This is a genomic window from Pseudomonas sp. TE50-2, assembly GCF_040813665.1.
GTDB lineage: Bacteria > Pseudomonadota > Gammaproteobacteria > Pseudomonadales > Pseudomonadaceae > Aquipseudomonas > Aquipseudomonas soli.
Map to the genome: position 1 here is coordinate 1829856 of NZ_JBFNXN010000001.1, position 230686 is coordinate 2060541.

At 64.1% G+C, this 230686-nt stretch carries 206 protein-coding genes, 1 other RNA gene and 1 pseudogene (2 of these 208 only partly in view); 74 read left to right on the plus strand and 134 right to left on the minus strand.

Annotated features, from left to right (window positions below; translation table 11 throughout):
• On the minus strand, positions 1–418 hold the beginning of the coding sequence (gene purU, locus AAHK21_RS08335; RefSeq protein WP_046856933.1) for a formyltetrahydrofolate deformylase. It extends 434 nt beyond the left edge of the window; only the first 418 of its 852 coding nucleotides appear in the window; its start codon is at positions 416–418; its stop codon lies beyond the left edge, outside the window.
• 301 nt (positions 419–719) lie between these two features.
• Here purU and mvaT point away from each other — a divergent pair, with 301 nt between their 5' ends.
• A complete protein-coding gene (gene mvaT, locus AAHK21_RS08340; RefSeq protein WP_028690229.1) occupies positions 720–1097 on the plus strand; it encodes a histone-like nucleoid-structuring protein MvaT in 378 nt (125 codons plus the stop codon).
• 75 nt (positions 1098–1172) lie between these two features.
• Here mvaT and sbcB read toward each other — a convergent pair whose 3' ends face one another.
• The 3 genes from sbcB to AAHK21_RS08355 all read right to left on the minus strand — a co-directional run bounded on the left by sbcB (position 1173) and on the right by AAHK21_RS08355 (position 3534).
• Complete coding sequence (gene sbcB, locus AAHK21_RS08345; RefSeq protein ID WP_367856981.1) at positions 1173–2603, minus strand: exodeoxyribonuclease I; 1431 nt, start codon at positions 2601–2603, stop codon at positions 1173–1175.
• 61 nt (positions 2604–2664) lie between these two features.
• Positions 2665–3024, minus strand: a complete 360-nt coding sequence (locus AAHK21_RS08350) for a PilZ domain-containing protein (protein ID WP_046856935.1) — start codon at positions 3022–3024, stop codon at positions 2665–2667.
• Between the two features lie 123 nt (positions 3025–3147).
• On the minus strand, positions 3148–3534 hold the full coding sequence (locus AAHK21_RS08355) for a tol-pal system YbgF family protein (protein WP_023631127.1): 387 nt from the start codon (positions 3532–3534) through the stop codon (positions 3148–3150).
• Between the two features lie 181 nt (positions 3535–3715).
• Between AAHK21_RS08355 and pyk the strand changes: the two genes are divergently transcribed.
• The gene (gene pyk, locus AAHK21_RS08360) at positions 3716–5170 is read left to right on the plus strand and encodes a pyruvate kinase (protein ID WP_023631128.1); all 1455 of its coding nucleotides are present in this window, start codon (positions 3716–3718) and stop codon (positions 5168–5170) included.
• A 93-nt stretch (positions 5171–5263) separates the two neighbouring features.
• On the opposite strand, the gene AAHK21_RS08365 is transcribed toward pyk, so the two are convergent.
• The gene (locus AAHK21_RS08365; RefSeq protein WP_367856982.1) at positions 5264–6184 is read right to left on the minus strand and encodes an iron-sulfur-binding ferredoxin reductase; all 921 of its coding nucleotides are present in this window, start codon (positions 6182–6184) and stop codon (positions 5264–5266) included.
• Between the two features lie 326 nt (positions 6185–6510).
• Between AAHK21_RS08365 and AAHK21_RS08370 the strand changes: the two genes are divergently transcribed.
• Positions 6511–8034 (plus strand): fumarate hydratase, encoded by a 1524-nt coding sequence (locus tag AAHK21_RS08370; RefSeq protein WP_046856937.1) that lies wholly within the window; start codon positions 6511–6513, stop codon positions 8032–8034.
• Positions 8035–8116: 82 nt separating this feature from the next.
• Here the strand turns inward: AAHK21_RS08370 and AAHK21_RS08375 are convergent, their stop codons facing one another.
• The 7 genes and pseudogenes from AAHK21_RS08375 to AAHK21_RS08405 form a co-directional block, all read right to left on the minus strand.
• Positions 8117–8707, minus strand: a complete 591-nt coding sequence (locus AAHK21_RS08375; RefSeq protein WP_367856983.1) for a GNAT family acetyltransferase — start codon at positions 8705–8707, stop codon at positions 8117–8119.
• Between the two features lie 156 nt (positions 8708–8863).
• Positions 8864–9438, minus strand: a pseudogene (locus tag AAHK21_RS08380) (DJ-1/PfpI family protein).
• Between the two features lie 74 nt (positions 9439–9512).
• Positions 9513–10670: a phosphatidylserine/phosphatidylglycerophosphate/cardiolipin synthase family protein gene (locus tag AAHK21_RS08385; protein WP_367856984.1), complete on the minus strand. Its 1158-nt coding sequence runs from the start codon at positions 10668–10670 to the stop codon at positions 9513–9515.
• A gap of 1 nt (position 10671) precedes the next feature.
• Positions 10672–11253, minus strand: coding sequence for a YceI family protein (locus AAHK21_RS08390; protein WP_023632820.1), 582 nt, complete (start codon positions 11251–11253; stop codon positions 10672–10674).
• Between the two features lie 44 nt (positions 11254–11297).
• Positions 11298–11594 carry an amidase gene (locus AAHK21_RS08395; protein WP_367856985.1) on the minus strand — a complete coding sequence of 99 codons (297 nt, stop codon included), beginning with the start codon at positions 11592–11594 and terminating at the stop codon, positions 11298–11300.
• The gene (locus AAHK21_RS08400) at positions 11591–12667 is read right to left on the minus strand and encodes a serine hydrolase domain-containing protein (RefSeq protein ID WP_367856986.1); all 1077 of its coding nucleotides are present in this window, start codon (positions 12665–12667) and stop codon (positions 11591–11593) included. The genes AAHK21_RS08395 and AAHK21_RS08400 overlap by 4 nt, the downstream gene beginning before the upstream one ends.
• 124 nt (positions 12668–12791) lie before the next feature.
• Entirely contained in the window at positions 12792–13679 is an 888-nt protein-coding gene (locus AAHK21_RS08405) for an acyl-CoA dehydrogenase (protein ID WP_367856987.1), read from the minus strand.
• Between the two features lie 133 nt (positions 13680–13812).
• Here AAHK21_RS08405 and olsB point away from each other — a divergent pair, with 133 nt between their 5' ends.
• On the plus strand, positions 13813–14568 hold the full coding sequence (olsB, locus tag AAHK21_RS08410; RefSeq protein ID WP_038705508.1) for an L-ornithine N(alpha)-acyltransferase: 756 nt from the start codon (positions 13813–13815) through the stop codon (positions 14566–14568).
• Complete coding sequence (locus AAHK21_RS08415) at positions 14568–15356, plus strand: lysophospholipid acyltransferase family protein (RefSeq protein WP_367856988.1); 789 nt, start codon at positions 14568–14570, stop codon at positions 15354–15356. The genes olsB and AAHK21_RS08415 overlap by 1 nt, the downstream gene beginning before the upstream one ends.
• A 16-nt stretch (positions 15357–15372) precedes the next feature.
• Here AAHK21_RS08415 and AAHK21_RS08420 read toward each other — a convergent pair whose 3' ends face one another.
• Positions 15373–15951 carry an ACP phosphodiesterase gene (locus AAHK21_RS08420; protein ID WP_367856989.1) on the minus strand — a complete coding sequence of 193 codons (579 nt, stop codon included), beginning with the start codon at positions 15949–15951 and terminating at the stop codon, positions 15373–15375.
• A 152-nt stretch (positions 15952–16103) separates the two neighbouring features.
• On the opposite strand from AAHK21_RS08420, the gene AAHK21_RS08425 reads away from it, so the two are divergent.
• Entirely contained in the window at positions 16104–16406 is a 303-nt protein-coding gene (locus AAHK21_RS08425; protein ID WP_367856990.1) for an ArsR/SmtB family transcription factor, read from the plus strand.
• A 24-nt stretch (positions 16407–16430) separates the two neighbouring features.
• Positions 16431–17480, plus strand: a complete 1050-nt coding sequence (locus tag AAHK21_RS08430) for an alkene reductase (protein ID WP_367856991.1) — start codon at positions 16431–16433, stop codon at positions 17478–17480.
• Between the two features lie 61 nt (positions 17481–17541).
• Here AAHK21_RS08430 and AAHK21_RS08435 read toward each other — a convergent pair whose 3' ends face one another.
• The 6 genes from AAHK21_RS08435 to AAHK21_RS08460 all read right to left on the minus strand — a co-directional run bounded on the left by AAHK21_RS08435 (position 17542) and on the right by AAHK21_RS08460 (position 27268).
• Positions 17542–19689, minus strand: coding sequence for an autotransporter outer membrane beta-barrel domain-containing protein (locus AAHK21_RS08435; protein WP_367856992.1), 2148 nt, complete (start codon positions 19687–19689; stop codon positions 17542–17544).
• A 123-nt stretch (positions 19690–19812) separates the two neighbouring features.
• On the minus strand, positions 19813–21951 hold the full coding sequence (locus tag AAHK21_RS08440) for a hypothetical protein (RefSeq protein WP_367856993.1): 2139 nt from the start codon (positions 21949–21951) through the stop codon (positions 19813–19815).
• Positions 21952–22086: 135 nt separating this feature from the next.
• Positions 22087–24135, minus strand: a complete 2049-nt coding sequence (locus AAHK21_RS08445; protein ID WP_367856994.1) for a hypothetical protein — start codon at positions 24133–24135, stop codon at positions 22087–22089.
• Between the two features lie 288 nt (positions 24136–24423).
• Positions 24424–25245, minus strand: coding sequence for an ATPase (locus AAHK21_RS08450; RefSeq protein WP_367856995.1), 822 nt, complete (start codon positions 25243–25245; stop codon positions 24424–24426).
• 87 nt (positions 25246–25332) lie between these two features.
• The gene (locus tag AAHK21_RS08455; RefSeq protein ID WP_367856996.1) at positions 25333–26328 is read right to left on the minus strand and encodes an NAD-dependent epimerase/dehydratase family protein; all 996 of its coding nucleotides are present in this window, start codon (positions 26326–26328) and stop codon (positions 25333–25335) included.
• A 49-nt stretch (positions 26329–26377) separates the two neighbouring features.
• The gene (locus AAHK21_RS08460; RefSeq protein WP_367856997.1) at positions 26378–27268 is read right to left on the minus strand and encodes a LysR family transcriptional regulator ArgP; all 891 of its coding nucleotides are present in this window, start codon (positions 27266–27268) and stop codon (positions 26378–26380) included.
• A gap of 124 nt (positions 27269–27392) precedes the next feature.
• On the opposite strand from AAHK21_RS08460, the gene AAHK21_RS08465 reads away from it, so the two are divergent.
• From AAHK21_RS08465 to AAHK21_RS08505, 9 genes are all read left to right on the plus strand, one after another.
• The gene (locus AAHK21_RS08465; protein ID WP_038705505.1) at positions 27393–27992 is read left to right on the plus strand and encodes a LysE/ArgO family amino acid transporter; all 600 of its coding nucleotides are present in this window, start codon (positions 27393–27395) and stop codon (positions 27990–27992) included.
• 237 nt (positions 27993–28229) lie between these two features.
• On the plus strand, positions 28230–28826 hold the full coding sequence (locus tag AAHK21_RS08470) for a superoxide dismutase (RefSeq protein WP_046856954.1): 597 nt from the start codon (positions 28230–28232) through the stop codon (positions 28824–28826).
• A gap of 333 nt (positions 28827–29159) precedes the next feature.
• Entirely contained in the window at positions 29160–31211 is a 2052-nt protein-coding gene (locus AAHK21_RS08475; RefSeq protein ID WP_046856955.1) for a bifunctional diguanylate cyclase/phosphodiesterase, read from the plus strand.
• 159 nt (positions 31212–31370) lie between these two features.
• The gene (locus AAHK21_RS08480; RefSeq protein WP_046856956.1) at positions 31371–32705 is read left to right on the plus strand and encodes an imelysin family protein; all 1335 of its coding nucleotides are present in this window, start codon (positions 31371–31373) and stop codon (positions 32703–32705) included.
• A 194-nt stretch (positions 32706–32899) separates the two neighbouring features.
• Positions 32900–34327 carry a di-heme oxidoredictase family protein gene (locus AAHK21_RS08485; protein ID WP_367856998.1) on the plus strand — a complete coding sequence of 476 codons (1428 nt, stop codon included), beginning with the start codon at positions 32900–32902 and terminating at the stop codon, positions 34325–34327.
• Between the two features lie 18 nt (positions 34328–34345).
• Positions 34346–35410: an imelysin family protein gene (locus AAHK21_RS08490; protein ID WP_198755793.1), complete on the plus strand. Its 1065-nt coding sequence runs from the start codon at positions 34346–34348 to the stop codon at positions 35408–35410.
• A 2-nt stretch (positions 35411–35412) separates the two neighbouring features.
• A complete protein-coding gene (locus AAHK21_RS08495) occupies positions 35413–36510 on the plus strand; it encodes a DUF1513 domain-containing protein (protein ID WP_367856999.1) in 1098 nt (365 codons plus the stop codon).
• Between the two features lie 222 nt (positions 36511–36732).
• Positions 36733–37875: an efflux RND transporter periplasmic adaptor subunit gene (locus tag AAHK21_RS08500; protein WP_367857000.1), complete on the plus strand. Its 1143-nt coding sequence runs from the start codon at positions 36733–36735 to the stop codon at positions 37873–37875.
• 13 nt (positions 37876–37888) lie between these two features.
• Complete coding sequence (locus tag AAHK21_RS08505; protein WP_367857001.1) at positions 37889–40927, plus strand: multidrug efflux RND transporter permease subunit; 3039 nt, start codon at positions 37889–37891, stop codon at positions 40925–40927.
• An 884-nt stretch (positions 40928–41811) separates the two neighbouring features.
• Here the strand turns inward: AAHK21_RS08505 and hisC are convergent.
• The 10 genes from hisC to AAHK21_RS08555 form a co-directional block, all read right to left on the minus strand.
• The gene (hisC, locus tag AAHK21_RS08510) at positions 41812–42861 is read right to left on the minus strand and encodes a histidinol-phosphate transaminase (protein ID WP_023630429.1); all 1050 of its coding nucleotides are present in this window, start codon (positions 42859–42861) and stop codon (positions 41812–41814) included.
• Between the two features lie 2 nt (positions 42862–42863).
• A complete protein-coding gene (gene hisD / locus AAHK21_RS08515; RefSeq protein ID WP_367857002.1) occupies positions 42864–44186 on the minus strand; it encodes a histidinol dehydrogenase in 1323 nt (440 codons plus the stop codon).
• Positions 44187–44312: 126 nt separating this feature from the next.
• Positions 44313–44948, minus strand: a complete 636-nt coding sequence (gene hisG / locus AAHK21_RS08520; protein ID WP_023630427.1) for an ATP phosphoribosyltransferase — start codon at positions 44946–44948, stop codon at positions 44313–44315.
• 93 nt (positions 44949–45041) lie between these two features.
• Positions 45042–46307, minus strand: coding sequence for a UDP-N-acetylglucosamine 1-carboxyvinyltransferase (gene murA / locus AAHK21_RS08525; protein ID WP_046856963.1), 1266 nt, complete (start codon positions 46305–46307; stop codon positions 45042–45044).
• Positions 46308–46330: 23 nt separating this feature from the next.
• Positions 46331–46570, minus strand: coding sequence for a BolA family protein (locus AAHK21_RS08530; protein WP_023630425.1), 240 nt, complete (start codon positions 46568–46570; stop codon positions 46331–46333).
• Positions 46571–46688: 118 nt separating this feature from the next.
• Positions 46689–46991, minus strand: a complete 303-nt coding sequence (locus AAHK21_RS08535; protein ID WP_367857003.1) for a lipid asymmetry maintenance protein MlaB — start codon at positions 46989–46991, stop codon at positions 46689–46691.
• On the minus strand, positions 46988–47641 hold the full coding sequence (locus AAHK21_RS08540; protein ID WP_046856965.1) for a phospholipid-binding protein MlaC: 654 nt from the start codon (positions 47639–47641) through the stop codon (positions 46988–46990). Before AAHK21_RS08540 ends, AAHK21_RS08535 begins: the two co-directional genes overlap by 4 nt.
• A 9-nt stretch (positions 47642–47650) precedes the next feature.
• Positions 47651–48136 (minus strand): outer membrane lipid asymmetry maintenance protein MlaD, encoded by a 486-nt coding sequence (gene mlaD / locus AAHK21_RS08545; RefSeq protein WP_046856966.1) that lies wholly within the window; start codon positions 48134–48136, stop codon positions 47651–47653.
• Complete coding sequence (gene mlaE, locus AAHK21_RS08550) at positions 48136–48933, minus strand: lipid asymmetry maintenance ABC transporter permease subunit MlaE (RefSeq protein WP_031315029.1); 798 nt, start codon at positions 48931–48933, stop codon at positions 48136–48138. The genes mlaD and mlaE overlap by 1 nt, the downstream gene beginning before the upstream one ends.
• Positions 48933–49742: an ATP-binding cassette domain-containing protein gene (locus AAHK21_RS08555; RefSeq protein ID WP_023630420.1), complete on the minus strand. Its 810-nt coding sequence runs from the start codon at positions 49740–49742 to the stop codon at positions 48933–48935. The genes mlaE and AAHK21_RS08555 overlap by 1 nt, the downstream gene beginning before the upstream one ends.
• A gap of 245 nt (positions 49743–49987) precedes the next feature.
• Between AAHK21_RS08555 and AAHK21_RS08560 the strand changes: the two genes are divergently transcribed.
• The 12 genes from AAHK21_RS08560 (at position 49988) to AAHK21_RS08615 (ending at position 57773) form a co-directional block, all read left to right on the plus strand.
• Positions 49988–50962: a KpsF/GutQ family sugar-phosphate isomerase gene (locus AAHK21_RS08560; RefSeq protein WP_217868486.1), complete on the plus strand. Its 975-nt coding sequence runs from the start codon at positions 49988–49990 to the stop codon at positions 50960–50962.
• On the plus strand, positions 50963–51487 hold the full coding sequence (locus tag AAHK21_RS08565; RefSeq protein WP_160291260.1) for an HAD family hydrolase: 525 nt from the start codon (positions 50963–50965) through the stop codon (positions 51485–51487). It abuts the gene before it with no gap.
• Between the two features lie 8 nt (positions 51488–51495).
• On the plus strand, positions 51496–52068 hold the full coding sequence (gene lptC / locus AAHK21_RS08570; protein ID WP_046856968.1) for an LPS export ABC transporter periplasmic protein LptC: 573 nt from the start codon (positions 51496–51498) through the stop codon (positions 52066–52068).
• Positions 52055–52579 carry a lipopolysaccharide transport periplasmic protein LptA gene (gene lptA, locus AAHK21_RS08575; RefSeq protein ID WP_023629083.1) on the plus strand — a complete coding sequence of 175 codons (525 nt, stop codon included), beginning with the start codon at positions 52055–52057 and terminating at the stop codon, positions 52577–52579. Before lptC ends, lptA begins: the two co-directional genes overlap by 14 nt.
• The gene (gene lptB / locus AAHK21_RS08580) at positions 52580–53305 is read left to right on the plus strand and encodes an LPS export ABC transporter ATP-binding protein (protein WP_023629084.1); all 726 of its coding nucleotides are present in this window, start codon (positions 52580–52582) and stop codon (positions 53303–53305) included.
• A gap of 174 nt (positions 53306–53479) precedes the next feature.
• Positions 53480–54976 carry an RNA polymerase factor sigma-54 gene (locus tag AAHK21_RS08585; RefSeq protein ID WP_367857004.1) on the plus strand — a complete coding sequence of 499 codons (1497 nt, stop codon included), beginning with the start codon at positions 53480–53482 and terminating at the stop codon, positions 54974–54976.
• 78 nt (positions 54977–55054) lie between these two features.
• Positions 55055–55363, plus strand: a complete 309-nt coding sequence (raiA, locus tag AAHK21_RS08590; protein WP_023629086.1) for a ribosome-associated translation inhibitor RaiA — start codon at positions 55055–55057, stop codon at positions 55361–55363.
• Between the two features lie 12 nt (positions 55364–55375).
• Positions 55376–55840: a PTS IIA-like nitrogen regulatory protein PtsN gene (gene ptsN, locus AAHK21_RS08595; protein WP_046856969.1), complete on the plus strand. Its 465-nt coding sequence runs from the start codon at positions 55376–55378 to the stop codon at positions 55838–55840.
• Positions 55841–55842: 2 nt separating this feature from the next.
• On the plus strand, positions 55843–56697 hold the full coding sequence (gene rapZ / locus AAHK21_RS08600; RefSeq protein ID WP_023629088.1) for an RNase adapter RapZ: 855 nt from the start codon (positions 55843–55845) through the stop codon (positions 56695–56697).
• A gap of 19 nt (positions 56698–56716) precedes the next feature.
• A complete protein-coding gene (locus tag AAHK21_RS08605; protein WP_102682716.1) occupies positions 56717–56989 on the plus strand; it encodes an HPr family phosphocarrier protein in 273 nt (90 codons plus the stop codon).
• Between the two features lie 98 nt (positions 56990–57087).
• The gene (locus AAHK21_RS08610) at positions 57088–57456 is read left to right on the plus strand and encodes a type II toxin-antitoxin system RelE/ParE family toxin (protein ID WP_102682715.1); all 369 of its coding nucleotides are present in this window, start codon (positions 57088–57090) and stop codon (positions 57454–57456) included.
• A complete protein-coding gene (locus tag AAHK21_RS08615; RefSeq protein WP_050704093.1) occupies positions 57453–57773 on the plus strand; it encodes a helix-turn-helix domain-containing protein in 321 nt (106 codons plus the stop codon). Before AAHK21_RS08610 ends, AAHK21_RS08615 begins: the two co-directional genes overlap by 4 nt.
• Before the next feature lie 48 nt (positions 57774–57821).
• Here the strand turns inward: AAHK21_RS08615 and AAHK21_RS08620 are convergent, their stop codons facing one another.
• From AAHK21_RS08620 to pmbA, 6 genes are all read right to left on the minus strand, one after another.
• Positions 57822–58715, minus strand: a complete 894-nt coding sequence (locus AAHK21_RS08620) for a ZIP family metal transporter (protein ID WP_367858971.1) — start codon at positions 58713–58715, stop codon at positions 57822–57824.
• 11 nt (positions 58716–58726) lie between these two features.
• Complete coding sequence (locus AAHK21_RS08625; protein ID WP_367857006.1) at positions 58727–59338, minus strand: superoxide dismutase; 612 nt, start codon at positions 59336–59338, stop codon at positions 58727–58729.
• A gap of 1 nt (position 59339) precedes the next feature.
• Complete coding sequence (locus AAHK21_RS08630; protein WP_046856972.1) at positions 59340–59801, minus strand: DUF2753 family protein; 462 nt, start codon at positions 59799–59801, stop codon at positions 59340–59342.
• Positions 59802–59826: 25 nt separating this feature from the next.
• Complete coding sequence (locus tag AAHK21_RS08635; protein ID WP_046856973.1) at positions 59827–61203, minus strand: lyase family protein; 1377 nt, start codon at positions 61201–61203, stop codon at positions 59827–59829.
• Positions 61196–61597 (minus strand): hypothetical protein, encoded by a 402-nt coding sequence (locus AAHK21_RS08640; RefSeq protein WP_046856974.1) that lies wholly within the window; start codon positions 61595–61597, stop codon positions 61196–61198. Before AAHK21_RS08640 ends, AAHK21_RS08635 begins: the two co-directional genes overlap by 8 nt.
• Positions 61598–61804: 207 nt before the next feature.
• A complete protein-coding gene (gene pmbA / locus AAHK21_RS08645) occupies positions 61805–63151 on the minus strand; it encodes a metalloprotease PmbA (protein WP_367857008.1) in 1347 nt (448 codons plus the stop codon).
• Between the two features lie 109 nt (positions 63152–63260).
• On the opposite strand from pmbA, the gene yjgA reads away from it, so the two are divergent.
• On the plus strand, positions 63261–63782 hold the full coding sequence (gene yjgA, locus AAHK21_RS08650; RefSeq protein ID WP_023632090.1) for a ribosome biogenesis factor YjgA: 522 nt from the start codon (positions 63261–63263) through the stop codon (positions 63780–63782).
• 80 nt (positions 63783–63862) lie between these two features.
• On the opposite strand, the gene tldD is transcribed toward yjgA, so the two are convergent.
• From tldD to mreB, 8 genes are all read right to left on the minus strand, one after another.
• The gene (tldD, locus tag AAHK21_RS08655) at positions 63863–65302 is read right to left on the minus strand and encodes a metalloprotease TldD (RefSeq protein ID WP_367857009.1); all 1440 of its coding nucleotides are present in this window, start codon (positions 65300–65302) and stop codon (positions 63863–63865) included.
• A 2-nt stretch (positions 65303–65304) separates the two neighbouring features.
• Entirely contained in the window at positions 65305–66156 is an 852-nt protein-coding gene (locus AAHK21_RS08660; RefSeq protein WP_367857010.1) for a carbon-nitrogen hydrolase family protein, read from the minus strand.
• A 13-nt stretch (positions 66157–66169) separates the two neighbouring features.
• Positions 66170–69979 carry a YhdP family protein gene (locus tag AAHK21_RS08665; protein WP_367857011.1) on the minus strand — a complete coding sequence of 1270 codons (3810 nt, stop codon included), beginning with the start codon at positions 69977–69979 and terminating at the stop codon, positions 66170–66172.
• An 88-nt stretch (positions 69980–70067) separates the two neighbouring features.
• Positions 70068–71525 carry a ribonuclease G gene (rng, locus tag AAHK21_RS08670; protein WP_046856978.1) on the minus strand — a complete coding sequence of 486 codons (1458 nt, stop codon included), beginning with the start codon at positions 71523–71525 and terminating at the stop codon, positions 70068–70070.
• 54 nt (positions 71526–71579) lie between these two features.
• On the minus strand, positions 71580–72179 hold the full coding sequence (locus AAHK21_RS08675; protein ID WP_367857012.1) for a nucleoside triphosphate pyrophosphatase: 600 nt from the start codon (positions 72177–72179) through the stop codon (positions 71580–71582).
• A gap of 29 nt (positions 72180–72208) precedes the next feature.
• Entirely contained in the window at positions 72209–72697 is a 489-nt protein-coding gene (gene mreD / locus AAHK21_RS08680; RefSeq protein WP_046856980.1) for a rod shape-determining protein MreD, read from the minus strand.
• On the minus strand, positions 72697–73734 hold the full coding sequence (gene mreC / locus AAHK21_RS08685) for a rod shape-determining protein MreC (RefSeq protein ID WP_367858972.1): 1038 nt from the start codon (positions 73732–73734) through the stop codon (positions 72697–72699). The genes mreD and mreC overlap by 1 nt, the downstream gene beginning before the upstream one ends.
• Before the next feature lie 164 nt (positions 73735–73898).
• Positions 73899–74936 (minus strand): rod shape-determining protein MreB, encoded by a 1038-nt coding sequence (gene mreB, locus AAHK21_RS08690; RefSeq protein ID WP_003255163.1) that lies wholly within the window; start codon positions 74934–74936, stop codon positions 73899–73901.
• Between the two features lie 203 nt (positions 74937–75139).
• On the opposite strand from mreB, the gene gatC reads away from it, so the two are divergent.
• The 6 genes from gatC (at position 75140) to AAHK21_RS08720 (ending at position 80317) form a co-directional block, all read left to right on the plus strand.
• Complete coding sequence (gene gatC / locus AAHK21_RS08695; protein ID WP_023631156.1) at positions 75140–75427, plus strand: Asp-tRNA(Asn)/Glu-tRNA(Gln) amidotransferase subunit GatC; 288 nt, start codon at positions 75140–75142, stop codon at positions 75425–75427.
• Positions 75428–75442: 15 nt separating this feature from the next.
• On the plus strand, positions 75443–76894 hold the full coding sequence (gene gatA, locus AAHK21_RS08700; protein WP_367857013.1) for an Asp-tRNA(Asn)/Glu-tRNA(Gln) amidotransferase subunit GatA: 1452 nt from the start codon (positions 75443–75445) through the stop codon (positions 76892–76894).
• Between the two features lie 11 nt (positions 76895–76905).
• Positions 76906–78351: an Asp-tRNA(Asn)/Glu-tRNA(Gln) amidotransferase subunit GatB gene (gene gatB, locus AAHK21_RS08705; protein ID WP_023631154.1), complete on the plus strand. Its 1446-nt coding sequence runs from the start codon at positions 76906–76908 to the stop codon at positions 78349–78351.
• A gap of 89 nt (positions 78352–78440) precedes the next feature.
• Positions 78441–78815 (plus strand): septal ring lytic transglycosylase RlpA family protein, encoded by a 375-nt coding sequence (locus AAHK21_RS08710; RefSeq protein WP_110993455.1) that lies wholly within the window; start codon positions 78441–78443, stop codon positions 78813–78815.
• 61 nt (positions 78816–78876) lie between these two features.
• Positions 78877–79920 carry a calcium/sodium antiporter gene (locus tag AAHK21_RS08715; RefSeq protein WP_082120478.1) on the plus strand — a complete coding sequence of 348 codons (1044 nt, stop codon included), beginning with the start codon at positions 78877–78879 and terminating at the stop codon, positions 79918–79920.
• 10 nt (positions 79921–79930) lie between these two features.
• Entirely contained in the window at positions 79931–80317 is a 387-nt protein-coding gene (locus tag AAHK21_RS08720; RefSeq protein ID WP_046856983.1) for a carboxymuconolactone decarboxylase family protein, read from the plus strand.
• A 57-nt stretch (positions 80318–80374) separates the two neighbouring features.
• Here AAHK21_RS08720 and AAHK21_RS08725 read toward each other — a convergent pair whose 3' ends face one another.
• The 5 genes from AAHK21_RS08725 to colR form a co-directional block, all read right to left on the minus strand.
• Positions 80375–80605 (minus strand): hypothetical protein, encoded by a 231-nt coding sequence (locus AAHK21_RS08725; RefSeq protein ID WP_367857014.1) that lies wholly within the window; start codon positions 80603–80605, stop codon positions 80375–80377.
• Positions 80602–81303, minus strand: a complete 702-nt coding sequence (locus AAHK21_RS08730) for a lipopolysaccharide kinase InaA family protein (RefSeq protein WP_046856984.1) — start codon at positions 81301–81303, stop codon at positions 80602–80604. Before AAHK21_RS08730 ends, AAHK21_RS08725 begins: the two co-directional genes overlap by 4 nt.
• A 6-nt stretch (positions 81304–81309) precedes the next feature.
• On the minus strand, positions 81310–81990 hold the full coding sequence (locus AAHK21_RS08735; protein ID WP_046856985.1) for a class I SAM-dependent methyltransferase: 681 nt from the start codon (positions 81988–81990) through the stop codon (positions 81310–81312).
• 107 nt (positions 81991–82097) lie between these two features.
• A complete protein-coding gene (locus AAHK21_RS08740; RefSeq protein WP_367857015.1) occupies positions 82098–83426 on the minus strand; it encodes a sensor histidine kinase in 1329 nt (442 codons plus the stop codon).
• Positions 83416–84099 carry a two-component system response regulator ColR gene (colR, locus tag AAHK21_RS08745; protein ID WP_367857016.1) on the minus strand — a complete coding sequence of 228 codons (684 nt, stop codon included), beginning with the start codon at positions 84097–84099 and terminating at the stop codon, positions 83416–83418. The genes AAHK21_RS08740 and colR overlap by 11 nt, the downstream gene beginning before the upstream one ends.
• Positions 84100–84279: 180 nt before the next feature.
• Here colR and AAHK21_RS08750 point away from each other — a divergent pair, with 180 nt between their 5' ends.
• Positions 84280–85008 (plus strand): phosphatase PAP2 family protein, encoded by a 729-nt coding sequence (locus tag AAHK21_RS08750; protein ID WP_046856988.1) that lies wholly within the window; start codon positions 84280–84282, stop codon positions 85006–85008.
• A gap of 81 nt (positions 85009–85089) precedes the next feature.
• Here AAHK21_RS08750 and groL read toward each other — a convergent pair whose 3' ends face one another.
• The 5 genes from groL to AAHK21_RS08775 all read right to left on the minus strand — a co-directional run bounded on the left by groL (position 85090) and on the right by AAHK21_RS08775 (position 89796).
• Entirely contained in the window at positions 85090–86730 is a 1641-nt protein-coding gene (groL, locus tag AAHK21_RS08755) for a chaperonin GroEL (RefSeq protein WP_367857017.1), read from the minus strand.
• A gap of 48 nt (positions 86731–86778) precedes the next feature.
• The gene (locus tag AAHK21_RS08760) at positions 86779–87072 is read right to left on the minus strand and encodes a co-chaperone GroES (protein WP_003260750.1); all 294 of its coding nucleotides are present in this window, start codon (positions 87070–87072) and stop codon (positions 86779–86781) included.
• A 294-nt stretch (positions 87073–87366) separates the two neighbouring features.
• Positions 87367–87828 (minus strand): FxsA family protein, encoded by a 462-nt coding sequence (locus AAHK21_RS08765; protein ID WP_367857018.1) that lies wholly within the window; start codon positions 87826–87828, stop codon positions 87367–87369.
• 66 nt (positions 87829–87894) lie between these two features.
• Positions 87895–88626 carry a HugZ family protein gene (locus AAHK21_RS08770; RefSeq protein ID WP_046856991.1) on the minus strand — a complete coding sequence of 244 codons (732 nt, stop codon included), beginning with the start codon at positions 88624–88626 and terminating at the stop codon, positions 87895–87897.
• A 162-nt stretch (positions 88627–88788) separates the two neighbouring features.
• Complete coding sequence (locus tag AAHK21_RS08775) at positions 88789–89796, minus strand: DUF481 domain-containing protein (protein ID WP_046856992.1); 1008 nt, start codon at positions 89794–89796, stop codon at positions 88789–88791.
• A gap of 152 nt (positions 89797–89948) precedes the next feature.
• Between AAHK21_RS08775 and AAHK21_RS08780 the strand changes: the two genes are divergently transcribed.
• Together AAHK21_RS08780 and AAHK21_RS08785 are read left to right on the plus strand one after the other, a co-directional pair.
• On the plus strand, positions 89949–90302 hold the full coding sequence (locus AAHK21_RS08780; protein WP_367857019.1) for an MGMT family protein: 354 nt from the start codon (positions 89949–89951) through the stop codon (positions 90300–90302).
• A 44-nt stretch (positions 90303–90346) separates the two neighbouring features.
• Positions 90347–91894 carry an AmpG family muropeptide MFS transporter gene (locus AAHK21_RS08785; RefSeq protein WP_367857020.1) on the plus strand — a complete coding sequence of 516 codons (1548 nt, stop codon included), beginning with the start codon at positions 90347–90349 and terminating at the stop codon, positions 91892–91894.
• Between the two features lie 70 nt (positions 91895–91964).
• On the opposite strand, the gene AAHK21_RS08790 is transcribed toward AAHK21_RS08785, so the two are convergent.
• The 3 genes from AAHK21_RS08790 to AAHK21_RS08800 all read right to left on the minus strand — a co-directional run bounded on the left by AAHK21_RS08790 (position 91965) and on the right by AAHK21_RS08800 (position 94822).
• Positions 91965–93209, minus strand: coding sequence for an MFS transporter (locus AAHK21_RS08790; protein ID WP_367857021.1), 1245 nt, complete (start codon positions 93207–93209; stop codon positions 91965–91967).
• 174 nt (positions 93210–93383) lie between these two features.
• Positions 93384–94223: a mechanosensitive ion channel family protein gene (locus tag AAHK21_RS08795; protein WP_110700437.1), complete on the minus strand. Its 840-nt coding sequence runs from the start codon at positions 94221–94223 to the stop codon at positions 93384–93386.
• Between the two features lie 113 nt (positions 94224–94336).
• Positions 94337–94822, minus strand: a complete 486-nt coding sequence (locus AAHK21_RS08800) for a YajQ family cyclic di-GMP-binding protein (protein WP_011535522.1) — start codon at positions 94820–94822, stop codon at positions 94337–94339.
• Between the two features lie 100 nt (positions 94823–94922).
• Here AAHK21_RS08800 and AAHK21_RS08805 point away from each other — a divergent pair, with 100 nt between their 5' ends.
• The 3 genes from AAHK21_RS08805 to AAHK21_RS08815 are packed head-to-tail and all read left to right on the plus strand — an operon-like array spanning position 94923 to position 98470.
• Positions 94923–95840 carry a putative 2-dehydropantoate 2-reductase gene (locus AAHK21_RS08805; RefSeq protein ID WP_367857022.1) on the plus strand — a complete coding sequence of 306 codons (918 nt, stop codon included), beginning with the start codon at positions 94923–94925 and terminating at the stop codon, positions 95838–95840.
• Positions 95841–95877: 37 nt separating this feature from the next.
• Positions 95878–97905, plus strand: a complete 2028-nt coding sequence (locus tag AAHK21_RS08810) for an ATP-binding protein (protein WP_046856996.1) — start codon at positions 95878–95880, stop codon at positions 97903–97905.
• Position 97906: 1 nt separating this feature from the next.
• A complete protein-coding gene (locus tag AAHK21_RS08815) occupies positions 97907–98470 on the plus strand; it encodes a cob(I)yrinic acid a,c-diamide adenosyltransferase (RefSeq protein WP_367857023.1) in 564 nt (187 codons plus the stop codon).
• A gap of 66 nt (positions 98471–98536) precedes the next feature.
• Here the strand turns inward: AAHK21_RS08815 and AAHK21_RS08820 are convergent, their stop codons facing one another.
• From AAHK21_RS08820 to secA, 4 genes are all read right to left on the minus strand, one after another.
• Complete coding sequence (locus AAHK21_RS08820) at positions 98537–99481, minus strand: Nudix family hydrolase (RefSeq protein ID WP_367857024.1); 945 nt, start codon at positions 99479–99481, stop codon at positions 98537–98539.
• Positions 99478–100110: a glutathione S-transferase family protein gene (locus tag AAHK21_RS08825; protein WP_367857025.1), complete on the minus strand. Its 633-nt coding sequence runs from the start codon at positions 100108–100110 to the stop codon at positions 99478–99480. Before AAHK21_RS08825 ends, AAHK21_RS08820 begins: the two co-directional genes overlap by 4 nt.
• Positions 100111–100164: 54 nt before the next feature.
• Positions 100165–101382 carry a bifunctional glutamate N-acetyltransferase/amino-acid acetyltransferase ArgJ gene (argJ, locus tag AAHK21_RS08830; RefSeq protein WP_367857026.1) on the minus strand — a complete coding sequence of 406 codons (1218 nt, stop codon included), beginning with the start codon at positions 101380–101382 and terminating at the stop codon, positions 100165–100167.
• Between the two features lie 88 nt (positions 101383–101470).
• Positions 101471–104206: a preprotein translocase subunit SecA gene (secA, locus tag AAHK21_RS08835; protein WP_046857002.1), complete on the minus strand. Its 2736-nt coding sequence runs from the start codon at positions 104204–104206 to the stop codon at positions 101471–101473.
• Positions 104207–104539: 333 nt separating this feature from the next.
• On the opposite strand from secA, the gene AAHK21_RS08840 reads away from it, so the two are divergent.
• A complete protein-coding gene (locus AAHK21_RS08840; RefSeq protein ID WP_046857003.1) occupies positions 104540–104995 on the plus strand; it encodes a DUF721 domain-containing protein in 456 nt (151 codons plus the stop codon).
• Positions 104996–105083: 88 nt separating this feature from the next.
• On the opposite strand, the gene lpxC is transcribed toward AAHK21_RS08840, so the two are convergent.
• The 18 genes from lpxC to rsmI all read right to left on the minus strand — a co-directional run bounded on the left by lpxC (position 105084) and on the right by rsmI (position 124477).
• Positions 105084–105995 (minus strand): UDP-3-O-acyl-N-acetylglucosamine deacetylase, encoded by a 912-nt coding sequence (lpxC, locus tag AAHK21_RS08845; RefSeq protein ID WP_046857004.1) that lies wholly within the window; start codon positions 105993–105995, stop codon positions 105084–105086.
• A 112-nt stretch (positions 105996–106107) separates the two neighbouring features.
• The gene (gene ftsZ, locus AAHK21_RS08850) at positions 106108–107304 is read right to left on the minus strand and encodes a cell division protein FtsZ (protein WP_003251871.1); all 1197 of its coding nucleotides are present in this window, start codon (positions 107302–107304) and stop codon (positions 106108–106110) included.
• 55 nt (positions 107305–107359) lie between these two features.
• Complete coding sequence (ftsA, locus tag AAHK21_RS08855) at positions 107360–108628, minus strand: cell division protein FtsA (protein ID WP_028689735.1); 1269 nt, start codon at positions 108626–108628, stop codon at positions 107360–107362.
• 14 nt (positions 108629–108642) lie between these two features.
• Positions 108643–109512 carry a cell division protein FtsQ/DivIB gene (locus AAHK21_RS08860; protein ID WP_367857027.1) on the minus strand — a complete coding sequence of 290 codons (870 nt, stop codon included), beginning with the start codon at positions 109510–109512 and terminating at the stop codon, positions 108643–108645.
• A 5-nt stretch (positions 109513–109517) separates the two neighbouring features.
• A complete protein-coding gene (locus AAHK21_RS08865; protein WP_367857028.1) occupies positions 109518–110474 on the minus strand; it encodes a D-alanine--D-alanine ligase in 957 nt (318 codons plus the stop codon).
• Positions 110471–111919 (minus strand): UDP-N-acetylmuramate--L-alanine ligase, encoded by a 1449-nt coding sequence (murC, locus tag AAHK21_RS08870; protein ID WP_038707416.1) that lies wholly within the window; start codon positions 111917–111919, stop codon positions 110471–110473. Before murC ends, AAHK21_RS08865 begins: the two co-directional genes overlap by 4 nt.
• Positions 111912–112991: an undecaprenyldiphospho-muramoylpentapeptide beta-N-acetylglucosaminyltransferase gene (gene murG / locus AAHK21_RS08875; RefSeq protein ID WP_367857029.1), complete on the minus strand. Its 1080-nt coding sequence runs from the start codon at positions 112989–112991 to the stop codon at positions 111912–111914. The genes murC and murG overlap by 8 nt, the downstream gene beginning before the upstream one ends.
• Positions 112981–114192, minus strand: coding sequence for a putative lipid II flippase FtsW (gene ftsW, locus AAHK21_RS08880; RefSeq protein WP_172670936.1), 1212 nt, complete (start codon positions 114190–114192; stop codon positions 112981–112983). Before ftsW ends, murG begins: the two co-directional genes overlap by 11 nt.
• On the minus strand, positions 114192–115538 hold the full coding sequence (murD, locus tag AAHK21_RS08885; protein WP_046857009.1) for a UDP-N-acetylmuramoyl-L-alanine--D-glutamate ligase: 1347 nt from the start codon (positions 115536–115538) through the stop codon (positions 114192–114194). Before murD ends, ftsW begins: the two co-directional genes overlap by 1 nt.
• Before the next feature lie 6 nt (positions 115539–115544).
• Complete coding sequence (gene mraY / locus AAHK21_RS08890; protein WP_011535540.1) at positions 115545–116627, minus strand: phospho-N-acetylmuramoyl-pentapeptide-transferase; 1083 nt, start codon at positions 116625–116627, stop codon at positions 115545–115547.
• Positions 116627–117994: a UDP-N-acetylmuramoyl-tripeptide--D-alanyl-D-alanine ligase gene (murF, locus tag AAHK21_RS08895; RefSeq protein ID WP_367857030.1), complete on the minus strand. Its 1368-nt coding sequence runs from the start codon at positions 117992–117994 to the stop codon at positions 116627–116629. Before murF ends, mraY begins: the two co-directional genes overlap by 1 nt.
• Entirely contained in the window at positions 117987–119450 is a 1464-nt protein-coding gene (locus AAHK21_RS08900) for a UDP-N-acetylmuramoyl-L-alanyl-D-glutamate--2,6-diaminopimelate ligase (protein WP_367857031.1), read from the minus strand. The genes murF and AAHK21_RS08900 overlap by 8 nt, the downstream gene beginning before the upstream one ends.
• The gene (locus AAHK21_RS08905) at positions 119450–121177 is read right to left on the minus strand and encodes a peptidoglycan D,D-transpeptidase FtsI family protein (protein ID WP_367858973.1); all 1728 of its coding nucleotides are present in this window, start codon (positions 121175–121177) and stop codon (positions 119450–119452) included. The genes AAHK21_RS08900 and AAHK21_RS08905 overlap by 1 nt, the downstream gene beginning before the upstream one ends.
• Positions 121177–121470 (minus strand): cell division protein FtsL, encoded by a 294-nt coding sequence (gene ftsL / locus AAHK21_RS08910; protein WP_046857013.1) that lies wholly within the window; start codon positions 121468–121470, stop codon positions 121177–121179. Before ftsL ends, AAHK21_RS08905 begins: the two co-directional genes overlap by 1 nt.
• Positions 121467–122408: a 16S rRNA (cytosine(1402)-N(4))-methyltransferase RsmH gene (rsmH, locus tag AAHK21_RS08915; RefSeq protein ID WP_172670938.1), complete on the minus strand. Its 942-nt coding sequence runs from the start codon at positions 122406–122408 to the stop codon at positions 121467–121469. Before rsmH ends, ftsL begins: the two co-directional genes overlap by 4 nt.
• A 2-nt stretch (positions 122409–122410) precedes the next feature.
• On the minus strand, positions 122411–122866 hold the full coding sequence (gene mraZ, locus AAHK21_RS08920) for a division/cell wall cluster transcriptional repressor MraZ (protein WP_011535546.1): 456 nt from the start codon (positions 122864–122866) through the stop codon (positions 122411–122413).
• A 308-nt stretch (positions 122867–123174) separates the two neighbouring features.
• Positions 123175–123534: RNase P RNA component class A (gene rnpB / locus AAHK21_RS08925), an RNA gene on the minus strand.
• A 67-nt stretch (positions 123535–123601) separates the two neighbouring features.
• A complete protein-coding gene (rsmI, locus tag AAHK21_RS08930) occupies positions 123602–124477 on the minus strand; it encodes a 16S rRNA (cytidine(1402)-2'-O)-methyltransferase (protein ID WP_038707411.1) in 876 nt (291 codons plus the stop codon).
• 188 nt (positions 124478–124665) lie between these two features.
• Between rsmI and AAHK21_RS08935 the strand changes: the two genes are divergently transcribed.
• The 5 genes from AAHK21_RS08935 to AAHK21_RS08955 all read left to right on the plus strand — a co-directional run bounded on the left by AAHK21_RS08935 (position 124666) and on the right by AAHK21_RS08955 (position 128388).
• A complete protein-coding gene (locus AAHK21_RS08935; RefSeq protein ID WP_367857032.1) occupies positions 124666–126483 on the plus strand; it encodes a penicillin-binding protein activator in 1818 nt (605 codons plus the stop codon).
• A complete protein-coding gene (locus tag AAHK21_RS08940) occupies positions 126483–126854 on the plus strand; it encodes a YraN family protein (protein ID WP_094010222.1) in 372 nt (123 codons plus the stop codon). Before AAHK21_RS08935 ends, AAHK21_RS08940 begins: the two co-directional genes overlap by 1 nt.
• Before the next feature lie 87 nt (positions 126855–126941).
• Positions 126942–127535, plus strand: coding sequence for a phosphoheptose isomerase (locus AAHK21_RS08945; RefSeq protein WP_046857018.1), 594 nt, complete (start codon positions 126942–126944; stop codon positions 127533–127535).
• On the plus strand, positions 127532–128110 hold the full coding sequence (locus AAHK21_RS08950) for a BON domain-containing protein (RefSeq protein ID WP_023630217.1): 579 nt from the start codon (positions 127532–127534) through the stop codon (positions 128108–128110). Before AAHK21_RS08945 ends, AAHK21_RS08950 begins: the two co-directional genes overlap by 4 nt.
• Positions 128111–128169: 59 nt before the next feature.
• The gene (locus AAHK21_RS08955; protein ID WP_023630218.1) at positions 128170–128388 is read left to right on the plus strand and encodes a YgdI/YgdR family lipoprotein; all 219 of its coding nucleotides are present in this window, start codon (positions 128170–128172) and stop codon (positions 128386–128388) included.
• Positions 128389–128444: 56 nt separating this feature from the next.
• On the opposite strand, the gene AAHK21_RS08960 is transcribed toward AAHK21_RS08955, so the two are convergent.
• From AAHK21_RS08960 to rplM, 7 genes are all read right to left on the minus strand, one after another.
• On the minus strand, positions 128445–128864 hold the full coding sequence (locus AAHK21_RS08960) for a ClpXP protease specificity-enhancing factor (RefSeq protein WP_046857019.1): 420 nt from the start codon (positions 128862–128864) through the stop codon (positions 128445–128447).
• 13 nt (positions 128865–128877) lie between these two features.
• Positions 128878–129501, minus strand: coding sequence for a glutathione S-transferase N-terminal domain-containing protein (locus AAHK21_RS08965; RefSeq protein ID WP_023630220.1), 624 nt, complete (start codon positions 129499–129501; stop codon positions 128878–128880).
• A 117-nt stretch (positions 129502–129618) separates the two neighbouring features.
• A complete protein-coding gene (locus tag AAHK21_RS08970; protein ID WP_046857020.1) occupies positions 129619–130398 on the minus strand; it encodes a cytochrome c1 in 780 nt (259 codons plus the stop codon).
• Positions 130398–131609, minus strand: a complete 1212-nt coding sequence (locus AAHK21_RS08975; protein ID WP_046857021.1) for a cytochrome bc complex cytochrome b subunit — start codon at positions 131607–131609, stop codon at positions 130398–130400. Before AAHK21_RS08975 ends, AAHK21_RS08970 begins: the two co-directional genes overlap by 1 nt.
• Positions 131609–132202 carry a ubiquinol-cytochrome c reductase iron-sulfur subunit gene (gene petA, locus AAHK21_RS08980; protein WP_023628711.1) on the minus strand — a complete coding sequence of 198 codons (594 nt, stop codon included), beginning with the start codon at positions 132200–132202 and terminating at the stop codon, positions 131609–131611. The genes AAHK21_RS08975 and petA overlap by 1 nt, the downstream gene beginning before the upstream one ends.
• A gap of 265 nt (positions 132203–132467) precedes the next feature.
• Positions 132468–132860: a 30S ribosomal protein S9 gene (gene rpsI / locus AAHK21_RS08985; protein ID WP_003260797.1), complete on the minus strand. Its 393-nt coding sequence runs from the start codon at positions 132858–132860 to the stop codon at positions 132468–132470.
• Positions 132861–132874: 14 nt separating this feature from the next.
• Positions 132875–133303, minus strand: a complete 429-nt coding sequence (rplM, locus tag AAHK21_RS08990; protein ID WP_008097538.1) for a 50S ribosomal protein L13 — start codon at positions 133301–133303, stop codon at positions 132875–132877.
• 256 nt (positions 133304–133559) lie between these two features.
• On the opposite strand from rplM, the gene AAHK21_RS08995 reads away from it, so the two are divergent.
• Entirely contained in the window at positions 133560–134600 is a 1041-nt protein-coding gene (locus tag AAHK21_RS08995; protein ID WP_094010224.1) for an NADP(H)-dependent aldo-keto reductase, read from the plus strand.
• A 207-nt stretch (positions 134601–134807) separates the two neighbouring features.
• Positions 134808–135704 (plus strand): GlxA family transcriptional regulator, encoded by an 897-nt coding sequence (locus AAHK21_RS09000; protein WP_167335949.1) that lies wholly within the window; start codon positions 134808–134810, stop codon positions 135702–135704.
• Between the two features lie 112 nt (positions 135705–135816).
• Here AAHK21_RS09000 and zapE read toward each other — a convergent pair whose 3' ends face one another.
• The 3 genes from zapE to AAHK21_RS09015 all read right to left on the minus strand — a co-directional run bounded on the left by zapE (position 135817) and on the right by AAHK21_RS09015 (position 139007).
• Entirely contained in the window at positions 135817–136911 is a 1095-nt protein-coding gene (zapE, locus tag AAHK21_RS09005; RefSeq protein WP_023630138.1) for a cell division protein ZapE, read from the minus strand.
• An 85-nt stretch (positions 136912–136996) separates the two neighbouring features.
• Positions 136997–138346, minus strand: coding sequence for a tryptophan--tRNA ligase (locus AAHK21_RS09010; protein WP_046857023.1), 1350 nt, complete (start codon positions 138344–138346; stop codon positions 136997–136999).
• Positions 138347–138371: 25 nt separating this feature from the next.
• A complete protein-coding gene (locus tag AAHK21_RS09015; RefSeq protein ID WP_046857024.1) occupies positions 138372–139007 on the minus strand; it encodes an alpha/beta hydrolase in 636 nt (211 codons plus the stop codon).
• Positions 139008–139142: 135 nt separating this feature from the next.
• On the opposite strand from AAHK21_RS09015, the gene AAHK21_RS09020 reads away from it, so the two are divergent.
• Entirely contained in the window at positions 139143–139580 is a 438-nt protein-coding gene (locus AAHK21_RS09020; protein WP_023630140.1) for a YhcB family protein, read from the plus strand.
• 90 nt (positions 139581–139670) lie between these two features.
• On the opposite strand, the gene mdeB is transcribed toward AAHK21_RS09020, so the two are convergent.
• Positions 139671–142352, minus strand: coding sequence for an alpha-ketoglutarate dehydrogenase (mdeB, locus tag AAHK21_RS09025; protein WP_367857033.1), 2682 nt, complete (start codon positions 142350–142352; stop codon positions 139671–139673).
• A 33-nt stretch (positions 142353–142385) separates the two neighbouring features.
• On the minus strand, positions 142386–143582 hold the full coding sequence (locus tag AAHK21_RS09030) for a methionine gamma-lyase (RefSeq protein ID WP_367857034.1): 1197 nt from the start codon (positions 143580–143582) through the stop codon (positions 142386–142388).
• Between the two features lie 127 nt (positions 143583–143709).
• Between AAHK21_RS09030 and AAHK21_RS09035 the strand changes: the two genes are divergently transcribed.
• Positions 143710–144189 (plus strand): Lrp/AsnC family transcriptional regulator, encoded by a 480-nt coding sequence (locus tag AAHK21_RS09035; RefSeq protein ID WP_094010228.1) that lies wholly within the window; start codon positions 143710–143712, stop codon positions 144187–144189.
• Between the two features lie 88 nt (positions 144190–144277).
• Here AAHK21_RS09035 and cysN read toward each other — a convergent pair whose 3' ends face one another.
• From cysN to AAHK21_RS09050, 3 genes are all read right to left on the minus strand, one after another.
• Positions 144278–146179 carry a sulfate adenylyltransferase subunit CysN gene (cysN, locus tag AAHK21_RS09040; protein WP_367857035.1) on the minus strand — a complete coding sequence of 634 codons (1902 nt, stop codon included), beginning with the start codon at positions 146177–146179 and terminating at the stop codon, positions 144278–144280.
• Between the two features lie 15 nt (positions 146180–146194).
• Positions 146195–147112, minus strand: a complete 918-nt coding sequence (gene cysD, locus AAHK21_RS09045; RefSeq protein WP_038707406.1) for a sulfate adenylyltransferase subunit CysD — start codon at positions 147110–147112, stop codon at positions 146195–146197.
• Positions 147113–147282: 170 nt separating this feature from the next.
• Positions 147283–148041 (minus strand): Nif3-like dinuclear metal center hexameric protein, encoded by a 759-nt coding sequence (locus tag AAHK21_RS09050; RefSeq protein ID WP_367857036.1) that lies wholly within the window; start codon positions 148039–148041, stop codon positions 147283–147285.
• A 206-nt stretch (positions 148042–148247) separates the two neighbouring features.
• Here AAHK21_RS09050 and algW point away from each other — a divergent pair, with 206 nt between their 5' ends.
• On the plus strand, positions 148248–149408 hold the full coding sequence (gene algW / locus AAHK21_RS09055) for a Do family serine endopeptidase AlgW (RefSeq protein WP_046857030.1): 1161 nt from the start codon (positions 148248–148250) through the stop codon (positions 149406–149408).
• A 170-nt stretch (positions 149409–149578) separates the two neighbouring features.
• On the opposite strand, the gene AAHK21_RS09060 is transcribed toward algW, so the two are convergent.
• From AAHK21_RS09060 to AAHK21_RS09075, 4 genes are all read right to left on the minus strand, one after another.
• Positions 149579–150343, minus strand: coding sequence for an amino acid ABC transporter ATP-binding protein (locus tag AAHK21_RS09060; protein ID WP_023629378.1), 765 nt, complete (start codon positions 150341–150343; stop codon positions 149579–149581).
• A gap of 10 nt (positions 150344–150353) precedes the next feature.
• Positions 150354–151451 carry an amino acid ABC transporter permease gene (locus AAHK21_RS09065; protein ID WP_046857031.1) on the minus strand — a complete coding sequence of 366 codons (1098 nt, stop codon included), beginning with the start codon at positions 151449–151451 and terminating at the stop codon, positions 150354–150356.
• A 10-nt stretch (positions 151452–151461) separates the two neighbouring features.
• A complete protein-coding gene (locus tag AAHK21_RS09070; protein ID WP_367857037.1) occupies positions 151462–152640 on the minus strand; it encodes an amino acid ABC transporter permease in 1179 nt (392 codons plus the stop codon).
• Positions 152641–152707: 67 nt separating this feature from the next.
• Positions 152708–153736: an amino acid ABC transporter substrate-binding protein gene (locus tag AAHK21_RS09075; RefSeq protein ID WP_023629381.1), complete on the minus strand. Its 1029-nt coding sequence runs from the start codon at positions 153734–153736 to the stop codon at positions 152708–152710.
• Between the two features lie 336 nt (positions 153737–154072).
• Here AAHK21_RS09075 and AAHK21_RS09080 point away from each other — a divergent pair, with 336 nt between their 5' ends.
• Positions 154073–154729 carry an alpha/beta hydrolase gene (locus tag AAHK21_RS09080; protein ID WP_367857038.1) on the plus strand — a complete coding sequence of 219 codons (657 nt, stop codon included), beginning with the start codon at positions 154073–154075 and terminating at the stop codon, positions 154727–154729.
• Positions 154730–154821: 92 nt separating this feature from the next.
• Positions 154822–156294, plus strand: coding sequence for an ATP-dependent RNA helicase RhlB (gene rhlB / locus AAHK21_RS09085; RefSeq protein ID WP_367857039.1), 1473 nt, complete (start codon positions 154822–154824; stop codon positions 156292–156294).
• 124 nt (positions 156295–156418) lie between these two features.
• Here the strand turns inward: rhlB and moaE are convergent, their stop codons facing one another.
• The 8 genes from moaE to AAHK21_RS09125 all read right to left on the minus strand — a co-directional run bounded on the left by moaE (position 156419) and on the right by AAHK21_RS09125 (position 162624).
• Complete coding sequence (moaE, locus tag AAHK21_RS09090) at positions 156419–156865, minus strand: molybdopterin synthase catalytic subunit MoaE (protein ID WP_139668757.1); 447 nt, start codon at positions 156863–156865, stop codon at positions 156419–156421.
• 2 nt (positions 156866–156867) lie between these two features.
• Entirely contained in the window at positions 156868–157113 is a 246-nt protein-coding gene (gene moaD, locus AAHK21_RS09095) for a molybdopterin converting factor subunit 1 (RefSeq protein ID WP_367857040.1), read from the minus strand.
• Positions 157113–157583, minus strand: a complete 471-nt coding sequence (moaC, locus tag AAHK21_RS09100; RefSeq protein WP_046857035.1) for a cyclic pyranopterin monophosphate synthase MoaC — start codon at positions 157581–157583, stop codon at positions 157113–157115. Before moaC ends, moaD begins: the two co-directional genes overlap by 1 nt.
• A 123-nt stretch (positions 157584–157706) precedes the next feature.
• Positions 157707–159101 carry a PhoH family protein gene (locus AAHK21_RS09105; RefSeq protein WP_023629387.1) on the minus strand — a complete coding sequence of 465 codons (1395 nt, stop codon included), beginning with the start codon at positions 159099–159101 and terminating at the stop codon, positions 157707–157709.
• Positions 159102–159393: 292 nt separating this feature from the next.
• Complete coding sequence (gene phnE / locus AAHK21_RS09110; protein WP_367857041.1) at positions 159394–160161, minus strand: phosphonate ABC transporter, permease protein PhnE; 768 nt, start codon at positions 160159–160161, stop codon at positions 159394–159396.
• On the minus strand, positions 160158–160985 hold the full coding sequence (locus AAHK21_RS09115) for a PhnE/PtxC family ABC transporter permease (RefSeq protein WP_367857042.1): 828 nt from the start codon (positions 160983–160985) through the stop codon (positions 160158–160160). The genes phnE and AAHK21_RS09115 overlap by 4 nt, the downstream gene beginning before the upstream one ends.
• Positions 160979–161773, minus strand: coding sequence for a phosphonate ABC transporter ATP-binding protein (locus AAHK21_RS09120; RefSeq protein WP_367857043.1), 795 nt, complete (start codon positions 161771–161773; stop codon positions 160979–160981). Before AAHK21_RS09120 ends, AAHK21_RS09115 begins: the two co-directional genes overlap by 7 nt.
• Positions 161770–162624 (minus strand): putative selenate ABC transporter substrate-binding protein, encoded by an 855-nt coding sequence (locus tag AAHK21_RS09125; protein ID WP_367857044.1) that lies wholly within the window; start codon positions 162622–162624, stop codon positions 161770–161772. Before AAHK21_RS09125 ends, AAHK21_RS09120 begins: the two co-directional genes overlap by 4 nt.
• A gap of 130 nt (positions 162625–162754) precedes the next feature.
• Between AAHK21_RS09125 and selD the strand changes: the two genes are divergently transcribed.
• Positions 162755–163789, plus strand: a complete 1035-nt coding sequence (gene selD / locus AAHK21_RS09130; RefSeq protein WP_367857045.1) for a selenide, water dikinase SelD — start codon at positions 162755–162757, stop codon at positions 163787–163789.
• Positions 163789–164901 carry a tRNA 2-selenouridine(34) synthase MnmH gene (gene mnmH / locus AAHK21_RS09135; RefSeq protein ID WP_367857046.1) on the plus strand — a complete coding sequence of 371 codons (1113 nt, stop codon included), beginning with the start codon at positions 163789–163791 and terminating at the stop codon, positions 164899–164901. Before selD ends, mnmH begins: the two co-directional genes overlap by 1 nt.
• 15 nt (positions 164902–164916) lie before the next feature.
• On the opposite strand, the gene AAHK21_RS09140 is transcribed toward mnmH, so the two are convergent.
• Together AAHK21_RS09140 and AAHK21_RS09145 are read right to left on the minus strand one after the other, a co-directional pair.
• Complete coding sequence (locus AAHK21_RS09140) at positions 164917–165303, minus strand: lysozyme inhibitor LprI family protein (RefSeq protein ID WP_094010239.1); 387 nt, start codon at positions 165301–165303, stop codon at positions 164917–164919.
• Between the two features lie 34 nt (positions 165304–165337).
• Positions 165338–166258 carry a LysR family transcriptional regulator gene (locus AAHK21_RS09145; RefSeq protein ID WP_367857047.1) on the minus strand — a complete coding sequence of 307 codons (921 nt, stop codon included), beginning with the start codon at positions 166256–166258 and terminating at the stop codon, positions 165338–165340.
• Positions 166259–166349: 91 nt separating this feature from the next.
• Here AAHK21_RS09145 and AAHK21_RS09150 point away from each other — a divergent pair, with 91 nt between their 5' ends.
• Positions 166350–166817, plus strand: a complete 468-nt coding sequence (locus AAHK21_RS09150; protein ID WP_110736788.1) for a DMT family transporter — start codon at positions 166350–166352, stop codon at positions 166815–166817.
• Between the two features lie 5 nt (positions 166818–166822).
• On the opposite strand, the gene AAHK21_RS09155 is transcribed toward AAHK21_RS09150, so the two are convergent.
• From AAHK21_RS09155 to AAHK21_RS09165, 3 genes are all read right to left on the minus strand, one after another.
• Positions 166823–167362, minus strand: coding sequence for a hypothetical protein (locus AAHK21_RS09155; protein WP_367857048.1), 540 nt, complete (start codon positions 167360–167362; stop codon positions 166823–166825).
• A gap of 115 nt (positions 167363–167477) precedes the next feature.
• Positions 167478–168017, minus strand: a complete 540-nt coding sequence (locus AAHK21_RS09160) for a hypothetical protein (protein WP_367857049.1) — start codon at positions 168015–168017, stop codon at positions 167478–167480.
• A gap of 50 nt (positions 168018–168067) precedes the next feature.
• On the minus strand, positions 168068–168631 hold the full coding sequence (locus tag AAHK21_RS09165; RefSeq protein WP_052062241.1) for a GNAT family N-acetyltransferase: 564 nt from the start codon (positions 168629–168631) through the stop codon (positions 168068–168070).
• Between the two features lie 93 nt (positions 168632–168724).
• Here AAHK21_RS09165 and AAHK21_RS09170 point away from each other — a divergent pair, with 93 nt between their 5' ends.
• From AAHK21_RS09170 to AAHK21_RS09180, 3 genes are read left to right on the plus strand one after another with little or no spacing between them, the layout of a single operon-like run.
• Positions 168725–170188, plus strand: coding sequence for a DUF262 domain-containing protein (locus AAHK21_RS09170; RefSeq protein ID WP_367857050.1), 1464 nt, complete (start codon positions 168725–168727; stop codon positions 170186–170188).
• Entirely contained in the window at positions 170185–171300 is a 1116-nt protein-coding gene (locus tag AAHK21_RS09175; protein ID WP_367857051.1) for a DUF3696 domain-containing protein, read from the plus strand. Before AAHK21_RS09170 ends, AAHK21_RS09175 begins: the two co-directional genes overlap by 4 nt.
• Positions 171301–171302: 2 nt before the next feature.
• On the plus strand, positions 171303–172202 hold the full coding sequence (locus AAHK21_RS09180; protein WP_367857052.1) for a hypothetical protein: 900 nt from the start codon (positions 171303–171305) through the stop codon (positions 172200–172202).
• Positions 172203–172388: 186 nt separating this feature from the next.
• On the opposite strand, the gene AAHK21_RS09185 is transcribed toward AAHK21_RS09180, so the two are convergent.
• The 15 genes from AAHK21_RS09185 to hmpA all read right to left on the minus strand — a co-directional run bounded on the left by AAHK21_RS09185 (position 172389) and on the right by hmpA (position 202222).
• Positions 172389–172637, minus strand: coding sequence for a DUF3077 domain-containing protein (locus AAHK21_RS09185; RefSeq protein WP_367857053.1), 249 nt, complete (start codon positions 172635–172637; stop codon positions 172389–172391).
• Positions 172634–172879: a hypothetical protein gene (locus AAHK21_RS09190; RefSeq protein WP_046857050.1), complete on the minus strand. Its 246-nt coding sequence runs from the start codon at positions 172877–172879 to the stop codon at positions 172634–172636. Before AAHK21_RS09190 ends, AAHK21_RS09185 begins: the two co-directional genes overlap by 4 nt.
• Before the next feature lie 427 nt (positions 172880–173306).
• On the minus strand, positions 173307–188591 hold the full coding sequence (locus AAHK21_RS09195) for an autotransporter-associated beta strand repeat-containing protein (protein WP_367857054.1): 15285 nt from the start codon (positions 188589–188591) through the stop codon (positions 173307–173309).
• Between the two features lie 291 nt (positions 188592–188882).
• Positions 188883–189266: a YkgJ family cysteine cluster protein gene (locus tag AAHK21_RS09200; RefSeq protein ID WP_367857055.1), complete on the minus strand. Its 384-nt coding sequence runs from the start codon at positions 189264–189266 to the stop codon at positions 188883–188885.
• A 232-nt stretch (positions 189267–189498) separates the two neighbouring features.
• Entirely contained in the window at positions 189499–190707 is a 1209-nt protein-coding gene (gene alaC / locus AAHK21_RS09205; protein ID WP_367857056.1) for an alanine transaminase, read from the minus strand.
• Between the two features lie 219 nt (positions 190708–190926).
• A complete protein-coding gene (locus AAHK21_RS09210) occupies positions 190927–192687 on the minus strand; it encodes an L-tyrosine/L-tryptophan isonitrile synthase family protein (protein WP_367857057.1) in 1761 nt (586 codons plus the stop codon).
• 22 nt (positions 192688–192709) lie between these two features.
• On the minus strand, positions 192710–193411 hold the full coding sequence (locus AAHK21_RS09215) for an HAD family hydrolase (RefSeq protein WP_367857058.1): 702 nt from the start codon (positions 193409–193411) through the stop codon (positions 192710–192712).
• An 11-nt stretch (positions 193412–193422) separates the two neighbouring features.
• Positions 193423–194415, minus strand: coding sequence for an isocyanide synthase family protein (locus AAHK21_RS09220; protein ID WP_102682484.1), 993 nt, complete (start codon positions 194413–194415; stop codon positions 193423–193425).
• Between the two features lie 187 nt (positions 194416–194602).
• The gene (gene cyoE / locus AAHK21_RS09225) at positions 194603–195490 is read right to left on the minus strand and encodes a heme o synthase (RefSeq protein ID WP_023629877.1); all 888 of its coding nucleotides are present in this window, start codon (positions 195488–195490) and stop codon (positions 194603–194605) included.
• A gap of 11 nt (positions 195491–195501) precedes the next feature.
• Positions 195502–195834: a cytochrome o ubiquinol oxidase subunit IV gene (gene cyoD, locus AAHK21_RS09230; RefSeq protein WP_023629876.1), complete on the minus strand. Its 333-nt coding sequence runs from the start codon at positions 195832–195834 to the stop codon at positions 195502–195504.
• On the minus strand, positions 195834–196457 hold the full coding sequence (locus AAHK21_RS09235; protein ID WP_023629875.1) for a cytochrome o ubiquinol oxidase subunit III: 624 nt from the start codon (positions 196455–196457) through the stop codon (positions 195834–195836). The genes cyoD and AAHK21_RS09235 overlap by 1 nt, the downstream gene beginning before the upstream one ends.
• 3 nt (positions 196458–196460) lie before the next feature.
• Positions 196461–198482, minus strand: a complete 2022-nt coding sequence (gene cyoB, locus AAHK21_RS09240; protein ID WP_102682485.1) for a cytochrome o ubiquinol oxidase subunit I — start codon at positions 198480–198482, stop codon at positions 196461–196463.
• A 3-nt stretch (positions 198483–198485) separates the two neighbouring features.
• Positions 198486–199430: a ubiquinol oxidase subunit II gene (gene cyoA, locus AAHK21_RS09245; protein WP_038707394.1), complete on the minus strand. Its 945-nt coding sequence runs from the start codon at positions 199428–199430 to the stop codon at positions 198486–198488.
• A 560-nt stretch (positions 199431–199990) separates the two neighbouring features.
• Positions 199991–200497: a disulfide bond formation protein B gene (locus AAHK21_RS09250; protein ID WP_023629873.1), complete on the minus strand. Its 507-nt coding sequence runs from the start codon at positions 200495–200497 to the stop codon at positions 199991–199993.
• Positions 200498–201043: 546 nt separating this feature from the next.
• A complete protein-coding gene (hmpA, locus tag AAHK21_RS09255; protein ID WP_367857059.1) occupies positions 201044–202222 on the minus strand; it encodes an NO-inducible flavohemoprotein in 1179 nt (392 codons plus the stop codon).
• A gap of 154 nt (positions 202223–202376) precedes the next feature.
• Between hmpA and norR the strand changes: the two genes are divergently transcribed.
• Together norR and AAHK21_RS09265 are read left to right on the plus strand one after the other, a co-directional pair.
• Positions 202377–203927, plus strand: a complete 1551-nt coding sequence (gene norR, locus AAHK21_RS09260; RefSeq protein ID WP_367857060.1) for a nitric oxide reductase transcriptional regulator NorR — start codon at positions 202377–202379, stop codon at positions 203925–203927.
• Positions 203928–204037: 110 nt separating this feature from the next.
• Positions 204038–204937, plus strand: a complete 900-nt coding sequence (locus AAHK21_RS09265) for a chemotaxis protein (protein WP_367857061.1) — start codon at positions 204038–204040, stop codon at positions 204935–204937.
• Positions 204938–205295: 358 nt separating this feature from the next.
• Here the strand turns inward: AAHK21_RS09265 and AAHK21_RS09270 are convergent, their stop codons facing one another.
• On the minus strand, positions 205296–207047 hold the full coding sequence (locus AAHK21_RS09270) for an anti-phage dCTP deaminase (protein WP_367857062.1): 1752 nt from the start codon (positions 207045–207047) through the stop codon (positions 205296–205298).
• A 186-nt stretch (positions 207048–207233) separates the two neighbouring features.
• Between AAHK21_RS09270 and AAHK21_RS09275 the strand changes: the two genes are divergently transcribed.
• Positions 207234–207539: a hypothetical protein gene (locus AAHK21_RS09275; protein ID WP_367857063.1), complete on the plus strand. Its 306-nt coding sequence runs from the start codon at positions 207234–207236 to the stop codon at positions 207537–207539.
• On the plus strand, positions 207536–208270 hold the full coding sequence (locus tag AAHK21_RS09280; protein ID WP_367857064.1) for a YkgJ family cysteine cluster protein: 735 nt from the start codon (positions 207536–207538) through the stop codon (positions 208268–208270). The genes AAHK21_RS09275 and AAHK21_RS09280 overlap by 4 nt, the downstream gene beginning before the upstream one ends.
• Before the next feature lie 116 nt (positions 208271–208386).
• On the opposite strand, the gene AAHK21_RS09285 is transcribed toward AAHK21_RS09280, so the two are convergent.
• Positions 208387–209970 carry a PAS domain-containing methyl-accepting chemotaxis protein gene (locus AAHK21_RS09285; protein ID WP_367857065.1) on the minus strand — a complete coding sequence of 528 codons (1584 nt, stop codon included), beginning with the start codon at positions 209968–209970 and terminating at the stop codon, positions 208387–208389.
• Between the two features lie 222 nt (positions 209971–210192).
• Here AAHK21_RS09285 and AAHK21_RS09290 point away from each other — a divergent pair, with 222 nt between their 5' ends.
• From AAHK21_RS09290 to AAHK21_RS09315, 6 genes are all read left to right on the plus strand, one after another.
• Positions 210193–211356: an efflux RND transporter periplasmic adaptor subunit gene (locus AAHK21_RS09290; RefSeq protein ID WP_367857066.1), complete on the plus strand. Its 1164-nt coding sequence runs from the start codon at positions 210193–210195 to the stop codon at positions 211354–211356.
• On the plus strand, positions 211353–214445 hold the full coding sequence (locus tag AAHK21_RS09295; protein ID WP_367857067.1) for a multidrug efflux RND transporter permease subunit: 3093 nt from the start codon (positions 211353–211355) through the stop codon (positions 214443–214445). Before AAHK21_RS09290 ends, AAHK21_RS09295 begins: the two co-directional genes overlap by 4 nt.
• Positions 214446–214454: 9 nt before the next feature.
• On the plus strand, positions 214455–215126 hold the full coding sequence (locus tag AAHK21_RS09300) for a heavy metal response regulator transcription factor (RefSeq protein WP_046857063.1): 672 nt from the start codon (positions 214455–214457) through the stop codon (positions 215124–215126).
• Between the two features lie 45 nt (positions 215127–215171).
• Positions 215172–216575 carry a heavy metal sensor histidine kinase gene (locus AAHK21_RS09305; protein WP_367857068.1) on the plus strand — a complete coding sequence of 468 codons (1404 nt, stop codon included), beginning with the start codon at positions 215172–215174 and terminating at the stop codon, positions 216573–216575.
• Between the two features lie 130 nt (positions 216576–216705).
• Positions 216706–216930, plus strand: coding sequence for a hypothetical protein (locus AAHK21_RS09310; RefSeq protein WP_367857069.1), 225 nt, complete (start codon positions 216706–216708; stop codon positions 216928–216930).
• 205 nt (positions 216931–217135) lie between these two features.
• Complete coding sequence (locus tag AAHK21_RS09315) at positions 217136–218446, plus strand: OprD family porin (RefSeq protein ID WP_367857070.1); 1311 nt, start codon at positions 217136–217138, stop codon at positions 218444–218446.
• Positions 218447–218551: 105 nt separating this feature from the next.
• Here AAHK21_RS09315 and AAHK21_RS09320 read toward each other — a convergent pair whose 3' ends face one another.
• Both AAHK21_RS09320 and AAHK21_RS09325 read right to left on the minus strand, forming a co-directional pair.
• Positions 218552–218803 (minus strand): DUF3077 domain-containing protein, encoded by a 252-nt coding sequence (locus tag AAHK21_RS09320; protein WP_102682501.1) that lies wholly within the window; start codon positions 218801–218803, stop codon positions 218552–218554.
• Positions 218800–219039, minus strand: coding sequence for a hypothetical protein (locus AAHK21_RS09325; RefSeq protein WP_367857071.1), 240 nt, complete (start codon positions 219037–219039; stop codon positions 218800–218802). The genes AAHK21_RS09320 and AAHK21_RS09325 overlap by 4 nt, the downstream gene beginning before the upstream one ends.
• Before the next feature lie 464 nt (positions 219040–219503).
• Here AAHK21_RS09325 and AAHK21_RS09330 point away from each other — a divergent pair, with 464 nt between their 5' ends.
• Positions 219504–221000: a diguanylate cyclase gene (locus tag AAHK21_RS09330; RefSeq protein ID WP_367858974.1), complete on the plus strand. Its 1497-nt coding sequence runs from the start codon at positions 219504–219506 to the stop codon at positions 220998–221000.
• Positions 221001–221031: 31 nt separating this feature from the next.
• Here AAHK21_RS09330 and AAHK21_RS09335 read toward each other — a convergent pair whose 3' ends face one another.
• A complete protein-coding gene (locus tag AAHK21_RS09335; protein WP_367857072.1) occupies positions 221032–221508 on the minus strand; it encodes a PA2169 family four-helix-bundle protein in 477 nt (158 codons plus the stop codon).
• Between the two features lie 202 nt (positions 221509–221710).
• Here AAHK21_RS09335 and AAHK21_RS09340 point away from each other — a divergent pair, with 202 nt between their 5' ends.
• On the plus strand, positions 221711–221932 hold the full coding sequence (locus AAHK21_RS09340) for a DUF3820 family protein (RefSeq protein ID WP_031315465.1): 222 nt from the start codon (positions 221711–221713) through the stop codon (positions 221930–221932).
• 25 nt (positions 221933–221957) lie between these two features.
• Here AAHK21_RS09340 and AAHK21_RS09345 read toward each other — a convergent pair whose 3' ends face one another.
• The 3 genes from AAHK21_RS09345 to ptsP are packed head-to-tail and all read right to left on the minus strand — an operon-like array spanning position 221958 to position 227469.
• Positions 221958–223673 carry a PTS fructose-like transporter subunit IIB gene (locus AAHK21_RS09345; RefSeq protein ID WP_367857073.1) on the minus strand — a complete coding sequence of 572 codons (1716 nt, stop codon included), beginning with the start codon at positions 223671–223673 and terminating at the stop codon, positions 221958–221960.
• Complete coding sequence (gene pfkB / locus AAHK21_RS09350; protein ID WP_367857074.1) at positions 223673–224620, minus strand: 1-phosphofructokinase; 948 nt, start codon at positions 224618–224620, stop codon at positions 223673–223675. The genes AAHK21_RS09345 and pfkB overlap by 1 nt, the downstream gene beginning before the upstream one ends.
• Positions 224620–227469, minus strand: a complete 2850-nt coding sequence (ptsP, locus tag AAHK21_RS09355; RefSeq protein WP_367857075.1) for a phosphoenolpyruvate--protein phosphotransferase — start codon at positions 227467–227469, stop codon at positions 224620–224622. Before ptsP ends, pfkB begins: the two co-directional genes overlap by 1 nt.
• Positions 227470–227765: 296 nt before the next feature.
• On the opposite strand from ptsP, the gene cra reads away from it, so the two are divergent.
• Complete coding sequence (gene cra / locus AAHK21_RS09360) at positions 227766–228761, plus strand: catabolite repressor/activator (RefSeq protein ID WP_104444502.1); 996 nt, start codon at positions 227766–227768, stop codon at positions 228759–228761.
• Between the two features lie 2 nt (positions 228762–228763).
• A complete protein-coding gene (locus AAHK21_RS09365; RefSeq protein ID WP_367857076.1) occupies positions 228764–229579 on the plus strand; it encodes a TatD family hydrolase in 816 nt (271 codons plus the stop codon).
• Here the strand turns inward: AAHK21_RS09365 and AAHK21_RS09370 are convergent.
• Positions 229569–230686, minus strand: the 3' portion of a protein-coding gene (locus tag AAHK21_RS09370) for a methyl-accepting chemotaxis protein (RefSeq protein ID WP_367857077.1). 895 nt of this gene lie beyond the right edge of the window; 1118 of the gene's 2013 nt are visible here — the last part of the coding sequence; its start codon lies beyond the right edge, outside the window; the stop codon is at positions 229569–229571. The two genes, AAHK21_RS09365 and AAHK21_RS09370, sit on opposite strands and share 11 nt — an antisense overlap.

Here is a 230686-nt window from a genome sequence, read left to right on the forward strand (position 1 = left end):
CATGGTGGAACGGAATACCGTGCCATTCGACCATGCTGCGCAGGTCGTTGTGGTTGGAGATCACGCATGGGATCTCGCAGTCCAGCTCGTCGGTGTGCCAACGGTGCAGCAGGTCTGCCAGGCAGTGCGACTCGCGGCTGGCCATCAACACCACGCGCTTCTTCTGTGCCGAATCGGTGATGCGCCAGGTCATGGAGAACTCTTCGGCGATCGGCGCGAACGCCTCGCGGAAAGCCTCGATACCGAACGGCAGGGACTCGGCACGGATCTCATGACGCATGAAGAACCAACCGCTCTGCTCGTCGGAATGATGGCTGGCTTCGTTGATCCAGCCATTGTAGAGGGCCAGGAAATTACTGACTTTCGCCACGATGCCGACGCGGTCGGGGCAGGCAATCACCAGTCGATAGGTGCGCATGAGAGAGACTCCAGAACTTCGCAAAGGCGCATATTCTAGCGGCCTGCCGGGGAAAACGCAGTAATCATCTTTACCAGAACCCCTAGCCTGGAGGGCTTGATCGCACAGGGCCATTCCCTTTTTCTCAAGGGGGTAATCGGCATTGCCCCAGGAAATTTGTAAATTTTTCTTAACCTAATGACCGTGAAGTCATGCCCTACTATTAATTGAGTCTTCAATTTTAAATTGTTTACTTGAGAGTATCGTCTGTCTATTATTGCCCCACTGTCTCTCTCTCTGAACATGTACTAAGGAACACACCATGTCCCTGATCAACGAGTACCGCGCCACCGAAGAAGCTATCAAGGAACTTCAGGCCCGTCTGGCCAACCTGTCGCAAGACGGCAAACTGCAAAAAGAGCTGGAGTTCGAAAAGAAGCTGCGCGAGCTGATGGCCGAAAACGGCAAGTCGCTGCGTGACGTGATCGCCCTGCTCGATCCGGAAAGCAAACTGAGCAAAGCCCCGCGCGGCGCAGTCAAGACCACCGGCACCAAGCGTGCACGCAAGGTCAAGCAATACAAGAACCCGCACAACGGCGAGGTTATTGAAACCAAGGGTGGCAACCACAAGACCCTGAAAGAGTGGAAAGCCAAGTGGGGCGGCGACGTCGTCGAAAGCTGGGCCACCCTGCTGGACTGATACGCTTAACAGGCGTGTATTGGTTTCAACATGAAAACGCCGGCACTTGCCGGCGTTTTTGTTTATCTGCACATTTCAAAGCTGGTATTGCACTTTCAGTTGTCGGATATGACCCTGCCAGGCTTCCAGTACCTGGCGCCCCGCCTCGCTGGCGTCTGCCAGGCTGGCTTGGCATGCCTGCTCGAAATTGGCCAGGGTGTTCGGCGCACCAAAGGCAGCGTCTGTAAGGCGTTGCTGACAGAACGCATACCAACGTGCGCGCTCTTGTTCATCAAGGGTGTCGGAAAAGTTTCGCGCCCGATAGCGGAACAACAATTCCGGCATGCGCGGATCATCGAACATCCACTGCCCCTTGGCCAATTGCGCCGGATCGGTACACCGCACTTGCTCGCTCAGGCGTTTGTCCCGCTCACCGAGGAAACCGTCATACAACTGTTGTTCCGGGTCTTCGCTGGCTGCAAAACCCTCTTCCTGATAGATAATGTCCAGCTTGTCTCGCCAGGTCATCTGCTGATTGGCCAACTGCTCCGCCTGTGCCTGCAACACCGACAACTCGAGCCCCAACCGTTGTTGATCGGCTGGGCGCAGTACCGATAGCGGCGCCAGCACCGGGCAGCGATTGATATGTACCAACTTCAGCGGTACCGGTAGTTCGCCCTGGGCCATGTCTTCATGCCGCGTGTACAAACGCTGACGCAATGCTTGCGCACTCTCCTGGAGCAGAGGCGAATTATCCTGTTGCAAGTCGCAGACTATCAGCGCGTTGCGATTACGCGGGTGCCAGGCCAATGGCAACACCACACCGATGTAGTTGCGCTGCGCCGAGAAACGTCCGGATACATGTACCAGGGGCTGCAATAGGCGGATCTGCTCCATGACCTTGTGCTTGCTGCGCAACTGGAACAACCAGTCATACAACCTGGGCTGCCGGTCACGAATCAACCGGGCCAGGGCAATGGTCGCCCGCACGTCGGAAAGCGCTTCGTGGGCATGGCCATGGTCGATGCCATTGGCCTTGCTCAACAGCTCCAGGCGCAAGCTGGTGCGCCCATCCTGCTGTGGCCAGACGATGCCCTCCGGGCGCAGCGCATAGGCCGTACGGACCACATCGATCAAGTCCCAGCGGCTGTTGCCACCCTGCCATTCACGGGCATAGGGGTCGAAGAAGTTGCGGTAGAGGCTGTAGCGGGTGACCTCATCGTCGAAGCGCAACGTGTTGTAGCCGGCGCCACAAGTGCCGGGCCGGGCCAGCTGCTCATGGATCCGTGTCATGAATTCGGCCTCGCACAGCCCCTGGCTGGCCAGCTGCTGCGGAGTGATGCCGGTCACCAGGCAGGCCGCCGGGTGCGGCAGGATATCGTCGGAGGGGCGGCAATAGAGGCTGATAGGCGCCTCGATCTCGTTGAGGTCGAGGTCGGTGCGCACGCCGGCCACCTGCAGGGGGCGGTCGCAGCGTGGATTGATGCCGGTGGTTTCGTAGTCGTGCCAGAAGATGCTGGAGCTCACGGGGTCGTCCTGTAACAAGGTCGACCAGAGTCTAACGGCACGCGTGAGGGCTGGGCCAGCCTCACGCAGAGGCGTTCATGGGCCGGAAGCTGAAGAAATCGCGCAGCGAGCGAACAAAGCCGTCGTATTCCTGCGGCGCCTGCAACAACATGAAACCGGCATCGAAATGCCCGGGCGTCTCATCTTCGCGGCACCACAGGCAACTGGCGGTCAGGTTGATGAACTGCAGGCCACCGCCGGCAAGGGGGACACGCAGTTGCAGCTCGAAGTCCGGCCCCACCAGCACCGGCAACTGGCTGATCAGCATCAGGCCGTCTTCGGAAGCGTTGCCCAGGTAGCCGATCTGCTGGTCGGTGCAGCGGTTGAAGACCTTGAGCACGCAAGGCAGTTGATGACGTTCTATATGTCGCTCGATAAACATGATCGAAGTGAAGTCCTGTACCTGGAGCCAGGAAGACAAGGTACTGGCGATGATCGTTACAACTCTCCAACAGATTAGCCCAGTCCGACGGACGGACTACATGAAATCATCGACACCTTGGGATTAACGCCAAGGTGTAGTGTTCACCGGGCTGGCCACCGCCGCTTCGCTGCCGCGCAGGTGACCGAGCTTCTCCAGTGTCTGCAGACGTGCCTGGGCGCGGTAGGCGTATTCGTTGCGCGGATACTGCTGGATCAGGTACTGGTAGGTCTGCGCCGCATCGACGTAGAGCTTCTGGCGCTCCAGGCACTGGCCACGCAGCAGCGACACTTCCGGGTGGATGAACGGCCGGGCACGGCTGGTGCGGTCGACCTGCGACAGCTCGAGCATCACCTTGGCGCAGTCGCCACGGTCATAGGCGCGGTAGGCATTGTTCAGGTGGTGGTCCATGGACCAGCGGGTGCAGCCGACGACACTGGCCGCCATGGTCAAAACGATCAGGGTGCGCATGGGAATTCTCCTTTGATGGGCACTGTATCGGCCTTTCACGACAAATCTTCACAGGCTTTTGCAAGCATACCGCGACCGTTCAAACGCCACCCTCGCAACCGTACAGGTAGTGCAACGGAACAATGACTACAGCGCAATTGAGGAGTAGCCTTTCGCTGCGCTTCACTATAGGAGTCTGTGCATGACCATCCGCCGTACCAAAATCGTCGCCACCCTTGGCCCCGCCAGCAATTCGCCGGAAGTGATCGAACAGCTGATCCTCGCCGGCCTGGACGTGGCACGCCTGAACTTCTCCCACGGCACCCCGGACGAGCACAAGGCCCGCGCCCGCCTGATCCGTGACATCGCCGCCAAGAACGGCCGCCATGTCGCGCTGCTGGGCGACCTGCAGGGTCCGAAGATCCGCATCGCCAAATTCGCCAACAAGCGCATCGAACTGAAAGTCGGTGACAAGTTCACCTTCTCCACCGCTCACCCGCTGACCGAAGGCAACCAGGATATCGTCGGCATCGACTACCCCGACCTGGTCAAGGACTGCGGCGTCGGTGACGAACTCCTGCTCGACGACGGCCGCGTGGTCATGCGCGTCGAAACGGCCACCGCAGACGCCCTGCACTGCGTGGTGATCATCGGCGGCCCGCTGTCGGACCACAAAGGCATCAACCGCAAAGGTGGCGGCCTGACCGCACCGGCCCTGACCGAGAAGGACAAGGCCGACATCAAGCTTGCCGCGGAAATGGACCTGGACTACCTGGCCGTGTCGTTCCCGCGCGACGCCAGCGACATGGAATACGCCCGCAAGCTGCGTGACGAAGCCGGCGGCAGCGCCTGGCTGGTGGCCAAGATCGAACGCGCCGAAGCAGTGGCCGACGACGAGACCCTCGACCAGCTGATTCTCGCCTCCGACGCTGTCATGGTGGCCCGTGGCGACCTGGGCGTGGAAATCGGCGACGCCGAACTGATCGCGATCCAGAAGAAGATCATCCAGCACGCCCGCCGCAACAACAAGGCGGTGATCGTGGCGACCCAGATGATGGAGTCGATGATCCAGAACCCGATGCCGACTCGCGCCGAAGTGTCCGACGTGGCCAACGCCGTGCTCGACAACACCGACGCGGTGATGCTTTCAGCCGAGAGTGCCGCCGGCAGCTACCCGATCGAGGCGGTCCAGGCCATGGCCCGCATCTGCTCGGGCGCCGAGAAGCACCCGACCAGCCAGAAGTCCAGCCACCGCCTGCACACCACCTTCGAACGCTGCGACGAGAGCATCGCCCTGGCGGCCATGTACACCGCCAACCACTTCCCCGGCGTCAAGGCGATCATCGCCCTCACCGAAAGTGGCTATACGCCGCTGATCATGTCGCGCCTGCGTTCGCACGTGCCGATCTTCGCCCTGTCGCCACACCGCGCCACCCAGGCCCGTGCCAACATGTTCCGCGGCGTCTACCCGATCGCCTTCGACCCGGCTTCGCTGCCGGCCGACAAGGTCAGTCAGGCGGCCGTCGACGAGCTGCTCAAACGCGGCCTGGTGGAGCAAGGCGACTGGGTCATCCTGACCAAGGGTGACAGCTACCACACCATCGGTGGCACCAACGGCATGAAGATCCTGCATGTCGGTGATCCGCTGGTCGGCTGATCTGGCGTTAAAACGCTATCGCGGGGCAAGCCCGCTCCCACGCATCAGGTATCACCTGCGTGGGAGCGGGCTTGCCCCGCGATTTTTCAATGCCTAGGCATGCTCGGTGAAAACATCCGCCAATACCTGGTTGCGCGGTACCCCGGCAATGAACAGCCGCCGGGCGAACCGTTCGACACTTGTCGGCGCCCCGCACAGCAATGCCATGGTCTGGCGCGACGCCAGACGCAAGCCGGCCAGCGCCTCATCCAACTGTTCGGCCAGCACCAACTCCACGCTCACCCCTTCCAGCGCCTGCAGCGCCTCGGCCAGGTAGTGCCCGGCTGGGGTGCGCGCCACATGCAGCAGCCGAATCTCGCCCTGATGCCCCTGGCGCAGCGCCTCGCGCAGGATGCCCCACAAAGGTGCCAGCCCGGTGCCCGCCGCCAGCAGCCACAAAGGCCGCGCCTGCCAGTCAGGGTCGTAGTGCAGCGCCCCGCCGCGCAGCTCGCCCAGCCTCAATGCATCGCCTACGTGCAACTGCCGGGCCCTGTCGCAAAACGCGCCGGGGCGGCTGCAATCCAGGTGAAACTCCAGCGTCTCATCCTCTCCCGGCAGGCTCGCCAGCGAGTAGGGGCGGGCCACGTCGCCGCACCACAGCACCAGGTGCTGGCCAGCCTGGTAGCGCAGCGTCCGGCCTGGGCGCAGGCGTAGGCGCAGCACGTCGCCGAACCAATCCAGTGCAACCACCGTGGCCGGCAGGCCATCCTGCAGCGGGTCGAACAGCGCCACCCGCAGGTCGCCGGCCACCGAGCACTGGCAGGCCAGGCGCCAGCCCTCGTCGCGCTGGGCCGTACTCAGGGCCTCGGGCCTGGCATCCACGGGCAGGCCATCGAGGCAACGCACCAGGCAGGCGTGGCAGCTGCCGGCGCGGCAGCTGTAGGGCACATTCAGGCCTGCCTCGTTGAGGGCATCGAGCAGATTGCTGCCACTTGGCACTACCCATTGGCGCTCGCCCACGCAAAGTTCGGGCATGGTCAGGTTTCTCATTCGATTCAAGGTTTTCCAGAGGCGCTTTGCGCCCCATCGCCGGCAAGCCGGCTCCCACAGGGGCTGTGCATTGCCGGCGAAACGCTCCCGATACAACAGCATCGCATGTCATCAGCAAAAAGGATGCCCCTTCCCTGCCGACCTTGGTCCAGACCACGTGCAGGTGTTTCCGCAGGCGGGGCACGGTATACTGCCGCGCCTTTTTTGTGCCGGCCCGACCAGCCGGCGCCTTGCCAGGCGTTCCTGACATACAGGTGTGCACTGTCGGAATGCCTTTTCGAATGTTCCCGTCTTTAAGAGGAGCGCGCTGCATGACCGTGATCAAGCAAGACGACCTGATTCAGAGCGTCGCCGACGCCCTGCAATTCATCTCGTACTACCACCCCGTCGACTTCATCCAGGCGATGCACGAGGCCTACCTGCGTGAAGAGTCGCCTGCCGCGCGTGACTCGATCGCCCAGATCCTGATCAACTCGCGCATGTGCGCCACCGGCCACCGCCCGATCTGCCAGGACACCGGCATCGTCACCGTGTTCATCCGCGTCGGCATGGACGTGCGCTGGGACGGCGCCACCCTGAGCGTCGACGACATGATCAACGAAGGTGTGCGCCGCGCCTACAACCTGCCCGAGAACGTCCTGCGCGCCTCGATCCTGGCCGACCCGGCCGGTGCCCGCAAGAACACCAAGGACAACACCCCGGCCGTCATCCACTACTCGATCGTCCCAGGCGACAAGGTCGAGGTGGATGTCGCGGCCAAGGGCGGTGGTTCGGAAAACAAGTCGAAGATGGCCATGCTCAACCCGTCCGACTCGATTGTCGACTGGGTGCTCAAGACCGTCCCGACCATGGGCGCTGGCTGGTGCCCGCCTGGCATGCTCGGCATCGGCATCGGCGGTACCGCCGAGAAGGCCGCGGTGATGGCCAAGGAAGTGTTGATGGAATCCATCGACATCCATGAGCTGAAAGCCCGTGGCCCGCAGAACCGCCTCGAAGAGATCCGCCTGGAGCTGTTCGACAAGGTCAACCAGCTGGGCATCGGCGCCCAGGGCCTGGGCGGCCTGACCACCGTGCTCGACGTCAAGATCATGGACTACCCGACCCACGCCGCCTCCTTGCCGGTGTGCATGATCCCCAACTGCGCCGCCACCCGTCACGCCCACTTCGTGCTCGACGGCTCCGGCCCGGCCGAGCTGGAAGCGCCGTCGCTGGACGCCTACCCGGAAATCGTCTGGGAAGCCGGCCCAAGCGCTCGCCGCGTGAACCTGGACGCGATCACCCCGGAAGAAGTCGCCAGCTGGCAGCCGGGCGAGACCATCCTGCTCAACGGCAAGATGCTCACCGGCCGCGACGCCGCGCACAAGCGCATGGTCGAGATGCTCAACCGTGGCGAAGAGCTGCCGGTGGACCTCAAAGGCCGCTTCATCTACTACGTCGGCCCGGTCGACCCGGTCGGTGACGAAGTAGTCGGCCCGGCCGGCCCGACCACCGCCACGCGGATGGACAAGTTCACCCGCCAGATCCTCGAGCAGACCGGCCTGCTGGGCATGATCGGCAAGTCCGAACGTGGCCCGACCGCCATCGAAGCGATCAAGGACAACAAGGCCGTGTACCTGATGGCCGTCGGCGGCGCTGCCTACCTGGTGGCCCAGGCCATCCGCAAGTCGAAGGTCCTGGCCTTCGCCGAGCTGGGCATGGAAGCGATCTACGAGTTCGAAGTGAAGGACATGCCGGTCACCGTCGCGGTGGACAGCAAGGGTGAATCGGTACACATCACCGGCCCTGCGCTGTGGCAGAGCAAGATCGCCGAAAGCCTGGCGGTGGAAGTGAAGTAAAGCACCGCTCACTGTCAACGGAACGCCCGGCCCACGCCGGGCGTTTTCGTTTACGGCGCTCGCTTGAGCGACTCAGCACAGATCATGCAGGCAGCGCCTTGAGCCAGAACGACATGATCTTGGCCGACTGCGCCTGCTCGTCGAGATCCCGCCAACGGTAGGCAGTACGCAACGACGGTTCATGCAGAAAGCCACGGTTGCGCCAGAAACCTTGCAACGGCTTGTAGTCCGCCGGGCGCCGCGGGTGCCCGGAGGGGCGCTCCACCGCACAAAACGCACAGGCATCGAACTCGGCCAGCTTGTGCGCATAGGACTCGCGCTCGATGAAAAAACGCACGCCCAGCCCCCGCCCACGGTAAGCCGGCAGCAGCACCGATTCACCGAAGTAATAGATCGAGGCCGGATCGCGCCCCTGGGCAAGGAAGGGTTGCTGCAACTCGAGATCGGCGTCCACCAACGGCAAGCCGGTGGCGGCGCCGACCACCTGACTGCCGTCGAGTGCCAGCACCACCAGACTGCGCCCGGATTCGGCGTAGCTGGCCAGGTAATCCGCCTGGTGGCTCAAGGAGCTGTCCAGCAGATAGGGAAACTCACGAAACAGCGTCAGGCGTAGGCACGCGAGGTCATCGATGTAAGGCGCTATGGCAGCGCCATGGAGCAAACGTATTTCCATGCGGGGCGGTCCTCCTGTCGATGGCCATGACTGAGACCCACCCTAGCATCCCCCCTGCCCTGCGGCCTTTCCCCTGCGCGACAGGTATTTCTCCATGACCGCTGCCGAGTGGCCGTGCGCCCGCCACCTGACCGCTCGCACAGCGTTACGTCCGTCTTACTGAATCCGCGTTCCCAACACCTTGAGAAATGCCGCCAGCCACGCCGGATGCGCAGGCCAGGCCGGCGCTGTCACCAGGTTGCCGTCCACATGCACCTGGTCCACCGCGATATCGATGAACTGCCCACCCGCCAGACGCACTTCAGGTGCGCACGCCGGGTAGGCACTGCACTCGCGCCCTTCCAGTACCCCGGCCGCAGCCAGCAACTGCGCGCCATGACACACCGCGGCAATAGGCTTGCCCGCATGATCGAACGCCCTGACCAGTTCCAGCACCTTGTCGTTCAGGCGCAAGTATTCCGGCGCCCGCCCGGGATCAGCAAGGCGTCGTAGCTCTCGGCGCGCACCTGGACGAAGTCGTAGTTCAGGGCAAAGTTGTGTCCGGGCTTCTCGCTGTAGGTCTGCTCGCCCTCGAAATCGTGGATCGCCGTGCGCACCGTCTGCCCGGCGATCTTCTCCGGGCACACGGCATGGACGGTATGGCCGACCATGGCCAGGGCCTGGAACGGCACCATCACTTCGTAGTCCTCCACATAGTCGCCCACCAGCATGAGAATCTTCTTCGCCGTCATCGCATCCACTCCATCGGTTGTCTGGGAACAGTTCCAGCACGATAGTCTGCTTTGCGTGACGGCGATATACGTCACTAGTCGCGACGATCCAGCAGATTGGCCACCAACCGGTCCAGCCAGCCCCACAGGCGCTGTTGCACCCGACGCCACAGTGGACGGGCATGCCAGCGCGCCAGGTCGACCTCCAGGCTCTGGGCGAAATCGCGCTCGAAGCTGGCGGCGACAGCAGCACTGAGCGGCGGATCGATGGCTTCTACGTTGGCCTCGAGGTTGAAGCGCAGGTTCCAGTGATCGAAGTTGCACGAGCCGACACTGACCCAGTCGTCCACCAGCACCATCTTCAGATGCAGGAAGCATGGCTGGTATTCGAAGATCCGCACCCCGGCACGCAGCAGCCTTGGGTAATAGCGGTGCCCGGCATAGCGCACCGCCGGGTGGTCGGTGCGTGGGCCGGTGAGCAGCAGGCGCACGTCGATGCCCTTCTGCGCGGCCCGCCGCAGCGAGCGCCGCACGCTGAAGGTCGGCAGGAAGTACGGCGTGGCCAGCCAGATGCGCCGCTGGCCGCTGTTCAGGGCGCGCACCAGCGCATGCAGGATGTCCTTGTGCTGGCGGGCGTCGGCATAGGCTACCCGGCCCATGCCCTGGCCCTGCGCCGGCACCTGGGGCAGGCGGGGCAGGCCGAAGCCCTCGGGCGGGCGCCAGGCGGTGCGGCGCTGGTTGGCGTGCCACTGGCGGTCGAACAAGAGTTGCCAGTCGGTGACGACCGGCCCCTCCATGCGCACCATCACTTCGTGCCACTCGCTGGTGTCGGCTTCGGGTGTCCAGAACTCGTCGGTAACCCCGGTACCGCCGACCACCGCCCAGCGCTCGTCCACCAGCAACAGCTTGCGATGATCGCGATAGAGGTTGCGCAGGCCGCGGCGCCAGCGCAGGCGGTTGTACCAGCGCAGCTGGACACCCGCCGCCAACAGGCGCTCACGCAAGGAGGAGGTGAAGGCCAGCGAGCCATAGTCGTCGAACAGGCAACGCACCCGCACGCCACGCTGCGCGGCCTGCTCCAGGGCCTCGACCACCGCCTCGGCGCACGCCCCGGCCTCGACCAGGTAAAGCTCCAGGTCGACCTGATACTCGGCACGCACGATCGCCAGGAGCATGCGCGGGAAGAACTCGGGGCCGTCGATCAGCAGTTCGAACTGGTTGCCATCCCGCCAGGGGAAGACCGGCCCCGGCATGTCAGCGGGCGGTGAAGATCAGCACCGCGCTCACCGGCACCGAGGGGTTGATCGACTTGAGCCCGGCCAGCTTGCGCAGGTTCTCCAGGCCCGGCAGCAGGCCGAACTCCGAGGCGCGCAGGATCAGCGGCTCCAGGGTCACCACCTGGAAACGCCGTTCGTCCAGGCGCGTGGCCAGCAGCAGGGTGTTGTAGCTGCGGGTCTGGCCGTGCAGGGTCACGCTCACCGGCAGGCGCAGCTCCAGCTGCGCGCCGTTGGCCAGGTCGTTGATCGGGCGCAGGTCGATCTGTGCCTGCACCGTGGCCTCGGGGAACTGCTCGAAGGCGAACAGGCCATCGCGCATGCGCTCGTCACGCAGCGGGATGCCGCTGCTGATCGAGTCCATCTCGATGCTGACCTCGGCCGCGCCCTTGCGGTCGACCTTGCCATGCAGCACCAGGAAACGGTTGACCTCGGCGATATTGCCATTCTTGCCGGTGACGAAGGACAGGCGCGAGGATTCGCCATCCAGGTGCCAGTTGGCATGGGCGGGCAAGCACAGGGCGAGCAGGAGGGCGGGCAGCAGACGGGACGGCTTGAACATGTGAAATCCTGTGAATCAAGGCCGTCAACCTTACCCGCACGGTTTCACGGCAGCAAGCGGCAGCCTTCGCGGTGACCCTGCCAGGCCGCCTGGTTGCGCCGGCCAAGGCCCTCGGCGGTGACCAGACGCCCGGGGCTGTCCTCTTCCAGCAGGCCCAATGGCAGGTACTGGCGCACATAGCCCCGGCAATAGGCCTCAGGGAAACCCATCACGAACCGACACGAGCAGTACTCTTTCGCCGAGTAGGCAGAAAGGATACCCGGGAAGTCCGCCAACGCCTGGCGCTCGTGCCAGGCCCAGGCCGACACGGCCAGTAGCAGCAGGACCACCACCCGCTTCATGCGCCCTCCCCGGCCACGACGGCCAGCACCCGCTTGAGCAGTTCGTTGTGGCTGAAGCTGCCGTCGCGGTCATCGGCGTAGCGCACGATCACCAGCTTTTGCGTGGGCAGTACATAGAGCGCCTGCCCCCAGTGGCCGAGTGCGGCGAACGTGTTGCTCGGCGCATCCGGCCACGGCACCGGCTGGCCGGGCAATGTCTGGTTGAGCCACCAGTGCCCGCCGGGGTTGGCTTCGCCCGGTACAGGCTGCGCGGCGCTGAACAAGGTGCGGTTGAACGCTACCCACTCGGCCGGCAGCAACTGTTGTTCGCGCCAGCGCCCGTCACGCTGCATCAGCAGGCCGATGCGCGCCAGATCGCGAGCACTGAGATAGAGGTACGAGGAGCCCACATAAGTGCCCGCGCCATCACGCTCCCAGACAGCGCTGTCGATCCCCAGCGGGGTGAACAGGGCTTGCCAGGGATAGTCGGCATAGCGCTCAGGCGCGAGCATGCCGCGCAGGCTGGCGGCCAGCAGGTTGCTGTCGCCGCTGGAGTAGACGAACTGCGTGCCGGGCGCACGGGCGGCGGGCCTGGCCGCCGTGTAGGCAGCCATGTCGGTGCGGCCACGGGTGTAGAGCATGGCCACCACCGACGACTTCAATGGCGCGTATTCGTAATCTTCCTGCCAGGCCAAGCCGCTGGCCCAATGCAGCAGGTCGGCCAGGCGCAGCGTTGGGTGCGCCTGCAAGGCCGGGTAATAGCGGGAAGCCGGATCTTCGAGCTGGAAGCGCCCTTCGCCGTAGGCAACGCCCATGACCGTGGCCAGCACGCTCTTGCTCACCGACCAGGTTAGGTGTGGTGTGTCGGCACGGGTCGGCTCGGCGTAGCGTTCATGGAGGATGCGCCCGTCGCGGATGATCAACAGCGCATCGGTGCGAATGCCGCCGCGCTCGGTCTCGCGTGGTGCAAAGGCGTAGGTGTCTACGGCTTGCCAGTCGATGAGCATGTTGTCGACCGGCCACTGCGCCGCAGGCCAGTCTTCGGCCCAGGCTGGGGCGGTGGTCATGGCCAGGGCAAGCATCACTGCCTTCATGGAGAGTCCTGCAAGGGGCTGACGCCGCTCCTACAAAGGTTGCGCATGGCCTGTAGGAGCGGCTTCAGCCGCGATGGGACGCACAGCGGCCCAGGTTCAAAGGTGCCCCCAGCCTCTCAGGCTTTCATGACAGTCCGGCGGCACTCCAGGCCTTGGCCAGGCGTTTGTCACGGGCCGCGCCGGCCAGCGCCAGCAGGCCCTGGTCGCGTTGCCACAATTGCGCCCAGTGCTCCGGCCCTGAGGCCAACGCCTGGTCGATCTCGCCCCGCACGTCCTGGAACTGGGCAAACAGGCCACCCAGCAGCAGGTGGCAGGCTACGCTGTCCGGGCATTGCCGACTGCCCTCGGCGCACCCGGCGAGCAGGCCGATCAGCTTCAGGCGCAGGGCCTGCGGCCAGGCGCACTCCTGGGCAACGCCATGCAGCCAGGCCACCAGCGCGGCCAGCACATACAGGTCCTCGAGGGAGCGGAACGGCTTGACGTACGCATCCCAGCCATCACCGGCCAGCAACTCGCACGCGGCGTCCTTGAGCAGCAGGCGGCCATGCCCCACTTCGGGCATCAACGGCAGGGTCGGCAAGGCCTCGAGGCTTACACCGGGCTCACCCGGATAGACTACCGCCAGTTGCAAGCGCGGCGCCTCGCCCGGTCCTTCGTGGCGCGCCGCCACCAACAGCCATTCAGCATCCAGCCCAGCGGTGACGAAGTCCTTGTTGCCGGTCAGGCGCAGGCCGTCCAGGCGGGTGTGCATATCCGCCGGGCGCACGCTGCGCCGCTCGGTGGCACACAACGCGCCCAGGCTGGCCGGCGCGCTGGGCCACAGCACCCGCAGTGCCGCCTGGTAGCCGAGCAGGAACGCCAGCCCGGGAGTGGCCATGGCGCGCCCGCCCAGCACCGCCAGCTCGAACGGCATCACCGCGCCCAAGCGCTCGAGCACCGCCGCATAGGTTTCCCCCAGGGTCGCCGCCAGCGGGTGGCGCAAGGGGTCGTTGAGTCGTTGCAACCAGGCCATCGCAAGCTCCTTTCAAGGGTGTCACGCAAGCATCACCAAAGATTCACGGGGGTGACACCGGGCGTACCTAGGCTGACTTTGCACAACAAAGCCGACCGGCCGCAACCCTTTGGCTGGCTTATGGAGACTCACGATGACCCGGATCGCTCGCTCTGGCGACACCAGCACTGAACGCCGTCTGCAAGCCGAACGCCTGGTCGGCGCCGCGGCCCTGCAGGAAGCACAGGCCCTGCGTTTCAAGGTGTTCAGCGCCGAATTCAAGGCCAAGCTCAAGGGCGCCGAACACGGCCTGGACATGGACGACTACGACATCCACTGCCGCCACATCGGCGTGCGCGACCTGGCCACCGGCCAACTGGTCGCCACCACCCGCCTGCTCGATCACCAGGCCGCCAGTAGCCTCGGCCGCTTCTACAGTGAAGAGGAGTTCAGCCTGCACGGTCTGTTGCAGTTGCAGGGCCCGATCCTCGAACTGGGCCGTACCTGCGTCGACCCGGCCTACCGCAACGGCGGCACCATCGCCGTGCTCTGGAGCGAACTGGCCGAAGTGCTCAATGAGGGCCGCTACAGCTACCTGATGGGCTGCGCCAGCATCCCCATGCAGGACGGCGGCGTGCAGGCCCACGCAATCATGCAGCGCCTGCGCGAACGCTACCTGTGCACCGAGCACCTGCGTGCCGAACCGAAGAACCCGCTGCCCAGCCTGCCGCTGCCGAACAACGTCATCGCCGAGATGCCGCCGTTGCTCAAGGCCTACATGCGCCTGGGCGCGAAGATCTGCGGCGAGCCGTGCTGGGACGAGGACTTCCAGGTCGCCGACGTGTTCATCCTGCTCAAGCGCGACGACCTCTGCCCGCGCTACGCCCGTCACTTCAAGGCGGCGGTCTGATGCCGCGCCTGCGGGCCGCTGCCCGCCTGCTGCGGCTGTTCCTGGTGCTGACCCTGGGACTGGCCATGGCCAGTGTCATCGCACTGGGCGAGCGTCTTGGGCTGAACGCCTCGATAGAACAGCGCCAACGCTGGACTCGGATGTTCATGGGGCGCCTGGTCGCCGCCCTGCCCTTCGAAGTCCAGGTCAAGGGCGAGCTGCCGCAACAGCCAATGCTGTGGGTCTGCAACCATGTGTCGTGGACCGACATCCCACTGCTCGGCATGCTCACCCCGCTGTCGTTCCTGTCCAAGGCCGAGGTGCGCCACTGGCCGCTGGCCGGCTGGCTGGCCGAGAAGGCCGGTACCCTGTTCATTCGTCGCGGCGGCGGCGATGCACAGCGCCTGCGCGAGCAGATCAGCGAACAACTGGGCGAACAACGCCCCCTGTTGATCTTCCCCGAAGGCACCACCACGGACGGTCGCAGCCTGCGCACCTTCCATGGGCGCCTGCTGGCCGGGGCTATCGACCAGGCCACGCCAGTGCAGCCGGTGGCAATCCAGTACCTGCGCGCGGGCCAGACCGATCCGATCGCGCCGTTCATTGGCGAGGACGACCTGGTTTCCCATTTGATGCGGCTGTTCGCGCAGGACCGCGGACAAGTGCTGATCCACCTGTTGCCGTCAATCGACAGCGCGGGCAAGGAACGCGCGGTACTGGCTTTCGAAGCGCAACAGGCGGTCAATCTGGCGCTGTTCGGCGCCGAGAACGTCGAAGTGGCACCGAGGCGACAGGCTCGGGCAGCCTGAGTCCGCGATTGCGGACTCAAGCCGATTGCTGTGCCTGGGCAAATGCCTGCAATTGCGGATAGAACTCGCGAAAGTCCGCCAGCAACGGCTCGTACAACCGCTCCAGTTCCACCATCACCCCTGCCATCCCCTCAGGTCGCGACAGGCGCCGGGCAATCCCGGCAAACACCCGCTCCAGGGTGGCGAAATCGCCATACGCTCCCAGCCAGTCGTCGGCCGCCATCAAGGGCGCGATGCGCGCCAACCGCCCCGGCAACTCCGGTTCGGCGAGCAATACCTTGTAGAAATCATCGGTGAATTGCGCCAGCGGTTGCTCGGCATACGCCGTCCAGTGCCGCGCCAGACAGTGGTCGAAGAACACATCCAGGACGATCCCGGCGAACCGCCGCCGCTCGCGCGGGAAACGCGCCAACGCCGTCAGCACCAGTGGGTGGCTGTCGGTGTAGCGGTCGATGTGTCGGTGCAGCCGAATAGAAGCCTCCAGCGCAGGCGGGAAGCGCCCCGCAAGCTCGCCCTTGACGAAATCGCCATACAGGCTGCCAAGCAGTTGCTGCGGCGCGGGGCCGCCCAGATGAAGGTGTGCGAGATAATTCATGGCGCCAGTCTAGCACCGCTGGCAGCTATATCGTCACAAGACGATATAGCTATCAAGACCTGCCTTATGACCACTTCATATTTGTATATCGCGATGCAGCGATTTATATTTCGCCTAATCGCGATATACCGCTACACACCACGAGCCCAACCATGCCTATCGATCTCGACGAAATAATAAAAGCCCTGGCCCACCCGGTCCGGCGAGACATCCTCAACTGGCTGAAAGACCCGGCCGCGCAGTTCCCCGAGCAGCACCACAGCACCGAACACGGTGTGTGTGCAGGGCAGATCGACCAACGCTGCGGCCTGTCGCAGTCGACCGTGTCCGCTCACCTGGCCACCCTGCAGCGCGCCGGCCTGATCAGCAGCCAGAAGATCGGCCAGTGGCATTTCTTCAAACGCAACGAGGCGACCATCAAGGCGTTTCTCGAGCAAATGAGCCAAGAGCTCTGACCTGATCCAAGCGAGGCTTCGCACATGACTACGTTGTTCGACCCGATCACCCTGGGCGACCTGGAACTGCCCAACCGCATCATCATGGCCCCGCTGACCCGTTGCCGCGCCGACGAAGGCCGCGTGCCCAACGCGCTGATGGCCGAATACTACGTGCAGCGCGCCAGCGCCGGGCTGATCCTCAGCGAAGCGACCTCGGTCACGCCAATGGGCGTCGGCTATCCGGATACCCCCGGCATCTGGAACGACCAGCAGGTGCGCGGCTGGCACAACGTGACCAAGGCCATCCACGGCGCGGGCGGGCGCATCTTCCTGCAACTGTGGCACGTCGGGCGCATCTCCCACCCGTCGTACCTCAACGGCGAACTACCGGTGGCCCCCAGCGCGATCCAGCCCAAGGGTCATGTCAGCCTGGTGCGCCCGCTCAGTGACTACCCGACCCCGCGCGCGCTTGAAACCGAAGAGATCGCCGACATCGTCGAGGCCTACCGCAGCGGCGCCGAGAACGCCAAGGCCGCCGGCTTCGACGGCGTGGAGATCCACGGCGCCAACGGCTACCTGCTCGACCAGTTCCTGCAAAGCAGCACCAACCAGCGCACCGACCGTTATGGCGGCTCGCTGGAAAATCGCGCACGATTGCTGCTGGAAGTGACCGATGCCGCCATCGAGGTATGGGGCCCGGGCCGTGTGGGCGTGCACCTGGCGCCACGGGCCGATGCCCACGACATGGGCGACGCCGACCGTGCCGAGACCTTCACCTATGTGGCACGGGAGCTGGGCAAGCGCGGCATCGCCTTCATCTGCTCGCGGGAGAAAGAGGCTGACGACAGCATCGGTCCACTGATCAAGGCAGCGTTCGGCGGCCCGTACATCGTCAACGAGCGCTTCGACAAGGCCGGCGCCAACGCTGCCCTGGCCAGCGGTAAAGCCGATGCGGTGGCCTTCGGCATCCCCTTCATCGCCAACCCCGACCTGCCGGCGCGCCTGGCCGCGGATGCGCCGCTCAATGCGCCGCATCCGGAGACGTTCTATGGCAAAGGACCGGTTGGGTATATCGACTACCCGCGGATGTAGGGAAGTACAAGAGTTGTGGAAGTGGGCTTGCCCGCTTCCACAAGTGGATACCTGCGAACGATCAGAAGTTGTAGCGCAAGCCCAGGTTGACCCCGTACGGCTGCTCGATATGCTCGCCATTGCTGTACTGGAACTCACCGTGCAGCTGCAACACTTCCGATACCTGCGCCACCAGGCCCACCGCCACCTCGCCACGAGTGCCGGAGAGATCGTTGGTGAAGTGGTTATCGTTGATCTTCACCTTGTTGCTGTTGATGAACTCGTGGGCCGCCGCGACCTTCAGGTACGGTTGCAGGATGCTGCCGTTGTCCAGCACCAAGCTGCGCCCGACCTGCGCACCGACCTTGCCGAGCACCGAGTTGGCGCCATCGCTCTGGGCGCGCATGCCATTGTCCAGGGTGTAGCTGTCATCATCGACCCACAACGTGGACAGCTGGGTGAACGGCTCGACATACCAGCCATCGCCCATTTTGAAGTGCCGCCCGACCTCCACCGAGGCCCCGAGGCCGTCATTGTGATACTCACCCTTGGTCTTGCGACCATCGCTCATCACCACATCGTTGCGATTACGGAAACGGTTGTACTTGAGCACGGCGTCAATGTAGTACCCATTGTCGGCCATCCAGGTGCTGTAGGCACCGACGTAGTAGCTCTTGACCTTGCCGGATGAACCGAGGCTGAAGTCCAGGTCGGACTCGCTGTAACCGCCCATCACCCCGAGCAGCCAGCGGCCATCGTAGCCGGGCAAAGCGCCGTCGGCACCAAAACTCACCCCATTCTGGTCCTGTTGATAGGCCACGGCGTTGCCGGCCGACAGGTTGTAGCGATTGCCATAGCTGCGCATCCACAGACCTTGCCCCTGCCCCAGGCGCAATTCGCCCATGCGGCTGCGTAACGACGACAGCTCGCCGTACCAGACGGTCGGCGCGGCACTGAACATGCCCAGCACCGCACGGGCGCCCGGCGTCACGATCGGCTTGCCGTCGTCGTCGAGTTTCTGCACCAGATACCAGTTGTCCTCGCCTTCGCCCTTTTCCAGGGTGTAGGTGAAGGTACCGAAATCGATAGCGTGCAGCAGGCCGAAGGTCGCATCGCCACCGCCGGTCTCGACAACACGGTGCGGAGCCTGCCCCTCGATCGGATCGGCGCCGGTACTGGCGATGCTCAGTTGATGATCGCCTGCGGCGGCGCCAGTAACCTTGAGCAGGTCGCCGGAGCCATTGGCCAGGTCGACATCCATCACGAACACGCCGGAGCCGCTGAGGCTGTCGACCGTCAGGGTCTTGAAGCCAGCAACGGTATCCCTGTCAGTGAAATCGACCCTGCCATTGTCGAGCGTCAGGTCGCCGACCTCGCCATCCTGCGTCAGGATCCAGCGGCCACCACTGTTCAGATCCAGGCTCTGCACATTGACCAGGTTGCCCCGCAACGAGGCATTGTTCTGCAGCAGCAGGTTCGCGGTACTGCCGGCTTCCACCACTACGTCGCCGCTCAGTTGACTGTTGTCCGCGGTGAAGTCGGCGGTCATGCCGACTATGACCTCGAGGATATTGCCATTGCCACCGATAAGCTGGCTGCCGTTGGCCACCAGGATGGTTGCCGTGCCCTTCGACCCGCCGCTACCCGCACTCACCAGAAGGGCACTCCGGGTTTTCCCCTCGACGATCGCACCATCCAAGGTCACCTGCGAACCGCCACCGCCATTGGCCACCGACTCCTGACGCAGTTGCAGGCCATTGGTCTCGCCAGTGATCCTGACACCACCGGAGGCATTGAGGGTGGAACCGGTGACGAAAGCGCCCGCCCGGGTATGGCCTGTGAGGCTACCGCCCACGATGTCGAGGCGCCCCCCTTGGGAAAGCGACGCGCCTGTCTGGCCGGTAATCGAACTACCCTCAGCGCTCAGGGTCGAGTTGCCGAGGCTCGAAACCCCGAACCCCGCGCCCAGGCTGGTCACGGTCGCCCCTTTGAGCGTGGCATGGGTGCCATCCTCCACGACTATACCTGTCTGATTCCCCAGAGCATTCACTTGACCGCCATCGACCACGACTGTCGAACCACTGCGAGCGATGATTCCGTAGGTGCTGCCACCTGCGGTGACCTCCAGGGTCGAACCATTTCTCAGCTCGTAATTGTCCGCCACCGGAGTACTGACCGTCTCGCTCTCGTTATCCAGCACCTTGGCCTCGGCCAGATCGATACCGGACATGGCGGCAACCATGCCCAGTGCAACACTCAAAGGGACACTAGAAATCGGGGGGTTCACATTGCTCTCCTACTCGTCGTTATCAACTTGAACGCTGCTCGGGTACCTCGGCACCGAGAAAACAGGTCACAGTCTCGACAGAAAGCTCGAAATCTTATGTAGGAATTGTCCGTAGACACCTCGGATAACACCGCCAAATGAGCGTTGCCGGTAAGCTCCAGGCTCGAAGCGCAATACGGGAGAGAACTGCCTCTGCCCCTTCTCTCCCATGATGGAGTAATTGGTGTAAACAGTTTTGCCCTTGTCGTCTTTAATCCAGCCTTGGTCGAGAAGCACAAGGCGATATTGACCGTCCGGGTACACGGTCTGACTGTCTTCCCGCAATTCACCCTGATCGACCTGCCAGTAGATCTCGACGACATCCCCGGCCTCGATACCGTCGTAACGGAGCGAGAACTTCGGCTCCTCCCCGCCAAACGACATGTAGACTGGCGCCTGCATCTCCAGCTGTTGAGGCAGGACTGTCAATTCGAGAACATCCGACGTTTCCTCTTCCTCACGCTTGACGATGTAGCTGATGAACACAGTCTTGCCGATCGAGTCCATCAGTACCGCCCGGGGTACTTCAAACACCAGGTCACCCGGCGCGGATACCGGCAGCCAAGGCGATTGATAGGTGAATGTGCCCACCCAAAGGACCGCGACCTCGTCCCCAGTCATATCGAGGTACGTGGCCACGGTGACTTTCACATGGGTGGCGTCGATAAAGTCACGCTGGAAGTCCAACTGGTCGAGATCGTCACCAAAGGCCTTTTCGACCTCGGGCCGACGCAAAAGGTTAGGTATGCGCCAGTCCCTGGATGGGGACGGGGAGGCAGCCCCGCCCACGGAAGTCACGGTATAGGACAATTCGAGCGTCCCGCCCCGCAGCGCCAGCACATGACCCTTGTCGACCAGGTGCTCGACATCCGCCAGTGCCGTAACCTCGATAGTCCATTCATAGTCACTGGGATCCCCACCGCCAGTGGTCCCCTTCCACTTCAGCAGTACCCGATCCCCCAACGCCATGTGCTCATAGGCGGCAATGCGTACCGTGACGCCCTCCTCTGGCAGCGCCTCAGGGTCCAGCCAGGATCCATCCACTCCATCCAGGCTCGGGCCCTCGAGCTCAAGGGTGCCGAGGACGGAAATCGTAACGGGTTTCGAGTGACGCCATGGCGTGCTGGCCAGTCGATAGACCAGCGTGGCACTGCCCTGCAGTACTGCGGCGGCATGGACGTTTTCCAACTCGAACCTGACCCCCTTCTCGAGGTCGATCGGTTCCAGATCATGGCGCTTGACGACGGGCAGCAACTCATCGCCGTTGGCGGCCATGCCTGTCCACAGCAAAAACAGTACGATTCCGGCCTGCCAGCTGTCGTCGGGATCGATAACGACACCGACCACCCCACCGTCCAGGGCATTGAAGTCCAGTTCATTGTCGTCATTGACGTCCTCAACCCGAGGAGGATCCAGAAACGGAGTGAGCTGCAGCTTGAGAGTGTTGTGGGGCAGAGACACTTCGGAGACGTTGCCTGCCCTGTCCGTCACCTGGTAGGTAAACGTGATCCGTACCCCTTCAAACAGTTTTTGCAACGCGTCCAGGTGCAGGTCCACGGGGGTGGACTCACTGGCACTGGCGACCGTGGTTTGGCCAGCGCTCGCCGTTACCACGCCGTCCGTCACGGTCACCTCGATCCGGTCACCGAGCTGCTTGCCGTCGTAACCGCTGACCTCCACCTGCAGCACGCCTTCAGTGAAGTCGGATTCGAGGATATGCCCCCTCTCCTCCAGCGCCTCGGGGAAAACCAGCCTGCCCAGCGCCCCAGGTGCCCCTCCCGGTGCCTGCTTGTCGATGCGAACCCACCGGCGCGGCCCTTGTTCCCACTGGTCGCTGAATTCCGGTTTGACATCGTAGCCCAGGCTGAACCGAGCCTCTTCGCCGTCATCCACCGAACCCCAGCTGCTGGCGGGTAGATACAACAGGAACCGTTGATCAGGGCGCTCGGCTTCCTCCTCCGTGACGTCATGAAAAGCACCCGGCGTAGCGTCAAGACGCTCGGTCCCCCAAGTCAAGGCAATCGTGTCGTAGGGGAGAATGCCCGACCATGCGGGGACACTGACCTCAAGCGTATCGGCTTGCCTGTCGACAGGAAGCAACTCCGGCACCTCGTCATAACCATCATCCAGCAAGGCGCAGACATCGAAATCCTTCAGACCTGACATTGGCTTACTCTCTCTGGCTTTGCATCAGTGATGCGCGCGTTCACATTCCTGGCGCATCAGGTTTGCCCCGATAACCGCCTGCCACCCTCACGCATTTGCAACACGCGCCCGGGCGACAGGCGATCAACCAGAACGTCAAGACAACGGGCAGGTAGGTTCGCTAGGCAACTTCACGGCCACCGGGACAGGAATGTGGCCGGACCTTTTATCGCCGTGTTTGTTCGTCGCCGTGTACTCGACCGTCGCCGAACCGGTGCAGACGATGAAAGCCCACCGCCGCTCGATCGACAGCTCGACAAAACCGAAGCCGGGGTCGTCTGGGTCCTTAGAATCGCGGGCGTCGAGGTGATGCTGTTCGATCCTGATGAGCGGCAAGTCCCATTGCGCTTCAGGAATCGGGTTTCCTGGCGGCGGCCGCTGACGGTCGTTGGCGGCGAGATGGACCACCAACTGGTCGTCCTTCTGTGCATTGCTGTAAAGCCAGATGCGTATTGGCAAGTCACGCTCCGCAATATCCTTGTCAATCGCGTCGGAACTGTTCAGATAGGTGAACTTGAGCGGGATCAGAGCACCGTCCTGACCCGGCAGGTCCAACCCACGCACGACCTTGACCGATTCGGATGGCGAAAGCGCTGTGTTTGCCTCACCACCTGCACCAAACTCCCGGGTGACGGCGTAGGCCATCTGCACGTCACCGCTGGGTTCTGTCGCCAACCATGCGGGAAGTACCTTGCGGGTGACAGGGACTGCGGCCGCCGCTTCGACATCGGTCACGGGATCAAGAACGAAGGATCTCGTCCCCCATACCAACTGAAGCTCGTCGCCTTCGGCCAACACATCATTAGTGCCATCGGCGGCCTTCCAGGGGATGGTCAAGGTTGCACCGGCTGCCACATCCTCTGGCGTCAGGTTGTTGGCCTGGCCCGAGTCATCACCGACGATGCTCGCCTTCACCAGGTTGCCGTGCCACGGGAGCTCTGGATCAGGGTCGGGCCCACCCGGCAAGCGCAGATCGACCTTGACCGTCGCGCTGCCAGCCGATGTACCAATCCTGCTACCGCTACGCCACAATTCGTAGCTGACCGATACATTTCCTTGCACCGATCCCTGACTGGTGAGCGGATAAAGCAGCATGATCTCCATCAGTGGATTCGGAGGTGTTGGCACCACGTCCACTTCATGCTCTTCAGACCGCTGCGCGCCCCACAGCACGACAATCCTGTCGCCAGGGCGGACACCGGTGACGGGAGGAATTACGACTTTGATGCCGGCACGGGCATCTTCGTCGAGCACCAAAGGATCCGTATCCTGATCGAACCCCGGCACCATAGGTGTATCCAAGACAGGAGGAATATCCCGTAACAGCAAGGAGAGAGAATTGTGGGCCACGGAAACGATCGAAACGTTGCTGGCTCGGTCGGTAGACTGGTAAGTGAAGGTGATTGGCTTCTCGTCCACCAGCGCCTGCAGTTTGGCCAGAGGCAAAGGCAGGATGGTCGAGTCCTTGCTGCTGAGCACTTCGAACGGGCCCGCCGTTTCCGTAGTGGTGCCATCGCTCATGGTCACCACGATCTTGTCACCACGCTCCTGCGCGACGTAACCCTTGGCCTCGATTCTTAGTTCACCGCTCGCATCGAAATCTGTTACCAGGATACGCCCTCTGGCCTCAATCTCGGCTGGGAACTCAAGCTTGGCCATGCTGCCCGCGTTACCGCCTGGGGAAAGTTTGTCGACACGAATTCTACGGGTGGCGCTGTAGTCCCAGTTGTCCCCGAACCCCTGCCTTACGGCAAACCCCAGCTCGAACGTTTGATCGGTACCTTCTACAACCTGATCCAGATATCTCACTGGCACTTCGAGCGGACATTCGAAGTCGGGGTTCAATTCATCATCAAGCTCCACCTCGTAGGAAACACCATCCGCATCAAGCAGGTTGATTCCATTCCAGATCAGTGTGATGACGAAATATTCTTCGATCTCATCCCACCAAGGCACCCTCGTTTGCAAAGGCTGTCCTGACTGTGCCACCAACTCAGGAGGCGTGTCGTATCCATCGTCGACCAAGCCGTCAACAATCAATTCATTGAACCCATGCACACCGCCCCGAGGTGAAATCAAGACGGACCGCTTACCTGCCGACCGGCGTAGTTGACCGCCCTGCAGAGGGGAAACAGGTTTGTTCATGACACGCTCCCAAACTGGTTTACTTGCATGAATAAACGGATCCGGACAGACGTATACCCTGATCCTGAACAGGCGATGGCTGGCACTGTTGGTCATTAGAATTAACAAACTCCAGCAACTACGACACCTGACAAAAATGCCAGGTGACTACGCGCTCGGGGCTTGTCATAAAGGATGTCGCGTGTTTTCAGAGGCAACAACAAAGGCGCCTGATACTAAGTACCCGGCGCCTTAACACTCTCTAAACATCAATAACAGACTTCAGCCATGTCCTCGCAGAAAAGCGAATCAAGGCCGTGCGTTGATCTGCTGCTGCAAGTTCTGGATCTGGCTTTGCAAGGTGCTGATGTTGCGGGTCACCTGACCGCGGAAGGCATCGAACTCCTGCACCGAGGCTCCGCCGGCCGCCGCCGGTCGGTTGTCCACCTGACTTTTCAGCACCAGCACATCCTGCTCGAGGCTCTCGATCGCCGCGCTCGGGTTGCCCTGCTTCTTCAGCGTCGCCACTTCAGTGCTCAGGCTCTTGAGCTGACCATCCAGCTTGCCGCCATCCACCTGGCCCGACTTCAGCGCCGCCAGCTCGGCATTGACCGCCTTGAGCTGCGCCTGCAGCTGGCCCTGCAATTCGGTCACCGCCTTCTGCTGCTCGCGGGTGTCGGCCAGCACCTGCTCCAGGCGCTTGCCCAGATCCCCTGCCTGCCCGGCGACACCCTGCTGCTGCTTGTCCTGCTCGGCCAGCGAGGCCTGCAACTGACGGATCTGCAGCTTCAACGCTTCGCTGCCGGTGCTGTTGCTGGACTCGCTGGCATCGACCTTGCCGCTGATCGCCTGCAGGCGTCCGGCCGCTTCCTCGCTGATGCGGGCGAAGCTTTCCTGGGTCGCGACCAGTTGCTGCTCCATCAGGGTGATCTGCTGGAAGCTCCACCAGCCAAGCCCGCCCAAGGCGATGAACGAGGCGCCCAGCAATGTCCACAGCGGGCCATTGCTACGCGGCCGCACCGCCTTCTGGCGGCTACGGGCCACATGGGCAGGCAGCAATTCATCGTCATCAGGGGTGCCGGCACGAAGGGTCGGCACATCATCGAAATCATCGTGGGCGTCGTTACGCATGGGTGCATTCAACCGCGGTAGTAGCAAAGAGGCATGAGTATAAACCGCCTGGGCGGCGCACTGATGACCATCATCCCACGCACAGGTTCAGCGTTGCCCAGGTTGCGCCTGCCACCAGCTGCAGAATTGATCCAGCGCCGCCCACACATCGGTGCCGGGCCGGTAGTCCAGATATTGGCGCGCGCGGCTGATATCGAGGGTGAAATCCGTGCTCATCACCTGCACCGCGGTGCGGCTCAGGGTCGGCTGCGGGCGCCCGGGCCAGAGCAGGCAGGCGCCTTCATTGAGGGCCGCCAGGCTGTAGGCCAGGCCGGGTGAGCGATAGCGGGTGACCTGGGGCAGTTGCATGCGGCGCATCACGTAGTTGACCACATCCCACAGCGGCAGTGGCTGGCCGTTGCTGATGTTGTAGGCCTGGCCCAAGGCCTGGTCCTCGACGAACAGCGCGCTGAGCAGGGCCTCGTTGAGGTTGTGCACACTGGTGAAATCGACCTTGTTCAGGCCATTGCCGATGATCGCCACACGCCCCTTGGCCTGCATGCGCATCAGCCGTGGGAAGATGCTCGCGTCGCCGGCACCGGTGACGAAGCGCGGGCGCAGCGCCAGCACCTCCAGGCCGAATTCCTGGGCGCCGAACACCTTCTGCTCGGCCAGGTGTTTGGTCAGCGCGTAATGGTCGTGGAAGCGGCGTGGGACCTGGTCTTCGCGGATGTCCAGGCGCGAGCGACCGGTGAAGTAGATCGACGGCGACGACAGGTGTACCAGGCGCCGCACATGCTCCTTGATACAGCCTTCGACCACGTTCTCGGTGAGCACCACGTTGCCTTGGTGGAAGTCCTGATAGCGGCCCCAGGTGCCCACGGCGCCGGCACAGTGCACCACCGCGTCCATGCCCTGACACAGGCGCCGGGCCAGTTCAGCGTCGCCCAGGTCGCCGGGGATGAACTGCGCCCCACGCTTGACCAGATGCTCCACACCCTCTGCCCGCCGGCCATTGACCCGCACATCCAGGCCCTGCTCCAGGGCGAAACGCGCAAAGCGCCCGCCGATGAAGCCGCTCGCGCCGGTGACCAGAATTCGCATGTAAGACTCCGCCTTGCTCTATTTCGGATGCAGCTGACGCTTGAAGTGCCTACAAGGGCACCAGCCAGTCCTGCGCCGAATGGCGCAGGTGGTCGGTCAACTGGGCGAGCAACTGCCCGCCGTTGCGCCAATGATGCCAGTACAACGGCACGTCGATGGGTGTATCGGCACAGATTTCCACCAGCTCGCCACGTGCCAGCTGCTTGGCCACCTGCCGCTCCGGCACCAGCCCCCAGCCGAGGCCGGCCTCGGTCATGCGCATGAAACCTTCGGACGAGGGGCACAGGTGATGCAGGAAACCCTCCTGTACCCCTAACGACGCCAGGTAGCGATGCTGCAGGAAATCGTCCGGCCCGAACACGATTGCCGGGGCACGGGCCAGGCGCTCGACCGCGAACCCCTTGGCAAAGTAACGCGCCATGAACATGGGGCTGGCCAGCGCCCGATAGCGCATCGAGCCCAACGGCAGGCTGCGCGCTCCGGCCACCGGCCGTTCACTGCCACACAGGCAGGCCGCGACTTCACCGGCGCGCATGCGTTTCAGGCCGACGTCCTGGTCCTCGACCACCAGATCGAGCAGCACCTGCTGCTCGGCACAGAACGGCCCCACCGCACCGGCCCACCAGGTTGCCAGGCTGTCGGCGTTGAGGGCGATGCGCAGGCGCTCGGGCATGCCGTCCTCGTCCAGTGCCGGCACCTGGCGTTGCAGGTCGCGCTCGAGCAGGCGCACCTGCTGCACATGGTTGAGCAACTGGCGCCCGACTTCCGTCGGGCTCGGTGGCGTGGCGCGCACCAGCACCGGCTGGCCAACCCGTGCCTCGAGCAGCTTTATGCGTTGCGAGATGGCCGATTGCGACAACCCCAGCACCTGGGCCGCGCGCTCGAAACCACCTTGCTCGATCACCGCGGCGAGGGCAGCGAGCAGTTTGTAATCGAACATCGATTTCTCTAATGACTGATCAGCTCTATTTGTTTTTCTTATAGCGCCACAGCCGCCACAATAGCCACATCTTTCTTGGCAACCCGCGCCGATCTCGCATCGGCGCCAGTGGAGTGTTCCCGCTATGTGGCAAAGCTATCTCAACGGCATGCTGGTGGCCTTCGGCCTGATCATGGCCATCGGCGCGCAGAACGCCTTCGTCCTGGCGCAAAGTCTGCGCCGTGAACACCACCTGCCAGTGGCGGCACTGTGCATCGTCTGCGATGCGCTGCTGGTCGCCGCCGGGGTGTTCGGCCTGGCCACGGTGCTGGCGCACAACCCGACACTGCTGGCCGTGGCCCGCTGGGGCGGCGCGCTGTTCCTGATCTGGTACGGCGCCAAGGCCCTGCGCAGCGCCTGCTCGAAACAGAGCCTGCAGCATCAGGAAGGCCAGGGCATGCGTTCGCGCCGCGCGGTTTTGCTCAGCGCCCTGGCGGTGACCCTGCTCAATCCGCACGTCTACCTCGATACCGTGTTGCTGATCGGCTCCCTCGGCGCCCAGCAGACCGTGCCCGGCGCCTACGTGGCCGGCGCCGCCAGTGCCTCGCTGGTATGGTTCTCGACCTTGGCGATCGGCGCCGCCTGGCTGGCCCCATGGCTGGCACGTCCGGCGACCTGGCGCATGCTGGACCTGATGGTGGCGGTGATGATGTTCGCGGTGGCGGCGCAGTTGATCTTCAACTGACGCCGCGAAAAAACCGGGTATCCCACACTGACCGCGACAATTACGCAGCCCACCTGTCGGCCCCAGCCAACCGCTCTGGAACCTCTATTCCCTATAGATGTTGCGTGGTTAAGCGCCAAGGCCGGTGCTATGATCCAGCCCTTGCGTCGCAAAGAGTACAAACTCGCCGACGCTCACCGGGCCGCCCGTGATCGGCCTTGCGCATACCGCGAACAGACCTGAATCAGGAGATCCACCATGGCTTTTGAATTGCCGCCGCTGCCATACGCCCACGATGCCCTGCAGCCGCACATCTCCAAGGAAACCCTGGAGTATCACCACGACAAGCACCACAACACCTATGTCGTGAACCTGAACAACCTGGTCCCAGGCACCGAATTCGAAGGCAAGACCCTGGAAGAGATCGTCAAGAGCTCTTCGGGCGGCATCTTCAACAACGCCGCTCAGATCTGGAACCACTCCTTCTACTGGGAATGCCTGTCGCCAAACGGCGGCGGCCAGCCGACCGGTGCCCTGGCTGACGCCATCACCGCTGCTTTCGGCTCCTTCGACAAGTTCAAGGAAGAGTTCACCAAGACTTCGGTCGGCACCTTCGGTTCCGGCTGGGGCTGGCTGGTGAAGAAGGCTGACGGTTCCCTGGCCCTGGCCAGCACCATCGGCGCCGGCTGCCCGCTGACCAGCGGCGACACCCCGCTGCTGACCTGCGACGTCTGGGAACACGCCTACTACATCGACTACCGCAACCTGCGTCCGAAGTACGTCGAGGCGTTCTGGAACCTGGTCAACTGGAAGTTCGTTGCCGAGCAGTTCGAAGGCAAGGTCTTCACGGCCTGATTGTTCGCCAAGCCTGCAAAAAGACCCGGCCTCGTGCCGGGTTTTTTGTTGCCTGGCATGACGCTAGCGCCAAGCAAGCTCGCTGCCACCAGGGCCAACCTGACAGAATTGCCTGCAACCCATCCGCGCGCTCTTGCTCAGCCCGCATAGCGCGCTAACATCAACCTTCTGGAAAGTTGACGCAGCGCACTCAAGTCGCATGACCGCTCAACCGATATAGAGCCAAGGGCAGATCCGTCGACGGACGTGTTGCCTGCCGGGGCATTCGGTCGATAGTCTGTCGCCATGGTTGATGGCAAAATAATGGCATGCGCATGGATTAAGGAAACCCCATTGAAGCTGGAATTCCGAAACAGCTTATCGGTCAAGTTGCTGCGGGTCGTACTGCTCTCGGCATTGGCTGTCGGCGTCGTACTCAGCTGTGCGCAGATCGTCTATGACGCCTACAAGACCCGCCAGTCGGTGAACAACGACGCCCAGCGCATCCTCGACATGTTCCGCGACCCCTCGACGCAGGCGGTGTACAGCCTCGACCGGGAAATGGGCATGCAGGTGATGGAAGGCCTGTTCCAGGACGGCTCGGTGCGCATGGCCTCCATCGGCCACCCCAACGAAACCATGCTCGCGGAAAAATCCCGGCCACTGCAGGACATGTCCATGCGCTGGCTGACCGACCTGATCCTCGGCCAGGAGCGCACCTACACCACGCAACTGGTTGGCCGCGGCCCCTACAGTGAATACTACGGCGACCTGAGCATCACCCTCGACACCTCCGCCTATGGCGAGGGTTTCCTGGTCAACGCGGTGATCATCTTCATCTCCGGCGTGCTGCGCGCCCTGGCCATGGGCCTGGTGCTGTACCTGGTGTACCACTGGCTGCTGACCAAGCCGCTGTCGAAGATCATCGAGCACCTGACGCAAATCAACCCCGACCGCCCCAGCCAGCACCAGATCCCCCTGCTCAAGGGGCACGAGCGCAACGAACTGGGCATCTGGGTCAACACCGCCAACCAGTTGCTGGCCTCGATCGAGCGCAACACCCACCTGCGCCACGAGGCCGAGAACAGCCTGCAACGCATGGCCCAGTACGACTTCCTCACCGGCCTGCCCAATCGCCAGCAACTGCAGCAGCAACTGGACAAGATCCTCGTCGACGGTGGCCGCCTGCAACGCCGCGTCGCCGTGCTGTGCGTGGGCCTGGACGACTTCAAGGGCATCAACGAGCAGTTCAGCTACCAGGTCGGCGACCAGCTGCTGCTGGCCCTGGCCGACCGCCTGCGCGCCCACAGCGGCCGCCTCGGCGCCCTGGCCCGCTTGGGCGGCGACCAGTTCGCCCTGGTCCAGGCCAATATCGAACAGCCCTACGAAGCCGCCGAGTTGGCCCAGAGCATCCTCGACGACCTCGAGGCGCCCTTCGACCTCGACCACCAGCAGATCCGCCTGCGCGCCACCATCGGCATCACCCTGTTCCCCGAGGACGGCGACAGCACCGAGAAGCTGCTGCAAAAGGCCGAGCAGACCATGACCCTGGCCAAGGCCCGCTCGCGCAACCGCTACCAGTTCTACATCGCCAGCGTCGACAGCGAGATGCGCCGCCGCCGCGAACTGGAAAAGGACCTGCGCGAAGCCCTGCCGCGCAACCAGCTGTACCTGGTGTACCAGCCGCAGATCAGCTACCGCGACCACCGCGTGGTCGGCGTCGAAGCCTTGCTGCGCTGGCAGCACCCGGAGCTGGGCATGGTCCCGCCCGACCAGTTCATCCCCCTAGCCGAGCAGAACGGCAGCATCATCAGCATCGGCGAGTGGGTGCTTGACCAGGCCTGCCGGCAATTGCGCGAATGGCACGACCAGGGCTTCAGCGAGCTGCGCATGGCGGTCAACCTGTCCACCGTGCAACTGCACCACAACGAGCTGCCACGGGTGGTCAACAACCTGCTGCAGGCCTACCGCCTGCCACCGCGCAGCCTGGAGCTGGAAGTCACCGAGACCGGCCTGATGGAAGACATCAGCACCGCCGCCCAGCACTTGCTGAGCCTGCGCCGCTCAGGGGCCTTGATCGCCATCGACGACTTCGGCACCGGTTACTCCTCGCTCAGCTACCTGAAGTCGCTGCCGCTGGACAAGATCAAGATCGACAAGAGCTTCGTCCAGGACCTGCTCGACGACGATGACGACGCCACCATCGTTCGCGCCATCATCCAGCTGGGCAAGAGCCTGGGCATGCAGGTGATCGCCGAAGGCGTGGAAACCGCCGAACAGGAGACCTACATCATCGCCCAGGGCTGCCATGAGGGTCAGGGCTACCACTACAGCAAACCGTTGTCCGCGCGCGAACTGACCAACTTCCTCAAGCAGGCGCAACGCAACCAGGTTTCCGCGCTGTAACCCCACGCCAACCTGGCCAAGCAGCGCAAACGGGCGTTTGCATGAAATGCGCGCCCGCCCCTTTACAGCAAATGCAAATCTTTCGCATGATGTTGCGGTTTCGCGTGCCACGGCGCACGGTCCACCCATGGTCCAACCACACGACGCAGGAAACCAACAATGATTCGAATGCCTCTGGCCTCCGCCAGTCTGCTGGCCATCGCCATCGCCCTCGCCGGTTGCGGCGAAGGCAAGGACGACAAGGCCGCCGCACCGCAAGCCCAGGCACCTGCCGCTGCCACCACCACCGCGGCACCAGGGGCTGTCGATGAAGCCGCCGCCAAGGCCGTGGTCAAGCACTACGCCGAGATGGTCCATGCCGTGTACAGCGACTCGCTGAGCACCGCCAAGCAGTTGCAGACCGCCGTCGACGCCTTCCTCGCCAAGCCCGACGACCAGACGCTCAAAGCCGCCCGGGACGCCTGGGTCGCCTCGCGCGTACCGTACCTGCAGAGCGAAGTCTTCCGCTTCGGCAACACCATCATCGACGACTGGGAAGGCCAGGTGAACGCCTGGCCCCTGGACGAAGGCCTGATCGACTACGTCGACAAGAGCTACGAGCACGCCCTGGGCAACCCGGCGGCCAACGCCAACATCATCGCCAACACCGAGATCCAGGTGGGCGAAGACAAGATCGACGTCAAGGACATCACCCCCGAGAAGCTGGCCAGCCTGAACGAGCTGGGCGGTTCCGAAGCCAACGTCGCCACCGGCTACCACGCCATCGAATTCCTGCTCTGGGGCCAGGACCTCAACGGCACCGGCCCAGGCGCGGGCAACCGCCCGGCCTCCGACTACCTCGAAGGCAAAGGTGCCACCGGCGGGCACAACGACCGTCGCCGTGCCTACCTGAAGGCGGCCACCGACCTGCTGGTCAAGGACCTCGAGGAAATGGTCGGCAACTGGGCGCCGAACGTCGCCGACAACTACCGCGCCAGCCTGGAAAAAGAGCCGGCCAACGATGGCCTGCGCAAGATGCTGTTCGGCATGGGCAGCCTGTCGCTGGGAGAACTGGCGGGCGAGCGCATGAAGGTCTCGCTGGAGGCCAACTCGCCGGAAGACGAACACGACTGCTTCAGCGACAACACCCACTACTCGCACTTCTACGACGCCAAGGGCATCCGCAACGTCTACCTGGGCGAGTACACCCGTGTCGACGGCAGCAAGCTGAGCGGCCCGAGCCTGTCGTCGCTGGTGGCCAAGGCCGACCCAGCCACCGACGCCACCCTCAAGGCCGACCTGGAAGCCACCGAAGCCAAGATCCAGGTGATCGTCGACCACGCCCTCAAGGGCGAGCACTACGACCAGCTGATCGCCGCCGACAACGCCGCCGGCAACCAGATCGTGCGTGACGCCATCGCCTCCCTGGTCAAGCAGACCGGCGCGATCGAGCAGGCCGCGGGCAAGCTGGGCATCGACAACCTGAACCCGGACACCGCCGATCACGAATTCTGATCAGCGTTGCGGTTCAGCAGAGGCGGCCTTCGGGCCGCCTTTTTCATTTCCGTGTCATGCGCCTCCGGGAGCGAAATGGACGGGTGCGGACATTTCCAGGTAAAGCCAATTTCATCTGGCAATTGCAAATTGCTCTTATTCAATCACCCCCGGCCTGATAAGCTTGCACGCCGGTTTTTCGCCCATGCCCAGGATTGTCGATGTCCTTGCTCCGCCTAAGCCCCCTGCTGCTGGCCTTCACCCTCGCCGCCTGTGACGACGCCCCGCGTTTCACCCAGGCCGAGCCCGGCGAGGCGCTCTCCGGCGGCAAGGCGACGGTGCAGCGCAGCGATCGCAACGCCTACTCGCTGCCCTCGGCCAATCTCACGCCCGAACGACGCCTGGACTTCGCCGTGGGCAACAGCTTCTTCCGCAACCCCTGGGTGATCGCCCCTTCCACCACCACTGCGCGCGATGGCCTCGGCCCGTTGTTCAACACCAACGCCTGCCAGAACTGCCACGTGCGCGACGGTCGCGGCCATCCACCGGAGCCAGACGACAGCAACGCGGTGTCGATGCTGGTGCGCCTGTCGATCCCCGACCAGCCGTACTACGCCCAGGTGATCGAGCGCCTGGGCGTGGTCCCCGAACCGGTCTACGGCACCCAGCTGCAGGACATGGCCATCCCCGGCGTGGCCCCGGAAGGCAAGGTCCGCGTGACCTACGACAGCCACAGCGTCGCCTTCGCGGACGGCCACCAGGTCGAGCTGCGCCGCCCGACCCTGCAGATCAGCCAGCTCGGCTACGGTCCGCTGCACCCGGACACCCGCTTTTCCGCCCGGGTCGCCCCGCCGATGATTGGCCTGGGCCTGCTCGAGGCCATCCCCGAAGCCGACCTGCTGGCCAACGAGGACCCGGACGACCACAATCGCGACGGCATCCGTGGCCGCGCCAACCGAGTGTGGGACGATGCCCAGGGCAAGACCGTGGTCGGCCGCTTCGGCTGGAAGGCAGGGCAGCCCAACGTCAACCAGCAGAACGTGCACGCCTTCGCCGGCGACATGGGCCTGACCACCACCCTGTTGCCCAAGGACGACTGCACCGCAGCGCAGGTCGATTGCCTGGCCGCGCCCAATGGCGATGGCCAGGGCGGCGAAAAGGAGGTCAGTGACAATATCCTGCGCCTGGTCACCTTCTACACCCGCAACCTTGCCGTGCCGGCACGGCGCAACGTCGATGCGCCGCAGGTACTGGCCGGCAAGAACCTGTTCTACCAAGCCGGTTGCCAGGGCTGCCACACCCCGCAATTCACCACCGCCGCCAATGCGGCCGAGCCGGAACTGGCCAACCAGGTGATCCGCCCCTACAGCGACCTGTTGCTGCACGACATGGGCCCGGGCTTGAGTGACGAGCGCACCGAATTTGCCGCCAACGGCCAGGACTGGCGCACCCCACCGCTGTGGGGTATCGGCCTGAGCGAAACCGTCAGCGGCCACACCCAGTTCCTGCATGACGGCCGCGCCCGCAACCTGCTCGAGGCCGTGCTCTGGCACGGCGGCGAAGCCCAGGCGGCGCGCGACCATGTACTGACCTTCAATGCCGAGCAGCGCGCCGCGCTGCTGGCGTTCCTGAACTCACTTTAAACGCACAAGGAGCCGGGCATGTTCCGACCCAAACTGTTGTTCACCAGCCTCGCCGCACTCGCCTTGGGCGCCTGCTCGCCGCAGGACCCACAGGCAGTGACCTCCGCGGCCATCGCCAAGCAAGTGATCCTGCCGACCTACAGCCGCTGGGTCGAGGCTGACCGGCAACTGGCCGCCAGCGCCCTGGCCTACTGTGAGGGCAAGCAGGACCTCGAGACCGCCCGCGCCGACTTCCTCAACGCGCAAAAAGCCTGGGCCGAATTGCAGCCATTGCTGGTCGGCCCGCTGGCCGAAGGCAACCGTGCCTGGCAGGTGCAGTTCTGGCCAGACAAGAAGAACCTGGTCGGCCGCCAGGTCGAGCAACTGGTCAACGGCGAGCAGGCAGTCACCGTCGAATCGCTGGGCAAGGCCAGCGTCGTGGTCCGTGGCCTGTCCGCCTACGAATACATCCTGTTCGACAGCAAGCCAGACATCGCCAGCGCCGAACAGAAAGCCCGCTACTGCCCGCTGCTGGTCGCCATCGGCGAACACCAGAAGGCCTTGGCCGAAGAGATCCTCAAAGGCTGGAACAGCACCGACGGCATGCTGTCGCAGATGACCAAGTTCCCCAACCAGCGCTACGCTGACTCCCACGAGGCGATCGCCGACGTGCTGCGTGCCCAGGTCACCGCCCTGGACAGCCTGAAGAAAAAGCTCGGCGCGCCGATGGGCCGGCAGAGCAAGGGCATTGCCCAACCGCTGCAAGCCGAGGCCTGGCGCAGCCACTCCTCGATCAAGAGCCTGGAAGCCTCGCTCAAGGCCGCCCAGACCGTCTGGGTCGGGGTCGACAACCAAGGCCTGCGCGGACTGCTGGGCAAGGACCAGGCGGCACTGGCACAGAAGATAGACGACGCCTATGCTGCTGCGCTCAAGCTGCTGGCCGACAACCAGAAGACCCTCGGCGAACTGCTGGCCGATGACGCTGGCAAACAGACCCTCAACCAGATCTACGATGCCCTCAACGTCGTCCACCGCCTGCACGAAGGCGAGCTGGCCAAGGCGCTGAACATCCAGCTGGGCTTCAACGCCAACGACGGTGACTGATCATGCTGCGACGCCAGGCCCTGAAACTCGGTAGCGTTCTGCTCAGCGCCCTCACCCTGGGTGGCTGGAGCCTGTTCCGCGGCAAAGGCAGCGAACCCTTGCTGCTTTCGGCCCGCGACGACGGCGACGGCAAGCACTACGCCGTCGGCTTTCGCCTGGACGGCACCCAGGTGTTCAGCACCCAGGTGGCCCAGCGTTGCCATGCGATCATCAACCACCCGACGCTGCCGATCGCGCTGTTCGTCGCCCGCCGGCCCGGCACCGAGAGCTATCTGGTCGACCTGCGTGACGGGCGCCTGCTGCAGATCCTCGCCTCACAGCCCAGCCGGCACTTCTATGGCCACGCGGTGATCCACAAGGGTGGCGAGTGGCTGTATGCGACCGAGAACGACACCAGCGACCCGGGCCGTGGCGTATTGGGCGTCTACCGCTTCGAGGGCGAGCGCCTGGTGCACAGCGGCGAACTCTCCACCCACGGCATCGGGCCCCATGAAGTGGCCTGGCTGCCCGACGGCGAGACCCTGGTGGTGGCCAACGGCGGCATCCGCACCGAGGCCGAGAGCCGGGTGGAGATGAACCTCGACGCCATGGAACCGAGCCTGGTGCTGATGCAGCGTGACGGCACGCTGCTGAGCAAGGAGACCCTGGCCCAGCAGATGAACAGCGTGCGTCACCTGGCAGTTGGCGAAGATGGCACCATCGCCGCCTGCCAGCAGTTCATGGGGGGCTCGGAAGAAACCGCCGAACTGCTGGCGATCAAGCGCCCGGGCGAGCCGTTCCAGGCCTTCCCGGTGCCGGAGCGTCAGCTGCAATCGATGGCCCAGTACACCGCCAGCGTCGCCATTCACAGCGACCTGCGCCTGGTGGCGCTGACCGCGCCGCGGGCCAACCGCCTGTTCATCTGGGACCTGGACAGCGGCGCAGTCAAACTTGATGCGCCGATGCCCGATTGCGCCGGGGTCGGAGCGGTGAAGGATGGTTTCGTCGTCACCTCCGGGCAAGGCCGCTGCCGCTTCTATGATTGCCGCCAGGCGCAGTTGATCGGGCAACCCATGGACCTGCCGTCCGGGCTCTGGGACAACCACCTGCATCTGGTCTGATTTTTCTGCCAGGACCTACCGGCCTCATCGCGGGACAAGCCCGCTCCCACAGCTGATACGCAATACCTGTGAGAGCGGGCTTATCTTGCGATAGCGCCGACACAAGCCAACTCCCCCTCCCCTTTTCCAGAAAACCGACAATACTTGCCCCATCGCACGTGGGCCGGATCGCCCGTGGTCGTGCCCGACGAACAACAAAATCCACCTCCAGGGAACCGGACCATGTTGCGCCGCCGCATGCTGATCATGTTGGCCGTCGTCCTGCTGATCGTGTTGATCCTGGGGGGCATCAAGGCCTTTTCCATCTACCGGCAAGTGCAGATGTTCTCGCAGCCCAGGCCCCCGGTCAGCGTTGCCGCGGCCCAGGCCGAGCTACGCCAGTGGCAGGAGCGCCTGCCGGCGGTCGGTAGCCTCAAGGCCTACCAGGGCGTTGAGTTGAGCCTGGAAGTGGCCGGCACGGTGAAGTCACTGCATTTCGAGTCCGGGCAGCAGGTCAAGGCTGGTCAGTTGCTGCTGCAGCTGGACAGCGACCAGGAAACCGCCCTGCTCGGTACCGCCCAGGCTGACCTGGGACTGGCCAAGGTCGACTTCGGCCGTGGCAGCCAACTGGTCGGCGACTCGGCGATCTCCCGTGGCGAGTACGACCGCCTGACCAGCCAGTACCGGCGCAACCAGGCCGTGGTCGACCAGCTCAAGGCATCGCTGGCGAAAAAAAGCATCAGCGCTCCGTTCAGCGGCACCATCGGCATCCGCCAGGTGGACGTCGGCGCCTACCTGCCCAGCGGCACGGTAATCGCCACCCTGCAGGATCTGTCCAGCCTCTACGTCGATTTCAATGTGCCCGAGCAGGCCCTACCGCACCTGAGCCTCGGCCAGCGGGTGCTGGCCCAGGTGGCCGCCTACCCTGACCAGACCTTCCCCGCCAGCCTCAGCGCGATCAACCCCAAGGTCGAGGAAAGCACGCGTAACCTGCTGGTCCGCGCCACCCTGGCCAACCCCGAGGGCAAGCTGCTGCCGGGCATGTTCGCCAGCCTGCAACTGCTGCTGCCCGACCCGCAACCGCAGGTCGTGGTGCCGGAAAATGCCATCACCTACACCCTCTACGGCAACTCGGTGTATCGCGTCAGCCCGAAAAAGGGCGAGGACGGCCAGCCGCTGCGCGATGCCAACGATCAGCCGCAACTGATCGCCGAACAACTCACCGTGCAGACCGGCGAGCGCCGCGAGGGTTGGGTCGTGGTGCTCAAGGGCCTGCAGGCCGGCGACCAGGTCGTCACCGCCGGTCAGCTCAAGCTGAGCCCGGGCGCGGCGATCCGCATCAGCGCCGATTCGGCCCTGAAGCCCGCCGCGTCTGGCGCGCAGTGAACGGGAGGCGGCCATGGCGTTCACCGACCCGTTCATCCGCCGCCCAGTGCTGGCCTGCGTGGTCAGCCTGTTGATCCTGCTGCTGGGTCTGCAGGCCTGGAGCAAGCTGCAGATCCGCCAGTACCCGCAGATGGAAAACGCCCTGATCACGGTGACCACCGCCTACCCCGGGGCCAACGCCGAGACCATCCAGGGCTACATCACCCAGCCGCTGCAGCAGAGCCTGGCCAGCGCCGACGGCATCGACTACATGACCTCGGTGAGCCGGCAGAACTTCTCGATCATTTCGGTCTACGCGCGGATCGGCGCCGACACCGACCGCCTGTTCACCCAGTTGCTGGCCAAGGCCAACGAGGTGCGCAACAAGCTGCCCCAGGACTCCGAGGATCCGGTACTGAGCAAGGAGGCCGCCGACGCCTCGGCACTGATGTACATCAGCTTCTACAGCAAGGAAATGAGCAACCCGCAGATCACCGACTACCTGTCACGGGTCATCCAGCCCAAGCTGGCCACGTTGCCGGGCATGGCCGAGGCCGAGATCCTCGGCAACCAGGTGTTCGCCATGCGTATCTGGATCGACCCGGTGAAGCTGGCCGGCTTCGGCCTGTCGGCGGTGGACGTGACCAACGCCGTGCGCCGCTACAACTTCCTCTCCGCGGCCGGCGAAGTGAAGGGCGAGTACGTGGTCACCAGCATCAACGCCACCACCGAACTCAAGTCTGCCGAGGCCTTCGCAGCCCTGCCGGTGAAGACCAGCGGTGACAGCCGGGTGCTGCTGGGTGACGTGGCCCGAGTGGAAATGGGTGCGGAAAACTACGACACGGTCAGTTCGTTCGACGGCACGCCCTCGGTTTACATCGGCATCAAGGCCACGCCGGCGGCCAACCCGCTGGAGGTGATCAAGGAAGTGCGGCGGATCATGCCGCAGCTCGAAGAAGAACTGCCCTCCAGCCTGAAGGTGTCCATTGCCTACGACGCCACCCTGTTCATCCAGGCCTCCATCGACGAAGTGATCAAGACCCTCGGCGAAGCGGTGCTGATCGTCATCGTCGTGGTGTTCCTGTTCCTCGGCGCCCTGCGGTCAGTGGTGATCCCGGTGGTGACCATCCCGCTGTCGATGATCGGCGTGCTGTTCTTCATGCAGATGATGGGCTATTCGCTGAATCTGCTGACCCTGCTGGCGATGGTACTGGCCATCGGCCTGGTGGTGGATGACGCCATCGTCGTGGTGGAAAACATCCACCGTCATATCGAAGAAGGCAAGACGCCCTTCGAAGCGGCCCTGGAGGGTGCCCGCGAGATCGCCCTGCCGGTCGTGTCGATGACTATCACCTTGGCTGCTGTGTACGCTCCCATTGGTTTTCTTACCGGGCTGACCGGCGCCCTGTTCAAGGAGTTTGCCCTGACCTTGGCCGGTGCCGTGGTCATCTCCGGGGTCGTCGCCCTCACCCTCTCGCCCATGATGTGCGCCGTGCTGCTGCGCCATGAACAAAACCCCAGCGGCCTGGCCCACCGCCTGGACCTGATCTTCGAATCGCTCAAGGTCCGCTACCAGCGTCTGCTGCACGGCACGCTGAACAGCCGCCCGGTGGTGCTGGTGTTCGCCGTGCTCATCCTGTGCCTGATCCCGGTGCTGCTGATGTTCACCCGCAACGAGCTGGCCCCGGAGGAGGACCAGGGGGTGATCTTCATGATGAGCAGTTCGCCGCAGACCGCGAACCTCGACTACCTCAACGCCTATACCGACCAGTTCACGCCGATCTTCAAGGGCTTCCCCGAGTACTACTCGTCATTCCAGATCAATGGTTTCAACGGTGTGCAGAGCGGTATCGGCGGCTTCCTGCTCAAACCCTGGAACGAACGCGAGCGCACGCAGATGCAGCTGCTGCCACTGGTGCAGGCCGAACTAGAACAGATCGGCGGCCTGCAGATCTTCGGCTTCAACCTGCCATCGCTGCCCGGCACCGGCGAGGGCCTGCCGTTCCAGCTGGTGATCAACACCGCCGGTGACTACCCGGCGCTACTGGAGGTGGCGCAACGGGTCAAGGAGCGCGCCCAGGCCTCGGGCAAATTCGCCTTCCTCGACATCGACCTGGCCTTCGACAAACCCGAGGTGGTGATCGACATCGACCGCGCCAAGGCGGCGCAGATGGGCGTGTCGATGGACACACTGGGGAGCACCCTGGCGACCTTGCTGGGCGAGGCCGAGATCAACCGCTTCACGCTGGAGGGCCGCAGCTACAAGGTCATCGCCCAGGTCGAACGGCCCTACCGCGCCAACCCCGGTTGGCTGAACAACTATTACGTGAAGAACGAGCAAGGCCAGCTGTTGCCATTATCGACCTTGATCACCCTGAGCGACCGGGCCCGGCCGCGACAGCTCAACCAGTTCCAGCAGCTGAACTCGGCGATCATCCAGGGCGTTCCGCTGGTGAGCATGGGTGAAGCACTGGAAACCGTGCGCGCCATTGCCCGCGAAGAGGCGCCGGAAGGCTTTTCGCTGGACTATGCCGGGACAGCGCGGCAGTTCGTCCAGGAGGGGAGCGCGTTGTGGGTGACCTTCGGCCTGGCGCTGGCGATCATCTTCCTGGTGCTGGCGGCGCAGTTCGAGAGCTTCCGCGATCCGCTGGTGATTCTGGTGACCGTGCCGTTGTCCATCTGCGGGGCGCTCTTGCCGCTGTTCCTTGGGGTCTCGAGCATGAACATCTATACCCAGGTGGGGTTGGTGACACTGATCGGGCTGATTACCAAGCATGGGATTCTGATTGTCGAGTTTGCCAATCAGCTACGGGACGAGCGGGGGCTTGGGGTACGTGAGGCGATCGAAGAAGCCGCTGCGATTCGCCTGCGACCGGTGCTGATGACCACGGCGGCCATGGTGTTTGGCATGGTGCCCTTGATTCTGGCTACCGGGGCCGGGGCGGTCAGCCGGTTTGATATCGGGATGGTGATTGCTACCGGGATGTCGGTGGGGACTTTGTTTACGTTGTTTGTTTTACCGTGCATTTATAGTGTTTTGGCGCATAAGGAAGGGATTGGTATTCGTAGGTGATTGTTTTTGGTTTTGTAGGCGTATTCGTAGACGATATCGACATTTAGTCACCTTTCCGCCCTTACGGCGGCCGACTTTTGTCGTGGCAAAAGTCGGCAAAACCGTTCGGCTCCGTTCATACGGCCCCTACGCTTCGCTCCGGGGTTCCCTCGCTCCGTTCTTGCTCCCGTGGGTACCGCGCTGTACGCCCCATCCTGGGGCGCAGCGCTCGACGGCCATCCATGGCCGTCGCCCCACTACGCAAGAACTCCACTCGGCCTCCTGAAGTCGCAACTTGTGTCGCCTGAACTATCGCGCACTTAGAAGCAAGATCAAGAGCAGATATGTTGGTTTTGTTAGTGGCTGTTATGTTGTTCTTCATTACGCTATCGCGGGGCAAGCCTGCTCCCACGTTGAATCACGTAGTCAAACTATGATGGGAGCGGGCTTGCCCCGCGATGTTGATCTAGAGTTCCCACGATGGCAACTAGCGACTAGCTGCGTTAGTCCAGGCGCCGCCCGTAACTTCGCGACTTCAGGAGGCCGAACGCAGGTCTTGCGGAGGGAGGTGACGGGCATGGATGCCCGTCAAGCGCTGCGCCCCAGGATGGGGCGTTCAGCGCGGTCCTCCCGGGAGCAAGGCCGGAGTGAGGGAACCCGGAGCGAAGCGGAGGGCCGGATGAATGGAGCGCAACGGCTTTGCTTACTTTGGCCAAGACCAAAGTAAGCCGCCGTAAGGGCGGAAAGGTGAATAAGCGTCGACATCACAAATGAATGCGCATACAACTCCCAAAACCACCAAACAACAACAACAACAACAACAACAACAACAACAACAACAACAAGGGGCGAATCAGAAGTCAGAACAACCACCCCCAATCCGCCCCCCTGTCAAACCCCTGATATCAATTCAAAGCATCAAGCAAAGCCTGGTTCATCTCCGGCGTCCCAATCGTAATCCGCAGGAACTGAGCAATCCGCTCCTGCTTGAAATGCCGAACAATCACCCCCTGCTCACGAAGCCGCGCCGCGATCCCGGCAGCATCCTGCCCGGGATGCCGGGCAAAGATAAAGTTCGCCGCCGAAGGCAGCACTTCGAACCCACGCGCCACCAACTCAGAAACCAGCACATCCCGGCTGTCGATAACCTTGCGGCAGGTCTCATCGAAATACTCCCGGTCGTCGAACGCCGCCGCGGCCCCGACTATCGCCATGCGATCCAACGGATAGGAGTTGAAGCTGTTCTTGATCCGCTCCAACGCCTCGATCAGGTCAGGATGCCCCACCGCCAGCCCGACTCGTAGCCCAGCGAGCGACCGCGACTTGGACAAGGTCTGGGTCACTAGCAGGTTGTCATAGCGATCAACCAGGCTGATGGCCGTTTCGCCACCGAAATCGATGTAGGCCTCATCGACCACCACCACCGAATCCCGGTTGGCCTGCAGCAGTTGCTCGACCGCCTCAAGCGGCAACAGGCAGCCGGTCGGCGCATTGGGGTTGGGGAAGATGACCCCGGCATTGGGCTTGCTATAGTCCGAAACCCGGATCTGGAACTGCTCATCCAGTGCTACCTGCTCGAACGCGATACCGTACAGACCGCAATACACCGGATAGAAGCTATAGCTGACGTCCGGGAACAGCAGCGGCCCACGATCGTGCTGGAACAGGCCGTGGAAAATGTGCGCCAGCACCTCATCCGAGCCGTTACCGACGAACACCTGGGCCGGCGTCACACCGTAGTATTCGGCCACCGCCTGCTTGAGCCGGTCACCATTCGGGTCCGGATACAGCCGCAGGTTATCGTTGAGCTCACCGCGCATGGCTTCCAGCGCCTTGGGCGACGGGCCATAGGGGTTCTCGTTGGTGTTCAGCTTAACCAGCCGCGCCAGCTTTGGCTGCTCGCCCGGCACGTAAGGCACCAGGTCCTTGACGAAGGGACTCCAGAATCGACTCATGCTCAGTTCCCCTTCTCGTTGAGGATGCGGTATTCGGCGCTGCGCGCGTGGGCGGTCAGCGATTCGCCCCGAGCCAGCACGGAAGCGGTATGACCCAGCTCGGACGCGCCCTGCTCGGAGCAGAAGATGATCGACGAACGCTTCTGGAAGTCATACACGCCCAGTGGCGAAGAGAAGCGCGCGGTGCCGGAAGTCGGCAGCACGTGGTTGGGGCCGGCGCAGTAGTCGCCCAGCGCCTCGCTGGTGTGACGGCCCATGAAGATCGCGCCGGCATGGCGGATCTGCGGCAACCAGGCCTGCGGATCGGCCACCGACAGCTCCAGGTGCTCGGGGGCAATGCGGTTGGCCACCTCGATGGCCTGCTGCATGTCACGCACCTGGATCAGCGCGCCACGGCCATTGATCGACTTCTCGATGATATCGGCACGCTCCATGGTCGGCAGCAGCTTGTCGATGCTGGCAGCGACGCGATCGAGGAAAGCGGCGTCCGGGCTGACCAGAATCGCCTGGGCATCCTCGTCGTGCTCGGCCTGGGAGAACAGGTCCATGGCGATCCAGTCCGGGTCGGTCTGGCCGTCGCAGACCACCAGGATCTCCGAAGGGCCGGCGATCATATCGATGCCTACCTGGCCGAACACATGGCGCTTGGCGGTCGCCACATAGATGTTGCCCGGGCCAACGATCTTGTCCACCTGCGGCACGCTCTCGGTCCCGTAGGCCAGGGCTGCCACGGCCTGGGCGCCACCGACGGTGAACACACGGTCGACCCCGGCGATGCAGGCCGCGGCAAGTACCAGTTCGTTGACCTCGCCACGCGGGGTCGGCACTACCATCACCACTTCGCTGACGCCCGCGACCTTGGCCGGAATGGCATTCATCAGTACCGACGACGGGTACGACGCCTTGCCACCAGGCACATACAGCCCGGCACGGTCCAGCGGCGTGACCTTCTGGCCGAGGACAGTGCCGTCAGCCTCGGTGTACTGCCACGAGTCCTGCTTCTGCCGCTCATGGTAGATCCGCACGCGGTTGGCGGCCTTTTCCAGGGCCTCGCGCTGTACCGGGGTAATGCGCGTCAGCGCCAGCTCCAGGCGCTCGCGATCGAGGATCAGGTCGTCGATCGTCTTGGCATCAACACCATCGAAACGCTGGGTGAACTCCACCAGTGCCTGGTCACCGCGCTCACGCACGGCCTTGATGATGTCGAGCACGCGCTGGTTGACCGCGTCATCGGACACACTTTCCCAGCTCAGCAGATGATCCAGATGTCGGGCGAAATCCTGGTCAGCGGCGTTGAGACGGGCAATTGCAGTGGACACGGTCATGGCGAGGGCCTCGTTATTAGCGGATGTTCAGGCGCCCTAAAGCTACCACTCCATCCGCGCGGGCACCTGAGAAAAAAGGCTATGACGCGGATAGACGGGCGCGACAGCGGAGGTCGCGCGCAGAGGTCAGCCGCGGTGTCGCGATTCGACGGCGTTGCGCAGGGTGTCGATCAGGCTCTGGATACGGGCGTGCTGCATCTTCATGGAGGCCTTGTTGACCACCAGGCGCGAGCTGATCGTGGCGATCAGGTCCTGGGGCTCGAGGCCGTTGGCGCGCAGGGTATTGCCGGTGTCGACCACGTCGATGATCTTGTCGGCAAGGTTGATCAGTGGCGCCAGCTCCATGGAGCCGTACAGCTTGATGATGTCGACCTGGCGGCCCTGTTCGGCATAGTAGCGCTTGGCTACATTGACGAACTTGGTAGCCACGCGCAGGCGGCCTTTGGGCTCTGGTGCGCCGGTTACGCCAGCGGTCATCAGCTTGCACTGGGCGATCTGCAGGTCCAGGGGTTCGTACAGGCCCTGGCCACCGTATTCCATCAGCACGTCCTTGCCGGCCACACCGAGGTCGGCGGCGCCATGCTCGACATAGGTCGGCACATCGGTGGCACGCACGATGAGCAGGCGCACATCATCCTGCGTGGTGGGGATGATCAGCTTGCGGCTCTTGTCCGGATTCTCGGTCGGCACGATACCAGCCTCGGCCAGCAGTGGCAGGGTATCGTCGAGAATACGGCCTTTGGATAGCGCGATGGTCAACATTGGAACGTCGGTCCTTAAGCGTCTACTGCCGGCCGGGCTCAGCAGCCCGACCGCATACGATTCGGCTGGCGCGTCCCTGCGCCACGATGACTGCTAGCCCGGTACGCGACGGATTTTCGCGCCCAGCATCTGCAGTTTCTCCTCGATGCACTCGTAGCCACGGTCGATGTGGTAGATGCGATCGATCAGGGTGTCGCCTTCGGCGACCAGCGCCGACAGCACCAGGCTGGCGGAAGCACGCAGGTCGGTGGCCATTACCGGCGCACCTTTGAGCGCCTTGACGCCAGTGACGATGGCGGTGTTGCCCTCGACCTGGATCTGCGCGCCCATGCGGTGCATTTCATACACGTGCATGAAGCGGTTTTCGAAGATGGTCTCGATCACCGCGCCAGTGCCTTCGGCGATGGCGTTGAGCGAAATGAACTGCGCCTGCATGTCGGTCGGGAATGCCGGGTACGGAGCGGTACGCAGGTTAACGGCCTTCGGCCGCTTGCCGTGCATGTCCAGCTCGATCCAGTCTTCGCCGGTGGTGATGTCGGCGCCGGCTTCCTTGAGCTTCTCGAGGACAGCTTCGAGGATGGTCGGGTCGGTATCCTTGACCTTGACGCGGCCACCGGTCACGGCAGCGGCGACCAGGTAGGTGCCGGTCTCGATACGGTCGGGCATGACACGGTAGTTGGCCGAGTGCAGGCGCTCGACGCCATCGATGGTGATGGTGTCGGTACCGGCGCCCTGGATCTTCGCACCCATGGCGATCAGGAAGTTGGCCAGGTCGACCACCTCCGGCTCACGGGCGGCGTTCTGCAGCACGCTGCGGCCCTTGGCCAGGGCGGCGGCCATCATGATGTTCTCGGTGCCGGTGACGCTGACGGTATCGAAGAAGAAATGCGCGCCGCGCAGGCCGCCTTCGGGGGCCTTGGCCTTGATGTAGCCGCCTTCGACGTCGATCTTCGCGCCCATGGCCTCGAGGCCGCGAATGTGCAGGTCGACCGGACGCGAACCGATGGCGCAGCCACCCGGCAGGGCCACTTCGGCCTCACCGAAGCGGGCTACCATGGGGCCGAGCACCAGGATCGAGGCGCGCATGGTCTTGACCAGCTCGTAGGGGGCGACCAGGGTCTTGATGGTACGCGGGTCGATCTCCACCGAGAGCTTTTCGTCGATCACAGGCTCGATGCCCATGCGGCCGAACAGCTCGATCATGGTGGTGATGTCGTGCAGGTGCGGCAGGTTGCCGACCGTGACCGGGCCATCGCACAGCAGGGTGGCCGAAAGGATCGGCAGGGCGGAGTTCTTTGCGCCGGAAATGCGGATCTCGCCATCGAGACGCGCGCCACCAGTGATAATCAGTTTGTCCATACGTATCTCGCCGCCAAGTAGGCTCAGGTGCGCTCAGCCCAGGCTGCGCTGCTGAAGAATTTCATGGTTACCGCGTGAATGCTGCCGTTGGCGATCCACGGATTGAGGTGAGCATAGATCGCCTGCTGACGCTTGACCGGGCTCTGGCCGGCCAGCTCGTCGCTGATCACGTTCAACTGGAAGTTGCAGCCTTCGCCTTCAACTTCGACCTGGGTTCCCGGCAATTTCTCTTCCAGAAAGCTTTTAACTTCTACGGCCTGCATGCTCAACCTCGATCGGCGCCCAACGCGCGCGGGTCGGCCATCATACAAAAAAGCCCCTCGCCTGCGAAGCCCATGAAGGGGCGCACTGACCGAGGGGCCTTTCCCGAACGGCAGGGCATCAGCCCGCCAATACCTCATCGAGGTCGTAGACCCCGGCAATTTCCTGCATGTTCTCGGGGATACCGCGCAACTCCCAGGTTTTTCCTGCCGCCTGGGCATCGCGCATGAACCCCAGCAGCAACGACAGGCCAACGCTGCTCGATTTGACCACCGCGGTGCAATCGAACACCAGGCGCGACTCGCCACTGGCGGCGATCAACGCCTTGCCCTGTTTGCGCAGGGCCGGGCCGCTGCGGTAATCCAGCACGCCGGCCAGGGCAAGAACGCCCGGCGCGGCCATGCTCACGGCGGCGTCGCTCATTTGACTTCCTTATCCGGCGAGCTGTCGGCTGTTTCCTTGGCCTTGGCCACTTCACCGGCCCAACCGTCGATGGTCTTGTCCAGGTTGTTGCCGTTACGCTGCATGGCATCCTGGAACTGGTCGCGGAACAGCTTGCCGATGTTGATGCCGTTGACGATGACGTTACGCACCTTCCACTCGCCGTCCAGCTTGACCATGGTGTACTGCACCGGATAGACCGCGCCGTTGGTGCCGGTGATCTTCATGCCGACGCTGGTGCGATCGTCACCCTCGGCCTTGGCCGGATCGACGGTGATCCCCTGGTTGTTGTACTCCAGCAAGGCGTTGCCATAGAACTGCATCAGGCTGCGCTTGAAGTTCTCCTGGAAGCGCTGCATCTGCTCGGGCGAGGCCTTGCGCGAATACTTGACCGTCATGATGCTCTTGGAGATGCCGTCGGCATCGACCACCGGGCCAAGGTTGGCGTTGAGCGCGTTGTAGAACGCATTGGGGTCGGCCTTGTACTGCTCCTTGTTGCTCTTCAGGTCGCTGAGCAACTGGGTGGTGGTGCCCTGGATCACATCACGGGCAGACTGCCCAGGCGCTGCCAGGGCCAGCAGGGGGAAGGCCGCCAGCAGGACCAGCAGGCCACGTCGCAGGATCGAAATCATGGAAACTCCTTAATTAGCCGGTTGAGCTTCTTTCGGTTCCTTGCCCACCGAGTTGAGCAGGAACTTGCCGATCAGATCTTCCAGCACCAGCGCCGACTGCGTGTCGTGGATGGTGCCGCCATCCTTGAGAACCACGTCCTCGCCGCCCACGCTGATGCCGATGTACTTCTCGCCCAGCAGGCCGGCGGTCAGGATCGAGGCAGTGGAGTCGGTCGGCAGGTTGTCGACATGCTTGTCCAGCTGCAGCGTCACCCGACCGGTATACGAGTCGCGGTCCAGATCGATGGCCGTGACCTTGCCGATGGTCACACCGGCCATGGTCACTTTAGCTCTGACCGTCAAACCGGCGATATTGTCGAAGTACGCATAAACTTTATATGTGTCGCTGCTCGGGCTGGCCGACAGCCCGCTGACACGCAGGGCCAGCAGCAGCAGCGCCAGGATCCCGGCCAGGAGGAACAGGCCGACACCGATTTCCAGGGTGCGGTTTTGCATCAGAAATCTCCAAACATCAAGGCGGTCAGAATAAAGTCCAGACCCAGGACTGCCAACGAGGCATAGACCACGGTCTTGGTGGTGGCACGGCTGATCCCTTCTGAAGTGGGCTCACAGTCGTACCCCTGGAATACGGCGATCCAGGTGACGACGAAGGCGAACACCAGGCTCTTGATCAGCCCGTTGAGCACGTCGTCGCTGAAAGAGACGCTGTTCTGCATGTTGCCCCAGAACGAGCCTTCGTAGACGCCCAGCCAGTCCACGGCAACCCACGAGCCGCCCCAGATGCCCACCACACTGAAGATCAGCGCCAGCAGCGGCAGCGAAATGAAGCCGGCCCACAGGCGTGGCGCCACGATGTACTTGAGCGGGTCGACGCCGATCATTTCCAGGCTCGACAGTTGCTCGGTGGATTTCATGTTGCCGATTTCGGCGGTCAGCGCAGAACCCGCGCGACCGGCGAACAGCAAGGCAGTGACCACCGGCCCAAGCTCGCGCAGCAGGGTCAGGGCGACCATCTGCCCCACCGCCTGTTCCGAGCCGTACTTGTTGAGAATGCTGTAGCCCTGCAGGGCCAGCACCATGCCGATGAACACGCCGGACACGACGATGATCGCCAGCGACAGCACGCCCACCGAATACAGTTGCTTGACCAGCAGCTGGAAACCGCCGCCGATACCACTGCGCCCGCCCAGCGAATGGCCGAGGAACAGGCACGAGCGTCCCAGCACGGCCAGCACATCGATGGCCGAACGGCCGAACAGACGGATACGTTCGAGTAAGGATTTTCTGCGCATCAACGCGTCCCCAGCAGATCGGCGCGGTAGTCAGGCGCAGGGAAGTGGAAGGGTACCGGGCCATCTGGGTCGCCTTTCATGAACTGGCGGATGCGCGGGTTGTCCGAGCCCATCAGTTCGTCCGGCGTGCCCTGCCCCAGCACCTGGCCATCGCCGACCACATAGATGTAGTCGGCAATGCTCGCGGTTTCCGCCAGGTCATGGGACACCACGATGCTGGTGATGCCCAGGGCATCGTTGAGCAAGCGGATCAGGCGCACCAGCACGCCCATGGCGATCGGGTCCTGGCCGACGAACGGCTCGTCGTACATGAGGATCTGCGGGTCCAGGGCGATCGCACGGGCCAGCGCCACACGGCGCTTCATGCCACCGGACAGCTCGTCGGGCATCAGGTCGATGGCGCCGCGCAGACCCACGGCCTGCAGTTTCATCAGCACGATGTCGCGGATCATCTCATCCGACAGCTGCGTATGCACCCGCAGCGGGAAGGCCACGTTCTCGAACACATCCAGGTCGGTGAACAGCGCACCGCTCTGGAACAGCACGCCCATCTGCTTGCGCGCATCGAACAGGTCGCCCCGCGACAGCGCGGGCAGGTTCTGCCCATTGACCCAGACTTCGCCGCCGGCCGGGCGCAACTGTGCGCCCATCAGGCGCAGCAAGGTGGTCTTGCCGCACCCCGAAGGCCCCATGATGCCGGTGACCTTGCCGCGGGGAATGCGTATGTCCACGTTGCTGAAAATGCTGCGCGAACCGCGCTTGAAGGTGACGCCCTTCAACTCGACCGCGTAGGCGCTATCCACACTCATCTAGACTCCTTGCTAGTGCAGCCTCGTCATAGTGGACGCCTGCCTTCATCTTGAAGGCACACAGGTCCCCGGCGGGCCGAATAGCGGCGAACTATAGCACCGCTGATAGGCCCGCCCCAAGGCCGTCACCCCACTCGTTCAGGGCGCAGACAGGCAGGCGCGGCATCCATATGACATTCGAAGGATGAGCCTTTCACACATTGCGGCTATAATCGCCGCCTTTTCATCAGGCATTGCGTTTCGACATGACCCAATCCAGCGAGCTGATCCAATCCGCCCAGCGCACCCTGCGCCTCGAACTCGAGGCCGTGGAGGCCCTGCTGGCCCGCATCGACGGGGACTTCGTCAAGGCCTGCGAACTGATCCTGGCCAGCAAGGGACGGGTCGTGGTGGTAGGCATGGGCAAGTCGGGGCACATCGGCAACAAGATCGCCGCCACCCTGGCCAGCACCGGCACCCCGGCGTTCTTCGTGCACCCGGCCGAGGCCAGCCATGGCGACATGGGCATGATCACCCGTGACGATGTCATTCTTGCCCTGTCCAACTCCGGCAGCACCGCCGAGATCGTCACCCTGCTGCCTTTGATCAAGCGCCTGGGCATCCAGATGATCAGCCTCACCGGCAAACCAGACTCGCCCCTGGCCCAGGCCGCCGAGGTCAACCTCGACGCCAGCGTCGCCCAGGAAGCCTGCCCGCTCAACCTGGCACCGACCTCTTCCACCACCGCGGCGCTGGCGCTGGGCGACGCCCTGGCCATTGCCCTGCTGGAGGCTCGTGGCTTCACCGCCGAAGACTTCGCCTTCTCCCACCCGGGCGGCGCGCTGGGCCGTCGCCTGCTGCTGAAGGTCGAGAACGTCATGCATGCCGGCGAAGAGCTGCCCGTGGTAAAGAGCGGCACTCTGCTCAAGGACGCGCTGCTTGAAATGTCTCGCAAAGGTTTGGGCATGACCGTTGTGCTGGGTAACGACGGCAAGCTGGCCGGAGTCTTCACCGACGGTGACCTGCGCCGCAGCCTGGACCGCAACATCGACGTGCACAAGACGCTCATCGACGAAGTCATGACCGTGCACGGCAAGACCGCCCGCGCCGAGATGCTCGCCGCCGAGGCACTGAAAATCATGGAAGACCACAAGATCAGCGCGCTGGTGGTTGTCGACCAGGACGACCGCCCGACCGGCGCCCTGAACATGCACGACCTGCTGCGCGCCGGAGTGATGTAAATGAACCAGGACCTGATGCAACGCGCCAAGGCCATCAAGCTGGCGGTGTTCGACGTCGACGGTGTGCTCACCGATGGCCGCCTGTACTTCCTCGAGGACGGCAGCGAGTTCAAGACCTTCAACACCCTCGACGGCCACGGCATCAAGATGCTCATGGCCTCGGGCGTGACCACCGCAATCATCAGCGGGCGCAAGACCCCCGTGGTCGAGCGCCGGGCCAAGAACCTAGGTATCCCGCACCTGTTCCAGGGCCGCGAGGACAAACTGGTGGTGCTGGACGGCCTGCTCGCCGAACTCAATCTAAGCTATGAACAGGTCGCCTACCTCGGCGACGATCTGCCCGACCTGCCGGTGATCCGCCGTGTCGGCCTGGGCATGGCGGTGCAGAATGCCGCGGCCTTCGTTCGCCAGCACGCCCACGGCGTTACCCAGGCCCGCGGCGGCGAAGGCGCCGCCCGCGAATTCTGTGAACTGATCATGCAGGCCCAGGGCACCCTGGACGCTGCCAACGCCCATTACCTGTAAGGCTGCCCATGCTCAGCAAGAAGATCAGAAATGTCGCGCTGCTAGGCGGGATCGCCGCCGTGCTGGTTGCGGTAGGCTATTGGAACATCAGCCCGGAAAGCTTCCTCGAGCAACCCCAGGCCCAGGTCGACCAGAGCGCCATCGACTACTACGCGATCAACGCCCACAGCCTGCAGTTCCTGCCCGACGGCAAGCTGCAGTACGAGATGACCGCCGCCAAGGTCGAGCACCTCAAGGCCAGCGAGGTCACCCTGGTGACCACCCCCGACCTGCACATGTACCGTGGCACCGAGTACCCCTGGCATGTGCAGAGCAAGCGCGCCGAGGTCAACCCGGACGGCACCGAGGTGGAGCTGATCGACGAAGTGCGCGTGGCGCGCACCGACGAGAAGCAACGCGAAACCATCATCACCAGCACACGCATGACCGTGTTCCCGCAGAAGCAATATGCGCAGACCGAGCAAGCCGTTAGAATCGACGGCGCCGGTGGCACGACTACGGGCAAAGGAATGAAAGCGTATTTGAAAGAAGGCAGGATGGACCTGCTCTCTAACGTAAGAGGACAGTATGAGGCTCGTTAAAACCATCCCCCTTCTGCTCAGCCTGGGCGTAGCACTGGGAAGCGCGAGCGCCTTCGCCCTGCCGAACGACCGTGACCAGCCGATCCGCATCCAGGCGGACAACGCCCACCTGGACGACAAGCAGGGCGTCGCCACCTACACAGGCGATGTGATCATCACCCAGGGTTCGATGATGATCAAAGGCAACACCGTGACCATGACCCGCGCCGCCAACGGCGATATCGACGTGGTCACCTCGGTGGGCAACCTGGCCTACTTCGAGCAGCAGCAGAGCGCCGCCAAGCCCGACAAGATGAAAGGCTGGGCCGTGACCATCCAGTACCAGGCGCAGAAAGACGTGGTGATCCTCACCGACCGCGCCAAGGTCGAGAACGAAGGCAACACCACCGAAGGCGAGAAGATCGTCTACAACACCAAGACCCAGGTGGCTACCGCCGGGCGTGGTGGCAACGTGACTGCACCGCGTCAGCGTATCGACATGGTCATTCAACCGAAGAAAAAGGCCGAGTAAATGGCAACCCTCAAAGCCCAGCACCTGGCCAAGAGCTACAAGGGCAGGCAAGTCGTGCGCGACGTCAGCCTGTCCATCGACAGCGGCCAGATCGTCGGCCTGCTCGGCCCCAACGGCGCCGGCAAGACCACCTGTTTCTACATGATCGTCGGCCTGGTCCAGGCCGACCAGGGCCGTGTGCTGATCGACAGCCTCGACGTCAGCCACCAGCCGATGCACGGGCGCGCCCAGGCCGGTATCGGCTACCTGCCGCAGGAAGCCTCGATCTTCCGCAAGCTGTCGGTGGCCGACAACATCATGGCCATCCTCGAGACCCGCAAGGACCTCGACCGCGAAGGCCGGCGCAAGGAGCTGGAAAGCCTGCTGCAGGAATTCCACATCAGCCACATCCGCGACAACCTGGGCATGAGCCTGTCCGGTGGTGAGCGTCGCCGGGTCGAGATCGCCCGCGCCCTGGCCACCGCACCCAAGTTCATCCTGCTGGACGAACCGTTCGCCGGTGTCGACCCGATTTCCGTCGGCGACATCAAGCAGATCATCCACCACCTCAAGAACAAGGGCATCGGCGTACTGATCACCGACCACAACGTTCGCGAGACCCTGGACATCTGCGAGACGGCCTACATCGTCAACGATGGCCAGCTGATCGCCGAAGGCGATGCCGAGACCATCCTGGCCAACCAGCTGGTCAAGGAAGTTTACCTGGGGCACGAGTTCCGACTCTGACCGCAGGCCTGCCCGGAGCACTGGCGAATGCGCCTGATCGGGGCTTAAGTTGTTACAGTGCTCTAGGCAAACGCTGCAATTTCAGGCATATAACTTGCTTAAAGTCGGCGCCCAAGCGCCCTACGTGTAGTGGATGGCGCATGCGCGCCGGCAACAAGGTATTAAGCCCCAGCCATGAAACCATCGCTCGTCCTAAAAATGGGCCAGCAACTGACGATGACACCTCAGTTGCAACAGGCCATCCGCCTGCTTCAGCTCTCCACCCTGGACCTCCAGCAGGAAATCCAGGAAGCGCTGGAGTCCAACCCGATGCTCGAACGTCAGGAAGACGGCGAGGACTTCGACAACAGCGACCCGATGGCGGACAACGCCGAGAACAAGCCGGTCGCCGAAGCCCAGGACAACAGTTTCCAGGAAACCTCCAGCAGCACCACGGAAAACCTCGAGGACGGCGAGTGGGCCGAGCGGATCCCCAACGAATTGCCGGTCGACACCGCCTGGGAAGACATCTACCAGACCAGCGCCAGCAGCCTGCCCAGCAACGATGACGACGAATGGGACTTCACCACTCGCACATCGGTGGGCGAGAGCCTGCAAAGCCACCTGCTGTGGCAGCTCAACCTGGCGCCGATGTCCGACACCGACCGCGTGATCGCCGTCACCCTGATCGACAGCATCAACGCCCAGGGCTACCTCGAAGACACCCTCGAAGAAATCTGCGCCGGTTTTGACCCGGAGCTGGACATCGAACTGGACGAGGTCGAGGCGGTACTGCACCGCATCCAGCAGTTCGAGCCTGCCGGCATTGGCGCCCGCACCCTCGGCGAATGCCTGCTGCTGCAACTGCGCCAGCTGCCGGCCTCGACACCCTGGATGAGCGAGGCACAGCGCCTGGTCACCGACTTCATCGACCTGCTCGGCAGCCGCGACTACAGCCAGCTGATGCGTCGGATGAAGCTCAAGGAAGACGAGCTGCGCCAGATCATCGAACTGGTGCAGAGCCTCAACCCGCGCCCAGGCTCGCAGATCGAGTCCAGTGAACCCGAGTACGTCGTGCCCGACGTCATCGTGCGCAAGGACAGCGAGCGCTGGCTGGTCGAGCTCAACCAGGAAGCAGTGCCGAAGCTGCGCGTCAATCCGCAGTACGCCGGCTTCGTCCGGCGCGCCGACACCAGCGCCGACAACACCTTCATGCGCAACCAGTTGCAGGAAGCGCGCTGGTTCATCAAGAGCCTGCAGAGCCGCAACGAGACGCTGATGAAAGTGGCGACGCAGATCGTCGAACACCAGCGTGGCTTCCTCGACCATGGCGACGAGGCCATGAAGCCGCTGGTCCTGCATGACATCGCCGAGGCGGTGGGCATGCACGAATCGACCATTTCCCGGGTGACCACGCAGAAATACATGCACACCCCGCGCGGCATCTACGAACTGAAATACTTTTTCTCGAGCCACGTGAGCACCGCCGAAGGCGGCGAATGCTCGTCCACGGCAATCCGCGCGATCATCAAGAAACTGGTGGCTGCGGAAAATCAGAAAAAGCCATTGAGTGACAGCAAGATCGCTGGTTTACTGGAGGCACAAGGCATCCAGGTAGCCCGTCGCACCGTCGCCAAGTATCGCGAGTCGTTGGGGATTGCCCCCTCGAGCGAGCGCAAGCGGCTGATGTAGCCCCCGGATGTGCCACAGCGTTTCAGTGGCAGGTGCAACACCTGCCTCTTTATGCACGGGCAACAAAGGAGAAGCTGTATGCAAGTCAACATCAGTGGACAGCATGTAGAAGTCACCCAACCACTGCGCGATTACGTGCTCGAGAAGCTCGCCCGGGTGGAGGGTCATTTCGACAAGATCACCAACGTGACGGTGATCATGAAAGTCGAGAAGCTTCAGCAGAAGATCGAAGCCACGCTCCAGATTCCCGGCGGTGAGGTGGTTGCCAACGCCGAACACCAAGACATGTATGCAGCCATCGATGCCCTGGCCGACAAGCTCGACCGCCAACTGAAAAAACACAAGGAAAAACAGCAAAGCCTGCTGCAAGGCGCAGCCGCCCGCTGATCCCCCTCATCCATGATCCGACTTGAAACCATCCTGACCCCCGGCCGTTCCCTCGTGAACGTGCCGGGCGGCAGTAAGAAGCGCGCCCTGGAAAAGGTCGCCAACCTGATCGCCGAGCAAGTACCCGAGCTGGAGATGCAAGACGTCTTCGACAGCCTGTGGGCTCGCGAAAAACTGGGCTCCACCGGTTTTGGCAATGGCATCGCCATTCCCCACTGCCGCCTGGCAGGTTGCAGCGCGCCTGTCAGCGCCCTGCTGCACCTGGATGCCCCCATCGATTACGATGCCATCGATGGCGCACCGGTCGACCTGCTGTTTGTCCTGCTGGTCCCGGAGGCCGCCACCGACGCCCACCTTGAACTGCTGCGCCAGATCGCCAGCATGCTCGATCGCAAGGAGGTCCGCGATCGCCTGCGTGCCGCCGACAGCAGCGAGACCCTCTACCAGGTCGTCCTGGACGTACAGAACGAGCACTGAACATGCGCCTGATCATCGTCAGCGGTCGCTCCGGCTCCGGTAAGAGCACCGCCCTCGACGTGCTGGAAGACAACGGCTACTACTGCATCGACAACCTGCCCGCCGGGCTGTTGCCGCAGCTGGCTGAAAACGCCTTGATCAATACCGAGCTGCTGCAGCCCAAGGTTGCGGTTTCGATCGATGCACGCAACCTGCCCAGCCATCTGTCACGCTTCCCGCAGTTGCTGGAGGAGGCACGTTCCCGGCATATCCAGTGCGACGTGCTGTATCTGGATGCCGACGAAGACACGCTGCTCAAGCGCTTCTCGGAAACCCGCCGCCGCCACCCGCTGACCAACGACAGCCGTTCGCTGGCTGAGGCAATCCGGGTGGAGAGCGAGCTGCTGGGGCCGATTGCCGACCTTGCCGACCTGAAGATCGACACCACCAACCTGAACCTGTACCAGTTGCGTGACTCGATCAAGCTGCGCCTGCTCAACCAGCCCGAGCCCGGCACTGCGTTTCTCGTCGAGTCATTCGGTTTCAAGCGTGGCATGCCGGTGGACGCCGACCTGGTGTTCGACGTGCGCTGCCTGCCCAATCCGTACTGGAAGCCGGAACTTCGCGAACATTCCGGCCTCGAACAGCCGGTGATCGACTACCTGGCCGCGCAGCCGGACGTCGAAGAGATGTTCCAGGACATTTCCAGCTACCTGCTCAAATGGCTGCCGCGCTTCGCCGCCAGCAACCGTGCCTACGTCACCATCGCCATCGGCTGTACCGGCGGCCACCACCGCTCGGTGTACATTACCGAACGGCTTGGCCAACTGCTCCAGCAATCCCTGAAAAACGTCCAGGTCCGCCACCGCGACCTCTAGCCACAGGATCCGCCCCACGATGCCCGCCCGCGAAATCACCATCATCAACAAGCTGGGCCTGCATGCGCGGGCGGCCGCCAAGTTCGTCGGCGTGGCCGGGCGTTTCCCCTGCCAGGTACGGGTCGGGCGCGCGCCGGACAAGCTGGTGGACGGCAAGAGCATCATGGCGGTGATGATGCTCGCCGCCGGCAAGGGCACTCAGGTGCACCTGCTCACCGAGGGCGAGCAGGACGGTGAAGCCATGGATGCGCTGGTCGGCTTGATCAACAACTTCTTCGACGAAGGCGAGTAACGCTTTCCCCTTCCGCAACATCCTCTTCCAATTGTCAGGATGCAGACTCACCACATTGCGTTTATACCCATATAGGTATAGATTCGACAGGTGAATTCATGGAGCAGGACAGGCAACCCAAACCGCTGTACTGGGTCGGAAGCAGCAAAAAGGACCTGCAGTGCCTACCCGAGGGCGTCCAGCAAACCGTCGGCTTCGCTCTGCATCTGGCTCAAACAGGAGGCAGGCACCTACAGTCGAAAGTCCTCCGAGGCTTTTCAGGCGCTGGCGTTCTTGAGGTCGTGGAAGACCATGACGGCAACACCTATCGTGCGGTCTACACCGTACGTCTCGGCGTTGCGGTGTATGTCTTGCACTGCTTCCAGAAGAAGTCCACGGCGGGCATCAAGACGCCCCAAACAGACATCGCACTGGTGCGCAATCGATTGAAGCTTGCACAGGCCCACTCAGAAGGAATCCAGACATGAGCGAAATCGAACAAGGCAGCGGCAATGTCTACGCGGACCTCAACTACCCTGATGCGGACGAGATGCTGGTCAAGGCACGCCTGGCGAGCAAGATCTGCAGCATCATCAAGGCCCGTCATCTGACCCAGATGCAAGCCGCACAGATCCTTGGCCTGCCCCAACCTAAAGTCTCGGAAATGATTCGCGGCAAATTCCGTGGTATCAGCGAAAGCAAGATGATCGATTGTCTTGCACGCCTTGGCCGTGACGTGCAGATCGTAGTCAAGGCCGCGCCGCGGTCACGACCTCAAGGACGGGTTGAAGTCATTTTCGCCTGAACAGCACTCAAAGCCGGCAAACGAGAAACTCGGCTCATCCTGCGCTTTTCACGACATCGCCGTGTCCATCACCATCATCAGACAGAACCCGACACACAACCCCAGGCTCGCCAGGCGGTGATGCCCGTTGCTGCGTGACTCCGGAATGATCTCCTGGGTCACCACCAGCAGCATCGCTCCCGCCGCGCAGGCCAGGCCCAGCGGCAGCAACAGTTCGGCGATGTTCACCAGCCAGGCACAGATCACCGCGGCCAGCGGCTCGACCAGCCCCGATGCCGCACCGATCAGGAACGCCTTGAAACGCGGCATGCCCGCCCCTGCCAGCACCAGCGCGATCACCAAGCCCTCCGGCACATCCTGCAGCGCAATGCCCATGGCCAGGCTATCGGCATCAGCCATCCCGCCACCGGCGGAAACCCCGATGGCCATGCCCTCGGGGATGTTGTGGGCAATGATGGCAATGACGAACAGCCAGATCCGCGCAGCGATTACCGGTTGCTGCTCACTGCCGACCAGAGCCTCCGGCGAAGCGCCGGAGACCTTGAGGTCGACCAAGAACAGGCACAACGCGCCGAACAACAGGCCGCTGCTGATCACACCACCGGCGCCCCATGGGCTGAAGCCGATGGCCTGGGCCGCATCCAGCCCGGGAATGATCAGCGAGAACGCGGTGGCCGCCAACATCACCCCGGCACCAAAACCGAGCAAGGTGTCGGCCACGGCCACTGGCATGTTGCGGATTACCAGCACCGGCACTGCGCCCAAGGCCGTCCCCAATGCGCACAGTGCTCCGCCCTCCAGGGCTCGCAACATGCGCGGTTCCAGGTCCAGCCAGGCGATGCCACGCGACACCAGCAATGCGGTGCCAACCAGCAACAGCACGGTCCCAAGCGCCAGGCGGAACAGGCGCACACTGCTGACAGACATCACCTCGGAGCGCATACCGGTCAGACTCACTTCAGGACTTCAAGGTAGCGGCGTTCCACTTCGGTCCAGTCGACCACGTTGTAGAAGGCGCCAATGTACTCAGGACGGCGGTTCTGGTACTTCAGGTAATAGGCGTGCTCCCAGACATCCAAGCCGAGGATCGGCGTGTTGCCGTGCATCAGCGGGCTGTCCTGGTTACCGCTGCTCTCCACCACCAGCGTTTTCTGCGGGGTCACGCTGAGCCAGGCCCAGCCACTGCCGAACCGGGTCAGCGCGGCCTTGGTAAAGGCCTCCTTGAACGCCTCGAACCCACCGAGCTGCTGGTCAATGGCCTTGGCTACCTGACCCTCGGGTTGGCCACCGCCCTTGGGCGACATGACGGTCCAGAACAACGTGTGGTTGGCATGGCCGCCGCCCTGGTTGACCACCGCCCCTTGCAGTTTCTCGGGCAGTTGCTTGACCGCGCCCACCAGTCGCTCCACCGGCCATTCGGCCCATTCGGTGCCCTCGATGGCGGCGTTGAGGTTGTTGATGTAGGCCTGATGGTGCTTGCTGTGGTGGATCTCCATGGTCTGGGTGTCGATGTGCGGTTCCAGCGCATCGTAGGCGTAGGGCAACGCAGGCAAGGTATGTGGCATATCAATGGATTCCGTAGGCAGGTTTGCGATCCGTGATGTCCGCGTGCGCGACCAGTTCGCTGGCTGCGGGCGCCTGGCGGTTCAGCAGGCGCTCGGTACGCGGGTATTGGCCGTACTCGGCGATGAAACTCAGCAGTTCGGTGTAGGTGCGCCCGCTGTGGCGCAAGGCCGCGTCGCGCAGGGCCTGGGGCAGGCGCGGATCCTGGCTGGCCTGGAGCAGCCGCTGGTGCGCCGCGCACAGGTAGTCGGCGCTTTCGTGCGGCTGGTTCAGGCGCAGGTGCAGGTCGGCCAGGTTGTGGTGGGCGATGACCAGTGCGGCCACCGCCTCGTCGACGTCATGCCAGCGCTCGAACAGCACCTGGGCCAAGGCCAGTGCTTGCAGGTAGTGCTCCCGGGCGTCGACCAGCTCGCCCTGCTCGAACAGGCGGTTTGCATCTTGGGTGGTGCGTTTCCAATGCTGCATGACGTGCCTCCTGGGCGGCCCGGGTTCAGATGCCGCCAGCGGTGAGTTTTTCCGGGTCCAGCAACGCTTCGAGCTGATCACGCGACAGGTCGGTGTGCTCCAGCGCCACATCGATGATCGGACGCCCTTGCTTGTAGGCGGTCTTGGCGATCTCGGCGGCCTTCAGGTAGCCGATGATCGGATTCAGCGCGGTGACCAGGATCGGGTTGCGCGACAGCGCCTCCTTGAGCTTGGCCTCGTTGACCTTGAAGCTGGCAATCGCCTTGTCGGCCAGCAAACGGCTGACGTTGGCCATCAGCTCGATGCTCTCCAGCAGGTTGCGGGCAATTACCGGCAACATCACGTTGAGCTCGAAGTTGCCCGACTGGCCGGCCACGGCGATGGTCGCGTCGTTGCCGATCACCTGGGCGGCGACCATCGCGGTGGCCTCCGGGATCACCGGGTTGACCTTGCCCGGCATGATCGAAGAGCCTGGTTGCAGGCCTTGCAGCTCGATTTCACCAAGGCCGGCGAGCGGGCCGGAGTTCATCCAGCGCAGGTCGTTGGCGATCTTCATCAGCGCCACGGCAGCCGTCTTGAGCTGGCCCGACAGCGCCACCGCGGTGTCCTGGGAGCCGATCAGGGCAAACAGGTTCTCGCCGGGGGTGAACTCGACCTGGGTCAGGCCACTCAACTGGCGGGCAAAGCCTGCGGCGAACTGTGGGTGGGCATTGATCCCGGTGCCCACGGCCGTGCCGCCCTGGGCCAGCGCTTGCAGGCTCGGCAACGTGGCTTCGATATGCGCCTGGGCACCCTTGATCTGGGCTGCCCAGCCACCGAGCACCTGGCTCATGCGTACTGGCATCGCGTCCATCAAATGGGTACGGCCAGTCTTCACATGCTTGTGCACCTCGACTGCCTTGGCCTCGATCACCTGGGTGAGGTGGCGCAAGGCCGGCAGCAGCTGTTCGTGCAGGGCCAGGGCGGCGCTGACGTGAATGGTGGTGGGGATGATGTCGTTGCTGCTCTGGCCACAGTTGACGTGGTCATTGGCATTGACCGGCTCGCCCAGCACATGGCTGGCCAGGGTCGCGATGACCTCGTTGGCGTTCATGTTCGAGCTGGTGCCGGAGCCGGTCTGGAACACGTCCACCGGGAAGTGCTGGATGAAATCCTCGGCCAGCAGCTGTTCCACCGCCTTGACGATGGCCGCGCCCTGCCCTGCGCTGAGCTGTTCCAGCTCGACGTTGGCCTTGGCCGCAGCGGCTTTGGCCAGCAGCAAGGCACGGATGAACTGGGCCGGCATCGGCTTGCCGCTGACCGGGAAGTTGTCGACCGCGCGCTGGGTCTGGGCACCGTACAGGGCCTGGGCCGGCACCTGCAGTTCACCCATGCTGTCGCGCTCGATACGGGTATCACTCATCTTCAAGTCCTTGCATCAGTTCTTCGGGAGAAATCGACGGCAGCAGCACGCAATTGGCGAGCTGCATCGCGTAGGGCTGCCAACGCTGGTTCTGTTCGAGGCGGTCGAGATTGCGCAGGTCGAGCAGCGGGCGCCAGGCCTGGTCCAGGCACAGGCAGCGCCAGTGCCAGGGCAACATACGATCGTTGGCGGTATCGAGCAGCAGACGCAAGGCGGTCAAGGCCACCGTCCACGGCGAGGTCTCGGTGCAGCACACCAGATAGCGGCCTTCGGCGAGGTAGTGCTCGATCAGGCGTGGTTCGTCGGGTTCCAGCGCGCAACGGATGCGCCGGCTGAGCCAGCGCCAGTTTTCCAGGTAGGGCAGTTCGTGGAGGACGGTTTTCATGAACATCATCGCCGGGTTACTGGATAATGATATTCATTATTAAGTGATAAATAGAATCAGTTCAAGCTAGACGATAGGCAAAATAAACCCGGCGCGATGGCCGGGTTGTTCGTCACCAAAAATACTGATGCGTGGGAGCGGGCTTGCCCCGCGATAGCTGCAATGGCCAATCGCGGGGCAAACCCGCTCCCACGCTCTATCCCTACAGAGCGCCGATCAGCTGCCCGCCACCGTCATGCGCTCGATCAGCACCGAGCCGCTGTGGATATTGCTACGCGTCTCGATATCGCTGCCAATTGCGACGATCTGCTGGAACATGTCCTTCATGTTGCTGGCAATGGTCACTTCTTGCACGGCGTGCTGGATCTCGCCGTTTTCCACCCAGAAGCCCGCCGCACCCCGCGAGTAGTCGCCGGTCACCATGTTCAGCCCATGGCCCATCAGCTCGGTTACCAGCAGGCCACGGCCCATGCGCCGGATCAGTGCGGCCTGGTCCTCGACGCCGTGGGTGACGAACAGATTGTGCACGCCACCTGAGTTGGCGGTGCTCGGCAAACCCAGCTTGCGCCCCGAATAGGTGCCCAGGATGTACGACACCAGCTCGCCTTTGTCGACGAACGGCTTGGCGTAGGTGGCCAGGCCATCGCCATCGAACGCCGCACTGCCCAGCGCACGCGGGATGTGTGGCCGCTCGTCGAGGGTCAGCCAGGTGGGGAACAGGCGCTGACCAAGGGTACCCTCGAGGAACGACGACTTGCGGTACAGGTTGCCGCCGGAAATGGCCGACAGGAAGCTGCCGAACAGGCCGCCGGCGAGCTCGGCCGAGAACAGCACCGGCACCTCGCAGGTGGGTACCGGACGGGCACCCAGGCGGCTTGCCGCGCGCTGCGCGGCACGCAGGCCGATGCTACGCGGGTCGGCCAGCAGCTGGCCCTGGCGATTGACATCGTACCAGTAGTCACGCTGCATCTGCCCATCGGCTTCGGCGATCATCACGCAGCTCAGGCTGTGGCGAGTGGATGCATAACCACCGATAAAACCATGGCTGTTGCCGTACACCCGCACACCCTGATGGGTATTGAGCGTGGTGCCGTCGGCGTTGCTGATGCGCTTGTCGGCATCGAACGCCGCCGCCTCGCAGGCCAGCGCCATCTCGATGGCTTTCTCCGGCTCGATGTCCCAATCATGGTAGAGGTCCAGGTCGGGGATCTCACGGGCCATCAACGCGGCATCGGCCAGCCCCGAGCAGGTGTCCTCGGAGGTATGTTTCGCGATTGCCAGCGCGGCGGCGACCGTCTCGCGGATCGCCTCAGGGCCGCTGGCCGAAGTGCTGGCCGAACCCTTGCGCTGACCTACGTAAAGAGTGATGCCGAACCCCTGGTCGCGATTGAACTCGACCGTCTCGACTTCGCGCTGGCGCACCGTGGTGGACAGGCCTTGCTCCAACGACACCGCCACTTCGCAGGCGCTGGCGCCCTGGCGGCGCGCCTCGGCGACGATCGCCTCGACCTGCTCCTGCAACGCCGGCAGGTCCTTGGGGCCTACGCTCTGGACTGCACTCATGGTTTTCTCCACTGAAAATTCTGCGTACGGCTTGGGTCATTCTACGACCGGGCCGGACAAGCGGCCCCCGACTGGTTATCATGGCGGCGATTTCTTGCGGACGGCCCCCATGGTTGATTCTTACGACGACGCCTTCGATGGCGAAAAAAGCAAAACCCAGATCAAGCGCGAGCTGCATGCGCTGGTCGAACTCGGTGAACGCCTCACCACCCTCAAGGCCGACACCCTGGCCCGCCTGCCGCTGACCGACGAGCTGCGCAAGGCGCTGGACGAAGCCAGCAAGCACACTGCCCACGGCGCCCGCAAACGCCACATGTCGTTCGTCGGCAAGCTGATGCGCGTGCAGGACCTGGACGCCATCCATGCCGTGCTCGAGCAGATCGACAGCTCCAGCCGCCAGTACAACGAGCGCTTCCACGGCCTCGAGCGCTGGCGCGATCGCCTGATCGACGGTAACGACGAAGACCTCGAGCGCTTCGTCAACGAGTTCCCCGACACCGATCGCCAGCACCTGCGCTCGCTGATCCGTCATGCCCAGCATGAAAAGGCACGGAACAAGCCGCCTGCCGCTGCGCGTAAAGTGTTCAAGTACATCCGCGACCTCGACGAAACCCAGCGCGGGTTGCGTTAACGTCCTCGCGGGGCAAGCTCGCTCCCACGACCTGCGTGGGAGCGGCGGTGCGCCGATGCGACTTGCCCCGCGATCTGTCATCAAGCGCCGGTACCGCCCACGGTAATCGCGTCCAGCTTCAGGGTCGGCTGCCCTACCCCGACCGGCACCGACTGCCCATCCTTGCCGCATGTCCCCACGCCGCTGTCCAGCGCCAGGTCGTTACCGACCATCGACACACCGCGCATCGCTTCCGGACCATTGCCGATCAAGGTCGCGCCTTTTACTGGCGCGGTGATCTTGCCGTCCTCGATCAGATAGGCCTCGCTGGTGGAGAACACGAACTTGCCGCTGGTGATGTCCACCTGGCCACCGCCAAGGTTGGCGCAGTAGATGCCCTTCTTCACCGACCGGATGATTTCCTCGGGATCGCTGTCGCCAGCACGCATGTAGGTGTTGGTCATGCGCGGCATCGGCAGGTGCGCGTAGGATTCGCGCCGGCCGTTGCCAGTCACCGCCATGCCCATCAGGCGAGCATTGAGCTTGTCCTGCATGTAGCCCTTGAGGATGCCGTTCTCGATCAGCGTGGTGCACTCGGTCGGCGTGCCTTCGTCATCGACGCTGAGCGAGCCGCGACGGCCTTCGAGGGTACCGTCGTCGACAATGGTGCACAGGCTCGAAGCCACCTTTTCACCGATACGACCACTGAACGCCGAGCTGCCCTTGCGGTTGAAGTCGCCTTCCAGGCCGTGGCCGACCGCCTCGTGCAGCAGCACGCCGGACCAACCCGGGCCGAGCACCACCGGCAGCGTGCCGGCCGGAGCGGGAATCGCCTCGAGGTTGACCAGCGCCTGGCGCAGCGCCTCACGGGCGTAGCCCATCACCCGCTCTTCACTGAAATAGCGATAGTCGGTGCGCCCACCGCCGCCCTGCCCACCACGTTCGCGACGTCCGTTGTGCTCGACGATCACGCTGACGTTGAAGCGCACCAGCGGACGCACGTCGGCGGCCAGGCTGCCATCGGCGGCGGCCACCAGGATGCGCTCCCACACCCCGGCCATGCTCACGCTGACCTGCTGGATGCGCGGATCGAGGGCACGGGTGGCGGCATCGACGCGCTTGAGCAGCTCGACCTTCTCGGCGCGGGTCAGTACATCCAGGGGGTTGTCAGGCGCGTACAGGGCGGTCACGTCCTGACTGCGGAAGGCTTGCACAGTGCCGTTCTGCCCGGCGCGGGAGATCGAGCGGGCGGCGCGCGCCGCCGACGTCAGGGCTTCGAGGTTGATCGCATTGCTGTAGGCAAAGCCAGTCTTCTCGCCGGACTGGGCACGCACGCCCACGCCCTGGTCGAGGTTGAAGCTGCCCTCTTTGACGATGCCGTCCTCCAGTGCCCAGGTTTCCGAGATCTGGCCCTGGAAATACAGGTCGGCGGCATCGATGCCGGGACCGGCCAACTCGCCCAGCACCGTCTGCAGGCTGTCGAGGGTCAACCCGCCCGGGGCCAGGAGCTGCTCACTGACGGTGGATAACATCTGGCTCATAGTCACTCCGAGGTATGCGCAGGCCGCAAGGCGTCCTGCGAGAAAAAGCGCCGGTGCGTTGTTACCGGCATGCGCGCCCGGATGGACGCCTGTTCTTCGATATCGCGCGTGGCGAGCAACACCGCCTCGCCCCGCGCCTGTTGTGCGACGATCCGCCCCCAGGGGTCGACGATCGCCGCCTGGCCGTGGGTTTCCCGCGGCCCCGGATGCAGGCCGCCCTGGGCGGCCGCCAGTACATAGCACTGGGTCTCGATGGCCCGTGCGCGAATCAGCACTTCCCAGTGCGCAGCGCCGGTCACCGCGGTGAACGCCGCTGGCGCGCTGATCAATTCGGCCCCGGCGGCGCGCAAGGCGCTGTACAGCTCGGGGAAGCGCAGGTCGTAGCACACCGACAGGCCCAGGCGGCCCACCGGTGTGTCGGCCACCACCACCCGGCTGCCGTGGGCATAATCGTCCGACTCGCGGTAGCGGCCACGGTTGTCGGCCACGTCCACATCGAACAGGTGCAGCTTGTCGTAGCGAGCGGCGAGCTCGCCGTGCTCGTCGACCAGCAACGAGCAGGCATGGGCCTTGGCCTCCGGCTGGCCGACCGGCGGCAGCGGCAGGGTACCTGCGACTATCCATAACCTGAGGTCGCGGGCGGTGCGTTTCAACCATGGCAGGATCGGCCCCTCGCCCAGCGCCTCTGCCCTGCCGATGGCGGCGGCGTCGCGACGGCCCATGGCAGCGAAGTTTTCCGGCAGCACCGCCAGGCGCGCGCCTCCGGCGGCGGCCTGCTCGAGCAGCGCCGTGGCACGTTGCAGGTTGGCCAGCACATCGTCCTGGCTGACCATCTGGATCACTGCTGACGTCATGACCACCCCGGGATTATTTGTCGAAAGGTTTCACAAAGGTGATTTTAGGCTCTTTGACCGGACCTTCGACGCGATAGTGCACACTGGCGAACCGCGCCACCCGGTCACCGATCAGGCGATCGACGAGGAACAGCGCGCCCCCGACCGCCGGCGCGCCGACAATCAAGGCGGCCAATGGCAGGTTGTTGGTGACCGGCAACGTCACCAGCAGCTTGGCGTCGACCCGATCACGGACGAAGTCCATGGTGCCGTCGAGTTCGAAATTGCTCGACGGGCCGGTGACGGTGATCGGCTCTCGCGTCACATAGACCCCTTCGCTGGCCACCAGCAAGCCTTTGACCCGATCGTAGGCCAGGCCCTTGCTGAACAGGTCGGAGAAGTCCAGGCGCAGGCGCCGGCCAATGGAGTTGAAGTTGAGCAGCCCGAACACCCGCAAGGCCTGGGCGCTGCCCTCGACCTCGACAAACTGGCCACTGCGCAGCGCCGCGTCGAGGCTGCCGGAGTACCGGTTGAGGCTGACCCAGGCCGGCGAGCCCGGCCAGCGGCCATCCACGTCCATGCGGAAGTCGCGGCTGGTGACGGTGGGGGCAAAACCCCAGGCCTTGAGCACATTCCCCAGGTCCTTGCCGTCCACGCGGCCTTTGTACCAGCTGGACGTGCTGCCGGGCTCGCCTTCCCAGCCACCGCTGCCGTCGATATGCAGCCCCTTGAGGTCCAGGTCGATATCGCTCATGGCCATGCCCCGGGGGGTCTGGCGCAGCTTCAGGGTGGCGCTGCCGAACAGGTCGTCGCCGCGGTACAGCTTGTCGATGGTCAGGTCCAGCGGCGGCGCCTTGCGCGGGTCGAACCCGGCCAATGGATCCGGCGCGTTCTCGACCTGGGCCTCATTCGGATCGGCTGGCGGCAGGCGCAGGCTCTGCAGGCGGACGGTCATGGGCGTGGCCTTGGCATCGGGAATGCGCGCATTGCCGATGACTTCCTGGCTGTCCAGGCGCAGGTCCCAGGCCGGACCACCACGCATCAGGCGGATCACCGCCTGGTTGAGGTCCAGGCCGAACGCCTTGAGCTGGCCGATGCTGAGGTCAACGCTCTGCAGGTTCTGCCGGGCACTGCCGCCCGGATCCTTGCCGGCCAGGCGCTCCATCTGTTGCTGCCAGGGGGCCAGGTCCAGCGTCTCCAGCCGGCCACGCACCCGCAGGCCCTGGCCAGACGGCAAGCTGGCCTCGCCCGTGCCCAGCAACAGCTCGCCACGCCCTTGGCCCAGCTTGTCGGCCGGCGCGGCATAAGCGAAGCGGGCCAGGTCCGCATAGCTGCCATCGATGCGCCGTTCCGGGCCCTGCAGGGTCAGGCCGAAGCGGCTATCACGGGTCTCTGCGGCGGCCTTGCCAAAAGGCGCCGGCAGATCGATGGCCAGGCCCTTGAGCGACGAATTGACGGTCAAGCGGTTGTCGCGGCTGCCCAGTGTCACTTGCAACTGATAGGGCAGCTCACCTGAGGCTGGCAGCGGCTGCGTGAACTGCAACCAGTCGGTCAGGGCCTTGAGGCCGACCTGGCCATTGGCATTGATCCGGGTCTGGATCTGCCCACCCTGCCCTTCGGCGCTGATCTGCGCGCTGACCGGCTTGCCAAAGGCGTGCAGGCTGATGTCCTTGCCGCTCAGGCCCTTGTCGAGGTCGAAGCTGAAGTCGCCCTTCAGCTGGCTCAGTTCCAGGGCCGGTGGCGCCACTTTCAAGGTAGCGTCCGCGGTCGCGAAGTTCACCAGCACCTTGGGCCGCTGCCCGTGGGCCAGGGGTACGTCGAGCTTGACCTTGCCCTTGAGCGGCCCCTCGCCTTCCCAACCGGCGAAGATCTCCCCCGTGCCGATGGGCGCTTCCTTGAGGATCTTCAGGCCATCGCCGAGGCTGCCGTCGAAATCACCGTCGAGGATCAGGTGGCTGTGCTGGTCGCCTTCGACATGGGGAATGTCGACGCTGACATCACTGACCTTGGTGTCCAGCAGCAGCCCATGATGGGCCTGGATGCGCACACCAGTGTCTTCGATATACACATTGCCATCGACCTGCTGCACCTGCGGCCAGCCTGGCTGGAAATCCAGCGCGGCGTCATGCACCTTGAAGAACAGGCTGATATCGCGGGCATGGGGCGGCGCATTGTGATGCAGCGACCCCTGGTACTGGAAGTAGCCCTCGTCGACATTGCCCTTGACGATGGCGCTGCGCAGCCATTCGTCCAGGGCGGGGCTGAGCACCTCGGGCAGGTACTTGGCGGTGTAGCGCCCGTCGCCTTCGGTAAGGCCGACGCGCAGGTCCATGTAGTCTTCATGGCCCGGCTGCAGGTGGATGCGAATAAGGAAGTCCGCCGCGATCTTGCCTTCGTCGCCCAGTACCTTGATGTAGGGGGCGACCAGGGTGAAGGCCTCTTTGTCCAGGGTCCAGGTCAGGCGGGCATTGGCTTTCGGGTAATGCCAGGGTTTGCCGAAGATCGGGTACAGGTGCAGCATGAACGCCTGGGTATCCAGGCGCAGCTCGCCGTGCCCAAGGTCACCGCTGATCGCCCCGGAGACATTGCCCGCCGCCGGCGCGCCGTGATAGGCATCGAAGCCGACCTTCTCCAGGTTGGCGGCGAACTGCAGCCGTTGGTCGCCTTCGGCCTTGGGTCGGATGTCCAGGCGCACGTTGCGCAGGGCGCCGGTGACCTTGAGCGCATCGACCACGATCATCAGCTTGTCCGGCAATGGCGCCAGGGCGTCGATCAAGGGCGTCAGCGGGGTCAGGTCGAGGCGGTCCGCCTGCACCTGCCAGCTTTCCTCGGCCGGGTTCTGGCCCGGACGCTGTGCCAATTGCAGGTGCGACTCCCAACGGTTCTTGCCAAGGCTCATGGCCAGCGAGTCGACGGCGACGTCGAAGCCCTGGTCCCGGCGCTGGAACCAGGCCGACAGGGCCAGATTGTCCACGGTGATGGCCTTGCGCCCGGTGTAGGCGCCCTTGAGCTGCGGGGCATTGAGGCGAACCATCGCCTGCTGCAACTGCCCTTGCTGCCAGTCGATCCACAGCTCACCACCAGCGCGCAGCGCGCCGGCCTGCCACTGGCCCAGCAACTGCGGCGGCAGCCAGCGTGCCCAGTCGCTTTGCGGCAGGCTCAGGTAAGCCTGCACGCGCCCGTCGCGCCAGGCCTTGGCCGTGGCGCGGCTGTTCAGGCTCAAGGCCAGGGGCTGGCCGTCGGGCAGCGTGGCACGCAGGTCGAGGCTCTGGCGCGAGGCGCCTGCCTGCAAGCCAAGGCTTACGTAGGTGAGGGTCAGGGGGTCTCGTTGCCAGGGATGCAAGGTGACCTGGCTGTCGAAGGCATCGATTCGACCGAGTTGGCGCAGACGCTTGAGCGCATCCGCAGGATCCAGCGGCGCATCATCCTTGTGCGGCAGGCCTTCCAGAGCCCAGTCGCCCTGCTCGTTCTCGCGCAGGATCAATTGCAGCCCACTGAGCTGGATGCGCGCCAGGCGCACTTCGCGCGCCTTGAGACTGGCCCACAGGTCAGGCACCAGCTTGACGTCGTCCAGGCGCAGCGCCGAGGCGCCTTCGCCCAGTTGCAGGTCACGTACACGCAGTACCGGCGCCAAGCCACTCCAGCGCCCCTCGAGCGCCCCGACGTGCACGGGCATGCCCAAGGCCTGTTCGGCCTTGAGTTCGGCGTCTGCACGGTATTCGGCGACCAGAGGCACCAGTTGCCGACCGAGGCTGACATACAGCGCCACCAGCACCGCCAGCAGGGCGCAGATAACCAGCCCCCAGCGGGTCAAGGCGCTCAGAACGCGGGTCAGACGTTCCATGGCCGAGGCCCTCCAAGTCGTCCCTTAACTATGGCCGGTGTATAGCGCTTTGCCAGCCCGTCCATGGGGCGACCGCTGTTAGAACGGGTCAGAGCAGCACCACATCGTATTGTTCCTGGGAATACATGGACTCCACCTGAAAGCGGATGGTTCGCCCGATGAACGCTTCAAGTTCGGCGACGTTGCCCGATTCTTCATCGAGCAACCGATCCACCACCTTCTGGTTGGCCAGCACGCGATAGCCCTCGGCCTGGTAAGCACGGGCTTCACGAAGGATCTCGCGGAAAATTTCGTAACAGATCGTCTCGGGGGTCTTCAGCTTGCCGCGGCCCTGGCACGCCGCACAGGGCTCACAGAGCACCTGCTCGAGGCTTTCGCGGGTACGCTTGCGGGTCATCTGCACCAGGCCCAGCTCGGTGATGCCGATGATGTTGGTCTTGGCATGATCACGCTCGAGCTGCTTCTCCAGGGTACGCAGGACCTGGCGCTGGTGCTCCTCGTCCTCCATGTCGATGAAGTCGATGATGATGATCCCGCCGATGTTGCGCAGGCGCAGTTGCCGGGCAATCGCGGTGGCCGCCTCGAGGTTGGTCTTGAAGATGGTCTCTTCGAGGTTGCGATGGCCGACGAACGCACCGGTGTTGACGTCGATGGTGGTCATTGCCTCCGCCGGGTCAACCACCAGGTAGCCGCCGGACTTGAGCGGCACCTTGCGCTCCAGGGCGCGCTGGATTTCGTCCTCCACCCCATACAGGTCGAAGATCGGCCGCTCGCCAGGGTAGTGCTCCAGGCGATCGGCGATCTCCGGCATCAATTCGGCCACGAACTGGGTGGTCTTCTGGAAGGTTTCCCGCGAGTCGATGCGGATCTTCTCGATCTTGGGGTTGACCAGGTCGCGCAAGGTCCGCAGCGCCAGGCCGAGGTCCTCGTAGATCACCACGGGCGCTCCGCAGGTCTTGATCTGCGAGCCGATCTGCTCCCACAGGCGGCGCAGGTAGCGGATGTCCTGGAGGATATCCTCTGCGCGAGCGCCCTCTGCGGCGGTGCGCAGGATGAACCCCCCGGCATCCTTCATGTCTTCCTGGGCCATGCAGTCGGTGACCACCTGCTTGAGGCGATCGCGCTCGGCTTCTTCCTCGATCTTGAGCGAGATGCCGACATGGCTGCTGCGCGGCATGTACACCAGGTAACGCGACGGAATCGACAGCTGGGTAGTCAGGCGTGCGCCCTTGCTGCCGATGGGATCCTTGGTGACCTGGACCACCAGTGCCTGGCCTTCGTGGACCAGCGCGGTGATGGTCTCCACGGCCGAGCCTTCGCGCTGGGAGATCTCCGAGGCATGGATGAACGCCGCCCGCTCCAGGCCGATATCGACGAATGCCGCCTGCATGCCCGGCAATACCCGCACTACCTTGCCTTTGTAGATGTTGCCGACGATGCCACGGCGCTGGGTGCGCTCTACATGTACCTCCTGCAGGACTCCGTTCTCCACCACCGCCACGCGTGATTCCATCGGGGTGATGTTGATCAGGATCTCTTCACTCATGGCGCGCTCTCGTCAGTGGTCTGGGGTAATGATGGATTGCTGCGGCGTGGCTGGCTAGCGCTGTGCGGAACCCTCTTGCAGTTGCCAACATGGCACGCCGAATTGCTCGAGCAGTTCGGCGGTTTCACTCAGGGGCAGCCCGACCACGGCCGAGTAGCTGCCCTCGATGCCGCTGACGAACACCGCGCCCAGGCCCTGGATGGCATAGCCACCGGCCTTGTCGACAGGTTCGCCGCTGTCCCAGTAGCGCAGCGCTTCCTCGAAGGAGATGGTGCGAAAACGCACGGTAGTGCTGACGCAGCGGCTGATACTGCGCTGGCCATCGGTCAGCGCCACGGCGGTAAGCACCTGGTGTTCGCGCTTTGACAGGTCGCCGAGCATGGCCAACGCCTGCTCGCGATTCTCTGGCTTGCCAAGGATCTGACCATCGAGCACCACAGTGGTATCGGCGCCCAGTACCACCCCTGCGCCATCGGTGTGGGCGAAGCCCGCAACCGCCTTGGCCTGGGCCAGGCGCTCGACGTAGGCCGCCGGCGCTTCGCCCGGCAACGGGGCTTCATCGATGGGTGCGCTGACGACTGTGAACGGCACCCCGATCTGGGTCAGCAGTTCACGGCGGCGTGGCGAGCCGGAGGCCAGGTACAGCTGAGTCATGTGGACATCTCCCTGTCAGTGGCGGCGCGTCAGTGGATATGCAGGCGACGGCGCAGGCCGCGCAGGGCAAAGCTGACCCACGGCCAGAGCAAGGCGCTGATCACCGCCGACCAGACCAGGGCCAGGGTCGGCAGTCGATTGCCGGTCAGCGCGCTGAGCCACAGCTGGATCAGCTGGGCGATACCGAAGATCACCAGGATCACCAGGCTCTGCTGCCACATGGGGAACATGCGCAGGCGCTGCTGCAACGAAAGCACCAGGAAGGTGATCAGGGTAAGGATCAGGGCGTTCTGGCCAAGCAGCGTGCCGTACAGCACATCCTCGGCCAGGCCAAGCAGGAACGCGGTGGTCATGCCGACCTTGCCCGGCACCGCAAGGGTCCAGAAGGCCAGCAGCAGGGCCAGCCACATGGGCCGGAACACTTCCATGAACTGCGGCATGGGCGAGACGCTGAGCAACAGGCCGATGGCGAAGGTCAGCCAGATGGCCCAGCCGTTTCTGCTACGGGTGCTGGCCATTATTGTCTCCGGGGTTGGGCGGCCGCAGGCGCCGGGGGCACCGCTGCCGGGCTTGGCGCAGGCGCCGCAGCCGCTGGGGCTGCGCCGGGCGCAGGCTGAACCGCGCTACCCGCCGCAGATGCAGCCGGCGTGGCCGGTGCATGGCCGTGGCCAGCGCCTTGACGGTCGGCCTCTTCCTGGGCGATCGCCGCCTCGGTGGCGCGTTCCTCGGGCGTGCGCCGGTCGCTGAACACCAGCAGCATGTAGCGGCTGCGGTTGAGCGCGGCAGTCGGGATGGCACGGACGATGGCGAACGGCTGGCCGGAGTCATGGATCACTTCGTTGACCGTGGCCACCGGGTAGCCCGCCGGGAAACGCTGGCCCATGCCCGAACTGACCAACAGGTCGCCTTCCTTGATGTCGGCGGTGTCGGCCACGTGGCGCAGCTCCAGGCGCTCCGGGTTGCCAGTGCCGCTGGCAATGGCGCGCAGGCCGTTGCGATTGACCTGCACCGGAATGCTGTGGGTGGTGTCGGTAAGCAGCAGTACCCGCGCGGTGTACGGCATCAGCTCGACCACCTGGCCCATCAGGCCACGGGCATCGAGCACAGGCTGGCCGAGGAACACACCATCGCGCTCGCCCTTGTTGATCAGGATACGGTGGGTGAACGGATTGGGGTCGACACCGATGAGCTCGGCGACCTCGACCTTCTCGTTGACCAGCGCCGAAGAGTTGAGCAGCTCACGCAGGCGCACGTTCTGCTCGGTCAGGGCGGCCAGCTTCTGCAGGCGCCCCTGCAGCAGCAGGGCCTCGGTCTTGAGCTTCTCGTTCTCGGCGATCAGTTCGGTGCGGCTGCCGAACTGGCCAGCCACGCCCTGCCACGTGCGCTGCGGCAGGTCGGTGATCCAGTAGGATTCCATCAGCACCAGACCCATCTGGCTGCGCACCGGCTTGAGCAGGTCGAAGCGCGAGTCGACCACCATCAGCGCGACCGACAGCACGACCAGCACGAGCAGGCGAACGCCCAGCGAGGGGCCCTTGGAGAAAAGCGGTTTAATGGGCCGTTCCTCGTGGACGACTCAGGAGGTCATTGGACATGGGGCAATGCACCGGCCTGCTGCGGATTGACGGAAAAGGCGCCCGGGCGGGCGCCAGCACAGCGCTTACAGGTAGCACTGTGCGTGCCACCTGTAAACCTGGACATACACTACTGCATCAGCGATCACTCGCTGGAGAGCAGGTCCATGGCGTGCTTGTCCATCATCTCCAGGGCACGGCCACCGCCGCGGGCGACGCAGGTCAGCGGGTCTTCGGCGACGATCACCGGCAGGCCGGTTTCCTGGGCCAGCAGCTTGTCCAGATCGCGCAGCAGCGCGCCACCACCGGTCAGCACCAGGCCGCGCTCGGCGATGTCCGAGGCCAGCTCCGGCGGCGACTGCTCCAGGGCGCTCTTGACCGCCTGGACGATGGTTGCCAGCGATTCCTGCAGCGCCTCGAGCACTTCGTTGGAATTCAGGGTGAAGGCACGCGGCACGCCCTCGGCCAGGTTGCGGCCACGGACGTCGACTTCGCGCACTTCGCCGCCCGGGTAGGCGGTACCGATTTCCTGCTTGATGCGCTCGGCGGTGGATTCGCCGATCAGGCTGCCGTAGTTGCGGCGCACGTAGGTGACAATGGCTTCGTCGAAGCGGTCGCCGCCGACGCGCACGGATTCGGCGTAGACCACGCCGTTGAGCGAGATCAGGGCGATTTCGGTGGTACCGCCACCGATATCGACGACCATCGAGCCGCGGGCCTCTTCGACCGGCAGGCCGGCACCGATGGCGGCGGCCATGGGCTCTTCGATCAGGAATACTTCACGGGCACCGGCACCGAGGGCCGATTCACGGATGGCGCGGCGCTCGACCTGGGTCGACTTGCACGGCACGCAGATCAGCACGCGTGGGCTGGGCTGCAGGAAGCTGTTCTCATGCACCTTGTTGATGAAGTACTGCAGCATTTTTTCGCAAACGCTGAAGTCGGCGATCACGCCGTCCTTCATCGGACGAATGGCAGCAATGTTGCCGGGGGTGCGGCCCAGCATGCGCTTGGCTTCGGTACCGACTGCGACGACGCTTTTCTGGTTGCCGTGGGTACGGATGGCAACAACCGAGGGCTCATTCAGGACGATACCGCGCTCACGCACGTAGATAAGGGTGTTGGCAGTACCCAGGTCGATGGACAGATCGCTGGAAAACATGCCACGCAGTTTCTTGAACATGGGAAAGTGACCCTGGGGAAAGCGTGGGTAAAAAAGTGCGGCAAACTCTAACAATGGCAGGGATTTTGGGCAAGGAGCCAATATGTTAAATTGGTTGTTTTTCCGAGCATGCCTGCCGATGTTCGCGGCCCTTTGACCGCCAGAATGCCGGCATGTTCCTCATCTGCGGACCCATTCCGTTTTTCGTTTCCCTGGAGATCCCCATGGCGCTTCAACGCTCCGACGTGGAAAAGATCGCCCATCTGGCCCGTCTGGGCCTGAATGAAGGCGAATTGCCACGCATCACCGATGCCTTGAACAGTATTCTCGGGCTGGTCGACCAGATGCAAGCCGTCGACACCTCTGGCATCGAGCCCCTCGCCCACCCGCTGGAAGCCACCCAGCGCCTGCGCCCCGACCAGGTCACCGAAAGCAACCAGCGCGACCGCTACCAGGCCGTCGCCCCGTCGACCGAGAACGGTCTGTACCTGGTTCCGAAAGTCATCGATTAAGGGATAGCGCCTGCCATGCATCAACTCACTCTGGCCGAAATCGCCCGCGGCCTCGCCGACAAGTCGTTCTCCTCGGAAGAACTGACCGGCGTCCTGCTGTCGCGCATCAAGCAGCTCGACCCGCAGCTCAACAGCTTCATCACCGTCACCGAAGCACAGGCCCTGGACCAGGCGCGCGCCGCCGACGCGCGCCGTGCCTCTGGTGAGACCGGCGCGCTGCTGGGTGCGCCGATCGCCCACAAGGACCTGTTCTGCACCAACGGCGTGCGCACCAGCTGCGGCTCGAAGATGCTCGACAACTTCACCGCCCCGTACGACGCCACCGTGGTCGCCAAGCTGGCCGAAGCCGGCATGGTCACCCTGGGCAAGACCAACATGGACGAATTCGCCATGGGCTCGGCCAACGAGTCCAGCCACTACGGCGCGGTGAAGAACCCGTGGAACCTCGAGCACGTGCCCGGCGGTTCGTCCGGCGGCTCGGCCGCCGCCGTGGCCGCGCGCCTGCTGCCGGCCACCACCGGCACCGACACCGGCGGCTCGATCCGCCAGCCGGCAGCCTTCACCAACCTGACCGGCCTCAAGCCGACCTATGGCCGCGTATCGCGCTGGGGCATGATTGCCTACGCCTCGAGCCTCGACCAGGGCGGCCCGCTGGCCCGTACCGCCGAAGACTGCGCCCTGCTGCTGCAAGGCATGGCCGGCTTCGACGCCAAGGACTCGACCTCGGTCGACGAGCCAGTACCGGACTTCAGCGCCAACCTGAACGCCTCGCTGCAAGGCCTGCGCATCGGCCTGCCGAAGGAATACTTCGGCGCCGGCCTCGACCCGCGCATCGCCGACCTGGTCCAGGCCAGCGTCAAGGAGCTGGAAAAGCTCGGCGCGGTGGTCAAGGAAATCAGCCTGCCGAACATGCAGCATGCCATCCCGGCGTACTACGTGATCGCCCCGGCGGAAGCGTCCTCCAACCTGTCGCGCTTCGACGGCGTGCGCTTTGGTCATCGCTGTGAAGATCCGAAAGATCTGACCGACCTGTACAAGCGTTCCCGTGGCGAAGGCTTCGGCGCGGAAGTGCAGCGGCGCATCATGGTCGGTACCTACGCCCTGTCGGCCGGCTACTACGACGCTTACTACGTCAAGGCGCAACAGATCCGCCGCCTGATCAAGAACGACTTCATGGCCGCGTTCGCCGACGTCGACGTGATTCTCGGCCCGACCACGCCGAACCCGGCCTGGAAACTTGGCGCCAAGAGCAGCGATCCGGTCGCCGCCTACCTGGAAGACGTCTACACCATCACCGCCAACCTGGCCGGCCTGCCGGGCCTGTCGATGCCGGCCGGCTTCGTCGACGGCCTGCCGGTGGGCGTGCAACTGCTGGCCCCGTACTTCCAGGAAGGCCGCCTGCTCAACATCGCGCACCGTTACCAGCAAGTCACCGACTGGCACACCCGCGCCCCCAACGGCTTCTGAGGAGTTCACACATGCAATGGGAAGTTGTGATCGGGCTGGAGATTCATACCCAGCTCGCCACCCAGTCGAAGATCTTCTCCGGCAGCGCCACCACCTTCGGCTCCGAGCCGAACACCCAGGCCAGCCTGGTCGACCTGGGGATGCCCGGCGTGCTGCCGGTGCTCAACCAGGAGGCCGTGCGCATGGCGTGCATGTTCGGCCTGGCGATCGATGCCGAGATCGGGCCGCGCAACGTGTTCGCGCGCAAGAACTACTTCTACCCCGACCTGCCCAAGGGCTACCAGATCAGCCAGATGGACCTGCCGATCGTCGGCAAGGGCCACCTGGACATCGCCCTGGAAGACGGCACCATCAAGCGCATCGGCGTGACCCGCGCGCACCTTGAAGAAGATGCCGGCAAGAGCCTGCATGAAGACTTCAACGGCGCCACCGGCATCGACCTGAACCGCGCCGGCACCCCGCTGCTGGAGATCGTCTCCGAGCCGGACATGCGCAGCGCCAAGGAAGCCGTGGCCTACGTCAAGGCCATCCATGCCCTGGTGCGCTACCTGGGCATCTGCGACGGCAACATGGCCGAAGGTTCGCTGCGCTGCGACTGCAACGTGTCGATCCGCCCGAAGGGCCAGACCGAGTTCGGCACCCGCTGCGAGATCAAGAACGTCAACTCGTTCCGTTTCATCGAGCGTGCGATCAACAGCGAGATCCAGCGCCAGATCGACCTGATCGAGGACGGCGGCAAGGTGGTGCAGGAAACCCGCCTGTACGACCCGAACAAGGACGAGACCCGCTCCATGCGCAGCAAGGAGGAAGCCAACGACTACCGTTACTTCCCCGACCCGGACCTGCTGCCGGTGGTCATCGAGCCAGGCTTCCTCGACAGCGTGCGCGCCGCCCTGCCGGAGCTGCCACCACAGAAGGTCGAGCGCTTCCAGAGCCAGTACGGCCTGTCGGCCTATGACGCCAACGTGTTGGCCTCCAGCCGCGAGCAGGCCGACTACTTCGAACAGGTGGTGAAGATCGGCGGCGATGCCAAGCTGGCCGCCAACTGGGTGATGGTGGAACTGGGCAGCCTGCTGAACAAGCTCGGCGTCGAGATCGACCAGTCGCCGGTCAGTGCCGAACACCTCGGCGGCATGCTGCTGCGCATCCGCGACAACACCATCAGCGGCAAGATCGCCAAGACCGTGTTCGAGGCCATGGCCGCTGGCGAAGGCGATGCCGACAGCATCATCGAAAGCCGCGGCCTCAAGCAGGTCACCGATACCGGCGCGATCGACAAGATGCTCGACGAGATGCTCGCCGCCAACGCCGAACAGGTCGAACAGTACCGCGCCGCCGATGAAGCCAAGCGCGGCAAGATGTTCGGCTTCTTCGTCGGCCAGGCGATGAAGGCGTCGAAAGGCAAGGCCAACCCAGGGCAAGTGAACCAATTGCTCAAGGCCAAGCTCGAAGGGTGACCCCAATCGCGGGGCAAGCCCGCTCCCACGCTCTGTCGTGGGAGCGGGCTTGCCCCGCGATCGTCTGCGGCAACACCGGAGTGTCCGACTTGCTAAAACGATCCCTCACCACCCTCACCCTCTTCTCCGTCCTGGCCGGCTGCGCCAGCCACGACATCGACCCCCGCGGTTACAACGAAACCGGCACCGCCTCCTATTACGGCAGCCGCCACCACGGCAAACGCACTGCCAGCGGCGAGCCCTTCAACCAGCATGGCCTCACCGCCGCCCACCGCAGCCTGCCCTTTGGCAGCCGTGTGCTGGTCACCAACCTGGCCAACCAGCGCAGCGTGGTGGTACGCATCAACGATCGTGGCCCACACACCCGCGGCCGGCTGATCGACCTGTCACGCGCCGCCGCAGAAAAAATCGGCATGCTCCGTAGCGGAACCGCGCGAGTCCGGGTACAAGGTCTGAGCGATTGACCTGACTGGAGCCCTCGCCATTTTCGACCTGGCCACCCTCCCCGCCTTCAGCCTGCTGCAACTGGGCCTGGGCCTGCTGCTGATGATCTTCGGTGCCGAGCTGCTGGTACGCGCCGCCCTGCGCCTGGCCAGCCGCCTGCACGTGCGCCCGCTGATCATCGGCCTGAGCCTGGTCGCCTTCGGCAGCACCGCGCCACAGCTGACCGTGAGCCTGCAAGCCGCCTACCAGGGCGCGCCGGATGTCGCGGTGGGCAGCGTCGTGGGCAGCAACATCTTCAACGTGCTGGTGATCCTGGGCCTTGCCGCACTGATCATTCCGTTGCGTGTGTCACGCCAGCTGGTGCGCCTGGATATCCCCCTGATGATCCTCGCCAGCGCCCTGGTCTACCTGCTTGCGCTCAACGGCGAACTGGGGCGGCTGGAAGGCGGCCTGCTGCTGCTCGGCCTGGCCGGTTACCTGGCCATGCTCTGGCATCAGTCGCGCCACTATGCCCGCACCTACCCGGCGCCACGCACCGAGCACGCCAGCCCGCTGCGCTTCTGGAGCGGGGCGCTGCTGCAGATTCTCATGGGCCTGGGGCTGCTGAGCCTGGCGGGTCACCTGGTACTGGAGGCAGCCGTCGAGGTGGCGACTGACCTGGGCCTGTCCGAACGCATCATCGGCCTGACCGTGGTCGCGGTGTGCACTTCGCTGCCGGAACTGGCCGCCGCGCTGATCGCGGCCCTGCGCGGCGAACGGGAGATCGCCGTGGGTACGGTGATCGGCAGCAACCTGTTCAACCTGCTGGCGGTGCTGGGGCTGACGGCAGTGACCACCCCCGCCCCCTTGTCGATTTCACCCAATGCACTGGACTTCGACCTGCCGGTGATGCTCGGCGTCGCCGCGCTGTGCCTGCCAGTGTTCTATTCCGGCTACCGGGTCACCCGCGCCGAAGGCCTGGTGTTCCTGTGTCTTTACCTGGCCTACGGACTGCACGTGGTGACCTTCACCACCGGCCTGCCATTGGCCGGACGCCTCGAACAACTGATGCTGTTCTATGTAATGCCAGTGCTCGGGGTCGTGCTGCTGTACACGACAGTGCGCGCCTGGCGCCGCCAACACTAAGGAAAACAACATGGCTGACAACAAACAGACCGGTGAAAGCATTCGTCGCCAGGTAATGGGCGATGCCTTCGTCGATCGAGCCCTGGGCAATGCAACGGCGTTCACCCAACCGCTGCAGGACTTCGTCAACGAACATGCATGGGGCAGCGTCTGGGCTCGCGACGGGTTGCCGCTGAAGACCCGCAGCCTGATCACCCTGGCCACGCTGACCGCGCTCAAGTGCCCGCAGGAACTCAAGGGCCACGTGCGTGGGGCGTTGAACAATGGCTGCACGGTCGAGGAGATTCGCGAGGCGTTGCTGCATTGCGCGGTGTATGCCGGGGTGCCGGCGGCGATCGATGCGTTTCGCGCGGCGCAGGAAGTGATCGACAGCTATCAGGCGAGTACCGCGGATTAAACGGTAAAACGCCAGAGGCTCATGGAGATCCCCTGGCGCCCGTCAAGACGACCTGCCTCAACCAACCGGCCGCAGGCCCTGGCTCATCCCGAACAGAAACAGTAAAAGATCATGATCCGGCTGAGCCTGCGCCTGGTCAGCCTTCACCACACGAGGCAACGGGCACTGCCCACCCTCCCCGGCCTTGCTGAACACCATGGGCCGCGGCTGGTCCCAGGCTGCCGCCGCAGCGGTGGTCACCGCCAACGCCGCAACCAGGAACAAAGCTCGAGCGATTTCTAGTTTCATTGCTCTAAACCTTTGACAGCGCTGCCAAACGCCATTTGGTAAAAGTAGAGCAAGGTCTGCCACTCCGCCTCGTTGAACGACGAGTGGCGGCGCAATTGACGCAGGTCGTTGTACGCCGCTCGCTGGCAACTGATCCGTCGCCGACATTTCTCCAGATCCAGCAACGCGACTTCCACCCGCGCCTGCTCCCCCTCGCCAAGCACCTTGACGAACACATGCTTGCCGTACAGGCAACCATGCTGCCAATGCCCCAGGTGCATGCGCGCCAGGTTGTCGGCCAGATCCTTGAGCATGCGCTCGTGCACCGCCTGCGGATAATGCTCGCGAGCTCCCGAGGCATGCCAGGCATCGAGATCGACAAAGCCATCGAGTGCCTCGCTGACCAGCAACGCACGCCACTGGTGATCGGCGTCACGCTCGGCACCGGCATAGACGATACGCGGCACCCGCACGCCCAACTGCTCGAAACTGTGCAATGCGTCGAGTTCGCGCAACACCGTGGGGCGCCCGAAAGGATGCAGGAGGCTGCGGTAGATATGCCCGACCTGGCGTTTGGCATACAGCATATGGCCATGGTCATCGCTCAGCCGCTGCACGCCACTTTCGCCGCCACGCCGCTGGTTGGGTTCCTCGACCCATTCCCCTTGCTGCTGCCAGTAATAGTCGAACTGCCTGGAATGATGCTGGGCTACCGCCATGACTCTTTACCCCTTGCGCAATACGTACACTCGCCACATGGCATAGAACGGCAGAAAGTCGAGACGTTCCTGAATTCTGAAGCCTGCTGAGGAAAACTCTTCTTCCACTGTAGCCGCAGGTAACACAAATCGGTTCTGGTAGCTGTCCTGCGTGGCTTTGGCACTGCGCCGCGCTTCGAGCTTGCGCCGGCGCCAGGCCTTGAAATTGCCATCCACCCACAGCGACAGGATCACGCTGTCGCGGCTAACCCTTTGGAATTCCGAGAGAATTGTCTTGCGATGCGCAGGGTCGCCAATGTGATGGAACAAGCGCATGCAGAAAATGCTGTCCACCGAGTTGTCCGGCAGGTCAATGGCAAAGGCGGAAGTCTGCAAGGGCCGTACCCGTGCGACGACTTCTGGCGGTTGTGCCGCACAGGCTGTCTCGATCATCGCGGCGGAGTTGTCTGCACCGATGATCACCCGGTTGGCCTTTTCCGCCAGCAGCGGCCAGAAACGCCCGGCGCCACAAGGCAGGTCGAGCACCAGCCCTGGCTCGCCAGCCAACGCCAGGGCGCGCCGGGCCAGTTGCTCGTCGCGCTGGTGGGAAAGGCGTCGAGCCAGGCCATCCTGATGCTTGAGGAAGTACTGGCGGGCATGATCCCGATCGTACTTGTCCGAGAATTCGAGTTTGATGGGGCTACGCATTGAGCATCTCCTGACTCCAGTGCGCCCACCTTAGGCAGGTGGGCGTTAGCGTCAGGTCATGCCGATGTGAAAAATCTGTAGGAAAGTTCCGCAGGTGTTACCGGAAGTTAACCCGGATCCAATATCCCGCCACGCCCTTCGCCGTGCTGCGCCGTCGGATTGCCCTGGCTCAGATCGACCTGGAAACGACAGCCGTGGGGCAGCGTCGCCGTCAGGGTCACGCGCCAGCCCTGGTCGTCGCAGATGCGCTGGACCAGCGACAGGCCCAACCCCAACCCCTCGCCGCGACGCTCATCACCGCGCACGAATGGCCGGAACATCGCCTCGCGCTGTTCTTCGGGAATCCCCACGCCACTGTCTTCCACACTGAAGCCATTGGCCTCCAGGCTGAGGCGGATGTATCCACTGTCGGTGTAGTGGGCGGCATTGCGTAGCAGGTTGCCCATCACCGATTGCAGGAAGGTGGCGTTGTACAGCACCGGGCTGGCACTGACCTGGCCATCGTAGTAAAGCGCCAGGCCTTTCTGCTCGATGGTATCGCGCCATACCCCGATCAAGTCGTCGCCCACCTCGCGCAGGGGCGCCCGCGAAGCGATTGCACCTTCATCGCGCTGGGCCCGGGCAAGCATCAGGAAGGTTTTCACCAACTCACGCATCTCCTCGGTCGCCCGGGCGATACGTTCGACCTGGCTGCGAGCGCGGCTCTCGAGGTTGGGGTTTTCCATCAGCAGCTCGCATGAGGTGGCGAGGACCATCAGCGGCGTACGCAGCTCGTGGCTGACATCGCTGGTGAACAAGCGCTCACGGGTCAAGGCATCACGCAGGCGCCCCAAGGTATCGTCGAAGGCGACGGCCAACTGGCCGACCTCATCCGCGGCATAATCCGGTGCCAATGGCGGTGCCAATCCCAACAGCTGGTCACGGTGACGGACCTGGCGCGCCAGGCGGATCACCGGCGCCATCACCCGTCGCGCCAGCAACCAGCCGAGAATCACCGCAAGGGCCAGGCTGAGCACGAAGCCGACCACGACAACGGCGAACAACACCCGCTCGCGCTCCTCGAAATCGCTCTGGTCCTGCAACAGCACATAACGTCGGCCGTCGACGATCTCGACCATGGCGTGGTACGAGAGCTGGTCGCGAAACACTTCGTGGAAGCCGGCGTCCAGGTGGCGCAGGTCCTTGGGCAGCTCGAAATCGTCTCGCCCGCCACTGAAGTAGAACAACTGGTCGGGGCGTGGCCGGTGGCTCCAGTCGCTGACGCTGTCCATGCGCAACAGGCGCTGCAGGTCGCCGCCGAGTACCGAAGAGATCAACCGCTCTTCGACCAGGTGCACCGTGGCGACAATGCCAAAGGCAAAGGCCCCGGCCACCAGCGCGCTCATCAGCGCAAAGGCGATGATGATGCGCTGGGCAAGGCTCTGCTTAAACTCCATCGCGGCCCTCGGCGAGGCGATAGCCGACGCCATGGACGGTATGCAACAGCGGTCTGTCGAAGGGTTTGTCGATGACCTGGCGCAACTGGTGGACATGGCTGCGCAGGCTGTCGCTGTCCGGGCAGTCGTCGCCCCACAGCGCCTCTTCCAGCACCTCGCGACGCAGGACGTGGGGGCTCTTCTGCATCAGCACGGCCAGCAGCTTGAGGCCGACGGGGTTGAGCTTGAGCAGGCGGCCCTGGCGGGTCACCTCCAGGGTGTCGAGGTCGTAGCTCAGGTCGGCGACCTGCAACGAGCGCCGGCCGCCCCCTTGCGCACGCCGCAGCACCGCCTCGATACGCGCGGCCAGCTCCGACAGCGCGAACGGCTTGAGCAGGTAATCGTCGGCCCCCGAGCGGAAGCCTTGCAGGCGGTCGTCCAGCTGGTCGCGGGCGGTAAGCATGATCACCGGCGTGTCGCGGCGGGCATCCTCGCGCAGGCGCTTGCACAGCGTGTAGCCGTCGATGCCCGGCAACATGATGTCGAGCACGATCAGGTCGTAGTGTTCGGTCGCGGCCAGGTGCAGGCCGGACAGGCCATCCTGGGCACAATCGACGGTGTAGCCCTTCATGCCGAGGTAGTCGGCCAGGTTGGCCAGAATATCGCGGTTGTCTTCAACCAAAAGAATGCGCATCGAGATCTCCTGTGCGGCGCTTCGCCGGGCGCGGCAGGCGCAGCTTACGGCCATTTGCCCGCATGGTGCCATGCCCTGGGTCGAAATCACCGGACTTGACAGTTTTTTCACCGATCATTCACGAACACAGGATAGCGGCCCAACGACAATGCCTCGTCTCTTACACCTTCTGGAGTCACCATGCAGGCTAGCGTCCCCCCTCGCCCGATCAATTTGTGGCTGTACCTGGGCATCCCCTTCATCACTGTCGTGACCCTGGTCCTGCTGGAATGGACCTCGCTGGACATGGACCTGGCCAACCTGTTCTACGACCCGGCCGCCGGCGGGTTCATCGGCCGCCATAGCTATGTGCTGGAAAATATCCTGCATGACCGCGTCAAGCAGGGTGTGATCCTGTTCGGTCTACTGGCAGTGGCCGGGTTCGCCCTGAGCTTCTTCTGGAGCCGGCTGCTGGGCTGGCGCCGCGAGTTGGGTTGCCTGGTACTGGCGCTGGCGCTGTCGACGGCCTTCGTCACGCCGCTGAAGAAGGTGACCCAGGTGCAATGCCCGTGGAGCCTGACGCAGTTCGGCGGCAAGGAGACCTACAGCAAGTTGCTCGAAGCCCGCCCGGCTACCGACAAGCCTGGCCTGTGCTGGCCCGGTGGGCATGCGGCGACCGGGTTCTGCCTGTTCGGCCTGTTCTTCATGCTGCGTGACCGCAAGCCACGCCTGGCCCGGGTCGCGCTGGCAGTGGCCTTCGTCGCCGGCTCGGTGCTGTCGATCGGGCGGATGATGCAGGGGGCGCACTTCCTGTCGCACAACATATGGACGGCGGTGTTCTGCTGGCTGATCGGGCTGGGATCGTACTACCTGATTCTGTATCGCCACGCGACGGCCAAGCTACCTGCCGTCGAGCGCAGCGCAGCCTGATCCCTGGCAGGCACAGGAAAACGAAGAAGCCCCGGTTCTCACGAACCGGGGCTTCTTCTTGGTACCGGGGGTAAGGCTGGCTTACATCATGCCGCCCATGCCACCCATGCCGCCCATGTCAGGCATGCCAGCAGCTGGCTTGTCTTCCGGCAGGTCGGCAACCATGGCTTCGGTGGTGATCATCAGACCACCGATCGAAGCTGCGGCTTGCAGGGCCGAACGGGTGACCTTGGCTGGGTCCAGGATGCCCATCTCGATCATGTCGCCGTACTCGCCGGTAGCGGCGTTGTAACCGAAGTTACCCGAACCTTGCTTGACCTTGTCAGCAACAACGCTTGGCTCGTCGCCGGCGTTGGCAGTGATCTGGCGCAGCGGCGCTTCGACAGCGCGACGCAGCAGGGCGATACCGACGTTCTGGTCTTCGTTGTCGCCTTTCAGGGCAACGATCGCGTTCAGGGCGCGAACCAGGGCAACACCACCGCCAGGCACCACGCCTTCTTCAACGGCTGCACGGGTAGCGTGCAGGGCGTCTTCGACGCGGGCTTTCTTCTCTTTCATCTCGACTTCGGTGCCTGCACCGACCTTGATCACGGCAACACCGCCAGCCAGCTTGGCCAGGCGCTCTTGCAGCTTCTCACGGTCGTAGTCCGAAGTGGTGTCGGCAACCTGGGCGCGGATCTGGGTGACGCGAGCCTGGATGTCGGACTCTTCGCCAGCACCGTCGATGATGGTGGTGTTTTCCTTGGACAGGATGACGCGCTTGGCGTTACCCAGGTGCTCCAGGGTGGCGGTTTCCAGGGACAGGCCGATCTCTTCGGAGATCACGGTGCCGCCGGTCAGGACAGCGATGTCCTGCAGCATGGCCTTGCGGCGATCGCCGAAGCCTGGCGCCTTGACTGCGGCGACCTTGACGATGCCGCGCATGTTGTTGACCACCAGGGTAGCCAGGGCTTCGCCTTCGACGTCCTCGGCAACGATCAGCAGCGGACGGCCGGCCTTGGCAACGGCTTCCAGAACTGGCAGCAGCTCACGGATGTTGGAGATCTTCTTGTCGACCAGCAGCAGCAGGGCGCCTTCCAGCTCGGCAACCATGGTGTCCGGCTTGTTGACGAAGTACGGCGACAGGTAGCCGCGGTCGAACTGCATACCTTCGACGACGGACAGTTCGTTTTCCAGGCCCGAGCCTTCTTCAACGGTGATCACGCCTTCCTTGCCGACTTTTTCCATAGCTTCGGCGATGATTTCACCGATGGAGTTGTCGGAGTTGGCGGAGATGGTGCCTACCTGGGCGATGGCCTTGGAGTCGGCGCATGGCTTGGACAGGTTCTTCAGCTCGGCGACGACGGCGGCGGTGGCCTTGTCGATGCCGCGCTTGAGGTCCATCGGGTTCATGCCGGCAGCGACGGCTTTCAGGCCTTCGTTGACGATGGCCTGGGCCAGAACGGTAGCGGTGGTGGTGCCGTCACCGGCAGCGTCGTTGGCCTTGGAAGCGACTTCCTTGACCAACTGGGCGCCCATGTTCTCGAAAGCGTCTTTCAGCTCGATTTCTTTGGCGACGGAAACGCCGTCCTTGGTGATGGTCGGCGCGCCGAAGCTCTTGGCCAGGACCACGTTGCGGCCTTTCGGGCCGAGGGTCGCTTTTACCGCGTCAGCCAGAACGTTGACACCAACCAGCATTTTCTTACGGGCGGAATCGCCGAATTTTACGTCTTTAGCAGCCATGATCGTTTAATCCTTGGAATTCTTTGGAATAACGGGAAGTCGGGGAAATCAGCCTTCGATAACGGCCAGGATTTCGTTCTCGGCCATGACCAGCAGGTCTTCGCCGTCGACTTTCACGGTGTTGCTGCCCGAGTAAGGGCCGAAAACCACTTTGTCACCCACTTTCACGGCCAGCGCACGTACTTCGCCGTTGTCCAGGATACGACCGGTACCGACGGCAACGACTTCACCGCGGTTTGGTTTTTCAGCGGCCGAACCCGGCAGGACGATACCGCCAGCGGTTTTCGATTCTTCTTCGCTGCGACGGATGACGACGCGGTCATGCAGAGGACGAAGCTTCATTGTCGATCTCTCCCAAATTGTGGTTTTCATCGGCCGGTGTCAGCACCGGCGGGTTGATTCGATCCGGCGTTGCCGGGGGGTGGCCCGCAATGGGCGAACCACCTGTGTCATGTCTGGTGTCGCCACCAGAAACCTTGCGGTGACCACATACATGAGGCCGGGATATTCGATTACAAGGCTTGCTACAGAAAAATTTTCATAAGGTGTGAGAGTCATCGTGGGAACGGGCTTGCCCTGCGATCAGGGCGACTGGCCCCATCGCGGGGCAAGCCCGCTCCCACGCATGAACACGCCTTACTTGTCGCGACGCTCGTACTCGCCCTCGATCACGTTCGGGCGGTGCCCGGCGTCACGCGGCTGGGCCTGGAACGGATCATCCTGGAACGCCCGCTGACGCAGGGCCTGCTCTTCGGCGCGGCGGCGCAGGCGGCCGGCCACCAGGCGGCGGGTGAACGGCAGCAGGCACAGCAGGCCCAGCACGTCACTGATGAAGCCCGGCAGCAGCAACAGGCCGCCACCGACGGTGAGCATCAAGCCCTGGAACATGTCCTCGGCCGGCAGTTCGCCGCGCTGCAGGCTCTCCCGGGCACGCAGGGCGGTGGCAAGGCCTGCCACGCGCATCACCAGCACACCCAGGGCAGAACCGGCGATGATCAACAGCAGCGCCGGAAAGAAACCGATGGCCGCGCTGACCTTGACGAAGACGAACAGCTCCAGCACGGGGAAAAGCAGAAACAACAATAGAAAAGCACGCATCAAGGGTTCCTCGACGGAAGAGAATCTTCCTGTAAGACCATCAGATGGATGCCTCTACGCCGGTTTTCAACCCTCGACGCTTTCCACAACCGGCCACTGGTCAGCGCGAGCCAGTAATACCAAGGCTTCGCGGACTTGTGTCGGCGTATTGCAAATGCTCGGGAAAGCCAGCCAGTACACCCCCTGGCCAATACGCAGGTGCATGCCTTCGCTGTCGATGCCGACCAGCTCGGCGGGCGCGCCGCGCGGCAGCCCGGTCAGCTCGACGTAGTGGGCGATGGCGTTGGCATGGTCGCTGTTCATGTGCTCGATCATGCTGGTCTCGGCCTTGCCCGCAAAGGGGTTGGCCAGCGTGACCTGGTCGAGCCAGTGGATCGCGCCGAAGCCGCCGATGTAGCGGTGGCGTACCGGCTCGAGTACCCAGAAGTCGAAATCGTGAGCCTTGTGGTAGTTGGCCGACTCGGGGAAGTACCGGTAATAACGGCTCGCTGCGGCTTCGATGGCCGCTTCGTCGGTAAGCTTGCGGGCCTCGGCCATTACCGTCAGCCGCCCCACCGCCTGGACATCCTCGGCCTCGCGCTCGCCAACCAGCATCGAGCACTTGGGATCCTTCTGCAGGTTATGGGTGTGCTGGGCGATGCGGCTGATGAGGATCAGCGGATGGCCATCGGCGTCGAGGCAGTACGGCACCACCGAACCGAAGGGGAACCCGGGCATCGATTTGGAATGGGTGGAGAGGACGCCGCGGTACTCTTTGAGCAGCAGTTCCCGGGCGGGGCGAAGGGCGTTGGTACTCACTGTAGGGCTCCTGGCGGCGGACTGGATGGGTGACAAGATAAGCATTATCACCCACCACTGCCACTGGGTCTGCTGCGCAGACCATCGCCGGCTCCCACAGGAGTCGAAGTGCCCCCGTGGGAGCCGGCTTGCCGGCGATGGGGCGCGGAGCGCCCCTGCGATCTACCAGGTAACGCCGAACCCGGCGGTATAGCGGGTCTTGTCCAGGTCGCTGTCGCGGGTGCCCTTGATCAGGTCCTTCTCCGCCTTGAGGTTGAGCGAGGCCCACTCGGTCACCTTGTAGCGCAGGCCCATCTCGGCATCCAGCGAGTAGTCGGCCACGCCGCCCAGCGGCTTGCCGAATTCGCCATTGGTGAAGAACTCGACCTTCTTGCCGATCAGGTAACGGTTGTAGTCCCACTTCACCGCGGCGGAATAGAAGTTGTCCTTGCCACCGTCGCGGTATTCGAAGTCGGTGCGGTTGATCAGCGAACCCAGCGAGAACGCGCCGAGCTCGTCATCCCAGAACTGATAGCCCGGGCCGGTACCGACGGTACGCTGGCGGGCCAGATCCTCGATATGGTCGCGCTTGTATTCCACGCGCCCCTGCCAGAACCACTTCTCGGTGATGAAGCGGTCCAGCGCGTACTCGGCGCTCCAGTTGTTGGTGGTGGTGACGTCGTCCTTGGTCTCGCGGTTGTATTCGCCCTCGGCGTTGTGCCGCCAGCGGCCATGGCGGGCGGTGGTCTTGAAGCTGACGTCATAGTCGTCGGTGTTGTTCTCGGCGCGCTTGTAGTCCATTGCCACATCGACGTTGCCCTTCCACAGGAAGTCCTCGAGCACCGGACGCGGCTTCATGATCTGCTCGATGCTGGCCAGCTCGACGGTCTTCGGCGCGTCGCCGTTGGCCAGGGTCACCTTGCCAGGTTCGGCGGCCTTCAGCGCCTTGGCCTTCTCGCCGCTGTAGGCATCTTGCTTGACCAGCAGTTCCTGATCGCTTTCCAGCGTCTTTACCTGCTTCCAGTCGAGGGCGATCGAACCGCCATAGGGAGTCTCCAGCAGCAGCTTGCCGCCGTCGAAGACCTTGATCTTGCCGCTCAGGCGGTCACCGTTCTTCATCCACACGGTGTCGGCGAGCACGGGCGTGCAAAGGGACGCAGCGATGAGGCACAGCAGGGTTCTAGAAGACATAAGCGCAATATGGGTTCGATTCGACGAAAAAGCCGGGCATTATCCAGATACCGACAACCTGAGCAAGGACAGACCCAGCCCATGCCGATGAGTTCCACTCGCATTTGCCGCAGCCTTCTGTCCGGTTTCATCTGCAGCACAGGAATCCTCTGATGTCCGCCCTCGATCCGCCCGCGGAGCAAAATGCACAAGCCCGACGAATGGCACTGTATTCCGTCCTCGGCCAGGTACCACCGGGAAAGGTCGTCAGCTACGGCCAATTGGCCGAGCTTGCAGGCCTTGGCCGCGCGGCGCGGTGGGTCGGGCGCACACTTTCGCAGCTACCCCAGGACACCCGCCTGCCCTGGCACCGGGTATTGGGCGCGGGTGGCAGGCTGAGCCTGGCCCTGGGCACGCCGTCGGGCGACGAACAACGCGCCCGGCTGCGCGCAGAAGGCGTGAATGTGGCCAATAATCGTGTGGATATGGCGCGCCATGGCTGGCGTCCGATGGAGCACAGCGGTTAGAGTGCGCGCTTTGTTTTCGCAAACCTTGAGGCAGATGTTGGCCCATGCCCCGTAAAACCTGGCGCGCTGCGCTCGCTGCCTATGCCAGCCCGTCAACTCTGGTGCTTTTGCTGCTCGGATTCGCCGCCGGCCTGCCGTACATGCTGGTGTTCTCGACGCTGTCGGTGTGGCTGCGCGAAGCCGGCGTGGCTCGCGAGACCATCGGCTATGCCAGCCTGATCGGCCTCGCCTACGCGTTCAAATGGGTCTGGTCGCCGCTGCTCGACCAGTGGCGCCTGCCGCTGCTCGGCGGCATGGGCCGGCGCCGTTCGTGGCTGCTGCTGTCGCAACTGCTGGTGGTGCTCGGGCTGGTCGGCATGGGCTTCTGCGACCCGCAGAAACACCTGTCGTGGCTGGTCGCCCTGGCGGTACTGGTGGCCTTCGCCTCGGCGACCCAGGACATCGCCGTCGACGCCTACCGCCTGGAAATCGCCGATGACCAGCGCCAGGCTGCCCTGGCTGCCAGCTACATGGCCGGCTACCGGGTCGCCGCCCTGCTTGCCACCGCCGGTGCGCTGTTCTTCGCCGAGTGGTTCGGCTCCACCGGTTTCAGCTACCTGCACGAAGCCTGGACCGGCACCTACGTACTGTTCGGCGTGCTGATGCTGCCTGCGGTGTTCACCACCCTGGTGATGCGTGAGCCACCGGTACCACTGCGCACCCAGCTGTCGGCCGCGCGCTATGGCTTGATGCACCAGCTGGCGTCGGTGTTCGTGCTGATCATCCTGCTGGTCTCGGTGCCGGCCAGTTTCACCCAGATGTTCAACACCGACTGGGGCAGCGTGGCGTTCGGCGACGCGACCATGCTCGACCTGCTGCTCGAAGACCGCGCCTTCCTGCGCCTGATCCTCTATGTGCTGCTGACCTGGGCGTGCCTGTCGTCCCTCGGTCGTCGCGGCCTCGCGCCGGTGCTCACGCCGGTCAACGACTTCATCGTGCGCTATCGCTGGCAGGCCCTGCTGTTGCTCGGGCTGATCGCCACCTACCGCATGTCCGATACGGTGATGGGCGTGATGGCCAACGTGTTCTACATCGACATGGGCTTCACCAAGGACCAGATCGCCAGCGTCAGCAAGATCTTCGGTTTGATCATGACCCTGGTTGGCGCCGGCGCCGGCGGCCTGCTGATCGTGCGCTTCGGCATCCTGCCGATCCTGTTCATCGGCGGCGCGGCCTCGGCAGCCACCAACATCCTGTTCCTGATGCTGGCCGACATGGGCCCGAACCTGGAAATGCTGGTGGTCACCATCTCGCTGGACAACTTCAGTTCGGGGCTCGCCACCTCGGCCTTCGTCGCCTACCTGTCGAGTCTGACCAACCTGAAGTTCTCGGCCACCCAGTACGCCCTGCTCAGCTCGATCATGCTGTTGCTGCCACGCCTGATCGGCGGCTATTCCGGGGTCATGGTGGAGAAGTTCGGTTATCACGACTTCTTCCTGATCACCGCACTGCTGGGCGTGCCGACGCTGGTACTGATCGCGCTGCACTGGCGCCAGGAAGTCGGTCGGGGAAAGCCGGCGCCGGTGGAGAGCCCGGCGGCTGAACAACACTAGGCCGTCATCGGCCTTATCGCGGGGCAAGTCGGATCGGCGCATCGCCGCTCCGACTTGCCCCGCGATGTTTCTACTGCGTCACAGCGCCTTCCCCGGAGCGCCCGCCCACCACGAACCATAACGGCCACAGCGCCAACGCACCCGCCACGCCCGCGGCCAGGGCAAAATGCATCAGGCTGGCCCCGGCACCCAGCATCGCCAACACCGCACCGCCCAGGCCCAGCAAGGCGATGGTGATCATCCCCAGCATCGCCGACACCAGGCCCTTGCTCTGCTCGCTGGAGAACAGCGTCATGCGGTACAGCACCGCGTTGGCCACGCCGAGGCCCAGCGCGTACAGCGACATGCCGGCCACCACACTGGTCACCGTCGGCCAGAGCCAGGTGGCCACGGCCATCAGCGACAAGCCCGCCAGGTAAGGCCACAGGGCGCCACGCACCAAGGCCGGCAGCGGGTAGCGATCGGCGATGCGGTTGATGATCAGGTTGCCCAGGATCAGCCCGCCGAACACCGGCAATTGCCACAACGCGTATTCCATCGTGCTCAGGCCTTCATCATGGATCAGCAGCACAGGTGACAGGCCGATCCAGCCGATAAGAGGCAACCCCACCAGCCCCAGCGCCGCGCTACCGGCCACGAAACGACGGTTGCCCAGCAACTGCCCGTAGCCCGCCAGCAATGGCAGCAGGTGAATGGGCGTGAACGGCAGGCGCGAACCGTCGCGACGCTCCACGCCCAGGGTTTCCGGCATCAGCCGGTAGAGCAGCAACCAGCACAGCACCGCGCCCACGGCGAAGGCCACGAACAGCCAGCGCCAGTCCAGCCACTGCAGCATCAGGGTGCCCACCAGTGGTCCAAGCAACGGCGACAGCAGCGCGATGTTGGCCAGCAGCGCCATCATGCGCACCGCATCAGCTTCGCTGAATGCCTCGTTGAGCGCCGGGTAGCTGACCGTGACCACGAAACCCAGGCCGATGCCCTGCAACAGCCGCAGCAGGTTGAACACACCGATATCCTGGGCCCAGAAGGTCGCCAGGCACGCCAGCCCGAAGAACACACAGCCCCCCAGCAACAGCGGGCGCCGCCCATAGCGGTCGGCCAACGGGCCGATCAGCCATTGCAACAGCACGCCACCCAGCAGGTAGAGGTTGAGGGCATGGGGAATGTATTCGGGGCTGGCCTGGAGATCGCCGACCACGACCGGCATGGCGGGCATGACCGCGTCGCTGGCCAGATAGGTCAACAGTTCGAACAGCGCCAGAGTCAGGCCGAACAGCAAGGCGCGCAGGGGAGTGATGTACAGCAATGGTTTCATGATCGGTATCGGGTGGGAACAGATGGGGGTCAGGCTGTATGCCAGAAATCATCTGCTGCGGCTGTGAACAAGTGTAAGGCGCTGCAAAGCAGCGCGGGGCAAGCCCGCTCCCACAAGCGCGCTGGCGGCCTTGTGAGAGCGGGCTTGCCCCGCGATGGGAGTTTTGACGCAGTGTTACTGTACCGCCGCTTCCTGCACCACGCGAATCACTCGCTGCGGAAACGGAATGTCGATCCCTTCGGCCTTGAGCCGGTCGCGGGCATGCTCGTTGAGCATGAACATCACGTCCCAGTAGTCAGCGGTCTTGGTCCAGATGCGCAGCGACACGGTGATCGAGCTGTCACCCAGGGTCGAAATCACCGCCTGCGGCGCCGGGTCCTGCAGTACACGCGGATCCTGGGCCAGCTCCAGCAGCACATTGCGCGCCTTCTGCAGGTCGGCGTCGTAGTCCACGCCCACATCGAACACCACCTTGCGGGTCGGCTGGCGGTTGGTGTTGGTGATGATGCCGTTGGACAGGCTGCCGTTAGGCATGATCACGGTCTTGTTGTCGCCGGTGCGCAGCACGGTGTGGAAGATCTGGATGCTGTCCACGGTGCCACTGACACCTTGGGCCTCGATCCAGTCACCGATACGGAACGGGCGGAACATCAGGATCAGCACACCGCCGGCGAAGTTCGCCAGGCTGCCTTGCAAGGCCAGGCCGATGGCCAGGCCGGCGGCACCGATGGCGGCGACGAACGAGGTGGTCTCGATACCGATCATCGACGCCACGCTGACCATCAGCAGCACCTTCAGCACGATGTTGGCCAGGGTGCTGATGAAGCCCTGCAGCGCGGCGTCGGCACGCAGGCCCACCAGCTTGCCAAGACGGGCACTGAGCTTGTTGATGATCCACCAGCCGATGGCCAGTGTCAGCAGCGCCAGCAACAGGCGGCTGCCGTACTCCATGATCAAGGGAACCCAGGTCTGCGATTGGCGAACCAGCTGATCGACTTCAGCGTTCAAATCCATGTTTATCTCCTGATGCCGAACGGCAAGTACACAGTGAAGCGGGCAGCGCAAAGCCAGCGGCCCGGACCCCGATGGACATCAATGCGCCATCAAGGTTCCGGGCCGCCGTGTGATCAGTCGCGGAAGTTGTTGAACTGCAGCGGCATGTCGAATTCCTTGGTGCGCAGCAAGGCAATGGCCTCCTGCAGGTCATCGCGCTTCTTGCCGGTGACGCGAACCTGCTCGCCCTGGATGGCCGCCTGGACCTTGAGCTTGCCGTCCTTGATGGTGGCGACGATCTTCTTGGCCAGGTCCTTGTCGATGCCTTCGCGGAACTTGGCTTCCTGCTTCTTCTCCTTGCCCGAAGCGTAGGGATCCTTGGTTTCCAGGCATTTGACGTCGATCTTGCGCTTGACCAGCGCCAGGCGCAGGATTTCCAGCATGGCCTCGAGCTGGAACTCCTCCTCGGCGGTCAGCAGCACGGTCTGCTCCTTGTCCTTGAACTCGAAGGTGCCCTTGCCCTTCAGGTCGTAGCGACGGTCGAGGTCCTTGATGGCGTTGTCGACAGCGTTCTGCACTTCGTGCTTGTCCAGTTCCGATACCACGTCGAACGAAGGCATGGTTGATCTCCAGAAAAAAAAGCGCGCTCGGCCTGAAGATGGAGCGCGTCGGGTTTGATGGTTAAAATGCGGACTCATTATAACGGGTTGCGAAACGCAGATGAGCAGCACCTGGCATATTCTCGGCGCCGGCAGCCTCGGCAGCCTCTGGGCCTGCCGCCTGGCCCGCGCTGGCAAGGCAGTCCGCCTGATCCTGCGCGACCAGCAGCGCCTGGCCGCCTATGAACGCAAGGGCGGGCTGACCCTGGTGGAGCAGGATGCCCAGCACGACTATGCGATCCCCGCGGAGAGCTTCGACGCGCCCGGCCCGATCCATCGCCTGCTGGTCGCCTGCAAGGCCTACGACGCCGCGCCTGCCGTGGCGCGCCTGGCCCCCAGGTTGGCCCATGGCGCCGAGCTGATACTGCTGCAGAACGGCCTGGGCAGCCAGGACGAGGTTGCCGAGCAGGTGCCCCACGCCCGCTGCATCTTCGCCTCCAGCACCGAGGGCGCGTTCCGCGAAGCGGACTGGCAGGTTCGCTTTGCCGGCCACGGCTTCAACTGGCTGGGTGATCCAGCCAGCCCCGGCATGCCATCCTGGTTCGACGACCTGCACGACGCAGGCATACCGGCCCAGTGGGCGCTCGACATCCCTGCTCGCCTGTGGCGCAAACTGGCGCTCAACTGTGCGATCAACCCGCTGACGGTACTGCACGACTGCCAGAATGGCGGCCTGCTCGGGCACCTGACCGAAGTCGACCCGCTGTGCGACGAACTGGTCAACCTGCTGCACCGTTGCGGCCAGCCCGAAGCGGCCAGCGACCTGCATGAGGAAGTACAGCGGGTGATCCTGGCCACCGCGGCCAACTACTCTTCCATGTACCAGGATGTCCGCCATGGCCGGCGCACCGAGGTCCACTACCTGCTCGGCCACGCCTGTCGTGCCGCCGGCAGACACGGCCTGGCAGTGCCGCAACTGGAACACCTGCACCGACGCCTGGTCGATAACCTGCAGGCGCGTGGCCTGCGCAGCGACTGATCCTGCCCATTCATCGGAAACGGACACCCTCAGACCCATGACCCTGCGTCAACGCCTGGAAAACCTCCCGGTCGGGCAGAAGCTGCTGGCGGCCTTGCTGGTGCTGCTGGTGACCATCCTGCTGGTGGCCAACCTCGCCTTCATCAGCGCCGCTTACTGGATCACCCAGGAGAGCATGGCGCCCCAGGCCCTGCAGACCATCGGCAAGCTGGTGTCCAACCCGCAGCTGTCCTCGCGGGCCGGCGACTCGCCGGAAGCCGCCACGGCGCTACTGAAGGAACTCGACAGCTACTCGCCATTGCGCGCCGCGGCCATCTACGGCGGCGACGGGCGCCTGCTGGCGCAACTGCAACATGGCGAGCCGCTGAGCCTGCCCAAGCGCTACCGCAACATCGATGGCTGGCGCCTGATGGAGTTTCGCAGTACCCAGCTGATCCGCCTGCCACGCAACGCCGCGCCCCCCGCACACCTGCTGCTGGTGGCCAGCAGTGAACTGCCCACGGCGTTCTACACCGGCACCCTCTCCGCCAGCCTGGCGATCCTGGTGTTCAGTGTGCTGCTGTGGCTGCTCATCGCCCGGCAGATCAAGCGCCTGATCACCCTGCCGATCAATCGCCTCGAAGAGCTGACCCGCCAGGTCACTCGCGAGGAAAGCTATGCACTGCGCGCCCAGCGCGGCAACGACGACGAAATCGGCGGCCTGGCCGAGGCGTTCAATACCATGCTGTCGCGCATCGAAGCCCGCGAACAGCAGCTCAAGCGCACCCGTGACGAGTTCCAGGATGCCTACGACCAGGCCCAGGGCCTGGCCGAGGAAACCCGCCATACCAACCGCAAGCTGGAACTGGAAGTTCAGGTGCGCAGCAAGATCGAGAAAAAGCTCACCGGTTTCCAGAACTACCTCAACAGCATCATCGACTCGATGCCCTCGGCGCTGATCGCCCTCGACGAACAACTCTACGTCACCCAGTGGAACCACGAGGCCACGGTGCTCTCCGGGACCCCGCTGGACGAAGCGCTGAACCAGCCGATCTTCCTTGCCTTCGAGCCGCTCAAGCCGTTCCTGCCGCAGCTCAAGGAAAGCGTGGAGAAGCACCGGGTCGCCAAGATCGAGCGCGTCACCTGGCCCAAGGGCGAAGACCTGCGCCACTACGCGCTGACCTTCTACCCGCTGATGGGCGGTGGCGGACGCGGGGTGGTGATCCGTATCGACGACATCACCCAGCGCCTGTCACTGGAAGAAATGATGGTGCAATCCGAGAAGATGCTCTCGGTTGGCGGCCTGGCCGCCGGCATGGCCCACGAGATCAACAACCCGCTGGGCGCGATCCTGCACAACGTGCAGAACATCCGCCGCCGCCTGTCGCCGGACCTGCCGCGCAACCAGGAGCAGGCCAGCGAGCTGGGCATCGACCTGCCGGCCGTCAATCGCTACCTCGACAGCCGCGAGGTGCCACAGTTGCTCGACGGCATCCAGCAAGCCGGCGCACGGGCCGCCAAGATCGTCACCCACATGCTCAGCTTCAGCCGCCGCAGCAACCGTCAGCTCGCCCCTTGCGACCTGCCGGCGTTGATCGACCAGGCGGTGGAGATCGCCGGCAACGACTTCGACCTGGCCATCGGCTTCGACTTCAAGGGCCAGGCCATCGTCCGTCAGTTCGACCCACAGCTGGGGCCGGTGCCCTGCACCGCCAACGAACTGGAGCAGGTGCTGCTGAACCTGCTGAAGAACGCCGCCCAGGCCATCCACCAGCGCCCGCAACCCAGCGAGCCCGGGCGTATCACCTTGCGCACCCGGCTCAACCCGCCCTGGGCGGAAATCCAGGTCGAGGACAACGGCGTCGGCATGCCCGAGACGGTGCGCAAGCGCACCTTCGAGCCGTTCTTCACCACCAAGGAGATCGGCCAGGGCACCGGCCTGGGCCTGTCGGTGTCGTACTTCATCATCACCAACAACCACAAGGGGCAGATGGAGGTACAGTCCACCCCGGGCCAGGGCACCTGCTTCACCCTGCGCCTGCCCCTGAACCAGGCCCAACCGGCCCCCCTGAACACGGAGACATGACATGGGCTATCGCCTGTCGAAGATCTATACGCGCACCGGCGACAAAGGTGAAACCGGCCTGGGCGACGGGCGCCGGGTGTCCAAGGACCACCCGCGCGTCGAGGCAATCGGCGAGGTCGACAGCCTCAACAGCCAGCTCGGCGTGTTGCTGGCGGGTCTGGCCGAGGCAGGGCTGAGCGAGCTGATCGAGGTGCTGGCGCCTTGTCAGCATCGGCTGTTCGACCTGGGGGGCGAGTTGGCGATGCCCACTTACCAGGCGCTGAACAGCGTTGAAGTGGAGCGCCTGGAGGCTGCGATAGACCGCTGGAACGACGAGTTGGGGCCACTGAAGAACTTCATCCTCCCCGGAGGCTCGATGCTGGTGGCCCAGGCCCATGTATGTCGCAGCGCGGCACGCGCAGCTGAGCGACGCTGCCAGCAGTTGAACACGCTGGAGCCGCTGGAGGGAGTGGGGCTGGCCTACATCAACCGGCTGTCGGACCTGCTGTTTGTCGCAGCACGGATCATTGGGCGGCGCCAAGGTGTCGACGAGGTGCTGTGGCAGGCGGCCGAGAAGCCCGTCTGAAAGCATCGCGGGGCAAGTCGGAGCGGCGCTGCGGCGACCCGACTTGCCCCGCGATTGGCGGATGACTCAAGCCTCAGGCCAGAACGCCCTGATTCCGGCAACACCCTGGGCACCAACCTCCCAGGCCCGCTCCCGCTCACCCGGCCCGACCCCACCCAGCAGAAACACCGGATGGCTGATCCCAGTGATCAAGCGCTGTGCCTCATCCCAACCCAACGGCTCAGCCTCGGGATGAGTCTGGGTCGCCTGCACCGGCGACAGGGTGACGAAGTCCACCCCCATCTGCTCGGCCAATGCCAGCTCCTCGGCACTGTGGCAGGACGCCGCCAGCCAGCGCTCCTTCGGGAATGGCCGGCCCTTGGCCGCGTACTTGCGCAACTGCGCGGCGGTCAGGTGCCAGCCGGCCGACGGGAAGTCGCCGAGCCATTCCAGCGGCCCCTTGAGCATCAGTTGCGCCTTGCCTGCGCACAGGCCAACCGCGTCGACCGCCACATCGCGGTACTTCGGGTCGTACATGTCCGGTGCCCGTAGCTGGATCAGCTTGATACCGCTGGCCACGGCCTTCTGGATACCTTTGAGCAACTCGGGCACTTCCAGACCGTCCGGGGTTATCAGGTATTGATCGGGCAAACGCGCGGCGGCGACGATCGGCTTGTTCGCCTCGGGGAACGCATACTGCCCCAGGTCACGCGGAGCCACCCACGCCAAAGGCTGCCCTTCTGCCCCATGTGGCTCACCGGTAAAGCCATCCACCTCGCGCACATCGAGCAACACCTGCTTGTCCGGGTAATCGTGGCTGACCTTGATCAGCGGGCGCGAACCCGTGACCTCGATACCCAGCTCCTCGCGCAGCTCACGGGCCAGCGCCGCTTCGACGCTCTCCCCCGCTTCCACCTTGCCACCGGGGAACTCCCACAAGCCGCCTTGATGCTGAGTATCCGCACGACGGGCGATCAGGATGCGACCATCGGCACCGCGGATGACCGCGGCCACTACATGAATCCGTTTCACCCTTCACGCTCCGCCAGGCCCGCCCGCTGCCAGGCCTGGAAGGCCGGCCACTGGTAGATGGTTTCGATATAGGCGGCAGCCTCGGCCGGCACCTCGACGCGGTAGGTGCGCAGGCGCACGGCCACCGGGGCGAAGAAGGCATCGGCCAGGGTCGGCCGGCCAAACAGGAACGGGCCGCTATCCTTGGCCACCAGGCGGCACTCGGACCACAGGGCGACGATGCGGTCGATGTCGACCTGAACATCCAGCGGCACGCTTTCCAGCGCCTGGTCGCGGGACAGGTCGAACGGCATGGCGCCGCGCAGAGCGAAGAAGCCGCTGTGCATCTGGGCACAGGCCGAACGGGCCTGGGCGCGGGCGGCAATGTCCTCAGGCCACAGGCGGGCCTCAGGGTGGCGTTCGTTGAGGTATTCGGCGATAGCCAAGGAGTCGGCGATCACACCATGCTCGCTCTGGAGTAGCGGCACCTTGGCGGTGGCCGAGAAGGCCAGCAGACGCTGGCGGGTGTCGGGCTGGTTGAGCTTGACCAGGGTTTCTTCGTAGGGGGCGCCAGCCAGCTCAAGAGCCAGGGCGCCGCGTAGCGACCAGGAGGAATACAGCTTGTCGCCGATGATCAGGTGATAGCTCATGGTTCGGCTCCATAGAATTCGGGATATTGGGGCTGCTGCGCAGCCCCTGTGACATCAGGTGCGGTATTCGGCGTTGATCTTCACGTACTCGTGGGACAGGTCGGTGGTCCAGATGGTTTCGCTGCACTGGCCACGGCCGAGGTCGATGCGGATGGTGATCTCTTCCTGGGCCATCACCGCCGAGCCTTGCGCCTCGGTGTAGCTCGGGCTGCGCCCGCCTTTGCTGGCGATGCACACGCTGTCCAGATACACGTCGATCAGGCTGACATCCAGCTCGGGCACGCCGGCGCGACCGACAGCTGCGAGAATGCGGCCCCAGTTGGGGTCGGAGGCGAACAGCGCGGTCTTGATCAACGGCGAGTGAGCCACGGCATAGCCGACGTCCAGGCACTCCTGGTGGTTGCCACCACCGTTGACCTGCACGGTGACGAACTTGGTGGCGCCTTCGCCGTCACGGACGATGGCCTGCGCTACCTCCATACACACTTCGAACACCGCTTGCTTCAGTGCTTCGAACAGCGCGCCGCTGGCTTCGGTCACTTCCGGCACATCGGCCTTGCCGGTGGCGATCAGCATGCAGCAGTCGTTGGTCGAGGTGTCGCCGTCGATGGTGATGCGGTTGAACGACTTGTTGGCGCCGTCGAGCATCAGGTCCTTCAACACCGCCGGGGCGACCTTGGCGTCGGTGGCGATGTAGCCGAGCATGGTGGCCATGTTCGGGCGGATCATCCCCGCGCCCTTGCTGATACCGGTGACGGTGATGGTCTTGCCGTCGAACTGGAACTGACGGCTGGCGCCCTTGGGCAGGGTGTCGGTGGTCATGATGCCGGTAGCGGCTTCGGCCCAGTTGTTTTCCGACAGGTTATCCAGGGCGGCCTGCAGCGCGCCTTCGATCTTCTCGACCGGCAGCGGCTCGCCGATCACGCCGGTGGAGAACGGCAGGACCGACTCGGCCGGCACACCGGCCAGTTCGGCCAGCCTGGCGCAGGTGCGCTCGGCGGCGGCCAGGCCCGGTGCGCCGGTGCCGGCGTTGGCGTTGCCGGTGTTGGTCAGCAGGTAACGCACGCTGCCCTGCACGCGCTGCTTGGAGAGGATCACCGGTGCCGCGCAGAAGGCGTTGAGGGTGAACACGCCGGCGACGCTGGAGCCTTCGGCGCAGCGCATCACCACCACATCCTTGCGCCCCGGGCGCTTGATGCCCGCCGAGGCGATACCGAGTTCGAAACCGGGAACCGGGTGCAGGGTGGGCAGGGGACCAAGACCAACAGCCATTAGAGCGCTCCTAGATAAATCGGTTGAGAACAAAAAGCGGGGCCGCAAAGCGGCCCCGGATGTGTCACGTTACTGCAGGTGGTTCAGATCATTCAATCTGACCATGGCAATGCTTGAATTTCTTGCCCGAGCCACACCAGCAAGGCTCGTTGCGACCGAGCTTCATGTCGTTGCGCACAGGGGCCGATGCGACGGCGACTTCAGCGCCCTCCTCGGCCAGTTGCTCGCCTTCCAGGCCAGGTGCGGCGGCGTGCTGGAACTGCATGCGGCTGGCCAGTTCCTCGGCCTCGCGGCGCAGACGGGCTTCTTCCTCGACCGGGTCTTCGCGACGGACCTGAACGTGCGACAGCACGCGGATGGTATCGCGCTTGATCGACTCGAGCAGCTCCTGGAACAGGGTGAAGGATTCGCGCTTGTACTCCTGCTTGGGGTTCTTCTGCGCATAGCCGCGCAGGTGGATACCGTGGCGCAGGTGGTCCATGGTCGACAGGTGGTCTTTCCACAGGTCGTCCAGCACGCGCAGCAGGATCTGCTTCTCGAAGGTACGCAGGGCGTCGATGCCGGCCTGGTCTTCCTTCTCGTTGTAGGCGTCGGTGATTTCCTTGAGCAGCTTCTCGCGCAGGGTCTCCTCGTAGAGGTGATCGTCCTCGTCAAGCCACTGCTGGATCGGCAGCTTCATGGCGAAGTCGCTGGACAGCGAGGCCTCGAGGCCAGCCACGTCCCACTGCTCGGGCAGCGACTGCGGCGGGATGTGCTGGCTGATGGTGGCATCGAGCACTTCCAGGCGGAACTCGGCGATGGTGTCGCCGATGTTCTCAGCCGCCAGCAGGCTGTTGCGCATGTGGTAGATCACCTTGCGCTGTTCGTTGGCCACGTCGTCGTATTCGAGCAGCTGCTTGCGGATATCGAAGTTGCGACCCTCGACCTTGCGCTGCGCTTTCTCGATGGCGTTGGTCACCATGCGGTGCTCGATGGCCTCGCCGGACTGCATGCCCAGGGCCTTCATGAAGTTCTTCACCCGGTCGGAGGCGAAGATGCGCATCAGGCTGTCTTCCAGCGACAGGTAGAAGCGGCTCGAGCCGGCATCGCCCTGACGGCCGGCACGGCCACGCAGCTGGTTGTCGATACGGCGAGATTCGTGGCGTTCGGAGGCGATCACGTGCAGGCCACCGGCCTCCAGCACTTGCTGATGACGCTTCTGCCAGTCGGCCTTGATCTGGGCGATCTGCTCGGCGGTCGGGTTGTCCAGGGCGGCGACTTCGGCCTCCCAGTTACCACCCAGCAGGATGTCGGTACCACGGCCGGCCATGTTGGTGGCGATGGTCAGGGCACCCGGCGCACCCGCTTGCGCGATGATCTCGGCTTCTTTCTCGTGGTACTTGGCGTTCAGGACCTTGTGGTCGATACCTTCCTTCTTGAGCAGGTTGGACATGTGCTCGGAGGTTTCGATGGTCGCGGTGCCGACCAGGACAGGACGGCCCTGGGCCATGCTTTCTTTGATGTCGGCGATGATCGCCGCGTACTTCTCGTCGGCGGTCAGGTACACCAGGTCGTTGAAGTCCTTGCGCGCCAACGGCTTGTTCGGCGGAATGACCATCACGTTGAGCGCATAGATCTGCGCGAACTCGAACGCCTCGGTGTCGGCGGTACCGGTCATGCCCGACAGCTTGGTGTACAGGCGGAAGTAGTTCTGGAAGGTGGTCGAGGCCAGGGTCTGGCTTTCGGCCTGGATGTTCAGGTTTTCCTTGGCCTCGATGGCCTGGTGCAGGCCCTCGGACAGGCGGCGGCCCGGCATGGTGCGGCCGGTGTGCTCGTCGATCAGGAGGATCTGGCCGTCCTGGACGATGTACTCGACGTTGCGGTGGAACAGCTTGTGCGCACGCAGGCCGGCGTAGACGTGGGTCAGCAGGCCCAGGTTGTGCGCCGAGTACAGGCTCTCGCCCTCGGCCAGCAGGCCGGATTGGGTGAGCATGTCCTCGATGAACTGGTGGCCGGCCTCGTTCAGTTCGACCTGGCGGCTCTTCTCGTCGATGCTGTAGTGACCCTCTTGGGTTACCTGGCCTTCGACTTCCTCGATGTGCTGGGTCAGGCGCGGGATCAGGCGGTTGATCTCGATGTACAGCTTGGAGCTGTCCTCGGCCTGGCCGGAGATGATCAGCGGGGTACGCGCCTCGTCGATGAGGATCGAGTCGACTTCGTCGATCACAGCGAAGTTGAGTTCACGCTGGAACTTCTCGTCCTGGCTGAACGCCATGTTGTCGCGCAGGTAGTCGAAACCGAATTCGTTGTTGGTGCCGTAGGTGATGTCCGCGGCGTAGGCGGCGCGTTTCTCTTCCGGCGGCTGGAAGGCCGAGACGATGCCCACGGTCAGGCCGAGGAACTCGTACAGCGGACGCATCCAGTTGGCGTCGCGGCGGGCCAGGTAGTCGTTGACCGTTACTACGTGCACGCCCTTGCCGGACAGCGCATTGAGGTACACGGCCAGGGTACCGACCAAGGTCTTGCCTTCACCGGTACGCATTTCTGCGATCATGCCTTCGTGCAAGGTCATGCCGCCGATCAGCTGGACATCGAAGTGACGCATGCCCATCACGCGCTTGCCGGCCTCACGGGCCACGGCGAAGGCTTCGGGCAGCAGTTGATCAAGCGTTTCGCCTTTGGCCAGGCGTTCCTTGAACTCTGCGGTCTTGCCCCGCAGCTGCTCGTCGGAGAGGGCCACCATCTTCTCTTCGAAGGCATTGACGGTGCTCACCGTCTTGAGCATGCGTTTGATTTCACGCTCGTTCTTGCTTCCAAAAAGTTTTTTTAACAAAGGCGCAAACATATCGGCAGGATCTTCCACACGTAGGGATGGAGGGCGGCCCCATGAGTCGCCCGTGCAGCCCAGAGGCCGCATGCGAACGAGCATTCTACCCGGAAACGATGGTGAGGAAAGTGGTGGATTTCCACGATGCTGGCACAGCGCTTTTAGGGGGCCTGACTAACATAGGGGCTTTTTGCGCAAGTTCAAGGTGCGCGCAGATGAAACGTATCGCGAATGACTTGCATCAAGATCCCAGCCCGCATGGCTGTTTCGCACATTGCGTTGGAGCGGGCTTGCCCCGCGATCAGGCGGCGCCTGTTAAACTGCCGGTCTAGCAACCCGCCGCGAACCTCCATGGCCTACAAACCCTCCTCCGCCCACCTGCCCTCGGCCCTGCTGCGCAAGGCGCGCCCGCTGCGCCTGCTGCTGAACCAGGCCGAACGCCTGGAGCACCTGCAGCGCCTGCTGGAAAGCCAGCTGCAGCCAGCCGCCCGCGAGCATTGCCACGTGGCCTCCTGGAAGGAAGGAACCTTGTTGCTGGTAGTTACCGATGGCCATTGGGCGACCCGCCTGCGCTACCAGCAGAAACGCCTGCAACGTCAGCTCCTGGGCATGGAAGCCTTCGCCAACCTGACGCGCATACTGTTCAAGGTGCAACCGCCGCTGGTGGCGGCCAAACGCGAAGGGCAAGGGCCTGAGCTGTCGGAGAACGCTGCCGAGAGCATTCGTGGTTCGGCCCAGGGCATCAGTGATCCAAAGCTGCGCGCCGCGCTGGAGCGCCTGGCCGCGCATGCGCAGGGCAAAGCCTGATAGACGATCGCCGCTCCCACGCGCCATCTTCTGGCCATAAAAAAGGCCACCCGAAGGTGGCCTTAATCACTAGAGAGAGTGTTCGAACTTACACAGCCGCAACAGGGCGCATGTACGAGATCGGTGCCGTGCTGGCATCTTCGAAGGTGACCACTTCCCAAGCGTCGGTTTCTGCGATCAACTTGCGCAGCAGCTGGTTGTTCAGCGCGTGTCCGGACTTGTAGCCCTTGAACTCGCCGATCAGGCTGTTGCCCAGCAGGTACAGATCGCCGATGGCGTCGAGGATCTTGTGCTTGACGAATTCGTCATCGGAACGAAGGCCGTCTTCGTTGAGCACACCGGTTTCGTCGACGACGATGGCGTTCTCGACACTGCCACCCAGCGCAAGGTTGTGCTTGCGCAGGTACTCGATGTCACGCATGAAACCGAAGGTACGGGCACGGCTGACTTCCTTCACGAACGAGGTGCTCGAGAAGTCGACGACCGCGCTTTGGGTCTGGCCCTTGAGGACCGGGTGATCGAAGTCGATCTCGAAGCTCACCTTGAACCCGTCGAAGGGCAGGAAAGTGGCGCGCTTGTCGCCCTCTTCCACTGTCACTTCACGCAGGATGCGGATGAACTTCTTCGGTGCGTCCTGTTCTTCCAGGCCGGCCGATTGGATCAGGAATACGAAGGGTCCGGCGCTGCCATCCATGATCGGCACTTCCGAGGCGGAGAGCTCGACGTAGGCGTTATCGATGCCCAGGCCCGCCATGGCGGAGAGCAGGTGCTCGACCGTATCGACTTTGACGTCACCGTTGACCAGCGTGGTGGACATGGTGGTCTCGCCGACGTTGGCCGCGCGCGCCGGGATTTCGACCACAGGGTCGAGGTCGGCGCGACGGAAGACGATGCCGCTGTCGACAGGCGCAGGCTTGAGGGTCAGGTAGACCTTCTCCCCGGAGTGCAGGCCGACGCCTGTGGCACGGATGGTATTCTTCAGGGTGCGTTGTCTAATCATGGCATTGGCCGCTTCAGCGCAAATTGCGAACAGGTATCAACAAAGGCTGGGGATGATAACAGACCCGGCCTTTGCTGAACACCAATCACCCTTATACCCCTGATAAATTCCATCAATCGGCCTGACGACGCAGGAACGCCGGGATATCCAGGTAGTCCAGATCATCCTGAGGGTTGAGTTTAGCGGCTGCCGCGGCACCTGCATGGGCCTGGTTGCGCATCACGGTCGGACGCTCCAGGTCACGGTAGTTGACGGCCGGCTGCTCCTGGCGAACCGGGGCCGGGTTGGAAGCCTCGTACGCCTGCTGGGCGGTCTGCAGGGTGTTGTCGACCACCTTGACCGGTTTCTCGATGCGCGCGCCCAGGCCGGTGGCCACGACGGTCACGTGCAGCTCGTCACGCATGTCCGGGTCGATCACGGTACCGACCTTGACCATCGCGTGGTCGGAGGCGAAGGCCTCGATGATGCTACCCACGTCGGAGTACTCGCCCAGCGACAGGTCAGGCCCTGCGGTGATGTTCACCAGGATGCCGCGGGCGCCCTGCAGGTTGACGTCTTCGAGCAACGGGTTGCGGATCGCCGCCTCGGTGGCTTCGCGGGCACGGTTCGGGCCGCTGGCGCAACCGGTACCCATCATCGCCATGCCCATCTCGCCCATCACGGTGCGCACGTCGGCGAAGTCGACGTTGATCATACCCGGACGCTTGATGATGTCCGAGATGCCGCGAACGGCGCCGGCCAGTACGTCGTCGGCCTTGGCGAAGGCGGACAAGAGGCTTGCATCCTTGCCCAGGATGGTCAGCAGCTTCTCGTTGGGGATGGTGATCAGCGAGTCGACGCTTTCAGCCAGCATGCGGATGCCTTCATCGGCGATCTGCATGCGCTTGCGGCCTTCGAACGGGAACGGACGGGTCACCACCGCGACGGTGAGGATGCCCATTTCCTTGGCCACTTCGGCGATGATCGGCGCCGCGCCGGTACCGGTACCGCCACCCATGCCGGTGGTGATGAACACCATGTTGGTGCCCTGCAGCACTTCGGCGATGCGCTCACGGTCTTCCAGCGCGGCCTGGCGGCCGACTTCCGGATTGGCGCCAGCACCCAGGCCCTTGGTCACACCGGTGCCCAGTTGCAGGATGGTGCGCGCGCCGATGTTTTTCAGCGCCTGAGCATCGGTGTTGGCGCAGATGAATTCCACGCCCTCGATGCTGCTCTTGACCATGTGGTTGACGGCGTTGCCGCCGCCACCGCCGACGCCGATCACCTTGATGACCGGACTTTGCGGGACGTTGTCTACGAGCTCGAACATTTTCCCTCTCCTTACAGTTCTCTAGTTGTCGCGCCTACCACTACTGCTTTGAAACTCAGAAGTTGCTCTGGACCCAACGCTTGAGTCGCTCAAGCACTGGACCCTTGGGTTCATCGCCATAGCTGTTGTTGCTGCTGTTGCTGTTGCTGATACCGGTCAGGGACGGGTCCTCGGACTGCTTCTGCAGACCGTAGGTGAGCAGGCCCACGCCGGTGGAATAGATCGGGTTGCGCACCACGTCGCTGAGGCCCCGAACGCTGTGCGGCACGCCCAGGCGTACCGGCATGTGGAAGATCTCCTCGGCCAGTTCCACGGCGCCTTCCATCTTCGCGGTGCCGCCGGTGAGGACGATGCCGGCCGGCACCAGGTCCTCGAAGCCGCTGCGACGCAGTTCGGCCTGGATCAGGGTGAACAGCTCGTCGTAACGCGGCTCCACCACTTCGGCCAGGGCCTGGCGCGACAGCTCGCGCGGCGGGCGATCACCCACGCTCGGCACCTTGATGGTCTCGCCGGCACCGGCCAGCTTGGCCAGGGCGCAGGCGTAGCGGATCTTGATTTCCTCGGCGTACTGCGTAGGCGTACGCAGTGCCATGGCGATGTCGTTGGTGACCTGGTCGCCGGCGATCGGGATCACCGCGGTGTGGCGGATCGCGCCTTCGGTGAAGATGGCGATGTCGGTGGTGCCGCCACCGATGTCCACCAGGCACACGCCCAGCTCTTTCTCGTCGTCGGTCAGCACCGAGTAGGCCGAGGCCAGTTGCTCGAGGATGATGTCGTCGATTTCCAGACCGCAGCGACGCACGCATTTTTCGATGTTCTGCGCCGCGTTCACCGCGCAGGTAACCACGTGGACCTTGGCCTCCAGACGCACGCCCGACATGCCCAGGGGCTCGCGCACGCCTTCCTGGTTGTCGATCACGTAGTCCTGCGGCAGGGTGTGCAGCACCCGCTGGTCAGCCGGAATGGCCACGGCCTGGGCGGCGTCGAGCACGCGCTCGAGGTCGGCGGTGCTGACTTCGCGGTCGCGGATGGCGACGATGCCGTGGGAGTTCAGGCTGCGGATATGGTTGCCGGCAACACCGACGAACGCCGAATGGATGCGGCAGCCGGCCATCAGCTGGGCCTCTTCGACGGCGCGCTGGATCGACTGCACGGTCGATTCGATATTCACCACCACGCCCTTCTTCAGGCCGCGTGACGGGTGGGTGCCGATCCCGACGATCTCCAGGGTGCCGTCCTCGCCGACTTCACCCACCAGCGCCACCACCTTGGAGGTGCCGATGTCCAGCCCGACGATCATTTTGCCGCTATGCGCGTTTGCCATGGTCCTGCCTCTCTCTAATTCTTCGCAACGGCGGGTTGGGCCGTCGTCGGTGCATTCGGTTCCCGCCAACCAACGGCAAGTCCGTTGGAATAACGCAGATCGATGCGGGCGATATTGGTGATCTGGTCTTTAAGCGATTTGTCGTAAATGGCAATGAAACGGCGCATCTTCTCCACCAGGTGGTCGCGCCCCAGCAGCAGCTCGATGCCTGGGCCGGCGCTACCCGCGCCGGTGGTCAGGAACCAGCTGCCTCGCTCGCGCAGCTCCAGGCGAGCGATGGAAAAGCCCATGGGGCGCAGCATCTGGCTCAATACCTGATACTGCTGCATGACTTGTTGCTGAGCGCGCTGCGGCCCGAACAGCTGCGGCAGGTGCTCGTAGTTGGCCAGCTCGCGCGGGGTGAAGGCCTGGCCCTGGTTGTTGAGCAAGGCCTCGTCGCCCCAGCGCGCCACCGGCAACTGTTCTTCCAGGCGGATCACCACCTCGTCCGGCCACACCCGGCGCACTTCGGCGTGGGCGATCCAGGGCATCTGCTCAAGCTCGACGCGCATCGCCGCGAGGTCGACGGTGAAGAAGCTCGCCGCCACGTAGGGCGCGATCCGCTGCTGCACCGCCTGCTGGCTGATGTAGCTGAGGTCGCCCTGCACGGCGATCTTGGTGATCGGTCGGTCGGCGTAGGGCATCAGGCGAATGGCACCCTCATAGGCACCAAAACCGGCGACCACCAGCAATACCGGCCACAGCAGGCGCTTGAGGCCGCCGAAGCTTGGCCGCGGCAGGCGCGCCGATACGGGCTCGTCGGCCACCAGTCGGCTGGCACCACGCGGCACCGGCTTGCTACGGCCGGTAACGGGTGGCTGCTGACGTATCATCGCGCCTTGCATGGCTATTAACCTCTCGTCGCTACGCTGTCGGCCAGGATCGCCAGCACCAGTTGCTGGAAGTCCAGGCCGGCGGCACGGGCCGCCATGGGCACCAGGCTATGGTCGGTCATGCCCGGTGCGGTGTTGACCTCAAGCAGCCAGAAACGGCCCTGCTCGTCCTGCATCACGTCCAGACGGCCCCAGCCCTCGATGCCAACGGCATCGCAGGCGCGCGCGGTAAGGTCGATCAGCTCTTGCTCCTTGACGCTGTCCAGGCCGCACGGGATGCGGTACTGGGTGTCATTGGCGATGTACTTGGCGTCGTAGTCGTAGAACACGTGCGGGGTGCCCAGCGCGATCGGCGGCAGCACCTGGCCACGCAGCACGGCGATGGTGAATTCCGGGCCGTGGATCCATTGCTCGACCAGGACTTGCGAATCGTAGTTGGCAGCGTCTTTCCAGGCGGCGACCAGCTCTTGCTCGCTGTTCACCTTGGCCATGCCGATGCTCGAACCTTCATGGGCGGGTTTGACGATCAACGGGAAGCCCAGTTCCGCACTGGCGGCCACGCAATCCTGCTCGCTGGCCAGCACGGCGTGACGCGGCGTGGGGATACCCAGGCTCTGCCACACCTGCTTGGTGCGCAGCTTGTCCATGGCCAGCGCCGAGGCGAGGATGCCGCTGCCGGTGTAGGGAATCCCCAGGCACTCGAGCAGGCCCTGCATGCTGCCGTCCTCACCGCCACGGCCGTGGAGGATGATGAAGGCGCGGTCGATCTTCTCGCTCTGCAGGCGGCTCAGCAGGTCGTCGCCGACGTCGATGGCGACTACGTCGACACCAGCGTTGGTCAGCGCCTCGATCACTGCCTTGCCCGACTTCAGGGAAACCTCACGCTCGGCACTCTTGCCACCGTACAACACGGCGACGCGGCCAAAGGCCTTGACGTCCAGGGTCGAGTGCAACTTGTCGTAGGCGCTGGTCATTTCGACTTCTCCTGCTTGGCGCCTGCGAACAGCGGGCTTTTCATCAATTGCGGGGCCAGGCCACCGACATCGCCGGCACCCTGGCAGATCAGGATGTCGCCGGCACGCAGCAGCGGCTTGACCAGCGGCGCGAGCTCGGCGCCGCGTTCGATATAGATCGGGTCGAGCTTGCCGCGCTGGCGGATGCTGTGGCAAAGCTGGCGGCTGTCGGCGCCGGGGATCGGCTCTTCGCCGGCCGGGTAGACCTCCATCAGTAACAGCACGTTGGCATCGCCCAGCACCTGCACGAAATCGTCGTACAGGTCGCGGGTGCGGCTATAGCGGTGCGGCTGGTAGACAATCACCAGGCGGCGGCTCGGCCAGCCGCCACGCACGGCCTTGATCACCGCGGCGACCTCGGTCGGGTGGTGGCCATAGTCGTCGACCAGCATCACGCTGCCACCGTCGACCGGCAGTTCGCCGTAGACCTGGAAGCGTCGACCAACGCCCTGGAAGCCCGACAGGCCCTGGACGATGGCCTCGTCGCTGATGCCTTCGTCGGTGGCGATGGCGATGGTCGCCAACGCGTTGAGCACGTTGTGGTTGCCCGGCATGTTCACCGACACTTCCAGCGGCTCGCAGTCACGGCGCAGCACGGTGAAGTGGGTCTGCATGCCCTGCTGACGCACATTGATGGCGCGGATGTCGGCCTCTTCGCTGAAGCCGTAGGTGACCGTCGGGCGCTTGACCTGCGGCAGGATCTCGCGCACCACCGGGTCGTCCAGGCACATCACCGCCAGCCCATAGAACGGCAGGTTGTGCAGGAACTCGACAAAGGTCTTCTTCAGCTTGTTGAAGTCGCCTTCGTAGGTGGCCATGTGGTCGGCGTCGATATTGGTGACCACGGCGACCATGGGCTGCAGGTGCAGGAAGCTGGCGTCGCTCTCGTCGGCTTCGGCGATCAGGTAGCGGCTGGTGCCCAACTGCGCGTTGGTCCCGGCCGCGGTCAGGCGACCACCGATGACGAAGGTCGGGTCCAGGCCACCAGCGGCGAACACCGAGGCCAGCAGGCTGGTGGTGGTGGTCTTGCCGTGGGTGCCAGCCACCGCGACGCCATGGCGATAGCGCATCAGCTCGGCGAGCATCTCGGCACGCGGCACCACGGGGATGCGGCGCTCCAGTGCGGTGGCGACTTCCGGGTTGGCCGGATTGATCGCGCTGGACACCACCAGCACATCGGCGTTGGCGGCGTTCTCGGCGCGGTGGCCGACGAAGATCTCGGCGCCGAACGACTCGAGGCGCTCGGTGACCGGCGACACCTTGAGGTCGGAACCGGACACTTCATAGCCGAGGTTCAGCAGCACTTCGGCGATGCCGCACATGCCCACGCCGCCGATACCGACGAAGTGGATGCGACGGATGCGGCCCATCTTCGGATGCGGCATGGCTTTCTGGCTCTCAACCATGGGCCACCTCCAGGCAGATATCCACCACGGTGCTGGTTGCGGCAGGTTTGGCCAGGCGGCGGGCGGTGCCGGCCATGGCGTTGAGTTTCTCGGGTTGCATCAGCACCTCGTTCAGGCGTTCAGCGAGCTGCGCTGCGCCAGTAGTCGCTTGTGGCATCAGGAAGGCGGCGCCTTCACGTGCCAGGTATTGGGCGTTGTGGGTCTGGTGGTCGTCGATGGCATGGGGCAAGGGCACCAGCATCGAGGGCAGGCCCGCCGCCGCGAGTTCGCTGACGGTCAGGGCACCGGCCCGGCACACCACCATATCGGCCCAGCCATAGGCATGGGCCATATCCTTGATGAACGGTTCGACCTGGGCCTCGACCCCCGCCTCGTGATAACGCTCGGCGGTAACGGGCGCGTGGTTCCTGCCCGCCTGGTGGAACACTTCGGGGCGCAGGTTCGCCGGCACCTCGGACAGGGCCTTAGGCAACAATTTGTTCAATGGTTCCGCACCCAGGCTGCCGCCCATGACCAACAGGCGCGCACGGCGCTCGGCCAGGGGTGCGCGCAGGGCGTCCATGAACAGCTCCGGGCGCACCGGATTGCCGGTGGTGCGCAGCTTGTCGCTGGCGGCAAAGGTGTCCGGGAATGCTTCGCAGACACGCGTAGCCAGCGGCAGCAGCAACCGATTGGTGGTGCCGGCGCGGGCATTCTGCTCGTGGATCACCAGTGGCACGCCACACAACCGCGCGGCTACGCCACCGGGGCCGGTCACATAGCCACCGAAGCCGACCACGCAGACCGGCTTGAGCTCACGGACGATGCGCCGCGCCTGCAGCACGGCCTTGACCAGGGTGAACGGCGCCTTGAGCAGCGACAGCTTGCCCTTGCCGCGCAGGCCGGTGACCTGGATCAGGTGCAGCGGCAGGCCGGCCTGGGGCACCAGTTCGTTCTCGATGCCACGCGGGGTACCCAGCCAATGCACGCTGTAGCCGCGGGCCTGGAACTCGCGGGCACAGGCCAGGGCCGGGAACACGTGGCCCCCGGTGCCACCGGCCATGATCAGGACGTTCTTGCCGTCAGCGGCCATGACTGGTCTCCTCGGCAAAATCGCTTTCCTTGAATTCGTGTTCCTCGCTGCCCAGATGGGTGCGGCTCTCCCACTCGATGCGTAAAAGCAGCCCGACACAGGCGCAACAGATCACCAGGGAGCTGCCCCCGTAGCTGAGGAACGGCAGGGTCAGGCCCTTGGTCGGCAACAGGCCGACGTTCACGCCGATGTTGATCAAAAACTGGCCGATCCACAGGAACGACAGGCCGAAGGCCATGTAGGCGGCGAAGTACTGCTTGGCCTTCTCGGCCCACAGGCCGATGTACAGGGCGCGCACGGTGATGAACACGAACAGTGCGATGGTCAGCAGCGAGCCGATCACCCCCAGCTCTTCGGCCAGTACCGAGAACACGAAGTCGGTGTGCGCCTCGGGCAGGTAGAACTGCTTCTGCACACTGTTGCCCAAGCCCACGCCCAACCATTCGCCGCGCCCGAAAGCGATCAACGCCTGGGTCAGCTGGTAGCCGGAGCCGAACTGATCGCTCCAGGGGTCGGTGAAGGTGATCAGGCGCGCCATCCGGTAAGGCTGGGCCTGGACCAGTACCACCACCGATATGACCGCCAGCACCACCATCAGCGAGAAGCGGAACAGCCCCACCCCACCGAGGAACAGCATGGCCGCCGCAGCGCCCATCATCACCACCGTGGCGCCGAAGTCCGGCTCCATCAGCAGCAGGCCGGCCATTGGCAGCAGCACGATGAACGGTTTGAAGAAGCCCATCCAGCTTTCGCGCACCTCGGTCTGGCGACGCACCAGGTAGCCGGCGAGATAAATGACCACGAAGACCTTGGCAATCTCCGACGGCTGGACGTTGAAGAAGCTGAAGCCGATCCAGCGCATCGAACCGTTCACCTCACGGCCGATACCGGGCACCAGCACCAGCACCAGCAGGCCGAAGGCACCGATCAGCATCATGAAGCCCATGCGCTGCCAGGTGGCGATCGGCACCAGCATGGTCATCAACCCGGCGCCCAGGCCAAGGGTGACGTACACCAGGTGGCGGAACATGTGGTACAGCGGGTTGCCCGACTGCACCGCGGCCACTTCGGAGGAGGCCGAGGTGATCATCACCAGGCCCAGGCCGAGCAGCGCCAGGCAACCGGCCAGCAGCGGGAAGTCGAGGTCGATGCCACGGCCGCTGATCAGCGGCGACGGGTACGGCTTGAGGATGCCGAAGATCATGCCAGCCCCTCCGCTGCCTGGGCGAACAGGCGCCCGCGTTCTTCAAAGTTCTTGAACATGTCGAGGCTGGCGCAGGCCGGCGACAGCAGTACCGCGTCACCGGCGCGGGCCAGCTCGGCGCATCGCTGCACGGCCTCATCGAGGGTCTGCACGGGCACCAGTTGCACGGCATCCTTCAGGGTTTCGGCCAGGCGTGCGGCATCGCGACCGATCAGCACCACGGCGCGGCAATGCTGCGCCACCGGGGTGCGCAAGGCCGCAAAATCGGCACCCTTGCCATCGCCGCCGGCGATCAGCACCAGTTTGCCCTCGATATCGGCGCCCAGGCCTTCGATGGCTGCCAGCGCGGCACCGACGTTGGTGGCCTTGGAATCGTCGTACCAGTTCACGCCGTTGCGCTCGCGCACCCACTGGCAACGATGGGCCAGGCCCTTGAATTCACGCAGGGCTTCGAGCATCGGCTCGAACGGCAGGCCGACGGCGTGGCCGAGGGCCAGGGCAGCCAGGGCGTTGCTGTGATTGTGGGCGCCGCGGATCTTCAGCTCACGCACTGGCATGAGGGTCTGGAACTCGAACGCCAGGTATTTCTCGCCATCCACTTCACGCAGGCCGAAGGCCTTGAAGTCCGGTGCGTTGAGGCCAAAGGTCCAGCACGGACGGCCTTCGACCGGCAACGGACGGCTCAGGGCATCCTGGCGGTTGACCACCACCTGGCGGGCGCCGCGGAAGATCCGGTGCTTGGCCAGGTGATAGGCCGGCAGGCCGCTGTAGCGGTCCATGTGGTCTTCGCTGATGTTCAGCACGGTGGCCACTTCGGCGTTGAGCTGGTCGGTGGTCTCCAGCTGGAAGCTCGACAGCTCCAGCACGTACAGCTCGACGTCGTCAGCCAGCAAGTCCAGGGCCGGGGTGCCGAGGTTGCCGCCGACCGCCACACGTTTGCCTGCCTTGGCGGCCATCTCGCCGACCAGGGTGGTGACGGTGCTCTTGGCGTTGGAGCCGCTGATGGCCACGATCGGCGCCTTGGCGTGATGGGCGAACAGCTCGATGTCCCCGGACAGCTTGACGCCACGCGCGGCGGCCTGTTGCAGCGCAGGTGTAGCCAGGGCCAGGCCCGGGCTGACATACAGCTCGCTGGCCCGGCACAGGAAGTCCACGTCCAGCTCGCCACAGCGCACTTCCACCTGCGGGTATTCACGGCGCAGGGTGTCCAGTTCCGGCGGTTGCTCGCGGGTGTCGGCGACCGCAAAGGCAATGCCCCGGCTCGCCAGGAAGCGAACCAGGGACATGCCGCTCTTGCCGAGGCCGACAACGATGCGGAATTGGTCGGAAGCGATCAGTGACACGCTCGTTTACCTCAGTTTCAGGGTGGCAAGGCCAATCAGCACGAGAATCACGGTGATGATCCAGAAGCGGACGATCACCCGTGGCTCGGGCCAACCCTTGAGTTCAAAGTGGTGGTGGATCGGCGCCATGCGGAACACGCGCTTGCCGGTGAGCTTGAACGAGGCCACCTGGATGACCACCGACAGGGTTTCCATCACGAACACGCCGCCCATGATGAACAGGACGACTTCCTGGCGCACGATCACCGCGATGGTGCCCAGCGCAGCGCCCAGGGCCAGCGCGCCGACGTCGCCCATGAATACCTGGGCCGGGTAGGTGTTGAACCACAGGAAGCCCAGGCCCGCGCCGATCAGCGCGCCGCAGAACACGATCAGCTCGCCCGCGCCCGGCACGTAGGGGATCAGCAGGTACTCGGCGAACTTCACGTTGCCCGACAGGTAGCAGAAGATGCCCAGCGCGCCGCCGACCATCACCGTCGGCATGATCGCCAGGCCATCGAGGCCGTCGGTCAGGTTGACCGCGTTGCTCGAGCCGACAATGACGAAATAGGTCAGCACGATGAAGCCGGCGCCCAGCGGGATGGCCAGGTCCTTGAGCATCGGGATGATCAGCGTGGTCTCGACGCTGGTCGGCGCGGTCTTGTACAGGAAGATCGCCGCGGCCAGGCCGAACACCGACTGCCAGAAATACTTCCAGCGGCTCGGCAGGCCGCGGGAGTTCTTCTCGATGACCTTGCGGTAGTCGTCGACCCAGCCGATGGCGCCGAACGCCAGGGTGACGATCAGTACCACCCACACATAGCGATTGGTCAGGTCGGCCCACAGCAGGGTGCTGATGGCGATGGCGGAAAGGATCAGCGCACCGCCCATGGTCGGGGTGCCGGACTTGGACAGGTGCGATTGCGGGCCGTCGTTACGTACGGCCTGACCGATCTGGCGGATCTGCAGGGTACGGATCATCCACGGGCCCAGCCACAGGGCCAGAGACAGCGCGGTCAGTACACCCAGGATCCCGCGCAGGGTCAGGTACTGGAAGACCGCGAAGCCCTTGTGGAACTGTTGCAGATACTCAGCCAACAGCAGCAGCATTAATGTTTCTCCCCGCTGGCGCCGCACAGTGCGGCCACGACGTTTTCCATCGCAGCGCTGCGCGAGCCCTTGATCAAGATAGTGGTGTCGCTGGCGGCCTCGGCCTTGACGGCTTCGATCAGCTCAGCTTGAGTGGCGAAATGGCGGCCATTGGTACCGAATGCCTTAACGGCGTAGGCCATGTTGGTGCCCACCGCGTACAGCGCATCGACCTTGCCACGTGCGTAGTCACCCACCTGGCGGTGACCTTCCTCGGCCCATTGCCCCAGTTCGCCGATATCCCCGAGCACCAGGACGGTGCGGCCGGAAAAGCCGGCGAGTATATCAATGGCGGCACACATCGAGGTGGGATTTGCGTTGTAGCTGTCGTCGATCACCCGCGCGCCGCTGGGCGCAATCTGCGCAACGGTACGGCCCTTGACCGGTTGCACGGCGCCAAGGCCGGCGGCGATGCCGTTCAGGCTCAGACCAACGGCATGGGCTGCTGCTGCGGCGGCCAGGGCGTTGCTGACGTTATGGGTGCCGAGCAGGTTCAATTGCACCGGGACGCTGCCGTCCGGGCCATGCAGGGTGAACGAGGGGCAACCACGGGCGTCGCGGCCAATATCGCTGGCGTGGAAGTCGGCCTGCGGATTGTCCAGCGCGAAGCTGATAACGCGATGATTGCCCGCGCGCTGGCGCCAGATATCAAACGCCTTGTCGGCCAGGTTGAGGATGGCCGTGCCACCCTCGCCCAAGCCTTCGAGGATCTCGCCCTTGGCCTCGACGATCTTCTCCGGGCCGCCGAACTCACCGACGTGGGCGGTACCGGCGTTGTTGATGATGACCACCTGCGGCCGGGTCATGCCGACGGTGTAGCGGATCTCGCCGATGCGCGAGGCCCCCAGCTCGATCACCGCGGCGCTGTGCTCCGAAGCGATCTCCAGCAAGGTCAGCGGTGCACCGAGGTCATTGTTGAGGTTGCCACGGGTGGCATGCACCGGCCCTCGGGTACGCAGGATCGCGGCGAGCATTTCCTTGACCGTGGTCTTGCCGCTGGAGCCAGTAATGGCCACCACCGGCTTGTCGAAGGCAGCACGATTCAGCGCGCCGAGCTGGCCAAGCGCTACACGGCAGTCGGCAACCACCAGTTGCGGCAGATCGACATCGGTGATTTCGCGCTCGACCAGCGCGGCGACGGCCCCCTTGGCCTTCACATCGGCCAGGTAGTCATGGCCATCGAAGCGCGGCCCGCTGAGGGCGACGAACAGTTGACCGGCAGCGACGCTGCGGCTGTCGATGCTGACGCCGGTGAAACTGGCGTCGGCGTCTGCCAGGCGTGCGCTCAGTGCAGCAGTCAGCTGGCTGAGCATCATGGGCTTAAGCATGTGGAGCCTCCCAGGCGGCTAGGGCCTTCTCGGCTTCGACCAGATCGGAGAAGTCATGCCGCTCGCCATTGATCTCCTGGTAATCCTCGTGGCCCTTGCCGGCCAGGACGATCACATCCTCGGCAGCAGCAGTGGCGACCAGATGGGCAATGGCCAGGCCACGGCCAGCGACGAACTCCACGCTGTCGGGCTGGGCAAAGCCGGGGCGAATGTCATCGAAGATGCGCTGCGGATCCTCGGTACGCGGGTTGTCATCAGTCACCAGCACACGATCGGCCAGGCGCTCGGCGACTGCCGCCATCAGCGGGCGCTTGCCGGCGTCACGATCACCGCCACAGCCGAACAGGCACAGCAACTTGCCGTGGGCGTGCGGGCGCAATGCCTCGAGCACCTTTTCCAGGGCATCCGGGGTGTGGGCGTAGTCGACCACCACCAACGGTTTGTCACCGCCACCCAGGCGCTGCATGCGGCCGACCGGCCCGTGCAGTTGCGGGGTGACCTTGAGAATTTCATCCAGCGGGTAATCAAGCGCCATCAGCGTGGCTACTGCCGCCAGCATGTTGCTCAGATTGAAACGCCCCAGCAGGCGGCTGCGCAGGACATGCTCGCCCTGCGGGGTGACGATCACGGCGCGCACGCCATCATCGTTGAAGACAGCCTCTTTGCAGAACAACGTCGCCGCCGAATCCTGCAGGCTGTAGCTGATCAGACGCGATGTGGCTGGAGCATCTGCCAAGCGACGCCCAAAGTCATCATCCAGGTTGACCACCCGGGCGCGCAGGCTTGGCCAGGCAAACAACTTGGCCTTGGCAGCCTCGTAGGCCTCCATGCTGCCGTGGTAGTCCAGGTGGTCGCGGGACAGGTTGGTCATCACCGCGATGTCGAAGTCCAGCGCGGCCACCCGACCCTGTTCGAGGGCATGGGAGGAAACCTCCATGGCCACGGCCTTGGCGCCACCCTTTTTCAGGTCGTTCAAGGTCGATTGCACGGCAATCGGGTCCGGCGTGGTCAGGCGGCCACTCTGCAGCTCGCCATAGAAGCCGGTGCCAAGCGTGCCGATCAGACCACAACGCCGGCCAAGGGCATCAAGCGCCTGGCCCAACAGCTGGGTCACGCTGGTCTTGCCGTTGGTGCCGGTCACGCCGACCAGGTCGAGCTGACGGCTCGGCTCGCCATAGAAGCGCCCGGCGATCTGCGACAACTGGCCAATCAAACCCTTGACAGGAATCAGTGGCGCATCGGTGAGCGGCAGCACGCTGGCGCCCTGCTCTTCATAGGCCACCGCGGCGGCGCCACGGGCCAGGGCATCGGCGATGTGCGTGCGACCATCGACCTTGGCCCCCGGCACGGCCAGGAACAGGTCTCCTGGCCGCACGGCGCGGCTGTCCAGGGTCAGCTCGCGGATCAACGGATCGCGGCTGGCATGGGCGAACAGTTTGCTCAATGGCATCGTCATCAACCTCGCCCTCCCTTGGCGGGTACTGCGCTGGCTTGCTGCGTCGAGGGCGGCAGGTTGTCCGGCGGTACATTCATCAGGCGCAGGGTGCCCGACATCACTTTGCTGAATACGGGGGCCGAGACCAGGCCGCCGAAGTAGCCGCCCTTGCTCGGCTCGTCGATGACCACGACGATGGCATAGCGCGGATCGCTCATCGGGCCGAAGCCGGCGAACAGCGAACGGTAGGCGTTCTCGGTGTAGCCCTTGGAGCCGACGGTGGCTTTACGCGCCGTACCGGACTTGCCACCCACGTGGTAGAACGGCACCTGGGCACGGAATACCCCGCGCGGTGCTTCGATTACCTGCTGCAGCATGCCCTGCACGGTTTCGGCGGTTTCCTTGGGGATCGCCTGGACCGATTCCGGGGTCTTGTCGACTTTGAGGATCGACAGCGGCACCATCTTGCCGTCGTTGGCCAGTGCGGCGTAGGCATGCACCAGTTGCAAGGCTGTCACCGACACGCCGTAGCCATACGACAAGGTCGCGGTCTCGGCCTTGCGCCACTCGCGGTGGTTGGGCAGGTTGCCGACGCGCTCGCCGGGGAAGCCGAGGCCGGTGTACTGGCCCAGGCCTACCTGGGACATGACCCGGTAGATGGCCTCGCCACCGATATCGAAGGCGATCTTGCTCATGCCGACGTTGGACGAGTTGATCAGGATGCCGGTCAGGTCGAGGATCGGGCCCTCGCTGCGCGACACGTCCTTGATGGTGTAGCGGCCGATTTGCAGGCTGCCCGGATAGACCTCGACCTTGTCGGTGACCTTCCAGCGGCCACTCTGCAAGGCGGCACTCATCGAAATCGGCTTGACCGTCGAGCCCGGCTCGAACACATCGATGATCGCCCGGTTGCGCATCGCCGCCGGGAACATGCTGCGGCGGTTGTTCGGGTTGTAGGTCGGCTGGTTGACCATGGCCAGGACCTCGCCGGTCTTGACGTCCATGATCACCAGGCTGCCGGCCTTGGCTTCCTGTTCGGCAATGGCGTTGCGCAGCTCGCGGGTGGCCAGGTACTGCAGACGCAGGTCTATCGACAACGCCAAGGTCTTGCCGGCCTTGGCGTTCTTGGTTACCTGAATGTCCTTGATCAGCCGGCCACGCCGGTCCTTGATCACCTGCCGCTTGCCGGGTACCCCGGCGAGCCATTCGTCGTAGGCGAGTTCGACGCCTTCACGGCCATGGTCATCCAGGTCGGTGAAGCCAACCATGTGCGCGGTGACGTCGCCGGCCGGATAGAAACGGCGGAACTCTTCGAGGCCATAGACGCCTGGAACCTTCAGGTCGAGGACGTGCTGGCCCTGCTCCGGGGTCAGGCCGCGGACCAGGTAGATGAACTCCTTGCTCGCCTGCTGGGTAAGCCGCTCGCTCAGCTGCTGCGGGTTCTGCCCGAGCGCGGCGGCCAGCTGTGGCCAGCGATCCTTGGCCGCCTGCATTTCCTTGGGGTTGGCCCACAAGGTGGTGACGGGCGTACTGACAGCCAGCGGCTCGCCGTTGCGATCGGTGATCAGCCCGCGGTGCGCAGGGATGGGAATATGGCGCAGGCTGCGAGCGTCGCCCTGCCCCTTGAGGAAGTCGCGGTCGACGACCTGCAGGTCGATGATGCGCCAGCAGATGGCACCAACCATCAGCGCCAGCAAACCGATCACCACCCGGAAGCGCCAGGGGTAGAGTGCGCCTTCGAGCTTCATCATGGCGCCACCATCCGCACTTCGTCAGCGGCGGGCACGCGCATCCTGAGCTGCTCCGAGGCCAGGCTCTCGATACGGCTGGAGGCAGTCCAAGTGCTTTGCTCGAGGATCAACCGGCCCCACTCGGCCTGGGCCTTGTCGCGCTCGTTCAGTTCACCGTACAGGGTGTTGAGCAACTGACGGTTCCAGTGGGCGCTGTAGGAAACGGCGATCGACGAAATCAGGACGGCGACGAACAGCAGAAGCATCAGGAAGCTTCCGCCTGGCAGCGGCTTGGCAAACAGCCTGCTCACCGCAACTTCTCCGCTACCCGCATCACGGCGCTGCGCGACCGCGGGTTGGCCTTGAGTTCGGCTTCGGAGGCGAACTGCGCCTTGCCGATCAATTTGATCTTCGGCTCGAAGGCCTTGTGCTGGACCGGCAGGTTGCGCGGCAGATTGTCTGCCTCGCCCTTGACCAGCTTGCGCATGAACAGTTTGACGATACGGTCTTCCAACGAGTGGAAGCTGATCACTGCCAGGCGGCCACCCACTTCAAGGGCGTCGAGCGCGGCTTCAAGGCCGGTCTCGAGGTCGCCAAGCTCGTTGTTGACATGGATACGCAGGCCCTGGAAGGCGCGGGTCGCAGGGTTCTTGCCCTTTTCCCAGGCCGGGTTGGCGACCTTGAGCACCTCCGCCAGGTCGGCGGTACGGGTGAACGGCTGCTTCTCGCGGCGCTCGACCACGGCGCGCGCCATGCGACCGGCGAAGCGCTCCTCGCCGTACTCCTTGAACACGCGGGCAATTTCTTCGACGGGGGCGGTGGCGACGAACTCGGCGGCGCTGATGCCCTGGCCCGGGTTCATGCGCATGTCCAGCGGGCCGTCGTTAAGGAAGCTGAAGCCACGCTCGGGGTCGTCCAGTTGCGGCGAGGATACGCCCAGGTCGAGCAGGATGCCGCTGACCTTGCCGTCCAGACCGCGGGCGCGCACTTCGTCGCCGAGTTCGGCAAAGCTGCGCTGCACAATGACAAAGCGGCCGTCTTCGGCCGCCAGCGCTTGCCCGGTGGCAATCGCCTGAGGATCCTTGTCGAACCCCAGCAACCGCCCTTGCGGCCCGAGCTTGCTGAGGATCAGGCGGCTGTGGCCGCCACGCCCGAAGGTGCCGTCCAGATAGCAACCGTCGGCGCGCAGGGCCAATGCCTCGACGGCTTCGTCGAGGAGGACGGTGATGTGGTTGAAGCCGCTATCTATGGTCACAGGATCAGGTCACGCAAATCATCGGGCATGGCGCCCGGTTGTTGAATAGCTGCAAGGTCGGCTGCCGAAACCGCGTTCCAGGCATCCTCATCCCACAGCTGGAATTTGTTCAGCTGCCCTACCAGCATCGCCTTCTTGTCCAGCTTGGCGTACTCACGCAGGCGGGGCGGTACCAGGAAACGCCCGCTGCCATCGAGCTCCAGGTCCACCGCATTGCCGATCAGCAAACGCTGCAGGCGACGGTTTTCCTCACGCAACGACGGCAAGGCACGCAACTTGGCTTCTATCTGTTCCCACTCATCGAGGGGATAAACACACAAGCAGGGATCAACGGCGTCGATGGTCACGATCAATTGACCATTGCAACGCGAATCGAGCTCGTCACGGTACCGGCTCGGCATGGCGAGACGGCCCTTTGCATCGAGGCTGACGGCGTTGGCTCCGCGGAACACGGCTGCGATTCCCCACAATGTTAGCTTTTTTGTGCCAGAAAACCCACTTCATCCCACTTTCTGCCACTTGCGCACACTATAGGAATCCGCCCGCCACACCGTCAAGGCACGTTCATAAGGAAATCCCTTACAGGACGGCGATTTAGCGCAACAAAGGAAGGTGGAAGGATTACAGGAGGGAAAAACTGACGGAAAAAATCAAACACACTCAAGCGGATAGAGTGAGAAGTTAAAGTAATTTATTAAGAGTAAGATTTTTTCGGTATTACCAGGACGCATCTGCTATCGATTCAAGCAGGAAAGGAGAGGTGGAGAGTCGATCTGTAAGCCGGGTTTTGTCGAGGACAGTCATTCCTCTACGACGGCCATCACTGGACGCCTCTAGCAACCTACCCGGTTCCGACGCGGGCCACGCCGTATGGAACCCTATTTGGTCTTGCTCCGAGTGGGGTTTACCTAGCCACGGACTGTTGCCAGCCGTGCGGTGCGCTCTTACCGCACCTTTTCACCCTTACCGGCACCGAAGTGCTTAGGCGGTTGTTTTCTGTGGCACTTTCCGTAGGCTCGCGCCTCCCAGGCGTTACCTGGCACTCTGCCCTATGGAGCCCGGACTTTCCTCCCCCGCCTTTTGCGGAACAAAAGACGGCAGCGACTGTCCGATCGACTCTCCGCCGCCAAGGTTACCGGTAGCAGCGCTCAAGAACAAGCGGCGCGACCATTAATACCATTATGCCACTAATGGGCTTTCTGCTTTTCCAGGGCCAACTGATAGAGCAGGTTCTTGCGCACCCCGGTGATCTCGGCCGCTAGCGCCGCTGCTTTCTTCAGCGGCAGTTCGGCCAGCAGCAGATCCAGCACCCGCTGCGCCTCGGCGCTGATCGCCTGCTCGCCCTCCGGCGCGCTCCAACCGGCCACCAGCACCACACACTCGCCACGCTGCTGATTGCTGTCACCCTGTACGAATGCGCGCAACTCGGCCAACGGCAAGCCTTTGAGGGTTTCGAAAGTCTTGGTGATCTCGCGCGCCAGCAGCGCCGGACGCTCGCCACCGAACACCGCCTCCATGTCTTCAAGGCACTCGAGGATCCGGTGTGGCGCCTCGTAGAAAATCAGGGTGCGCGGCTCTTCCTTGACCTGCTCCAGACGCGCACGGCGCCCGGCGGCCTTGGCCGGCAGGAAGCCTTCGAAGATGAAGCGGTCCGACGGCAACCCCGCCGCCGACAGCGCGGCGATCAACGCACAGGCGCCCGGCACCGGCACCACCTGCACACCCGCAGCACGCGCCTGGCGCACCAGGTGATAGCCCGGATCGGAAATCAGCGGCGTGCCGGCATCGGACACCAGCGCCACATCATCGCCGGCCAGCAGGCGAGTGATGAAGCGCCCACCCTCATCACGCTCGTTGTGCTCATGACAGGCGGCCAGCGGCGTGTCGATGCCGAAGTGTTGCAGCAGGCGCACCGAGTGGCGGGTGTCCTCGGCGGCGATCAGGCTGACATCCGCCAGCACCTTCAGCGCCCGGGCGCTCATGTCGTCGAGGTTGCCGATGGGCGTGGCAACGACGTAAAGCTTGCCCAACGTGGATTTCGAAACCCCTGCAACATCAGTCACTGCGCACACCTGCTTTCCGGATCAAAGGTCGCCATTGTAGCCCGAGCACCGGTAACAGGGCGCAAAGAACTTCGCCCCGGGCACACCACGGGCCACCTATAGTGAAGGTTCAGTGTCGGCGAGATCGCGCCGTGCCCCCCGCTTGGGTACAATTGCCGGCCAACTTGATCGAGTAACAGGACCTTTACATGATCGCTTGTCTGCGGCTGCTCACAGCCCTCTGCCTCGCTGCCCTGCTGGCAGCCTGCGCCAGCTCGCCCTCATCCAGCCTGGGCGAACTGCCACGCACCCCGGACGCCAGCATCGAGCAACTGCTCGAGAAGGCGGCCTCCAGCAAGTCCGCCGAGGATGCGGCCCTGCTGCGCTTGAGCGCCGCGGACCTGGCATACAAGCAAAAGGATTTCCCGCGCGCAGCGCGGATTCTCGAGCAAGTCCCGCTGGAGCCGCTCAAGCCCGCCCAGCAGGTGTTCGCCTCCACCCTGGCCGCCGAGCTCGCCATGAGTCGCAACCAGCCCAAGGCCGCCCTGACCGCCCTCACCCACCCGAGCCTGCAGCGCGTCGGCGAACTGCCGACCGAGCAGCAGGCCCGCACCTACAGCGTTCATGCCGCAGCCCTCGAAGCCGACGGCCAGGCCCTGGCCGCCGCCCAGCAGCGCGTGCTGCTGGCCCCCCTGCTCAGCGGCCAGGCCGCCAGCGCCAACAATGACGCGATCTGGGCCCTGGTCGCCTCGCTGCCCGCCGAACAGCTGCAGCAGCCGGCCGCCGATGAGACCCTGGCCGGCTGGACCAGCCTGGCCCTGGCCGTGAAGCGCGCGGGCACCCTGGAACAGCAACAGGCCGCCATCGACACTTGGCGCCAGCAGCATCCCGAGCACCCGGCAGCCAAGCAATTGCCGACAGCCCTGGTCAAGCTCAAGGAGCTGGCCAGCCAGCCACTGACCAAGATCGCCCTGCTGCTGCCCCAAGAAGGTCCGCTGGCCGGTGTCGCCCGCGCCCTGCGCGATGGCTTCATGGCCGCCCACTTCCAGGCCCAGCAAGGTGGCCAGCCCGCCCCTGCGGTACAAGTGTTCGACAGCTCGCGCATCACCTCGCTCGACGACTTCTACCGTCAGGCCCAGGCTGCCGGCGTGCAACTGGTGGTCGGCCCACTGGAAAAGCCGCTGGTCAAGAAGCTCGCCGCCTACCCGCAACTGCCCATCACTACCCTGGCCCTGAACTACGCCGACGCCGGCCAGAAAGCGCCGCCACAGCTGTTCCAGTTCGGCCTGGCCGCCGAGGACGAAGCCCGCGAAGTGGCACGCCGTGCCCGCGCCGACGGCATGGTCCGCGCCGTGGCCCTGGTACCGAGCGGTGAATGGGGCGACCGCGTGCTCGCCGCCTTCCGCCAGGACTGGGAAGGCAATGGCGGCACCCTGATCACCGCGCAGCGTATCGCCCAGCCCGTCGCCCTTGCCCAGCAGATCGCCGATCTGTTCCAGCTGCGCCAGAGCGAAGGCCGCGCCAAGAGCCTGCAGAGCACCGTTGGCGGCACCATCGCCGCGCAGCCTTCGCGCCGCCAGGACATCGACTTCATCTTCCTCGCCTCGACGCCGCAGCAGGCCCAGCAGATCAAGCCGACGCTGAACTTCCAGTACGCCGGTGACGTGCCGGTCTACGCCACCTCCAACCTGTACAGCGCCAGCGGTGACGTGAACCAGTACAACGACATGAACGGCATCCGCTTCTGCGAAACGCCTTGGCTGCTGGACACCACCAACAGCCTGCGCCAGCAAGTCGTGCAGCAGTGGCCCCAGGCCGCCGGCAGCCTCGGCCGCCTGTACGCCATGGGCGTCGACGCCTACAGCCTGGCTCCGCGCCTGGGCCAGCTCAAGGCATTGCCGGACAACCGCGTCGAAGGCCTGTCCGGTAGCCTGAGCATGAACCCCAGCCAGCGCATCGAACGCCAGCTGCCATGGGCCGAATTCGCCGGCGGCCAGGTCAAGCGCCTGCCGGACACCCCTCGCTGATGCCCGGCGCATCGCCCAGCCTTGCCGGCCAGACAGCCGAAGATCACGCCCTTGAATACCTTCAAGGGCAAGGTCTGCGGCTGCTGGAGCGCAACTGGCGATGCAAGGGGGGCGAGCTCGATCTGGTCATGCTCGATGCCGATACAGTAGTATTCGTCGAAGTCCGCTACCGGTTGCATGCGGAGTTCGGCGGAGCGCTCGCCAGTATCGATGGGCGCAAGCAGCAACGACTGGCGCTTGCCGCCAACCTCTTCCTGCAGCACGAACCCCGCTGGGCCACCCGCCCCTGCCGCTTCGACGTTATCGCCCTGCAGGGCCGGGGGCATGCGGGGCAACCGCTTCAATGGCTGAAAAATGCCTTCGAATGCTGAACCCAATTCGATTTTCTAGCTCTATGTTTCGCGGGCTGGTCACTGTTGCGCGTAGCAAAGGCCACCGCCCCTCTTAAGGTCACCCAGATGGACATGCAATCCCGAATTCGCCGGCTGTTTCAGGCCAGCATCGACACCAAGCAACAGGCAATGGACATCCTGGCACCCCACATCGAGCAGGCCAGCCTGGTCATGGTCAACGCCCTGCTCAACGACGGCAAGATGCTCGCGTGCGGCAACGGCGGCTCGGCCGGCGATGCCCAGCACTTCTCCTCGGAGCTGCTCAACCGCTTCGAGCGCGAGCGCCCGAGCCTGCCGGCCATCGCCCTGACCACCGACAGCTCCACACTGACCTCGATCGCCAACGACTACAGCTACAACGAAGTCTTCTCCAAGCAGATCCGCGCCCTGGGCCAGCCCGGCGATGTGCTGCTGGCGATCTCCACCAGCGGTAACTCGGCCAACGTGATCCAGGCGATCCAGGCCGCCCATGACCGCGAAATGATTGTCGTCGCCCTGACCGGGCGCGATGGCGGCGGCATGGCCTCGCTGCTGCTGCCCGAGGACGTCGAGATCCGCGTCCCCGCCACGGTCACCGCGCGCATCCAGGAAGTCCACCTGCTGGCGATCCACTGTCTGTGCGACCTGATCGACAGCCAACTGTTCGGGAGTGAAGAATGATCTCCAAGCGTATCGGCCTGATGGCCCTGACCCTGTGCCTCGGCGTATCGGGCTGCAGTTCCGTGCTCACCTCGGCGCGCAACTCGCCTATCGAGGATGACCGCGGCACCCGCACCATCGGCAGCAAGATCGATGACTCGCTGATCGAGACCAAGGTCTCGGTCAACATCGCCAAGGCCAACCCGGAGCTGGACAAGGGCTCGCACATCGTCGTCAGCAGCTACAACGGTGTCGTGCTGCTTGCCGGCCAGACACCACGCGCCGATCTCAAGTCCCTCGCTGAGCAGACCGCCGGCCAGGTGCAGCGGGTCAAGAAGGTGCATAACGAGCTGCAAGTCATTCAGCCGTCGTCGATCCTGGCGCGCAACAACGACGCCTGGCTGACCACCAAGATCAAGACCCAGATGCTGACCGACGAGAGCGTGCCCAGCTCGCGCATCAAGGTGATCACCGAAAACGGCATCGTCTACCTGCTCGGCCTGGTCAGGCAGCAGGAGGCCAACGCCGCCACCAATGTGGTGCAAGGCGTGTCGGGCGTGCAGAAGATCGTCAAGCTGTTCGAGTACATCGACTGACAACCCCTCGGCGGGCGTCGGGACGCTCGCCTTCTTCACTCTGATCCAGGAAGTACCCCATGAAAAAGCTGCTGCTGCCCGCCCTGCTGATCGGCACCTTCGCCACCCTGGCCGGCTGCTCCACCCCGAGCGTGATCACCCTCAACGATGGCCGCGAACTGCAGACCACCGACACGCCGCACTTCGACCGCAACTCCGGCTTCTACGAGTTCAAGCAACTGGATGGCAAGCCGACCCGCATCAACAAGGACCAGGTGCAGAGCATCAAGGACCTGTAATTGCAGCAGTAATGAAAAAGGCGATCCCTGCGGATCGCCTTTTTTGTCCCTGCCTGTTACTTCACAACCTTCAGGCTCGGACGACCACTCGGACGCGGCGGCTCGGGCGGACCGTCGTCATCCGGTTCGACACCGTCATCCTCAAGGTCATCCTCATCCGCGAGCGGCGGCTCCAGCTCGAAGACCATGCCCTGGCCATTCTCCCGGGCGTAGATCCCCAGGATGGCGCCAATCGGCACATACAGCGTGTGCGCCACGCCACCGAAGCGTCCTTCGAAGCTAACCGCCTCGTTGTCCATGTGCAGGCTGCGCACGGCACTGGGGGAGATGTTCAGGACGATCTGGCCATCGCTGGCGAAACCTTGTGGCACCTGGACCGCCGGGTATTCGGCGTTGACCAGCATATGGGGCGTGCAATCGTTGTCGACGATCCACTCGTACAGCGCGCGAACCAGATAGGGGCGACTGGAGTTCATCAACGGCTCCTCTTTAAACCTTGCGCATTTCACGTTCGGTAGCAGACAGGCTCGCCTGGAAAGGCTCGCGGGCGAACTGTCGCTCCATGTAATCCAGCAGCGGCTTGGCCTGCCGCGGCAATTCGATACCCATCACCGGCAAGCGCCAGAGTATGGGCAGTAGACAGCAATCGACCAGACTCTGCTCCTCGCTCATGAAGCAGGCCATTTCAGCGAACAGCGGGGCCACGCCCGTCAGGCTCTCGCGCAACTCCTTGCGCGCCTGGGTACGTGCCGGCTCGCTGCTGCGCGGGTCCAGCACGGTGTCGGCCAGGCTGCACCAGTCGCGCTGGATGCGGTGCATCAGCAGGCGACTGTTGCCGCGGGCCACCGGATAGACCGGCATCAGCGGCGGGTGCGGGTAACGCTCCTCGAGGTACTCCATCACCACGCTCGACTCGTACAGCGCCAGATCGCGATCGACCAGGGTCGGCAGGCTGCCATAGGGGTTCACTTCGACCAGCTTGGGCGGCAGGCGATTGCGATCGACATCGATGATCTGCACCGTGACGCCTTTCTCCGCGAGCACCAGGCGTACCCGATGGGAGTAATGGTCAGCAGGGTCGGAATAGCAGGCTAACCTGTTGGTTGCGCCCATGTAGCGCCTCCTCGTACGGGATGCTTGTAATACTGCAAATGAAAACGCGCCCGGGGTGCCCCAGCGACATGGCTGGGGCACCCCGGGCGCGTTCAACTACCAGAAACTACTGCGTGATCAGTGCACGTCCTTCCAGTATTCGCGCTTGAGCAAGTAGGCGAACACGAAGAAGAAAGCCAGGTACAGCAACACGTAGGTACCGATGCGCTGGCTTTCCAGTTTGACCGGGTTGGCCGAATAGGCCAGGAAGGTCACCAGGTTCTTGACCTTCTCGTCGAACTGCTCGGTCGTCAGGGTACCGGATTTCTCCTCGACGGTCAGCTGGTCGCACGCTTCATGGGTCAATGGGCTGCCGGTCAGCGGGTCATATTGCTTCTTGCCGTCGACCACACTCTGCACCTGCTTGCAGCCAATCACCTGGTTGCCCTGCAGACCAACCAGCACGTTGGGCATGCCGACGTTGGGGAAGACCTTGTTGTTCACCCCGTATGGCCGCGTCTTGTCTTCATAGAAGCTGCGCAGGTAGGTGTACAACCAGTCGTTGCCACGCACCCGGGCAACCAGGGTGAGGTCGGGCGGCGCGGCGCCGAACCAGGTCTTGGCATCGTTGGGCTGCATGCCGATCTTCATGTGGTCGCCGATCTTGGCGCCGGTGAACACCAGGTTTTCGAGCATCAGCTCGTGGGGGATCCCCAGATCGTCGGCGACACGCTCGTAACGCTGGAACTTGGCGCTATGGCACCCCATGCAATAGTTGGCGAAAGTGCGCGCGCCATCCTGCATCGCGGCCTTGTCGGTCAGGTCGATATCGACCTTGTCCAGCTCCAGGCCGTGCTCGGCGGCGAACGAAAGGCCAGGCATCAATGCCAGCAAGCATACTGCAATAAACTTTTTCATCAGCCAGTCACCCTTTCCGGAACCGGTTTGGTCTTCTCGAGCCTTGTGTAGAACGGCATCAGCAGGAAGTAGGCGAAGTACAACACCGTGCACACCTGCGACAGCAAGGTACGCCCCGGGGTCGGCGCCAGCACGCCCAGCACGCCAAGGATGACGAAGGACACGCAGAACACCAGCAACCAGATCTTGCTCAGCCAGCCCTTGTAGCGCATCGAGCGCACCGGACTGCGGTCGAGCCAGGGCAACACGAACAGCACCGCGATTGCCGCACCCATGGCGATGACCCCGAACAGTTTGTCGGGCACCGCGCGCAGGATCGCGTAGAACGGCGTGAAGTACCACACAGGGGCGATATGCTCAGGCGTCTTGAAGGCGTTGGCCTGCTCGAAGTTCGGTTTTTCCAGGAAGTAGCCACCCATTTCCGGGAAGAAGAACACCACGGCACAGAACACGAAGAGGAACACCACGACCCCGGCGATATCCTTGACGGTGTAGTACGGGTGGAACGGGATGCCATCCAGCGGGATGCCGTTCTCGTCCTTTTTCTTCTTGATGTCCACGCCATCGGGGTTGTTCGAACCCACTTCGTGCAGCGCCAGGATGTGCAGCACCACCAGGCCCAGGATCACGATCGGCAGGGCCACCACGTGCAAGGCGAAGAAGCGGTTCAGGGTGATGCCGGAGATCAGGTAGTCACCACGGATCCACTGGGTCAGGTCATCACCGATCACCGGGATCGCGCCGAACAGCGAGATGATCACCTGGGCACCCCAGTACGACATCTGCCCCCAGGGCAGCAGGTAGCCCATGAACGCCTCGGCCATCAGCGCCAGGTAGATCAGCATGCCGAACAGCCAGACCAGCTCGCGCGGCTTCTGGTAGGAGCCGTAGAGCAAGCCGCGGAACATGTGCAGGTAGACCACGATGAAGAACGCCGAGGCGCCGGTGGAGTGCAGGTAGCGCAGGATCCAGCCGTACTCGACGTCGCGCATGATGTACTCGACCGAGGCGAAGGCCTCTTCCGCCGAGGGGGTGAAACTCATGGTCAGCCACACGCCGGTGACGATCTGGTTGACCAGCACCAGCAATGCCAGCGAGCCGAAGAAGTACAGGAAGTTGAAGTTCTTGGGCGCGTAATACTTGCTTAGATGGTCTTCCCACATCTTCGTCGCGGGGAAGCGCGCATCGATCCACTCCATGAACTTGCTCATCATGCGTTCTCCTGATCGACGCCGATGACGATGATTTCGTCCGACTCGTACGAGTGCGGTGGCACTGGCAGGTTGAGAGGCGCCGGCTGGGATTTGTAGACACGCCCGGCAAGGTCGTAGTGCGAACCGTGGCAGGGGCAGAAATAGCCACCGACCCACTTCGGCCCCAGGTCAGCCGGGGCGACCTCAGGGCGGAAGGTCGGCGAGCAACCCAGGTGCGTGCACAGGCCTACCAGGATGAGAATCTCGGGCTTGATCGAGCGGACTTGCGGGTCGACGTAGGTGGGCTGCACCGACGCCTTGGATTCAGGATCGGACAGCTCGCCGGTGATCTTTTTCAGATTACCGAGGATCTCCTCCGTTCGCCGCACGATGAATACAGGTTGCCCACGCCATTCAGCTACCATCTGCTGACCGGGCTCGACCTTGGCGATATTGACCTTCACCGGTGCCCCTGCGGCTTTCGCCTTGGCACTGGGAAACCATGACCCCACGAACGGTACCGCTGCCCCCACTGCCCCCGCTGCCCCGACCACGGATGTCGCGGCTACGAGGAAGCGGCGCCGGCCTGCGTTGACGCCGTCATTGCTCATTCAGTCCTCTCCCATCAGCTTGCTTGGCCTGTTTGAACAGGCATCTACTTAGGTACGTCTGTGGCACTAAAAATTGGCCGCAATGGTAAGGAACAAATCCACACGCTGACAAGGTGATTACCCGCTCGTCGGGCCACTACCCTCGCTTTGCTTGATCTGCGTCTATGCGACAAACGGCCACGGACTAGCAGACAGGTTAGTTGAAGACATAAAAAAAGCCCGGTTCCAAAAAGGAACCGGGCTTTTTTCGACTGCCGAAGCGGTATTAACGCTTGGAGTACTGAGGACGCTTACGCGCTTTACGCAGACCCACTTTCTTACGCTCAACTTCACGAGCGTCGCGGGTGACGTAGCCAGCACGACGCAGAGCGCCACGCAGGGTTTCGTCGTATTCCATCAGGGCGCGGGTGATGCCGTGGCGGATTGCACCGGCCTGACCGCTGACACCACCACCGGAAACGGTGACGTAGATGTCGAACTTCTCAACGGTTTCGGTCAGTTCCAGCGGCTGGCGAACAACCATGCGAGCGGTTTCGCGGCCGAAGAACACGTCCAGAGAACGGTTGTTGATGGAGATGTTACCGGTACCTGGACGCAGGAAAACGCGAGCGGTTGCGGTCTTGCGACGGCCAGTGCCGTAGTTTTGAGTCGCCGACATAATGAACTATCCCGTTAGATCTTCAGTTCTTGAGGCTGCTGAGCAGTGTGTGGGTGAGCAGCACCCGCGTACACTTTCAGCTTGCGGTACATGTCGCGACCCAGCGGGTTCTTCGGCAGCATGCCTTTGACCGCGGTTTCGATAACACGCTCAGGGGCCTTGGCGATCAACTTCTCGAAGTTGATTTCCTTGATACCGCCCGGGAAGCCGGAGTGGGAGTAGTACATCTTGTCGGAAGACTTGGCACCAGTCACACGGATTTGCTCGGCGTTGATGACGACGATGTAGTCGCCGGTGTCAACGTGAGGGGTGTATTCTGGCTTGTGCTTGCCACGCAGGCGGCTAGCGATTTCGGTAGCCAGACGACCCAGGGTCTGACCAGCGGCGTCGACTACGAACCACTCGCGCTTTACTGTTTCCGGTTTAGCAGTAAAAGTTTTCATTCTCTAAAGCCTCAGAGGCCGCCCAGCGAAAAATAGACGGCGAATCTTACTGGATAGTGCACAGCTTGCCAAGGGCAAGCGCGCAGCCGAACGCTGACGCTTTTGGGGGCTCGGGTCGGGCACGCCAATGTTCGACAAGGGTTCCCTGCGTGGTGGTGCATCACTTCCGCCACACGGAGAGGGGCAGAATTATCCAGATTGCAGGAAAAATTTCAACCTGCTTTTATGGTCATCTTTGCCATGGAGCGTCTACCCGATGGAATACCGCAAGCTCGGCCGTACCGACCTCGACGTCAGCGCCCTGTGCCTGGGCACCATGACCTGGGGCGAACAGAACACCCAGGACCAGGCCTTCGCCCAGATCGCCCTGGCCAAGGCCAGCGGCATCAACTTCATCGACACCGCCGAGATGTACCCGGTGCCACCGCGCCCGGAGACCTACGCCGCCACCGAACGCATCATCGGCAACTGGTTCGCCGCCAACGGCGACCGTGACGACTGGATCCTTGCCAGCAAGGTCGCCGGCCCCGGCAACGGCATCAGCCACATCCGCGACGGCCAGCTCAAGCACAACCGCCAGCACATCGTCGCCGCGCTGGACGAGAGCCTCAAGCGCCTGCAGACCGACCGCATCGACCTCTACCAGCTGCACTGGCCCGAGCGCAGCACCAACTTCTTCGGCAAGCTCGGCTACCAGCACCTGCCCCAGGACATCTTCACCCCGCTGGAGGAAACCCTGGAGGTGCTCGATGAACAGGTGCGCGCCGGCAAGATCCGCCACATCGGCCTGTCCAACGAAACCCCGTGGGGCACCCTGAAATTCCTGCACCTGGCCGAAACCCGCGGCTGGCCCCGCGCGGTGTCGATCCAGAACCCCTACAACCTGCTCAACCGCAGCTTCGAGGTGGGCCTGGCAGAGGTGGCAATCCGCGAGCAGTGCGGTTTGCTGGCCTATTCACCGCTGGCCTTCGGCATGCTGTCGGGCAAGTACGAAAACGGCGCCCGCCCCGAACACGCCCGCCTGACCCTGTTCAGCCGTTTTGCCCGCTATTCCAATCCGCAGACCGTGGCCGCCTGCGGCCGCTATGTGCAGCTGGCCCGCGAACACGGGCTGGATCCGGCGCAGATGGCGCTGGCGTTCGTGACCCGACAACCGTTCGTGACCAGCAACATCATCGGCGCGACGAACCTCGAGCAACTGCGCAGCAATATCGACAGCCAGGCGTTGAACCTGGGCGATGAACTGCTGGCGGCAATCGAGGCGGTCCATCAGGAGCAGCCGAACCCCGCGCCTTGATGCAACGCAGGTGCTGCACTGCTCTTTCGTGGGGTAGACACAATCGCCAAAAAATAAGACGATCCAGCCGGTGATTGACCACTCTACCCTATAAGAACAATGACAATGATGTTTACCCAACCCCCGGCGTCGCTGCGGCGCGTCAGCATCCTGGCCGTTGATAAAGTGTTCGCTTCGACACTGATGCAGGCCAAGGATTTCTTCCACCTGGCCAGCCTGCGCTACAGCAAGCAACTGGGCCTGGGCCTGCAACCGATGTTCGAGATCGGCCTGGTGAGCCCGGACGGTTTGCCCGTGGACAGCTTCAGCAACGTGCAGTTACCGGTCGACAGCGGCCTCAACGATGCCGACGTGATCATCCTGCCGGCCTTCTGGGACGACTTCGACAACCTGCTGCAACGCTATCCGCAGGTACTGCCCTGGCTGCGCGCGCAGCATGCCCGTGGCGCGGTGCTGTGCGCCGAGGCCAGCGGCGTGTTCTGGCTGGCCGAGTCGGGGCTGCTCGACGGCAAGGAGGCGACCACCTACTGGCGCTTCTTCAGCAGCTTCGCCGAGCGTTTCCCGAAGATCCGCCTGAACCAGGACAAGCACCTGACCGACGCCGACAATCTCTACTGCGCCGGCGGCACCACCTCGGCCTGCGACCTGTACATCTACCTGATCGAACGCTTCTGTGGCGCCAACGTGGCCCGCGCGGTGGCCCGCGACATCCTCTACGAGGTACAGCGCAGCTATACCCCGGGGCGTATGGGCTTCGGCGGCCAGAAGCTGCACCAGGACCTGATCATCCTGCAGATCCAGCACTGGCTCGAAGAACACTTCGCCGACAAGTTCCGCTTCGAGGATGTGGCGCGCAACCACGGCATGAGCATCCGCAACTTCATGCGCCGCTTCCAGAGCGCCACCGGCGACAAGCCCCTGCACTACCTGCAGCGCCTGCGCATCGAGACTGCCAAGGGCCTGCTGTCGAGCACGCGCAAGAGCATCAAGACCATCAGCTACGAGGTGGGCTACGACGACGCGAGTTTCTTCGCCCGGCTGTTCCGCCAGCATACGGAGTTGTCGCCGAACCAGTATCGGCAGCAGTTCATGCAAGAGGCCTGAAAGACCTCCCAGCTTCAAGCCTCAAGCTACAAGCCACAAGAAAAAGCCAGAGCAGTACGCGAACTGCTCTGGCTTTTTCTTGTGGCTTGCAGCTAGAAGCTTGCAGCTGCCGTCAGGGCTTGTGCGCCCGGGACAGGAACTCGTGGGACTGCATTTCCAGCAACCGGCTCAGGGTCCGCTGGAACTCGAAGCTCAGGCGCCCGCCGGTGTACAGGTCCTTGAGCTCCACCTCGGCCGAGATGATCAGCTTCACGTTGCGGTCGTAGAACTCGTCGACCATGTTGATGAAGCGCCGGGCGATGTCGTCGGTGGTCACGCCCATCTGCTCGACGTTGCTCAGCAGCACGGCATGGAAGATCTTGCCCAGCTCGATGTAGTCGTTCTGGCTGCGCGGCCCGTCGCACAGGGCACGGAAGTCGAACCAGGCGACGTCATCGCAGGTGCGCAGGGCATGGATCTCGCGGTTTTCGATCATCAGAACGTCATTTTCGACGGCCTGGGTGCACTCTGGGGTCAATGCCTTGAAGCTGGCGCGCAGGCTTTCATGCGCCGCGTCGTCGAGCGGGAAGTGGAACAGCTCGGCCTGTTCCAGGTGACGCAGGCGATAGTCCACGCCGCTGTCGACGTTCACCACATCGGTGTACTGCTTGATCATGGCGATGGCCGGCAGGAAGCGCGCGCGCTGCAGGCCGTCCTTGTACAGGCCGTCCGGGACGATGTTGGAAGTGGCCACCAGCGACACGCCGTTCTTGAACAGCTCTTCCATCAGGGTGCCGAGGATCATGGCATCGGTAATATCGGAGACGAAGAACTCGTCGAAGCAGATCACCTTGGCTTCGTCGCTGAAGCGCTTGGCGATGATGGTCAGCGGGTTCTTCTCGCCCTTGAGGGTCTTCATCTCCTCGTGGACGCGCTTCATGAAGCGGTGGAAGTGCGTGCGCATCTTCTGCTTGAACGGCAGCGCTTCATAGAAGGTGTCGACCAGGTAGGTCTTGCCCCGGCCCACGCCGCCCCAGAAGTACAGGCCCTTGACCGGCGTCTGCTCCTTCTTGCCGAACAGCTTGCCGAACACGCCCGGCTTGTTGTTCTGCGCGTGTACCAGGTCGTCGTACAGGCGCTGCAGGTGACGCACCGCAGTTTCCTGCGCCGCGTCATGGAAGAAGTCGGGGCGTTTCAGATCGGCTTGGTATCGTTCTAGGGGCGTCATGATTTCGTTAGCGAGGCAACAAAAAACGGGCCGTCACTGTAGCGACCGGCCCGCTTAATGGCAATCAGACTTGCGTCAAAGTGACTCAGTCCGCCTGTGGCGCCAGGGCCTCGCGCAGGCTGGTGATGGCCGCGTCACGGGCCTCGGCGGCCTCGAACTGCGGCCCGTCGGCAACTTGCTCACCGTTCAGCCACAGCGAGAAGCCCAGGCCCTCGACACGCACGTCGGCCTCGCCGCCCTGTTGCAGTTGCTTGCTCACCGCCCCCGCGCTCTTGCCATCGGCGAAGCTGCGCGACAGCAGCAATTGCTCGCCATCGGCGGCCAGCAGGCGGAAGCGGAAGCTGCCATCCTCGTCACGGAAGCTGACGAAGCGGGCGCTTTTTGCGGCCTTCTTCTTCACCTCGGTGCTGGCCTGCACGGTGGTGCGGAACGAACGCAGGCCAACTGCCTCGCGCAATTGCTCGAGGAACGGCGTGGCGATCTTGCGGGCCTTGGCGGCGCCGGCCAGGAGGATGTCCTCGAGGTCAGACGGGCGCGAGATCAGCTGGTGATAGTGCTCGCGCTTTTCGGCCAACTGACCGTCGAGCAGCTGGAACAGGCGCTGCTTGGCATCGCCCCAGCCCAGGCCCTGCAGCAGCTCTTCGCGGAACTCGGCGCATTGCGCCGGCGTCGAGAAGGCCTGGAACAGGGTGAACAGGTGCGAATTGTCCGGATCCTTGGCCTCCCCGGGGGCCTTGGAGTCGGTGACGATGCGCGAGATCGCATCCTTCATGTCCTTGGCGCTGGTGAACAGCGGGATGGTGTTGTCGTAGCTCTTGGACATCTTGCGACCGTCCAGGCCCGGGAGCGTGGCCACGCTCTCCTCGATTACCGCCTCGGGCAGGGCGAAGAAGTCCTTGCCCTGGCCGAACAGGTGGTTGAAACGCTGGCCGATGTCACGCGCCATCTCCACGTGCTGGATCTGGTCGCGGCCAACCGGCACCTTGTTGGCATTGAACATCAGGATGTCGGCGGCCATCAGCACCGGGTAGCTGAACAGGCCCATGGTCACGCCGGCGTCCGGGTCTTCGCCGGCCTCGACATTCTTGTCCACCGACGCCTTGTAGGCGTGGGCGCGGTTGAGCAGGCCCTTGGCGGCGACACAGGTCAGCAGCCAGGTCAGTTCCGGAATCTCGGGGATGTCCGACTGGCGGTAGAAGGTCACCTTGGCCGGGTCCAGGCCACCGGCGAGCCAGGTGGCGGCGATCTCCAGGCGCGAACGCTGGATGCGCTGCGGGTCGTCGCACTTGATCAGGGCGTGGTAGTCGGCCAGGAAGTAGAACGAGTCGACGCCGGGCTGCTGGCTGGCGAGGATGGCCGGACGGATGGCGCCGGCGTAGTTGCCCAGGTGCGGGGTGCCGGTGGTGGTGATACCGGTGAGGATGCGCGTGGTCATGGGGGTTCGCTTATTCAGGCTTGGCTCAGTTCGAAAGGCGCGGCAGCAGCAGATCCTTCAGATCGGTCAGCTTGCCATGGAAAAAGTGTCCGCATTCTGCCACTTTCAGCAGCTCGTGGGGGCGCGACAGGGCGGCGGACCAATCGTAGACCAGTTGCGGATCGACCACTTCGTCGGTGTCCGGCTGCACGACGGTCAGCGCGACGCGCTCGGGCAGCGGGAACTGCGCGTTCAGGCGCATCACCGCCGGGGCGATCATGAACAGCTGTTGCAGCTCGACATCCGCCGCCTCCAGGCGACCGGCCAGGCTGGCGGCAACGAAGCCGCCGAAGGAGAAGCCCATCAGCACCAGTGGCAGTTCGGGGTGCTGCTGGCGCAACCAGGCTGCGGCAGCCTCGGCATCAGCTACCTCGCCGGCGCCCATGTCGTGGCTGCCGGCGCTCTGGCCAACGCCGCGGTAGTTGAAGCGCAGGGTGACGTAACCTGCATCACGGGCGGTACGCTGCAGGGTCGAGACCACCTTGTTGAGCATGGTGCCGCCCTGAACCGGGTTGGGGTGGCAGATCAGCACCGCGCCACGGGCATCGGCCACGTCCAGGTACAAAGCCTCGAGCTGGCCGGTCGGGCCATCGATAAACAAGGGGGTTTCGCGGATAAGCAAGGTACTACTCCGTGACCTCGTGAAGGGTCGACTCGTCTAGCAAAGGAATTCTGTTCTGATTTGCGATCGCTCGCGGTATACAGCGCAGGTCTGAGCCGTTAACGTAAAGCAAAGCCGTTTATAGAGGAAGGACTCGTGGAACACTCGCTCCTTGTTTGGTTGCTGCCGACCCTGGCCCTGGTTGTCGGTGTCGTCGTCGGTTTCGCGCTGGCCCGCCTGCTGCCCAACGCGGCACCGAGCAATACCCAACGCCAGCTGGATGACATCCAGCAGCGCTTCGACAATTACCAGAATGAAGTGGTGACCCACTTCAACAGCACTGCCTCGCTGGTCAAGAAACTGACCCAGAGCTACCAGGACGTGCAGGATCACCTGGCCGACGGCGCCAACCGCCTGGCCCTGGACGAGCTGACCCGCCAACGCCTGCTGGCCGCGCTGCACTCCGAAGCCGCACAAGGCCCGCGTGATCGCCTGACGCCGCCGAAGGATACCGCCGAAGTGCCACGCGACTACGCACCGAAGTCGCCGAACTCGCCGGGCATGCTCGATGAGAGCTACGGGCTCAAGCGCTGAATCGATGACATGAAGAAGGCCTCGCAAGAGGCCTTTTTTGTGGGCGTCTACTCGCCCTATCACCACGCGATTGAGCCGGCCCAGATCACCTCAGCGATACCAGGCCGCCCCCTCCTCGCCGATGTCATACAGCGCCCGCGCCTGCCCCAGCACATCCCTCGACAACACGCCCTGGCACACCAGCCCATGCAAGGCCGCCAGCACCACGGCATACCGATCCACCTCGAAAAACCGTCGCAACTGCTGGCGCGTATCGCTGCGCCCGAAACCATCGGTGCCCAGGGTGGTATAGGGCGCCTGCACATACTCGGCGATCAACTGCGGCCAGGCGCGCACATAGTCGCTGGCCGCGATCACCGGGGCGTCGCCGGGCAGGCAACGACGCAAATGGCAATCCGCCTGCGCCCCGGTCATCGCCAGGCGTTGCGCATCCCTGGCCCCACGCGCCAGTTCGCTGAAGCTGGTGACGCTGAACACCTCGCTGTCGACCTGCCAGTCACTGGCCAGCAACTCGGCGGCGGCAATCACCTCGCGCAGGATGGTGCCCGAACCCAACAAGCGCACCTGGCCACGGGGAGCGGCCGAGGAATGCCGGGCAAACCGGTACATGCCCCGCAGTACATCGTCGTGCATGTCTTCGGGCAACGACGGCTGCGGGTAGTTTTCATTCATCACCGCCACATAGTGGAACTCGTCCTGCTGCTCCACCAGCATGCGCCGCGCGGCATGGTCGAGGATCACCGCCAGCTCGCCGGCAAAGCACGGATCCCAGGCCCGACAGTTGGGCACCATCGACGCCATGACCAGGCTCGATCCGTCCTGGTGCTGCAAGCCCTCGCCGCCCAACGTGGTGCGCCCCGCTGTGGCACCCAGCAACAGGCCTCGGGCGCGCTGGTCGGCGGCGGCCCAGATCAGGTCGCCGACCCGCTGGAAGCCGAACATCGAGTAGTAGATGTACACCGGCAGCATCGGCTCGCCATGCACCGCGTAGGCGGTCGCTGCCGCGACCCATGAAGAGATCGCCCCCGCCTCGGTGATGCCCTCCTCCAACAGCTGGCCGTCCCGCGCCTCCTTGTAGACCAGCAACGAGCCGGCGTCCTCTGGCTCGTAGCGTTGCCCGTGAGGCGAATAGATGCCGATCTGGCGGAACAGGCTGGCCATGCCGAAGGTGCGCGCCTCGTCGGCGACGATCGGCACCACTCGTGGCCCCAACCCCGGCGCCTTGAGCCAGTTGCCCAGCAAGCGCACCGCGGCCATGGTGGTGGACATCTCCTTGCCTTCGGCGTGCAGGGCGAAACCGCCGAACGCCTCCAACTCGGGCACAGGCAAGGTGGCGCAGTCGTTGCGCCGCAGCGGCAGCGGCCCACCCAGTGCCTGGCGGCGCTGGCGCAGATAGACCATCTCCGGGCTATCTTCGGCCGGGCAATAGAAACGCAGTTGCTCCACCGCCTCATCCGACAACGGCAAATGGAAACGGTCGCGGAAGGCCAGCAACGCCTGCACATCGAGTTTCTTGGCCTGGTGCGCGGTCATCCGCGACTCGCCGGCACTGCTCATGCCATAGCCTTTCTTGGTCTTGGCCAGGATCACCGTTGGCCGGCCCTTGCAGGCCCTGGCGGCGGCATAGGCGGCATGCAGCTTGCGAAAATCATGGCCACCGCGCTTGAGGGCGTTGATCTCTTCGGCGCTCATGTGTGCCACCAGGCGCTGCAATGCCGGGTTCTGCTTGAAGAAGTGCTCGAGGTTGTAGCTGCCGTCCTTGGCGCCGAGGGTCTGGAACTGACCGTCGGGCGTCGCCGCCAACTGGCGCAGTAGCGCATGCTCGTGATCGCGGGCAAACAGTGCGTCCCACTCCGAGCCCCACAGCACCTTGATCACGTTCCAGCCGGCACCGCTGAACAATGCTTCGAGTTCCTGGATGATCTGGCCGTTGCCGCGTACCGGGCCGTCCAGGCGCTGCAGGTTGCAGTTGACGATGAAGGTCAGGTTATCCAAGCCTTCACGGGCAGCCAGGGTCAGGCCGGCGGTCGACTCCGGCTCGTCCATCTCGCCATCACCGAACACGCCCCAGACATGCCGGGCAGAGGTGTCGAGCAGCCCGCGATGCTGCAGGTAGCGCATGAAGCGCGCCTGATAGATCGCATTGAGCGGGCCGATGCCCATGGAACCTGTGGGAAACTGCCAGAAGTCCGGCATCAGCCAAGGGTGCGGATAGGAGCACAGCCCGTTGCCGCCGACCTCCTGCCGGTAGTTGGCCAGCTGTTCCTCGCTCAGGCGCCCTTCAAGAAATGCGCGGGCATAGATGCCAGGCGCCGAGTGCGGCTGGAAGAACACCAGGTCGCCGCTGCGCTGCACGCCACCGCCCTCGCCGCGAAAGAAATGCTGGAAGCCGACCTCGAAGATTTCCGCCGCCGAGGCGTAGCTGGCGATATGCCCGCCCAGCTCGCCATAGGCGTGGTTGGCCCGTACAACCATGGCCAGGGCGTTCCAGCGCAGGATGCCGGTAATACGCTCGTCCAGCTCGAGATCGCCGGGGTAAGTGCCCTGCTGTTCCACCGGCACGGTGTTGCGGTAGGCCGAGAAGGCCTGGGCCTCGCGTTCCAGGCCCAGCTCTAGCGCATGGGCTTGCAGGCGCTGCAGCAGGTAGCGGGCCCGCGCCGGGCCGCAGTGGGCCAGGGTCGAGGCCAGCGCCTCGCACCACTCGGCGGTTTCCGCTGGGTCGCTGTCCAGGGCGGCATCAAGGGCCGTCAACGGCTCGTTCGGGTTCATCATCGCTACCATCGCGCAGGCCTCGTCCGTGGCGATTCAGGCACAGGCCTTCAGGGCCTGGGCAATGTCGGCAAGCAGGTCGTCGATGTCTTCCAGCCCCACCGACAAACGCACCAGCCCTTCCGAGATGCCATGCTCGGCACGCTCCTGCTGGGTATAGCTGGAGTGAGTCATGCTCGCCGGGTGCTGGGCCAGCGACTCGGCATCACCCAGGCTCACCGCGCGACTGAACAGCTGCAGGGCGTTCATGAAACGGCGCCCGGCTTCGATCCCGCCCTTCAGCTCGAAGGCGATCATCCCGCCCGGCAGACGCATCTGCCGTTGGGCCAGCGCGTACTGCGGGAAGGATGGCAAGCCCGGGTAGTGCAACAGCTCAACCTGTGATTGTTCGGCGAGAAACTCGGCGACCTGCTGGGCATTGGCGCAGTGGCGGTCCATGCGCAGGGCCAGGGTCTTGATGCCGCGCATCAACAGCGAGGCGTCGTGGGGCGAGAGCACGGCGCCGGTCATGTCCTTGAGCCCTTCCAGGCGGATGCGGTCGACCAGCGCCTTGCGCCCGACGACCATCCCGGCGGTGATATCACCATGCCCGGACAGGTACTTGGTGGCCGAATGCACCACCAGGTCCACGCCCAGTTCCAGCGGGCGCTGCAGGTAGGGTGTGCAGTAGGTGTTGTCGACCACGATGCTCAGGTCATGGCCCTGTGCAGCCTCGACCACCGCGGCGATATCCACCAGCTGCATGTTGGGATTGGCCGGCGATTCAAAGTAGATCATCCGCGTCTTGGCGGTGATCGCGGCCTTGAGTGCCGGGATGTCGTTGAGGTCAACATGGCGGATCTTCACGCCGAACTCGCCGATGCCGTGGTGCAGGTAGGCGAAGGTGCAGCCATACAGGGTGCTGCCGACGATCAGCTCGTCACCCGGGCGTAGCAGGGTCCATAGCGTGGCGGTGATGGCGCCCATCCCGGAGGCCAACGCCAGCCCGGCCTCGCCGCCTTCGAGCGACGCCATGCGTTGCTCCAGCAGGGCCAGCGTCGGGTTGGAAATACGGCTGTAGAAGTGCCCCGGCTCTTCGCCGGCGAAGCAGGCGGCGCCGTACTCGACAGTCGGGAAAGCGTAGGTGGCGGTCTGGTAGACCGGCGGCACCAGGGCGCCGCCGTGGGACATCGGGTCATAGCCATGATGGATGGCCCGGGTGGAGAAACCGGTGTAGTTGTTGGAGTCGCGCATGGCAACAGTCTCTTGTGGTTTGTTATAAGCTTATGCCACCAAGCTGCCGCGCTTTTTCCAAACTTGCCCACGCAATCGGGCATGTTTTGAAAGAAAAACAACAAAAATAGAACCAGGAGGGCAAGATATGCCTTCAACTCTCGACCGTACCGACCGCGCCCTGCTCGCCGCCCTGCAGGACAACGCCCGCCTGACCGTCTCCGAACTCGCCGACCAGGTCGCCCTGACCACCTCGCCCTGCTGGCGGCGGGTCAAGTTGCTCGAGGACAACGGCTACATCACCGGCTACCAGGCCATTCTTTCGCCCAAGTCGCTGGGCTTCGGGGTGACCGCGTTCGTCAGCATCATGATGGACTCGCACACCAAGGAAATGGCCCTGGCGTTCGAGAAACGGCTGATGGAGATCCCCGAGATCGTCGCCTGCCACAATATCTCCGGGCGCTATGATTTTTTGCTGGAGATTCTGGCACGGGACCTGGAATCGTTTGGCGAATTCACCCGGGAGGTGCTGCAGCGGTTGCCGGGGGTGAAGGAGATCTACTCGAGCTTTTCGTACAAGGCGGTGAAAGAGCGACGGGTGATTCCGGTGTCGGAGAAGCATATCTAGAGCTGCAAAGCAGACCCAAATCCTGCCAACAGACGACATACAAATGAAAAACCCCGCCGAAGCGGGGTTTTTCACATCAGGCAATCAATCAGATCGCCCCACGCTGACGCAGCACATCCAGCACCAGCTTCACGCCTTCATCGACGCTGACCGACTGGGTGTCGATCACCAGGTCCGCATCCAGCGGCACGTCGAACGGGAAGCTCTCGCCCGGGATATTGTCGCCACCGGCGGCATACATGCCCTGCGGGTCACGCTCGCGGCACACCATAGGCGAAGCCTGGACATACACCGTCACCAGGCGCTCCTTGCCGATCAGCGCCTTGGCCTGCTCGCGGCCCTCGGCATCGGGGGCGACGAAGGCGGCCAGGGTCAGCAGGCCGGCTTCGTTGAACTGGCGCGCCACATGGGCGGCACGGCGCCAGTTTTCGGTGCGCCCGGCGCGGTCCTGCGGCAGGCCCTTGTTCAGGTCGTGACGCAGGTTCTGGCCGTCGAGCACGTAGACTGCACGGCCCATGTCGAACAGCTTGCGCTCCACGGCGTAGGCCAGGGTGCTCTTGCCGGCGCCCGACAGGCCGCTGAACAGCACGGTGGCTGGCTGCTGGCCGAAGCGCAGGGCGCGCTCTTCGGTGGACACATGGGCCAGCTTGCCATGTTGGCCAGTGCCGCCGTGCGGCAGGACCGGCGGGGCGATGATCATGCCGGCGCCGACGGTGCCGTTGGTCAGGCGGTCGATGACGATGAATGCGCCGGTGGTGCGGTTGCTCTCGTAACCGTCGAGGGCGATGGCGCTGTCCAGGGCGACCTTGACCCGGCCGATCTCGTTGAGTTGCAGCGCGCTGGCGGCGCCCTGCTCCAGGGTATTCACATCGACCTTGTGGGTGATGCTGGCGATCGAGCCCGGCACATAGCTGGTGGCGCGCTTGATGTCATACTTCTTGCCCGGGAGCATCGGCTCCTCGGCCATCCACACCAGCATGGCGTCGAACTGGTCGGCCACCGTTGGAACATTGTCGGCATGCACCAGCAAGTCGCCACGGGAGATGTCGATCTCGTCTTCCATGGTCAGGGTCACCGCCTGGCCAGGGCCGGCGTTCTCCAGTTCACCTTCGTAGGTGACGATGGACTTGACCCGGCTGCTCTTGCCCGAAGGGAGCACGACGATCTCGTCGCCCTTGTGCACCACGCCACCGGCAATGGTACCGGCGAAGCCGCGGAAGTTGAGGTTCGGGCGGTTGACGTACTGCACCGGGAAACGCAGGTCGGTGACATTGCGGTCGGCGGCGATCTCGACAGTCTCGAGGATCTCCATCAACGCCGGGCCCGTGTACCACGGCGAACGCTCGCTGCGGTTGACCACGTTGTCGCCCTTGAGCGCCGACATCGGCACGAAGTGCAGGCTGCTCGGCTTGAGGTCGATGCCCTCGGCGAACTTCAGGTAGTCGGCCTTGATCGACTCGAAGACCTGCTCGTCGAAGCCCTTGAGGTCCATCTTGTTGACCGCGACGACGATGTGCTTGATGCCCAGCAGGGATGCGATGTAGCTGTGCCGGCGGGTCTGGGTCTGCACGCCGTAGCGGGCGTCGACCAGGATGATCGCCAGGTCGCAGGTCGACGCGCCGGTGGCCATGTTACGGGTGTACTGCTCGTGGCCCGGGGTGTCAGCGATGATGAACTTGCGCTTGGCAGTGGAGAAGTAGCGGTAGGCGACATCGATGGTGATGCCCTGCTCGCGCTCGGCCTGCAAGCCGTCGACCAGCAGCGCCAGGTCGACTTCCTCGCCGGTGGTGCCGGACTTCTTCGAGTCACGGGTGATGGCCTCGAGGTGGTCCTCGTAGATCATCTTCGAGTCGTGCAGCAGGCGCCCGATCAGGGTGCTCTTGCCGTCGTCCACGTTGCCGCAGGTGAGGAAGCGCAGCAGTTCCTTGCGCTCGTGCTGGGCCAGGTAGGCGAGGATGTCCTCGCTGATCAGATCAGATTGGTGCGACATGCTGGAACCCTGAAATTAGAAGTAGCCTTGGCGTTTTTTGTCTTCCATGGAGCCGGCGCCATCGTGGTCGATGACACGGCCCTGGCGTTCGGACGTCCGGGTCAGGAGCATTTCCTGAATGATGTCCGTCAGGGTCTCGGCTTCGGACTCGACCGCACCCGTCAACGGGTAGCAGCCCAGGGTACGGAAACGCACCTTCTTCTTGACGATGCGCGCCTTCTCTTCCTCGGAGAGGTGCTCGAGGATGCGCTCGTCGTCGATCATGATCAGGGTGCCGTTCTTCTCGATCACTTCACGCTCGGCGGCGAAGTACAGCGGCACGATCGGAATGCCTTCGAGGTAGATGTACTGCCAGATGTCCAGCTCGGTCCAGTTCGACAGCGGGAACACGCGGATCGACTCGCCCTTGTTGACCTTGCCGTTGTAGATGTTCCACAGCTCCGGGCGCTGGTTCTTCGGGTCCCAGCGGTGCTTGCTGTCACGGAACGAGTAGACGCGTTCCTTGGCCCGCGACTTCTCTTCGTCGCGACGCGCGCCACCGAAGGCGGCGTCGAAGCCGTGCTTGTCCAGCGCCTGCTTCAGGCCCTGGGTCTTCATGATATCGGTGTGCTTGGAGCTGCCATGAGTGAACGGGTTGATGCCCTGCGCCACACCCTCGGGGTTGACGTGGGTGATCAGCTCCAGGCCCATCTCTTCGACCATCTTGTCGCGGAAGCGGTACATCTCCTGGAACTTCCACTGGGTGTCGACGTGCATCACCGGGAACGGCAGCTTGCCCGGGAAGAACGCCTTGCGCGCCAGGTGCAGCATGACCGCGGAATCCTTGCCGATCGAGTACAGCATCACCGGATTGTCGAACTCGGCGGCCACCTCGCGGATGATGTGGATGCTCTCCGCCTCCAGCTGTTTCAAGTGCGTCAGATTGTCGACCATGGCTACTCACGAAAAACGATCTTATGGACGGCCTGCGGGCCGTGTTCGAGCGAGCCACTTTATCACAGCACCTGATTCTATTTAGGCGGGTGGCTAGATCGAAAAGGTCTAATGATATGACTGGGGGTTTGGGCAAAAAAGCATCGCGGGGCACGCCCGCGATGCGGCCGTCAGATCGGATTCGGGCAATCGATGAACAGGTGCTCCAGGGCAAAGCGACGCGCCAGGTAATCGCCCAGCGCCTGCACGCCATAACGCTCCGTGGCGTGGTGGCCGGCGGCGATGAAACTGACGCCGTTCTCGCGGGCACTGTGGAAAGTCTGCTCCGACGCCTCGCCACTGATGAACAGATCGACCCCGGCGGCGATGGCGGTGTCGATGTAGCCCTGCCCGCCCCCGGTGCACCAGCCGACCCGACGGATCATCTGCTCACCCTCGATGAGCAGCGGCTCACGCCCCAGCGCCTCCTGCACACGGCGGGCGAAATCCCGCGCCGATACCGGTTCGGCCAGCGAGCCGACCAGGCCCACAACCTTGGGATTGTTGGGGTCCAGCGGACCTTCGACGGTGATGTCCAGCTGGCGCGCCAGCTGCACGTTGTTGCCCACCTCCGGGTGCACGTCCAGCGGCAGGTGGAAGGCCAGCAGGCTGATGTCGTACTTGAGCAGGGTCTTCAAGCGTCGCTGCTTGATACCGGTGATGCAGGGGTTTTCGCCCTTCCAGAAATAACCATGGTGCACCAGTACGAGGTCGGCCTCGGCCTCGACCGCGGCGTCCAGCAGCGCCTGGCTGGCGGTCACGCCGCTGACGATGCGGCTGACCTGGGGACGGCCTTCGACCTGCAGGCCGTTGGGGCAGTAATCCTGGATCCTGGCACTGGCCAGGTAGCGCTCGGCTTCCTCGACCAGGGTATTGAGGGCGACGGCCATGAAAAATCTCCTCGAATTCGGCATTGCGACGGGCGTCAGGCCCTATAATGGCCGCCATTATGGGCCGTCGCCGGCGTGGGGGAAACCGCTGGCAGGCGCTCGGGGTGTCCAGCCATCGCCGTTCGGTTTCTTCAGGTGTATGATCGCGCCCGCTCGCGCCCCGGGCCCCATAGACACGGCCCCCGCCCCACTCCCAGGATCGATTCATGCTCAAGGCTCTGCGTTACTTCGGCTGGCCCCTGCTCACCGGTGTGCTGATCGCCATGCTGGTCATCCAGCGCTTCCCTGAATGGGTCGGCCTGCCCAGCCAGGACGTCAACCTGCAACAAGCCCCGCAAACCACCAAGCTCATGCAGGGGCCGGTCTCCTATGCCGATGCCGTGACCCTGGCCGCGCCCGCAGTGGTCAACCTCTATACCACCAAGGTGGTGAACAAGAGCGCGCACCCGCTGTTCGAGGACCCGCAGTTCCGCCGTTTCTTCGGCGACAACCTGCCCAAGCAGCGGCGCTGGGAGTCGAGCCTGGGTTCGGCGGTAATCATGAGCCCGGAAGGCTACCTGCTGACCAACAACCACGTCACCAGCGGCGCCGACCAGATCGTCGTGGCCCTCAAGGATGGCCGCGAGACCCTCGCCCGAGTGATCGGCAGCGACCCGGAAACCGACCTGGCGGTACTGAAGATCGACCTCAAGAGCCTGCCGGCGATCACCATCGGCCGCTCCGACAGCATCCATATCGGTGACGTGACCCTGGCCATCGGCAACCCCTTCGGTGTCGGCCAGACCGTGACCATGGGCATCATCAGCGCCACCGGCCGCAACCAACTGGGCCTGAACAACTACGAAGACTTCATCCAGACCGACGCTGCGATCAACCCGGGCAACTCCGGCGGTGCGCTGGTGGATGCCAACGGCAACCTGGTGGGTATCAATACCGCGATCTTCTCCAAGTCCGGCGGCTCCCAGGGCATCGGCTTCGCCATCCCGGTCAAGCTGGCGCTGGAGGTGATGAAGTCGATCGTCGAGCATGGCCAGGTGATTCGTGGCTGGCTGGGCATCGAAGTGCAGCCGTTGAGCCAGGAGCTGGCCGACTCGTTCGGCATGCAGGGCCGCCCCGGTATCGTCGTGGCGGGGATCTTCCGCGATGGCCCGGCGGCGCGTGCCGGCCTGCAACTGGGTGACGTGATCCTGAGCATCAATGGCGAGCCGGCCGGCGACGGGCGCAAGTCGATGAACCAGGTGGCGCGGATCAAGCCCAACGAGAAGATCACCATCGAGGTGATGCGCAATGGTCAGCAGCTCAAGCTGGTGGCCGAGGTGGGGTTGCGGCCACCACCAGCGCCGGTGGCCGCAAAAGAAGAGAAGTAAGGCTACAGGAGTGGGAGCAACTGCCCTGTGTCGTTTGCAAGGGCCTCATCGCTGGCAAGCCAGCTCCCACAGGAACGGCGCTTGACTCGAGGGCAGCGCGGTCGGAGTGGGAGCCGGCTTGTCGTGGCGACGAACCGCGGCGAAAGGGCCGCGAAGCGGCCCCGGGTACATCAATGCAGGATCTGGCTCAGGAATAGCCTGGTCCGGTCACTGCGCGGCCGGTCGAAGAAGTCATCCGGCGCCGCCTGCTCGACGATCTCGCCCTTGTCCATGAAGATCACCCGATTCGCCACGGTGCGGGCAAAGCCCATCTCGTGGGTCACGCAGAGCATGGTCATGCCATCCTCGGCCAGGCTGACCATGGTATCGAGCACCTCCTTGACCATCTCCGGGTCCAGCGCCGAAGTCGGTTCGTCGAACAGCATGATCTTCGGCTTCATGCACAGCGCCCGGGCAATCGCCACTCGCTGCTGCTGACCGCCGGACAACTGCCCGGGGTACTTGTGCGCCTGCTCTGGAATGCGCACGCGCTCGAGGAAGTGCATGGCGATTTCCTCGGCCTTGCGCCTCGGCAGCTTGCGCACCCACATGGGCGCCAGGGTGCAGTTCTCGAGGATGGTCAGGTGCGGGAACAGGTTGAAGTGCTGGAACACCATGCCCACCTCGCGGCGGATCGCCTCGATCTGCTTGAGGTCGTTGGTCAGCTCGACGCCATCGACGACGATACGCCCCTGCTGGTGTTCCTCCAGCCGGTTGAGGCAGCGGATGGTGGTCGACTTGCCCGAGCCCGACGGCCCGCACAGCACGATACGCTCGCCCTGGCGCACGTTCAGATTGATGTCCTTGAGCACATGGAACTGGCCGTACCACTTGTTCACGCCCTGCATCTGGATGATGCCTTCGGGGCCGGCAGGCTGCTTGATCGCTTCACTCATTTCGAAACTCCTAACGCTTGTGGCCAGTGTCCAGCTTGCGCTCCAGGTGCATGGAGTAGCGGGACATACCGAAACAGAAAATCCAGAACACCAGGGCGGCGAACACATAGCCCTCGGTCGCCATGCCCAGCCAGGCCGGGTCGGCCGCGGCCTGCTTGACGCTGTTGAGCAGGTCGAACAGGCCGATGATGATCACCAGGCTGGTGTCCTTGAACAGGGCAATGAAGGTGTTGACGATGCCGGGGATCACCAGCTTGAGCGCCTGGGGCAGGATCACCAGGCCCATCGCCCGCCAGTAGCCCAGGCCCATGGCCGCGGCGGCTTCATACTGGCCCTTGGGGATGGCCTGCAGGCCGCCGCGCACCACCTCGGCGATGTACGCCGACTGGAACAGGATCACGCCGATCATCGCCCGCAGCAGCTTGTCGAAGCTCATGCCTTCGGGCAGGAACAGCGGCAGCATCACCGAGGACATGAACAGCACGGTGATCAGCGGCACGCCGCGCCAGAACTCGATGAAGGTCACGCAGACCACCTTCACCGCCGGCATGTTCGAACGCCGCCCCAGCGCCAGCAGGATGCCCAGCGGCAACGCGCCGACAATGCCGACCGTGGCGATCACCAGGGTCAGCATCAGGCCGCCCCATTGGCTGGTGGGCACCGTTTCCAGGCCCAGCGTGCCACCGTGCAGCAGGATGTAGGCCAGGATCGGGTACAGCACCAGGAAGCCCAGGCCATACACGGCCTTGCGTGGGAAGCGCTTGATGAACAGTGGGGCCGCGCCGAGCACGGCGAGCCACACCGTCAGGTCGACGCGCCAGCGCAGTTCCGTCGGGTAGTAGCCATACATGAACTGGCCGAAGCGCTGCTGGATGAACACCCAGCAGGCGCCCTCCTTGGTGCAGTCGGCGCGTGTGGTGCCGACCCAGTTGGCGTCGATGAACGCCCACTGCACCAGCGGCGGCACGATCAGCCACACCAGGTACAGGGCGAACAGCGTCAGCAAGGTGTTGAGCCAGCTGGAGAACAGGTTGGCCCGCATCCAGGCGAGCACGCCAACGGTCTTCACCGGTGGCGGCATGTCGGGTTTGAAAACATGGGCTGTCACGGAAGGACCCTCACCGTTCGATCAGCGCAATGCGCTTGTTGTACCAGTTCATCAACAGCGAAATGCTGATGCTGATGGCGAGATAGACGCTCATGGTGATGGCGATCACCTCGATGGCCTGGCCGGTCTGGTTGAGCACGGTACCGGCGAACAGCGAGACCATCTCCGGGTAGCCGATACCGGCGGCCAGCGACGAGTTCTTCGCCAGATTGAGGTACTGGCTGGTCAGCGGCGGGATGATCACCCGCAACGCCTGGGGAATGATCACCTTGCGCAGCGTCGGGCCTTCGCGCAGGCCCAGCGAGCGGGCTGCCTCGGTCTGGCCGTGGCTGACCGAACGGATACCCGAGCGCACGATCTCGGCGATGAACGCAGCGGTGTAGATGGTCAGCGCCAGGGTCAGCGCCAGCAGCTCGGGGATCAGCACCCAGCCACCGACGAAGTTGAAGCCCTTGAGCTGCGGCACTTCCCAGTGCACCGGGCTGCCGAACAGCAACGCGCACACGCCGGGGATGCCGATCAGCAGCAGCAGGCCCACCCAGAACTTGTGGAATGGCTGGCCGGTTTCATCGAAACGCTTGTTGGCCAGGCGCACCATCAACACGATGGCGACGATTGCCAGCACCAATGCGATCACGAACGGCCAGAAGCCCTCGGCCATCGAGGCGCCGGGCATGTTCAGGCCGCGGTTGCTGATGAAGAAGGTGTCGTCGATATTGATGCTGCCCCGCGGCCCCGGCAGGGTCAGGAACACGGCGAAGTACCAGAACAGGATCTGCAGCAGCGGTGGAATGTTGCGGAAGGTCTCCACGTACACCGTCGCCAGCTTGTTGATCATCCAGTTCGGCGACAGCCGCGCCACGCCGATGATTAAGCCCAGCAAGGTAGCCAGGATGATGCCGATGAAGGTCACCAGCAGGGTGTTGAGCAGGCCGATGACGAACACCCGGGCGTAGCTGTCCGATTCCACGTAGGGGATCAGGTGCTGGGCAATGCCGAAGCCGGCACTGCGCTCGAGGAAATCGAAACCGGAGGTGATGCCCCGGTGCTGAAGGTTGGTCTGGGTGTTATGGAACAGGTACCAGCCCAGGCCCACCACGAAGACCACGGTGAGGATCTGGAACAGCCACGCGCGCACACGTGGATCACTAAGGGAAAACCCTTTCCGTGCGCCGATTTGATTTTGCATGAAGTGCCCCGAAAAGAAGGGATTCGAACGACCCGCGGCGGCAGGATGCCGCCGCGGGGTGCAGCCATCAGCGCACAGGTGGCGCGTACTGGATGCCGCCGTTGTTCCACAGGGCATTCATGCCACGGTCGATCTTCAGGTCGGTGCTCTGGCCCAGGTTCTTCTCGAACACTTCGCCATAGTTGCCGACTTGCTTGACGATCTGCACTACCCAGTCCTTGGGCAGCTTGAGGTCCTTGCCATACTCGCCATCGGCGCCCAGCAGGCGGGCGACGTCAGGGTTCTTGGTGGACTTGGCCTCGGCCTCGACATTCTTCGAAGTGACCCCTGCTTCTTCCGCGTTGAGCATGGCGAACAGGGTCCACTTGACGATGCTGAACCATTCCTCGTCGCCCTTGCGCACGACGGGGCCCAGGGGCTCCTTGGAGATGGTTTCCGGAAGCACCACGTACTCGGTCGGTGCGGCCAGCTTGGAGCGCTGGGCGAACAGCTGCGACTTGTCCGAGGTCAGCACGTCGCAACGGCCGGACTCCAGCGACTTGGCGCTCTCGTCGGAGGTGTCGAAGGTGATCGGGGTGTATTTCAAGCCATTGGCACGGAAGTAGTCGGAGACGTTCAGTTCGGTGGTGGTACCGGCCTGGATGCAGATGGTGGCGCCATCGAGCTCCTTGGCGCTGGAGACACCGAGCTTCTTGTTGGCGAGGAAACCGACGCCGTCATAATAGGTGACACCGGCGAACACCAGGCCCATGCCGGCATCGCGCGAGCTGGTCCAGGTAGTGTTGCGCGACAGCACGTCGACCTCGCCGGACTGCAGCGCGGTGAAGCGCTCCTTGGCGTTGAGCTGGCTGAACTTGACCTTGGTCGCATCGCCAAACACGGCGGCGGCCACGGCGCGGCACACATCGGCGTCGATGCCGACGATCTTGCCCTGTGCGTCAGGCACGGAGAAGCCGGGAAGACCATCGCTCACGCCACACTGGACGAAGCCCTTCTTCTTCACCGCGTCGAGGGTGGCGCCGGCCTGGGCGAAGCTGGTGGCGCCCAGCGCGGCGGCGGCGGTCAGGACTGCCAGGGTGGTTTTCAACATCTTCATCAACAACCTCCAAATCGCTCTTGTTGTATGAGCCGGAATTGCACCGCACCCTTATGAGGCGCATCCGACCCCTTGTTGGCTTGTTTTTGGGTCAATTGGCGCAATGGGCTGTTCTATGACAGCCTTCGATCCACACGAGGGGTGTTACCGGGACCGGCCCACCTCTTCGCATATCCAGGACATAGCAAAGGGCGTACCACAGTCCACGGCTTAAGCGATAAAGCGGTAGTCAAGTAGGAAAAGTTGTAGAGTTGCGACAATCTTTTTCTGGCATTTGCCGCCAATGCCTTCTTTTTACGCACTACATCAGTACGCCAGCACTCTTTCGGAGCAGTCATGACCCAACCGCTGATTCTCGAACCGCAGAAAACCGCCGACGCCTGTGTGATCTGGTTGCACGGCCTGGGGGCCGACCGTTACGACTTCCTACCGGTAGCGGAATTCATGCAGGAACGCCTGCTCAGCACCCGCTTCATCATGCCCCAGGCGCCAACCCGCCCGGTAACCATCAACGGCGGCTACCAGATGCCCAGCTGGTACGACATCAAGGCCATGACCCCGGCGCGGGCCATCGACGAGACGCAACTGGAAGAGTCGGCCGACCAGGTGATCGCCCTGATCAAGGCCGAACAGGCCAAGGGCATCAACCTGTCGCGCATCTTCCTCGCCGGGTTTTCCCAAGGTGGTGCGGTGGTGCTGCACACTGCCTATATAAAGTGGCAGGAAGCGCTGGGCGGCGTGATCGCCCTCTCCACCTACGCGCCAACCTTCAGCGACGCGCAGCAACTGAGCGCCTGTCAGCAGCGCACGCCGGCGCTGTGCCTGCACGGTATGCACGACCCGGTGGTGATCCCCTCGATGGGCCGCACGGCGTTCGAGTACCTCAATACCTGGGGTGTGGCCGCCCAGTGGCATGAGTACCCGATGGAGCACGAAGTGGTGGTCGAGGAGCTGAAGGACATCCACGACTGGCTGAGCCGCCAGTTGCAGTGATTCTGTAGCCCAGCCCGCATTGCACTACGCCGCGCCCGATTCTTGCATTACACTGCCCGGCGTACATTCCTTAACCAGTTGACGAGACGACCGTGCTCAAGGCACTCAAGAAAATATTCGCCAAAGGTGACGCCGCACCGCCCATCGCCGCGTCCCAACCCGAGCCGGCTCCTCAGCCGGCCGCCTCCCAGGCGCCAGAGCGCCAGGCCGGCAAACCCAGGCCAAAGCCTGCGCCCAAGGCCAAGGCCGAGCCACAAGCCGCCGTCCAGGTCGCCCAACCGCCGCGCGCCGAGTCGCCTGCCAAGGACAAACCACGCCGCGAACGCAAGCCCAAGCCGCAGGCGAGCCTGTGGAAGCCGGAGGATTTCGTCGTCGAGCCGCAGGAAGGCAAGACGCGTTTCCACGACTTCAAGCTCTCCAATGAGCTGATGCATGCCATCCACGACCTCGGTTTCCCCTATTGCACGCCGATCCAGGCCCAGGTCCTGGGCTACACCCTGCGTGGCCAGGACGCCATCGGCCGGGCCCAGACCGGCACCGGCAAGACCGCCGCGTTCCTGATCTCGATCATCTCGCAGCTGCAGCAGACCCCACCGCCCAAGGAACGCTACATGGGCGAGCCACGGGCGCTGATCATCGCCCCGACCCGCGAGTTGGTGGTGCAGATCGCCAAGGATGCCCAGGCCCTGACCAAGTACACCGGCCTGAACGTGATGAGCTTTGTCGGCGGCATGGACTTCGACAAGCAACTCAAGTCGCTGGAAGCACGCCATTGCGACATCCTGGTTGCCACCCCGGGCCGCCTGCTGGACTTCAACCAGCGCGGCGAGGTGCACCTGGACATGGTCGAAGTGATGGTGCTGGACGAGGCCGACCGCATGCTCGACATGGGCTTCATCCCCCAGGTCCGCCAGATCATCCGCCAGACCCCACCCAAGAGCGAACGCCAGACCCTGCTGTTCTCCGCCACCTTCACCGACGATGTGATGAACCTGGCCAAGCAGTGGACCACCAACCCGGCCATCGTCGAGATCGAGCCGGAGAACGTCGCCAGCGAAACCGTCGAACAGCACGTCTACGCCGTGGCCGGCAGCGACAAGTACAAGCTGCTGTACAACCTGGTCACGCAGAACAAGTGGGAACGGGTGATGGTGTTCGCCAACCGCAAGGACGAGGTACGGCGCATCGAGGAAAAACTGGTGCGTGACGGCATCAACGCCGCCCAGCTGTCGGGTGACGTGCCGCAGCACAAGCGTATCCGAACCCTGGAGAGCTTCCGTGAAGGGCGCATCACCGTGCTGGTGGCCACCGACGTGGCCGGTCGTGGCATCCACATCGACGGCATCAGCCATGTGATCAACTTCACCCTGCCGGAAGACCCGGACGACTACGTGCACCGCATCGGCCGTACCGGTCGCGCCGGCACCAGCGGCGTGTCGATCAGCTTTGCCGGCGAGGACGATTCGTACCAGTTGCCGGCGATCGAAGAGTTGCTGGGGCGCAAGATCAAGTGCGAGATGCCGCCGGACGAGCTGTTGAAGCCCGTGCCGCGCAAGCATCACTGAATGGCAGGATCGGGGCCGCTACGCTGCCCTATCGCCGGCAAGCCGGCTCCCACAGAGATACGCGCTCCTGTGGGAGCCGGCTTGCCGGCGATCCGGGGCGCAGCCCCGGCCAGCGAATAGAGCATCACCAGCGGCCCGCCGCATCCTGGTCGCTCTGCTTGCCTTCCACCCAGCGCGGCCCTTCCTGGGTATTCTCTTTCTTCCAGAACGGCGCCCGGGTCTTCAGGTAGTCCATGATGAAGTTGCAGGCATCGAACGCCGCCTGCCGATGCGCGCTGGCCACGCCGACAAAGACAATCGGCTCGCCCGGTTCCAGGGCGCCGATACGGTGCAGCACCTCGACCTTGAGCAGCGGCCAGCGTCCTTCGGCCTCGACCACGATCTTGGCCAGGGCCTTCTCGGTCATGCCCGGGTAGTGCTCGAGGAACATCCCCGCCACCTCCCTGCCATCGTTGAAGTCACGCACATAGCCGACAAAGCCGACCACCGCGCCCACGCCGACATTGGCGGCGTGCATGGCGTTGACTTCGGCGCCCGGGTCGAAGGCCGCCTCCTGAACGCGCACGGCCATGGTCAACCTCCGGTCACGGGTGGGAAGAACGCGATCTCGTCACCCTCTTCCAATGGCTCATCGAGCCGGCACAGCTCTTCGTTACGGGCACACATCAGGTTCTGCTCGGCCAGCACCGCGTAGTGCCCGCCCTTGCCCGCCAAGGCCTGGCGCACGTCGTCCAGCACCTTGAAGTCGCCTTCCAGGCGCTCGGTGTCGATGCCCAGCAACTCACGGTAGCGGGCGAAATACATGACCTTGACCTTCATCACCCCTCCACCTTGTAGTGCCCGCTCTTGCCACCGGTCTTCTCCAGCAGGCGCACCTGCTCGATGACCATGCCTTTGTCCACTGCCTTGCACATGTCGTAGATCGTCAGCGCGGCGACGCTGGCGGCGGTGAGCGCCTCCATTTCGACGCCGGTCTGCCCGGCCAGCTTGCAGCGGGCGACGATATGCACCACGTCCTCGCCCTCGGCGGCCAGCTCGACCTTGACGCCGGTGAGCATCAGCGGATGGCACAGCGGGATCAGGTCGCTGGTCTTCTTCGCCGCCTGGATGCCGGCGATGCGCGCCACCGCGAACACGTCGCCCTTGGGGTGTTGGCCATCGACGATCATGCGCAGGGTGTCCGGCAACATGCGCACCCGTGCCTCGGCAATCGCCTCGCGGGCGGTCACGGCCTTTTCAGTGACGTCGACCATGTTGGCGCGCCCCTGGGAATCAAGATGAGTCAGCACTGCTCTGCTCCTGGGAAGGGATAACAGAGTGTAAACCTGCCGGTCAGCTTTGAGCAGAGGGCAGAACAGCGCATCGCGGGGCCAGCCCGCCCCCACGGTGGGAACGGGCTGGCCGGCGACAGGTTACAGGTGCGACTCGGCGTACTCGGCCAGTACCGAGCGTGGCACGCCCTGCAGGGTGATATGAACGCCGTGGGGGAAGTCCTTGAAGCGCTCGGTGAGGTAGGTCAGCCCGGAACTGGTGGCCGACAGGTAGGGGGTGTCGATCTGCGCCAGGTTGCCCAGGCAGACCACCTTCGAGCCGGTCCCGGCACGGGTGATGATGGTCTTGATCTGGTGCGGCGTTAGGTTCTGGCACTCGTCGATGAGGATCAGGCTCTGCTGGAAGCTGCGCCCACGGATGTAGTTCAGCGATTTGAACTGCAATGGCACCCGCTCGAGGATGTACTCGACACTGCCGTGGGTGCTCTCGTCATCCATGTGCAAGGCTTCGAGGTTGTCGGTGATGGCGCCCAGCCAAGGCTCCATCTTCTCCGCCTCGGTGCCCGGCAGGAAGCCGATCTCCTGGTCCAGCCCCTGCACGCTGCGGGTGGCGATGATGCGCCGGTAGCGCTTGCTGACCATGGTCTGTTCGATGGCCGCGGCCAGCGCCAGGATGGTCTTGCCCGAGCCCGCCGCGCCGGTCAGGTTGACCAGGTGGATATCCGGGTCGAGCAAGGCGAACAGCGCCAGGCTCTGGTGGATGTCCCGTGGCTTGAGGCCCCAGGCTTCCTGGTGCAGCAGCGGTTCCTGGTGCAGGTCGAGCAGCAGCAGCTCGTCGTTGCGGATGCCCTTGATCCAGCCGACGAAGCCCTGTTCGTCGATGATGAACTCGTTGACGTGCACGGCGGGCAAGTTGTCCGTCAACTGCACCCGATGCCAGGTACGGCCACGTTCCTGACGCGTATCGACCTTGCTCACGCGGTCCCAGAACGACCCTGTGACCGAGTGGTAGCCCTTGGACAGCAAGGACACATCGTCGACCAACTGGTCGGTGCTGTAGTCCTCGGCGGCGATCCCGCACGCACGCGCCTTCAGGCGCATGTTGATGTCCTTGGTCACCAGCACCACGTCGAGGTCCTTGCGCTTGGCGCGCAGGTCCAGCAGCTGGTTGATGATGATGTTGTCGGCGAGGTTCTCGGGGAGCAGGCGGTTAGGCTCGTTGCGCGTGCTCATGAGGATGGACAGGAAGCCCTTGGGCCCGCTCTTGCCGCGCTGGATCGGCACGCCCTGCTCGACATCGCTGGGCGAGGCGTCGCCGAGGGTCTGGTCGATCAGGCGGATGGCCTGGCGACATTCGGCGGCGATGGTCTGTTTACCGGTCTTGAGCTTGTCGAGTTCCTCCAGCACCGTCATCGGTATGGCGACGTGGTGCTCCTCGAAGTTGAGCAGGGCGTTGGGGTCGTGAATCAGGACGTTGGTATCGAGCACATACAGGATTGGCTGGTTGGAGGAAGGGTTGCGTCCTTGGTCATCCATACTCGTTCACCTTATGTGAAAGCCACACGGCGCGAACGGCTGCGCCGCAAAGTGACTGCCGTTCTCCCCGTATCCGCGTCGTTACGGGCGGGAAGCTCACCTGGCAAGGAGGGCGTGGATGACGCCACCTGTGCTGCAGGGTTCGGCTGTCTGGTTCCTTGATACCGCAAAAACCATGACCGAAAAAAGTCTTTTTACGCTCAGGTGAAGTTTATTTTTCGGATTGACGAACAGGGCTTGGCGCGGGCCCGGAGCAGGACTACAGTCAAGGATCAGGTGCCGCGCAATGCCCTCAGGCGCGCACGAAACGCTGGCGCAACACATCGCTCAGGGCATCCACCAGCAACACCAGCACCAGCATGGCGATGATCACCGTGCTGGCCTGGGCCTCCTGGAACAGGCTCAGGGTCGCGTAGAGCATCTGCCCCAGCCCACCCGCCCCCACGAAACCCAGCACGCTGGCCATGCGGATGTTGTTCTCCCAGCGATACAAGCTGTACGCCAGCAACTGCGGCCACAGGTTGGGCAAGGTGCCGAAGCAGAAGGCCGCCACCTGGCTGCCGCCCTGCAGGCGAATCGCCGCCGCAGGCTCGGGCGGTGCATTCTCCAGTGCCTCGGCGAACAACCGCCCCAACACCCCGGCGGTATGCAGCGCCAACGCCAGGGTGCCGGCATTCGGTCCCAGACCCGCAGCCAACACGGTCAGCGCCGCCCAGACCAGCTCCGGAATCGCCCGCAGCGCATTGAGCAGCAGGCGCGCCGCGCCCTGCAACGACAAGCCGAAACGCCCGGCGGCCGGCAGCGCCAGCAACAGGCCGAGCAGCATCGCCAGCAGCGTCCCCATCCCCGACATCGCCAGTGTTTCCAAGGCGCCCTGCCCTACCGCGCGCAGGTGTGCCAGCGACAGGTCCGGGTGCAGGAAACGCGCCGCGTACTCGCCCATCTGCGCCGGCCCGCCACTGCCGACGACCGCTGCCAGGTCCAGCTCCAGATAAGCGAACGACGCCAGTACCGCCGCCAGGATCGCGACGACCACCAGCCCATTGATCACCCGGTTCATGCCAGCCTCCCGCGCAGGAAACGGCTGAGCAAGTCGGCCAGCACGACCAGCAGCAGGAAAGTCAGCAGCATGCTCGCCACCTCGGCACCGGCGAACATGCGCATCGACAGATCGATCTGCTGGCCTAGTCCACCGGCACCGACGAAGCCCATCACCACCGAGGCGCGCACCGCGCACTCCCAGCGGTACACGGTGTAGGACACCACTTCGCTCGCGGCCTCGGGCAGGGTGCCGTAGAGAAACGCCGACAGGCGGCTGCTGCCGGCCTGCAGCAAGGCATGGGCGGGACGCTGGTCCACCGACTCGAAGATCTCCGCGTAGACCTTGCCGAGCATGCCGCTGTAGGTGATGGCGATGGCCAGCACACCGGCAGTCGGGCCCAGGCCCACGGCGCGGACGAACAACAGTGCCCAGACAATCTCGGGCACGCTGCGCAGGAAAATCAGCACGCCGCGCACCGGCAGGCGCGCAGCCCGGGACCATGGCCCCAGGCGCCCGGCGCTGGAGGCTGCCCGTAACGACAGCGCCCGGCTGGCGAGCAGGCTGGCCGGTACCGCCAGCAACAGTGCCAGGCTCATGCCCGCAGTGGCCACGGCCAGGGTCTGCACCGTGGCGGTGAGCAGCAAATCGAGAAACCCGGCATCGTGGGCCGGGGGCCAGAACGCGCTGACGAAGCCGGCCATCTGTTGACGGTTCTCGGCCTGCAACAGCACGCCGGGGTCAAGCTCGCTCAAGTGCAGGCCCGGCCACAGCAGCGCCAGGCACAGCAGGGTCAGCAGCAAACGAGGCAAGGCAGCGGGATCGCGCTGGTCAGTGCTCAGCATCGCGGGATCTGCACCTGCAGGCTCGCCGTCGCGGCGACAGGCGATGTCAGTTGCTCATTGGCGTACAAGGCGTCGAGCATCGCTTCGCTGACCGCTTGCGCCGGGCAATCGAACGCCACCTGCCCGGCGCGAATGCCGACGATGCGCGGAAAGTGCGCGAGGGCGAGCTCCACCGCGTGCAGGCTGGCGACCAGCGTCACGCCATGGGCCAGGGCATGACGATTGAGCAACGCCAGGCTGTGATCGGCGAGCACCGGATCCATGGCCGAGACCGGCTCGTCGGTCAGCAGCACTTCGGGTCGCTGGTACAAGGCGCGGGCGATACCGACCCGTTGCAACTGTCCCCCCGACAACTGCCCGCACTGGGCGAACAGCTTGTCAGCCATGCCCAGCTCGGCCAGTGCCGCGCGAGCACCGGGAATATCCCCGGGGTGAATCAGGTTGAGCAGTCCGCGCAAGGTGCCCCACTGCCCCAGGCGCCCCGCCAGCACGGCGGTGACCACCCGCTGGCGCGGCGGCAGGGGCGGTGCCTGGTGCACCAGGCCGACCCGTGCGCGCAAGCGCTGGCGAGCGCGGGCAGACAGTGCCCAGGGCTGCTCGCCCAACAACTCCAGACGCCCGCCACTGGGCGGCACGGCAGTGGCCATCAAGTGCAGCAGGCTGGACTTGCCGGCTCCGGACGGACCGATGATCGCCACCCGCTCGCCCTGGCCGATTTGCAGGTCCAACGCGCTCAAGGCCTGGACCTGGCCATGGCGCACGCTGGCGCCCTGAACACGGATACTCACTTGAGCAGGCCGGCCTCGCGCGCGGCTTGTTCGGTGCCCTGGTAATTCTCCGGCTTGGTTTCGATGAAGCGGCTGGCGGCCTGCAGATCGAGGATCGCCTTGTCCGCAGGCTTGGCCGGATCCAGGGCGAGGAAGGCCTGCTTGATCTTCTCTTTCAGCGCCGGGTCCATGTTGCCGCGCACGGTCCAGTTGTAGTCGAAGTACTCCGGCGTGGTGGCGAACACCCGCACCTTGCTGGTGTCGACCTTGCCGGCGGCGACCAGCTTGTCCCAGACGCTGGCGTTGAGCACGCCGGCATCGGCCTTGCCGGCCTGGACCCAGGCGGCGGTGGCATCGTGGGCGCCGGAATAGGCGACGCGGCTGAAGTATTCCTCAGGCTTGATGTTGTCGTTCTTGAGCATGAAGTAACGCGGCATCAGGCTGCCCGAGGTGGACGAAATCGAACCGAAGGCGAAGGTCTTGCCTTTGAGGTCCTTGAGGCTCTTCACGTCCGGATTGGCGGTGATGAACTTGCTGGTGAACTTGGCATCCTGCTCACGCTGCACCAGCGGCGTGGCCTTTGGATCCTTCAGGTGCACCTGGACGAAGGTGAAGCCCCCCAGCCAGGCCAGGTCCAGGCGATCGCTGGCCAGCGACTCGACCACCGCCGGGTAGTCGGCCACCGGTACGAACTGCACCTTCATGCCCAGTTGCTGCTCGAGGTATTCGCCCAGTGGCTTGAACTTGCGCAGCAGTTCGGTCGGTGCCTCGTCGGGGATGGCGCTGACGCGCAGCACATCGGCGGCCTGGGCGACCACGGCGCAGCAGGACAGCGCGAGACCGGCAAACAGTGCCAGGGGGCGTTTGAGCATGGGGATTCTCCGGTTCGATAGCGGGGCATGGGTCGATGTCGCATCGCGGGGCAAACGAGGGAAGTATAAGAGCCGCAGGCACAAAGGCCAGCTTTGCTACAATCGCGCATCAGCAAAAGTCGAGGTGCACATGAGCGAGCCGATTCGTCTGACACAGTACAGCCACGGCGCTGGTTGTGGCTGCAAGATTTCTCCCAAGGTGCTGGATGTAATCCTCGCCGAGAGCGGTACGCAGGCGCTCGACCCGAACCTCTGGGTCGGCAACGCCTCGCGCGACGACGCTGCCGTCTACGCCCTGGATGACGAGCGCGGCGTAGTCTCGACCACCGACTTCTTCATGCCCATCGTCGACGATCCGTACGACTTCGGCCGCATCGCCGCCACCAACGCCATCAGCGATATCTACGCCATGGGTGGCGACCCGCTGATGGCCATCGCCATCCTCGGCTGGCCGATCAACGTATTGCCGCCGGAGGTCGCCCGCGAAGTGATCCGCGGTGGCCGCGCGGTCTGCGCAGAGGCCGGGATCCCATTGGCCGGTGGCCACTCCATCGACGCCCCGGAACCGATCTTCGGCCTGGCCGTCACCGGCGTGGTAAGCAAGCGCCACCTCAAGCGCAACGACACCGCCAGCGTCGGCTGCCGCCTGTACCTGACCAAGCCGCTGGGCATCGGCATCCTCACCACCGCCGAGAAGAAGGCCAAGCTGCGCGAACAGGACCAGGGCCTGGCCCGCGACTGGATGTGCACCCTGAACACCCCCGGCAGCCGCTTCGGCAAGCTCGACGGCGTGCAGGCCATGACCGACGTCACCGGCTTCGGCCTGCTCGGCCACCTGGTCGAAGTCGCCGAAGGCAGCGGCCTCACCGCACGCCTGCAGTTCGCCGCCGTGCCGCGCCTGCCCAGCGTCGCTTACTACCTGGCCGAGGGTTGCATCCCCGGCGGCACCTTGCGCAACTTCGACAGCTACGGCCACAAGATCGGCGCGCTGAGCGACGAGCAGAAGCACCTGCTGTGCGATCCGCAGACCAGCGGTGGCCTGCTGGTGGCAGTCAGCCCACAGGGCGAGGCCGAATTCCTCGCCGTGGCCCGGGAACTCGGCCTCGAACTGGCGCCTATCGGCGAACTGGTCGAGCGACAGAGCCACGCAGTCGAGGTGATCTGATGCGCCCCGATTGCACCGATCTGAAACGGCTGTTCCTCGACAACGTGCCGCTGATGGACATGCGCGCGCCGATCGAATTCACCAAGGGCGCCTTCCCCGGTGCGGTCAACCTCCCCCTGATGACCGACCAGGAGCGGCACAAAGTCGGCACCTGCTACAAGCAGCAGGGCCAGGCCGCCGCCATCGCCCTGGGCCACCAGCTGGTCAATGGTGCGGTGAAGCAGCAACGCCTCGACGCCTGGGCGGCCTTCACCCAGGCTCACCCCGATGGCTACCTCTACTGCTTGCGCGGCGGGTTGCGCTCACAGATCGTCCAGGGCTGGCTCAAAGAAGCCGGCATCCAGTATCCGAAGGTGGTGGGCGGCTACAAGGCCATGCGCACCCTGCTGCTGGAGACCACCCAACAAGCGGTGCAACACTGCGACTTCGTGCTGGTGGGCGGCCTGACCGGCACCGGCAAGACCGACGTGCTGCTCCAGCTGGACAACGTGCTGGATCTGGAAGGCCATGCCAACCACCGCGGCTCCAGCTTCGGCAAGCGCGCCACCGCGCAGCCGGCGCAGATCGATTTCGAGAACGCGCTGGCCATCGACATTCTGAAAAAACGAGACCGGGGCATCGCCCAGTTCGTGCTCGAGGACGAAGGTCGCGTGGTCGGCAGCTGCGCGGTGCCGCTGGAGTTGTACCAGGGCATGCAGCGCTATCCGCTGGTGTGGCTTGAAGACAGCTTCGAGCATCGCGTGGAACGCATCCTGCGCGACTACGTGATCAACCTGTGCGCCGAGTTCATCGCCGTGCACGGTGCAGAGGCCGGCGGTCCGCTGTTCGCCGAACGCATGCGCCAGAGCATGACCAACATCTACAAACGCCTGGGCGGCGAGCGCTTCCAGCGGCTGTCGGCGTTGCTCGACCAGGCGCTGGACGAGCAGTTGCGCAGCGGCGACGTGAGCCTGCACCGAGGGTGGATAGAAGGGCTGCTCAAGGAATACTACGACCCGATGTACGCCTACCAGCGTGCGGCCAAGGCGCAACGGATCGAATTCGCCGGAGACGGGGTGGAAGTGCGTGAGTACCTGAAGGCCCGGGCGCTGCGTGAGCAACGCGGCGCCTGATTCGCGGATGCCGTATCACTGCCCCGGGCTGAGCACCCGTTCCAGCTCCGCCGCCCGGTCCTTGCTCATGTCCATCTCGCACATCGCGCCTTCGATGCGGTAGATGCTGCCGTTGCTCAACTTGCCGTGGAACGCGCAGTTGCCGTCGCGGTACTTCATCCAGGTGCGCTGGACTTCGCGCAAGTCCTTCTGCTGCTGGCTGTCGAGCTTGGCCATCAGCTGCTTGTAGACCCGGTTCAGCCGGTCATCCTGCAACTGGGTCTCGGCCTGGATGCAGGCGCCCATGGCCAGGGTGCTGGAGGCTTTGTCCATGCACTGGGTATAGGTGGGCGAATAGTCCTCGGCCTGGGCGCCGGCGACGATCAGCAGGGCCGCGGCGCCGACCAGGCAATGCTTGAACATGGGCTTTCCTTTTCGCAGATGAATGTGGCACAGCCTAGCATTCTGCTCCGCCTTCGTTCACGCACAGCGCCTGGATTTGCGCCCGCAGCCAGCGGTGCCCGGCATCACCGTCGCGCCGCGAGTGCCAGGCCTGGGCGAAGGCGAACGGCGAGATCGCCAGGGGCGGCGCGAACTGGCGCAGGGCGGGGTCCAGGCGAGCACCGGCGAGGCTGCGCCGGGCCACGGTGAGCACCAGGTCGGTCCCGGCAATCACACTTTGGGCCACGCCCCAATGCGGCAGGGTTAAGGCGATGCGCCGACGCGCGCCCAAGGTGGCCAAGGCCTGGTCGATCTCGTTGTCGATGCCGGGACGCACCGCCACCAGTACATGGGGCCGCGCCAGCCACGGGTCCAGCGCCAGGCCGCCGCGGGGCGGCAGGCTGGCGCGGTCGGCCAGGCAGACGAAGGACTCCTCGAACAGCACCTGCTGGGCCATTTCCGTCGGCAGCTCCGGAAACACGCCCAACGCCAGGTCCGCCTCGCCGTCGATCAACTGGCCGAGCATCGCCTCGCGGCTACCCTGGGACACCACCAGGTCGATGCCCGGTGCTTCGCGCCGCAGCAGGCCCATCAGCGACGGCAACACCACGCGGGCGCCGTAGTCGGACATGGCCAGGCGAAAGGTACGTCGAGCCCGCGCCGGCTCGAAGCCCGGCGTGCCGAGCAATCCGTCGAGTTGCTGCAAAGCCTCCTGCAACGGCGCGTGCAGGGCTTCGGCGCGGGCCGTCAGTTGCAGGCGACCACCGCGTCGCACCAGCAGCGGATCGGCGAAGATCTCGCGCAACTGCGCCAACGCATGGCTGACCGCCGGCTGGCTGCGGTGCAGGCGCAATGCCGCACGCGAGACATGCTGCTCGCTGAGCAGGGCGTGCAGGGTCAGCAATAGATTAAGGTCGATACGGCGCAAATCATCCATGCTACGAATACAGACTGTGCGAAGTTCGAATTTCCATCATTTAAGTGCATAGCGAAGACTGAGGCCAGTGTTTTGATCAGGAGTAGACACCATGCCCGCCAGCCTCTTCGCCGCCCTCCCCTTGCTCATCGCCCTGCTCGCCGGGGCTGCCGTGCCGTTTCAGGCGGGCAGCAACGCCGCGCTCGGGCGCCTGCTCGGTCATCCGCTGTGGGCGGCCGGGGTGTCGTTGCTGGTCAGCCTGCTGATGCTGGTGCCGGCCCTGCTGCTGATGCGCGCGCCGCTGCCACAGGTGCAGCAACTGGCCCATGCGCCCTGGTGGGCCTGGTTCGGCGGGGTTGCCGGGGTGCTCTACATCACCGCCGCGCTGGTGCTGACGCCACGGCTAGGCGCGGCGGGGTTCATCGTCTGCGTGGTGGCCGGGCAGGTGCTGTCGTCGCTGCTGATCGACCAGTTCGGCCTCATGGGCCTGCCGGAGCGACCTGTGAACCTGCTGCGGCTCGCGGGAGTGGGAATGATCGTGCTCGGGATGATCGTGGTGCAATGGGGGACGGCGCGGTAAGGCCATCACAAGGTGCGCGGCTGCTCCGGCGGCACGATCACCTTGTGCGGCTCGAAGCGCAATGACGGCATTTGCGTACCGGCATACAGCGCCACGCTGAGGGCCGCGATCAGCGCCACATCGAGCCAGCCCCAGCCCGGTACATCCGCTGCCGAACGCGCCTTCCAGCACCACCATAGCTGCCCCATGCAAAACACCAGGATCGCCAGCAACCACAGGTAGAAACCCGCGCCAAAGCCGGTTACGTCCTGGAAGGCGTAGCTCTGGTTGTCCGGCAAGCGGGTGATGGCGAAGCTGCTGGCCGCCAGATACAGCGCCAGCAGGCCGCACCCCAACGCCAGGCGGCGGAGCCGTCGGTGGGCGAGGATCGCCAACGCCAGCAGTGGGTTGGCGAACCACTGGTACAGGCCGAAGGCGATACCCCACGGGCCGTAGAGCAGCATCTGCAATGCCGGTACATGTCGCCCTGCGCCGGTCAGGGCACCATCGAAGGCCAGGCTCAGCAGGTACAGGGCGAGGCTTGTGGTCAGGTAGAAAGCGGGCAAGTCAGGCACCTGGTAAAAGCGGACGAGCTGCGACCTTAACCCAGCCCCTGCCGTCTTTCCAAACCCAAGGCGCGTCTGGCCCTCCGACAAAAAGGCCGCGCAGCCAATCCGGAGTTCAGCCTGCCTGTACCTGCTCCATTGGCTCGTCGGAACTGCGAATCTGCACGCCCAGGCTGGGCATCTGAGTCGCCAGGTAGATGGTGCTCGTCAGCACCGCGATCAGCAGCACATCGAACCAGCGCCAGCGCGGCATATCCTGCGCCGTCTGCGCCTTGCGGCACCACCATCCCTGCCCCAGGCAGAACAGCAGGATTGCCAGTGTCCACAGGTAGTAGCCGGGGCCAAAACCGGTAAGCGGCAGGAAATCATAGCTGCGGTTGTCCGGCAGCCGCTCGATGCCCAGGCAACTGAGCGCCAGGCCCAGGGCGATCAGGCCCGCGCCAAGCGCCACCCAGCGAAAACGCCGGCGGGCGAGGATCGCCAGCCCCAACAACGGATTGGCAAACCACTGGTACAACCCGAAGGCAATGCCCCATGGGCCCATGAGCAGTATCTGCAGCGCCGGCATATGCCCGTCGACGCCCATCAGCAGGCCATCGAAACACAGGCAAAGAAGGAACAGCACAAGGGTGAACATCACATAAAAAGCAGGCACGCGCAGGCTCCATCCAGCAGCGAAAGGCGCGACCATAGCGCAAGCGGGCGTCAGGCGACAGGCGGTTCGAGCAGCAGACCGTAAAGCCCCGAGTCAGACAGCTCGCCGGCCACGCACCAGCGCGCGCGCAGGGTGCCCTCCAGGACGAAGCCCTGGCGCTCCAGGGTACGTGCCGAGCCCTGGTTGCGCGGGTCGATTTCCGCCTCCAGGCGGCGCAGGTGCAGGGTGTGGGCCAGGTAGTCGATGAAGCAGGTCAGCGCTTCGTCCATGTAGCCCCGGCCCTGGGCGGACTTGGCCAGGCAGTAGCCGATTTCGCCCCGGCGCGAGGCCTCTTCGAGGTTGAACAGCTGGACCATGCCGATCAGCTCGCCGTTGTCACGGCGGTACATGCCCAGCTTGAGCAACTGGCCGGCGGCATACGCCTCGCGGTCGGCAGCCAGGGCGCTCTCGGCCTCGGCCAGGGTCTGCCAGGGGGCGTGGTACCAGTAACGCATGACCTCGGGGTCGGCCATGATGGTCAGCCACTGCTGCGCGTCGCCATGACGCATGGGGCGCAACTGCAGGCGTGGGCTGTCGAGGCACAGGTCGCTGGGGAAACTGCGGGGGTCGGGCACGCCGGGACTCCTGTCCGGTGGTTGGGACATGGCAGTTTAACGTCAGAGTGCGTTGCTGCGCACGCCTTCGCCTCGCCCTGGCAAGGCAGCGCCATGTCGTTGCTGACTCAAATGGATGAATGCCGAACGACCTGCTCGACTACTGGGCAGTGTCATATGTCCCAATGCTCATTCACACTGCGCTTATGTACTGTAGGCCTTGTCGATGCTTACAGCCCTGACCTGTTGCAAGACCATGCAAATAAATCTAGGCTTCGCCCAACTGCTGAGGATTCAGTTCAGCACAATATGGAAGATATCGCTAAATCAAAGCATCCTGCCCACGGCCCCGCTTTGATACTAACGAATCGGAACATGCCTCAATACTCACAGCAGGCCAATTCGAGAAGTATGGGAATGTCCGCAAAAAACGTCACAGAAGAGATTAACTCATTTGGCTACAGTGCCGGGATTGAATTTGAGCGCCCTCCCGAGCCTGAAGACATCTCGATAGGTGAGCCCTTCAATCCTGATGACATCGACATCACAACCCGTACGATGACCATCGACTTGCTGCTTTCCAGGATCGAAGATGAAGCCATTGACTTGGCACCAGACTTCCAGAGACGAGCCGGTATCTGGAACGAAGAACAGCAAAGCAGGCTGATTGAATCTTTATTATTGCGTATCCCTTTGCCCACACTGTACGCAGCCGAAGACGAAGAAGAAAATTGGGCGATCGTAGATGGTATTCAGCGACTCAGCACGATCGTAAGATTTATTTCGCCCGACAATGAAAATTTTACGAGGCTAACTTTAAAAAACCTGGAATATCTTGGCCAAGAGTTCAATAACTGCACATTTGAAGACTTGCCCCCCCGCCTCAAGCGTCGACTCAGAGAAACGGAGCTGGTCGTACATGTTATCAAGCACGGAACTCCCGAAGAGGTAAAGTTCAACATCTTTGCTCGAATCAATACCGGGGGACTCCCGCTATCAGGTCAAGAACTGAGACATGCACTAATCCCGGGGCGGGCACGCGACATTCTGAAATACCTTGCAGAGTGCGCCGAGTTCAAAAGTGCTACCGACTACAGCATCCGCGATGAGCGAATGGGTGCGAGAGAGATGGCACTTCGTTTCATTGCATTCAAACTGGACGCACCTACCCGTTATAAAGAACGAGATTTTGACCGCTTTCTCGGCAACGCCATGCGTGCCATAAACGCACTTGACGCGAAACAGCTATCGAAACTCGAAAAATCATTCAAGGACGCCCTTATAACTTCCAGACTTGTATTTAGTACCGATGCATTTCGCAAGCGGTACAATTCAAAGCATGGCAGATACCCAATCAACAAAGCCCTTTTCGAGACATTCTGCGTCGCGTTCTCAAAGCTGACCAACGTGCAGAGAGAAAACTGCATACGGAACGCCAACAGCCTGAAGAAAGCGTTCATGAAGCTCATGCTTGAAACAGATTTTGACACTTCCATCTCTCAGGGCACGGGGGATGCGGCTAAAGTAAGAAAGCGCTTCGCGTCTATCCAACAACTTGTCGATGATCACGCCCAATGAAAAAAGAACTCCACATTCACAATTTCAAGGCTTTCAAAGACATCAGTATCGAGCTTCGTCCACTGACCCTGCTTTCCGGTCAAAATGGCAGCGGCAAAAGCACCACCCTACAAGCCATTGCCCTGCTTAGGCAGTCCATGGATGCCAATGGTTACTCCAACCTGCACGGCCTGCTGCTCAACGGAGAGTTGGTCGAATTGGGCACTGGCAGCGATGTCCTGCACAACGAACATGATGACGAAACCATTTCCTTTACGGTTAATAGCAAAGCATCGGACAACTACTACATTTACGAAACCAGTTACTCCAGCACCTCTGACGTACTGCCTGTGGAGCACTCCTATCGTAAAGGGAACCCCATACCGGGGCTCTATGAACCGGGTTTTCAATACTTAAGAGCTGACCGTATCAGTCCTGCTGTCAGCTATCCGAAATCCCACCATACGGTCAGTGAGCGTAAGTTCTTAGGCACCCGCGGCGAGTACACGGCGCACTTTCTGAGCCTTTTCAGGGATGAACAGATCACTGACAGCGCCAGGAGGCATCCTTCCGCAAGTTCCACCCACGGCCTTTTGACCCAAGTGAACGCCTGGTTGCAGGAAGTATCGCCTGGCGCACGCGTGAGCACCGAAGAGGTCCCCAGGACGGACTTCATGCGCCTTGAGTACAGCTACGGCAGTACTTCGGGCATACGGGGCAACAACCCTTTCAGAGCGACCAACGTCGGTTTCGGCCTGACTTATTCACTGCCGATTATCGTCGCCTGCCTCGCCTCCCCTAAAGGCAGCCTTGTCATGCTGGAAAACCCTGAAGCGCATCTTCATCCACAGGGCCAGATTGCCATCGGTGGCTTGATTGCGCGCGCAGCCGCGTGCGGCGTACAAGTACTGGTTGAGACCCATAGTGATCACGTGCTAAACGGCATACGGATTGCCGTGAAAGAGGGCGTTATTCCGAACACAGCTGTCGGCCTCAATTTTTTCAACCGAGCCGATGCAGCGTCCCAACCCATTCACTCGCGCCCCGAGATCTCCCCAAGTGGTCGGCTGAGCGAATGGCCAGACGGTTTCTTCGATCAGTGGGACAAAGCCCTGGACAGGATTCTGGACTAACGATGAGACTTATAACGGTACTCAATGAGCTTTCCCACCCAACTGATCAGCTTTCAGATGCACAAGCCAGAGCGACAGTACGTGTACTCATTGGCGTACTGAAAGAGCTCAAAAAGATTCGTCCCGCACTTGAACTGCATACCGCTTCAGCGCTCCCGTCGATCAGTCTGGGCAGCCACCGAACCCTTTCGACCTTGCGCGCAGATGCAAGCACGCGTGAGGAATGGCAATTTTTGAGAGGCTTGGATAACCGTGCATTTGACATGGCTGACGCCATTCATGATCTGTCGGTTGACTATGAATATGAGGGTACCCAATGCATAGGGCTGGGCTTGGCACACGCGCTGGAAGCCTTGGCCGTCAGTTTTGAAGGCGAGCACTGGGGCCGGCACACCATCGACCTGATTTGTCGAGAGCTTGACCAGGACGGCGAAATCAAGAATTCGCCAGCGTCCGTCAAGCACGTGGCCTCGAGCGCTCACATTGCAGAACTTCTTGCCTGGCTGCGAACAGTGCCTCTTGTTCTCGCTACCAATGGCCAAGCGTTATGGGATAATCGCGAAGAATATTTCCCTACACTTCACTTCCTTCCACGAACGCGGCAACAGCTGATTGATCTGCAAAATGGTTCTTTGGCACTTGCCCCTGTCAACGAGCGGCTCTGGCAATTAGAAATTGCAGCAAAAAACTGGCCAGCCAACTCAGCACTCCCTACATTCTCCAGCAAAGTTACACCCGAGTACGAGCAACGAAGAAGCCTCTGCTACTTTGATAGTGCAAGCAGTGGCGAGCAACTCTTCGATCTGCATGCTAGATACACCCCAGGCGCTGGACGCATCCATTTCTGGTGTAACACTACCAATCGTACAATTGAAATCGCTCATATCGGAGAGAAGCTTTAATTCTCGTACACCAAGGGATTTGTGCCTATTAGAACCCCGACCGCCGTTTTTTTCTTATCTGCGTTCTACTTGCGACCTCATGCCTGGCATCCATCCCTATCAGTAGGCCAAGCCTGGCAGAAGTTACAGGCGGATGCGGAGTCGCCCCCCTCACCCGCACTGTCCACGCTAGTTTCTTACAGGTCACTACTGCTGATTCAACCCCAGTTCCATGTCATCGATCAGCCCCTTGGCCAGCCCGCTGAGGATCCGCGCCGCACTGGCAGCCATGAGGTCCCCCTCCATCTCGGCCTCGGTGGTGAAATGCGCCACGCAGCCGAGCAGCACCGACAGGTCGCTGAAGGCGTGGTCGAACGGGATGCCGGGCTGGATACAGAAGATCTCGAGACAGGTGGTCTTGCCCCGGGTCGGGCCGGGCTTGAAGTCGTCGCTCATACCGGCGCCCCCTTGGCCCGGGCGTGGCGGACCAGCGAGATGACCAGTTGGCCGAGGATCTCGACGCTGTCCATCATCACGTCAAGGCGCGCGTCGCGCTGGCAGACGGTGTAGGCGTGGACGGTGTCGCTGAGGGTGTGCATCAGCTTGTTGGCGTGGGCCATGGCTTCCTCGGGGTCGAGGTCGCTGATGATGGTGACGAAGGGGATTGGATAGGGTGGATCAGGTACTAGTTTTTTCATAGTTGTTACTCTGGAAAGGGTTTCTAGAGCAACCACCAGCATCCTTCTCACAGACAAGGGTGGCAGCCGTACGCGAGGTGAGAAGACCGTGTCCAGACACCACGGCCAGACCGAAGTCTGCGCGCGCACGGCTGCCATAACAGGCAACCTGGATCTGGACATGGACGGGCTTCTCACACCCGGGTCGCCAAATGTGACGACCCAGAGACGGTACCCCTGATGTATTTCCCGGCCAATTCAGAGCCTTCCGGCAGGCACGTAGGATAGGTCCGAAGCGCTGGCTGGCTGAAGGATTTGGTTTCAATTTCGGAAAAATCTTACGCATGCAGAAACGTATCGCGGGGCAAGCCCGCTGCCACGAGACTTGACGTTCTCGTGGCAGCGGGCTTGCCCCGCGATGGGCAGCGTAGCGGCCCCGGATGCGACCTCAGAACCCCATGCTGAAGCTCACCACCACGCCATGGTCGCGGTTCTCGCTGGACAGCTGCCCGGAGTACCCGACCCCGAGCTTGCCGCTCGCGCCCACCGACAGGTCCACCCCGGCCTCGACCACCGCCGCGTCCTTGGCAATCGGCACACCCTCGGTGCTGAAACCGTCGCCACCACCGATGAAGCGCAGATCGGCATCGGGCTTGTCGTCGCCGAAGGCATGGCGCCAGCCTACCGTCAACCGAGGCGTGATGGTGCTGCCGTTGTCGAGCAGGATGCGCTTGCCAGCCCGCACGCCCAGGGTGGAGAAGGTCACATCCTGGTCGACCTTGCCCTCCAGCCGCCCTGCCCCGCCCTTCTCATGGGCGGTGTCGCTGTCGTAGTTGACATACGCCAGCCCGGCGAACGGCTCCAGGGCAATGCCGCCGGCATCGATGGCGTAACCCACCTCACCGAACACCTGGGCGCTACGCGCCTTGTACTTGGCCTTGAGACGGTCGTCATAGCTGCCCACGGTGACATCGCGCTTGGTGTCGATGTCGTGCCAGCTGTAGGCCACACCCAGGCGAGCGGCGAAGGCATCGAGCTGGTAGCCGAGGTAGGTGGTCAGGTGGTAGCTGTCCACCGTGGCGTCGGAGCGGCGACGGTGCGCGTCGATGCTCGAGCGGGTGTAGCCGGCGGCGGCGCCCACTTTCCACTCATCGTCCAGCGCGCGGTCGACACCGAGCATGAAGCCCGACAGGTCGCGGTCGACGCTGGCATGGCTGCTGCTGCCGTCGTAGGTGCCCCAGCCGCCGATGGCGCGGATCCAGCCCACGGCCTGGCCCTGGCAGCCTTCGCTGGTCAGTTGCTGGTTGGCGGTCGGCGCCAGGGTGCGACGCGGGTCGTCCTGGTTGGTGCAGTCGGCCTGGCGCAGGCGGTCATTGACCGCGTCACGGACGTAGCGCGAGTCCTCGATCAGCACGGTCGCGGTGCTGGCGTGGATCTCGCCGGACAGGCTGTCGAACGCGGCCTGGGCGCCCTGGCGGTCCAGCGGCAGCAGGTTGTTGACCAGTTCGGCCGGCGCCCCGGCACTGGCCAGCGCAGTGGCTACGCCACGTTGGTTGCCAGTGGCGGCGACATCGGCGAAGGAGTTGCCGTTGCGGCTGACCGACAGGGTCACCTGGTTGGCGCCGTAGTCCAGCGAACTGTTGAGGAACGCCGAGTTGGCCAGGTTGGTGGTGGCGAAGGTGCCGTTCACCCCGCCCGCGGCGCTGACCACGGTGTACTGGCCATTGCCGCTGGCCAGGTTGGCGACCATCAGGCTGCCGCCGAGGTTGGCGGTGCCGCCCACATTCAGGTAGTTCACCGGCGAGGTGCCGAGGTCGATCACCAGGGTGCCGGTGGCGCCGTTGGTGAAGTTGCCCGACACGTTCAGGTTACCGGCAGGCCCTGGCAGCACGGTGCCATTGTTGGTCAGCCCGGCGACGGTGCCGTTGCCGGTCAGTGCGGCGCCATTGGCCACTGTGACCTGGGCTGCGAGGTTGCTGCCCGGATTGGCGGCATCGCCTACCTGGAGCACGCCCTGGTTAACGTTGAAGGCGCCGCTGAATGGTTGGTTGCCGGTCAGCAGCAAGGTACCGCCGCCCTGCTTGGTGGTAGTGCCGGTACCGCTGAGAGTGCCATTGAAGGTGCCATTGCTGCCTTGGGCGAAGACCAGGTTGGCGTTGTTGAGAATGTTGCCCTGCAAGCTGGTGGTGTTGCCGACCAGGGTACCGCCGCTGACAGTGGTGCCACCGCTGTAGGTGTTTGCGCCAGAGAGGATCAGAGTGCCAGCGTCGAGTTTCTCGATGCCGCCGGTACCGACCAGCGGTGCGCTGACGGTGGCGGTGCCGCCTGCGTTGACACGCACCGGCGCCAGGCTGCCATCGGCACCATTGACCGGCGTCAGGCTACCGCCAGCACCCGGAACGACCTGGTAGCCGTTGCTGAGGAACTGCAAGCCCTCGAACGACTGGTTGCCGACCACGGTGATGGTGCCCGGGGTACCGCCGAAGACCGCGTAGCCACCACTCCAACCTTCGTTGCTGGTGCCACCAGCGTTGGTCCAACCGGTGTTCGGCCCCCAGGTTCCGCTGCCGCCGCCGATGCTGCCATCGGGGTTGGTCTTGCCGCCATTCCAGAACTGCAGCTCTTCGCCGTAGTTCTGCACCACCAGGTTGATCTGGTTGGCGATGGCGGTCTGCAGGGTCAGGTCACCCAGCACCACGCTGCCTGGAATCGCACCGAACACCAGGCCGTTGTCGGTGAGCGTGCCGCCGTAGCTGAACAGTTGGTAGACACCGGTGCCGAAGCCACCGGCATCGGTGATGTTCAGCGTGCCGTCCAGCACCAGGTTGCCGTTGACCTTGACCACGGTGGTGGAGGCCGCCGGGGCGCCGAGGCTGAAGTCCAGGGCGCTGCCCGACGCCAGGTCGAGGCTGCCGACGGTGAGCGGCGTGGCGCTCTGGCCGGCGGCCAGGGTGGCGCCATTGGCGATCTGCACCGCACCGCCGTAGGTACCGCTGCCGCCCAGGCGGGCGCCGGTGGCGACCTGCACGGTGGCACTGTCGAGGCGGCCATTGACCAGCAGGCTGCCGGCGTTGACCTGGGTCGCGCCGGTCAGGCCATTGATGCCGGTCAGCAGCAGTTCGCCGGTGCCGTTCTTGGTCAGGGTGCCCGTACCGGTGAGGTTGCCGGTGTAGCTGCCATTGGCGTTCTGCTCGAAGGTCAGGGCCGCGTTGTTGAGGATCGCGCCTTGCAGGCTGGTGGTATTGCCCACCACGCCGCCTGCGTTGATCTGGGTGCCGCCGGTGTAGGTGTTGGCACCGTTCAGGGTCAACAGGCCAGCGCCATTCTTGATCAGCCCACCGGTGCCGCTGACCACCCCGTTGAGGGTCAGGGCGTTGCTGCCGGCGATGGCCAGGGCGCCGTTGAGCACGGCATTGTTGGCCAGGGTCACGGCGGTGTTGCTGTCCAGCGTGGTGCCGCCCGCGGCCGTCAGGGCGCCACTGCCCAGCGCGCTATCGTTGCCTAGCACCAGGGTGCCGCCGTTGAGGGCGGTACCGCCGCTGTAGCCATTGGCAGCATTGAGCACCAATGTGCCGCCGTCTTGCTTGGCGACGCTGCCGGTGCCGTTGAGGGCGACGTCGAGGGTGGCGGTGACGCCGCTGTCGACCCGCAGGTTGGTGGTGCCGTTGCCCAGCAGTTCACCGGCCGTCCCCGCATTGAGCACATAGCCGTCGGTGACGAACTGCAGGCCGGTGATGCTGTGGCTGCCGTTCACGGTGACGGTGCCGGGGGCGCCCTGGAACACGGCGAAGGTATCGTTCCAGGTGCCGTTGAGCACGCCGTTGGCGTCGGTCCAGTTGGTGTTGGTGGCATCCCAGACGCCGCTGCCGCCCTCGATCACACCGTTGGCCACGGTCTGGCTGCCGTCCCAGAACAACACGTTGCTGGCGCCACCGACCACCAGGTTGACCTGGTTGGCCACGGCGGTCTGCACCGTCAGGTCGGTGACCGGCACCGGCGTGGTGCCGAAGCTCATGCCGTTGTTGGTGAGGCTGCCGCCGTAGGCGAACAGTCGATACACGCCGGCGCCGAAGCCGCCGATGTCGGTGACGTTGAGGGTGCCGCCCAGGGTCAGGTCGTTGGCCACGTTGACCAGCGGTGTGCCGCCAGCCGACGGCGCGCCCAGCAAAGCGTTGAAGTTGGCGCCGCTGTCGAGCACCAGGTTGCCGGCGTTCAGGGTGCTGCCGCCGATGGCCGCCAGGCTGCCGCCATTGGCCACGGTCACCGCACCACCGAGGCTGCCGGCACCGCTGAGGGTGGCGCCACTGGCAACGTTGACCGTGCCGCTGGCCAGGGACCCATCCACCTTCAGCCCGCCGCCTTGCACGTTGGTATTGCCGGTATGGCTGTTGGCGCTGCGCAGCGCCAGGGTGCCAGCGCCGAGTTTGTTCAGGGTGCCGGTGCCACCGATATTGCCATCGAAAGTGCCGCCTTCGACGTTCAGGCTGTTGCCAGCGGCGATGGCGATCGCACCAGTGCCTCCTATGTCACCCAGTGTGGTGTTGCCGTCGAGGTTGAGGCTGGCGCCACTGCTGACGTTCAGCTCGCTCTGGGTGCCGAGGGCGGTGGTGCCGATGGTGCTCAGGCTGCCGGACAGGATATTGAGGATGCCGCTGAAGGTGTTGTTGCCCGACAGCGTCAGGTCAGCCAGGCCGCTCTTGTTCAAGGTACCTGCACCACTGAGCACGCCGGCCAGGTGCAGGTCATTGCTGCCCAGCACGTTGAGCACGTCGCTGACATTCACCGAGTTGGCCAAGGTGACGGCACTGGCACTGTCGAGGTTGGCGTTACCGGTGACGTCCAGGCCGCCGCTGCCAAGGGCGGCATCGTTGCCCACCACCAAGGTGCCGGCCTGCAGCTCGGTACCACCGCTGTAGGTGTTGGCGCCCATCAGCGCGAAGCGGGCGAGGCCGGCCTTGAGCAAGCGGCCGCTGCCGCCGACGGTGCCGCCGAGGGTCAGGTCGTTGCTGCCCAGGATCGTCAGGTCGCCGGTAGCGTTGACGTTGTTGGCCAAGGTCACGGCCTGGCTGCTGTCCAGGCTGGTGCCGGCCACGGTGTTCAGGCTGCCGCTACCCAGCGCGGTATTGGAGCCCAGCACCAGGGTGCCGCCGTTGAGCGCGGTGTTGCCGGCATAGGTGTTGTTGCCAGCCAGCGCCAGCCGGGCGCTGCCAGCCTTGACCAGGCCACCGGCGCCGCCGATGTTGCCGCCCAGCGCCAAGTCGTTGCTGCCGGCGATGTTCAGCGGCCCCGCCAGGGTGATGGCATTGGCCAGCGTGACCGAGGCATTGCTGTCGAGGGTGGTACCCGCCGCGGTTTCAAGCGTACCGCTGCCCAGGGCCGTGTTGCTGCCGACAATCAAAGTGCCGCCACTGAGCACGGTACCGCCGCTGTAGCTGTTGCTGCCGTTGAGCACCAGGGTACCGCTGTCGAGCTTGTTGAGCTTGCCGACGCCGGTCAGGCCGACATCGAGGGTCGCCGTGGCACCCGGATCGACCCGCACGCTGGTGTCGCCACTCGTGCCGTTGATCAGGTCGAGCGCGCCGGCGGTGCCGGCCAGCAGGCGGTAGCCATCGCTGACGAACTGCAGGCCGTTGACCGTCTGGCTGCCGTCGACGGTGACATCGCCGGCGGTGCCCTGGAACACCGCGAAGGTGCTGCCCCAGGTGGTGTTGGTCAGGCCGTTGAGGTCGGTCCAGTTGGTATTGCCGGCGTTCCACACGCCGGCACCGCCGTCGACCTGACCGTTGGCCACGTTCTGGCTGCCATCCCAGAACTGGATATTGAGCCCCGCAGCGCTGACCAGCAGGTTGACCTGGTTGGCCAGGGCAGTCTGCAAGGTCACGTCGCCCAGGCCCACGCCCAGCGGCAGGCTGCCGAAGTCCAGACCGTTGTCGGTGAGAGCGCCGGTGTAGTCGAAGACGCGGTACACACCGTTGCCGAAGCCGCCGATGCTGCTGACGTTGAGCGTGCCGTCGAGGGTCAGGTTGCCACCGACGTTGAACAGCGCGGTGCCACCGGTGGACGGCGAGCCGAGGCCGATATCGACGATCGAACCGCTGTTGAGCACCAGGCTGCCGAGGCCCAGGGTGGCGCCGCTCTGCCCGGCCAGGTGGCCGCCGTTGTCGATCACCACCGAGGCATTGGCGGTGCCGCTGCCGCTGAGGGTCGCACCGCTGGCCACGGTCAGCAGGTTGCTGCCCAAGGTGCCGTCGACCTTCAAGGTACCGGCGTTGACCAGCGTGTTGTCGGCCAGGTTGCTGGTGCCGGTCAGGGTCAGGGTGCCGCTGCCGACCTTGGTCAGGCCGCCCAGGCCGTTGAGACCACCGGCGAAGGTGCTGCTGAGGTTGTTGCCGCCCAGGCTCAGGACGCTGCCGACGCCGACATCGACCAGGCCGCTGCCGGTCAGGCTGCCGAGGCTGGCGTTGCCGTTGAGGTTGAGCTGGCCGCTGGCGCCGACGTTGAGGGTGTCGACGTTGGCCAGCACACCGCTGCCGAGGGTGGTGAGGGAGCCCGCCTGGATATCCACGTTGCCGGTGAAGGTCTTGACCCCGACCAGGGTAAGGTCGTCGACGCCGGTCTTGACCAGGTTGCCGCTGCCGCCGAGGTCGCCGCTGAGGATCAGCACATTGGCGGCTTCAATAGTCAGGTTGGCGCCGTTGCTCAGGGCGATGGTGTTGCCCAAGGCCATGGCCGAGCTGTTGGCCAGGGTGGCGTCGGCGGTGACCGCCAGGGTGCCGGTACCCAGTGCACCGCTGCTGCCCAGGGTCAGGCGCCCGGCGTTGAGCTGGGTGCCGCCCTGGTAGCCGTTGTTGCCATTGAGGGTCAGGTTGCCGCTGCCGTTCTTGGTCAGGCCTGCCGTGCCGTTGATCACGCCGTTTAGGGTCAGGTCGTTGCTGCCATCGACTGTCAGGCCAGCGTTGAGGGTGACGTTGTTGGCCAGGGTGGTGCTGGCGCCGCTGCTGAGGGACGAGGCCCCAGCGACGGTCAGAGCCCCCTGCCCCAGCGCGTTGTCGTTGCCGACCACCAGCCGGCCGGCATTCAGGGTGGTGCCGCCCAGGTAATTGTTGGCGCCGTTGAGGGTCAGGGTGCTGGCACCGGCCTTGTTCAGGCCGCCGACGCCATCCACCACGCCGGTGAGGGTCAGGTCGGCGCTGCCCGGCAGGTTGAGGGTGCCACCCAGGTGCACGTTGTTGGCCAGGGTAGCGCCCGCACCGCCGGCATCGAGGCTGGTGTTGGCACCGGTGCTGAGGTCGCCGCTACCCAGCGCGGTGTTGCTGCCGACCACCAAGGTGCCGGCGTTGAGGGTGGTGCCGCCGCTGTAGGTGTTGTTGCCGTTGAGGGTCAGGCTGGCGGCGCCGTTCTTGACCAGGCCGTTGTTGCCGGAGACCACGCCGCCGAGGGTCAGCGCCTGGCTGCCGCCGAGGGTCAGGTTGCCACCGGCGAGGTTGACGGCATTGGCCAGTACCAGCGCCTGGCTGACGTCGAGGCCGGCGGCGCCGTTGACGGTCAAGGCCCCGCTGCCCAAGGCGCCATCATTGCCCAGCAGCAGGCTGCCGGCCTGCAGCGAGGTGCCGCCGGCGTAGGTGTTGCTGCCATTGAGCACCAGCTGCCCGGCGCCCAGCTTGTTCAGCGCCCCGGCACCGCTGATGACACCGTCGAGGGTCAGGGCCTGGGCATTGTTGATACTCAGGGTAGTGGTAGCGCCGATGCCGATGGCATTGGCCAGTTGCAGCGCCCCGGTGGTGGCCAGGGTGCTGTTGCCGGTCACCGACAGGTTGCCCGTGCCCAGCGCGCTGTTGTTGCCCAGGGTCAGGGTGCCAGCGCCAAGCGTGGTACTGCCTTGATAGGTGTTGGCGGCGCCGAGGGTCAGGTTTCCGGTACCGGTCTTGGTCAGGCCTCCGTTACCGCTGATCACGCCGTTCAATGTCAGGTCGTTGTTGCCGGTCAGGCTCAGGGTGTCGTTCAGCGCCACCTGGTTGGCCAGGGTCAAGGCACCCGTGGTGGCCAGGTTGCTGGCGCCGCCGACGACAAGGTTGCCGGTACCCAGGGCCTGGTTGTTGCCCAGGGTGAGCGTGCCGGCATTGAGGGTCACGCCGCCAATCAAGGTGTTGGCGCCACTGAGGGTGAGGTTGCCGGCACCGTTCTTGGTAAGGCTGCCGGCCCCCGTGACCAGCCCGCCCAGGCCCAGGTCGTTGCTGCCGGCGATGGTGAGGTTGCCCGCCAGGTTGACGGTGTTGCCGATAGTGATCGCCGAGGCGCTGTCCAGCGTGGTCCCGGCAGCCGCGTTGAGCTGGCCAAGGCCGAGGGCGCTGGAGCTGCCGAGCACCAGGGTGCCGGCATTGAGATTGGTGTTGCCCAGATTGCCATTGGTGCCGTTCAGGGTCAGGGTGCCGCTGCCGGTCTTGGTCAGGCCGCCGACGCCGGTGACGTTGCCGCCCAAGGTCAGGTTCTGCGCCCCGGCGACGGTCAGGTTACCGGCCAGGTTGATCAGGTTGGCCAGGGTGACGTTGGCATTGCTGCTCAGGGTGGTGCCGCCGGCTGCGTTCAGGGCACCCGTGCCTAGCGCCGTGTTGCTGCCGACCACAAGGGTGCCACCGTTCAGGCTGGTGATGCCCTGCTGGCTGTTGCTGCCGTTGAGGGTGAGCGTGCCGGCACCGCCCTTGATCAGGCCACCGGTGCCGCTGAGCGCACCGTTGAGGGTGAGGTCGTTGCTCCCCGGCAGGGTCAGGTTGGCGTTCAGGGCGATGGTATTGCCCAGCGCCAGGTTGCCGGTGGTGGCCAGGCTGGCGGCGCCGGTCACGGTGAGGCCGCCAGTGCCCAGGGCCTGGGCGTTGCCCAGGGTCAGGGTACCGGCACCCAGGCTGGTACCGCCGCTGTAGGTGTTGGCATTGCCCAGGGTCAGGTTGGCGCCGCCGTTCTTGATCAGGCTGCCAACCCCCGAGACCACACCGGACAGGCCCAGATCGGCGGAACCGGCGACGGTCAGGGCACCGCTGAGGCTGAAGGCGTTGCCGAGGGTGACAGCCGTATTGCTGTCCAGGGTAGTGCCGTTGGCGGTGCTGACCGTGCCGGTACCGAAGGCGGTGTTGTTGCCGACTACCACCGTGCCGCCATTGAACAGGGTGCCGCCGGTATAGCTGTTGGCGCCATTGAGCACCAGCGTGCCGCTGTCGAGCTTGGCCAGTTGGCCGCTGCCAGAGAGGCCGACGTTGAGGGTCGCGGTGACACCCGGGTCGACGCGCAAGGCAAAGGCGCCGTTGCTGCCGTTGACCAGGTCCAGGCCACCGGCGCCGATCAGGCGATAGCCGTTGGTGACGAACTGCAGGCCGGTGGCGGCCTGGGTGCCGACCACGGTGACATCGCCTGCGGTGCCCTGGAATACCGCGAAGTCGCTGGCCCAGCTGCCATTGAGCACGCCGTTGACATCGGTCCAGTTGGTGTTGCCACCGTTCCAGGTACCGGTACCGCCATCGATCACGCCATTGGGCACGCTCTGCGCGCCATCCCAGAACTGCACGGTGCCGCTGGCGCCGCCGACCAGCAGGTTGATCTGACTGCCGATGGAGGTCTGCACCTGGAGGTCGCCGGGCAACATGACGCCCGGCACGTTGCCGATCAGCAGGCCGTTGTCGACCAGCGCGCCGGTGTAGTCGAACAGCCGGTAGATACCGGTGCCGAAGCCGCCGAGGTCGGTGACGTTGAGGGTACCGTCCAGGGTCAGGTTGCCATTGACGCTGACCACTGCGGTGCCGCCGGTGGCCGGCGATGCCAGGCCGAAGTCGAGGATCGAGCCGCTGTGCAGGGTCAGCGCACCGGTGCTGAGGGTCGCGCCGCTGTTGGCCAGCAGGTGCGCGCCATTGGCAATGTCGACTGCGCCGAGCAGGCTGCCGGTGCCCCCGAGGCTGGCGCCGCTGTTGACCTGCACGCTGGGGCTGGCCAGCGAGCCGGTGACGTTGAGCAGGCCGGCATTGACCGTGGTATTGCCGCCGAGCACGTTGACGCCGGACAGCTCGAAGCTGCCGGTACCGGTCTTGACCAGCCCACCACTGCCGGCCAGGGCACCGCTGAACACGCTGTTGAGGTTGTTGCCGCCCAGGGTCAGGGCACCACCGCCGGCGATGTTCACCGTGCCGGCCCCGCTCAGGCCACCGATGGTGGCGCTGGCGCCGAGATTGAGACTGGTGCCAGCGCCGACGCTGACCGCCGAGGTGTTGCCCAGGGCCGTGTTGCCGACCGTGGTGATGCTGCCGCCAAGCAGGTCGATGGCGCCGCTGAAGGTGTTGTTGCCGCTGAGCGTCAGGTCGGACACGCCGTTCTTGATCAACCCGCCGGTACCACTGAGCACGCCGCCCAGGGTCAGGTTGTTGCTGCCGCCAAGGGTCAGGTTGGCGCCGAGGTTTACGTTGTTGCCCAGGGTCATTGCCACGCTGTTGGCCAGCGTCGAGGCGCCGCCGACGTTCAATGCGCCGGTGCCCAGCGCGGCGGCGTTGGCCAAGGTCAGGGTGCCGGCATTGAGGTTCAGGCCACCGCTGAAGGTGTTGGCGCCGCTCAGGGTCAGATTGCTGCTGCCGTTCTTGGTCAAGGCCCCGGCACCGCTGATCACGCCGCCCAAGGTCGTGGTGTTGGTGCCTGGCAGGGTCAGGGTAGCGCCGTTGCCAAGGGCGATGGCGTTACCGAGGTTGAGGGTGGCGCTGGAGTCGAGGCTGGCATTGCCGCCCACGCTCAGGGCGCCGCCGCCGATGGCGTTGTTGTTGCCCAGGACCAGGGTGCCGGCATTGAGGGTGGTGCCGCCGCTGTAGGTATTGTTGCCGTTGAGGGTCAGCACGGCGCTGCCGTTCTTGACCAGCGCACCGCTGCCGCTGATGAGACCGCCGAGGGTGGTGGCGTTGCTGCCCAGCACGGTCAGGGTATTGGCGCCGAGGTTGATGCCGTTGGTCACGGCAACGGCGGTGCTTGCGTCGAGATTGGCGTTGCCGCCCACGGTCAGGGCGCCGATACCCAGCGCGGTGTTGCTGCCCAGGGTCAGGGTGCCGGCATTGAGCTGGGTGCCGTTGGTGTAGAGGTTGTTGCCGCTCAGGGTCAGGTTGGCGTTGCCATTCTTGACCAGCGAACCGATGCCGCTGACCACGCCGCTCAGGCCCAGGTCGGCGCTGCCATCGATGGTCAACGGGCCGGCGATGTTCACATCATTGGCCAGGCTCACCGCCGTATTGGCATCCAGATGGGTACCGGCCAGGGTGTTGAGGGTACCGGTACCCAGCGCAGTGTTGCTGCCGACCACCAGGGTACCGGCGTTCAGGCGGGTAATGCCGCTGTTGCTGTTGTTGCCGGTCAGGGTCAGGGTGGTGGCGCCATTCTTGGTGATGCCGCCGGCACCGGCGATGACGCCGCTCAGGGTCAAATCGTTGCTGCCGGGCAGGATGAAGTTGCCCGCCAGGTTGAGTGCGTTGCCTAGGTTCAGCCCAGCCACGCTGGTGTCCAGCGTGGTGTTGTTGGCGGCGTTGAGCGCGCCGCTGCCCAGTGCGGTATTGCTGCCGACCACCAGGGTGCCGGCGTTGAGCGTGGTGGCGCCGCTGTGGGTGTTGTTGCCGCTCAGGGTCAGGGTGGCGCTGCCGTTCTTGACCAGGCCGCCAGTGCCGCTGAGGGTGCCGGCCAGGGTGAGGTTGCTGGTGGTCGGCAGGGTCAGGTCGGCACCGAGGTTGACGGCGTTGTTCAGGGTCATTGCCGTCGAGTTGGCCAGGGTCGACGCGCCACCGACCGTCAACGCGCCGGTCCCCAACGCGGCGGCGCTGGCCAGGGTCAAGGTACCGGCATTGAGCGTGAGGCCGCCGCTGAAGGTGTTGGCGCCGCTCAGGGTCAGGTTGGTGGCGCCATTTTTGACCAGTGCGCCGGTGCCGCTGATCACCCCGCCCAAGGTGGTGGTGTTGCTGCCTGGCAGGGTCAGGGTGTTGCCGGCCAGGTTGATGGCATTGCCCAGGTTCAGGGTGCCGCTGCCGTCGAGGCTGGCATTGCCGCCCAGGGTCAGGCCGCCAGTGCCGAGGGCATTGCTGTTGCCCAGGGTCAGCAGCCCCGCGTTCAGGGTGGTACCGCCACTGAAGGTGTTGTTGCCATTGAGCGTCAGGCCGGCACTGCCGCTCTTGACCAGGGCACCGGTGCCGCTGATCTGCCCGGTCAGGGTGGTGGCGTTGCTGCCCAGCACGGTCAGGGTGTTGCCACCCAGGCTGATGCTGTTGGTCGCCGAGACGGCGGTACTGGTGTCCAGGTTGGCGTTGCCGCCCAAGGTCAGGCCGCCGATGCCCAGTGCGGTGTTGCTGCCGAGAATCAAGGTGCCGGCATTGAGCTGGGTGCCATTGGTGAAGGTGTTGCTGCCACTCAGGGTCAGGCTGGCGTTGCCGTTCTTGACCAGCGAGCCGATGCCGCTGATCACGCCGCTCAGCCCGAGGTTGGCAGTGCCGTCGATGGTCAGGGGGCCGGCGGCGATGACGTCGTTGGCCAGGCTGACCGCAGTGCTGGCGTCCAGGTGCGTTCCCACGGCGGTGTTGAGGATGCCGGTACCGAGCGCCGTATTGTTGCCGACCACCAGGGTGCCGCCGTTGAGGAAAGTGGAACCGCTGTTGGTATTGGCGCCGGTCAGGGTCAGCGTGGTGTTGCCGGCCTTGGTCAGGCCGCCACTGCCGGCGATGACACCACTCAAGGTCAGGTCGTTGCTGCCGGGCAGGTTGAGGTTGCCGGCCAGGTTCAGGCCGTTGCCGATGTTCAGCCCGGCGACGCTGGTGTCCAGGCTGGTGTTGGCCGCGGCGTTGAGCACGCCGGTGCCCAGCGCGGTGTTGCTGCCCAGCACCAGGGTGCCGGCGTTGAGCGTGGTGGCGCCACTGTGGGTGTTGTTGCCGCTGAGGGTCAGGCTGGCGCTGCCATTCTTGACCAGGCCGCCGGTGCCGCTGAGGGTCCCGGCGAGGTTGAGGTTGTTGGCGCCTGCCAGGGTCAGGCTGCCGCCCAGGTTGACCGCGTTGCCCAGGGTCAGCGCCGCGGTGTTGGCCAGCGTCGAAGCGCCACCCACGGTCAGGGCGCCGGTACCCAGCGCCGTGGCGCTGGCCAGGGTCAGGGTGCCGGCGTTGAGGGTGAGGCCACCGCTGAAGGTGTTGGCGCCGCCCAGGGTCAGGTTGGTGCTGCCGTTCTTGACCAGCGCGCCGGTGCCGCTGATCACACCACCCAGGGTGGTTGCGCTGGTACCAGGCAAGGTCAGGGTGTTGCCGGCCAGGTCGATGGTGTTGCCGAGGTTCACCGCCACGCCCGCGTCGAGGCTGGCGTTGCCGCCCAAGGTGAGGCCGCCGGTGCCCAGGGCGTTGTTGTTACCCACGGTGAGAACACCGCTGTTGAGGGTCGTGCCACCGCTGAAGGTGTTGCTGCCGTTCAGGGTCAACCCGGCGCTGCCGTTCTTGACCAGCGCCCCGGTACCGCTGATCACGCCGCCCAGCGTGGTGCTGCTGGTGCCCAGCAGGTTCAGGGTATTGGCGCCGAGGTTGACGGCGTTGCCCAGGCTCACCGCCGTGCTGGCGTCCAGGCTGGCGTTGCCGCCAAGGGTAAGGGCGCCGGTGCCCAGAGCGTTGCTGTTGCCGACAGTGAGCTTGCTGGCATTGAGGGTGAGGCCGCCACTGAAGGTGTTGTTGCCGTTCAGCGCCAGGTCCCCTGCCCCGCTCTTGACCAGCGTACCGGTACCGCTGATCACGCCACCCAGGGTGGTGGCGCTGGTGCCGAGCAGGTTTAGGGTGTTGGCGCCAAGGCTGATGGCGTTGCCCAGGCTTACCGCGCTGCTGGCATCGAGGCTGGCGTTGCCACCCAGGGTCAGCGCGCCAGTGCCCAGCGCACTGCTGTTGCCGACGGTAAGCTTGCCACCCGCCAGGCTGGTACCGCCGCTGTAGGTATTTACGCCGTTGAGGGTGAGGTCGGCGGCGCCCGCCTTGGCCAGCGCACCGGTGCCGCTGATGATGCCACCCAAGGTGGTGGCATTGTTGCCAGCGAGGGTGAGCGTGCCTGCGCTCAGGGCAATCGCGTTGCCAATGTTGAGCGCCGAGGCACTGTCCAGGATGCTGCTGGCGGTCACCGTCAGGGCGCCGCTGCCCAACGCCGTGTCGCTACCCAAGGTAAGCGTTCCGCCGCCCAGGGAGGTGCCGCCACTGAAGGTATTGATGCCATTGAGCGTCAGGCTGCCGGTGCCGCTCTTGACCAGTGAGCCGGTGCCGCTGAGTACGCCGCCAAGGGTCAGTGCGTTGCTGCCGGGCAGCGTCAAGGCTGCGTTCAGCGCCACCGCATTGTTCAACACCAGCGGCACGCTGCCTTGCAGGCTGCCGGCGCCACTGACGGTCAGCCCGCCTGTGCCGAGTGCCGTGGCACTGGTCAGGTTGAGGCCGCCGGCGGCCAGGGTGGTACCGCCACTGTAGGTGTTGCTGGCGCCAAGGGTGAGCAGCCCGGCACCGGTCTTGGTCAAGCCGCCGACACCCGAGACCACGCCATTGAGGGCCATGTCGGTGGCACCGCCCACGTTCAGGCCGGCATTCAAGGTCAGCGCGTTGTTCAGGCCCAGGCCTGCCACCGTGCCCGCGAGACCACCGCCGTTCACCGTGATGCCACCGGTACCGAAGGCGCTGGCATTGTCGAAATTGAGCAAGCCACCGTTGAGGGTGGTCTGGGTGGTGCCGTTGAGCAATTGCCCGATCAGCGACCAAGTCCCGCTGTCGACGATCAGGCGGTTGAAGTTGATGTAGTTCGAGGCGTTGATGGTGCCGCTGCCGCTGGTGCCGCTGCCGCCACCGATGGCGTTCTGCAGCGCCAGGGTATTGGTGCCGCCGGCACCGCCGTCGACCACCCCTGCAGGCGCGAAGGCCAGGTTGGGGTTACTGGTGACCAGCAGCGAAACACCGATACCGGCTCCCGCGCTGAGGCTGGAGCCGGTAATGGCGTTGAAGCGGTTGGTACTGCCCGCGCCCATCGAGAGGCTGCCGGTCAGGCTCCCGGCGTTGGTGAAGGTGTTGCCGGCTGCCGACGCCTGAAATGCTGTACGACCGAGCACGGTACCGGTGTTGGTGAAGTCCACCGACCCGCCCCCGCTCACGGCGATGACCGGGGTGTCCTCGCTGAGGATCGTCAGGCTGGCCAGCGCCGCGGAGCCGATGCTCCCGGCGTTACTGATGGTGGTGACGCCACCGGCAGCGTTACGCACGTCCATTGCCATGCCGGTAAGGTTCAACAGGCTCGCGCCCAGCACCGCCCCGGTTCCTCGAATCACACCCGTGGCATTGTTGGTGATGTTGATGGTACTGGCGGTGCTGGTGTTGCCGATCAGCGCCGCAGTGGACTGGATGCTCAGGATCCCCAGCAACGACGGGTTGACGGTACCGGAGTTGTTCAACGTGATGTTGTTGCCGGTGAGCGACAGCGCGGTGCCGCCCACGCCCAGCAGCACGCCCAGCGAGGCACCAGTGTTGACGTTGACGGTGAGGCCGCTGCCACTGTTGGAATAGCTCGGCGCGAGCGGGTTGGCCGCGCCGCTGCAGGTCACCGTGGAACCGGCCAGGCTGCAGGCGGCCAGTGCCTGTTCGCCGTGCAGACCAAAGGCCATGGCAGTCACGGCCAGGCTGACGGCCAGCGACAGTTGGGAGAAACGGGCGGGCGAACGGGGGGCGGCGCGACTGTCCACGGAGAGCTCCTTCGTGGATCAGGCGATTCCGTCCTTGAAAGCGTGCACAGCGGGGTAGGCAGGAGCAGTGACACACGCGACGGCCGAAACGCCTGATCTATGGCTACGAATATCCTTTGAAGGAATGTGTAGCCGCTCAGGGCTGGGCGGTTTGGCGTCGGGGCCGGTCAAATGGTGTTAATACTTTGTCGAGGCGGCACGTGTTTCGCGGGTTTCAGCGATGCATTCATTGGATCCAACCGACGAACGGTAGTGCCTGCTCCGCGAGGAGCAGGCTTGACCCGAGCAGGTTCAGGCGACCTCCGCCCCGTCATCCGGCCAATGCGGCTCGTTGGCGCCCGGCGGCGTCAGCGGTGGCAGGCCATAGGCTGCCCGAGCGTCGTCACAGCTCGGATTGTGCACGCCGTTTTCCCACGACGCTTCGAACTCGCGACAGGGGCTGGAGCGGTTCTCGTAGATGGAGCACGCCACCTGCGTGCCGATCTCGCCGCCGAGGCTGACACAACGGCAGGGCTTGGCGTCGGTGCCGATCATGGCGACGCGGGTCGGGTTGATCTGCACGACCAGGTCGTCGGGCACCAGGCCACCGGCGGACTGGCACTCACCCCAGAAGAAAGACACACGAAAGTAGCCGCAGCAGGCGCCGCAGGTCATGCAAGGATTCTGTTCGGACATGATGGCCAGGGAGGGAGGTTGTTGTTATCGGGGCGGGCGCCCGCGGCGCTATTTGTAATCCAGGCGCGGGCGGCTGAGAAGAGGGGGAATGCAAAAAAAGATCGCCGCTGATCGGCGATCTGAAAGTCGTGATCGATATCGCCTGTATCGGCCCATCGCCGGCAAGCCGGCTCCCACAAGGTCCGGTGCCATCCTGTGGGAGACGGCTTGCCGGCGATGAGGTCGGACCTGTTTACTTGCTGGTCAAACCATCGGCGCGGAACATCTGGCGGATCCCGCGAATGGCCTGGCGGATACGGTCCTGGTTCTCGATCAGGGCAAAACGCACATGATCATCGCCGTAGTCACCAAAGCCGATCCCCGGCGACACGCAAACCTTGGCCTCGGCCAGCAGCTTCTTGGAAAACTCCAGCGATCCCAGATGAGCGTACTGCTCAGGGATCTTCGCCCATACGTACATCGAGGCCTTGGGGTTCTCGACCATCCAGCCCAGCTCGTGCAGGCCCTTCACCAGCAGGTTGCGGCGCTGGCGGTACTGCTCGGCGATATCGCGCACGCACTGCTGGTCGCCTTCCAGGGCGGCGATGGCAGCCACCTGCAGCGGAGTGAAGGTGCCGTAGTCGTGGTAGCTCTTGATCCGCGCCAGGGCGCTGACCAGCTCAGGGTTGCCGACCATGAAGCCGATCCGCCAGCCGGCCATGTTGTAGCTCTTGGACAGGGTGAAGAACTCCACCGCGATGTCCTTGGCCCCCGGCACCTGCATGATCGACGGCGCCTTCCAGCCGTCGTAGACGATGTCGGCGTAGGCCAGGTCGTGCACCACCAGCACATCGTACTGCTTGGCCAGGGCCACCACGCGCTCGAAGAAGTCCAGCTCCACGCACTGCGCGGTGGGGTTGGATGGGAAGCCGAGGATCATCATCTTCGGCTTGGGGATCGATTCGCGGATCGCCCGTTCCAGCTCGTTGAAGAAGTCCACGCCCGGTATCAGCGGTACCGAGCGTACCTGGGCGCCGGCGATCACCGCGCCGTAGATGTGGATCGGATAGCTGGGGTTGGGCACCAGGACCGTGTCGCCGTGGTCGAGGGTGCCGAGCATCAGGTGCGCCAGGCCCTCCTTCGAGCCGATGGCGACAATGGCTTCGCTTTCCGGGTCGATGTCGACTTCGTAGCGTTCCTTGTACCAGTTGGAGATGGCGCGGCGCAGGCGCGGGATGCCACGGGAGGTGGAATAGCCATGGGTGTCTTCGCGCTGGGCAACCTGCACCAGTTTCTCGACGATGTGTGGCGGCGTGGCGCCATCGGGATTGCCCATGCTCAGGTCAATGATGTCCTCGCCACGGCGGCGGGCGGCCATCTTGAGCTCGGCAGTAATGTTGAAGACGTAAGGGGGGAGACGATCGATGCGCGCAAAGCGGCGCGGCGAACCTGGGTTGGCCATGTGTTCCTCGAGAGACGTATGCGCCCGGAACCGTCCGAGCGACGCTGGCCGCTGCGGCGGCCGACAAACAACATAATCCCGCCACAACCACTTCGTAAAGGATAATTTCCTGTTTTATTAGATTTTTTCAGCCACTTCATTTGAAAAAATCGCAATTACAGAATCCCCCTCAACAGGCGGTGCTTGCCGATACACCGGCAAGCACCGCCGTCAAAGGGCTCAGTAGACCTGCACCCGCCACAGTTCGCGCGCGGCCGAGGCCGCGCTCATCGGCAGGCGCCCGTGCAAGGTCTGGTAGTTGTCGATCAGCACCAGGTCACCCGCCTGCCACTCATGGGCAATCAGGCATTCGGGGTCGTAGACCAGTTCGTCGAGCTGGCTGATCAATGCCTGCTGGAAGTCATCGTCGTGCCCCTGCACCTTCTGTTCGAGGGTCTGCAACGACGACTGGCAGCCCTCCTGGTAGCGCAGTACCCGCTCGCCGCTGCGCGGATCGAGGTCGACCAGCGAGTAGCTGCGCGGCGAACCGCCGAAATAGGTCATGCGCGTGTAGTAGGTCAAATCGATGCCCTGCCACTGGCGGGCGGTGCGCAGGCCCACCTTGCGCAAGGCGTTGCGGCTGTCGACGACCGTGGTCTGCCCTTCCCCCGGCTGCGGCGGCGTCTTGCAATACAGCATGAAGGTGTGGGCACAGAACTTGGGATCGCGCTGCACCAGCGGATCGCTGTCGGGCAGCATGTTGAGGTCCCAGTGCAAGGGTGTCTTCTCCAGCGAATGCACCACGCCTTGGGGCTGGTCGGCCGGCTTGACCACATGCACCTCGCCAAAGGACCAACGGTAGATGGTGCCAAAACGCTCGCAGTCGGTGGCGAATGCCTGCTGGTCGGTGAATTCACAGCCTCTGAGGCAGACAAAACCGAAACTGCGCACCAGGGCCTGCAAGGTCTCGGTGGACAGTCGCTGGAAACCCAGCCCCAGCGGGTCGCTGACCAGCAACCCGAACAGGGGGAGCTTCTGCAATGTGAAGTTGAAGCCCTCGAGCGCCTCGCCCGCTGTTTCATGGAACAGCCATGGCTGCCCCTGCCAGGTCACCAGCACATGCCGCGCGGGGTCGATCTGCGCGCGGCCGCGCAGGGTCTGGTGACCGTCAAGCTGGCGCACCGGCACTGCATGCCAGGGGCTGGCTACATGATCGAGCCCCTCGGCCAGGGCCACGGTGAACTTGGGGCCTGCGTTGTCGTACTGGTGCACCGACAGGCGCACGTGCCCGGGGAAAAACCGCTCGACCGCCGCATTCAAGGCCTGGCCGCGCAGCATCATCTGGTAGGCCTTGTAGCTGATCTGGCGCAGGTGCTCGTCTTCGTCCTGCCCGGCCTGGCGGCACAGGCGCAGGTCGTTGTAGAGGTGGCTGCACAACTTGTCGTGGGTACGGCCCAGGGCCTCGTCGTGCTGGCACTGCTCGATCAGTGCCTCGACGTTCTTCCACGGCAGACGGGCCTGCTTGACCAGAGTGGCGCGCAAGGCCTCGGCACTGCTGGCCTGGGGGAACAGGTCTTCCATGCTCACCCAACGGATGCAATGGGTGGTACACAGGGTGCGCAGCGCCTGGTTGTAGGCGCGGCGCACATCGTCCGGCACGCCGACGATATCGTTGAAGGTGGTGCCGTCGCTGAGGATCGCGATCTCGCAGCCAGGGGCGTGGAGCTCGGCGAGCTCCTGGGCGAGGCGGTCGAGGCGCTCGATGGCGATCACCTCGCCATGGTCGGGCAGCACGCCGAAGGTCTTGTCGTGATCATTCGGCGACTTGCACGGGAAACCCGGCAACACCATGCGCAGCGGCTCGCCGCTCTCGAAGCAGCGCGCCAGGTCTTGGGCCAGGTGCGCCCTGCCCGCTTGGTCGAAGCGGTCGTCCTGGGCCTTGAGCAGGTAACCGTCCAGCACCTGGCCGACGGCTTCCATCCAGCTGTCTTTGTCTTGCATGTCGTGTCTTCCTTGAGAACGGCTACAGCGAACCGATTGGCGTTGCGGATTGGCTTGCACAGTGGCGCACTTGCTCCGGGCGCAGGGCCCGGAGCAGCTGCAAGGGTTGCTGGCAATGGAACTGTGGCCGCTGCTCGAGCAACGCTTGCCACTCGCCGTAGCCCCAACCGACGGCGGCGGCGGGCATGCCGGCGGCCTTGGCGGTCAACAGGTCGACGGGGGTATCGCCGACAAACAGGCAGTGGCCTGGGTCGATGCCCAGCCGTTCGGCAGCCTGCAGCGCGATGTCCGGTGCTGGCTTGAGCCGCTCGCCGGGGCGATGACCGAGCACCGCGGCAAATCGCTGCGCGGGCAGCAGCCCTTGCACGACACGCTCGGCGAGGGTGTGGGCCTTGTTGGTGACGACAGCCATGGGCAGCCCTTTGCCGGCAATCCTCTCGATCAGGCCGATACAACCGGGGAACACTCGGGAACGCCGGACCAGGTTGTCGTGATAGCAGCTGCTGTAGTCGTCATGCAGGCGTTGGCGTTGCTCGGCGTCGAGGCTGACGGCGGCCCGTTCGAGCATCGCCGCCACACCGCCGCCGATCATGCCGCGCACCTCATCCGGCTGCAGCGTGCGCAGCCCGTGCAGGGTCAGCACATGATTCAGGCACCAGGCAATATCCGGCAGGGTATCGACCAGGGTGCCGTCGAGGTCGAACAGAACCGCGCGTATGTCCATTGGCGCCACCCTCACTGCGCGCTGGCGTAGTGGCAAGGCCGGCCACGGCGGAATACCAGCCGGCTGTAACGCTCATCGACATTGCTGCGCCGGTCGAGGGTCACCACGCCACGACGCTTGATCGCCACCGAATGCCAGGGGGTGCGCCACAGGTCGCTGGTCGGCACCAGGCGGATGCCGATCTTGCTCGATACCGCCAACTGCGGGTGGATCGACAGGCGCAGGCAATGCGGATAGCGCGCTTGCAGCAACGCACTCCAGGCCTCGCTACGCTGGATCACCCTTTGGGAGGCGGGCTTGGCGGCCTTCTTCACCGCGTTCATGCTCATGCCTTCGAACTCCACCAGCCCGGCGTAGTCCTCGGCGAGGAAACGATGGATGCCGCAGTACATCAGCCGCATGTGCTCCTCGTCCTCGAAGCGCTGCTGCAGGGCGCGCAGCGACTGGCCATGCTCGATCATCAACTCTTCGCGCATGGAGTCCAGGCAGCCCAGCTGCGGATAGGCATCCTTGAGGTCGAACAAGGTGAAACGGCCGGGATAGTGCTGGCCGGCATAGCGCTGGATATCGTCGGTGTAGGCCTGGACATGGGCATCGGGCACCCGCACCAGGTCGGCGAAGACATAGCCGTCCGAGCAGATGTGAATGACTGCACCGGGGGCATGCAATGCGCGGATTTCCTCAGCCAGGCGGTTCAGCTCGTCGATGGCATGGTGCTCTGCCAGGTCCGGGAGCGGGCCGAGGGTCTTCTGGCGATTGGGCGACTTGCCGGGGAAGGCCGGGAGGACCATCTCCACCGGCAGCCCGTGCTCGACGGCCTGCAGCACCTTGGGCAGGTGCGGGGCGAGCACGGCATCATCCAGCGCGTCATCCTGCCCGGGGGCCAGGCTGCGTCGACGAAACAGGCATTCGAGGATGGCCAGCGCGGTAGCGGTGCTGGCAGAGGCATGGCGTTGACGCAGCGAAGCCGCGCACGCCGAAGGAGCGGAGCTCGATTCGGTCATGGAACAGTCCTTGTCATGTGGATCGATCCGAATGGATCGCGGCCTACCCTGGCCTGCAGGTCGTCCTGACCTGCGGCGCATAACATCCGGCAAAGGGCATGGCGCTGTCAACTGCCCTTCGAATGAATTTTCCGAGGCAAAAAAAAACGCCCCGGCAAGCCGGGGCGTCTTGTGCAGCTGGGGTGTTTCAGCGTGCGTAGGTCATCAGCACGTCGGCCGCGGTCTGGCTGTCCACGCCCATCATCACGCTCAGGGCGGTGACGGTGAGGATGGAGAAGCCGAATACCTTGCGCGCCCACTTGCTGTCGTCCTCGGCCTTGTAGCCGCCCCAGGCCATGTACAGCCAGTACAGGCCCATGGCGGCCGCCACGGCGAGGTAACCCAGGCCGGCGTAGCCGCCGAGGGTCAGCATCAGGGTGGCGAGGACGAAGGCCAGCACGTACAGCACGATCTGCTTCTTCGCCGCGAGGATACCGCGCGCCACCGGCAGGACCGGGATGTTGGCGGCGCTGTAGTCCTTGAAGCGGAAGATGGCGATGGCAAAGCTGTGCGGCATCTGCCACAGGCTGAACATCACCAGCAGGGTGAACGCGGCCAGGTCGAAGCTGTTGCTCACCGCGCAGTAGCCGATCACCGGAGGCATGGCACCGGACAGGCTGCCGACCAGGGTGCCGTGCACCGATTTGCGCTTGAGCCACAGGCTGTAGAAGCCGACGTAGACCACGAAGCCAACCAGGGCGCAGAACGCCGACAGCGGGTTGGCCTGGACATACAGCAAGCTGAAGCCCGCCACCCCGAGCAGGGTGGCGTAGATCAGCGCCAGGGGCAGCGACATGCCGCCCTGGACCATGACGCGGTTCTTGGTGCGCTCCATCTTGTGGTCGATGTCACGGTCGATGCAGTTGTTGAACACGCATCCGGACGCGACCACCAGGGACGTACCGATCACCACCGCCAGGAACAGGGCGAAATCCACATGCCCCTTGGCGGCAAGGAAGAAACCGCCTGCCACGGAAAGCACGTTACCGAAAATGATCCCCGGTTTGGTGATTTGGATAAAGTGCTTCACGGACATGCAGTCTTACCTCACTTGGCCAGCATTTCGAAGTGGATGCTGAACATGATCCACAGCGACAGGCCGACCAGCAGTGCAATTACCAGAACGGTGAACAGGAACGTCGACACGTTGGAGCGCTGCTCTTTCGAGCGGTCCATGTGCAGGAAGTACACGAGGTGCACCACCACCTGGATGACGGCCATGGCCACCACGATCAGGACGGTCAGGTTCTTCGGCAGGCTTGGGTACATCACCAGGCCGAACGGGATCGCGGTCAGGATGATCGACAGTACAAAGCCGATCATGTAGGACTTCACGCTACCGTGATTGCCTTCGTGATGAGTGTCGTGTGCGCTAGCCATTACAGAACCCCCAGCAGGTAGACGACGGTGAACACGCAGATCCAGACCACGTCGAGGAAGTGCCAGAACAGGCTCAGGCAGCTCATGCGGGTCTTGGCGGTCGGGGTGATGCCGTGCTTGTTGATCTGGTACATCATGATTGCCATCCAGATCAGACCGGCAGTCACGTGCAGGCCGTGGGTACCGACCAGCGCGAAGAACGCCGACAGGAAGCCACTGCGCTGCGGGCCGTAGCCTTCGGCGATCAGGTGATGGAACTCATAGATTTCCATCGCGATGAAGCCTGCACCGAACAGGAAGGTCACAGCCAACCAGCCCAGTACACCTGCCTTGTTGCCGGCGAACATCTTCAGCATGGCGAAGCCGAAGGTGATCGAGGACAGCAGCAGGAACGCGGTTTCGACCAGCACGAAGTCGAGCTGGAAGATGTCGTGACCCGACGGGCCGCCGGCGAAACCGCCGGACAGCACCGCGTAGGTGGCGAAGAGCGACGCAAACAGGATGCAGTCGGTCATCAGGTACAGCCAGAAACCGAGTACGGTCATCTGGCCCGAGTCGTGGTGGTGGTCATCGTGCGCATGGTCATGACCATGCGCGCCACCGTGGATTACTTGACTGGACATTGATTACACCCGTTCAAACGATTCGACACGTGCGCCGCCGGCAGGCAGTGCACCAGCGTTGGCCAGCGCTTTCATGCGCTCGCCTTCGATGCGCGCCACTTCTTCGGCCGGCACCATGTAGCCCTGGTCGTCACGCGCGGCGTGGCGAACGAAGACAGCGATGGTCGCAACCAGGCTCGCACCCACCAGCCACCAGATGTGCCAGATGAAGGCGAAGCCGAACACGGTCAGCAACAGACCCATGAACAGACCGGTGGAGGTGTTGCTCGGCATGTGGATCGCTTCGTACTTGGCCGGAGCCTTGTAGGCGGCGCCGGCTTGCTTGGCTTCGTGCCAGGCGTCCAGGCCAACGTGCTCAGGCATGTGGGCGAAGTTGTAGAACGGAGGTGGCGACGAAGTCGACCATTCCAGGGTACGGCCGCCCCATGGGTCGCCGGTGACGTCCATGTTGTCCTTGCGATCGCGAACCGAGACGTAGATCTGGATCAGCTGGCAGGCGATACCGAACAGGATCAGCACGGCGCCGACCACGGCTACGTACAGGTAGGGTTCCCACAGCGGGTTGTCGGAGTGGTTCAGACGACGGGTCATGCCCATGAAGCCCAGGGCGTACAGCGGCATGAACGCTACGTAGAAGCCGGAGATCCAGAACCAGAAGGCAGCCTTGCCCCACTTCTCGTTCAGGGTGAAACCGAAGGCTTTCGGGAACCAGAAGGCGAAGCCGGCGATGTAGCCGAATACCGCGCCACCGATGATCACGTTGTGGAAGTGGGCGATCACGAACAGGCTGTTGTGCAGAACGAAGTCGGCACCTGGAACAGCCAGCAGAACGCCGGTCATGCCACCGATGGAGAAGGTGACCATGAAGCCCAGGGTCCACATGATCGGCGCGGTGAAGCGCAGACGGCCCTGGTAGATGGTGAACAGCCAGTTGAACAGCTTCACACCGGTCGGAATGGAGATCAGCATCGTCGCCAGGCCGAAGAAGGTGTTGACGCTGGCGCCGGCACCCATGGTGAAGAAGTGGTGCAGCCAGACCGCGAAGCCGAGGATGGCGATCGCGCCCGATGCGTAGATCATCGAGTGGTGACCGAACAGGCGCTTGCCTGCGAAGGTCGAGGTGACTTCCGAGAACACGCCGAAGGCCGGCAGGATCAGGATGTAGACCTCAGGGTGACCCCACGCCCAGAACAGGTTGACGTACATCATCGGGTTCCCACCAAGCTCGTTGGTGAAGATGTGGAAGTCCAGATAACGGTCAACAGTCAGCAGTGCGAGTGCGGCGGTCAGGATCGGGAAGGAAGCGACGATCAGCACGTTGGCCCAGGTGCAGGTCCAGGTGAAGATCGGCATGTCCATCAGCTTCATGCCAGGTGCGCGCATCTTCATCACGGTGACGAGGAAGTTCACGCCGGTAAGCGTCGTACCCAGACCTGATAGCTGTAGCGCCCAGATGTAGTAGTCGACACCCACCCCAGGGCTGTACTGGATACCCGCGAGCGGCGGATAGGCAACCCAGCCGGTCTTGGCGAATTCACCAACGCCCAGCGAGATGTTGACCAGCAGCACGCCTGCCAGCAGCAGGTAGAAGCTCAGGGAGTTCAGGAACGGGAAGGCAACGTCACGTGCACCGATCTGCAGAGGAACCGCAAGGTTCATCAGGCCGGTGAAGAACGGCATCGCCATGAAGATGATCATGATCACACCGTGGGCGGTGAAGATCTGGTCATAGTGTTCAGGCGGCAGGTAGCCTTCGGAGCCACCGGTGGCGGCGGCCAGCTGGGTACGCATCATGATGGCGTCGGCGAAGCCGCGCAGCAGCATGACCATAGCGACGATGATGTACATCACGCCGATTTTCTTGTGGTCGACCGTGGTCAGCCACTCGGTCCACAAGTAGGTCCACTTGCGGAAATAGGTGATGGCACCAACGACAGCGAGACCACCGAGCGCGATCATGGCAAGCGTCACCATGACTATCGGCTCGTGATACGGTATCGCCTCCAGAGTTAATTTACCGAACATCTCTTACTCCTCTGCACCGGCAGCTGGTTGCATACTCGATTCCACACCCTTGGTAGTGGCCAGGTCTTTGCTGCCTGCTTCTTCGTGGTTCGGACGACCGCGGTTCATGCCTTCGTACTTGTCGACGATGCGCTGGAACTGGTCAGCCTGAGCCTCGCTGTACAGCGCGACTGGGTTGTTTTCGCTTGCTTTGGCCAAGGCGTCATATTCGGCCTGGTCCAGTTTCTTCGGCGAAGCCTTCACCTCGGCGACCCATGCATCGAAGTCGGCCTGGGAGGTGGCAACAGCCTTGAATTTCATACCGGTGAAGCCGGCGCCGCTGTAGTTGGCGGAGATACCGTCGAACTCACCGTTCTCGTTGGCGATCAGGTGCAGTTTGGTGGTCATGCCAGCCATGGCGTAGATCTGGCCACCCAGGCCCGGGATGAAGAAGGAGTTCATCACGGCGTCGGAGGTCACGCGGAAGTTGACCGGGGTGTTAGCCGGGAAGACGATCTTGTTGACCGTGGCAATGCCCTGTTCCGGGTAGATGAACAGCCATTTCCAGTCCAGCGCGACCACGTCGATCTGCACCGGCTTCACATCGGAATCCAGTGGACGGTACGGGTCCAGCTTGTGGGTGGAGTGGTAGGTGAAGTAACCCAGGGCGATGATGATCAGGATCGGGATGATCCACACCGCGGCCTCGATCTTGGTCGAGTGCGACCAGTCGGGGGTGTAGGTGGCGGCCTTGTTGGACGCGCGATACTTCCAGGCGAACGCCAGGGTCATGATGATCACGGGCACGACCACCAGCAGCATCAGGCCGGTGGCGATCAGGATCAGGTTCTTCTGCTCAATGCCGACCTGGCCCTTCGGATCGAGCAGGGTCCAGTTGCACCCACTGAGTAAAAGCATGCCTAAAAAGGGCAATATGCCAAACAGTCTGGGGTAACGCTTTTTACTCATCTCACGACCTCTAGATCAGCTTGCTTCAATGCAATTTGTGTTTTGGTAGCCAACACTTCGTCCTGCCAAGTGCGGCAATTGGCGCCCGTACTCGCCCCTGCCAGGGATCCGACTGCTGGATCTTGGCGTCAAGCGGGTTGGCGGTGCTTATGGTTTCGTAGGCAACAGGCCTGTACTTCAGACCAAGTCCATTTGGTGCGGGAAAACGCGGAGGGGTGTCCGCCCGGTATCGCCGTTGGGCGAAACTTGTCGAAGTCAGCAAATGGAAAGCGCTGCGGCTCCCATCAATCCTGCGACTCGCAAGCAGTGCCGAACGGAAATTGGGGGCGATTGTAGATAGGTCGCCCCACGATGACTATGACTTATTGAGCAACAGTCTTTTACAGAATGCGTAACAATACTGGTCAAAAAATCAACTTCGCGACAGTTTGTCGCACCCCGCGCAGTAGCCCTGAAACCCTTGCCGCGCAAGGGCTGGTGGCTGACCTGGATCAATCATCGGGGGCCATTTGCAGCTTATCTCGCCGCGCAATAGACCCAGGTCAATTCGGGACTTTGGTCTAAGCGCGGCGACGGTTTCGGTAGATGCCCAGGGGCACCAGCACCGCCGTCAGCACGAACGCCACCAGCGCCCATTGCGCGAGGGACAGGCCGAGGATCGGTGGGTAGGGCGTGGAGCAGAACCCATCGACCTGGAACGCCAGCGGCCAGAGCTTGGCCAGCGGCAGGTCGTCGACGATGGGCTGCAAGGTGTCGATACCGCAGCTGACCATGGGGTTGGCGAGTATATACACATGGTTGCCGGCGGCAACGATGCCACCGATGGCGCTGAGCACCACCAGCGCCTCGAAGAAGGTCAGGCTGCGGCGCCCGGGCATGGCGGCGGCGATGAAGGCGAAGATCGCGATGAACAGCAGGGCATAGCGCTGCAGGATGCACAGCGGGCAAGGTGCCTCGCCCAGCACCACCTGCATGTACAGGGCGCCGCCGATCAGCGCCAGGCAGATCACGCCGAGGAGCACCAGAAAGCGCCGTTCCCGATTCAGGCGCGATGAGAGTTCGTTCATTGCCGATTCCTTCGATGGAGAGTGACAGCGCGGGCTGCCCGAGGGGCGCCCAGTCTACACGCTGGAGATGACCTTTGAATGCATCGAGCGGGGGCGTGCGCGGCTATCCACTGATGGCCTAGGACCGAGCGGGTCGGTTTCGGTTCACTGACGCGCGTGAAAAATGCGCCAGCCCAGGTGCCGGGCAGGAGCAGGCCCCTCGACACCTGGGAGTGAAGGATACAGTGATTAAAGGAGGATTAAAGATGAAAGCGGGTGTAACCGCGTTCACCTCTTCCTTATATAGAAGATCGGTTAGGCCCAATCGCTGCGGTTCGGCGCTCTGCCAGGCCGACAGCGTCGAATGTCATCGTCCGCTTCGTTCTCGATTACCCACGGCCGGGAGCATCCGTGTGCTGGCGGCCCGACAGAACGCCGAACCGCAGCGATTGGGATGAATTACTCGTAGCCTGTCCCGGCCCCATCGCCGGCAAGCCGGCTTCCACAGGTATCGCTGAACCCTGTGGGAGCCGGCTTGCCGGCGATGGGGCCAGCCAGGCCTATCGCTTACTCCAGCGCCGCAGCCGGCCCGAAGAACTCATAGCGGCTCTGCCCTTCCGGCACACCCAGACCCTTGAGCTGACGCTTGATCGCCGCCATGAAGCCCTTGGGTCCGAGGAAGTAGGCGTCGATATCACGTTCACGCGGCAGCCATTCGGCCAGCAGGTCCTGGTCCAGCAGGCCCACTGCGTCGGCAGCCTGGCTGCCATCTTCTTCTGCGTAGCAGTAGAAGCGCTTGAGTTGCGGGTGGCGCGCCGCCAGGCCATCGATCCAGTCGCGGAAGGCATGCACCGCGCCGTTGCGCGCGCAATGGATGAAGTGCACCGGGCGTTCGGTCGCGAGGGCCGCCTCAAGCATGGCCAGGGTCGGGGTGATGCCCACACCGCCGCTGATCAGCACCAGCGGCTTGTCGCTGGCGACCAGGGTGAAATCACCGGAAGGCGGGAACAGTTGCAGGGTATCGCCGACCATCAAGCCATCATGCAGGTAGTTGGAGGCCTTGCCGCCCGCCTCGCGCTTGACGCTGATGCGGTACTGCTCACCGTCGCACAGGGCCGACAGCGAATAGTTGCGACGCTGCTCCTGGCCATCGATTTCCAGCTTCAGGCCGATGTACTGGCCCGGCTCGGCCTTGAGCACCGGCTTGCCATCGACCGGAGCGAAGTAGAACGAGACGATCTCGCGGCTTTCCTGCTCGCGGCGCACCAGGCGGAATTCGCGGGTGCCGCGCCAGCCGCCGGCAGCCTCTTCCTTCTCCTTGTACAGGTTCTCCTCGGCGCCAATGAGGATGTCGGCAAGCTGGCCGTAGGCCGCCGCCCAGGCGGCGATCACCTCGGCGGTAGCGATCTCCTTGCCCAGCACTTCCTCGATGGCGCGCAGCAGGCAGCTGCCGACGATCGGGTAGTGTTCAGGGAGAATCTGCAGGGCGACGTGCTTGTTGATGATCTGGCCTACCAGACCGCCCAGCTGCTCGAGCTGGTCGATATGCCGGGCGTACATCAGCACGCCGTTGGCCAAGGCACGCGGCTGGTCGCCGCTGGCCTGGTGGGCCTGGTTGAACAGCGGGCGTACCTCGGGGTACTCGCTGAGCATCATCTTGTAGAAGTGGGTGGTCAGGGCCTCGCCACCACTTTCCAGCAGGGGCACGGTGGCTTTGATGATTGCACGTTGTTCGGCATTGAGCATTACGACAACTCCTGAGCCTGTGGCTTCGAATGGTTGCGTAGACCATTTCAGCAATCGTGCCAACTTTGATCGTCAGTAAAACCGGGGGTTTTCATTGATCGATGTCAAAAGGACACACTCAGGCGTATAGTCATTCCGACCAACAGGAGTCCATATGACTGCAAAGCCCCTGCTCACCGCCCTCCTCCCCCTGGTGAGCGACTTGTCCCGCGACCTCCCCGACCAGGAACGCTACCGCCGGCTGCTGCAGGCCATGCGCGGTCTGCTGCCGTGCGATGCCGCGGCGCTGCTGCGCCTGGACGGCGAATGGCTGGTGCCGCTGGCAGTGGATGGCTTGTCAGCGGACACCCTGGGCCGACGCTTCCGGGTCAGCGAGCACCCGCGCTTCCAGGCCCTGCTCAGCCGCCCCGAGCCCACCCGCTTCCCTAGCGACAGCCCGCTGCCCGACCCTTACGACGGCCTGGTCGACGCCGCCCATGTGGATCTCGAGGTGCACGACTGCATGGGTTGCCCGCTGATGGTCGACGAACGCCCGTGGGGTCTGCTGACCCTCGACGCGCTCACCGCCGGCCAGTTCCAGAGCCTCGAACTCGACGCCCTGCAGGCCTTCGCCAGCCTGGCCGCCGCCACGGTGACCGTGGCCGAGCGCATCGAGCACCTGGCCCTGCGCGCCGAGGATGAACACCAGCGCGCCGAGGTGTATCGCCAGGCCAGCGGCCAGGACCGCGAACTGATCGGCCAGAGCAAGGCGCACAAGCGCCTGGTCGAGGAGATCCGCCTGGTCGGCGGCAGCGACCTGACCGTGCTGATCACCGGCGAGACCGGCGTTGGCAAGGAACTGGTGGCCCAGGCCCTGCACCATGCCAGCCAGCGTGCCGGCAAGCCGATGGTCAGCCTCAACTGCGCCGCCCTGCCCGACACCTTGGTGGAGAGCGAACTGTTCGGTCATGTGCGCGGCGCCTTTACCGGCGCCCATGGTGAACGCCGCGGCAAGTTCGAGCTGGCCAACGGCGGCACATTGTTCCTCGACGAGGTCGGCGAACTGCCGCTGGCGGTGCAGGCCAAGTTGCTGCGGGTGTTGCAGAGCGGGCAGTTGCAACGCCTGGGTTCGGACCGCGACCATCAGGTCGATGTGCGCCTGATCGCCGCGACCAACCGCGACCTGGCCGAAGAGGTGCGCAATGGCAACTTCCGCGCCGACTTCTACCACCGGCTGAGCGTCTACCCGCTGCAAGTTCCGCCCCTGCGCGAGCGAGGCCGCGACGTGCTGTTGCTGGCGGGCTTTTTCCTCGAACAGAACCGCGCGCGCCTGGGGCTGGGGAGCCTGCGGCTGTCCACCGACGCCCAGACTGCCCTGCTGGCGTACGGCTGGCCGGGCAACGTCCGCGAATTGGAACACCTGATCGGTCGCTCGGCGCTCAAGGCATTGGGGCAGCACGGGCGGCGGCCGAAGATCCTCACCCTGGAAGCGGCTGACCTCGATCTGCGCAACGTGACGCCGAGCATACTGGCAGAAACCGAGGCACCGTCGGCTGACGCGCCGCTGCCCGAGGGGGGGCTGCGCGAGGCGGTGGATGATTATCAACGGCAGATCGTCGAAGCGTGCCTGGATCGTCACCAGGACAACTGGGCAGCCGCAGCCCGGGAGCTGGGGCTGGATCGGGCCAACCTGAGCCGGTTGGCCAAGCGCTTGGGGCTGCGCTGATGGGGCGGCGAAGCAGCCTCATACAGAGCGAATAGCAAACTAAGCTAAAGCCTGGCGCCAGAAAGCCGATAACCCGGCATCCTCCCCCTCATCCATAGCGAAGGTTGTCCATGGCCACGCAAAAAGCCCGCGCGGACTCGCTGTCCCTGCTGCTGTTCACCCTGCGCAGCGGCAAGCTGATGGCTATCAACCTGCTCAAGGTCAGCGAGATCATCCCCTGCCCGCCGCTGACCAAGCTGCCGGAGTCCCACCCGCACGTCAAAGGCGTCGCCACCCTGCGCGGCAACTCGCTGTCGGTGATCGACCTCTCCCGCGCCATCGGCGAAATGCCCCTGGCCGACCCCGACGGCGGCTGCCTGATCGTCACCGAGATCAGCCGCTCGCGTCAGGGCCTGCACGTGCAAGCGGTGAGCCGTATCGTCCATTGCCTGAGCACCGACATCAAACCGCCACCCTACGGCTCGGGCAACCGCTCGTTCATTACCGGCGTCACTCGGGTCGACAACACCCTGGTGCAGGTGCTGGATATCGAGAAGGTCATCCACGGCATCGCCCCGCCGCCCCACGAACCGCACCCGGGGGAAGTCAGCGAAGAGGACGCCAGCCTGCTGGCCGCCGCCAACATCCTGGTGGTAGACGACAGCCAGGTCGCGTTGCAGCAGTCGGTGCACACCCTGCGCAACCTTGGCATCGAGTGCCATACCGCGCGCAGCGCCAAGGATGCGATCAATGTGCTGCTTGAGCTGCAAGGCACCGAAAGGGAGATCAACATCATCGTATCGGACATCGAGATGTCCGAGATGGACGGTTTCGCCTTCACCCGTACCCTGCGCGAAACCCCGGACTTCCAGCACTTGTACATCCTGCTGCACACCTCGCTGGACAGCGCGATGAGCGGTGACAAGGCCAAGCTGGCCGGGGCCAATGCCATTCTCACCAAGTTCTCCTCGCCGGAGCTGACCAACTGCCTGGTGACGGCGGCGCGGGCGGTGGTGTTCGAGGAGCGCTGAAAGCCAGAAAGTGAAGAGCCATGCGAGTGTCCTGTCTCGGAAATACGTTCTCTTTTGGCGAGTGGCTTGGGTGTTCGGGCAAGGCGCCGCGACGAGTCATAGCAGGGCTATGGCGAGGAGTGGCAACGCAGGCCGGGCGCCCAAGACGCCGCCAAAAGTGAACAGCTTATTTCCGAGACAGGACACTCGTGCATGGCTCTTGAAGATTCAGCGGCTATTCGTCGACTGAGGGCGAGCTTGGGAGGCCGCCCTGGACACGACTGGCTCGCGGTTTGGAGCTTTCACGGCCCCTCGCTTCCAGGTCGGCCACTGCTCGACCTTTTCTCGGCACTCATCGAGATAACGAAGAAATTCCTCTTTACTTCCGTTCATCGGAATCACCCTTCAAGTACATTGACAAAGTATACCCAGCCTCGTCTTCATGGTCGATGTATGAGCAAGGCAGCATCTGGGTGCGCAATTTAGCATCTGCTTCAGTCCAGTCAACCGTTTGCCCATGTTCGGTTTTACGTATGACAGCGTAGCCGCTGCCCAGACTCATGGAAAACAGATCAAAGAAGCTTCTTGGCCCCACCCCGATGAAGGCGTCAAAAAATACTCCTTTGCGCGAACGATCCTGGGAAATCGAATCCGAATGAAATTTCTGAGCCTTACTCTTAGGGTAAGGCTCGACATAAACCACACGATCGACACCTGCGGCAATGATGTGCTTCGCACAGTTATGGCATGGATAGGTGGTGCAATACAACGTACTATCGACTGCACTTACCCCTACCCTTGAAGATGAAAGCAACGCTTCCATTTCTGCATGAACAACCCGCCCATACTCGGTAATATCCTTTATTCCACTGTCCCTTATCAAGGGTGCTACTTCATCCCGACAGTGCTCGGGTAATGATCGAATGATATTTTCTACAATTTCCTTTTTTTGCATGGCGTTGGAGTCCTCACCTCGTTTATAGTCCCGCCCATCCTCCTCATCCACAATTTCATGTGCTGCGTTCCTGGTCGGCCAGTACAGGCCGCCGCCTGCCTTGGGTACATCGTTAGCCCCTGTTGCGATGATACAGTCGTGCTTGGTCAATACAGCACCGACCTGCCGCGACAGGTCGGCCGACCTCAGTGAGGCCGAGAAGGCCATGAACATCGCATACTCATCGAAAGTGGGGGTGACATACGGCTTGCCGAACAACAAATCCAGAATGCGCCAGATCTGATTCTTCAGGGCATCTAAATTTCCGTCATAGCTGACAAAGAAGTCAGACAAATGGTAAGTGTCTCGAGTGTGCTGCCCGTGTGGCTCTTTCTCGTTTTCATCCCGTGAGATCAGATCCGCTGCCTGCTCCTTGGTCAATCGTAGGTCGTCGAGAAGATAACGGCTTCTACGCTCATGGTCCGCATGCACGCCGATCAAGAAGAACCCCCCGGCATAAATCTTCCGTAATCGCTGCACCTCAAACGGCGTTTTCAATGAATTTATCAGATAAGCATTTCTGCCCGGCTCCGCCTTGCTTTCCTGGTATCTCAATTGGCTGATGGCGACAGCAGCGCCTAATGCCAATATCGAATTATCCCCCGACACTTTCCTTAATCGATTACCTTCACGCATATACCTGTCAATACGCTCAACGCGATTCTCGGTCTGCGGAACATCGCCGATCTTTGTAATGACATCAGTGGATATACGAATGCAATGGGCGGTATAGCGAAACGCCTTGAGCCGATCTTCGACAATTTGGCAGACCACTTTTAGGTCCGTTCCCAGTGCCCCGACGAATCCCAGAACCAACTCGGAATCCGCATAGGAATCATCCAGGAATGACATATTCATGTATTCAGGAGCGTGCGCAAGGTTCTCCATGATAGGCCTGGCATCGGGCATGGCTTCACCGTCTTGTGACAGCATCCCTTTTACCAACTGTTCAAGCTCCAGGGAGGACTCCGGCTGCCCCTGAAAACCCAGTTCACCCGTGCCCGGATACCAAGACATCACACCGCCGCTATGGGTACGAAACTCATACTGGTTCGGGTTAAGCTCTTTCCATGTTCCAACCTGCGCCAATATTTCCAGGCGCTCCTTCAACTGCGCAAATGATCCCTCGAAACGCATTCCATGACCTCACCGTTACCCGTTGGCTTTCGAATCCATACAGGTATAGCTACGAATCATCCTCTTTCCAGGACGAGCAATGCTTGCTAATAAAGTTTCAGCCTTCCGCTAAAACGTAAGAAAATTCGCAATTTGCGTTGCGCCAATGGAAAGGCATAATTCCCTCTCTTGTTGAGGTCATGCCCCATGCTCCGTTTGATACTGCTTAGCCTTTCGTTACTAACCGTTTCCGCTCACGCCTCGACGCCCCAGGCCTGGAGCGACCAACGCCAGCACATGCTCAAGGCCTGCCTGGCCGCCAGCCAGTTCAAGGATGCCCACGCCCTGGGCAAGCCCGCCGAGTTCGACGACCAGGTCGGTTACAGCGCGCTGCTGATCGAGGGCACCTACCCCCAGAAGCACATGCAGAACCGCACCGGTACCGAGCTGTGCCTCTACGACCGCCAACGCCAGCAAGCCTTCACCACGGAATGGGAAGCCGGCAAGCGATGAGCGACAGTATTCGCTTCGCCTGCACCGGCTGCGGCAAATGCTGCACGGGCCATCATGTGCCGCTGACGCTTGCCGAGGCCCACCAGTGGGCTGTTTCCGGCGGCCAGGTGGTGGTGCTGATCGAAGGATTCATCGCTGATGGCCCTGGCATGCCGACGGACCAGCGCGAGCATGTGCTGCGCCGCTCGTTTCCGGTGCCCTGTGGCGCTGGGCAGTTGCACGTGTCGGTCACCTTCGCCGCATTCAATCCGGGGCGCTGCCGCAACCTTGATGACAACGACCTGTGCGGCATCTATGAAAGCCGCCCGCTGGTCTGTCGTATCTACCCGGCAGAGATCAATCCGCACCTGCCGCTGCGTCCGGAAAACAAGGACTGCCCGCCCGAGGCCTGGACGCAAGGGCCGGAACTGATTCACGGCAGCCTGCCGGTGGATGAGGCGCTGCGTGCCCTGATCGAGGCCTCACGCCAGGCCGACCGCGACGATATCGCGGCCAAGGTGGCGATCTGTCAGGCGCTGGGGATGACCACCAGTGCACTGAAGGGCAATGGGTTTACCGCGTGGCTGCCGGACATGGCGGCGTTGGCCTCGGTGCTGGAGCAGGCGCCACAGGCGGTCGATGGACCGTGGGCGGTGCATGTGCAGGACGAGGCGCTTGCGGCCGATCTGCAGGGTCATCGCCTACAGGTGACGGGCGAAGCGCCGGTCTACTATGCGTTCATCGGTTTCTAGATAGATCCAATCGCGGGGCAAGCCCGCTCCCACGCCCTGCCCCTTCCAAGCATGGTTGCCAACAGTGTGGGATCGGGCTTGCCCCGCGATAAGGCCGGCACAGAGAACTCAGTCAATCACTGACAGCGCCGCCAGAACTCATCCGCCAGACGCCTTAGGTCCTTGGCCAGGTCCGCCACGTCACTGGCGCTGCTGTGGCTGCGCTGCCCGACGCTGACCGTCGCCTCGCTGGCCTGGCGGATGCTGGTGATGTTGCGGTTGATGTTCTCGCTGACCTGGCTCTGCTGCTCCACCGCCGCGGCGATCTGCAGGCTCATCTCGTTGATCTGGTTGACCCGCACGCTGATGCTGTCCAGCGCATCGCTGGCCAGTTGCGCCTGCTCGACGCTGTGCCCGGCATGGGCGCTGCTCTGCTGCATCACCTGCACCGCCGCGCGGGCGCCGTCCTGCAGGGCGCCGATCATGCGCTGGATATCGTGGGTCGACTGCGCGGTGCGCTGGGCCAGGCCACGCACCTCGTCGGCGACCACCGCGAACCCCCGCCCCTGGTCGCCCGCACGCGCCGCCTCGATGGCGGCGTTGAGCGCCAGCAGGTTGGTCTGCTCGGCGATGCCACGGATCACGTCGAGCACCCCGGAAATCTCGCTGCTGTGGTTCTCCAGTTGCTGGATGACCTCGCTGGCTTCCACCAGCGAACCGGCCAGGTCCTGGATCGCGCAGCGGTTGCGATCGACCAACTGGTGGCCTGACTGGGTCTCGTCCTCGGCCTGGTCGGCCGCCATCGCCGCCATCTGCGCGCTGCTGGCCACCTGGGCGACACTGGCGCTCATCTGGTGGATCGCCGTGGCCACCTGGTCGGCTTCGCTCTGCTGCTCGAGGCTGTTGGCGTGACTGCTGTGCAAAGCCTCGACCAGCGAGCCAGAATGCCCGGCCAGGCGCGAGGAGGTGTCGCCGATGCGCCCGACCACCGCCCCCAGCTGCGCCTTGAGCATGCGTATGGCGAACTCGATCTGCCCCAGGCCGTCACGCCGGCCGGTGTACAGGTGCTGGCTGAGCGGGTTGTCGGCGATCGCCTGGGCCTGCCGACGCAGCCGCTCGTAAGGGCGCAGCAGCCCAAGGATCGCCAGGCTGCTCAAGCCCGCCGCCGCCACCATCTCCAGCAGCGATTCCAGCAGCGGTGCCCCCAGCCACCATTGACCCGCGCCGATCACCAGCGCCAGCACCACACCGACCGCCAGCGACAAGCGCGTGCCCAGCTGCAGCACCGGCAAGCGCTCGCGCCAGCCACGCCGGCCTTCGCGCAACCTTGCATAACACCGCTCGGCCGCCGCGACCTGCTCGACCCCAGGCTTGGTCCGCACCGACTGGTACTCCAGCACCTGCCCGCCGCTGCTGATCGGCGAAACGAAAGCGCTCACCCAGTAGTGGTCGCCGTTCTTGCAACGGTTCTTCACCAGCCCCATCCACGAGCGTCCGGCCTTGAGCGCCTGCCACATCTGGGCGAAGGCCTGGGGCGGCATGTCGGGGTGGCGGACAATGTGGTGGGGATTGCCCAGCAGCTCCTCGCGCGGGAACCCGCTGACCCGCAGGAAATCTTCATTGGCATAGGTGATGCGGCTGTCCAGATCGGTGGTGGACAGGATGTTGGCGTCGCCGGGGTAATCCACTTCGCGACCGGTAACAGGCATATTGCACTTCATCGGAGGCACTCGTTGTTGTACGGGAAATCGGCAGGGCGTACGACTCTAGGGGCAAATGCCGGCGTAACATTGATCCATGGCAGGGTATTGGCACTTGGCCATCAACGCGCCGAAACTGACAGCCGTGACAGCCTGGCGTCACGCTGCCGACCCGGTCGGCGCGCTATAACCCTGCAATAGCCCAATCCATTTCCCAGCCCCTTGGCCAAGGTGCCCGCCCCGATGCGACGTCCGTCCCGCTCCCTCGTACTCGCCGCCCTGGCCCTTGTCCTGCTGGTCGCCATCGGCGCCTGGCAGGGATTGCGCCGCGAAGCCCCGGTCAAGCGCGCCGCCAGCGCGATACCGGTGCGCGTGGTCGCCGTGGCCCAGCAGGACGTGCCGCGCTACCTGAGCGCCATCGGCTCGGTGCTGTCGCTGCACAGCGTCGAGGTGCGCCCGCAGGTCGAGGGCGTGCTGACCCAGGTGCTGGTCAAGGAAGGCCAGTGGGTCAAGCAGGGCGACCTGCTGGCCACCCTCGATGACCGGGCGATCCGCGCCAACTTCGACCAGGCCCGCGCCCAGCTCGGCCAGACCCAGGCGCAGTTGCAGGTGGGCAACGTCAACCTCAAGCGCTACCAGTTGCTCAGCAGCGACGACGGCGTGTCGAAGCAGACCCTCGACCAGCAGCAGGCGCTGGTGAACCAGTTGCAGGCGACGATCAAGGGCAACCGGGCGGCCATCGACAATGCCGCGGTGCAGCTCAGCTACACGCAGATCCGCTCGCCGGTGAGCGGTCGTGTCGGCATTCGCAACGTCGACCCTGGCAACCTGGTACGCACCAGCGACACCCAGAGCCTGTTCAGCGTCACCCAGATCGACCCGATCGCCGTGGAATTCGCCCTGCCCCAACAGCAGCTGCCAGTCCTGCAGGGCCTGCTCAACTCGGCCACGCCCGCCGAAGTGGAGACCTACCTGGACGCCGACGGCGAACGCAGCCTGCTCGCCAAGGGGCACTTGATGCTGATCGACAACCAGGTCTCGGCCACCACCGGCACGGTGCGGGTCAAGGCCGAGTTCGACAACAAGGACGGCCGCCTGTGGCCCGGCCAACTGGTCACCGTGCGCCTGCGCACGGCAGTGGACGAGGACGCCCTGGTGGTACCGCCACCGGTGGTGCAGCGCAGCATCGACGGCCACTTCGTCTACCGCCTGGACGGCGACAAGGTCAGCGCCGTACCGGTCAAGGTGGTGTACCAGGACAGCACGCTGAACGTCATTGCCGGGGTCAAGGCCGGCGATCGCCTGGTGCTGGACGGCCAGTCGCGGCTCAAGCCCGGCAGCACCGTGGAAGTCACCCCCGACACTCCTGCCCCGGCGCAAATGGCCGAAAGCAGGAGCCAGCCATGAACACCCGCAACGGCGTCTCGGCCTGGTGCATCGACCACCCCATCGCCACCCTGCTGCTGACCTTCGCCCTGGTACTGCTCGGTGCCATCGCCTTCCCGCGCCTGCCGGTGGCGCCGCTGCCCGAGGCCGACTTCCCGACCATCCAGGTTACCGCCCAGTTGCCCGGCGCCAGCCCGGAAACCATGGCTTCGTCGGTCGCCACGCCCCTGGAGGTGCAGTTCAGCGCCATCCCCGGCATGACCCAGATGACCAGCAGCAGCGCCCTGGGTTCGACCAACCTGATCCTGCAGTTCACCCTCGACAAGAACATCGACACCGCCGCCCAGGAGGTCCAGGCGGCGATCAACACCGCCACCGCACGCCTGCCCCAGGACCTGCCCAGCCCGCCCACCTGGCGCAAGGTCAACCCCGCCGACAGCCCGGTGCTGATCCTCACCGTCAGCTCGGCGCAGATGCCCGGCAACCAACTGAGCGACTATGCCGAGACCCTGCTGGCCCGCCAGCTCAGCCAGATCGACGGCGTCGGCCTGATCAACATCACCGGGCAACTGCGCCCGGCCATCCGCGTGCAGGCCCAGCCCGAGAAGCTCGCCGCCATCGGCCTGACCCTGGCCGACATCCGCCAGGCCATCCAGCAGACCAGCCTCAACCTGGCCAAGGGCGCGCTGTACGGTGAGCACAGCGTGTCGACCCTCGCCGCCAACGACCAGCTGTTCCACCCCGAGGACTACGCGAAGCTGATCGTCAGCTACCGCAATGGCGCCCCGGTGCACCTGGCCGACGTCGCCAAGGTGATCGACGGCGCCGAGAACGCCTACGTCAGGGCCTGGTCCGGCGAACAGCCGGGGTTGAACCTGGTGATCTTCCGCCAGCCCGGGGCAAACATCGTCGACACCGTGGACCGGGTGATGGCCGCCCTGCCCCGCCTGCAGGAAATGCTGCCGGCGGCGGTCGAGGTATCGGTGCTGCAGGACCGCACGCAGACCATCCGCGCTTCGCTGCACGAGGTCGAGCTGACCCTGCTGATCGCCGTGGCCCTGGTGATCGGGGTGATGGCGCTGTTCCTGCGCCAGTGGTCGGCGACCTTCATCGTTTCCAGCGTGCTCGGCGTGTCGCTGATCGCCAGTTGCGCATTGATGTACGTGTTCGGCTTCAGCCTCAACAACCTCACCCTGGTGGCCATCGTCATCGCCGTGGGCTTCGTGGTGGACGATGCCATCGTCGTGGTGGAAAACATCCACCGCCACCTGGAGGCCGGCGACGACAGCCGCACGGCCGCGCTCAAGGGCGCCGGCGAGATCGGCTTCACCGTGGTGTCGATCAGCTTCTCGCTGATCGCCGCGTTCATTCCGCTGCTGTTCATGGGCGGCGTAGTCGGCCGGCTGTTCAAGGAATTCGCCCTGACCGCCACCGCGACCATCCTGATTTCGGTGGTGGTCTCGCTGACCCTGGCACCGACCCTCGCCGCGCTGTGCATGCGCCGCCCGACAGAGGCGCAGCATGACGGTTTCGGCCAGCGCCTGGTGCGCTGGTACGAGAAGGGCCTGGACCGGGCCCTGGCGCACCAGCGTGTCACCCTCGGCGTGTTCGGCCTGACCCTGGCATTGGCGGTGGTCGGCTACGTGGCCATCCCCAAGGGCTTCTTCCCGCTACAGGACACCGGTTTCATCCTCGGCACCAGCGAGGCGGCGGCCGATGTGTCCTACCCCGCGATGATCGAGAAGCACCAGGCCCTGGCGAAGATCATCGAAGCCGACCCGGCGGTGCGCGCCTTCTCCCATTCGGTCGGTGTCACCGGCAGCAACCAGACCATCGCCAACGGGCGCTTCTGGATCTCCCTCAAGCCCCGTGGCGAACGCGACGTGTCGGCCAGCGAATGGATCGACCGCATGCGCGCGAAACTGGCGCAGGTTCCCGGCATCGTCCTGTACCTGCGCGCAGGGCAAGATATCAACCTCAGTTCCGGGCCGTCGCGCACCCAGTACCAGTACGTGCTCAAGAGCAACGACGGCGTCGCGCTGAACCTGTGGACCCAGCGCCTGACCGAACGCCTGCGCGAAAATCCGGCGTTCCGCGACCTGTCCAACGACCTGCAACTGGGCGCCAGCGTCACCCGCATCGACATCGACCGCCAGGCCGCCGCGCGCTTCGGCCTGACCACCACCGACGTCGACCAGGCGCTGTACGATGCCTTCGGCCAGCGGCAGATCAGCGAATTCCAGACCGAGACCAACCAGTACAAGGTGATCCTCGAACTGGACGCCCGCCAGCGCGGCAAGGCCGAGAGCCTCAACTATTTCTACCTGCGCTCGCCGCTGTCCGGCGAGATGGTGCCGCTGTCGGCCCTGGCCCATGTCGCGCCGCCCAGCACCGGGCCGCTGTCGATCAGCCACGACGGCCTGTTCCCGGCGGCCAACCTGTCGTTCAACCTGGCCCCCGGCGTGGCCCTGGGCGATGCGGTGCAGATCCTCGAACGCACCCAGCGCGAACTGGGCATGCCCGACTCCATCGCCGGCAACTTCCAGGGCGCCGCCCAGGCCTTCCAGAGTTCACTGTCGAGCCAGCCCTACCTGATCCTCGCCGCGCTGGTGGCGGTGTACATCATCCTCGGCGTGCTCTACGAGAGCTTCGTGCACCCGCTGACCATCATCTCCACCCTGCCCTCGGCGGGCCTGGGCGCGTTGATCCTGCTCTGGGCCATGGGCCAGGACTTCACCATCATGGGCCTGATCGGCGTGGTGTTGCTGATCGGCATCGTCAAGAAGAACGGCATCCTGCTCATCGACTTCGCCCTCGAAGCCCAGCGCAACCACGGCATGACGCCCGAGCAGGCGATCCACCAGGCGTGCCTGGTGCGCTTCCGACCGATCATCATGACCACCCTAGCCGCATTGCTCGGCGCGCTGCCGCTGATGTTCGGCTTCGGCGCCGGCGCCGAACTGCGCCAGCCACTGGGCATCGCCGTGGTCGGCGGCCTGCTGGTGAGCCAGGCCCTGACGCTGTTCACCACCCCGGTCATATACTTGGCCCTGGAGCGTCTGTTCCACCGCCGCCGGGCCATCGCCGCCCCCGCGCCGACCGCCAGTTGAGACAAGACCATGCGTGTGCTGATCATCGAAGACGAAGAAAAAACCGCCGACTACCTGCATCGCGGCCTCACCGAGCAGGGCTTCACCGTCGACCTGGCGCGCGACGGCATCGACGGCCTGCACCTGGCGCTCGAAGGCGACTACGCGGTGATCGTGCTCGACGTGATGCTGCCTGGCCTGGATGGCTACGGCGTGCTGCGCGCGCTGCGGGCGCGCAAGCAGACGCCGGTGATCATGCTCACCGCCCGCGAGCGGGTCGAGGACCGCATCCACGGCCTGCGCGAAGGCGCCGACGACTACCTGGGCAAGCCGTTCTCGTTCCTCGAACTGGTGGCCAGGCTGCAGGCCCTGACCCGGCGCAGCGCCATTCATGAGCCGCTGCAGATCCAGGTGGCGGACCTGTGGATCGACCTGATGGCGCGCAAGGCCAGTCGTGCCGGCCAGCGCCTGGACCTGACCGCCAAGGAGTTCTCGCTACTCAGCGTGCTGGCCCGGCGCCAGGGCGAAATCCTGTCCAAGACCGCCATCGCCGAGCTGGTCTGGGACATCAATTTCGACAGTGACGCCAATGTCGTCGAGGTGGCGATCAAGCGCCTGCGCGCCAAGCTCGACGGGCCGTTCGACAACAAGCTGCTGCATACCATTCGAGGCATGGGCTATGTCCTGGAACATCGAGGCTGAAACCTGCAGTACCCGCCCCTATGAATCGGCCGCAGGTAACGCCCCATGAATCCTTGGCGCAACTCCATCGCCCTGCGCCTGTCGGCGCTCTTCGCCCTGGTGGCGCTGGCCGTGTTCGTGCTGATCGGCAGCGCGCTGTACCGCCAGGTCGACCACAGCCTCGACCTGCTGCCAGCGGCCGAACTGGACGCACGCTTCAGCGTGCTCGAATCCACCCTCAACCGCTTCGGCACCTCCGAGCACTGGGCCAAGATCAACAACAAACTCAACCTGCTGAGCGAAGAAGACCGACGCATCCGCTTCTGGGTGGTGAGCGGCGCCCCGGCCTTCGAGTACGGCCAGCCCAGCGAACAGGTGCGCGGCTTCGCCAAGGGCCCTGTGGGCATGCGCGAGCTGCGCCTGTCCGACAGCCTCTATCCCTACAAGGTGCTGGTCAGCGAGCTGCCCGCGCAGGGTGAGCGCCCGCCCCTGCGTTTTCTGATCGGCATCGACACTGAAACCTTCTGGCAGGCCCAGCACAGCCTGCTGGTGGCCATCGTTGGCCTGGCGGCTTTCGGCGTGCTGCTGGCTTCGCTGCTTGGTTACTGGGTCGCGCGTATTGGTCTGCGGCCCCTGCTCGCCCTCTCCGAAGAAGCCCAGGCCCTGGCGCCGCCACGCCTGGACGGTCGCCTGCAGACCCGCGACCTGCCGCCGGAACTGGCGCGCTTCGCCGGCACCTTCAATGCCGCCCTCGACCGCGTCAGCCAGGCCTATTCGCAACTGGAAGCCTTCAACGCCGACGTCGCCCACGAACTGCGCTCGCCGCTGACCAACCTGATCGGCCAGACCCAGGTCGCCCTCACCCGCGGGCGCAGCGCCGAGCACTACTTCGAGGTACTGCAATCGAACCTCGAAGAACTCGAGCGCCTGCGCAGCATCATCAACGACATGCTGTTCCTGGCCAGCGCCGACCAGGGCAGCAAGGCCACCGCCCTTACCCAGGCCTCACTGGCCGAGGAAGTGGCCACCACCCTCGACTACCTCGACTACATCCTCGAAGACGCCCACGTCAGCGTCACCGTCAGCGGCGATGCCCAGGCCTGCATCGAAAAGGCCCAGTTGCGCCGGGCGCTGATCAACCTGCTGAACAACGCCGTGCAGCACACCGCACCGCACCAGGCGATCCAGGTGCGCATCGAGGCGGATGACGAACAAGTCAGCATCGCGGTGAGCAACCCAGGGCCGGCGATAGATGAAGAACACCTGCCGATGCTGTTCGAGCGCTTCTATCGGGTGGATGCGGCCCGCGCCAACAGCGGCGGCGGCAACCACGGACTGGGCCTGGCCATCGTCAAGGCAATCGCCCTGATGCACGGCGGCAGTGTTTTCGTGCACAGCGAGGCCGGGGCCAATACCTTCGGTATCAACTTGCCGAGCGCTCAACTACGCGGGTTTGCGGTAAAAGTCTGAGTGTTTTTGCCGCGATCATTACTTTTTGCGCAACAGTGCTTATCTGAACAGCCTCTGTTTCCACGCTGTTTACAGGACTAACTTTAGCCCTGTCTCCATTAGCACTTGCCCCGCAAGAAGGTTGTTCCAAATGTCCAACAGTATGGGTATTGCCAGCGTTTTCGTCCTGTCTTCCCTGTTGTTGTCGCCCCTGGCCATGGCGGAAGAATCCCCGGCCTTCGTCGCCCGCAACGCCGAACTCGCCGCGGTTCACCAGGAGGCGCGTGACGCCTACGCCGCGCAGCAGTCCGCTGCGGCTAAAGACGCACAGCAGACCGCTTCCAAGGTATCTGTCGATTCCGATGCCGATAGTTGACCGACCACGCCAACTGTTTCCAGTTTTCCCTGGGCTACACCATGGGCACTGCCTGTGACGATATGTTAGCCTTTCAAAGCCGCTGCCTTTCAGCGGCTTTTTTTATGCGTCGAAAATCTCAGCCTGGCTGTTACGTCTCTAATAAGAACTTGCAGACACGACAATAAAAAACTGCCCCATCGCTTGACCAAAGGAGTTTGTACCGGTGTCTTTCGCGTTTCGTTTCACCCCGTTGTTCGTTGCATTGGCCGCAACGATGCCCGTGGCCGCACAGGCCGATGAAGACAAGGCTGATGGCTTCATCGAGGGTTCCACGCTGAACCTGCATTTGCGTAATGCCTACTTCAATCGCAACGAGAAGAATGCCTCGATCAAGGACAAGCGCGAGTGGGGCCAGGGCGCCGTCGCACGCTTCGAGTCCGGCTACACGCCTGGCGTGATCGGCTTCGGCCTCGACGCCCACGCCATGGTCGGCCTGAAGCTCGACGGCGGTGATGGCCGCGCCGGCACCTCGATCCTGCCGAGCGCGCCAGAAGACAAGGCGCGCCACGCCTTCTCCACTGCCGGCGGCGCGATCAAGCTCAAGGGCTTCGACACCGAGTTCAAGGCCGGTGACCTGTTCCTCACCAACCCGGTGATCGCCGGTGGCGAAAGCCGCATGCTGCCGCAGACCTTCCGCGGCGTCGCGCTGACCAACAACAGCATCGACGGGCTGATGCTCGAAGGCGGCAAGGTCAGCTTCACCAAGCCGTACAACCAGAGCGGCCACCGCCGCATCAACACCTACTACAGCAACCAGACGCCCGAGCAGGACAGCCAGAACCTGAGCTGGGCCGGCGCGTCGTGGAGCGGCACCGAGGGCGTCACCGCCAACCTCTACGCCGCCGAGCTGAAGGACATCTGGAACCAGTACTACGCCGACTTCGACTACACCTACGCGGTCAACGACCTGGTCAGCCTGAACCCGGGCGTGCACTTCTATCACACCCAGGACACCGGCCAGTCGAAGCTGGGCAGCATCGACAACAACACCTGGAGCGTGCATTTCACCGTCGCCGCCGGGTACCACAGCGTCACCGCCGCCTACCAGCGGGTCAATGGCGACACGCCATTCGACTACATCAACCTGGGCGACAGCATCTTCCTCGACAACTCGCGCATGTACTCGGACTTCAACGCGCCGAACGAGCGCTCGTGGAAGCTGCAGTACGACTATGACTTCGCCGGCCTCGGCATCCCAGGCCTGAGCACCTCGCTGTCGTACTCGCGCGGCAAGGCCGACCTGACCAAGGCCAGCCAGGACACCCAGTACTACGATTTCTACAACGCCGACGGCAAGAACGCCCGGCACTGGGAGCGCGACTTCGACGTGAAGTATGTGTTCCAGGAGGGTCAGATGAAGGACCTGTCGGTGCTGCTGCGCTATGCCACGCACCGGGCCAACGCGGCGTACTCGGGTGAGCAGGACAACAACGAATTCCGCGTGATCGTGGATTACCCGCTGAACGTGTTCTGATCCATCATCGCGGGCGAGGGCTACGCCCTCGTTTCGCCGGCAAGCCGGCTCCCACAGGTACAGCGCTATTTTTTGTGGGAGCCGGCTTGCCGGCGATGCTCTGCTTCAACTGTTTCTTTTCAGTCCTGTTTCCAGGTCATTGATCAGCGCCTTGGCCATGGCACTGAGCATCCGCGCCGCACTCCCTGCTTTCAGGTCCCCTTCCATTTCCGCCTCGGTGGTCAGGTGCAGGATGCAATCCTGCAATACCGACAGCTCATCGAATGCCCGGCTCAAGGGCACACCCGGCAGCACGCGATAACATTCCAGGAAGGTCTCGTCGCCAGCGGTGACGGGCATATCGGGCTGCTCGCTCATGGCTGCGCCTCCAGCGACCTGGCGTGGGCCATCAGGCAGCTCAGCAGCCGGCTGAGGATGGAAATGTTCTCCACCAGGATCTCCGGACGCTCATCCACGGGAAAGGCCATGTAGACGTCGCAGGTACGGGTCATCATGGTCATCAGGACAGCGGCATGCTCCCAGACTTCGGCGAGGGGCAGATGGTCGATGATGGAGATGTAGGGGATGGGTGGATCAGGTACCAGCTTTTTCATAAGCAATTTCCAATGTCGTTAAAGGAAACCGCCAGCTCATCCTTTCTCACCAGATAAGGGTGGCAGCCGTACATGGGGTGAGAAAACCGAGGACATTGGAACCCGGCCAGACCTAAGTCTGCCCATGCACGGCTGCCGTAACAGAATGCGGAACCAACATCGTTCGGGTTTCTCACGCCCGGTCACCAAATTTGGCGACCCGACGACGTTAGCCCTGATGCATTTCCCGGCCTATCCAGATCCTTCCGGCAAGCGCGTAGGATAGGTCCCAAGCACAGCCCAACTGAAGCATTTGGTTTCAGATTCGGAAATGTCGTACATCCCATCGCAGGCCTACTGAATCAATTCCGTCGGGCAAAACACCTTTGATCTTGTCCGACAATCCCGCCTTGCCTAAAATACCGCCGCCGCTTTCCGGCCCACTCCCCATGGATCCCGGGGCTTATGCAGTTGCGAGCATGACGTTGCCCACCCGATCACCACGATCCGCCCTGTACAAGTCACACCCCGAGCTGGTCCTCAACCTGGGCAGCTGCCTTGCCGTGCTCGCCATCGTGGCCATCGTCGGCTACCTGCTGGCCCGCGAGCGCGACAGCGTCGAGCAATCGGAAATGCGCTCGTCGAGCAACATCGTGCAGTTGATCGAAAGCGATATCCTGCGCAACGTCGAACTCTACGACCAGTCGCTCAAGGGCCTGATCTGGGCCGTGCAGCACCCCGAACTGCTCAACGTGCCGACCAAGCTGCGCCAGCAGATCCTGTTCAACCAGGCCTTCTCCGCGCCGGTGCGCGGCGACATTCTCTGGCTCGACGCCAAGGGCGACGTGCTCGGCGACTCCACCAGCGCGGTGCCGCGCCAGGCCAACTTCGCCGACACCGTGGCCTTCCAGGCGCACCGCGACCGCCCAGGCCTGGGCCTGCTGATCAGCCCGCCGTTCAAGGCGCGGCTGGGCAACCTGGACTGGTGCATCAGCTTCAGCCGGCGCATCTCAGGCGCCAGTGGCGAGTTCCAGGGCCTGGCGGCCGGGGCCCTGCGCCTGTCCTATTTCAACGAGCTGTTCCAGCGCCTGGACATCGGCGTGGACAGCAGCATCAACCTGCTCAATACCGATGGCCAACTGCTGGCGCGCCAGCCGACCCGGCCGCAGGATCCACTGATCGGCACCAGCTTCAGCGAGCGCCCCAACTTCAAGCGCATCCTCAGCGAGCGCAGCGGCAGCTTCACCGCCCGCTCGACGGCCTATGAGGGCCAGCGCCTCTACACCTTCGCCCGGGTCGCCGACCTGCCGCTGATCGTGCTGGTGGCCCACTCGGCCGATGAAGTGTTCCAGTCGTGGCGGCGTACCGCGATCGTGGTCAGCGTGGCCACCGGCGTGTTGTGCATCGGCATCCTGTGGCTGACCTTGCTGCTGGGCCGCGAGCTACGTCGGCGCCACGATGCCGAACTGGGCCTGGCCACCCTCGCCGCCACCGACAGCCTCACCGGCCTTGCCAACCGCCGCCGCCTCGACCAGGTGCTGCGCCAGGAATGGGCGCGCGCCCAGCGCAACCGCAAGCCGCTGGCGGTGTTGATGGTGGATGTGGACCACTTCAAGGCCTTCAACCAGCGCCATGGCCATGCCGGTGGCGACCATGTACTGCGCGAGGTGGCCACCACCATCGAGCTGTGCATCCGCCGCCCTGCGGACCTGGCGGCGCGTTACGGCGGGGAGGAGTTCCAGGTGGTGCTGCCGGAAACCGAGTTGGCCGGCGCCCGGTTGCTGGCCGAGCGGATTCGCGCCAGTGTCGAGGCGATGCCGCCATTCGGCGATGACGAGCGGTCGGTGACGGTCAGTGTGGGGATTGGCCTGCATATCCCCGGTACCCATCAGGACCTGGCGGCGCTGCTGGGTGATGCGGACGAGGCGTTGTACCGGGCCAAGGCCAATGGCCGGAACCGGGTGGAAGGACCCGAGGGGTGAGTCATGGGGCCGTTACACGGCCCCATGCTGATCAGGACCGAGCGCGGGCTGCGTTACGCAGAGCCTTCACCTGGTCATGATTGCGCTGCACGCCCTGCAGTTGTTTCTCTACCAAGGCATACGAAGTGTCATTGGCCGAGCGCCCCAGTTTGACCAGCTTCTCGCGGGCTTCCTTGTAGGCCTTCAGCGCATGGTCTTCACCACGCTCCACTTCATTGAGCACCGCTTCTTCATCCTTGCCGGTGACCATCGACTTGAGGTTGACCCAGCCACGGTGCAGGTCGCCGCTGATGCTGGTGCTGGTTTCCGGGTCGCCGCCCAGGCGCCGCACTTCGCCCTGCAACTCTGCGGCGGCACTGGCGCATTCGCCTGCCCGCTGTACGAAGAAGGCTTTGAGCTCAGGGTTCTTCACATCCTCGGCAGAGGTCTTGAAGCCTTTCTCACCATCCTTGCTGTACTCGATCAGGTCGTTGAGTACGTCGATCGTGTCTTTGTTGGGATTACTCATGGCAACAACTCCTTGGCAGGTGATAGTCACCTTGATCGGAGCAGGCTTCGTGCCAGGCCTAGTAAATAAAAATAATTCATGTAAATCAGTAGCTTGATGATTTCATAAACATACCGTTCAACGGCGTTCTGCATGATCGCCGCTTGGGTCGTCGTGCAGTTTGCAGTAAGGTCGCGCTTCAACCGCCACAGGCCACCGCCCGATGAAACCCGAAACCCTGCAACTGCTGGTCACCCGCACCATGCCTTTTGGCAAGTACCAGGGGCGGATCATCGCCGACCTGCCCGGGGACTACCTGGCATGGTTTGCCCGTAAGGGTTTCCCGCCCGGGGAGCTGGGCGGGTTGCTGGCGCTGATGCACGAGATCGACCACAACGGGTTGGGCGATCTGCTGAAACCGTTGCGGGGCAAGACCAGGGGTTGAAGCATTTGATGGAGCAATCGCGGGCCTAGCCCTTGGCCGGCGCCACGACCATCTCCACCTGCTCGCTCTTCTTGATCAGCGCATACACCACCGCCGTCAGCAGGCTGCCAGCGACGATGGCCAGCAGGTACAACAGCGCATGGTTGATCGCGTTGGGGATCAGCAGCACGAACAGCCCGCCATGGGGCGCCATCAGCTTGCAGCCGAAATACATCGACAAGGCCCCGGTCAGCGCGCCCCCGGCGATGCTCGCCGGAATCACCCGCAGCGGGTCCTTGGCGGCGAACGGGATCGCGCCCTCGGAGATGAAGCACAGGCCCAGCGCCAGCGCCGCCTTGCCGGCCTCGCGCTCACTCTGGGCGAACTTGCGCCGGGCCAGGAAGGTGGCGATGCCCAGGCCGATCGGCGGCACCATGCCAGCGGCCATGGTCGCGGCCATCGGCGCGTAGCTCGACGAGGCCAGCAGCCCCACCGAGAAGGCATAGGCGGCCTTGTTGATCGGCCCGCCGAGGTCGACGCACATCATGCCGCCGAGCAGCAGCCCGAGCAGGATGGCGTTGGTGGTGCCCATGCTGTCAAGGAAATGGGTCAGTCCCTCGAGCATGGCCGCCACGGGCTGGCCGACCACGTAGATCATCACCAGGCCGGTGAACAGGCTGGCCAGCAGCGGGATGATGAGGATCGGCTTGAGCGCGTCGAGGCTGCTGGGCAGGCGCACCCAGCGGGCGATGGCCTTGGCGCTGTAGCCGGCCAGGAAGCCGGCGACGATGCCGCCGATGAACCCCGCCCCGAGCGTGCTCGCCAGCAGGCCGCCGATCATCCCGGGCGCCAGGCCCGGGCGGTCGGCAATGGACCAGGCGATATAGCCGGCAAGCAGCGGCACCATCAGCTTGAACGCCGCTTCGCCGCCGATCTGCATCAAGGCGGCGGGCAGCGTGCCGGGCTCCTTGTAGGCCTCGATGCCGAACACGAACGACAAGGCGATCAGCAAACCGCCAGCCACCACCATCGGCAGCATGAACGACACCCCGGTCAGCAGGTGCTTGTAGACACCGGTCTTCTCGGCCGGCGAAACCGCGCCGGTCGTTCCCGCCGCCTCTACCTTGCCCTCGGCCAGGGCCTTGTCCAGCGTGGCGCGGGCCTGCTTGAGGGCGATGCCGGTGCCGCAGCGGTAGATGCGCTTGCCGGCGAAGCGCGCAGCCGGTACTTCGATATCGGCAGCCAGCAACACCACATCGGCTGCGGCGATGGCCTCGGCCGGCAGCGGATTGCGCGCGCCGACCGAGCCCTGGGTTTCCACGGTGAGCTGGTAGCCCATGGCCTGCGCCGCCTGTTGCAGGGCTTCGGCGGCCATGAAGGTGTGGGCCACGCCGGTCGGGCAGGCGGTCACAGCGACGATCTTCGGCGCGCCATGCACCGGGGTTTGCGTCACTTGCACCTGGGCGCCGGCAGCAGCCTCGTCGAGGAAGCCTTCACGGTCGGCCAGGGCCTGGGCCGGCGTGCTCTGGTACAGGCGCTTACCCGCAAAGCGCGCCAGGTCCACCGGCCCGGTGCTGACCACCAGCACCCAGTCGGCCTCGGCGATCTGCGTTGGCGTCAGGCGCAGCTCCGGGTGTTCGGCGTCGTGCACCTCGACGCAGGTTTTCCAGCCCCGACGTTGGGCGGCGGCGGCCAACAAGCGGGCGCTGAGCACGCTGGACACCTGGCCGTTGGGGCAGGCGGTGACAATGGCAATGTTCATCAGCAGCCCTCTTCTTGTTGTTCTGTAAGGCGCACGGCGGCTTCCAGGCGCTCCAGTTGCTCACGGTCGTGAATGCCGAAGCCGACCTGGGTGACTGCCTGGGCGGCGATGGCGGTGGCACGACGCAAGGTAGCGGCGGGCGCTTCGGCCTGGAGCAGGCCATGGACCATGCCGGCGACCAGCGAATCACCGGCGCCGACGGTACTGGCGATGCGCACTTTCGACGGTTGCGCATGCAGCGCCAGGCCAGCGGCGAACCAGCTCACGCCCTGCTCGCCCTGGGACACCACCACATGCTCGACGCCAGTGGCGAGCAGCCGCCGTGCGGCCGCGCGTTGCTCGTCCGCGGCCTGCACCGGCAGCCCGAGGACTTCACCCAGCTCCTCGGTGTTGGGCTTGACCAGCCAGGGCGCGGCCTGCAGGCCTGCGCGCAAGGCTTCGCCGCTGCTGTCCAGGGCCACCTTCAGGCCCTGCGCCTTGAGCATCAGCAGCAGCTCGCGCAACCACTCGGGGCTGATCCCCCGTGGCAGGCTCCCGGCCACCACCACGGCGTCATGCCCCGGGGCCACGTGGGCCAGACGTTGCAGCAAGGCGTCGCGGGCGGCCTCGTCGACCTGCGGCCCTGGCCCGTTGATATCGGTGACCTGGCCATCGGCCTCGACCAGCTTGATGTTGCTGCGGGTCTCGCCCGGCACGCGGACGAAGCAATCGGCGAACCCGCGCCAGGCAATCAGCGCCTCGAACGGCGCCAGGTTGTCCTGCCCCAGGAAACCACCGACGGTGACGCTGTGGCCCAGGTCGGCCAGCACCTGGGCGACGTTCAGCCCCTTGCCGGCGGCATGGCTGTGCTGGGCCTGGCTGCGGTTGACCGCGCCGGGTCGCAGGCGGTCGAGGCTGATGGTGATATCCAGCGCCGGGTTGAGGGTGAGGGTGAGGATCTTGGCCATCAATAACGCTCCACCAGCGCCCGGACTGCCTCGGCGCTGTCTTGTTGCAGGGCCTCGCGCGCCAGGGCGCGAGCCGTCGAAAGGTCGGCCTGGCGCACCAGGGCCTTGACTTCAGGAATGCTGCGGGCGGCGACGCTCAGTTCGTCCACCTCCAGGCCCAGCAGCACCGCGACCGCCTGCGGGTCGGCCGCCAGCTCGCCGCACACGCCCACCCACTTGCCCTGGGCATGGGCGGCGCGCACGGTCATGTCGATCAGGTTGAGCACTGCCGGGTGCAGGCCGTCGGCCTGGGCCGACAGGCTCGGGTGACCGCGGTCGATGGCCATGGTGTACTGGGTCAGGTCGTTGGTGCCGATGCTGAAGAAGTCCACTTCACGGGCCAGCTGCGGCGCCAGCAAGGCGGCCGACGGCACTTCGACCATGATGCCTACCTGCAAGTCGGCCACCGGGATCTCCTGACGCAGGCGCTCGACCATGGCCTTGGCGGCGCGCCACTCATGTAGCTGGCCGACCATGGGGAACATGATGCGCAGCGGGCGGTTGTCCGCTGCACGCAGCAAGGCGCGCAGCTGGTCTTCCATCACCTGCGGGCGTTGCAGGGTCAGGCGCACGCCGCGCACGCCGAGGAAGGGGTTTTCCTCAGCCGCGATCGGCCAGTACGGCAAGGGCTTGTCGCCCCCGACGTCGAGCGTGCGCACCACCAGTGGCCGTCCGGCCAGGCCATCGAGCACCCGACGGTACTCGGCTTCCTGGGTCGCCACGTCGGGCAGTTGCGGGTGGGCCATGAAGATCAGCTCGGTGCGCAACAGGCCGATGCCTTCGGCACCTTGCTCCACCACCTTGTCGATGCCGTTGCTCTGGCCAATGTTGGCGAACACTTCGACGGCATGGCCGTCGCGCGTCCGCGCGGGCTCATGGCGGTTGGCCCAGGCGATCTGCAGCCGACGCTCGCGGGCATCACGCTCTGCCAGGGCTCGTTGCAACTCGGCCTCGGCTGGCGCAACCACGACGCGCCCGCGCTGACCATCGAGCAGCAGCGGCGTGCCGCTATCCAGCAACAGCACGGCCGCCCCGGCCCCGACCACCGACGGGATGCCCAGGGCGCGGGCGACGATGGCGCTGTGCGCGGTGGCGCCACCCTGGGCGGTGACGATGCCGGCGACCCGTGCCGGGTCCAGGCGCGCCACGTCCGAAGGGCCGACTTCGGCCATCACCAGCACATAGGGCTGCTCTGGCTCGGCGCTGTCCTTGACGCCGCACAGTTGCGCCAGCACCCGACGACCGATATCGCGCAGATCGGCGGCCCGCTCGGCCAGCAGCGCATCGTGCAGGGCCTCCTGCTGACGGGCAGCGGCTTCGATCACCGCCATCCACGCAGCGGCGGCGCTTTCGCCCTGGGCCAGGCGCAGCTCGACGTCGTCGGTCAGGGCCGGGTCGGCAAGCATTTCCTGATGGGTGACGAAAATTTCGCCGATGGCCTTGTCGCTGCGTTGCACCAGGGCCTGAAGATCGGCGTGCACCGTGTCGATGGCCTGGCGCAGCCTGGCCCGTTCCTGGGCAGGCGACTCGCCGCGCAGCGGGTAGTCGATATCGCGTTCGACGCAGACATGGGCCGGACCGCTGGCGATGCCCGGCGCGGCCGCGACACCCTGCAGGGTGCTGCCGGGCGGCGGGGCCTGGAGGGTTTCGACCTGCGGCTGCTCCACTGCCGCCGTTTGCGGCAAGGGCTCGACCTCCTCGCCGAGGCCCTGCTCGATAGCCGCCAGCAACGCGGGCAAGGCATCGGCTGCGATGCCAGGTTCAGCGATCAATTCTAGAACTTGGCCACGACGAACGCCGAGGCTCAGCAGCTTGCTCAGGCTCTTCACCGAGACGGCGGGCTGGGCGCTGTCGTGCAGCCGTATGCGGATCTCGCCCTCGAAACCCTTGGCCAACTGCGCCAGTACCTTTGCAGGGCGAGCATGCAGGCCATGGGCGTTGGCCAATACTATCCGGGCGCTGGGCCAGTCGGCGGGCGCCTCGCCGCCGAGCACTTCGAGCACGGCGCGGCTGCTGGTGGCCTGGTAGAGCATCTGCCCACGTCCCTCGATCAGCACCTCGCACAGGCGCTCGAGCAGGGCTTGATGCGCCGCTCCGAGGCTGGCCAGGCAGAACAGGCCATTGAGCGGTTGATCGCGGTAGCGCAACGGTTGCTGCGGGGTGACGAAGGCCAGCCCCGGTTGGCGCACCTCACGTTCGCTGTGCAGCCACCACAGGCCTTCACCCAGCGGCAGCGGCTCGGTCTGCTGCAGCACGGCGGCAAAGCCGCTGTCGGCACAACCGGCGCGTTGCAACAGACGAGCGCCACGCCAGGCCAGTTCGTCAAAGTCTTCCGCCGCCAGGTTGAGGCCGACCAGCTGGGCATCCAGCGCCAGCTCGCGTGGCGCACCTTGCAGTAACTTGAGCAGTGCCTCGGCGCTGCCGGAGCGACGCAGCGCCTCGGCCAGGTCGGTTTCACCGAGGGCGCGGGTCAGCAGTTGCAGCAGGCGCAAATGTTCATCGGAGCGGGCAGCGATGCCAATGGCCAGGTAGACGATCTGGCCGTCGCCCCAGTCCACGCCGTCGGGAAACTGCAGCAGGCGTACGCCCGTGGCGAACACCAGCTCGCGGGTCTGCGGCGTGCCGTGGGGAATGGCGATACCCTGGCCGAGGAAGGTCGAGCCCTGGGTCTCCCGGGCCTGCAGCCCCGCCAGGTAACCCTCGGCGACCAGACCATCGGCAACCAGTCGATCGGCCAGCAGCGCCAGTGCCTCGCCCTTGTCGGCGGCACGCTGGCCCATGGCAATCTGCTCAACGGCAAGCTCGAGCATGACCCTCTCCTTTTGCGGCAGCCCCGTCGGCTACCGAGGTATTGTTGTGGAATTCGACGACAAAAGCCGCCGAAACGATCAGCACAACCGGCGAAGACTGATTTTCAGGCAGGAAAATTCGCCTTGCTGAAACGTTTAATCTGACCAAGCGGCCACGTTACTCGATAATCTGCCAACGAAAAAGCCCCATCCTGTCGGACAATTGCGACAATGGTCGCCTGCGCGCGGGCCCGTCGATGGGTGAAACTAGCCGGTCAAGCCCCGCAGGCAGTCCCGGAAACAACAAGGAAAATTCGGTGAAACTCAGCGATATCGCCCGTCTGGCCGGTGTGTCCGTGACCACCGCCAGCTACGTCATCAATGGCAAGGCCGAACAGCAGCGCATCAGCAGCAGCACCGTCGAGCGCGTGCGTGCGGTGGTCGAGGCCCACGGCTTCACCCCGAACCCCCAGGCCGCCGGCCTGCGCAGCCGCCACACCCGCACCCTGGGCTTCATTCTCCCGGATCTGGAGAACCCCAGCTATGCCCGCATCGCCAAGCAACTGGAGCAAGGCGCCCGTGCCCGTGGCTACCAGCTGCTGATCGCCAGCAGTGACGACCAGCCCGACAGCGAACGCCAGTTGCAGCAGCTGTTCCGTGCCCGGCGCTGCGACGCGCTGTTCGTCGCCAGTTGCCTGCCGCCGGAAGACGAGAGCTACCGCGAGCTGCAGGCCAAGGGCCTGCCGGTGATCGCCATCGACCGGCGCCTGGACCCGGCGCACTTCTGCTCGGTGATCAGCGATGACCGCGACGCCAGCCGCCAACTGGCCCAGAGCCTGTTGAAAACCCGCCCGCGCAGCATCGCCCTGATCGGCGCCCGCCCCGAACTGTCGGTGAGCCAGGCCCGTGCCGGGGGCTTCGACGAGGCCCTGCAAGGTTTCGCCGGCGAAGTGCGCCGCTGCCAGGGCGAAGCCTTCAGCCGCGAGTGCGGCCAACGCCTGATGCAACAGCTGATCGATGAACTGGGTGGCCTGCCGGATGCATTGGTGACCACTTCGTACGTGCTGCTGCAAGGCGTGTTCGACACACTTCAGGCGCGCCCCGAGGACTCACGCCAGCTGCAGTTGGGCACCTTCGGCGACAACCAGTTGCTCGACTTCCTGCCGCTGCCGGTAAACGCCATGGCCCAGCAGCACGGCCTGATTGCCGCCACCGCGCTGGAACTGGCCCTGGCCGCCATCGAGGACAAGCGCTACGAGCCCGGCGTGCACGCCATCGGTCGCACTTTCAAGCAGCGGATCGCCAAGGCCTGACCATGCGCCTGATCGACACCCACACCCACCTCGACTTCGCCGATTTCGACGCCGACCGCCCGCGCCTTCTGGCCAACGCGGCGGCGCGCGGGGTGGAGCGCATGGTGGTGCTGGGGGTGTACCAGGACAACTTCCAGCGAGTCTGGGACCTGGCCTGCGCCAACGAAGGCGTGTACGCGGCGCTGGGGCTGCACCCGATCTACCTCGAGCAGCACCTTCCTGAGCACCTGGCGCAGTTGCGCGACTGGCTCGAACGCCTGCGCGGCAATCCACGGCTGTGCGCGGTGGGTGAGTTCGGCCTGGACTTCTACCTGCCCGAACTGGACCCGACGCGCCAGCAGGCGTTGTTCGAGGCCCAACTGCAACTGGCCTGCGACTTCGAGCTGCCGTCGCTGCTGCATGTGCGCCGCAGCCACGCCCAGGTGATCGCAACGCTCAAGCGCTACAAGCCGGCGCGGGCAGGGATCATCCATGCCTTTGCCGGCAGCTACGAAGAGGCGCGGGAGTACATCAAGCTCGGCTTCAAGCTGGGACTCGGCGGCGCCGGCACCTGGCCCCAGGCATTGCGCCTGCGCAAGACCCTGCCGCGGCTGCCGCTGGACAGCGTGGTGCTGGAGACCGACGCGCCGGACATGGCGCCGGCGATGTTCCCGGGGCAGCGCAACAGCCCGGAGCACCTACCCGAGATTGCCGGGGCGCTGGCCGAAGTCATGGGGATCGAGACAGCGCTGCTGGCAGAAGCCAGCAGTCGCAATGCCTGCGAGGTGTTTGGCTGGCAGTCCGACACAGGATCCGCGTCGGCCTTGATCACACCCTGAACGCCCCGATCAACCGCTTGAGCTCCACCACCTGCGCCGATAATGCGCGGCTCGCATCCTCGGTCTGACAAGCGCCTTCGGTGGTGTCCTGCGCCGCACGGTTGATCGCCACGATGTTCTGGTCGATGTCGTGGGCCACGGCGGTCTGCTGTTCGACGGCGGCGGCGATCTGCTGGTTCTGCTCGACGATCCCGCCGACCGCGCCAAGGATATTGCCCAGCGCCTGCTGCACCTGGCGCGCTTCGTCCACGGTGCCGGCGGCCATCTGGTGGCTGCTGCCCATCACCCGCACCGCCGCACCCACGCCTTCGCGCAGGCGCTGGATCATCTGCGCGATCTCCTCGGTGGAATCCTGGGTGCGCCTGGCCAGGGTGCGTACCTCATCGGCAACCACGGCAAACCCCCTGCCCTGCTCGCCGGCTCGGGCTGCTTCGATGGCCGCGTTGAGGGCCAGCAGGTTGGTCTGCTCGGCGATGCTGCGGATCACCTCCAAGACCCGGCCGATGGCCTGGCTGTCGCCCGCCAGCTGGTTCACCGCCGCCACACTCTGGTCGATCTCGCCGGCCAGGCGGGCGATGCTGCCCTGCTGGCTTTCCACCAGGTCGCGGCCCGAGGCGCTCTCATGGTTGACCCGCTGCGCGCCTTCGGCGGCCAGGGCCGCGCTGCGGGCGACCTCCAGCGCGGTGGCGCTCATCTGGTTCATGGCCGTGGCCACCTGCTCGATCTGCTCACGCTGGCCACTGACCGCCTGGTTGCTGCGGCTCGACACCGACAGCACCTGGCCGGCCTGTTCCTCGACCGTGGTTACGGTCTTGCCGACCTGTTCGATCAGCCCGCGAATGCGCCGCACGGTCTCGTTGAAACCACGCCCCAGTTCGCCCAGCTCGTCCCGGCTGCTGGCCTGGAAGCTGATGGTCATGTCGCCTGCGGCCACCTTGTCCATGGCGGTGCCGAGGTTGCCGAGGGTTTCCCGGGTGGATACGTAGAAGCCGCTGTAGAGGTAGATGATCAATGCGAAGACGCTGGCCAAGGCCGCCACCAGCGCGACCGTGCGCAGGCGGTGCTGGCCGAGGCGCTCTTCCAGTTGCCCGTGCAGATGGGCCAGCA

Excerpts from the sequence above, each read along its gene's own strand:
- AAHK21_RS09185 (WP_367857053.1), bottom strand. The coding sequence starts at position 172,637 with ATGAGCGACGACTTCAAGCCCGGCCCGACCCGGGGCAAGACCACCTGT.
- AAHK21_RS08610 (WP_102682715.1), top strand. The coding sequence starts at position 57,088 with ATGGAGCAGGACAGGCAACCCAAACCGCTGTACTGGGTCGGAAGCAGC.
- AAHK21_RS09325 (WP_367857071.1), bottom strand. The coding sequence starts at position 219,039 with ATGAAAAAGCTGGTACCTGATCCACCCATCCCCTACATCTCCATCATC.
- AAHK21_RS08420 (WP_367856989.1), bottom strand. The coding sequence starts at position 15,951 with ATGAATTATCTCGCACACCTTCATCTGGGCGGCCCCGCGCCGCAGCAA.
- hisG (WP_023630427.1), bottom strand. The coding sequence starts at position 44,948 with ATGTTGACCATCGCGCTATCCAAAGGCCGTATTCTCGACGATACCCTG.
- AAHK21_RS08765 (WP_367857018.1), bottom strand. The coding sequence starts at position 87,828 with ATGCGTGCTTTTCTATTGTTGTTTCTGCTTTTCCCCGTGCTGGAGCTG.
- AAHK21_RS08810 (WP_046856996.1), top strand. The coding sequence starts at position 95,878 with ATGACCCTGCGTCAACGCCTGGAAAACCTCCCGGTCGGGCAGAAGCTG.
- AAHK21_RS08750 (WP_046856988.1), top strand. The coding sequence starts at position 84,280 with ATGCAGGCTAGCGTCCCCCCTCGCCCGATCAATTTGTGGCTGTACCTG.
- cyoA (WP_038707394.1), bottom strand. The coding sequence starts at position 199,430 with ATGAGTAAAAAGCGTTACCCCAGACTGTTTGGCATATTGCCCTTTTTA.
- AAHK21_RS08790 (WP_367857021.1), bottom strand. The coding sequence starts at position 93,209 with ATGAAACCATTGCTGTACATCACTCCCCTGCGCGCCTTGCTGTTCGGC.
- AAHK21_RS09035 (WP_094010228.1), top strand. The coding sequence starts at position 143,710 with ATGCCTTCAACTCTCGACCGTACCGACCGCGCCCTGCTCGCCGCCCTG.
- AAHK21_RS08660 (WP_367857010.1), bottom strand. The coding sequence starts at position 66,156 with ATGACGTCAGCAGTGATCCAGATGGTCAGCCAGGACGATGTGCTGGCC.
- alaC (WP_367857056.1), bottom strand. The coding sequence starts at position 190,707 with ATGGCCAACCCAGGTTCGCCGCGCCGCTTTGCGCGCATCGATCGTCTC.
- AAHK21_RS09285 (WP_367857065.1), bottom strand. The coding sequence starts at position 209,970 with ATGAAGTGCAATATGCCTGTTACCGGTCGCGAAGTGGATTACCCCGGC.
- AAHK21_RS08415 (WP_367856988.1), top strand. The coding sequence starts at position 14,568 with ATGCCGCGCCTGCGGGCCGCTGCCCGCCTGCTGCGGCTGTTCCTGGTG.
- AAHK21_RS09210 (WP_367857057.1), bottom strand. The coding sequence starts at position 192,687 with ATGCAAGACAAAGACAGCTGGATGGAAGCCGTCGGCCAGGTGCTGGAC.
- AAHK21_RS08840 (WP_046857003.1), top strand. The coding sequence starts at position 104,540 with ATGGCCTACAAACCCTCCTCCGCCCACCTGCCCTCGGCCCTGCTGCGC.
- mlaD (WP_046856966.1), bottom strand. The coding sequence starts at position 48,136 with ATGCAAAACCGCACCCTGGAAATCGGTGTCGGCCTGTTCCTCCTGGCC.
- AAHK21_RS08390 (WP_023632820.1), bottom strand. The coding sequence starts at position 11,253 with ATGTTCAAGCCGTCCCGTCTGCTGCCCGCCCTCCTGCTCGCCCTGTGC.
- AAHK21_RS09115 (WP_367857042.1), bottom strand. The coding sequence starts at position 160,985 with ATGCTGAGCACTGACCAGCGCGATCCCGCTGCCTTGCCTCGTTTGCTG.
- gatB (WP_023631154.1), top strand. The coding sequence starts at position 76,906 with ATGCAATGGGAAGTTGTGATCGGGCTGGAGATTCATACCCAGCTCGCC.
- murC (WP_038707416.1), bottom strand. The coding sequence starts at position 111,919 with ATGGTTGAGAGCCAGAAAGCCATGCCGCATCCGAAGATGGGCCGCATC.
- AAHK21_RS09305 (WP_367857068.1), top strand. The coding sequence starts at position 215,172 with ATGAATCCTTGGCGCAACTCCATCGCCCTGCGCCTGTCGGCGCTCTTC.
- AAHK21_RS08725 (WP_367857014.1), bottom strand. The coding sequence starts at position 80,605 with ATGAAACTAGAAATCGCTCGAGCTTTGTTCCTGGTTGCGGCGTTGGCG.
- AAHK21_RS08465 (WP_038705505.1), top strand. The coding sequence starts at position 27,393 with ATGTGGCAAAGCTATCTCAACGGCATGCTGGTGGCCTTCGGCCTGATC.
- argJ (WP_367857026.1), bottom strand. The coding sequence starts at position 101,382 with ATGGCTGTTGGTCTTGGTCCCCTGCCCACCCTGCACCCGGTTCCCGGT.
- AAHK21_RS08350 (WP_046856935.1), bottom strand. The coding sequence starts at position 3,024 with ATGTTTATCGAGCGACATATAGAACGTCATCAACTGCCTTGCGTGCTC.
- AAHK21_RS09290 (WP_367857066.1), top strand. The coding sequence starts at position 210,193 with ATGCGACGTCCGTCCCGCTCCCTCGTACTCGCCGCCCTGGCCCTTGTC.
- selD (WP_367857045.1), top strand. The coding sequence starts at position 162,755 with ATGAGCGAGCCGATTCGTCTGACACAGTACAGCCACGGCGCTGGTTGT.
- AAHK21_RS09220 (WP_102682484.1), bottom strand. The coding sequence starts at position 194,415 with ATGACCGAATCGAGCTCCGCTCCTTCGGCGTGCGCGGCTTCGCTGCGT.
- AAHK21_RS08805 (WP_367857022.1), top strand. The coding sequence starts at position 94,923 with ATGAGCAGCACCTGGCATATTCTCGGCGCCGGCAGCCTCGGCAGCCTC.
- AAHK21_RS09190 (WP_046857050.1), bottom strand. The coding sequence starts at position 172,879 with ATGAAAAAACTAGTACCTGATCCACCCTATCCAATCCCCTTCGTCACC.
- AAHK21_RS09275 (WP_367857063.1), top strand. The coding sequence starts at position 207,234 with ATGCTCCGTTTGATACTGCTTAGCCTTTCGTTACTAACCGTTTCCGCT.
- olsB (WP_038705508.1), top strand. The coding sequence starts at position 13,813 with ATGACCCGGATCGCTCGCTCTGGCGACACCAGCACTGAACGCCGTCTG.
- AAHK21_RS08530 (WP_023630425.1), bottom strand. The coding sequence starts at position 46,570 with ATGCAGGCCGTAGAAGTTAAAAGCTTTCTGGAAGAGAAATTGCCGGGA.
- colR (WP_367857016.1), bottom strand. The coding sequence starts at position 84,099 with ATGCGCATTCTTTTGGTTGAAGACAACCGCGATATTCTGGCCAACCTG.
- AAHK21_RS08940 (WP_094010222.1), top strand. The coding sequence starts at position 126,483 with ATGCCCGGCGCATCGCCCAGCCTTGCCGGCCAGACAGCCGAAGATCAC.
- AAHK21_RS08860 (WP_367857027.1), bottom strand. The coding sequence starts at position 109,512 with ATGCAAGGCGCGATGATACGTCAGCAGCCACCCGTTACCGGCCGTAGC.
- AAHK21_RS09060 (WP_023629378.1), bottom strand. The coding sequence starts at position 150,343 with ATGAGTGAAGCGATCAAGCAGCCTGCCGGCCCCGAAGGCATCATCCAG.
- AAHK21_RS09050 (WP_367857036.1), bottom strand. The coding sequence starts at position 148,041 with ATGGCCGTCGCCCTCAATACCCTGGTCGAGGAAGCCGAGCGCTACCTG.
- gatC (WP_023631156.1), top strand. The coding sequence starts at position 75,140 with ATGGCGCTTCAACGCTCCGACGTGGAAAAGATCGCCCATCTGGCCCGT.
- mdeB (WP_367857033.1), bottom strand. The coding sequence starts at position 142,352 with ATGATGAACCCGAACGAGCCGTTGACGGCCCTTGATGCCGCCCTGGAC.
- mreD (WP_046856980.1), bottom strand. The coding sequence starts at position 72,697 with ATGGCCAGCACCCGTAGCAGAAACGGCTGGGCCATCTGGCTGACCTTC.
- cyoB (WP_102682485.1), bottom strand. The coding sequence starts at position 198,482 with ATGTTCGGTAAATTAACTCTGGAGGCGATACCGTATCACGAGCCGATA.
- AAHK21_RS08425 (WP_367856990.1), top strand. The coding sequence starts at position 16,104 with ATGCCTATCGATCTCGACGAAATAATAAAAGCCCTGGCCCACCCGGTC.
- petA (WP_023628711.1), bottom strand. The coding sequence starts at position 132,202 with ATGAGCAATGACGGCGTCAACGCAGGCCGGCGCCGCTTCCTCGTAGCC.
- AAHK21_RS09215 (WP_367857058.1), bottom strand. The coding sequence starts at position 193,411 with ATGGACATACGCGCGGTTCTGTTCGACCTCGACGGCACCCTGGTCGAT.
- AAHK21_RS09150 (WP_110736788.1), top strand. The coding sequence starts at position 166,350 with ATGCCCGCCAGCCTCTTCGCCGCCCTCCCCTTGCTCATCGCCCTGCTC.
- AAHK21_RS08635 (WP_046856973.1), bottom strand. The coding sequence starts at position 61,203 with ATGAGTGATACCCGTATCGAGCGCGACAGCATGGGTGAACTGCAGGTG.
- AAHK21_RS08935 (WP_367857032.1), top strand. The coding sequence starts at position 124,666 with ATGATCGCTTGTCTGCGGCTGCTCACAGCCCTCTGCCTCGCTGCCCTG.
- AAHK21_RS08675 (WP_367857012.1), bottom strand. The coding sequence starts at position 72,179 with ATGACTCAGCTGTACCTGGCCTCCGGCTCGCCACGCCGCCGTGAACTG.
- AAHK21_RS08495 (WP_367856999.1), top strand. The coding sequence starts at position 35,413 with ATGCTGCGACGCCAGGCCCTGAAACTCGGTAGCGTTCTGCTCAGCGCC.
- AAHK21_RS09140 (WP_094010239.1), bottom strand. The coding sequence starts at position 165,303 with ATGTTCAAGCATTGCCTGGTCGGCGCCGCGGCCCTGCTGATCGTCGCC.
- AAHK21_RS08945 (WP_046857018.1), top strand. The coding sequence starts at position 126,942 with ATGGACATGCAATCCCGAATTCGCCGGCTGTTTCAGGCCAGCATCGAC.
- AAHK21_RS08435 (WP_367856992.1), bottom strand. The coding sequence starts at position 19,689 with ATGTCCGGTATCGATCTGGCCGAGGCCAAGGTGCTGGATAACGAGAGC.
- AAHK21_RS08490 (WP_198755793.1), top strand. The coding sequence starts at position 34,346 with ATGTTCCGACCCAAACTGTTGTTCACCAGCCTCGCCGCACTCGCCTTG.
- AAHK21_RS08995 (WP_094010224.1), top strand. The coding sequence starts at position 133,560 with ATGGAATACCGCAAGCTCGGCCGTACCGACCTCGACGTCAGCGCCCTG.
- AAHK21_RS09265 (WP_367857061.1), top strand. The coding sequence starts at position 204,038 with ATGGCCACGCAAAAAGCCCGCGCGGACTCGCTGTCCCTGCTGCTGTTC.
- AAHK21_RS08740 (WP_367857015.1), bottom strand. The coding sequence starts at position 83,426 with ATGGAGTTTAAGCAGAGCCTTGCCCAGCGCATCATCATCGCCTTTGCG.
- AAHK21_RS08560 (WP_217868486.1), top strand. The coding sequence starts at position 49,988 with ATGACCCAATCCAGCGAGCTGATCCAATCCGCCCAGCGCACCCTGCGC.
- AAHK21_RS08385 (WP_367856984.1), bottom strand. The coding sequence starts at position 10,670 with ATGCCGGGGCCGGTCTTCCCCTGGCGGGATGGCAACCAGTTCGAACTG.
- AAHK21_RS08905 (WP_367858973.1), bottom strand. The coding sequence starts at position 121,177 with ATGAAGCTCGAAGGCGCACTCTACCCCTGGCGCTTCCGGGTGGTGATC.
- AAHK21_RS08540 (WP_046856965.1), bottom strand. The coding sequence starts at position 47,641 with ATGATTTCGATCCTGCGACGTGGCCTGCTGGTCCTGCTGGCGGCCTTC.
- murG (WP_367857029.1), bottom strand. The coding sequence starts at position 112,991 with ATGGCCGCTGACGGCAAGAACGTCCTGATCATGGCCGGTGGCACCGGG.
- rplM (WP_008097538.1), bottom strand. The coding sequence starts at position 133,303 with ATGAAAACTTTTACTGCTAAACCGGAAACAGTAAAGCGCGAGTGGTTC.
- AAHK21_RS08370 (WP_046856937.1), top strand. The coding sequence starts at position 6,511 with ATGACCGTGATCAAGCAAGACGACCTGATTCAGAGCGTCGCCGACGCC.
- AAHK21_RS08965 (WP_023630220.1), bottom strand. The coding sequence starts at position 129,501 with ATGGGCGCAACCAACAGGTTAGCCTGCTATTCCGACCCTGCTGACCAT.
- AAHK21_RS09010 (WP_046857023.1), bottom strand. The coding sequence starts at position 138,346 with ATGACCACGCGCATCCTCACCGGTATCACCACCACCGGCACCCCGCAC.
- AAHK21_RS08615 (WP_050704093.1), top strand. The coding sequence starts at position 57,453 with ATGAGCGAAATCGAACAAGGCAGCGGCAATGTCTACGCGGACCTCAAC.
- AAHK21_RS08395 (WP_367856985.1), bottom strand. The coding sequence starts at position 11,594 with ATGAAGCGGGTGGTGGTCCTGCTGCTACTGGCCGTGTCGGCCTGGGCC.
- lptB (WP_023629084.1), top strand. The coding sequence starts at position 52,580 with ATGGCAACCCTCAAAGCCCAGCACCTGGCCAAGAGCTACAAGGGCAGG.
- AAHK21_RS09105 (WP_023629387.1), bottom strand. The coding sequence starts at position 159,101 with ATGGATGACCAAGGACGCAACCCTTCCTCCAACCAGCCAATCCTGTAT.
- AAHK21_RS09170 (WP_367857050.1), top strand. The coding sequence starts at position 168,725 with ATGTCGTTGCTGACTCAAATGGATGAATGCCGAACGACCTGCTCGACT.
- ftsA (WP_028689735.1), bottom strand. The coding sequence starts at position 108,628 with ATGGCAAACGCGCATAGCGGCAAAATGATCGTCGGGCTGGACATCGGC.
- murA (WP_046856963.1), bottom strand. The coding sequence starts at position 46,307 with ATGGACAAACTGATTATCACTGGTGGCGCGCGTCTCGATGGCGAGATC.
- AAHK21_RS08730 (WP_046856984.1), bottom strand. The coding sequence starts at position 81,303 with ATGGCGGTAGCCCAGCATCATTCCAGGCAGTTCGACTATTACTGGCAG.
- ftsZ (WP_003251871.1), bottom strand. The coding sequence starts at position 107,304 with ATGTTCGAGCTCGTAGACAACGTCCCGCAAAGTCCGGTCATCAAGGTG.
- cyoD (WP_023629876.1), bottom strand. The coding sequence starts at position 195,834 with ATGGCTAGCGCACACGACACTCATCACGAAGGCAATCACGGTAGCGTG.
- AAHK21_RS08430 (WP_367856991.1), top strand. The coding sequence starts at position 16,431 with ATGACTACGTTGTTCGACCCGATCACCCTGGGCGACCTGGAACTGCCC.
- tldD (WP_367857009.1), bottom strand. The coding sequence starts at position 65,302 with ATGAGCCAGATGTTATCCACCGTCAGTGAGCAGCTCCTGGCCCCGGGC.
- mvaT (WP_028690229.1), top strand. The coding sequence starts at position 720 with ATGTCCCTGATCAACGAGTACCGCGCCACCGAAGAAGCTATCAAGGAA.
- mraY (WP_011535540.1), bottom strand. The coding sequence starts at position 116,627 with ATGCTGCTGCTGTTGGCTGAGTATCTGCAACAGTTCCACAAGGGCTTC.
- AAHK21_RS09320 (WP_102682501.1), bottom strand. The coding sequence starts at position 218,803 with ATGAGCGAGCAGCCCGATATGCCCGTCACCGCTGGCGACGAGACCTTC.
- AAHK21_RS08445 (WP_367856994.1), bottom strand. The coding sequence starts at position 24,135 with ATGAACAAACCTGTTTCCCCTCTGCAGGGCGGTCAACTACGCCGGTCG.
- AAHK21_RS09340 (WP_031315465.1), top strand. The coding sequence starts at position 221,711 with ATGAAACCCGAAACCCTGCAACTGCTGGTCACCCGCACCATGCCTTTT.
- AAHK21_RS08775 (WP_046856992.1), bottom strand. The coding sequence starts at position 89,796 with ATGTCTTCTAGAACCCTGCTGTGCCTCATCGCTGCGTCCCTTTGCACG.
- AAHK21_RS08375 (WP_367856983.1), bottom strand. The coding sequence starts at position 8,707 with ATGGAAATACGTTTGCTCCATGGCGCTGCCATAGCGCCTTACATCGAT.
- AAHK21_RS08640 (WP_046856974.1), bottom strand. The coding sequence starts at position 61,597 with ATGATGTTCATGAAAACCGTCCTCCACGAACTGCCCTACCTGGAAAAC.
- AAHK21_RS08720 (WP_046856983.1), top strand. The coding sequence starts at position 79,931 with ATGGCTGACAACAAACAGACCGGTGAAAGCATTCGTCGCCAGGTAATG.
- AAHK21_RS09250 (WP_023629873.1), bottom strand. The coding sequence starts at position 200,497 with ATGAACGAACTCTCATCGCGCCTGAATCGGGAACGGCGCTTTCTGGTG.
- AAHK21_RS09310 (WP_367857069.1), top strand. The coding sequence starts at position 216,706 with ATGTCCAACAGTATGGGTATTGCCAGCGTTTTCGTCCTGTCTTCCCTG.
- AAHK21_RS08365 (WP_367856982.1), bottom strand. The coding sequence starts at position 6,184 with ATGCCCGAACTTTGCGTGGGCGAGCGCCAATGGGTAGTGCCAAGTGGC.
- AAHK21_RS08355 (WP_023631127.1), bottom strand. The coding sequence starts at position 3,534 with ATGCGCACCCTGATCGTTTTGACCATGGCGGCCAGTGTCGTCGGCTGC.
- AAHK21_RS08440 (WP_367856993.1), bottom strand. The coding sequence starts at position 21,951 with ATGTCAGGTCTGAAGGATTTCGATGTCTGCGCCTTGCTGGATGATGGT.
- secA (WP_046857002.1), bottom strand. The coding sequence starts at position 104,206 with ATGTTTGCGCCTTTGTTAAAAAAACTTTTTGGAAGCAAGAACGAGCGT.
- AAHK21_RS08405 (WP_367856987.1), bottom strand. The coding sequence starts at position 13,679 with ATGGCCTGGTTGCAACGACTCAACGACCCCTTGCGCCACCCGCTGGCG.
- AAHK21_RS08585 (WP_367857004.1), top strand. The coding sequence starts at position 53,480 with ATGAAACCATCGCTCGTCCTAAAAATGGGCCAGCAACTGACGATGACA.
- hisC (WP_023630429.1), bottom strand. The coding sequence starts at position 42,861 with ATGAGTCGATTCTGGAGTCCCTTCGTCAAGGACCTGGTGCCTTACGTG.
- AAHK21_RS08565 (WP_160291260.1), top strand. The coding sequence starts at position 50,963 with ATGAACCAGGACCTGATGCAACGCGCCAAGGCCATCAAGCTGGCGGTG.
- lptC (WP_046856968.1), top strand. The coding sequence starts at position 51,496 with ATGCTCAGCAAGAAGATCAGAAATGTCGCGCTGCTAGGCGGGATCGCC.
- AAHK21_RS08950 (WP_023630217.1), top strand. The coding sequence starts at position 127,532 with ATGATCTCCAAGCGTATCGGCCTGATGGCCCTGACCCTGTGCCTCGGC.
- AAHK21_RS08795 (WP_110700437.1), bottom strand. The coding sequence starts at position 94,223 with ATGGATTTGAACGCTGAAGTCGATCAGCTGGTTCGCCAATCGCAGACC.
- raiA (WP_023629086.1), top strand. The coding sequence starts at position 55,055 with ATGCAAGTCAACATCAGTGGACAGCATGTAGAAGTCACCCAACCACTG.
- AAHK21_RS08955 (WP_023630218.1), top strand. The coding sequence starts at position 128,170 with ATGAAAAAGCTGCTGCTGCCCGCCCTGCTGATCGGCACCTTCGCCACC.
- AAHK21_RS08900 (WP_367857031.1), bottom strand. The coding sequence starts at position 119,450 with ATGACGATGCCATTGAGCAAACTGTTCGCCCATGCCAGCCGCGATCCG.
- AAHK21_RS08535 (WP_367857003.1), bottom strand. The coding sequence starts at position 46,991 with ATGAGCGACGCCGCCGTGAGCATGGCCGCGCCGGGCGTTCTTGCCCTG.
- mreB (WP_003255163.1), bottom strand. The coding sequence starts at position 74,936 with ATGTTCAAGAAACTGCGTGGCATGTTTTCCAGCGATCTGTCCATCGAC.
- AAHK21_RS08455 (WP_367856996.1), bottom strand. The coding sequence starts at position 26,328 with ATGCGAATTCTGGTCACCGGCGCGAGCGGCTTCATCGGCGGGCGCTTT.
- AAHK21_RS09180 (WP_367857052.1), top strand. The coding sequence starts at position 171,303 with ATGAGACTTATAACGGTACTCAATGAGCTTTCCCACCCAACTGATCAG.
- AAHK21_RS08450 (WP_367856995.1), bottom strand. The coding sequence starts at position 25,245 with ATGCGTAACGACGCCCACGATGATTTCGATGATGTGCCGACCCTTCGT.
- AAHK21_RS08665 (WP_367857011.1), bottom strand. The coding sequence starts at position 69,979 with ATGGAACGTCTGACCCGCGTTCTGAGCGCCTTGACCCGCTGGGGGCTG.
- AAHK21_RS08865 (WP_367857028.1), bottom strand. The coding sequence starts at position 110,474 with ATGACCAGCGCCTACGACAAGTTGCACTCGACCCTGGACGTCAAGGCC.
- AAHK21_RS08630 (WP_046856972.1), bottom strand. The coding sequence starts at position 59,801 with ATGCAGCATTGGAAACGCACCACCCAAGATGCAAACCGCCTGTTCGAG.
- ptsP (WP_367857075.1), bottom strand. The coding sequence starts at position 227,469 with ATGCTCGAGCTTGCCGTTGAGCAGATTGCCATGGGCCAGCGTGCCGCC.
- AAHK21_RS08825 (WP_367857025.1), bottom strand. The coding sequence starts at position 100,110 with ATGAGCTATCACCTGATCATCGGCGACAAGCTGTATTCCTCCTGGTCG.
- AAHK21_RS08460 (WP_367856997.1), bottom strand. The coding sequence starts at position 27,268 with ATGTTCGATTACAAACTGCTCGCTGCCCTCGCCGCGGTGATCGAGCAA.
- rng (WP_046856978.1), bottom strand. The coding sequence starts at position 71,525 with ATGAGTGAAGAGATCCTGATCAACATCACCCCGATGGAATCACGCGTG.
- rapZ (WP_023629088.1), top strand. The coding sequence starts at position 55,843 with ATGCGCCTGATCATCGTCAGCGGTCGCTCCGGCTCCGGTAAGAGCACC.
- cysD (WP_038707406.1), bottom strand. The coding sequence starts at position 147,112 with ATGGTCGACAATCTGACGCACTTGAAACAGCTGGAGGCGGAGAGCATC.
- AAHK21_RS09345 (WP_367857073.1), bottom strand. The coding sequence starts at position 223,673 with ATGAACATTGCCATTGTCACCGCCTGCCCCAACGGCCAGGTGTCCAGC.
- hisD (WP_367857002.1), bottom strand. The coding sequence starts at position 44,186 with ATGACCGTGTCCACTGCAATTGCCCGTCTCAACGCCGCTGACCAGGAT.
- murF (WP_367857030.1), bottom strand. The coding sequence starts at position 117,994 with ATGCTTAAGCCCATGATGCTCAGCCAGCTGACTGCTGCACTGAGCGCA.
- zapE (WP_023630138.1), bottom strand. The coding sequence starts at position 136,911 with ATGACGCCCCTAGAACGATACCAAGCCGATCTGAAACGCCCCGACTTC.
- yjgA (WP_023632090.1), top strand. The coding sequence starts at position 63,261 with ATGGTTGATTCTTACGACGACGCCTTCGATGGCGAAAAAAGCAAAACC.
- AAHK21_RS08815 (WP_367857023.1), top strand. The coding sequence starts at position 97,907 with ATGGGCTATCGCCTGTCGAAGATCTATACGCGCACCGGCGACAAAGGT.
- AAHK21_RS09335 (WP_367857072.1), bottom strand. The coding sequence starts at position 221,508 with ATGAGTAATCCCAACAAAGACACGATCGACGTACTCAACGACCTGATC.
- AAHK21_RS08960 (WP_046857019.1), bottom strand. The coding sequence starts at position 128,864 with ATGAACTCCAGTCGCCCCTATCTGGTTCGCGCGCTGTACGAGTGGATC.
- algW (WP_046857030.1), top strand. The coding sequence starts at position 148,248 with ATGCTCAAGGCTCTGCGTTACTTCGGCTGGCCCCTGCTCACCGGTGTG.
- AAHK21_RS08480 (WP_046856956.1), top strand. The coding sequence starts at position 31,371 with ATGATTCGAATGCCTCTGGCCTCCGCCAGTCTGCTGGCCATCGCCATC.
- AAHK21_RS08780 (WP_367857019.1), top strand. The coding sequence starts at position 89,949 with ATGTCCGCCCTCGATCCGCCCGCGGAGCAAAATGCACAAGCCCGACGA.
- groL (WP_367857017.1), bottom strand. The coding sequence starts at position 86,730 with ATGGCTGCTAAAGACGTAAAATTCGGCGATTCCGCCCGTAAGAAAATG.
- gatA (WP_367857013.1), top strand. The coding sequence starts at position 75,443 with ATGCATCAACTCACTCTGGCCGAAATCGCCCGCGGCCTCGCCGACAAG.
- pyk (WP_023631128.1), top strand. The coding sequence starts at position 3,716 with ATGACCATCCGCCGTACCAAAATCGTCGCCACCCTTGGCCCCGCCAGC.
- AAHK21_RS08470 (WP_046856954.1), top strand. The coding sequence starts at position 28,230 with ATGGCTTTTGAATTGCCGCCGCTGCCATACGCCCACGATGCCCTGCAG.
- rpsI (WP_003260797.1), bottom strand. The coding sequence starts at position 132,860 with ATGTCGGCGACTCAAAACTACGGCACTGGCCGTCGCAAGACCGCAACC.
- AAHK21_RS08505 (WP_367857001.1), top strand. The coding sequence starts at position 37,889 with ATGGCGTTCACCGACCCGTTCATCCGCCGCCCAGTGCTGGCCTGCGTG.
- pfkB (WP_367857074.1), bottom strand. The coding sequence starts at position 224,620 with ATGGCCAAGATCCTCACCCTCACCCTCAACCCGGCGCTGGATATCACC.
- AAHK21_RS09365 (WP_367857076.1), top strand. The coding sequence starts at position 228,764 with ATGCGCCTGATCGACACCCACACCCACCTCGACTTCGCCGATTTCGAC.
- AAHK21_RS09125 (WP_367857044.1), bottom strand. The coding sequence starts at position 162,624 with ATGCTCAAACGCCCCCTGGCACTGTTTGCCGGTCTCGCGCTGTCCTGC.
- AAHK21_RS08620 (WP_367858971.1), bottom strand. The coding sequence starts at position 58,715 with ATGCGCTCCGAGGTGATGTCTGTCAGCAGTGTGCGCCTGTTCCGCCTG.
- AAHK21_RS08400 (WP_367856986.1), bottom strand. The coding sequence starts at position 12,667 with ATGAAGGCAGTGATGCTTGCCCTGGCCATGACCACCGCCCCAGCCTGG.
- AAHK21_RS09080 (WP_367857038.1), top strand. The coding sequence starts at position 154,073 with ATGACCCAACCGCTGATTCTCGAACCGCAGAAAACCGCCGACGCCTGT.
- AAHK21_RS09270 (WP_367857062.1), bottom strand. The coding sequence starts at position 207,047 with ATGCGTTTCGAGGGATCATTTGCGCAGTTGAAGGAGCGCCTGGAAATA.
- AAHK21_RS08760 (WP_003260750.1), bottom strand. The coding sequence starts at position 87,072 with ATGAAGCTTCGTCCTCTGCATGACCGCGTCGTCATCCGTCGCAGCGAA.
- AAHK21_RS09175 (WP_367857051.1), top strand. The coding sequence starts at position 170,185 with ATGAAAAAAGAACTCCACATTCACAATTTCAAGGCTTTCAAAGACATC.
- AAHK21_RS08975 (WP_046857021.1), bottom strand. The coding sequence starts at position 131,609 with ATGAGCAAGTTCATGGAGTGGATCGATGCGCGCTTCCCCGCGACGAAG.
- AAHK21_RS08970 (WP_046857020.1), bottom strand. The coding sequence starts at position 130,398 with ATGAAAAAGTTTATTGCAGTATGCTTGCTGGCATTGATGCCTGGCCTT.
- lptA (WP_023629083.1), top strand. The coding sequence starts at position 52,055 with ATGAGGCTCGTTAAAACCATCCCCCTTCTGCTCAGCCTGGGCGTAGCA.
- mlaE (WP_031315029.1), bottom strand. The coding sequence starts at position 48,933 with ATGCGCAGAAAATCCTTACTCGAACGTATCCGTCTGTTCGGCCGTTCG.
- AAHK21_RS08625 (WP_367857006.1), bottom strand. The coding sequence starts at position 59,338 with ATGCCACATACCTTGCCTGCGTTGCCCTACGCCTACGATGCGCTGGAA.
- AAHK21_RS09295 (WP_367857067.1), top strand. The coding sequence starts at position 211,353 with ATGAACACCCGCAACGGCGTCTCGGCCTGGTGCATCGACCACCCCATC.
- pmbA (WP_367857008.1), bottom strand. The coding sequence starts at position 63,151 with ATGAGTGCAGTCCAGAGCGTAGGCCCCAAGGACCTGCCGGCGTTGCAG.
- AAHK21_RS09300 (WP_046857063.1), top strand. The coding sequence starts at position 214,455 with ATGCGTGTGCTGATCATCGAAGACGAAGAAAAAACCGCCGACTACCTG.
- AAHK21_RS09200 (WP_367857055.1), bottom strand. The coding sequence starts at position 189,266 with ATGTCCGAACAGAATCCTTGCATGACCTGCGGCGCCTGCTGCGGCTAC.
- moaE (WP_139668757.1), bottom strand. The coding sequence starts at position 156,865 with ATGGCCGTGCGCGTTCAGGAGGCGGCCTTCGACCCGGGCGCCGAAGTC.
- AAHK21_RS09145 (WP_367857047.1), bottom strand. The coding sequence starts at position 166,258 with ATGGATGATTTGCGCCGTATCGACCTTAATCTATTGCTGACCCTGCAC.
- ptsN (WP_046856969.1), top strand. The coding sequence starts at position 55,376 with ATGATCCGACTTGAAACCATCCTGACCCCCGGCCGTTCCCTCGTGAAC.
- phnE (WP_367857041.1), bottom strand. The coding sequence starts at position 160,161 with ATGAACCGGGTGATCAATGGGCTGGTGGTCGTCGCGATCCTGGCGGCG.
- AAHK21_RS08605 (WP_102682716.1), top strand. The coding sequence starts at position 56,717 with ATGCCCGCCCGCGAAATCACCATCATCAACAAGCTGGGCCTGCATGCG.
- hmpA (WP_367857059.1), bottom strand. The coding sequence starts at position 202,222 with ATGCTCAATGCCGAACAACGTGCAATCATCAAAGCCACCGTGCCCCTG.
- AAHK21_RS09235 (WP_023629875.1), bottom strand. The coding sequence starts at position 196,457 with ATGTCCAGTCAAGTAATCCACGGTGGCGCGCATGGTCATGACCATGCG.
- AAHK21_RS09070 (WP_367857037.1), bottom strand. The coding sequence starts at position 152,640 with ATGCAAAATCAAATCGGCGCACGGAAAGGGTTTTCCCTTAGTGATCCA.
- moaD (WP_367857040.1), bottom strand. The coding sequence starts at position 157,113 with ATGAAGGTCAAGGTCATGTATTTCGCCCGCTACCGTGAGTTGCTGGGC.
- AAHK21_RS08800 (WP_011535522.1), bottom strand. The coding sequence starts at position 94,822 with ATGCCTTCGTTCGACGTGGTATCGGAACTGGACAAGCACGAAGTGCAG.
- lpxC (WP_046857004.1), bottom strand. The coding sequence starts at position 105,995 with ATGATTAGACAACGCACCCTGAAGAATACCATCCGTGCCACAGGCGTC.
- norR (WP_367857060.1), top strand. The coding sequence starts at position 202,377 with ATGACTGCAAAGCCCCTGCTCACCGCCCTCCTCCCCCTGGTGAGCGAC.
- cysN (WP_367857035.1), bottom strand. The coding sequence starts at position 146,179 with ATGTCGCACCAATCTGATCTGATCAGCGAGGACATCCTCGCCTACCTG.
- AAHK21_RS08735 (WP_046856985.1), bottom strand. The coding sequence starts at position 81,990 with ATGCGTAGCCCCATCAAACTCGAATTCTCGGACAAGTACGATCGGGAT.
- AAHK21_RS08555 (WP_023630420.1), bottom strand. The coding sequence starts at position 49,742 with ATGAGTGTGGATAGCGCCTACGCGGTCGAGTTGAAGGGCGTCACCTTC.
- AAHK21_RS09280 (WP_367857064.1), top strand. The coding sequence starts at position 207,536 with ATGAGCGACAGTATTCGCTTCGCCTGCACCGGCTGCGGCAAATGCTGC.
- cyoE (WP_023629877.1), bottom strand. The coding sequence starts at position 195,490 with ATGTCCGTGAAGCACTTTATCCAAATCACCAAACCGGGGATCATTTTC.
- AAHK21_RS09075 (WP_023629381.1), bottom strand. The coding sequence starts at position 153,736 with ATGAAGATGTTGAAAACCACCCTGGCAGTCCTGACCGCCGCCGCCGCG.
- AAHK21_RS08785 (WP_367857020.1), top strand. The coding sequence starts at position 90,347 with ATGCCCCGTAAAACCTGGCGCGCTGCGCTCGCTGCCTATGCCAGCCCG.
- mnmH (WP_367857046.1), top strand. The coding sequence starts at position 163,789 with ATGCGCCCCGATTGCACCGATCTGAAACGGCTGTTCCTCGACAACGTG.
- AAHK21_RS09030 (WP_367857034.1), bottom strand. The coding sequence starts at position 143,582 with ATGCGCGACTCCAACAACTACACCGGTTTCTCCACCCGGGCCATCCAT.
- AAHK21_RS08500 (WP_367857000.1), top strand. The coding sequence starts at position 36,733 with ATGTTGCGCCGCCGCATGCTGATCATGTTGGCCGTCGTCCTGCTGATC.